Below are 230686 nucleotides of genomic sequence, written 5' to 3' on the forward strand. Positions count from 1 at the left end.
CACCGATCACCACACCCGTCGCAGGCCGGCAGAAGATCTTCACGAATCCGCGCCGCAACCCGCTCATCTTCGCGCGCGGGTTGGTGGCCAACGGCAGCATCACGGTGCGAGCCGGGTACTCCCCCGAGTCGATCGCCTGCTGGCTCACCCCGACGGTCGCGATCTCGGGGCGCGTGAAAATGGCGGAGGCGACGGTCTTGAGCTTGATGGGCGTGACGCCCTCACCGAGTGCGTGATACATCGCGATTCGGCCCTGCATGGCGGCGACAGACGCCAGCGGCAACAGACCCGTGCAGTCGCCGGCCGCGTAGATTCCCGGCACACCGGTGCGCGATACCCGGTCCACCTGGAGGTAGCCGCCTTTGGCGAGTTCGATCCCGACGGCCTCGAGGCCGAGGTGGTCGGTGTTGGGCACCGAGCCCACCGTCATCAAGCAGTGCGACCCCTCCACCGTCCGGCCGTCGGACAAGATCACCTTGATCCCGTCGGCCGTACGTTCGACCTTGTCGGCGCGCGCGTGCTTGACCAGCTTCACGCCGCGCTCGGCCAACACGTCCTCGAGCACAAGAGCAGCGTCCTCGTCCTCGCCGGGCAACACACGGTCGCGGCTGGACACCATCGTGACGGGAACGCCGAGCTCGGTATAGGCGTGGACGAACTCGGCACCGGTGACACCCGAACCGACCACCACGAGGTGCTCCGGGAATTCGTTCAGGTCGTACATCTGACGCCAGGTGAGAATGCGCTCGCCGTCGGGCTGCGCGTCGGGCAGCACCCGCGGCGACGCGCCGGTTGCGATCAACACCACATCGGCATCCAGGACTTCCTCGGCGCCGTCGGATCCGTCCGGGTTGATCGTTGTCGCAATGACGCGGTGCCGACCTCGTCCCGACTCCTGCTCTCCGAGCTTCGCGCGCCCCGCGATGATCCGGACGCCCTCGGTCAGCAACCGCGACCGGATGTCGGACGACTGCGCGAATGCGAGGTCACGCACCCGCTGGTGGATCTGCGGCAAGGACACCAGTGCGCCGTCGTAACGAAGGTTGATGCCCAGGTCGACGGCCCGGCGGACCTCGGTGCGGATGCCGGCGGACGCGATGAAGGTCTTCGACGGGACGCAGTCCCAGAGCACGCAGGCACCACCGATGCCGTCGCTGTCGACCACAGTGATGTCGGCCCCATAGCTGGCCGCGGCAAGCGCCGACTCGTAGCCGGCGGGTCCGCCGCCGATGATCACGATCTTGGTCAATTCAGCTCAACTCCCTGAAGATGTCGGGTGCCCCGAGCGGCGGGCTGCCACGTAACGAATCTAGTCGATCTGCAGTCCTGCTTTCCCGATGGGCAGATGACCATCTAGGCTCCTCCCCGTGCCCATCTACGCCGCATACGGCTCGAACATGCACCCCGAGCAGATGCTGGAGCGTGCTCCCCACTCGCCGATGGCGGGTACCGGATGGCTGACGGGCTGGCGGCTCACCTTCGGCGGCGGCGACATCGGCTGGGAAGGCGCGCTGGCAACAGTCACCGAAGACCGCGACAACCCCGACGCCCGCGTGTTCGTGGTGCTGTACGACGTGACCGAGGACGACGAGTCCAGCCTCGACCGCTGGGAAGGCTCCGAGCTCGGCATACACCGCAAGATCCGGGCACGCGTCGACACCGCCGACGGTCCAGTCCTGGCATGGCTGTACGTCCTCGACGCCTTCGAAGGCGGCCTGCCCTCCGCCCGCTACCTGGGCGTCATGGCCGAAGCCGCCGAAATCGCGGGCGCGCCAAACGAATACGTTCACCAGCTGCGACTCCGCGAGTCCCGCAACGTGGGTCCGGGACCAGAGTAGACGCGACCGAGGCAGCGACCTCAGCGCACGTTCTGGCCGGCTGCGAGTACCACTCCGGCAAGAGTCCGCACGCCGATTGCCAGTGCCCGCTCGTCGAGATCGAAGTTCGGCTGGTGCAGATCCGACTGCGGACCGTGCCCGCTCCACACCCCTAGCCGGGCCATGGCACCCGGGACGTTCTCCAGGTACCACGAAAAGTCTTCGCCACCACCGGATTGTGCGGTGTCGGCCAACGCCTCGGGCCCGATGTTCATCACCGATTGCTTCAACAGCTCCGTGGACATCGGGTCGTTGACCACCGGCGGGACACCGCGTTTGTAGACCAGGTCGTATCGAACGCTGAGCGGAGCGAGCAGTCCCGAGATGATCTCGCGCACCATCGGCTCCAGCAGAGCCCATGTCGCGTGGTCGCCGGTGCGAACGGTGCCCCGCAACCGGCCTTCCTGCGGTATCGCGTTCGGCGCGTCACCGGCGTGCGCCGAACCCCACACCATCACCGTGCTGGTTCTCGGGTCGATACGCCGTGACAGCACGCCCGGCAGGCCGGTGATCACGGTCCCCATCGCGTAGACCAGGTCAGCGGTCAGGTGTGGGCGCGAGGTGTGTCCGCCCGGCGAATGCAACACCAGCTCCACGTGGTCGGCCGCCGACGTGATGGCCCCTGGCCGCAACCCGACCTTGCCCACTTCGAGCTTGGGGTCGCAGTGCAGGGCGAAGAACTGGCTCACGCCCCGGGTGACACCGGCCGCGACCGCATCCACGGCGCCGCCGGGCATCACCTCTTCGGCGGCCTGGAACACCAGCCGCACTCCGATCGGCAGATCGTCCATCGAAGCGAGCGCCTTGCCGACGCCCAGGAGGATGGCGGTGTGCCCGTCGTGACCGCAGGCGTGAGACACACCCTCGACCGTGGAGGCGAAGGGCTGCCCGGTCCGTTCGGCGATGGGAAGGGCGTCCATGTCCGCACGGAGCCCCACCAGCGGCCCTGCCGGCCCGAGATCGCACACCAGGCCGGTTCCCTGGGGCAGGATGCGCGGCGAGAGGCCTGCGTTGGTCAATTCGTCGAACACCACCCGAGTGGTCCGCAATTCACCCCGGGACAGTTCGGGGTTGGTGTGGAAGTCACGACGCCACGCCACCAGCTGCGCACTGTTCTGCGCCAGCCAGCTGTCCAGCTCCTTGAGGAAACGTTCCGGATCCACTCTCTGCCCACTCATGTCGAATACACACTCATCATCGATTGCCCACGATCTGCGATTTGCTCATCATCTGCGGTCTCTGACCGATCCGTCTCTCATGCGCCTCCAGCAGTTCATCGCGCCACCGGCCGTTTTGCGCCGCCGTTGCCGCGGTGCGCGCCAGAGCAATTGCTCCATCGAACACTGCCTGGTCGGCCGATGCCGACGCCGCCGCGGCGGCGAACTCCACCTCGTGGGTCCGTGCCCCATCGCTGTCGATACCGATCAGCGGATGAATCGACGGCAACATGTGACTGATGTTGCCCATGTCCGTACTGCCCAGTGGCCGAACGCCTTCGACGGAAGGAGGCAGTACTTCGCGACCGAGATCGGTGATCGCGTCGCGGTACGCGCCGAGCAGTCGCGGGTCGTGCCTCAGCTCGAGATAGGTCGGCGACACGGTGGACACCTCATGGGTACATCCGGTGGCCATGGCCCCGGCTGCAAAACAACCTTCGGCTCGCTCACCCAGATCCAACAGCGACGCTTCGTCTCGCGCACGCAGGTAGTAGAGCAACTCACTGTGTCCGGCAACGATGTTCGGGGCGCTGCCCCCAACACTGATCATGCCGTGCAACTGCTGTCCACGACGCAGGTGCTGACGCAGCAACCCCAACGACACCTGCGCGATCGTGGCCGCATCCGCAGCGTTGCGCCCACGTTCGGGCGCGGCGGAGGCATGCGACTCGACACCGGTGTATCGGATCGCCAGATCCGCCAACGCCAATGAGCTGCAAGCGACTTCGTCGGCAGTCCCGGGGTGGACCATCAAAGCCATTGCCACCGAGTCGAAAACACCGGCCTCGGCCATGGCGATCTTGCCGCCACCGGTCTCCTCGGCGGGGGTGCCGAGTACCAGCACGGTGATGCCGAGCTCGTCCGCGATCTCGGCGAGGCCACGCGCGGCTCCCACCGCAGCGGCCGCGATCACGTTGTGACCGCACGCATGGCCGATTCCGGGCAGCGCGTCGTACTCGGCACACAGCCCGACAACGAGGTCCCCTGAGCCGTAGGTGGCCGTGAAAGCTGTGGGCAGATCCGCCACACCGACGTCGATGATGAAGCCGTGAGCGTCGAGCAGGTCGGTGATCTTGGACACGCTGCGGTGCTCGGCGAACGCCAATTCGGGCTCGGCGTGGAGTGAATGGGACAACTCGACGAGGTCGCCGGCGACCGCGCGCACCGCACGGTCAGCTCGTTTCTCGATCTCCGCCATCAGGCCATTCTCTCACCCGTGGCCATAGCGGTCCGAACGGAGTTAGCCAATCAACGATGCCGGGGTGGGGCGCTCGAGGTCGGTCAACAGTGGCGCACGAAGTCCCTGCTTGATCACGGCGAGTGTGGGCCCGGCCACGGCGGCACGTCCGGCCGCGACACCCGATGCTTCCGTGAGCAGGTCGTCAATGTCTGCGGTCTGTTCGACGATGCCTGCATCGACGGCCTCTAGTGCGCCGTACCGACGTCCCGTGGTCATCGCCTCGATGGCTGTCGCGTCGGGCAGGCGGGTCCGCAGCAGCGACGCCATCCCCACGGTGAACGGCATCCCGAGAAGCACCTCGGGTAGCGACCAGAACCCCCGTTCGGTGCGCATGATGCGGTGGTCGGCGCACAATGCGAGCATCGCGCCGGCCCCGAACGCGTGACCGTTGATGGCTGCGACCGTGGGCAGCGGGAAAGTGAGCACTCGTGCGTAGAGAGCGTGCACGCGGTCGAGGTACGCGGGGAGTTTGTCGGCGTTGGCGCCGATGTAGTCCACGTCCAATCCGTTCGAGAAGAACTTGCCGGCGCCGGTGATGACCAGTGCGCCGGGAGCTGAGGTGGGAACCTCGTCGAGCAGGTTGTTGACGGTGTCCAGCCAGTCCATGGTGAACCGGTTCTCGGGATTGGCCTCGCTGGCCTCGGTCTCGCCGGCGGCCAGGTGAAGGGTGTGCACGACGTCGGCGGTGGTCACATACGGCATGCGGTGACCATATCGCCTTAGGGTTGAGCCCATGGCAATCGACGGCGCAGATGTGGACCCCTCGACCGACCCCAGGGCAAGTGCTCAGACCGCGGCTGCTGCCATCGCGCAGCAGACAGGCCTCGACAACCACGATGTGGCGGTGGTCCTCGGCTCGGGGTGGGCGCCGGCCGCCGACGCGCTCGGCGCGGCAGAGACCAGCATCCCGATGGCGACACTGCCCGGTTTCACTCCTCCCAGCGCCGAAGGTCATTCGGGCACCGTCCACTCGTTGCACATCGGCGGCAAATCGGTTCTGGTGTTGCTCGGCAGAACACACGCGTACGAGGGCCATCCCCTCGCCAATGTCGTTCATGCCGTCCGGACCGCCGCGGCTGCCGGTGTCCGAACACTTGTGCTCACCAACGCCGCCGGTGGACTGCGCTCCGACATGACCGTCGGTCAACCGGTTCTGATCAGCGATCACCTCAACCTGACCGGCCGCTCGCCGCTGGTCGGCGCGCAGTTCGTGGATCTGGTCAACGCCTATTCGCCGAGGCTCCGCGGTATCGCGCAATCCGTCGATCCCGCTCTCGCCGAGGGTGTTTACGCGGGGCTTCCCGGGCCGCACTACGAGACACCTGCGGAGATCAATATGTTGCGGGTCATCGGTGCAGACCTTGTCGGGATGTCCACCGTTCACGAGACCATCGCAGCCCGAGCGGAAAAGCTCGAAGTACTCGGCATTTCTCTGGTCACCAACCTCGCAGCAGGGATCACCGGCGAGCCCCTCGACCACGAAGAGGTGCTCGAGGTCGGCCGTGCATCGGCGACGCGGATGGGCCACCTCCTGGCCCAGGTGATCGAGAAGATCTGATCGTAGGATGAGCCACCTCGACAGGGTCCAGGCCTGGATCGACGCAGACCCGGACCCGGCCACCCGCCGCGACCTGCAGACCCTAGACCCCGACTCGATTGCCGAGCGCTTCTCGGACACATTGCATTTCGGCACCGCAGGACTGCGCGGCCCGGTTCGCGCGGGACCGATGGGGATGAATGTCGCAGTGGTCACGAAGGCGACGGCAGGCGTCGGGCAATGGCTCATCGACCACGACCATCGCGGCGCCACGGTTGTGGTCGGCCGCGACGCCCGGCACGGGTCCGAGCAGTTCTTCCACGCGACGACCGAAGTGCTTGCCGCGCAGGGATTTGATGTCGTTGCACTCCCCGATCCCGGCCCGACACCCCTGGTCGCCTTCGCCGTTCGCGATCTGGGCGCCGCTGCGGGAATTCAGATCACCGCATCACACAACCCGCCCGCCGACAACGGGTACAAGGTGTACCTCGACGGTGGCGCCCAACTGGTCCCGCCCGCCGACAACGAGATCGAGCAACTCATCGGCCACACCGGCGCCGCAAGCTCGATCGCCCGTATCCCGGTGAACTCGGACTTGCGCGCCGACGCGAACACCGAGAGGTACCTGGCACGCCTCGGGTCGCGCTTCGGCACGCGGCGCAGCGATCTCAAGGTCGCGCTGACCGCCATGCACGGTGTGGGTGGCGAACTCGCGGTCGAAGCCCTGCGTCGGGCCGGTTTCACGAATGTTGTTGTGGTGCCCGAACAACAACACCCTGACCCCGACTTCCCGACAGCGACCTTCCCCAACCCCGAAGAACCCGGAGCTGCGGATCTCCTGTTGGACCTCGCCGATGACATCGACGCCGACCTGGCCATCGCTCTTGATCCGGACGCTGATCGCTGCGCGGTCGGCGCACTGGTCGAGGGGTCATGGCGGATGTTGACCGGCGATGAAACCGGCGCGCTCCTCGGCGCCGACATCCTCGCTTCCCGCAACACCGTGGCCGGAACCGGAAGCAGCCCGCTGGTTGCCAGCACGATCGTCTCCGGCAGCCTGCTGAGCAAGATCGCCGCGGCCGCGGGCGCACGCCATGCAACCACCCTCACAGGCTTCAAATGGTTGGTCCGCGCAGGCGAGGGACTCGTGTACGCCTACGAAGAAGCCATCGGTCACTGTGTGGACCCGGATGCCGTCCGGGACAAGGACGGCATCAGCGCCGCAGTGGCACTCTGCGTCCTGGCAGACGATCTCGCCCGGGTCGGCCGAACACTCGCCCAGCGCCTTGACGAGCTGTTCGAACTCCACGGCGTCCACAAAACCGGTCAACACTCGCTGCGGGTCGACGACCTCGATCGGATCGCCGAGATCATGCGGTCACTGCGTCACGATCCGCCTTCTGAACTCGCGGGTGTTGTCGTTGCGATGGAGGATTTCCTCTCGAGACCGCCATCGCAGTCAATCAACTCAGAGCAATCAACGGACGCAGTGCAGTTCACCGGCACCACCGACACCGGAACGATCCGGGTGATCGCACGGCCGTCTGGTACCGAACCGAAGCTGAAGTTCTATCTCGAGGTGACCGAGTCTCCCGGACGGCCGCTCGGCGATGCGCACGCGGCTGCCCAGCGACGATTGGCGCAGCTGACCGACGAGGTGTCGGCATTGACCAACGCCGGCCACCGGTAGGGTGAGCGCGTGAGCGGCAACTTCTACCCGACTCCCCCGCCGAGATCACCGTGGGCTTCGCCTCTGGTCATCGGCGCTGTCGTGGCGGGTGTCTTGGTCCTGGCGCTCGCGGTACTCCTGGGTTTCCTCTTCATCCCAGCGGACGACAAATCCTCGGCGTCCGACAGCAGCACCACGGCGCCGCCCTCGACCACAACGCAGCAGGTGTCCACAAAAACCGAGACGGTGACCGCCACGACGCCTCCCACCACCACACCGCCGACGATTTCGACGCCGCGGGCCACGCCCACGGTGCCGGGCACCGACTGGCAAGGTTTCGTCAGCGGCCCCCGCTGCAACGCGGCCGGCGATCCAGCGGTGATGATCGGTCAGACCGCACGTTCGAATGTTGTTGTCTGCCAGGTAGGTAACCAGATCGGCCGCTACTACTACAAGGGCCTCGCGGACGGCCAGAGCACCGAGCTGCAATTCCCCACCCGGTCGGGTGATCAATTCGTCGCCGTCAATGTCGACACCACGTACGAGATGACACCCGCGGCCCTGACCATCTCGACCAACGGATCGGTGGTCGCTGCCGAGCCGATGATCTACTACTGGACCAACTGATCTCGTGGTCGGTCCCAGCTCTCGTGAGGTGCTTCACGCCGCACACATCGACGTGGTGCGCGGCGGGCGATTCCTCCTGCGCGACATCACCTTCACCGTCCACGCCGGAGAACATTGGGCTCTGCTCGGACCCAACGGCGCCGGCAAATCGACGCTGCTGAACATCCTCGGAGCCTTTGGTCACCCGACCCGCGGCACGGTGGACGTGCTCGGCCGCCGCCTCGGCCGGGTGGACATGCGCGAATTGCGTACGCACATCGGGCACGTGGATCCGCGGCACCGATTGGATCTGCCGTTGTCGGCTCACGACGTGGTGCTCACCGGCCTCACCAACACACCCGAACTCGACCGCAGGCGTACGTATACCGCCGACGAGAACAAGCATGCCGACGAGCTTCTCGACCTGCTGGGGATGTCGGACCGCCGAAAGTCGGTGTGGACGCTGATGAGCCAGGGCGAGCGGGGCCGGACGCTGATCGCGCGAGCTCTGATGGCACGACCCTCACTGCTGTTGCTCGACGAGCCGGCAACCGGGCTCGATCTCGCGGCCCGGGAACAGCTACTCGGGAGCATCGATCAACTGCGCCGCGAAGTCGTCGATCTCGCCAGCGTCCTGGTGACCCATCACCTGGAGGACCTGCCCACCAGCACCAGCCACGCCCTGCTCTTGCGTGACGGCCGCACGGTGGCATGCGGCGAGGTCGACGAAGCCCTGACAACCGACACCATCAGCACCTGCTTCGACCATCCTGTACAGGTGCGCCGCGACGGCGGACGATGGTCGGCACGCAGTCACTCTTAGGAGAACCGGAGGAACCAACCGTGTCCGCAGCGTTCCCGCCGATCACCGGCCTCCATCACGTGAGTCTCACCGTGAGCGATGTCAACCGGAGTATCACCTGGTATCAGGATGTGTGCGGATTTCGGTTACGGCGACGCCACTCGAGCTACAACCTGAAAAAGGCCCTCCTCGCCCACGAATGCGGGATTCAGGTGGTACTCAACGGCCATGGCACCGACGCCATATCGGGTCGCTTCTCCGAGTTCCGTTGCGGTCTGGACCACCTCGCGCTCGCGGTCCATGATCTGCGAGCACTCGAACGCTGGCTGGCCCATCTGGACGCCGCGGGCGTCGAGCACAGCGGGATCGCCGTCGGCTCCACCGGCCACCTCATCGCTTTCCGTGACCCCGACGGCATCGCGCTCGAGTTCTACACGGTCTGACCGAGTCGCCCGACCCCGCGTCGGCAGCCGGCCCATGCTCCGGTCAGCGTGGCCCGAACTGACGATCCCCAGCGTCGCCGAGCCCGGGTGAGATGTATGCGTCGGCGTTGAGCCCGTCGTCGACGGCCGCGGTGACCAGACGCACCGGGTAACCCGATTTCTCCAGCGCCTCAACACCTTCCGGCGCGGCGACCACGCACACCGCAGTGATGTCGGTGGCCTTGCGCTGCACCAGCAGTTCGATCGTGTGCAGCATCGACCCACCGGTGGCAAGCATCGGGTCGAGCACGAACACAGGTTGGCCGGTCAGATCGTCCGGCAGCGACTCGAGGTACGGAACCGGCTGGTGCGTCTCTTCGTTACGGGCGATCCCGACGAACCCCACGTTCGCTTCCGGCACCATCGCGTGCGCCTGCTCCACCATCCCGAGGCCTGCGCGCAGAACGGGCACCAACAGTGGCGGCGCCGCGAGACGCACCCCCGTGGTGGTGGTCACCGGCGTCGTGACCGGCACCTCTGCGACCGGCGCTCCGACCAGCGCCTCGTAGATCAGCATCTGGGTGAGGTCGGAAAGAGCGCCACGAAAGGCGGCGTTGTCGGTTCGCTCGTCGCGCAACGTGGTCAGCCTTGCGGCGGCCAATGGATGATCAACAGCTCGGATCTGCATTGACCAACCATACGAGGGAACCGCCACGCCCGGCGATCGCGTCGAATCCCCATGAGTCAGGTTTCCGTTGATCCCGCCGCCCTCCGAACCGCCTCCCTCGGCACCCGCGCCGTCGGCGAGGACATCGCCACACATGCCTTGGCCGGCCGCGCCGACGCGTCGCTGCTCGCTCCGGTGTTCGGCATCATCGGAGCCGAATTCGCGGCCGCAGCCGCGATGGTCACCGACCGTCACTGCCGCGAGATCGAACAGCTCGCGGCCAGGGTCCGGACACTCGGTGATGGCCTGCGCGGCGCGCAGGTCGCCTACACCGACACCGACGACAACAGCGCGGCGCAGATCGTGGCGGTCTGATGATCCCCATCGAGCTCCTGCTCGCCCCGCTGAACGCCCTGATCACGGCGATGGGAACCGGCGTGCTGCCCGCGGGCGCTCCTGCGGCGCAACTCCGTTCCACCGCAGCGGTTCTCGACGAAGCGAGGGCCACGCAGCATCGATTGAACAGCGAGCTGGCACCACAGTGGTCGGGTGCCGGTGGCTCCCAGGCTCTCGCCACACTCGACCAGGCGGTCCGGGACACCGCGCACCATTGCGACAACGGCACCGACATCGCCGAGGTGATCGAGTCGGCAGCCGACAAGGTGCGGCTGGCCTCCGTCGAACTCCAGTCGATCCTCGATTCCTTTGTCACCATCGCCTCGGCCATGGGACCCTCGCTCTTCACCCCCGCCGGTGTGGCTGCGGTCATTCCGGTCGCGATGACGCACATTCAACGCGGCATCGCCGTGCTCGAGAAGACCCGAGCCGCGTTGGCCGACGACACCCAACGCCTGATGGCCGTAGGCCGCACCCCAGCAGGCCCAGCGATTGTCGACACCCAATTGGCGCGAGTCGGCGACGAACTCGGCAATCTCACCGACGCGGCGTTCGGGCCGGTGCAGGCTGCTGCCCCGGTCACATCTCCAGACGCGGCCGGAGGAGCTCAGACGCTGCCGGCCGGATTGTCGGCAACCAACCCCGGTGGCACCGGCGTCGCCATCACCTTGCCCGACGGGTCGGTGGCCTACGCACCGAACGAACGAGCCGCAACAGCGGTACGGGCAGCACTGAGCCAGCAGGGCGTGCCCTATGTCTGGGGCGGCACCACGCCCGGGCAGGGTCTGGACTGCAGCGGTCTGACCCAATGGGCCTACCGGGAGGCCGGGGTCGAATTGCCCAGGCTTGCCCAGGAACAGGACACAGCCGGCGTCGCGATCTCACAGTCCGATCTCCAGCCGGGTGATCTAGCCGTGTGGTCGGGACACGTAGCCATGTATGTGGGCAACGGCCAACTGGTGGAAGCCGGTGACCCCGTCAGCGTGTCCCCGCTGCGTACGACCAACATGGGTCAGACCTTCGAAGGGTTCTACCGACCGCAATGACTCGAGCGACACCACCGGCGATCCGGCACCGTCACGATCCGGCCATGCCCGATGTAGCCGACGTTCAGGATCGGTGACTAGGCTCTGTGGCCATGGCCGGAGACATCGTCCCAATCGAACTCGGAATCACCGAGGGCAACGCGTTCACCCTGTGGGCCCCACGCTGGCGTGAGGGTGACGATGAGTGGGAGGCATTCCTCGGTCTCGACGAGGACCTGTACGGCTTCGCGTCCGTGGCAGAACTGGTGGCCTTCATCCGTTCGGGCGACGACAACGATCTGGTGGAACATCCCGCGTGGAACACCGTTGTCGGACTCAAGGCCGACGAACTCGAACCGGCCGAGGACAAATCCTTCGACCTGATCGCCGTTCCCGAGCTCGCCTCTGAAGACCCCACACCCGAGGTCATCGCCAAACTCGAGGACGTACTCGAGATCGTCCGGATCATCGGCGAGGTCTGCGAACTGACCCCGATCACCAAGTTCTTCAACGGCAACCCCATCCTCGGTGCCGTCACCACCGGCACCCGCAACTTCCAGGGCCGTGACGGTGAAGAACTGTGGGAGCGCATCGGAACACTCATCGACAAACGCTGGGACGACGTGGTCGATGCCATCGACGAGGTGATCACGAGTCCCGAGGTCGACGCTGACCTGGTGTCGGTGGCCGAGGCAGAGATCCTCGCCGCCGCCAGTGCCGAAGACGAAGACGAGCCCGACGAAGACATCGAATTGATCGACGGCGAATCGGACGACACCGATTCCGACGACGACGATGACCTCGACGACGATGACCTCGACGACGATGAAGATGACGACGAAGACGAGATCGATGAGGACGATTTCTGGGCGTCGGTCGGCATCGACCCCATCCAGATCATCACCTCCGACGGCGAGTTCTTCACGCTGCGTTGTTATCTCGACGACGACCCGGTCTTCCTGGGGGCACGCGGCAAGATCTTCGCCTTCCCGTCGCATCGCGCACTGGAACGGTTCCTCGCCGACGACAACGAACACGATCTCTCCGTGGTCAGCACCTTCGAGGAGATCCAGGTCGCCGCAACCGACGGTTCGCTGGAGATCGAGGTGTACGAGGACAACGTCTATGTGCTGCCCGGCCTCACCGAGGACATCGCGGATGGTCCCCGCCGCATCGACCGCCGGCAGCTGGAGTTGGCAGTCGAGCTGTTCACCGACGCAGCCGATTTCGCCGACGACGATTCCGTCGCCGAAGCGCTCGGTTCCACGACGCCGCTGGGCTGGTTCGTCAACTACGCGCTGAACCCCGATCCGAAGCGCTTGGCCCCGAGCCCGCCCTTCGACAACGAGTCAGAGGCGTGGCGGGCGCTGGAGCACGAGTTCGAGACCCGGCTCGACAAGAAGCGCGGATAAAGCCACCGTCGACGCCGGTAAGAGCGCGGTCGACAGCGGCAGCAGCGCGGTCGACGGCGTTCAGCCGATGAGGACCGCGTACCCCGGCTTGATGACGTCGTCGATGATGGCAAGTCGTTCGTCGAAGTGGATGAACGCCGACTTCATCGCGTTCACCGTGAACCGTTCCAGGTCGGCCCAGCCGTAGTCGAACTGGTCGACGAGCACCTTGCACTCCCGGCTCATGGTGGTGTCACTCATCAGCCGGTTGTCGGTGTTCACCGTCACCCGGAACCGCAGTCGGGCCAGCACGTTGAACGGATGGGTCACCAGACTCTCCACAGCGCCGGTCTGGACGTTGCTGCTCGGACAGAGCTCCAGCGGAATCCGCTTGTCGCGCACGTAGTTCGCCACATCGCCCAGTTGGGCGTCGGGGAATGCGCCTGCCGCGAGATCGGTGCCGGGCGGCAGGACGATGTCCTCGATCACCCGGACCCCGTGCCCGAGGCGATCAGCACCGCAGAAGCTGATCGCCTCGTGGATCGACGGCAGTCCGAAGGCCTCACCCGCATGGATGGTGAAGGGCGCGTTGTTCGCGCGCATGTATTCGAACGCATCGAGATGCCTGCTCGGCGGGTAGCCGGCCTCGGCGCCCGCGATGTCGAAGCCCGCGACGCCGCGGCGGCGGAATCGCACTGCCAATTCGGCGATCTCCCTCGACCGGGCGGCGTGCCGCATCGCGGTCACCAGTGTGCGCACCTGGATCTTCCGACCCCGGTCTGCCGCGTGTGCGGTGCCGTCGGCGAATCCTCGCAGCACGGCCTCGACAACCTCGTCGAGGGTCAGGCCGGCTTCCAGATGCTGCTCGGGGGCGAAGCGGACCTCCGCGTACACCACCCCGTCGTCGGCGAGGTCTTCGGCGCATTCGCGGGCCACCCGCTCCAGTGCCGCGGCCGTCTGCATCACCGCGACGGTGTGTGTGAACGTCTCGAGGTACCGAACCAGCGATCCGCTGTCGGCGGCTTCGCGGAACCACGAGGCAAGGCCGGGGACGTCATCGGCGGGCAGATCCTCGTAACCCACATCGCCGGCCAACTCCAGCACGGTTCCCGGGCGCAGTCCGCCGTCGAGATGGTCGTGCAGGAGCACCTTCGGCGCGAGGGAGATGGTCGGCAAGTCCAGCGGCGCGGGTGTCATATATCGACGGTAACCCGATCGATCACCCGCGACCGGGCTTGCGGCGCTGTCGAACCGATCACGGCGGCCCCGGCCAGTGCCGCCGACCCGGCAGCAAAACGTTGCGGCGTTCCGGTGTACATGGTGAACAGGGGGTCGCCGACGGCCACCCGGTCGCCGGCACTCACATGAAGCTTCACCCCGGCCTCCGCCTGGACTGCTTCGCCCTGCCGTTCCCGGCCCGCACCCAGCCGCCATGCGGCCACACCGACGGCCATGGCATCGATCGTTTCGACCAGTCCGGCGGTCTGCGCGCGGATGACCTCGGACTCGGCCGCCACGGGCAGCGGGGCGCGGGGGTCGCCGCCCTGGGCCCGGATCATCGCGTCCCAGACGTCCATCGCCTTGCCGTTCGACAGGTTGTCCGCCGGATTCACCCCGGTGATCCCCGCGGCGTCGAGCATGGCGGCCGCCAACGCCACGGTGAGTTCCACGACGTCGGGCGGTCCGCCACCGGCAAGCACGTCAAGCGATTCGGCGACCTCCAGCGCGTTCCCTGCTGTCAGTCCCAGAGGCTCTGACATCGAGGTCAGCAGAGCCGAGGTGTGCACACCTGCCTGGTTACCCAGCTCCACCATGATCTCGGCCAGCTCGCGTGCATCGGCCTCCGACTTCATGAAGGCGCCGGACCCGACCTTGACGTCCAGTACCAGCGCGCCGGTTCCCTCGGCGATCTTCTTGCTCATGATCGAACTCGCTATGAGCGGAATCGATTCGACCGTCCCCGTGACGTCGCGCAGTGCGTAGAGCTTCTTGTCGGCCGGAGCCAGAGTTGCACCCGCGGCGCAGATCACGGCTCCGACGGACTCGAGCTGCGCCACGATCTCGTCGTTTGTCAGGTCCGCTCGCCAGCCGGCGATGGCCTCGAGCTTGTCCAGCGTGCCACCGGTGTGCCCCAGCCCACGCCCGGACAGTTGCGGCACCGCGACGCCGAAGGATGCGACGAGCGGCGCCAGCGGCAACGTGATCTTGTCCCCCACCCCACCTGTCGAGTGTTTGTCGACGGTCCTCAGTGCCTTGCCGTCGCGGCGGAGATGGGTGAAGTCCATCCGTTCTCCGGAGTTCATCATCGCCGCCGTCCAGCGGGCGATCTCGCGGCGGTTCATGCCGCGCAACAGGATCGCCATCGCCAGCGCCGACATCTGCTCCGCGTGCACCGACCCGTGGGTGAACGCATCGATGACCCAGTCGATCTGTCCGTCTGTCAACGCGTGACCGTCTCTTTTGGTGGCGATCACCGTGACCGCGTCATGGATCTCAGGCACCATCGACCTCCTTGTCCCCTTCAGCCCCATCGGACACTCCGCCATCAACCACTCCGCCATCGACCACTCGGCCGGCCTCGAGATCGGCAGGCCCGAACGAGTCGGGCAGCAGAACTCCCAGCGGCTTGGGCCCATCGCGGTGATCGATCAGCATCGTGGCCCCACCGTGCTCGAGCAACACTTGGCGACAACGCCCGCAGGGCATCAGGATCTGGCCCCGGCTGTCGGTGCAACTGAGCGCCACGAGTCGCCCACCACCGGAAACGTGGAGGTTTCCGGCCAGCGTGCACTCGGCGCAGAGCCCTAAACCATATGAGACATTTTCCACATTGCAACCGGTAACAATTCGCCCGTCGTCGACTAGGGCGGCAGCGCCCACCGGGTACCGCGAGTAGGGGACGTAGGCACCCTTCATCACCTCTATCGCCTTGTCCCGCAACAGATTCCAATCGATATTGGCCGACATTTCGCAGCCTTTCGCTCGCGGCGGACAGCGCGGACGCATCCGCGCGTGACATGTGAAGAATGGTAAGGCAACCCTAATTCGAGATGCCTTGGGGCTCTTGTCGACTCGGGGAGGATTCCACCCTCGTTCAGCTTAGGTTTAAGGTTTGTTTTGTGGGTCCACGATCGAGCTGCCGGAACCGCGCTCGACGCGTCCATCAACGATGTTGGAGGCCAATTTCTCGATGAGCATTCCTACAGAGACCGCGCCCGCCCCGGTGCGCAAACGTTCCCTGTATCGGGGTGACCCAGGCATGTGGTCCTGGGTACTGCACCGGATCACCGGTGTCTCGATCTTCTTTTTCCTCTTTGTACACGTGCTCGATACGGCAGTGATCCGGATCGACCCCGACAAGTACTCCGAGATCATCGAGACGTACAAGAACCCGATCGTCGGCCTGATGGAAATCGGCCTCGTGGCGTGTGTGCTCTACCACGCTCTCAACGGCGTTCGCATCATCCTGATCGACTTCTGGTCGAAGGGTCCCAAGTACCAGCGTCAGATGCTGTGGATCATCTTGGGCTTGTTCGTCATCCTGTTCGGCGCGGCGACGGTCCGGTTGCTGCAGCTCATCGTGGAACACATCTAGGGAGGCCGGACGATGACCACATCACAAACCCCCCGGATAGCCAAGACGTACGGCACCGACCACGACCGGCCGGCCAGTCTGGACAACCCGCGCTCACCGCGGCGCCCCAAGGGCGGCAACTTCGAGAAGAACGCATGGCTCTTCATGCGGTTCTCCGGCCTCGCGCTGATCATCCTGACCATCGGCCACATGTTCATCATGCTGGCCTGGGACGACGGTGTTCACCGGATCGACGCCTCGTTCGTCGCGGCACGCTGGAAAGAACCGTTCTGGCAGGTCTGGGACATCTCGATGCTGTGGCTGGCCCAGCTGCACGGCGGCAACGGTGTCCGCACGGTGATCGCGGACTACTCGCGAAAAGACTCGACACGTTTCTGGCTGAACGTCCTGCTGGCGCTGTCGATGATCCTGGTGCTGCTCACGGGCACGTACGCCCTGCTCACCTTTGACATCACGAGCGTGGGCTGACCCGATCCGCCCAACGGCCACGACCGCATGCCTCCGGCGAGCACCCACCGGCCGCATCCGGTGACACTGATGAGAGAGAAGCCATAGATGCAGGAACACCGTTACGACGTGGTGATCGTCGGCGCCGGCGGCGCCGGGATGCGCGCGGCCATCGAAGCCGGTCCGCGCACCCGAACAGCTGTGCTGACCAAGCTCTACCCCACCCGTAGCCACACCGGCGCTGCGCAGGGCGGCATGTGCGCCGCTCTGGCCAACGTCGAAGAGGACAACTGGGAGTGGCACACCTTCGACACCGTCAAGGGCGGCGACTACCTCGCCGACCAGGACGCGGTCGAGATCATGGCCAAGGAAGCGATCGACGCCGTCCTCGACCTCGAGAAGATGGGCCTGCCGTTCAACCGGACCCCCGAGGGCAAGATCGACCAGCGTCGATTCGGCGGGCACACCCGCGACCACGGCAAGAGCCCGGTCCGTCGGGCCTGCTACGCGGCCGACCGCACCGGCCACATGATCCTGCAGACGCTGTACCAGAACTGCGTCAAGCACGACGTCGAGTTCTTCAACGAGTTCTACGCCCTCGACATCTGCCTCACCGAGAACGACAAGGGCGAGAAGGTTGCCACCGGTGTGGTCGCCTACGAGCTGGCCACCGGCGAGATCCACGTCTTCCACGCCAAGTCGATCGTCTTCGCGACCGGCGGCTCGGGACGTATGTACAAGACCACGTCCAATGCGCACACCCTCACCGGTGACGGCATGGGCATCGTCTTCCGCAAGGGTCTGCCGTTGGAGGACATGGAGTTCCACCAGTTCCACCCGACAGGCCTTGCCGGGCTGGGCATCCTGATCTCCGAAGCCGTGCGCGGCGAGGGCGGCATCCTCCGCAACGCGGACGGTGAGCGGTTCATGGAGCGCTACGCCCCCACCATCAAGGACCTCGCTCCCCGCGATATCGTCGCCCGCTCCATGGTTCTGGAGGTTCTCGAGGGCCGCGGAGCCGGACCGAACAAGGACTACGTCTACATCGACGTCACCCACCTCGGTGAGGAAGTCCTCAACGAGAAACTGCCCGACATCACCGAGTTCGCTCGCACGTATCTCGGCGTCGATCCGGTCACCGAGTACGTCCCAGTGTTCCCCACCTGCCATTACGTCATGGGTGGTATCCCGACCAAGATCAACGGCGAGGTACTGGCGAACAACGACGAGGTCGTGCACGGGCTGTACGCCGCCGGTGAGTGTGCGTGCGTCTCGGTCCACGGTGCGAACCGCCTCGGTACCAACTCGCTCCTCGACATCAACGTCTTCGGTCGTCGCGCCGGGATCGCTGCGGCCGAGTACGCGCTCAACACGGAGTTCCACGAGATGCCCGAGGAGCCGACCAAGATGGTCGACGGCTGGCTTGAGACCATCCTCTCCGAGCACGGACACGAGCGTGTCGCCGACATCCGTACCGAACTGCAGGCCTCGATGGACGCGAACGCCTCGGTGTTCCGTACTGAAGAGACGCTCAAGCAGGCGCTCACCGACATCCACGGATTCAAGGAGCGCTACAACCACATTCGTGTTCACGACAAGGGCAAGCGCTTCAACAGCGACCTGCTCGAGGCGATCGAACTCGGCTTCCTCCTGGAGATGGCCGAGGTCACCGTCGTCGGCGCGCTGAACCGGAAGGAATCGCGTGGCGGTCACGCCCGCGAGGACTACCCCGATCGCGACGACACCAACTACATGCGGCACACGATGGCGTACAAGAAGGGCGACACCCTTCTCTCCGACATCGAGTTGGACTACAAGCCAGTGGTCCAGACCCGTTACGAGCCGATGGAGCGGAAGTACTGATGACCGTAACCACTGATGTCGCCGCCGGCGAAGCACCCGACGGCCCCGCACTCCCCCCGGTCCCCGACGAGGCGACCATGGTGACCCTGAAGATCCGCCGGTTCAACCCGGAGGATCCGGACGCACAGGGCTTCGAGAGCTTCCGCGTGCCTGCCCTGCAGACCGACCGGTTGCTCAACCTGCTCCTGTACGTGAAGGGCTACCTCGACGGCACCCTGACGTTCCGCCGCTCGTGCGCTCACGGCGTCTGCGGTTCGGACGCCATGCGGATCAACGGTGTGAACCGGCTGGCCTGCAAGCTGCTGATGAAGGACATGCTCCCCAAGGACAAGTCCAAGGAGATCACCATCACCGTCGAGCCGATTCGCGGCCTGCCGGTGGAGAAGGACCTGGTGGTCGACATGGAGCCGTTCTTCGATGCCTACCGTGCCGTGAAGCCGTTCCTGATGACCAGCGGCAACGAGCCGACCCGTGAGCGCATCCAGAGCCAGACCGACCGCGCCCGGTTCGACGACACCACCAAGTGCATTCTGTGTGCGTGCTGCACCACAAGTTGTCCGGTCTATTGGAGCGAGGGTAGCTACTTCGGCCCCGCAGCCATCGTCAACGCTCACCGCTTCATCTTCGACAGCCGCGACGAAGGTGCCGCAGAGCGCCTGGACATCCTCAACGAGGTCGACGGCGTCTGGCGTTGCCGCACCACCTTCAACTGCACCGACGCCTGCCCCCGTGGCATCCAGGTGACCCAGGCGATCCAGGAAGTCAAGCGCGCGTTGATGTTTGCCCGCTGATCTGAGCAAGTTCCCGACACACACAATGGCCGTCACCTCGAGGTGACGGCCATTGTGCTGTCCGGGGACGTTTCAGTAGTGGTAGGTGTCCGACGGGGCAGGCATGTGGTCGGGGTCGTCGTATTCTTCGCTGAACTCGATGCCGTAGGCACGCGCGAGGTCGAGGATCTTGGTGCCGCGGGCAATACGTGGCAGGTCGGACCCGTTGCGGATCTCGCCGCCGTCACGTTCGAACTCGGCGAAGAACTCCAGTGCCCAAGCGATTTCCTCGTGCGAGGGCGAGAGACCCTCGTTGACCGCAGCGCACTGGTCGGGCGTCAGGCAGATCTTTCCCGTCATCCCGAACTCGGCACTCACGGCCGTGGCCTCGCTCAGCTTGAGCGCCGAGGACCCGACCGTGGGCCCATCGATCGCACTCGGCAAGTGGGCAGCTTTCGCGGCGATGGTGAAGCGCGATCGGGCGTACGCGAGCGTGGCGGGCTGATCGCCGAAACCGGTGTCGCGCCGGAAGTCGCCGATACCGAAGGCCAGCCTGAAAGTGCCCTTGGCCGAGGCGATCTCGCTGATGCGCTCCAGGCCGCGGGCGGTCTCGACCAACGCGACGATCGGCACACCCGGTAGCCGTTTGGCGGTCTCGGTCACGTGGTCGACCGACTCGACCATGGCCAGCATCACGCCTCCGACCGTCACCTTGCTCAGCGCGTCGAGGTCGTCGGCCCACCACTGCGTACCGAACCCGTTGACACGTACCCAGTCACGATTTCCGTCCCCGAGCCAGCGGACCACGTTCTCACGGGCGGCCACCTTGTCCCTCGGGGCGACCGCGTCCTCGATGTCGAGAACAACGATGTCGGCACGCGACTGGACAGCAGCCTGGAACCTCTCGTACTGCAGACCGTTCACCAGCAGCCAGCTGCGCGCCAGCACCGGGTCGATACGAAAACCGATGTCGTCGGGGTCGATGGCGGTGGCATTCTTCGGAGCGTTCACAACACACAATGGTCCTCTATCGATCCTCGTCGGATCAACGGGGGCAAAGGGCGCGCGCGTCGTTGCCGACAATGAAGTGCAGCAGACGTGCCGATAGACGGGTCCGTGGCGGGTACCTCAACTAAATCAGTCGTTGTGTTACTGATCTGGAAACAATTTCGTTGTTGTGGCGCGATTTGACTGTCGAAACCGTACGGTAAGCATGTTCGATCCCCTCACCGTCCGGAGATACCCATGGCCATTTCGGAAGCACCCGGTACCGCCGTCTCAGACAAGGGTCTGCGCGCCGGCTCACTGGGATTGGTGGGCAATGTTGTCATCGGCCTGTCGGCCGTGGCGCCCGCCTACAGCCTTGCCGCCACTCTCGGTTTTGTTGTCGCAGCGGTGCATGAAAAGGCTCCGGCCATGTTTGTGCTCGCCTTCATCCCCATGCTGCTGATCGCGTTCGCCTATCGCGAGCTCGGCCAGGACACCCCCGACTGCGGCACCACGTTCACGTGGGGCACCAAGGCGTTCGGGCCCTGGGTCGGCTGGATCGGCGGCTGGGGTCTGGCGGTGTCGGCGATCATCGTGCTCGCCAACGTGGCCGAGGTCGCGGGCGTCTACCTGCTGCGGTTCCTCCACCTCGATTCCTGGGCCGAGAACATCTGGATCAAGGTACTGCTGGGCAGTGCCCTGATCGTGATGATGACCTGGGTCAGTATCCGCGGCATCGTCATCAGCGAGCGGATGCAGAATGTCCTGATCACCGTGCAGTTCGGTGTCCTCATCACGGCCAGCGTGATCGCGCTCGTCAAGGTCGGGCTCGACAAGGCCGGCCCACAGGCAATCAATCCCGAGCTCAGCTGGCTGTGGCCGAGTGGCCTGAGTTCGTCGGCGATCGCCGAAGCCGTCATCCTCTGCATCTTCATCTATTGGGGCTGGGACGCCTGCCTGGCCGTCGGCGAGGAGACCAAGGACTCCGCGAAAACACCGGGCCGCGCTGCCGTCCTCACCACGATCATCCTGGTGTGCACGTACGTCCTGGTCGCCTACGCCATCCAGTCGTTTGCCGGATTCGGCGACACCGGCATCGGCCTGAACAACGAAGAGAACGCCGACGACGTGCTGACCATCCTCGGTGATCCGGTTGCCGGCGCCGTGCTCTCGGCGCTACTGCTGCTCACCGTGTCGATATCGGCACTGTCGTCCACACAGTCCACCATCCTGCCGACCGCTCGCGGAACGCTGTCCATGGCCGTCTACGGGGCGATCCCCAAACGCTTCGCGACCATCCATCCCCGTTACATGACACCGGCATTCGGCACAGCCGTCATGGGCGGAGCGGCGCTCGCGTTCTACCTCGTGTTGTCACTCGTCAGCGCCAACACGCTCGGCGACTCGGTGGCGTCTCTGGGCCTGGCGGTCGCGTTCTACTACGGGATCACCGCGTATGCCTGTGTCTGGTACTTCCGCAAGACACTGTTCACGTCTGTCCGAAACCTGTTCTTCCGCGGCATCTTCCCGCTTCTGGGCGCCCTTGCGATGACGTGGGCCTTCATCAAGAGCGCGATCGACATGTACTCGATCGACTATGGGTACACCTCCGTCGGCGGCGTCGGCGGCGTGTTCGTCATGGGTGTGGGCATGTTGGTGCTCGGTATCCCATTGATGTTGCTGTGCTTCGCCTTCGGGCCGAAGGACTTCTGGAAGGGCAAGACCCTCAATGCTCGCACCGAGGTGAAGGTTCCTGATGTGTACTGAGGTCGGACAGCCGTCCGCGCCCGCAGTGCCCGTTCACACCCTGACCACAACGTCTGTAACGAAAGCCGGTACACACTCATGAGATTGACAGTGGGTTACCTCTACACCGACACCGGTGATGACGGGGTGAACCTCGCCATCGCCATCGCTCGTGCCACCGGGGCTGCGATCGACCTCGTCTGCGTGGTGCGTGAAACCGAGCCGGATGGTTCACCGGGTCGGACGAGCTACCAAGAGGCGCTGGTTCGGAAAGCACAGCAGTGGCTCGACGAGGTGGTCGAGGACATCCCAGGCGGCATCGATGTGAAGACGCACACCCCGGTCGCCGAATCCTTCCCCCAGTGTCTCATCGAGTTCGCTCTCGAGACCAAGGCAGCGATGATCGTGGTGGGCGGCACGAGCGACGGCATCCTGGGCAAACACACCCTCGGAACCATCTCGTCGGCGCTGACCCACGCCTCCCCGGTCCCGGTCGCCTTGGCGCCCCGCGGATACAGCCGCGTGGACATCCCCACCATCGACACGTTGACGGTGGCCGTGCCGACCGCCGAATCGAAAGACAATCCGCTCCCGTTTGCCCTCGGCCTCGCGCGGGAGGGCGGATTGAATCTCCGTCTCCTGTCGTTGGTCTCCCACGACGGATACGCCGGTGCAGACGACGGTTCATCCGAGGTTCGCGCCCGCCACGTCACCGAGGCGCAGGCCAACCTCAAGCTCGCCGAAGAAAGTTGTGGCGGAGCCGTCGGCATCGAATCGCTTGTCGCCGACGGCGACACGGTCGAGGAGGCGCTCGACGAATTGCGCTGGGGCCCGGGAGATGTTGTGGTCATCGGCTCAGGACGGCTCGCTCCCCCACGTCGGGCATTCCTGGGTTCCATGTCGGCCCGCATCCTGAGGAATACCGATGCGCCGATCATCGTCGTACCGAAGGACTTCACGCCCTGACCATCCCGATCTTGGTGGGTTCGGGCGAAGCCGACCTGCACAAACGCTCGCCCGAACCCACCAAGATCGGGGTCAGGAGTCGAAGCCGAGGCCCAGCGCGTCCATGGTCTTGAGCCACAGGCCCCGCCGGCCCTGATTGCGGTCGGCACGCGCGAACTCCCGCCGGGTGACGGTGATCCCGAACCACCGCAGCGGCTCCGGTGGAAACGGCAGTGGCTTCTTCTGCACCATCTTCAGCCGCGTTCGTTCGGTGTCCCTGCCGTCGACGAGGTCGAGCGCGGTGCGCGCCCCGAAGTGTGAGGCCCCGACACCGAGCCCGGTGAAACCGAGTACGGAGACCACCTTGCCACCCATGCCCACATCCCAGAAGTTGCTGAACCGCGAGCAGGTGTCGATCACACCGCCCCAGGCGTGGCTGGCCTTGATCCCTTCCAGCTGCGGGAACACCTGCAACAGATGTTCGGCCAAAAGGGCGAACTCCGCCGGGCGCTGGGCATGCCGGGGATCGGTGTCCGAACCGTAGTGGTAGATCGCATCCCAACCGCCGAACAGGATGCGGTTGTCGGCGGTGAGCCGGAAATAGTGGAAACGGTTGCCCGAGTCGGCAAGTCCCTGACGACCCGTCCAGCCGATGGCCGCGAGCTGTGCATCGGTGAGCGGTTCGGTCATGATCGCGTAGTCCCACACCGGCACCATCAGATAACCGAGCTTGCGGCGCAGCGGTTTTGATGCTGCCGTCGCCAGTATCACCTTCGCAGCATCGACTGTGCCGTAGCCCGTCTGCAGGTGCACACGATCACCCACCGAACGGAGCTCGGTGACCTCGCTGTGTTCGTACACGCGGACACCGAGGCGTTCGGCTGCCGCGGCCAGCCCCCAGGCGAGGCGCGCAGGATCGATCAGGATGACGTCGGGGTCGTACACCGCCCCGTGGGCCATCGGGCTCGAGATGTGGCGGGCGAGCTCGTCGGCATCGAGAAACCGCATGGGTTGGTCGAGGACACGACCCTGGCGCGCAACTTCTTCCAGGTCATCCACCTGCCACTGAAAATTGGCGATGTCGAGCTCACCGTTGCGCTCTGCGTCGGCGTCGATGCCCAGGCGCCGCATCGCTGCCTCGATCTCATCGAGTGTCTCCACACCCATCCGGAGCAGCTCGGGCAATTCATCGGCGTAGCGGTCCAGTCCGTTCACCAGGCCGTGGGTCAGACTGGCCGAACAGAACCCGCCGTTGCGTCCAGTCGCTCCTTCGGCGATCCGCGCCCCCTCGAGCAGGATGACCGACCGCGCCGGATCTGCCTCGGCCGCCTGCACCGCTGCCCACAGTCCGGTGAACCCACCGCCGACGATCACCAGGTCCGCAGCCGTCGATCCGGTCAGCCGCCTCCTGGCAACGGGGCGTTCGGGCCGATCGAGCCAGAAGGGCGCCGGCGCCGCCTCGGCGACCACGGCCGTTCCCCGGGCGGTGGGCGAGGACGCCCACGCCGCGGACTTCTCTACTGCGGCAGGCTGAAAATTGTTCGGTGCCATGGCTTTTGCGATACTCCTGTGATGTCGCTCATCACGTGTTTGATGGTGAGGTATTCGTCCAGCGAGTAGGTGGACATGTCCTTGCCGAAACCCGACGCACCGACTCCGCCGTGCGGCATCTCGCTGATGATCGGGATGTGGTCGTTGATCCAGACACACCCGGCCCGGATCTCGCGGGAGGCACGCTGAGCGCGGTACAGATCACGGGTCCATGCCGATGCGGCCAACCCGTACACGGTGTCGTTGGCGCGGCGCAGTGCATCGTCATCGTCGTCGAATGCGCTGACGGTCAGTACGGGTCCGAAGACCTCGTCTCGATACACCTCAGCGTCCTCGGGTACGTCGGCGAGCAGGGTCGGCGGATAGAAGGCACCTGGCCCCTCTGGAACGGTGCCGCCGGTGACCACCCTGATGCCACCGTCGCGGGCGCGATCCACCATCGCCGACACCTTGTCGCGATGGGCAGCCGCGATGAGTGGGCCCATGTCGGTCGCCGGATCGGTGGGATCACCCATCCTCACCGCAGACATCAACTCGGCCACACCGGCCACGAAGTCGTCGTACAGGGGCCGAGCCACGATGGCTCGCGTGGCGGCGGTGCAGTCCTGGCCGGAGTTGATCAACGCCCCGGCGACCGCGCCGTGGATGGCTGCCTCGAGGTCGGCGTCGTCGAACACCACCAGCGGGGCCTTGCCCCCTAGTTCCAACTGCACCCGGGTGCCGTGAACCGCTGCCTGAGCCATCACCTGACGACCGACCCCCGTCGATCCGGTGAAGGTGACCACGTCGACGCCGGCATGTCCCGCGATGGCGGCACCCACCTCCGCGCCGGTACCGGTCAGCACGTTGAACACCCCGTCGGGAAGTCCGGCCTCCGAGGCCAGACGGGCCAACGTCAACGTGGTCAGCGGCGTGAGTTCGGCCGGCTTGAGGACCACGGTGCATCCGGCGGCCAAGGCAGGCATGACCTTCCAGACCGCCATCTGCAACGGATAGTTCCATGGGGTGATGGACCCGACCACCCCGACGGGTTCGCGCCGGATGGATGAGGTGTGCTCCCCGGAGTACTCCGCCGTCGCCTTCCCTTCCAGGTTGCGGGCCAGACCCGCAAAGAAGGTGGTGTTGTCCACACATCCGGGCACATCGAACTCGGTCGCCAGCCGGATGGGCTTTCCGGTGTGACTGACCTCTTCGGCCGCGAGGGCGTCGCTCGACGCCGACATGGCGGATGCGAGGTCGGCAAGCACCGCACCACGATGCGCCGGTGTCGCCGATGCCCAGTCCCGCAGCGCATCTCGCGCGACGTCCACTGCGGTGTCCACGTCCTGCGCCGAGGCGAGCGACGTGGAGGCGACAGCCTTGCCGGTGGCCGGATCGATGACGTCGTGCGTGGGCCCTGCGCCGACGAGCTCGGCACCACCCACCCAACCGGCGGCAAACGACGAAGTCTTGATCATTGAGGTCCTCGCACATGCGTCGTCGATTGGTCAGCGGTGCCTGCCACCTTACTGACCGATTGCGAAATCCGCGACCGTATTGCCTTTTGAACGACCAATTCGTCCGTTGTTGTTGCAGTCCGCTGCGAAATCCGTAACCATGGCAATGCGAAGATCGAACCAGGATGCGCATCGAGAAGAATCGGGACCATGACCGATCAGCAACCGATAGCCCTAGACGACATCTCCAAGCAGATCATCGAGGAGCTGCAGGCCGATGGCCGACGTTCCTATGCCTCGGTGGGCAAGGCGGTGGGACTGTCGGAGGCTGCGGTGCGCAACCGGGTTCAGCGGCTCAGCGATGCCGGAGTATTGCAGATCGTGGCGGTCACCGATCCCATGCAGGTGGGGTTCGCCCGCCAGGCGATGATCGGGATCCGTTGCACCGGAGACACTGCCGAGTTGGCTGATGCATTGGCAACCATCGAGGAGATCGATTACGTCGTGCTCACGGCCGGCTCTTTCGACATCGTCATCGAAGTGGTGTGCGAGGACGACGAGCATCTGCTGGACGTGCTGAACAAGAAGGTCCGATCGCAGCCTGGTGTGACCGGGACCGAGACCCTGGTCTACCTGAAATTGGTTAAACAACAATACAATTGGGGTACGCGATGACCGCTCTCGACACCGAGACAACCAGCCTGGGCACCCGCTCGGCACGCCACCTGTGGGGACATTTCTCCCGGCACGGCGACCAGACCATCCCTCCCGTGATCACCCGCGGCGAAGGGGCACGGATCTTCGATGATCGCGGGCGGAGCTACCTCGACGGCCTCTCGGGCCTGTTCGTGGTGCAGGCCGGGCACGGACGTGACGAGCTCGCCGACGCCGCGGCCAGGCAGGCAAAAGAACTGGCTTTCTTCCCTTTGTGGTCGTACGCCACGCCACCGGCGATCGAACTGGCCGAGCGCCTCGCCGGATACGCCCCCGGCGACCTGAACCGGGTCTTCTTCACCACCGGCGGCGGCGAGGCCGTCGAGAGCGCATGGAAGCTGGCCAAGCAGTACTTCAAGCTCAAGGGCAAACCCGGCAAGCACAAGGTGATCTCGCGGGCGATTGCCTACCACGGCACACCGCAGGGCGCGCTCGCGATCACCGGTATCCCGGCACTCAAAGAGGCTTTCGAGCCGTTGACACCCGGTGCGTTCCGCGTGCCCAACACCAACATCTACCGCGCGACCGAGCACGGCGACGACCCGAAGGCGTTCGGCAGGTGGGCAGCTGACCGGATCGCCGAAGCCATCGAGTTCGAGGGCCCCGACACCGTCGCGGCGGTCTTCCTGGAGCCGGTACAGAACGCCGGCGGCTGTTTTCCGCCCCCACCCGGCTATTTCCAGCGGGTCCGCGAGATCTGCGACGAGTACGACGTTTTGCTGGTGTCCGACGAGGTGATCTGTGCCTTCGGCCGGATCGGCTCCATGTTCGCCTGCAGCGACTTCGACTACATCCCCGACATGATCACGTGCGCCAAGGGGATGACGTCGGGCTACTCCCCGATCGGCGCGATGATCGCCTCGGATCGGTTGTTCGAACCCTTCAACGACAACTCGACCTCGTTCGCCCACGGATACACCTTTGGCGGACATCCCGTTTCGGCCGCCGTTGCGTTGGCGAACCTCGACATCTTCGAGCGCGAAGGCCTCAACGACCGGGTGAGGGACCTCGCGCCGGCGTTCCGCTCGACCCTGGAACGGCTGAACGATCTGCCCATCGTCGGGGACGTGCGCGGCGAGGGGTACTTCTACGGGATCGAATTGGTCAAGGACAAGACGACCAAGGAGACCTTCACCCCCGATGAGTCCGAACGCGTCCTGCGCGGCTTCCTCTCCACGGCACTGTTCGACGCCGGCCTCTACTGCCGGGCCGACGATCGCGGCGACCCGGTTGTCCAACTCGCGCCACCGCTGATCTGCGGACAGGCCGAGTTCGACGAGATCGAGCAGATCCTGCGTACGGTTCTCACCGAGGCGTACAGCAAGATCTGACCTGCGCCGAGGCCTGGTCCGGTGACCCCTCCCGGGCCAGGCCTCGGCGGCGGTTCGCGAGCCCCGACTTTCACTCAGCCTGAGCCGAACCCTGTCCCGCGGCGTCGTGCTCGGACAGACTCGACGATATGACTGCCATCGCCGAATCGCGTTCCACCACCGCCAGTTCCATCGCGGTCCCGCGCACTGCCCTGTCGGTGACCAAACTCGGCGAGCACCTCGGCGCACGGGTTGACGGCGTGCGTTTGTCGGCAGACCTCGATGCGGCCACCGTCGAGGCCATCCGCTCGGTGATCGCCACCCACAAGGCCGTGATCTTCACCGGCCAGCACCACCTCGACGACGACGCGCAGTACGCGTTCGCATCCGTCCTGGGCAGCCCCACCAAGGCGCACCCCACGGTGCTGTCCCGCGGTGAGGACCTCCTGCCGCTCGAAGGCGCCGCGAACTCCTGGCACACCGACGTGACATTTGTCGACCGCATCCCGAAGATCTCGGTCCTGCGTTCCATCCAGCGACCGAGCTACGGCGGCGCCACGATGTGGGCATCTACCGTGGCCGCCTACGCTGCGCTCCCCATTCCGTTGCGCGCGCTTGCCGACCGGTTGCGGGCTGTGCACTCGAACGACTACGACTACGCCGAACACCTCACGGTCGGCGACAGTTCTGATCCCGCCTACCGAGCCGAGTTCGGGAAAACCACCTACCGAACAGAGCACCCCGTGGTTCGCGTTCATCCCGAGACCGGGGAGCGTGCACTCACTCTCGGACACTTCGTCCAGTCATTCACCGGGTTCAAAACCTCGGAAACAGCAGACCTACTGAGGCTCTTTCAGGCCAGAATCGAACGGCCCGACAATACATTCCGGTGGAATTGGAATGAAGGCGATGTTGCCATTTGGGACAATCGCTCCACCCAGCATTACGGCGTCGCAGACTTCGGCGATCAATACCGTCGGGTCAATCGAGTCACCCTGGCCGGGGACATCCCGGTGGGAGTGCACCGCGATCGGTCGACGATCATCACAGGTGACGCCTCGGGCTACTCCGTTGTCGAAACGCCGAGGCCCCTGATCGGCTGGGAACCGGCCAGCAACGCCAGTATTCGCGGCTACGCGGATCTTCCGGCAATTTAATCCTGGGCACGCCGAAAGGCAACGGTCTTCGCACGTCACCTGGGCTTATCCAGGCGCGGTGGCAGAAAAAGCGCGTTCGTCCGCGGCCAGATAGTAATTACTGCTTACTATTGCCGTGATGACAACGGCACACTCTCGGTTACTTCGCCTGTTCGCCGCGATCACCACGGCGATCTTTGCAGCGGCCCCAGCCATTCTTGTCGCGCCGCACGCAGGCGCCGCGCCAGGCGACGGCGGAATTGTTTCGGCAGCCCCCACCCTGAGCCTCGATTCACTGGGGGCAGGAGAAAATCTCGCCTTTCCCGGGCAGCAGGGTTCGGCAACGGTGACAATCCCTGTGCCCGAAGGGCTGACGCCGACCGACATCCGAGCCACGGTTCAGCTGCCGCCGAACGCGCAGGGCGCCTCCCTCACCGTCGTCCAGGACGGCGAGACACTGTCGTCGGTCGACGTGCCATCGGCCGATCGGTCACCGGTGACGATCGGGCTGCGCGGGGCCGAAATCATCGACAACGCGGTCATCGTCACCATTCGCAGTTTTGTTGTGCCACCACCGGGGTTTTGTGTCTTCGATGAGACCGACCAACTCACGCTCCTCACACCGTCGGTGGTCTTTGCCGGAACCGAGGTCGCGCCCACCGTTGTCGCCGACTTCCTGCCGCCGATTCTCCAGCGACTGACGATCGCGATCCCCGCAACACCGACCCAGGCCGAATCCAATGCGGCCGTCGCGCTGGCATCGGCCGTGGTCGCCTATTACGGCGAGCAACCCGTCGACGTTGTGATGCAGACACTTCCGGAAGGTCAGCCCGCGCTCACCACGCCATCCACGGCGCTGGACAGACAAGTCGCCGTCATCGAGCGACCCGACACCGCAGTGACCCTCCTCGGGACCGTGGGAGTTCCGGCGCTGTTGATCAGCGGCCCGGCCACAGACCTGACCAATCAGACGCGGCTGCTGACCAGCGACATGTCGCGTCTGGCGGTCAGTTCCAAAGCAGTGGCCGGGCCGCTGCGCGTGAGCCCTCAACTGCCACCTGATTCGACCACGCTGCGCGACTTGGGTGAGCCGGGTGCCAGCGCCACCGCCCTGACCGACCCCAAGGTCTCGATCGGCCTCGATCAGACACGCCTCGGACGGCCCACCGGCGACATCAAGGTCAATCTCAAGGGGTCGTATACCCCGCTTCCGCCGAACTACGGCGGCCAGGTGGTGGTCTCGGTCGGTGACGAGGTCATCACCCGGTGGGCCGCTGAACCCAGCGGAACCATCGACGAGATGATCACCATTCCCAACCGACTGCTCCAGCGTTTCACCGACCTCAACGTGGCCGTGGACGCTGCCGGTGACACCGGAGCATGTGGTGAGGCCGGCCCGCTCACGCTCAACGTCAGTGGCGACAGCCCGGTTCAGAGCAGTCCGGCAACGCCGCCGGTGCCGCCCGGATTCCAATCCGTGCCGCAGGCCTTGATGCCCGAGCTCGAAATCGGTCTGACAGTCGGGTCTTTCGCCGACACGGCCCGTGCTGTGTCCATCATCGAGGGTGTTCAACGGCTCAGCGCGGTGCCTCTGGGAACAACTGTGGTGCCGCTCGAGACCGCGACAACCTCTGAGCTCCCGGCCATCCTGATCGCCGCCGACAATTGGGACGACTCCACCATCGACCTCCCGATCAGCAAGTCCGGCAACAACCCCATCGACTTCGCAGGGGTCGACGGGAACGGCGACGAGACGACTCTGACACTCGATCCGGCGGTGAACTTCGGCTCGATGCAGACCGTCGTCGACGGGGAGCGGACGGTCCTGGTGGCCACCTCGACCGGTGCCCCCGGCCAACTCGACGCGTTGCTGGGATGGCTGGGTGCAGACAGGGATCGCTGGGTCCGACTCAACGGGAATGCGCTCGTGGCGGTTCCGGATCGCGACCCCGTGGCGTTGACCGTCGACATCGGCGCCACGTCGGTCACGTCCGACCCCGAAGACAACCGCTCACTGATCCGGTGGATCGGGGCGGGTGTTCTCGTGGCGATCGCGATAGTTGTTGCCATCGTCGTGATCCGCAGTCGCCGGCGCGAACCGGGAAGCTGATCCGTGGCGGCGTCGTCCGGATCGATCTTCTCGCGGTGGCACCCCGCATCGCGAATCGCGCTGCGATGGGCCATCATCCTCGCCGCAACGTTCATCGCCTTCTATTCGACGTGGCTCAACATCTCCGAAGAGGCGTACTCGGGCAGCTTGATCGGCTACGTGTTCACGGTGCCGTGGCTGGCGTTGCTGGCGGCGCAGGGCGTGGCCCGGCGCCGTACCGGCGAGTTGCCGATCCACGACCGGCAGACCGACGTGATCGTCGGGTTCATGGGCCTGGTACTGGCACTGCTCATCAAAGGCGTTCTGCTACGCCGATACTCGGACGACTTCAGCCTTCTCCATCTCGATCTGCTCGCGATGTGGATCTTCCTCATCAGCGCCAGCATCATGCTGTTCGGTCTTCGGCCGGTCACCCGGTTCGCGTGGGTCTGGCTCCTCCTGCTCATGATGTTTCCTCTGCCCTATCGGATCATGGTGATCACCCTCGGTGGCGGCCGTCAGATCGCCGGGCTGGTAGCGCTCGGGCTCGCCGCGTTCGCGACCGCCATCGCCGTCGGACGAACCTGGCAGCGCGCCGTGACCGGTGCCGCGTTGACGTTTGCGGTCGGTGGCGCAATCCTGCTGGTACTCATCGAGTTCTACCCCAATGCGCCGGTGATGGTGTACCAGCAGACCCCCACCCTGACCGCAACGGTGGTGGTCAGCCTCGGTCTCTACTTCTACTCACGCCGGGGAGAGAAGAAACGTCCGCTCGAGCGGTCGATCAACCCGTTGACCGCCGGTGAGGTGTGGCGATCGGTGCCGGTGGTCGCGGTCATCGCGATCCTTCTGGGCCTGATCACGCTTCCCGTTCCCAGCCTTCCCCCGGTACGCCAGGTGGACGGCCTGCCGTTCCGCACACCGCTCATCTCCCCTCCGCAATGGCAGACGACGAGCACCGTCGAATACCGGTGGGTCAAGAGGTTTTTCGGTACGAACTCGGTCCTCATCCGGCAGCGAATGCTCGCGGAAGAGGGGAACTTCGAGTGGGACAAGCTGTCTCGACCACGGGAGGTGGTGGTCGACAGCGTCACCAGCCGGCGGCCGATCTCGTTCACCATCTACCCCGACAACGTCCTCTACGACATGTCGCAGACCCGGTCCAGTGCAGGACGTGACGTCAACCTCGGCAACGGGATCATCGGGCGGATGTTTGCGGTGGTCGACGACAAGCTGCTGGTCACATGGACCAAGCTCACCTGGACCTGGGAAAACGGCGGCGCCGCACAGCGGGTCACCGTGTTGACCGTCGACAACCACGAAGCGAATGCGCCGTTTCCCGAGCCGGCCAACGCACTGGTCAGCAACCTCAACACGGTTTTCACCGTGCTGCTCCGTGGCAATTCCGTGGTGACCAACAACGATCCCGTGTTCAAGGACGAGGGGCTGCTCACCGAGTTCGGTAGAGACCTGGTCGAGGCGCAGCTCGCACCGCTCGAGAAACAGGTGCCCGCATGACGCAGCCACCCGAGCAACCCACGGGGCCCCCGGTTCCCGGTGAGCTGAGCGAGGAGTTCAAGGCCGCGGCGTTGCACGACGCCATCGAGGGTCTCCGTGAGGCCGATCCGCTCAGGTCTGCGTCGATCGCAGTTCTGGGATGGCAGAAGAACTTCCTGATCGGGCTCCTCGTGGTGGTTGTCGGGTTTGCCATCTGGCAACCCATCCCGACCGCAACTGCCCTGATCGGTGTCTGCACCCTCGGTTACGTCTGGTCGATGATCGACAGACTGCTGCTGTTCCGGCGAGGGCTGGCGTCGGGCCCGATCAACATCAGCGACGAACGGGCCCGGGCCATCCCCGACGCCGACCTCCCGCTGTACACCATCCTGGTACCCGCCTACAACGAACCTGAGGTGGTTGCCGATCTCATCGGCGCGATGGCCGCACTCGAGTACCCGTCGGACAAGTTGCAGGTCCTCTTGTTGCTCGAGGCCGATGACGACGTCACGATCTCGGCGGCCGAGGGCTGTCAGGACGTCGAGATCATCACCATCGTGCTGGTCCCGGCGGCCGACCCCCGAACCAAACCGAAGGCCTGCAATTACGGTCTGCACCTGGCAACCGGTGAAATCGTCACCATCTATGACGCCGAGGACCTGCCCGATCCCCTTCAGCTCCGGCGCGTGGTGGCAGCCTTTGCCTCAGAAGACGATTCGGTGGCCTGCGTCCAGGCCAAACTCGCCTTCCACAACGGCAGACAGAACATGCTCACCGGCTGGTTCACCGCCGAGTACGGACTGTGGTTCGGATACCTGTTGCCGGGCCTGATGCGCAGCAAAGCCCCGATCCCGTTGGGCGGCACGTCCAATCATCTCCGGCGCTCGGTACTCCGCGAGATCGGTGCGTGGGATCCGTTCAACGTCACCGAAGACGCCGACCTCGGTGTCCGCATCGCCGAGACCGGCTACCGCACCGCCGTCATCGACTCGGTCACCCTGGAGGAGGCCAACAGCGATCCCATCAACTGGGTCCGCCAGCGATCACGGTGGTACAAGGGCTATTTGCAGACCTGGCTGGTGCATGTCCGACGCCCGGTGGGTCTGTGGCGGGCCATCGGTACCGTCAGTTTCATCCGGTTCACCCTGCTGTTGGCCGGTACACCCGTCATCGCCTGCCTCAATCTCGTCTTCTGGTTGATCACCGTCTCGTGGTTCCTCGGCCAGCCCGCGGTCATCGGGGAAGTGTTCCCCTGGTACATCTATTTCCCCGCGCTGGTGTCGCTGATCTTCGGCAACGGCGCCACCATCTACATGAACCTGATCGCACTGCGCGAAGACGATCGGCCCGATCTGCTGTTGCCTGCCCTCACCGTGCCGCTCTACTGGGTGATGATGAGCGTGGCCTCGGCGAAAGGGTGTTATCAGCTGATCCGGAATCCCTCGTACTGGGAGAAGACCTTCCATGGGTTGTCCGCGAAGCCGGACAGCGACTCCGGTGTCGGACAGTCAGATGCGGCGGCAGCCGCATCAAAGAACGGACCGAGCCAGGTTCCCCTCGACGCGGCGGGCGGAAATGTCTGATCGCGGACTCGGCCGGACCATCTACTTCGTGAGTCTCGCCGTCTACGTGGTGGTCGGCTACGTACTGTGCGTGCGTGAAGGATTCATCATCGGCGACTCGCTGTCCCGGGTGTCTTCGGCCCAAACGGTTCTGTACAGCCGGGATCCGCACGTCGCGGCCATCGGTTTCGTCTTCACGCCTCTGACCTCGCTGATCCAGTTGCCCGCAGTGGCATTCAGCCCCCTGTGGGCACCGTTGACCGAGCGAGCCTTTTCCGGCGTGCTCATGTCGGCGGCCTTCATGTCCGGTGCCGCGGTACAGATCTTCGCAACTGCTGCGGATCGTGGACTACCGCGGTCGTTCGCCGTGATCGTCACCGCACTGTTCGCGTTCAACCCGATGATCGTCTTCTACGGGTCGAACGGTATGAGCGAGGCGCCGTTTGTGTTCTTCGTGTGCTGGGCGGTGCGCCGGCTGATCGCCTGGACCACAGACGACGACGTTCACCACCTCGCGGCAGCCGGCATCTCGCTGGGTCTGAGCTACCTCACCCGTTATGACGCCGTCGCCGCCATCGCCTGTGCCTCGCTGCTCGTCGCCGCGACCACAGCCATCCGCGCCTCGCCGCGACTGCGATGGCGACGAGCCCTGCTGGACGGTGGATTGGTCGCCGCACCGGGCTTTTTCGCCTTCATCGGCTGGGCCGCGACCAGCTGGCTCATCACGGGTCAGGCTTTTGCACAGTTCAGTTCCCAGTACGGGAACTCGGCAATTCTCCAGCAGTCCGACGGCGGTGGAACAGCTTTCGTGCCCGGCGTCGAGTTCGCGGTGGTGTCCACTGTGCTCCTGGCACCGACGCTGATCCCGCTGGCCCTCGCTGCCGGAGTTGCCGGATGGTGGCGCGGCGACTGGGCTCCGGTGCTCGTGCCGATAGTGGTGTTCGGCAGCGTTCTGGCCTTCCAGGGGTACAGCTATGCCAGCGGATCGACTTTCGGCTTTCTGCGGTTCTACATCGTCGCGATCCCGTTGGCCGCCACGCTCGCGATCCTTCTTGTCCCTGCGCGCGCGTGCACGATCACAAAACGGCGGGGCAAGTACGCACCCCAACCACCGGAGGCCCGTCGTTCGCCCGCTCGCCACCGGGTGGGAACCGCCCGCACGTGGCCTGGCCTCGCCGTGGCCGTTGTCTTGGTCGCGATCACCGTGCCCGCCTCCGCGTACGGCATGAGCAAACCCAAATATGCCCCGCAGGAGTACGCGCTGGGTGCGGTTCTTGCCCCGGATCCGGACAACGTCACCGAACGCAAGGCCACCGAACACCGCATCGCGGCAACGTTTTCCACCGAACGGAAACTGGCGAACTATCTCGACAGCCTCGACCTGCCCGAGGGCTCGGTGCTGACCGACACCGTCTACGGATTCGCTGTCGTGGCCGCATCTCGAAAACCCAAGACCTTTGTGGTCCCCTCCGATCTGGATTTCACCGCCTACCTGAACGACCCCGGCAGAAACCAGGTCCGATACCTGTTGTCGGTGCCCAACACCGGTCGCGGCGAGTCCGACGCCGTCAACCTGCGGTATCCGACGTTGTACGAAACCGGTGCCGACATCGCGACTCTGGCGCTCGAAGTACCCAATGACGGTGAGGATCAGCCCGATTGGCGGGTCTACCGGGTTGAGGAAGCGCCAACGCTCTAAGGACTCAAGGCCCGGATCACGGCAAAAATGGGGTCACCGGGGCCGATGTCGAGCGTGCACTCGCCGAGCCGGGGGTCGGGCACAAACGCCCAGAACAGCGCACCGGCGGTACCCGCGGTCCGTTGGGCGGTGATCTTCCGCGTCAGGTCGTCCGCCCGGCCCTGCAACGGCCCACACGACCCCGCCATCTGGCCCATCTCGGCAACCACCAGCGGTTTGCCGACCAGACCGGCCTGTTGGATCCGTCGCTGCAGTCCGTCGGTCGCCGTTCCCGGCAGCGGCTCACCCCGCGGCCCGTAGTCGTGGTAGTCGAGTACGTCGATCCCCCGCGATGCAGCGACGTACTGGTATTCGTCCCCGCGTGAACCACACTGACCGCCGCCTGCGAGTCCGGCCCAGATCGGTGTGTCCGGGTCGAGTGCGCGCAGCCGGGCACCGGCGACGTCGAAGAACTTCCGCAACACTTCCGCCGAACGAGGCGGACAGAGCCGGTTCTGCCACGAACACCGACTGTCGTTGCAATTGCTCGGCTCGGCCTCCCCGACCAGTTCCCACCCGGCGAGGGCGCGAGAGTCACCCCACCGGGCCACAGCCGTATCCAGCCAGGACGCATATGCCTTCAGCGAATCGTCGGTTGCGGGATCGTCCCAGCGGTCGGCGAACCATGAGTGGTCCTTGAACTCGAAATCCTCACAGGCACCCTCACCCGCCGACAGCACCGCGACGAGCAACTGATCGTGGTCGACAGCCTCCTGGAAGATCTTGTCCAGGCGCCCGAAATCGATCTCACCGGTGTCCTTGTCCCTGGCGAACGAGGAGAAGAGATTGAACCGGGTGACCGCGTTCGGGGGCAGCGAGGCGAAATACTTGTTCAGGTCGACCTGAGCGCCACAACCTTCGTTGAGTTGCCAATCGGTACCCAGTTGATAGGCCGCGAAACCGATGGGCCACCACGGTTTTCCGTCCAGGGTCAGTCCCCGTGCAGACGTGGTGACACGCGAGGAGGTTGTGGGGTCGCGGTCGTCTGACGATCCACATCCGGCGGTGCCGACGACCACGGCCAGAAGTGAGATCAGCACCGCGATCACGACCCTGCCGGGCAGCCGACGTCGCCTCTCGGGAACGTTGATCTCCACGCGGCTCATCAGCGAATCCTAGTCAGATAAACGACATTTCGCCGGAGATTTGCCGGTGGCAAACCCGTGTTCGGCGAACATCGTGCACCTGCCGGCAGGTAAGGCGCAAGGGTCTGGTGACCGGTACGCTGCAGGCGATGATACGACCGATGGCGCGAGCCGCAGTGATGGCGACGGTGGTACTGCTGGCAGCCGGCTCCATCGGTCTGGGAGCGGCGACGGCGGCGCCCATCCAGGGCACACCGACCGCAGGTGCGCCGGCACCCGAGACCATCACCGACAGCTGCCCGTACAAGACGCTGCCGATTCCTCCTGTTGATGAATCCGAAGTGGTTCCGCCGGGCTCATCCTCACCTGCACCTCTGCCCGTACCCAGCCCGCCGGTCGGTGGCGAAGCGCTCGGCGGATGCGGGGTGGTCACGGCCCCTGATGCGGCTCCCCCACCCGCCGGACTCACCGCGGCAGGTTGGCTGATCGCCGATCTGACCGCAGGCAAGGTACTGGCGGCCAAAGACCCCCACGGCCGGTACCGCCCCGCCAGCACCATCAAGGTCCTGCTGATCCTGGTGGTTCTCGACGAGTTGGATCTCGACGACACGGTCACCGGAACGCAGGAGGACGACGAGGTGGAGGGCGATGCTGCCGGTGTCGGGCCGGGTGGCGTCTACACGGTGCGTGAACTCCTGGCAGGTCTGATGATGGTGTCCGGCAACGACTGCGCCAACGCCCTGGCCCGCGCTCTCGGCGGCTCGGAGGAGACAGTCGACAAGATGAACGAGAAGGCCCGCGAGCTGGGTGCCCTGGACACACGCGCGGCGTCGGCCTCCGGTCTGGACGGTCCCGGGATGAGCAGCTCCCCGTACGACGAGGCGCTCATCTTCGCCGAGGCCCTGAAGAACGACGATTTCGTGGAGATCTCGCAGCAGACGCAGATGAGGTTTCCCGGCTACCCAGGTATGCCGACGCCCACCCCCACCGACCAGAGCGTCGACGGCGCGGTCGCCGAGACCACCACACAGTCCGCTCCTGCCGGGGATCCCGGGATCGACCTCTACAACATGAACCAGCTGCTGTACGACTATCCGGGCACCCTGGCAGGCAAGACGGGCTACACCGACGATGCCCGAAAGACGTTCGTGGGCGCCGCGGAGCGGGACGGACGCACCATTCTTGTTGTCCAGATGTACGGCCTGAACGACTCCTACGGCTCGTTCTGGCGACAGGCCGAGGCGATGCTCGACTACGGGTTCGCCCAGTCACCGGATCTGTTCGTCGGCTCGCTCACCGACGACCCAGCATCGCCGAGTTCGGTGGAGTACTCCGGTGGCACCGGCGAAGACGTGGCCGGGTCCCCATCCTTGCAGGATTCGGGCCGGTCGTCGTGGACAGCCCGGATCACCATCGGGCTTGTCGGAGCACTGGTTGTGATCGGGCTGGTCTACGCCGGGATCCGGGTGAACAGGCGGCGCTGAGACCTCGGCCCGGTTGCCCGGTTGCGATCAGAACGCGCGGGGTAATGCTGCGGCATGCGTATAGCCATCACCGGAGCCAGCGGCAACCTGGGCACGGCACTCCTGGCCGAGCTCACCGACTCCGGACATGACCTGATCGGGATTGCGCGACGGATTCCCCAGTCGGTGCCGCCGTACGACAGCGCCCGATGGCTCGCGATTGACGTCGGTGGCCGGGATGCGGTCCGACAACTGACGGCGGCGTTCGAAGGCGTCGATGTTGTTGTCCATCTGGCGTGGCAATTCCAGCCGTCGCATCGCGTCGGCCGATTGCGTGCGACCGGAGTGCAAGGCACCGGCAACGTGCTCGCCGCCTCCGCGGCCGCCGGCATCAGCCACCTGGTGCACATGTCGTCGGGCGCGGTGTACAGCGGCGTCGACGATCATCGCGCTGTCGATGAATCGTGGTCGCGATCAGGCGTCAAAGACTCGGTCTACAGCATCGGCAAGGTCGACGCGGAACGGTCGATCGACGAGTGGGAGCAGACACATCCGAACACCCCGCCCGTTGCCCGGCTTCGACCCGGCTTCATCGGCCAAGGAGGAATCGGCGCCGAACTGCTCCGATACGCCCTCCCCGGCTACTTCCCCGCAGGTCTGCTCAAGATGATCCCGATAGTGCCCCTGGATCGCTCGTTGACCATCCCCGCGGTTCATGCGCGCGATGTTGCCGTGGCGATCAGCACCATCATCGATCGACGTGCTCACGGTGCCTTCAACCTCGCCGCCGATCCGCCGGTGACCGCGGCCGACATCGCCACGGCGCTGGGCGCCCGTCTGGTTCACGTTCCGAAGCCGGTGGTCGCCGGCGCGGTTGCCCTATCGTGGCGGCTGCACGTACAACCGGTTGACCGCGGCTGGATCGAATTGGCCTACCAGGTACCCCTTCTCGATTGCACCCGCGCACGGCAGGAACTCGACTGGGTTCCCAGGTTCAGCGGAACAGAGACCATCGCACAATCAGTCGATGCCGTGCTCGGGTCCGAGGACGGGGCGAGCCCCCCGCTGCGACGCCGCAACCTCCTCGGCGAAGTGGGCAAGGTACTCACCGGCCGTGGCGTGGCCACCCGAGAGAAGGCTTGAGCAACAAGCTCATCCGGCCCGCGTCAGCGCCCCGACCCCGGCCGCGCCAAGAACTTGTGCGCCGCCGCTTTCGCCGCGTCCGGCGTCACGGCGTCGATCGCCGCCATCGCCTTCGACATGATGGAGCTCGCCACCACTTTGCGCTCACCGCTCATCATCGCTTCATAACCTTGGCGCGCGACCTCACCGGCGTCGTCCTTCTTCGCCTGCCCCATCTTCGTGTCGTCCATCTGCGCCCGATGGAAAAAGTTGGTGCCCGTAGGACCCGGCATCAGTGATGTGATGGTGACCGCGCTGTCACTCAACTCCCCTTGCAGCGCCTCGACAAACGACTGCACAAAAGACTTCGACGCGTTGTACACCGCCTGGTACGGCCCCGGCATCGTGGAAGCGATCGACGAGGTGACGAGGAGTTTGCCCTCATTGCGCCGCACCATGTCCTCGAGGACAAGTTTGGTCAGATGCACCGTCGATGTCACGTTGAGGTCGATGACCGACATGGTGTCGGGCAGCGGCGTGTCGAGGAAGGCGCCGCCCCGCCCGACACCTGCGTTGAGTGCCGCTGCGGCCAAGGGACGTTCGTCAGCTGCGACAGCTGCGTAGACCTGCGCCACGCCGTCCTCGGTCCGCAGATCGGCGGTGACCGACCGAACGTGAGCGCCGGACTCACCGAGACGCTCGGCGGCGGCATCGATCTTCTCGCTGTCGGCAGCGACGATGAGGTCGTATCCATCCGCGGCGAAGAGTGCCGCGAGCTCGTAGCCGATTCCGCTCGAGGCGCCGGTCACGAGGGCAAGTGGTTTACCGGTTGGTGTGCTGGGCGAATGTGTCATGACGTGTGCGTACCCGATACCGCACGGAGTCAATCGGTGCGGCGAACCGGGACAACGTCAGCGTTTGCGTCCCCGCAAAGCCGAGATGCCCAGCGCGGCGACGACTCCCGCTCCGATGGCGGCCGCGGTGCCCCGCGGGGACAAGCCATCGCGAACGTCGACCCGCGGACTGATGACCACCGGGTCGGGGACCCGCATCGCTTCGAACTTGCGGTTGATCGGATCGGTGGCCGCCCACGCCGTGGCGAACAAGATGATCCGTGTGGTGATGAAGGCGAAGACCATGATTCCGAGGATCGGCCCGAAGGTCGCTCCCGCCGGACCCGTCAGGACCGATTTCAGGTAGAACGAGGCAACGAATTTGAAGATCTCGAAGACCACGGCAGTCAGCAGGCCGGCCTTGGCCGCGTTCCGGAGCGGCAGTGCCACCCTGGGCAACTTCGCAATGACCCAGGTGAACAGGAGCCACGACGCCAGGATCGACAGCACGTACGACACGGCCCGGATGCCCACCGACACCCCGGGCAGGTCGTCGGCACTCAGCCATTCCAGGATCTTCAGGGTGAGGCCGCTGCTCGACAAGGCAGAGAGGGAGAAGGTCACGACGATCGCGACGAACAGCCCCGCCAGTGCACCGAGGTCAGCCAGCTTGGTCTTCACCACACCTGCGGACTCCGGCTCGGGTCCCCACTGGACGGTCAGTGCGTTGCGCAGGTTGGCCATCCACCCCAGTCCTGCATACAGCGCGACCACCAACCCGACGACCCCGATGGTGGTACGTGACTCGATCGCCTGGTCCATCAGATCGGTCAGCTGCTGGCTCATGCTGCCGTCCACCGACTCGGCGATCTGGTCCTTCGCCTTATCCAGGAGCTCGGGGTTGCCCGCGAATACAAAGCCCGCAGTGGCGAACCCGATCATCAGCAGCGGAAACAGCGCGAAGACGCTGAAATAGGTTGCGCCTGCAGCGAAGAAGTCCCCCTTGCTGTCCTGGTAGCGCGTGCCCGCATCCACCAGGTGATCGAGCCACGGCCGCTGCGCGCGCTGCTTGTCCAGGAAGGACGGCTTCTCGGACGCTTTGTCTGTCTCTGGAGTGGACATCGAATCCCCGTTCGGTTCGTCCGTCGAGCCCTTGGCGTCTGGCGAGCGCCTGATCAGTCGGATGTCACCGGAGCGGCGAATCCGACCTTGTCATACACCTTCTGCACGGTGCGGGATGCGACGTCGCGGGCACGATCGGCCCCGGCGGCGAGCACCCGGTCGATCTCGGCACGATCGGCCATCAGTTCGTCGAATCGCGCGCGCAGCGGAATCACGAACTCGCTCAACGCCTCTGCCGTGTCCACCTTGAGCTGGCCATAACCCTGGTCGGCGTACCCGGCGACGAGATCGTCGACGGACTTGCCGGTCAGTGCCGACTGGATGGTCAACAGGTTGCTCACCCCTGGTTTGTTCTCCCGGTCGAAGACGATGTCGCGACCGTTGTCCGTCACCGCGGAGCGCAGCTTCTTGGCCGAGCGCTTGGGATCGTCGAGGAGGTTGATCAGGCCTGAATCGGATTCGGCGGATTTACTCATCTTGGCCGTCGGATTCTGCAGGTCGTAGATCTTGGCCGTCTCGCCCACGATGTAGGCCTCCGGCACCACAAACGTTTTGCCGAAGCGGGAGTTGAACCGTTGGGCCAGGTTTCGCGTCAGTTCGAGGTGCTGGCGCTGATCCTCGCCGACGGGGACCTGGTCCACCCCGAACGTGAGGATGTCGGCGGCCATCAAGATCGGGTAGGTGAACAGACCCACGCTCGCGTGGTCCACACCCTGCTTCGCCGACTTGTCCTTGAACTGCGTCATCCGGCTGGCTTCGCCGAATCCGGTGATGCACGACAGCACCCAGGTCACCTGTGCGATCTGCGGCACGTGGGACTGCAGATAAATGGTCGCGCGATCCGGATCGACGCCCAGCGCGAGCAGCTGGGCAACACTGCGGCGCGACCGGTCGCGGAGCGCCTTGGGGTCGTGCGCTGCAGTGATGGCATGCATGTCCGGGATGAAGTAGAAGGCGTCCTCGAACTCGTCCTGGAGGGTGACCCACTGCTGCACGGCACCCAGGTAGTTGCCCAGATGGAACGAGTCGCTGGTCGGCTGGATACCCGACAGCACGCGTTTGCGCCGCTCTGTTGTCCCGGTCTCAGTAGTCGCTTCAGTCACCTGCGTGATTCTTCCATTCTGCGGCGGGTGGATTCACGAGTACTCCACCGTGACGGGGGCGTGGTCGGACCAGCGGAGGTCATAGGCGTCGGCCCGGTGCACGTACGACTTGGTGGCCCGTTGCCCCAGACGCTTGTTCGCGAGCTGGTAGTCGATCCGCCAGCCGGCGTCGTTGTCGAACGCCTTTCCGCGCCAACTCCACCACGAGTACGGGCCAGGCACCTCACCCGCCAATTCGCGGGCGACGTCGACCCAGCCGGCCTCGAGCAGTCCGGAGACCCACTGCCGCTCCTCGGGCAGGAAGCCGGGGTTCTTGACGTTCCCCTTCGCGTTCTTCAGGTCGAGCTCGGTGGGTGCGATGTTCCAGTCGCCACCGATGACAACGTCGCGGCGTTTGCGCGACAGTGCCGCAAGATGGGCAGCGAACTCATCGAGGAACCGGAACTTCTCCTCGCGCTTCGGGCCGTCCGAAGCACCTTTGGGCAGGTACAGACTGGCCACGGTCAGATCACCGAAGTCGGCCTCGATGTACCGGCCGGTGCCGTCGAACTCGTTGCTGCCGAACCCTTTACGAACGCGGTCCGGAGCCGAACGCGACAGGATCGCCACACCCGAGTGACCCTTCACCGTCGACTCGTTCAGAGTGAGATGCCACCCGTCGGCGAGGGCGGGGGCGAGTGCTTCGACCACCTGCTCTTCGGTCGCCCGGGTTTCCTGCAGCAGCACGTGGTGGGTGTCGGTGTCGCGCAGCCACGGCAACAGCCCCAGGTTGCGCTCGGAGCGTTGCTTCACCGCCGCCCGGATGCCATTTGCGTTGATCGTGGTCACGATTGTCGTCACGTCCGACGACCCTACGTGCGGGTCACGACATCACCGGCAGCGGTCCGTGAACTCCGCGCGGGTCAACGTGCGTCGACCGTGAGCAGTTCGTCCGGCTGCGAAAGGGCCGGAGCCTTGGTCCCGACCCGCCGGGCGTACGCGAGGGCCAGCGCCAGTACCAGCAGACCTGCCACTGCCAACCCGGCGCCGAGCAGAGACGGCGCGCGGTACCCGTACCCGGCCGCGATCACCAGACCGCCGAGCCAGGCACCTCCGGCGTTGGCGATGTTGAGTGCGGAGTGGTTCAGCGCAGCGGCGAGCGTTTGCGCGTCCTCGGCGACATCCATCAGACGGATCTGCAACGCCGGTGTCAGAGCGGTCCCGCTGACACCGATCAGGAATGTGAGCACCAGGGCGGCCCACGGGTTGCTTGCGAGCAACGCGAACAGGATGAGTACCACCGTGATCGCCACCAGCCCGATGAAGATGGCCCGGACCACACCGCGATCGGCCAGTGCACCGCCGGCGATGTTGCCGGTGACCATGCCGAGGCCGAACAGCATGAGTGCGATGGGAATGAACGACTCGGACACTCCGGAAACGCTGGTCAGCGTGGTGCTGATGTAGGTGTAGAACGCGAACATCCCGCCGAATCCGACGATGCCGATGAACAGCGTGAACCACACCTGAGGCCGGGTGAGGGCGCCCAGTTCGGTGATGGGGTTGGTGATCTTCATGCCCGACAACGTGGGCAGGAACACCGAGAGCGCGCCGATGGTCAGCAACCCGATCACCACCACCACGACAAACGCGGCGCGCCAGCCCAGCGCGCTGCCGAGCCAGGTGGCGGCAGGGACGCCGATCACGTTGGCGACGCTGAGGCCCAGCATCACCTGCCCCACCGCCTTGGCCCGTGCATCCGGGCCGGCGAGGTGTGCTGCGACCAGAGCCGCGACCCCGAAGTAGGCGCCGTGGGGAAGGCCTGCGACAAAGCGGGCCACCATGAGCATGCCGTAACTCTGGGCGAGCACTGTGGCGGCGTTGCCGATGGTGAAGGCCACCATCAAAGCGATGAGAAGGGTGCGCCGGGACATCCGGGCGGTCAGTGCCGCGATCAACGGTGCACCCACGACGACACCGAGGGCGTAGGCAGAGATGACGTGTCCGGCGGTGGGCTCGGTGGTCCCGAGGGAGTCCGCGATCGACGGCAGCAGTCCCATCGCCACGAACTCGGTGGTGCCGATCCCGAAGGCGCCGAGGGCAAGAGCCAGGACTGCGTTGCGACGACTTCCCCGCCATCCCCGCCATCCCTGCGGGTTCGCGGTGGGAACCGGGGTACTGACGGCAGACATGGTTCATCCTCTCGAGGGTGCTTGGGGTGGGGTGCTGGGGGGTGAGGCGGCGACGCTGCCGGGCAACCCAGACTTCAACTGCCCGGGGACCACGATGATTCCCTGCGATGAGGTGAACTCGCCCACAGCCGGGCGATGGAGGTCAGCTCGTGGTGAGGGCGGCCTTGACGCCCTCCACGAAGTTGTCGACTCCGCCGAATCATCGCGGGTCCGTGGGCAAATAGTGCTGTTACGCAAGGTCAGAATCAGTCTGCGCAGGATGCTTTTTTGGCCGCGTGACGCGTGTTATATCCTTATCGCCAGGTCATGAGTATCAGCGACAAGCCCCGGCTCGCTGATCGGCAACCCTCCAACCGCGGTGGGGTGCTCCGGGTGATGACCAGGCCAGCGGTTTTCGCCGCGGCAAGCGCGGGTCCGAAGGTCGGACCCAACAGTTGGATGCACCACCGACCATGAAGGAAGAAGTTCGCCATGTCTGACACTGACGTCAATCCCGCCGACAACTGGAGCTTCGAGACCAAGCAGGTCCATGTTGGTCAGAGCCCCGATTCGCAGACCTCGGCCCGGGCATTGCCGATCTACCAAACCACCTCGTACACCTTCCGTGACACCGAGCACGCAGCGAACCTCTTCGGACTCGTCGAACCCGGCAACATCTACACGCGCATCATGAACCCGACGCAGGATGCCGTCGAGCAGCGGATCGCGGCACTCGAGGGTGGCGTCGCCGCTCTCCTGGTCGCATCGGGTCAGGCCGCCGAGACCTACGCCATTCTCAACATCGTCGAAAACGGCGGGCACGTCGTGTCGAGCCCGCGGCTCTACGGCGGTACCTACAATCTCTTCCACTACACACTGCCCAAGCTGGGCATCGAGGTGGGCTTTGTCGAGGATCCCGAGGATCTCGACAGCTGGCGCGCGGCGATCAAGCCGAACACCCGCGCATTCTTCGGTGAGACCATCTCCAACCCCAACAACGAGATCCTTGATCTGCCGGGAATCAGCTCGGTTGCGCACGAGGCGGGCCTGCCCCTCATCGTCGACAACACCGTCGCGACCCCGTACCTGATCAATCCCCTCGCCCACGGCGCCGACATCGTCGTCCACTCGGCAACCAAGTACCTCGGTGGCCACGGCACAGCCATCGGCGGCGTGATCGTTGACGGCGGCACCTTCGACTGGCGTGGACAGCGCGACGGCAAAGACCTGTTCCCGGGCTTCACCACCCCGGACCCCAGCTACCACGGTGCCGTGTTCGCAGACCTCGGCGCACCGGCCTACGCGCTCAAGGCCCGGGTCCAGTGGCTGCGCGACACCGGCGCTGCGATCTCGCCGTTCAACGCCTTCCTCATCGCGCAGGGTCTGGAGACCTTGAGCCTGCGGATCGAGCGGCACGTGTCCAACGCTCAAGCCGTCGCCAAGTATCTCTCCGAGCACGCCCAGGTCGAGTCGGTTGCATACGCCGGCCTCGAATCGTCGCGTTGGTACAAGCGGGGTCAGGAACTCGCCCCGCGCGGCCAGGGCGCCATCATCGGCTTCGAGATCGCCGGTGGCGTCGATGCCGGTAAGCGGTTCGTCGAGGGACTCACCCTGCACAGCCATGTTGCCAACATCGGCGACGTGCGCTCACTGGTGATCCACCCGGCCTCCACCACCCACTCGCAGCTGCTGCCGGAAGAGCAGCTCGCCGCGGGTGTCGCCCCAGGGCTGGTCCGGTTGGCCGTCGGCATCGAGAACATCGCCGACATCATCGCCGACCTCGACGCAGGCTTCGCCGCAGCCAAGTGACGACGAGCCCCAAGCCGACATTGAGCACCGACCCGCACACGCCCCCGCGAATCCACCCGGATTGGGAGTCGCTGCCTGACGGGAAGCTGACCAGTGTGTCGGTGGGGCCCATCGAGCTCGACAACGGCGAGCGCATCGAGAACGTCACCCTCGCCTTCCAGCGGTGGGGCACACTCTCGAAAGCGCGCGACAACGTGGTGCTGGCGCTACACGCGCTCACCGGTGACTCCCATGTCACCGGCCCGGCCGGACCCGGTCAGCCCTCCCCCGGTTGGTGGGATGGGCTGATCGGTCCGGGCGCCGCCGTCGACACGAACGAATGGTGCGTGGTCTCGGCCAACGTCCTCGGCGGTTGTCGGGGGTCCACCGGCCCGGCATCGCTCGATTCCGAAGGGCGCGTGTGGGGTTCGCGCTTCCCGCAGATCACCGTGCTCGACCAGGTGCGGGCCGAGGTCGCGTTGATGGACGCCCTCGAGATCGACACCGTCGCAGCGGTCCTCGGTGGATCCATGGGCGGCGCGCGGTCACTCGAGTGGGTGATCGGCTACCCCGAACGAGTGCGCAGTGCACTCATCTTGGCTGTGGGCGCCCGCGCGTCAGCCGACCAGATCGGCACCCAGACCACTCAGATCGCTGCCATCCAAGCCGATCCCGACTGGCAGGGCGGCGACTATCACGGCACGGGCCGCAGGCCGACCGCGGGATTGGGAGTCGCGCGGCGCATTGCGCACATGTACTACCGCCACGAACTCGAGCTGGACGAGCGCTTCGCCAATTCACCTCAGGGACAAGAGAACCCACTCGAAGGTGGCCGTTACGCCGTCCAGAGCTACCTCGAACACCAGGCCGACAAGTTGGTCCAGCGGTTCGATCCCGGCAGCTACGTGGTGCTCTCGCAGGTACTCAACCACCACGACGTCGGCCGTGGTCGCGGCGGCGTCGAGGCGGCGCTGCGCAGCTGCGAGGTGCCGGTGATCATCGGCGGTATCGACTCCGACCGCTTGTACCCGATCCGTCAGCAGGTCGAGTTGGCCGAGCTGATGCCGGGATGCGTCGACGGCTTGCACGTTGTGCATTCGGCCAACGGTCACGACGGATTCTTGACCGAATTCGATTCGGTCTCAGAGCTTCTGAAGAAAACCGTCGATCTGGCGCGGCGCTGACTCAGCGCCACCACACGTTCCTGCCGGACTCCTGGTAGGCGATCAGCGCGCTTGCGGCGTCGGCGCGATGGCGTCTGGGATCGTCGTCGGGGCGATCGGCGTCATGGCGGGCGGTGTTGTGGCGGGCGGCGGTTCGATGGCCGTGTTGCCCGGAGGCGGCGTGGTCGGATTGCTTGTCGGCGGAACCAGCGTGGGGGTCCACGGAAACGACGGCAACGGGAACGGCCACAGCGACGGGCTCAACGTGGACGTCGACGGCCGGGACGGTCCGGTACCCGCCGGCAATTCCGTTGTGGCCCAACCCGGATCCGAGTTTCCGGCGCCACCGCCGCCACCGGCAGCCGGTGGTGCCGGATCGACAGTGGTGGCGATCGTGGTGATCGTCACCGGCTGAGGTTGCACGGGTGGACGGTCCGGTGTGTTCACGCGCGGACCGGAGATCTCGACGGTGGTCGTGGGCGCCACCGTGGTGGTCGTGGTGGACGCCGTAGGCGGCTCCGCCGGAGTACTCGGATTGCCCGCCAACGACGAACCCACCGCGTACACGGTCATCAGTGCGCCGGCAAGCAAGGCCCCGAACACGGCGAGCGGCGCCGCCGAGAGCCAGTCGCGACTGCGCCGGCCACCGATGAACGCGAGATCGGCACCGCCACGTCCCCGCGCCGCAATCTTCGCGGCACCGGTGGCCGCCACCGACTCCGGGCCCTTGGGCAGAACTGCTTCGAGACCGGCGGCGTCGACGATCAGGTCACGGAAGATCGGGATGTTCGCAATGCCGCCGACGAGTACTACTGCTTCTGCCGCAGAGGCATGCGGCCCGTTCACGTACTCGCCGACCACGCGTGCGGCGTGCTCGGCCATCGGAGTGGTCAGCCGTTCGAGCGAGGTGCGGGTGACGGTCACCGGGTCGGCGCGGTTACCGACCATCAGCGCCGTCGAATCCTTGCTGGACAGTTCCTCTTTGGCGGTACGGCAGGCACTCAGCACCGTGGACTTGCGTCGTCCGCGTAAGCGGCCAGAACCCACGACGTCATCGGCGATGAGCGAATCCAGTGCGATACCGGCAACCGATTCGCTGCGTTGGTAGTCGGTGATGCGACGACTCGAAGGGTCGAGGCAGTACATGCCCATCCCGGTGTCGCCGAGATCGACGACCACCACCTGTGCGAAGCGACTGATCTCGCCCGTACTGATCAGCTGATGTGCCACCGCCTCGGTCTCCGCGACCAACTGGATCTGACGTTTGGCACCCGTCCCCTTGGACGCAATCTCCCGGGCGTGCTCATCGGTTCGATAGGCAACGCCGATGGTGCCGACGCGGTCGCCGCGCTCTCGCGCCTGGGTGAGCATCAGATCGATGCCGGAGTTGATCCGTCCGGCCCGGGTCAGTCCATCGGTGGGGTCGACGTCGATCACCCGGCCCAGAGCATCGACACGACCACTCTCGTCGGTCGTCAGCAGAACGCAGTGGACCATTCCACTGCCTGCGGACAGGCCCAGCGAGGTGTTCATTGCTCTCTTCCGAACTGTTGATGTGTCGCCTGCCTGCGCGGATGCGGTTCTTCCACATCGTGCGACAAGCTCTCCTGGCGTGCCCCCCAGCACTTTTGTTGCCGGCTCCTGGCAGACGATCGACAACGATCGTCGCGGCTCAGGTCAACCGACTGGTGCAGTAACAGACACGATTGTAATCAATCTGTGCCCAAAGGGTCGATCGAGGTAGCCAACCACAGTATTGCGACGCCGGCCAAGGACATGGCCACGACGTCGGCGAACCGTCCACGCACCTCGAGGAGACCGACCCTTGAACTGGGCAGAATTGCACGTAAGAGGGCTGCGAGAAGGGCAGCAGACCCGAAGACGAAGGCTCCACGACGCCAGCGGTCGAACACCAGGAACACCGCTGCGATCACGACCAGGGCAACGACGGCCATGAATGGGATCTGCACGAGAACCCACCGCAGCCTGCGCACCTGGTGCAGCCGCCGAGCACGGTTCCGTGCGGCACGATCGGCCCCACCTCGGGTGTCGGACGGTCTGGGCGTCATCTGCAGTCGGCGATCAACGCTGTGCGAGCGCGGACTCTGCGCGTTCCACGACGTTGGCCATCAGGAACGCCCTCGTGAGTGGACCGACGCCGCCAGGATTGGGAGATACGTGGCCTGCCACGTCCCAGACATCGGCCGCGACATCTCCCACCAGACCGGCATCGGTGCGGCTCACGCCCACGTCGACCACGGCAGCGCCGGGCTTCACCATGTCGGCGGTGATCAGCCCGGCCACACCTGCGGCAGCGATCACGATGTCGCCGCGCCTGACCTCGGCGGCCAGATCCCGGGTGCCGGTGTGACAGAGGGTCACCGTGGCGTTGTCGGTGCGCCGTGTCAGCAACAGACCGATGGGGCGGCCGACGGTGACTCCGCGGCCGACCACCACCACGTGGGCACCGGCGATCTGGATGTCGTAGCGCCGCAACAGATGCAGGATGCCCCGCGGGGTACACGGCAGAGGCGCGTCGGACGAGGTTCCGGAACCGTCGAGGACCAGCCGGCCGAGGTTGATCGGGTGCAGACCGTCCGCGTCCTTGTCCGGGTCGATCCGCTCGAGGGCGGCGTTCTCGTCGAGGTGCTTCGGCAGCGGCAGCTGCACGATGTATCCGGTGCAGGCCGGGTCCGCGTTCAGGTCGTCGATGGCCTCGTTGAGCTGCTCGGTGGTGATGTCGGCCGGCAGGTCCTTGCGGATGGAGGCGATGCCGAGTTTGGCGCAGTCGTTGTGTTTGCCGCGGACGTAGGCCTGTGAGCCCGGGTCATCGCCGACGAGGACCGTGCCGAGTCCGGGGGTGACCCCCGCGGCCCGCAGTTTGTCCACGCGGGCCTTGAGGTCGGTGAAGACCTCGTCGCGGGTGGCTTTTCCATCCAGTACGGCTGCGCTCACGGTGCCATTGTTCCAGGCGCCGGCGATACCTGGTGCCAGGGGCACGCGCGGGGTCGATGAGCGGTCATTCGAGATCGAACCACGCCACCGCGGGCGCCTCGATCCCGCCGACCCAGACGCGCCCGTTGTGTTCGACCACACCCGTGCTCTGACCGAAACCGGCGACGGGGACCCGGTACTCCGCGACGACCCGGACGGTGGCCAGGTGGATCTTGAGCAGACGCATCGGTGCCACCGGCTTCGGCAACAGACGATCCGGCAGCCGCCAGAGCAGTTTGCGCAGACCGGGCCTGCCGGCCAGGGCGTCGAGGGTGCCGTTGCGGTTGGCCACGAGGGCGAGCCACATGTGCTCACCATCCGGTGCCAGCGAGCTGTTGTCGGGAAAGGCGGGCAGACCGTCGAGAACCACCGAATCGGTTCCCGTCTCCAGATCAAAGGACCGCAACCGGTAGGCGCCGGTCTCGGCGATCAGCAGCCGACCCTGGTGCACGACCAGCCCGTTGGCGAACTGCATACCGGTCAGGACCACGTCGGCAGTACCCGACCAGGGAGAGGTAGATGGATCCTGAGAGCCCGGATCACCGGAGTCGTTCAGCACCACGCGCAGCAGCCTCCCCGCGCCCGAGTGCTCGAAGATGTCGGCCATGTACATCCCATACGGATGGCGGGTGGTCGACTGGGTCACGTAGAGCTCGAGTGGCCGTGGATCGGGGCCGTCGGTGGCTGCGGTGACCACCACGTTGGAACAGAAGGTCAGCCGTTCGCCATCGACCTGGTCGACGACGGTGTCGATGCGTCCGGACCGGACGTCCATGTGCAAGAGGCCGCGCTCGCTGTCGCAGATGAACAGGTGGTCGCCGAGCAGCTCCATACCCAGGGGGCGCCCACCGGTGTTCGCCACCACCTGCCGCGAGTGGTCGACCGGGTCGATGCGGATGATGTTGCCGCCGATGGCCCCGGTGTAGACGCGTCCCTCGCGGTCCACGACGACGTCCTCGGGTGAATCGTCGTCCAGGGTGATCACCGTGACTTCAGGGGTGAGCGGCGCCGGCCAGCCCGCGGTGTTCGCAGGAGGCGGCGTCCAGGCCACCGGGTGGATGACCGGCTTCTTCGGCGCACCGTTGTGCTCGTTGCCAGGCCTCCGGGCCTCACCAGGTGTGTGGGTCACAACTCTCCTCCCCCGATCCGCAGACCGTGTGCCACTGCGAACTCCATGGCCTGGTCGGGATCGACCGAGGCGTCGGTCACCGACGCCTGCAGCCAGAGCATCGGATCGCATCGCGCACCGCGCAGGTTCGCTTGTCCGAGTTTGACACCCACAGCGCGGACCCCGGTGAGATCTGAGCCGGAGAGATCCGCGCCGATCAAGATGGACTCGGTCAGGTTCGCCTCCCGGAGGCGGCATCCCCGGAGCACCACGCCCGACATGTCCAGACCGCCGATCGACATCAGCGACATGTCGCAGTCGATCATCGTCAGGGGCCGGACCCTCGAGTGGGTGATGACCGAGCCGACCAGACTGCAGTCGGCCATCTCGACCTTGTTGAGATGGGTGCGCTCGAAGTGACAATTCCGGAAGGCACTCGACCGGTGCCGGGAGCGGGCGAGACTCGCGCCGGTGAAGTCGCAATCGGTGAATGTTGTGCCCTCCGTGGACAGCTCGCTGAGGTCACATTCGACAAAACTGCATCCGACGAACTGCCGGCCCATCCATTCCTCGCCGGAGTGGTCGGCAAAATCGAACCGTTCGTCCACGGTGGCCTCATCGCTCATGAGTGCATGTCTACACCGCCACGGCGACACCGCCGAAGAGTCCTCCATGGCGGTGAGTCAAGCTTGACGAGTGTTCCGACTGCTGTTCCACGAGCCCTGCATACCCCCCAACACCGGTAACGCGATCCGGTTGGCGGCCAACACCGGGTGCCAGCTACACCTGGTGGAACCGCTGGGATTCGACCTGTCCGAACCCAAGGTGAAGCGTGCCGGGCTCGACTATCACGACATGGCGTCGGTGACCGTGCACGAAGATCTGTTCGCTGCCTGGGGTGCGCTTGCACCACAACGGGTTTTCGCCTTCACCGCCCATGCCGACACGTTCTACACGGACATCCACTATCAACCCGGCGACGTTCTGTTGTTCGGTCCCGAGCCCACCGGGCTGTCGGAAGAGGTGATGTCCGACCCGCACGTGACCGAACGTGTCCGCATCCCCATGCTGGCCGGCCGACGTTCCCTCAACCTCGCGAACGCGGCGAGCATCGTTGTGTACGAGGCATGGCGACAGCACGGTTTCGCCGGGGCGGTCTAGCGGTCGGGCTGGTCTGATGTCAGTCGATCGGCAGTCCACGCATCACGAAACGGCGGAGCATTCCCGCTGTCGGCTGATCCAGCCGGAGTTCGGCGTTGTCCGACTCATGAGGTGCGGTCACCCGTAAGACCAGTTCGCCGCCGGGCAGGATGTCGGCGGAATAGATGTGGTCACTGCGTTCCCATCCGAGGTGCAGACCACCGTCGACGGTTGCGCTCGGCGCCGACTCGTTCCAGTAAGAACTGGGCAGTCCATCGCGGTAGATCTCGTAGAACTCTTTGGCTTGAGGGCTCGGGGCCAGCGAGTCAGCACCTTGCCAGCCGTCTTCGAGCGCCCAGACTATCGCGATCTGAGTGTCCAGCGAGTTCTCGCTGTCGGTGGTCTCGACAGCGCCCGGTGTCTGGCGGTCGAGATTGTTCGAATAGTTGCTGCGCGTCATCTACCGAGGCTAGTCGCTGCGGGCCGGTAAATACAGGCCGCCGAACGTGCCCACTCCTGCCGGTAATGGGCTATCGATCCCAATCAACCCGTTCGGCCATGGCCAGCAACGTGTTTCGCCGGGCTGGGCTGGTGGCGGCGATCCAGGCGATCTTGCCGTACACGTGCTCGCGGAAACGCGGATGGGCGTCGCGGTTCTGGGCCTGGGCGCCCGTACGAATGGCGTTGTGCAGCATTGCCCTGAGGTTGTCGTAGTCGACCCGGCCGACCCTGGGCCTGTCGTTGACCACCAGCCCCGCGAGTTGCTGCCGCTGGTGTGAGTACATGATCTTCGTCTTGTCCGGGTGCACGGTGAAGCCTTCGTCGGCGATGATGCGCAGCACCGTCCAGAGCACCTGCCCTGCGTCCATGACGTCGCCCGAGATGGCCAGATCGTCGCCGTAACGGCTGTAGTGAAGGTTGTTGTGCCGGGCATAACCCCAGATCCGGCGGTCCATGGTGCGCATGACCAGGTTGGCCAGGGCCGGCGAGGTAGGGGCGCCCTGCGGTAGATGTCGCCCCCGCAGCAGCGACGCGTGGGCGAAGTCGAGATCTAGAAGGACATCGGGAGGTGTTGTGGTGGTGCACATCTCGGACAAGAGTCGGGATGTCCTCCTGTATCCGACAGCTGCGAAAACCGCGCGCACCCGCGCCGAGGTGATGGTCGGGAAACAGTTCCTCAGGTCGATACGCAACACCACGTTGCGGGCGGAGTGGGGCCAGCCAAAACTCGCGGTGGACCGGCCCGCGACAAATCCCTGCGCCGCGCGATGCGGCGGGATGCGATCGAGTATCTCTCGGAGTATCCGGCGCTGGATCTCGCGTAGATGGGGTTTTGGCGCCTCGATCACCCTGACGCCGTCACGTTTGGGGATCGTGACATACCGATAGTGGACGAGCGCAGTCTTTTTCGAGCGTAGCCAGTGGCCTCGATCGGCGAACCACTCCAGTTCGCCCATCGTGAGGCCGAGCCAGCGCGCCACATCGGTGGCATCGGCCAGCGGAGTGAGACCGAACGTCATCTCGGGCGTCGGCAGTTCACCGAAGACCTTGCTGCGGTTCTCGATGACCATCGACCAGAGCGCCCTGCGGACGGCCTCCGGCTCGGGCCTCTCGGGGAACTTCTCGAGCAGCAGGCCGAGCAGGACCGTTGCGGTAGGAGGCGCCGTCGTGGCCGCCAGCATGTCGCCCAGCGCATGGACCGACCACCGCGGATCCACCTCGAGCCGGTTGATGAGCAGGTCGAGCGACCGTGCCGGGATTCGGATCCCAGGGCGGAGGCCACCCAGAACGTCAGGATGCGCGGAGTCGGTGGAGTCGCCCGGATCGGTCGAGTCGGTGGTCATGAGGCGGATGCGCGGCGGCGGGGCGACCAGAACTCTCGTCTGCGGCGCCGGGTAGCACGCGGAGCGTGCCTGCCGGCGTCGGACGCTGATATCAACTGTGAGATGCACCCAGGGGTTGCCCCTGAGACGGGTTCGGTGAACCCACTCTCGCCCCGCCCACCGCGCATCCCGTCATGCTAGTGCCGGCCGGCCGCTCGCAGCGATCCATCAAACGGCCCACCGCCCCGACGGGTCACGGGGCCAGATCAGGCCCAGTCACGAGATCGGGATCCGACACGGAGGTCCATGCGCTGCAGACGGTCTGCCACCACCGTCACCGCCCCCTCGGCATTTTGCACCCGCCCCCGGATCAGCAGGGCGGGTGCCGTCTGGGCCAGCTTGCGGTATTTCACCCAAAGGCCCACCGAGCACACCACATTGACCATCCCGGTCTCGTCTTCCAGGTTGACAAACGTCACGCCTGCCGCCGTGGCGGGTCGTTGCCGGTGGGTCACCGCACCGCCGACCAGCACACGGGAACCGTCGGGCACCGACAACAGGTCCGCCGCCGCGATCACCCCCAGCGCGTCGAGCTGAGACCGGATGAACTCGGTGGGATAGCTGCCCGGGCTGACCCCCGTCGCCCATACGTCCGACGCCGCCATTTCCACCTCACTCATCCCCGGAAGTGCAGGCGCAGCACTGTTCTCATGCAGCGGCAGCCGGTCGGACTTCTCTTGAGCTGCCGAACCGGCATCCCACAACGCCTGCCGTCGGCTGATGCCGAAACAGTCGAATGCCCCGGCCGTGGCCAAGGCCTCGAGCTGCTTGGTGCTCACATCCGTGCGCCGGGACAGATCCGCTGCGCCCGTGTACCGGCCTCCGGCCAACCGTTGCTCGACGATCTGCTCGGCCATCTCGGTGCCGATCGACCGCACCGACGCGAGCCCGAGGCGCACATCGAGTCCGCCGTTCTCCAGATCCGCGTCCACCTGCGAGAGATTGATGTCGGGCCCGTGCACGGCAACACCGTGACGCCGGGCATCGGCCACCAACGTCTGCGGTGAATAAAAGCCCATGGGTTGCGCCTTGAGCAGCGCCGCACAAAAGGCGGCCGGATGGTGCAACTTGAGCCAGGACGAATAGAACACCAGGGACGCGAAACTCTGCGAATGGCTTTCGGGGAAGCCGAAATTGGCAAATGCCGCCATCTTCTCGAAGATGCGGTCGGCCATCTCCCCGGTGATCCCGTGCAGCTCTTCCATGCCCTGATAGAACCTGCCGCGGAGCCGGTCCATCTTCTCCGGCGATCGTTTGGAACCCATGGCCCGACGCAATTGATCGGCCTCGGCGGCACTGAATCCGGCCACATCCACCGCTACCTGCATCAACTGCTCTTGGAACAGTGGCACCCCCAGTGTTCGCGCGAGCGCCGCGTTCATCGAAGGGTGCTCGCAGGTCGGTTCTTCCAATCCGTTGCGGCGCCGGATATATGGGTGCACCGAGCCGCCCTGGATGGGTCCCGGGCGGATGAGCGCCACCTCCACCACCAGGTCGTAGAACTTACGTGGCTTGAGCCGGGGCAAGGTGGCCATCTGCGCCCGGGACTCCACCTGGAACACCCCGACGGTGTCGGCCTTGCACAACATGTCGTACACGGCTTTTTCGGTCAGATCGATCTTCGCCAGATCCACGTGGATGCCGCGGTGCTGCTCGAGAAAGTCGATGGCGTAGTGGATGGCTGAGAGCATGCCCAGACCCAGCATGTCGAACTTCACCAGACCGATGGCAGCGCAGTCGTCTTTGTCCCATTGCAGCACACTGCGATTGGGCATCCTGGCCCATTCGGTGGGACAGACATCGGCGATCGGCCGGTCACAGATCACCATTCCGCCGGAATGGATTCCCAGATGCCTCGGCATGCCGTTGATCTGATTGGCGAGGTCGACCACATCGTCGGGGATGTCGTGTTCGTTGGCCTTGGCCGCATCGTATCGATGCACCTGTTTGCTCCAGGCATCCTGCTGCCCCACCGAATACCCCAGTGCGCGAGCCATGTCCCGCACCGACGACTTGCCCCGATAGGTGATCACATTGGCGACCTGGGCGGCGTTCTGCCTCCCGTACCGCCGGTACACGTACTGGATGGCCTCTTCTCGCAGATCCGACTCGATGTCGATGTCGATGTCGGGTGGGCCGTCGCGGGCAGGTGACAAGAACCGTTCGAACAACAGGTCGTTCCCGACCGGGTCGACAGCAGTGATCCCCAGTGCGTAACACACCGCCGAGTTGGCTGCGCTGCCTCGGCCCTGACAGAGGATGTTGTTGTCGCGGCAATATCTGACGATGTCCTCGACCACCAGGAAATAGCCGGGGAACCCGAGGGTGTCGATCACATCGAGTTCATGCTCGATCTGCTCATACGCCTTGGGATGGCTCTGCGGCGTGCCGTACCGCTCCGTGGCCCCGCGTGCGGTCAGTTCTCGCAGCCACGAACTCTCCGTGTGCCCTTCGGGTACGTCGAACGGCGGCAACTGCGGTGCGATCAGGTGCAATCCGAAGGCGAGCTCGCCGGCCAGCATCGCGGCATTGTCGATGGCATCGGGGTGAGCACTGAGGAGCCGCGCCATCTCGTCTCCGCTGCGCAGGTGTGCCCCTCCGAGTGGCGCGAGCCAGCCATCCATCTCATCCAGGCTGCGGCGGGCACGCACCGCGGCCATCGCCATCGCCAGCCGCCTGCGATGTGGCGCCGAGAAGTGGGCGCCCGTGGTCGCCACCGTCATCACCCGATTGCGCCGGGCCAGCCCGGCGAGCACCGCGTTGCGTTCGTCGTCATCGGCCATCCCCTGCGCGGTCAGTTCCACGGCCACGTTGTCGCGGCCGAACAGGTCGATCAACTCACCGAGCGCAGCATCGGCGGCATCCGGTCCACCCGACGACAATGCCTGGCGCACAGTGCCTTTTCGGCAACCGGTGAGTATCAGCCAGTGCCCGTCCGCGGCCCCTGCCAACGTCTCGACGTCGAAACGCAACAGCCCCTTCTCGCCTGCTGCCATGTGTCCGGCGGCGATCTGCCGGGACAGCCTGCGGTAGCCTTCCTGGCCCCGGGCCAGGACCAGCAGATGCGAACCGTCCGGATCGGCCACACCGGTGCGAGGGGCATCACGCAGCAGTGAGAGTTCGGAGCCGAAGACGGTGGGCAGCTTCCATTCCAGGGCTGCCTCGGCGAAACGCACCACACCGTAGAACCCGTTGTGGTCGGTGATCGCCAAGGCTTCGAGGCCCAGCCGATGCGCTTCCTCCGCCATCTCCTCGGGACTGCTTGCTCCGTCGAGAAAACTGTACGAACTGTGGGCGTGCAGTTCGGCGTACCGGACCTGCGACTTGCCTCGTCGTAACTCACCGGCCTCGTAGGGGGTGCGTTTACGCGACCACGCCGGACTGTCGCCACCGTCGCCGGCAAAGGTCTCGCCGGATCGGCCGCCGACATGCGGCCGCCCGGAAAGAACCCGTTCCAGCTCCGACCAGGTCGGAGGGCCGTTGTGCCAACCCACACCTCACCGTATCGAACATGTTTTCGAAGAACAAGCCCGGCGGTTGCCGGCTCTCAGCGCTCACCAGCGACCGGCCCGGACAGCCGATTATGTCGGCACGGGTCACCCGACTCTGGCATTGTTGACCCACATGATGCACCGCGATGTCGGTGGCCCGAGCGGCCGGAGACAACACCCCTCGCCACACTCGACGGCGGCCGACCGCACCCTCACACACCTCAACGGCACGGCGCGGTGACCCACAGCGACAGTGTCGACTCCGTCCCCGACAACAGGGTGCTCACTGCCACCGCAGCCCTGGACTCCCCGTTTCTCGCCGTCGACGACGCCGTTCTCGACGCCAACCTCTCACGAATGTCCGAGTTCGCCACCGGATCGGGTCTTGCGCTGCGCCCGCACGCCAAGACCCACAAGAGCACCGAACTCGCCCACCGTCAGATCGCCCATGGAGCGGTCGGGCTGACCGTCGCCACCATCGGCGAAGCCGAGGTGTTCGCGGCGGCGGGCATCACCGATCTGTTCATCGCCTATCCGCTCTGGGTCACCGAGAGCAAGGCGCAGCGACTTCGCAGGGTCATGGATCAGGCCGAGGTGCTCCTGACCGTGGATTCGGCGGCAGGCGCCGGGCAGTTGGCACAGCACTTGCCCGGCGCGCGTGTGCTCGTCGAGATCGACAGCGGTCATCACCGGACCGGGGTGCATCCCCAGCGCGCCGGCGATGTCGGGCACCGTGCGGCGGCGGCAGGCCTGAAAGTGCTCGGCGCGTTCACCTTTCCCGGACACAGCTACCAACCCGGCCGACCCGCCGGGGTGGCGAGGCAAGAGTCCGGCGCCCTTGCCATGGCAGCCCAGTCGCTGCGCAACGGTGGTATCGATCCGGTCATCCGCAGTGGTGGTTCGACACCCTCGGCGAGCGAGGCGGATCCTTCGGTGCTCACCGAGATCCGGCCGGGCGTATACGTGTTCGGTGATGCTCAGCAGGTGGAGTTGGGTATCTGCACGTTCGCCCAGGTGGCGCTCACCGCGGTGACCACGGTCGTCCACCGCGAAGCAGGCAAAGTGGTACTCGATTGTGGCAGCAAGGTTCTGGGAGCAGACCAGCCCGCGTGGGCCAGCGGCGGTGGCCGTCTGCCGACCTATCCCGACGCACGTGTCATCGCACTGTCCGAACACCACGCCACCGTCGACTTCGCCAATTCGCAGTCGCGGCCGGAGGTGGGAGGCCGGGTCCAGGTGGCGCCCAATCACGTCTGTGCCGCAGTCAATCTCGCGAACGAGCTGATGGTGGTCGACCTCGCGGGTGAGGTGACGCCGTGGCGGGTGAGCGCACGAGGCGCCAACTCGTGAGAGCCCTGTGGACGGTGATGCTGATCATCACCCTGACCATGGCCGGTTGCGCCCGGGAATCGGAGCAGGCAGTGACCGCACAACTGACCAAGGCCTCCGGGGTCCGCTTCGACCAGATCGGCATCGACGAGGTGCGCGAAACGGCAGACACCATGGTCGTCGACACCACCCGGTTCGGCGTCGATGTACTGCGGGGCACCGACCTCTCGGACAATCAGGTGATCTCACCGTGGAGCGCGATGATCGCACTGCAGATGCTGCGGGCGGGCGCGGGCGGCACCACCGCTGCCGAACTCGATGCAGTGATCGGTCAGCAGGACGACGATGCGAGTGCGGCGCTGATCGGCCAGCTCGATCGATTCGACGGAGATCCCGGCGGCGTCGACGAGGACAAACCTCCCACCCCACCTGTGTTCCATCAAGCTGCCGGAATCTTCGTCGACGATTCGGTGGAGGTCGCCGCCGAGTACCTCGAAGTGCTCGGCAGCCGTTTCGACAGCGGGGTGTATCCGGTGGACTTCACATCGCCCGACACCGAATCCGCCATCGACAAATGGCTGGCGGTGAACACCGGGGGCAAGATCCTCGAGACCCCCACCGAATACAACCCGGACACGGTGATCAGCCTCCTCTCGACCGTCTATCTGGCAGCCGCGTGGCAACAGCCGTTCTCACCGGATTCCACTGCACCAACCGATTTCACCTCCGCCGACGGATCGGTCGACGAGGTCAACATGATGCGCAAGACGGTCTCGGCCGGCTGGGTCTCCGGCGCGGGGTGGACTGGTGTGCAACTGCCCTATTCCGACGGACTGGCCATGCAGGTGTTTCTGCCCGAGGGCCGCGACGTGAGGACGATGCTCGACCAGCAGGTGTTGTCCGGGGCGAGCAAACAGCTGCGTTCGGCGCCCACCACCTCGGTGTCGGTGAGTCTGCCGCGCTGGGAGGTGGAGAGTTCGGTGGATCTCAAGACCGTGCTCGAAGGGCTCGGCGTCCGCGAGCTGTTCACCGACGCTGCCGACCTGGACGGCATCAGCCCCCAGCTGCTCGTCACGGCCGCCGCCCAGGACAGCACCATCACGGTGGGCGAAAAGGGCACGGTGGCGGCGTCGGCGACCCAGATCGATGCCGGAGTGACCGCGATGCCGCCTGAGCAGGTGGAACTCTTCGTCGCCGACCGGCCTTTCGTGTACCAGATCATCGACACCTCAACGGGTTTGCCGCTGTTCCTCGGATCGATCAACAAGCCTGGCAGGGTCTGATGGCACGGACGGCGCATCGATACGCGGCCCTGTTGCGGGGTGTCAACGTGGGGGGCATCCGAATCAAGATGGCTGATCTCAAGGCCTCCGTCGAAGCGCTCGGGCACACGGACGTCAAGACCGTGCTCGCCAGCGGCAATGTGCTGTTCGATTCACCGAGTACCGACGTGGACGGGCTCACCGCCGCACTCGAGAGGGCTTTGTCCGACCGATTCGGCTACGCGGCAAGGGTTCTCGTGGTGCCCATCGACAGGCTCACTGCGATCATCGACGCCTACCCATTCCCCGAACGAGACGACTGGCACGCATATGTCGTCTTCTACTCCGACCCCGCTCAGGTCGACCTCGTCGCCGCGATTGCGGGCGAACTCGATCCGCAGCAGGAACAGATCGCAGCAGGCGAATCGGTGCTGTACTGGCAGGTACGAAAAGGCGACACCCTCGACAGTGCGATCGGCAAACGCACCGGATCGAAGAAGAAGTCGGATTCCGGCTGGTTCCTCACCAACCGGAACCTCAACACCTTACGTAAACTGCAGTGAATTCCTTGCGCTGCAAGGTGGTCAGCCTGCAGCAGGCACCAGTGACCGCTCGCGGATGTCTGCGGGCAGGTCTTCGTCCGGATGCCCCAGCCCAAGGTTCTCGCGCAATGTGCTGCCCTGGTACTCCGTGCGGAACAGCCCGCGACGCTGGAGCTCGGGGACCACATAGTCGACGAAGTCGTTGAAGGTTCCCGGTGTCTGGGCCGTGGAGACGATGTAGCCATCGGCTTCTCCCCCGGTGAACCCGGCCTCGATCTGATCGGCCACATCGGAAGCGGTACCCACGAATTGCGGCAGCAGTACTCCCTGCGCGTAGAGCTTTCCGATGTCGCGGAGGGTCAGGCTGTCCCGTTCACTCAGACGCCTCGCCACATCGAACAGTCCCTGCGTTCCGGAGACGGAGATGTCTTCCAGTGGGGCGTCGAGGTCGTACTGCGAGAAGTCGTGGTCGGTGTGCACCGACAATGTGATCAGGCCCGAGATCGGATCTGCGAGTTCGTTGTGGAACGCCTGCTTCTCCCGGGCGATCGATTCGGTCTCGCCGATGAACGGGATGAACGAGGGCAGGATCTTGACATGGTCGGGATTGCGGCCCACGTCCACCACACGTGACTTGACGTCGTCGTAGTAGGCCCGGCGTCCTTCCGGCGTCGGGTCGATCTCGAAGATTGCTTCGGCCCAGCGGGCCGCAAAATCCCTTCCGGTGGAGGACGATCCGGCCTGGATGAGCACCGGTCGATGCTGGGGTGATCTCGGCTGGTTCAGCGGGCCGCGGGTGCGGTAGTACCGGCCGTCGTGGTCGACCGGACGAACCTTGTCCGCATCGGCCCACACCCCGCTCGCCTTGTCCGCGACAACGGCGTCCTCGTCCCACGCCGACCACAGCTCCACTGCGGTCTGCACGAACTCCTCGGCTCGCAGATACCGCTCATCGTGTGCCACGTGCTGGTCGAAACCGAAGTTGAGCGCTTCGGCCTGGGTCAGGGATGTGACGATGTTCCATGCCACCCGGCCGCGGGATATGTGGTCGAGGGAGCCGAAGACCCGAGCCAGTTCGTACGGGTGGAAGTAGGTGGTGGACTTGGTGATCGCGATGCCCAGATTGCTGGTGACCGCGGCGATGCTGGCGGCGACAACGGATGGATCGAGTGTCGCGGCGGCCTGGGTGCCACGACGCAGTGGTTCGGACTGATCTGCACCGAAACGCAAGGGGGCGGCCAGCAGATCCGCGAAGAACGCGAAGTCGAACTTGCCGCGCTCGAGGATGCGGCCGACACGGTGATAGTGCTCGGGCGAGAAGAATTCCGTTGTGGAGCCCGGGTGCCTCCATGCGGCATGGGAATGGGTGACGGGCGAGGCGATCAGGAATCCGCCCAGGTGCAGTTGACGACTCATCGGTATCAGGTCCTTCGGGTGTCGAGAGGGCGCCGGAAGGCGCTCGCTGCCATCGAAGTCGGGAACGACCGACTGTCCAAGTGTTCTCGTCACCCTGGGTGAAACAAGGCCGCACATCCGCCGCGCGGCGTACCGTGCGTCATTCGTACACACCTTCGACGGTCCACTGCCCATCTTGGTAATGCAGCAACAGAGCTCGTGAATCCTCCAGCAGCACTTGCGCTCTGGCGTATGTCCCGACATGCACATCAACGCCACCGCCATCATCACCCGGCCCCGCGGCCCACCACCGTTCGTCGGTGGCCCACGGGCCCGCCCACCAGCTCAACGACCAACTGCGCCGGCCCCAGGTCAGACTGGCCGGATCGGCGCTGAAACTGCCGCGGGCAGTGACCTGTACCGGGGAGTCCTCGGCGTCGAGAAGGGTCACCGGCGCCATCGGCAGCACCGAGGGCGACGGTCCCGGCAATTGTCCCGGCCAGGGGGCATCCGGGTCGGCCTGTGCCACCAATTCGTCCCCGAGGGGTACCAGGGTGATCTGCTGCCCGGGCCCACGGCCACCACTGCGTACCGGAACCTGCACGCGTTCGCCTCCCAGCAACCCCTGCACCCGCACCAGCGCTCGGCGCACCCGTTCGGCCACTTCTCCGTCTCCTCCGGCCAATCCCCCGCCCGTGAGCCCGAGTTGCATCGCGCCCGAGCCGATCACCTCCACCGGATCGAGACGCAACATCACCACCGGCCCATCAGGGCGGTCGGCGGCGCTGCGGCCGGAAAGCCACCCCTCCAATTGCCAGCGGATCCGGTCAGCTGTTGCGTCGGGAGTCAGCGGCTGTGCGCAGCGCCAGGTGCGGGAGTACTCACGACCGCTTTCGGTGGTGGCCTGCACGGTGAGCCGCGTGCAGGCCACCGACGCCGCGGCCAGCACATCGTGCAGCTGGGCGGACAGTCGCCTGCCGATGAAGGCGGCTGCATCGACACGGTCCACCGGTGGGTCGCAGCGATGTTCGACGACCAGGTCCGGTGGCGGCGCCTGCCCTGACGGCGGGCGTTGCGGCAATGCCCGAGCGGTGCGGTGCGCGAAGATCGCGTCCGCCCCGAAGCGGGTGGCGACATCGGTGGACGACAGTTCGGCAAAGGCGCCGATGGTTCGAAGCCCCATCCGCCACAGCAGGTCGACCAGGGCAGGCCGATCGTCGGCACACATGCTGGGCTCCACCGCCAATTGCGAGATACGCAGTGGCGCAAGGAACTCGGCGCCCTCGCCGGGAGGTACCACCTTGCCGTGCCGAGCAGCGATGATCGCCGTGAAGAGTTCGTCGGCGATACCCACCTGGGATTCGATGCCACAGGCAGACACCACGTCGGTGAGTTTTTCGGCCGCCGCCTCTTCACCACCGAAATAACGCGCAACCCCACGGGCGGGCAGCACCAGAAGTCCCGGCCGCAACACCTCGACCATCGGTATCAGTTCGGCGACGGCGGCGGCCACCGGTTCGAACAACCGGGCATCACGTCCCTCGTCCGCATCTGTCACGGTCAGCTGGGGGCACCGCGCCTGGGCATCGCGTTTGCGCATCTCCCGCCGCACCCCCACCGCACGTGCCGCGGCAGAACAGGCGATCACACGGCCGGACCGCAGTACCGCAACCGGACGATCCGGCGACAGATCCATCTCTGCCGCCGCGGCGACCGCCGGCCAATCCGGACACCAGACCCCGAACACCCGATCACTCATCTACAACGCCACCGGCAGCGCAGGAGCATCGTACGAATTGCTCTGGGAGTCGACCACATCGACGAGCTGCACCCGGTCGCCGCAATGCACCACGTCCAGCCGGGTATCGGCTCCGGCGAATCCGCGTCCGTGTGAACGGACCGCGAGTGAGACACCCCCGAGTCGGCCGTAACCACGCCGCACAGCGGAAGGCTGATGGGCGGTGGGCTGATGCCGGTACGCACAGACCCGCGACTGCAACTTCACATGCGCTCCCGACCACGTGCCGTCGGTGACCACCAGCACCGCCCCCTTGCTACGAGCGCGGGCCATCACCACCCGGCTGCGCGAGGGTGGCACCGAGATACCACCGAGGCCCACCACCACCAGGTCGAGTCCATCGAGCAGCACCGCGGCGATCTCCACCGGATCCGGCCCGGGGTCGGGTATCACCGCGATCCGGGACAGGTCGGCCCCCATCTCGACCGCCGCGAGCAGACACAGCTGCGGCTGACCGATGACTGCCACATGACCGCCGTCGGCACTGACCTGTGCGATCAGCGACAACAGCAACGACCGCGCACCCTCCAGGGCCAACACCTGACCACGGATCAGCCCGGCACCGGGGAGCACCCGTTCGAGAGCCGGCGGGACAGCCAGCCTCTCGCGGTCGGTGTACTTCTCCTGCTCATTGACAACCGCCGACATCTGTCTTTGTGGCACAACGGATTCGGGCTTTGATCGAGTGGTGGCAGCAGCGAGGGTCTGCCGCAACATCGCCAGCTTCTGCGCCTTGTCCGGAGCTGTCTCCATGGTCTGCATCGCACCCCTGTCCATACTCCCCACCAAGGGGGAAGTGGCGCAGGGAAGTTGCAACCACCGGTCTGACTCGAACACATTTTCGATTCTTTTCGAATGTAGGTCAGCACTCCGACAAGCGTCAATACGCCTCGGCGCGTCGTCCGGGCGAGTCGTCCTCGCCCGGCACACCACCCACTCCAGTCTCAGGAGTCCACTAAGGTCAGACCAATGAGCGCCTCTTCCTACCGCGTTCCCGGCCCCGATTACCTGGTTGCCGGGCGGTACCGTCTGCGCTCGAAGATCGGTGGCGGTGGCATGGGCGCCGTCTGGCTGGCACACGACACCCTCCTCGACCGGCAGGTCGCCATCAAGCAGGTGTTGTCGGTGGCCGGCATGACCGAGGACTCCGCGGCCGAGATGCGTCAGCGAGCCATGCGCGAGGGTCGGATCGCGGCCCGGCTGAGTCATCGCAACGCCATCGCCATGCACGATGTGGCACTCGACGCCGGTGAACCCTGGTTGGTGATGGAGTACCTGCCCTCGCGCAGCATCGCCGAAATCCTTCATCAAACCGGCACCATGCCCGTCAAACAGGTGGCCCAGATCGGTGCCCAGGTGGCCGACGCCATGGCCGAGGCCCACAACGCAGGCATCATGCACCGCGACATCAAGCCGGGCAACATCCTCATCGCAGAAGGACGCAACGCCGGGCTGGTGAAGCTGACCGACTTCGGGATCTCGCGGTCCAAGGACGATGTGCAGCTCACCCAGACCGGTGTGATCACCGGTACCCCGGCGTACTTCGCACCGGAGGTCGCCCGCGGCGAGGATCCGTCGGAGGCCTCCGACGTCTACTCGCTCGGCTCCACCCTCTACACCTGCGTGGAAGGTCAGCCGCCGTTCGGGCTCGACGAGAACTCCCTGGTGCTGCTGCACAAGGTCGCCCGCGGCGAGATCATCCGGCCCCAGCGGGCCGGTGCCCTCGAGGGCGCTCTGCTCGCCATGCTCGAGCCGAGTCCGACCCGTCGGCCGACGATGGCCGGGATCCGCGATCGGCTTGCCCAGATCGCCGCGGGCGATGCCGGCAACACCGCGCAGATCCTCACCAGTCCGCTGGATCGACGAACCGCGCCCCTCCCCCCGCGGCCACCCACCCGGCGCATCCCGACCACCACCGAGTCAGGCCTCCCGGCAGCTCCGGGACCGGCCACTGCCGGACGGGCCCACCCGACCTCGGGTGTCGGCGAGTCGTGGCAGGTCACCCAGCATTCACGGCCGGCGTTCTCTGGATTCGACCAACAACCCGAGAAGACTCCGCCCCGCCACGCCGCTCTCGCGGCTGCGGTGTTCCTGGCATTTGTGGTGCTCGCCGCCATCGCGGTCACCCTCATCGCACTGGTCCGCTAGACCTCGCGTCGTCTCGAGCGCTACGCACCGGTTCGAACCAGTGCGCCGCGCACACGGCCGCGCGTCGGCACTAGCTGATGTGCCGGTTTGCGGCCCACCTGGTGAGTGCGTTGCGATTGGACTGCTGGGTCTTGCGCAGAACATTGGACGCGTGGGTCTCCACCGTCTTGATGGAGATCACGAGATCCTCGGCGATTTCCCGATACGTGAACCCCCGGGCAAGCAACCGCAGGACCTCCATCTCGCGCGGTGTCAGCGAATCGAGTTCGGGATCCAGATGTGGTTCCGGCACGGGCGATTTCCCGGTGAACGAATCGAGCACGAATCCGGCCAGTCGCGGACTGAACACGGCGTCCCCGTCGGCGACACGACGCACGGAGTCGGCCAATTCCGAGCCCCCGATCGTCTTGGTGACATAACCGCGGGCACCCGCGCGAATGGTGGCGATGACATCTTCGGCGGCATCGGACACACTCAGCGCCAGGAAGACGGGTGACTTCTGCGGTGCGGCATCGGCGACACCACGCAGCACCGCGATCCCTCCACCGGCAGGCATGTGCACATCGAGCAACACCACGTCCGGTGACGACTGGAGGATGCCCGCGATCGCTTCGGCGACCGCGCCTGCCTCCCCGACCACGGCCATGTCGGTCTCCGAGGCCAATTCCGCTCGTACGCCAGAGCGGAAGACACCGTGGTCGTCCACCAGAAACACCCGGTATGGCTCACTTCGGCCGGTCATCGCCCCAACTCTCTCAATTCACCGCACCCGATTCGGAACCGGCGTCCTCACCGAGGTCCGTGACCACCGGCGTCTCGTCGCCACGCGGCATCGACATCCGGACATCGACCCCTCGACCGGCGGTCGACTTGATCTCAACGCTACCGCCGTGCCGCTGCACCCGCGCTTTGATCGACCCCGACACCCCGCGGCGATCTTCTGGTACCTGGTCGGGGTCGAAGCCGACGCCACGGTCGCGGACGAACACCTCCACCTGCGAGCTCTCCACCTCGGCGTACACATCAACCGAGCGTTCCCCGGAGTGTTTGGCGGCGTTGACAAGTGCCTCTCGCGTCGCCGCGATCAGCGCAGCCCATCGACGGTGATCGCCGCTCCACGAGGGATCATCGGCCGTGACGTCGCCGACGGTCACCACCTCGACTTCCACGCCGTAGTGGTCTTCGACCTCGGCGGCCACGGCCTTGAGTGCGGTGGTCAGCGAATCGCTCTGCTGCCCTTCACCTTCGAACAGGTAGCGACGCAGCTCACGTTCCTGGCTCCGCGCCAGGCGTTGCACTTCTTCGGCATGTCCCGACCGCTTCTGGATGAGCGCCAAGGTCTGCAGCACGGAATCGTGGAGGTGCGCCGCGATCTCTTCCCGTTCGGCATTGCGGATGCGTGCGGCGCGCTCGGCACCCAGCATCCGGGCCATCCGCAACCACAACGGGATCGTCAGCAGCAGCACACCCAGTACCGTCGCGGCGACGGCCAGCAACGTGGTGCTCAACCCGCCGATCCGGTTGTTCCCGGCCAGCACCACCACCACAAGGCCGATCACCACCAGCGTTGCGCCACCGGCGATTCGGGTCCAGGTGATCGCCCGGGCCGACGCGGACCTGGGCCTCCATGTCGAATCGAGTTCGCGCCAGACGAGCGATGCGCCGACCGCCACCACCACCAGCGGGATGAGGAACTGCGCGGGAGTGCCTGAGGCCACGAACCCCACGGACACCACTGCGACCACGCCGACGATCGCCAGGCCGATTCCCTGCCGCCGTTCGGAAGAGGTGGGCGGTTCGGTGTCGGTACCCGGGGGGCACATGAACCAGAGCAGACCGTAGGCGCACACGCCGGCCCCGGCCAGTGCGCTGAGCACGACGAACACCACGCGCACCCGGAAGGCGTCCACTCCGAGGTGGTCGGCCACGCCTCCGGCGACTCCGCCGATGACACGGCCACCATCGCGGCGGTGGACACGTTCGACTGTTGGCACCAGTCGATAGTGGCACGCGCCCGCGGTCGCACACATCAGGGACAATCCCCAGATGTGATTCCAGGGAGCAGATCAGGGTGAATCCCGATGGTGCGGTGCCCGACCCGAGATCAGTATTGAACGCATGAGCGGAGATGTCCCGAAGACGAAGCGGAGCTCGACCATGAATGCTGCATCCAGTCCCACCATCAATGCCGAAGTACTGCAGAACATGTGGCAAACGCGCCCGGCACGTGCAGCCTCGGGTTCGACGATCGGCGGCGTGTGCACCGGGATCGGTGTCCGGTACAAGGTCGACCCCACGCTCGTGAAGGTGGCGTTCATCGTCTCGGCGTTGTTCGGCGGTGCAGGCATCCTGCTCTACATCGCTGCGTGGATCGTGCTGCCCGAGGGCGCTCCTGCACAGTCGTCTCCGGAAACGGCGATGCGCCCCAAACGCTTTCGGCATGGAATGCGTCATGCCTCATCCCACCCTCCGACCGTTGTCGCGGTGGCCGTCGTGGCCGTCGTGGCCCTGATCGCCGGGCCCCATCTTGCGTGGAGCAGTGGTGGTCTCTTCGGCCTGGCGCTGATGATGCTGGGCTGGTGGTTGCTCTACCAGCGCACACCGGTCCCCGAGCCCGGTACGAGCGCCGACACTTTGGGGCAACAGGCTGCCGGCGATCCGGTCACCGCAGGCGGTTCGTGGTGGCAGACCGCCACAGGTGTGCACAGCCCTGCTGCGGGCGGGCACTTCCAGAGCTGGACTCCCCGCGCCTGGCTCAAGGAGGACCCTCCGGCGACGGCGGCCGACGCAACGCAGACGACTGATGGTGAGGAGGCGGACTCCGATGCCGAACCGCCCCTCCCGACCCCACCTTCGTGGGACCCACTGGGTGCGGCACCTTTCGCCTGGGATCTGCCAGAGCCGTCGTCGCCGGTGGAGCGCACACCGTCGTCACGCTTCACCCCTGTGGTGCTCGGTATCGCGGTCATCGTCGCAGCGGTCGCGGCGGCGATCGGCACGGAGGTGGATTGGTTCGGTCCGGCACGGGTCGGAGCCATCGCGTTGGCCGTGGTCGCCGGCGGGTTGGTCATCGGAGCATTCGTCCGCAAGGGCGGTGGCCTGATCCCGATCGCCATTCCCCTCGCCGGGTTCGTGGTGGTCGCCACGGTGATCGGCAACGTGAACCTGCCCGAGGGCGGCATCGGTGACCGCGATTGGAAGCCGCTCTCGGTCGCCGATCTCCAGGACGAGTACTCCCTGACGATGGGTTCGGCACGACTCGACCTCACCGCACTCGAACTCGACGCCGACAAGAAGGTGACGATCGACATGGGTGTTGGCGACTTCAAGATCATCGCGCCCGAGAACATGAACCTGCGCGCCGATTGTGAAGTGGCCATCGGAGAGGTCAAATGCCCAGAAGGTCTCGAGGGCGGACCTGATGGATCCCAAGGTCCGGTGCTGACAATCGACGCCCATTCGAAAATCGGAAATGTGGAGGTCATCCGTGACTAAGTTCGCACCATTTCAAGCCGTGACCGGAATTGCCGGACTATTGGTGGCCTTGTGGGCCATCGCGGGCGGCCCCGAACTCAACGGTTCGGATTCGACGATGTGGATCGCGCTCGCCGTTGCTGTCGGGGTGGGACTCATCCTGATCTTCAGCGGAGGAAGAGACAAGAAAAAGCTGCCCGGGGTGTCCGAGCACGAAACGACCAGCTAGCAGTATTCGCATCGATCCGGCCGCGCAGCAGCGGCCGGATCGATGCGTCGTTCACCGTGACAGCGGCTTTGTCCACGTAATCGAATAGCGGTAGAGCAATTCCCGCCGAAAACGTGATCCGGGCAGGAGCTCAGACGCATGGGTGCGCATTTCCCGATACGAGACCGGTGGCGGCCACACAATGGGCGACGGCTGTTTCCACACGTTTCGCCGTGCCACTGCGGCGCCCGCGGCCACGATGGACACGTAATCCAACGCACGATCGCGTAGACCTTCACTGCCCGCACAGCCGACCACGACAAGTGTTCCGCCAGGGCGGATGAGTTCTCCCATGCGCCGCAGGCCCTGGCGGGGATCCATGTGATGCAGTGTCGCAACCGAGACGACCGCATCGAAGGACTCCGGTTCGAACGGATGGCTGAGGACGTCACCACAGATGTAGTCGATGTCGTCCGACTTCGCCGCCGCCATGTCGACGCTCGCCTCATCGCAGTCGATCCCGACCACCTGCGGTATGGATCGATGTAGAAGTCGGGTCAGCATTCCCTCGCCCGATCCGACGTCGAGCACCGACGCTGCTCGTCCTTGCAGCGACCGCTCGATGAATGGGTAGTAATGGGTGTTGAAATTCCAGTGTTTCGAATCCGATGCAATGTGGTCATGGTCTTCGATTCGAAGAAGAGACCAACGTTCTTTGACCGAATTGTTGCCGCTCATGATCGCCATGTGAATGCCCCTAACCTGTTCGTGGACACCCAACACAAACGTGTTGTGTCCCACATGTGAACCATGTACTTCACCTAGTTGCCCGAATGGTGAATTCACAAACGAGGTCGATTCTACAATTCGGTGATACGACCCCGCTCGCACTCACCATTACTTTTGCAAACGTAGCATGGAGACGTAACAGGGTTGTCCTGGCGATGCCCCTGATTGATGCGACAGCATGTTCACAATAGGCAGGCACAAATCAATCATCGAAATGCGTGCTGGTGGCAGCTTTGAAAGAAAGCCGGACATCCGATTCAGAGCAAATGGACGGGAAAAGCCCATACGGGAGTGAAACTATTCATTCACGCCGACGAATGGAACGCGCCGCGCCTATAGGCACGGCAGCGAACCTATTCCCATTCGATGGTGCCAGGGGGCTTGCTGGTGACGTCGAGTACCACCCGATTCACCTCAGGCACCTCGTTGGTGATCCGAGTCGAGATCTGTTCGAGCACCTCGTAAGGAATGCGCGTCCAGTCGGCCGTCATCGCATCTTCACTCGACACCGGACGCAACACGATCGGATGGCCGTACGTGCGGCCGTCGCCCTGTACACCCACGCTGCGCACGTCGGCGAGCAGAACCACCGGACACTGCCAGATCTGGTGATCCAAACCGGCGGAGGTCAGTTCCTCGCGGGTGATCAGATCGGCCTTTCTGAGGAGTTCGAGACGGTCTGCGGTGACCTCGCCGACGATACGGATCGCCAGACCCGGACCCGGGAAGGGCTGGCGTCCGACGATCTCCTCCGGCAGACCCAACTCACGCCCGACAGCCCGGACCTCGTCTTTGAACAGCAGGCGCAGTGGCTCCACCAAGCTGAACTCGAGATCCTCCGGCAGACCACCGACGTTGTGATGACTCTTGATGTTCGCCGTACCGGTTCCGCCGCCCGACTCCACGACGTCGGGGTACAAGGTGCCCTGGACGAGGAAGTCGACCTTCTCCCCTTCGGCTGCACGATCGCCGAGCACATCGCTCACCGCTCCTTCGAAGGCACGGATGAACTCGCGGCCGATGATCTTGCGCTTGGTCTCCGGATCACTGACGCCTGCCAACTCACGCAGGAACGTCTTCTCGGCGTCAACCGTCACCAGACGAGCACCGGTGGCGGCCACGAAGTCCTGCTGAACCTGCTCGCGTTCGCCGGCCCGCAGCAATCCGTGGTCGACGAAGACACAGGTCAGCCGATCTCCGATGGCCCGCTGTACCAGCGCAGCAGCCACCGCCGAGTCGACACCGCCGGACAGACCGCAGATGGCGGTGCCGTCACCGATCTGTTGACGGACCTGCTCCACAAGCGCATCGGCGATGTTCGCCGCGGTCCAGGTGGGCTTGAGGTCGGCGACCTCATGCAGGAACCGGGTGAGGATCTGTTGCCCGTACGGTGTGTGCATCACCTCGGGGTGGTACTGCACGCCGGCCATCTGGCGTTCGATGCTCTCGAACGCGGCGACCGGGGCGCCCGCCGTCGAAGCGGTGACCTCGAACCCGGGCGGCGGTTCCTGGACCGCGTCGTTGTGGCTCATCCACACCGGCTGTTGGGCCGGGGTGCCCGAGTGCAGCACGCCGCCCTCGTTGGTCAACGTGGTGCGACCGAACTCGCGCCCGCCGGTGTTGGCCACGACTCCGCCCAGCGCATTCGCCATGGCCTGATATCCATAACAGATCCCGAACACCGGAACGCCGAGGTCGAACAGATCGCCGTCGATTCCCGGGGCGTCGTCGGCATAGACCGACGCAGGTCCCCCGGACAGGATCAGCGCGACGGGATTCTTCGCCTTGATCTCGTCCAGGTCGGCGGTATGGGGGATCACCTCGGAGTAGATCCGGGCCTCACGCACGCGACGCGCGATCAGCTGGGCGTATTGCGCCCCGAAATCGACCACCAGAACCGGTCGCGGAGCCGCTGATTCCACACCTGTATTTTCGCTGTCTGCCACGCCTGTCAGTCTAAACCCGGCCGGGGTCGGGCCCGCCGCACCCGCAAGCGGACGAGGTCGGCACTCAGGCGCTCACACCGTCGGTCTTGGTGATCACCGTCAGTGGCAGCCGGAGCGCACCGGGCGCATCCGCCGGAACCACCGGCGCCTTGGGCGGCGTCGGCGAGATCCGCTCGTAGGGTTGCCCCTGCGGCGGCCGGACGTCATGCTCACCCTTGTTGGGCCACAACGCAATTGCGCGCTCGGCCTGGGCACAGATCGACAGCGAGGGATTCACGCCCAGGTTCGCCGAGATGGCCGCACCGTCGGTGATGTGCAGGGTCGGGTAGTTCCACACCCGATGGTAGGGGTCGATCACACCGGTGTCGGGACTGTCGGAGATCACACACCCACCGAGGTAGTGAGCGGTGAGCGGCATGTTGAACACATCTCCCCAGGTTCCGCCGGGCAGACCGTCGAATTGTTTCGCCGCACGCTCGGTGGCTTCGTTGCCCGCAGGGATCCACGTGGGGTTGGGTTCCCCGTGGCCCTGTTTGGTGGTGACCAGACGCCACGGCCCGAACTTCTTCACGAAGGTGGTGAGCGAGTTGTTCCGGTTCTGCATCACCAGCAGGATCACCGTGCGCTGACTCCAATGCCGCAACCAGATCAGCTGCAGAACGCCCCGCCAGCCCTCTTCGCGGGCCTTGTCGAGCAGCTTGAGCCGCCTCGACCGACCCGGCTTGTCGTCGGTGAGGAATGTCTGCAGCGCCGCAATGGCGTTGGAGCCCTTGCCATATCGGACTGGTTCGATGTGTGTGTCGGGCGATGGGTGGAAGGACGAGGTGATCGCGATGCCCTCGGAGAAATCCTGCGCCGGGTCGTAGGAACGGCGCATCGCACCCAAGATCGATTCGGAGTTGGTGCGGGTCAGCACACCCAGCGTTTCGGAAAGCTCTGGCAGCGAACCCCTGTCCTTGGCCAGATGCATGATCTTCTGCGTGTTGAACGTACCGGCGGCGACGATCACCTGACCCGCGGTCAGGGTCCTGCGACGGGCGCCGATCCGGCCCCACGCCGCCGACCGAGCCGTGTGCACCTTCCAGCTGCCGTCTGCCTGCGGATCCAGCCCGGTGACCGTGGTGCGGTCGAGAATCGTCGCCCCGCGTGATTCGGCCAGACCGAGGTAGTTCTTCAGCAGGGTGTTCTTTGCGCCGTACCGGCATCCGGTCATGCAGGCGCCACACTCGACACACACCGTCCGGTCGGGGCCTGCGCCGCCGAAGTACGGATCGGCCACGCGCTCACCCGGAGTTCCTGTGCCACCGGACTTCTCACCGAAGAACACGCCTACCGGGGTTGGCCCGAAGGTGTCCCCCACCCCCATCTCGTCGGCGACTTGCCGCATGACGCGGTCGGCGTGGGTGACGATGGGGGTGCTGACCACACCGAGCATGCGGCTGGCCTGGTCGTAGTACGGCGACAGCTCGCTCTCCCAGTCGGTGATGTGCTCCCACTGCGGATCCCGGAAGAACGGGGTCGGCGGTTTGTAGAGAGTGTTGGCGTAGTTCAGCGATCCGCCGCCGACGCCCGCACCGGCCATCACCATCACGTCTTTGAGCAGATGGATGCGTTGGATGCCGAACATCCCGAGCTTGGGGGCCCACAGCCACTTGTGCAGTCGCCAGCTGGTTTTGGCGAACTGGTCGTCGGCGTACCGCCGGCCCGCTTCGACGACGCCGACCTTGTAGCCCTTCTCGACCAGTCGTAGGGCGCTGACACTCCCACCGAAGCCCGATCCGACGATCAATACGTCGTAATCGTGCTTTTCGCGAGTGGCCGGCTGCTCGGGCTGGGAGTAGCTGTTACCGCGTGATACAGACACCACGCCATCGTACATTGGTACGTTACCGGCCGGTAATGTATGGCGAATTCTCGCTCGAGAAAACCCAGAGGCCAGTAGTCAGTCGCAGGCCGACAGGCCGACCTTTTGAAACTCCTTGAGGTCGGAGTAACCGGCCTTGGCCATCGAACGCCGCAATGCGCCAACGATGTTGAGATGTCCGAACGGGTCATCGGTGGGTCCGTGCAACACGGTCTGCAGATCCGGCCTGCCTCCGTCCTCGGCCACGGCCAGCAGTGCGCCACGGGGCATCGACGGGTGCGCGGCGGCGGCGGACCAGTAATAGCCACGGCCGGGCGCTGAGGCTGCCGCAGCCAAAGGCGTGCCCAGGACGGCGGCGTCGGCGCCGCAGGCGATCGCCTTGGCGAGCTCGCCGGAGTTGTGGATGTCGCCGTCGGCGATCACGTGGACGTAGCGACCGCCGGTTTCATCGAGGTAGTCGCGGCGGGCCGCCGCGGCATCGGCGATGGCCGTGGCCATCGGAACCCCTATCCCGAGGACTTCCCCGGTGGTGGTGGCCCCGGCGGTGGAGCCGTAACCGACGATCACCGCGGCAGCACCGGTACGCATCAGGTGCAGGGCGGTGCGGTGGTCGTGCACGCCACCGGCGATCACCGGTACGTCCAGTTCGGAGATGAACGTCTTGAGGTTCAGCGGTTCGGAATCCCCTTGTGAGACATGCTCGGCGGAGATGATCGTGCCGTGGATGACCAGGAGCTCCACCCCTGCTGCCACCAGCACCGGTGTGAGCTCGGCAGCCTTCTGTGGGCTGACCCGCACCGCGGTGGTGACGCCGGCCTCACGAATCGACGACACAGCCTGACCGAGCAGGTCCGGATCGATCGGTGCCGCATGGAGCTCCTGCAGCTTGCGTACTGCCGCTGTCGGATCGATCTCGTCCTCGGCGATCCGCACGACCTCGGCGATCTTGGCCTCCACATCGCGGTGGCGGGCCCAGAGACCTTCACCGTTGAGGACGCCGAGACCCCCGTGCCGACCCAGTTCGACAGCCGACTGCGGCGAGACGAGCGCATCCGTGGGGTGACTCAGGATGGGGATCTCGAACCGGTAGGCGTCGAGCTGCCACGCGGTCGACACCTCTTTCGACGAGCGGGTGCGCCGGGACGGCACGATGTTGATGTCGCTGAGTTCGAACGTCCGACGGGCGGTACGGCCCATCCCGATATCCACATGATCACGCACGAGGGTGCCTTTCGTCACTGCTGCACACAGAACCGCATCGGTGAGCACCGACAGACCGGTTCACGAACTGGATCGACCTGCCCGAAACTGATCGGTGCCGGCCGCCTTGGGAACTCAGCGGGAAGTGTAGTTGGGCGCCTCGACGGTCATGGTGATGTCGTGGGGATGGCTCTCTTTCAGACCCGCCGCCGTGATCTGGACGAACTGGGCGTTCTGCAGGTCGGCGATCGAGCTCGAGCCGGTGTAACCCATCGCCGCACGCAGTCCGCCACCCAGCTGATGGATCACCTGGTTGAGCGGTCCACGGAAAGGCACTCGTCCCTCGATGCCCTCGGGCACGAGTTTCTCTTCTGAGAGCACATCGTCCTGGAAGTAGCGGTCTTTCGAGTAGGACTTCGCCTGGCCGCGCCCCTGCATCGCGCCGAGTGAGCCCATCCCCCGGTAGCTCTTGAACTGCTTGCCGCCCACCAGGATCAGCTCGCCCGGGGCTTCCGCGGTGCCGGCGAGCAGCGAGCCGAGCATCGCGGTCGATGCCCCTGCAGCCAGCGCCTTGGCGATGTCGCCAGAGAACTGCAGCCCGCCGTCGGCGATGACCGGAACCCCGGCCGGCTTGCAAACTGCGACTGCCTCCATGACCGCCGTGATCTGCGGGGCGCCCACACCGGCGACCACACGGGTGGTGCAGATCGAACCGGGCCCGACCCCGACCTTCACCGCATCGGCACCGGCCTCGACCAGCGCGGCAGCGGCGGCACGGGTCGCGACGTTCCCGCCGACGATCTGCACCTTCGAGCCGACCTCTGCCTTGAGTTTGCTGACCATCTCCAGGACCAGACGGTTGTGCGCGTGCGCGGTGTCGACGATGATCACGTCCACCCCGGCATCCGACAACGCCATGGCCCGATCCCACTGGTCACCACCGGTTCCCACTGCGGCCCCGACCAGCAGCCGCCCGTCGGCATCCTTGGTGGCATTGGGGTGCTGTTCTGTCTTGACGAAGTCCTTCACCGTGATCAAACCGGTCAGGCGACCGTGACCGTCGACGATCGGGAGCTTCTCGATCTTGTGCCGTCGCAGCAGGCCGAGCGCGGCTTCGGCGGACACACCCTCCTGGGCGGTGATCAGTGGCGCCTTGGTCATCACCTCGGAGACCGGCCGGTTCTGATCGACCTCGAAACGCATGTCCCTGTTGGTGATGATGCCGACGAGTTCGCCGGCGTCGTCGGTGACGGGCAGGCCCGAGATACGGAAACGCGCACACATCGCGTCGACCTCGGCCAGCGTGTTCGACGGGCTGCACGTCACCGGATCGGTGACCATGCCGGCCTCGGACCGCTTGACCGTTTCCACCTGCCCCGCCTGGTTCTCGATCGAGAGATTGCGGTGCAACACACCCATCCCACCGGCGCGGGCCATCGCGATGGCCATGCGGGATTCGGTGACGGTGTCCATCGCCGAGCTCACCAGGGGCACCCGCAACGTGATGTCGCGGGTCAGCTGCGACGAGGTGTCCACGTCACTCGGGATCACGTCGGAGGCCGCTGGCAACAGCAGGACGTCGTCAAAGGTGAGGCCGAGCATGGCGACCTTGTTCGGGTCGTCGCCGCCGGTCCACACCTGGCCTCGTGCCTGGGCGGAGCCGGCTGTCGGGTTGTTCATTCCGGGCACGCTCATTCCGGTCAGGCCTGTTCCACTTCGGATCGGCATGTTGTCATTTCGATGAGTCCATCCTATCTGCTCGTAGGACCTCCTCAGGACGTCGCATCCAGCCCCGGGCGTCGCCCTGATCGAGGGCCGACTCAACGGTCGGGTCCTGCCCTGACGCCCGGCAAGTCGTTCACCTATGTGAAGGAGGATCGTTCATCCAACCGGCGTCGATCTTTCATTCATGCGGTGCACAGACTGGCGCCGGTGGGGTGAGGCTGACTACCGTGGTCAGCGTGCGAGATCATCTGCCGCCGGGGCTGCCACCGGACCCGTTCGCCGACGATCCCCGAGGGGACCCATCGGCGGCGCTGGACGCCGCCCCACCCGGTGAGCCACTGGACGCAAACGAACGCATGGCGATCGAGGAAGACCTCGCCGATCTCGCTGTCTACGAGGCACTTCTGCACCGCCAGGGGATCCGCGGTCTTGTCGTCGTGTGCGACGACTGCCAGCTCGACCACTATCACGACTGGGACATGCTGCGCGCGAACCTGCTGCAGCTCCTGGTCGAGGGCACGGTACGACCGCACGAGCCGGCCGTGGACCCCAGTCCAGAGGCGTACGTCACCTGGGACTACTGCCGCGGCTACGCCGACGCGACGATGCACGCCAAAGACGAAGACTGACGTTCTTCCCCACCGCGAGCGTCGGGCCGATCAGCCCGGCGGCGGTAGCGGGACCGTGGTGGTGGTCGAGGTGGTCGTCGGGGTCACCGGCGGCTCACTGACCACGGTCTCGTCGGTGGTCGGTGGCGGCGTGGACACCGAGGTCGTCTCGGACGGGATGATCGTCACGGTCTGCTGGGTCTCGGTGATCGTCACCGGGGGCAGCTGCAACTGTGGCAGCTGCGTCTCCAACGGCGGAATGGTGACGGTCGTCGGGAGAGTGATGGTCGGCAGGATGGCCGTGAGCAAGCCACGCAGCTGGTCGATTTTCGCCTGCAGCTCGGCCCGCCTATCTGTGTCGGTCACATCGGCGAGCTGGGATTCCGCACGATTCAAATAGTCCTGGGCCGCGGACTTGTCACCCGTCGACAACAGGTCGACGGCGTGATCGAGGTCGGTCTCGACGTCACCGGCTGCCAGCGTTGCCGAGGCATCCGCTCCGAACATCGCTTCTTTGACACCCCAGAGCGGATCGCCGGGCGAGGCGTCGTGGGCCACCACCGACAGACCGCCGAACACGATCGCACATGCTGCAGCGGCGCCGGCCGTATAGCGGGCCACGGTCAGCGACCGGCGACGGGTCGCCGTCCTTCGCTGCGCAGCGATGCCCGCCTCGACCTCTTCGAGGGTCGGGCCGGCAGGCATCGGGGCAGCTGTCACCTCGGCACGCCAATTGGACAGCAGCGCCGCGAGTTCGTGGTCCACAGGCGAATGCGCAGGCACTCCGCGCTGGGACACCAGAGCGTCGATGAACTCGTCGTCGGCACGAACCGCGCCGAGGTTCACCGGGATGGAGTCTTCGTCGATCGCCTCGGATGCCGATGAGGGCACGCTCTGGAAACGCTCGTCGGATTCATCACCGAACCCCTTGCCACCACGTCGATCGCGCCTGTCACCCATCGCCCTCACCTACCCTTCTCGATCTCGGTCTTCAGTTTCGCGAGTGCCCTGTGTTGAGCCACCCGCACCGCTCCCGCCGTGCTCCCCACAGCGGACGCGGTCTCTTCGGCCGACAGCCCGACAACCAGTCGGAGCACCAGCACCTCACGCTGCTTGTCCGGGAGCGTCGACAACAGTTCGTTCATGCGACGGCCCGCGTCGGAGTCCAGTGCCCGCTGTTCGGGTCCGTCGTCGACGGCCATCCGCTCGGGCATCTCATCCACCGGCTCGGCCTTGTTACGACCCGCCGCTCGATGAGCATCGGCAACCTTGTGGGCGGCGATGCCGTAGACGAACGCCATGAACGGTCTGCCCTGGTCTTGGTACCGGGGCAGAGCTGTCATGACGGCCATGCAGACCTCCTGCGCTACGTCGTCGGCGGAGAGCGAATGCCGCTCACCACCTCCGACCCTGGCCCTGCAATAGCGCACAACCAGGGGGCGGACACTTTCGAGTACGTCGGAGAGAGCCGATCGGTCGCCCTGCGCTGCGGCAGAGACAACCCGGTCCAACTCTTCACCTGTAAAAATCATCGCTCGTAGACGTCTCCGCGTTACCTTCGCCGATTGGTGCCGGCCGCGCGGAGGCCATACCCCCGGCGGTAAGTCGCTAGTAGCTTAGCCAGCGAACGGCCTCGCGTTCTCGCCGCTAGCGCATCGCACCGCCGCGAGCGGCCAGTTCGTGCCTCAGATCGGCCGCACTCGGCGATCCGCCGGCGCCGAGTGCTTCGAGCAACATGGCCGATGCCCACCAGAGCGGCAGTTGACCAGCGGATGCTGCCGCATCACCGACCCGTTGGGCTCTCTCGATGGCGCGCGACGTCTCCCCGGCGCTTGCGGCGGCCGCGGCAGCGATCAGTTCGGTCTTGATGAGATGCCGTTGCGAAGGACATCCCCTGACCACGGCGAGGGCTGCCGACGAGTGTTCTTGTGCGGTGTCTGGGTCACCGGTGTACATCGCGAGTTCGGCCCGGACCCACAGTGAGCGCAGGGCCGGCCGGCCGTGCCATACCCATTCGCTGCCCTCGGTGCGTTCATGCGCGTCGATCAGTAGGGCGTCGACCCTGTCCAGCAATCGCGTGGCGGCACCGAACATCCCCCGTCCGAGATCGTCGGCGGCCAGACCGGTGAGTGCGTCGCACCAGGCAGACACCCGGGGTCCGGCGATCGCGGCGGCATCGGACCCTGCCACCGGGGTGGCGAGCAGGGCCAGAGCATGTGCGTCATGGTGAACGGCGCGAAAGTGCTGTCCGCCCTGTCGTAGATGCGCGGCGCGCGTACTCGCGGCGAGGGATAGGAGAACGACGTCGGTGCTGGTGGTGGTGATCCGGCGCAACTCGGTCGCGGCTGCGGCATAGTGGCCGCTGCTGCCCAGCGCGACAGCGCGAAACCACCTGTCCCAACCGTCGACAGCCAGGGGAAGTGGGTACTCGCCCGCACTGCCGCCGAAGGCGATCGCGGGTAGTGTGACCTGCATCGCCCTCCTCACATCACGGCGCGGTAACCAAGTTAGCGTGAATTTAACTTACTGAAACCGGCTCAAAAGTCGCCCTGACGTCAATCTGAGGTCACCGGAACATTTCCTGCGGGTAAATTGCAGCACTTCCGCGTTTTCCCTCGATACACGGTTCTCAAACCACCGCTAGCCCGGGCGACAGCACTCGAATGGCCCCTGACGTGCACAGATGCGGTCCGCATTCACCATGCCTCGACGTCGGTCGCCATCACAAAACAACAGGGCGTCGATAAACAAATGGTTAACATCGCCCGAAGTTCGCGTCTTCAATTGGCGGAATCGGTGCCTGTTGACTCCATTTCCTCGCTTTGCATACGGTGTGCTGGACGTCGAAAACAACGCGGTCTCGACAAGTCAGTCACAATTACGCCTCACCGGCACGTCACAGAGGAGCACGCAGATGCCTCAGCCGAACCACCTTCCCGGACCGAATGCCGACATCTGGGATTGGCAGATGAAGGGCTTGTGCCGCGGTGTCGACTCATCAATGTTCTTCCACCCGGACGGCGAGCGTGGCCGTGCCCGTGCCCAGCGGGAACGTCGCGCGAAAGAACTGTGCCACCAATGCCCCGTGGTGGCTCAATGTCGCGAACACGCACTGGCGGTCGCTGAGCCATACGGCATTTGGGGCGGCCTGTCCGAGTCCGAGCGCGGAATGCTGATGAAGCGCGGAGTCGGACGCCGCATCGCGAGCTGATCGTTTGCAGCACCACGAAATCCAACGAAGAAACAAAACAGAATTGGATTTCAATCTCAAACAATTGAATCTCCACAAAAGCGAGGACGCCTGATATCGGCTCCTCGCTTTTGTTGTCAAGACAAATACGAGAAACACCACCCGAACAACCGGTGAACGACAAACGCCCCGGCCGTGGGGCCGGGGCGTTCGAGGTCGGGCAACAACTAGTGCGCGTGTCCGTGACCGTGACCATGGCCGTGGTCGGCCTCGGACTCGGCCGGCTTGTCGGTGATGGTGCTCTCGGTGGTCAGGATCATCCGCGCCACCGAGGCGGCGTTGACGATGGCCGAGCGGGTCACCTTCACCGGGTCCACCACGCCGTCGGCGAGCAGATCGCCGTAGGTCAGGGTGCCGGCATTGAAACCGTGGCCGCGCGGGAGTTCGGCAACCTTGGAGACCACCACGGCCCCGTCGGTTCCGGCGTTGGCCGCGATCCAGAACAGCGGCGCCTGAGCGGACTGCTTGACCACGCGTACACCCAGCGCCTCATCACCCTCGAGGCTGTCGGCGAGATCATCGAGGACCGCAGCGGCAGCCTGCACGATCGCCGAACCGCCGCCGGGCACGATGCCTTCTTCCACAGCTGCCTTCGCTGCCGCGACGGCGTCTTCCACGCGGTGCTTGCGCTCCTTGAGGGCGGTCTCGGTGGCTGCGCCGACCCGGATCACTGCCACCCCGCCGGCCAGCTTGGCCAGGCGTTCGGCGAGCTTTTCCCGATCCCAGTCGGAATCGCTTGCCTCGATCTCGCGACGGAGCTGGTCGGCGCGGTTCGCGATGGCATCGGAGGTTCCCGAACCATCGACGATCGTCGTGGCGTCCTTGGTGACGACGATCCGACGTGCGCCGCCGAGCAGTTCGAGCCCGGCGTCGGCCAGGGTGATGCCGATGTCGGCGGTGATGACGGTGCCGTCGGTGACGATCGCGAGGTCCTCCAGGAACGCCTTGCGACGGTCGCCGAAGAACGGCGCCTTGACCGCGACAGCGCGGATCGTCTTACGGATCGAGTTGACCACCAGGGTCGAAAGCGCTTCGCCTTCAACATCTTCGGCGATGATCAGAACGGGCTTGCCGGATTCGGCGATCTTCTCCAGAAGCGGCAGGAAGTCGGGCAGCGAGCTGATCTTGTCCCGGTAGATGAGCACCAGCGCGTCTTCGAGGACGGCTTCCTGGCTGTCGATGTCGGTGACGAAGTACGGCGACAGGTATCCCTTGTCGAACTGCACACCCTCGGTGATCTCGAGGTCGGTGACGAGTCCTGAGCTTTCCTCCACGGTGACGACACCATCGGCGCCGACCCGGGCCATGGCCTTGCCGACCATCTCGCCGACCTCTGCGTCACGGGAGGACACGGTGGCGACCTGTGCGATCGCTTCAGCACCTTCCACCGGGGTGGCAGCGGCGAGCAGCGACTCGGAGAGCGCGTCGGCGGCCTTGGAGATTCCCAGGCCGAGCGCGATCGGGTTGGCCCCTGCTGCGACGTTGCGGAGTCCGGCCTTGACGATCGCCTGCGCCAGGACGGTGGCTGTGGTTGTACCGTCGCCGGCCACGTCGTTCGTCTTGGTGGCGACAGACTTCACGAGCTGGGCGCCGAGGTTCTCGAACGGGTCTTCCAGGTCGATCTCTCGGGCGATGGTGACGCCGTCGTTGGTCACGGTCGGACCGCCGAACGCCTTGGCCAGCACCACGTGGCGGCCGCGGGGTCCAAGAGTCACCTTCACCGCGTCGGCGAGGTGATTGACCCCTCGCTCCAGCGAGCGCCGGGCCTGCTCATTGAATTCGATCTGCTTGGCCATGTGTGTGGCTCCTAAGATTTTGGTCGGGTGATGAAACGACAGCCGCCCCGGCTACCCCGCATGGGGACGCCGGGGCGGTGTCGAACCAGAGTTACTTGGAGATGACTGCCAGCACGTCACGCGCCGACAGGATCAGGTACTCCTCGCCGGAGTACTTGATCTCGGTGCCGCCGTACTTGCTGTAGATGACGGTGTCGCCTTCTTTGACGTCGACCGGGATCCGGTTGCCCTGCTCGTTCACGCGTCCTTCGCCAACGGCGACGACGGTGCCCTCTTGCGGCTTTTCCTTGGCCGTGTCGGGGATGACCAGGCCGGACGCGGTCGTCGTCTCGGCCTCATTGGCCTGAACGAGGATCTTGTCCTCGAGCGGCTTGATGTTCACGCTCGCCACGATGTGAGCCCTCCACTTTCGGGGTAGTTCGGGCCCGAAGACCGGGCCCTGTTAGCTGTTCGGAACGTATACGGCGCCTGGATCGGTCCCGTCGTCGCGGGTGCCGGAACCTCACTGGGTGCCGACTAGCACTCTATACATGCGAGTGCCAGCACTCAAGGTGAGAGTGTGCGAACTTCTCATACCGGGACGGATACCTTCGTCGCTACGGTGCGGTCGCGACGACGCTCCCATGCGATCAGGCCCAGCGTCGACACCAGGGCGACCACGGTCAGAACTGCGATCACCGTGATGGCCGGGACCATGCCGCCGATCAACTCCCCCGGACGCCCGGGTTCGGCACTGCCGAGGATGGCGGTGATCACCGCCATCATCAGCGCACCACCGATCTGGATGCTGGTGTTGACCAGCCCTGAGGCCAGCCCCTGCTCGTCGTCCGACACACCGGCGGTGGCCTGGGAGTTGACCGAGGGGAACGTGGCCGCGAACCCGATGCCGAGGAACAGGATGGTCGGTAGCAGGAAGACGAAGTAGTTCATCCCCGGTTCCACGCGGAGGAACCACAGGTATCCGATGAGGAACGCCACGAAACCGCCCGCGATGAGCAGCTTGGTGCTCACGCGGTCGAGCACCCGGTCCATGAAGAACGCGCTGGCCACCACGAGCACACCGGCGGGCAGGAACCCGAGTGCCATCTCGATCGGCGACCATCCCAGAGAGTTCTGCAGGTACAGCGTGACGACGAACTGGAAGGCCACATAGCCACCGAACATCGCCGCGGCCGCCAGGTTGGCATGCACGAGCGTGATCGACCGCAGGATCCCCAGGCGGAGCAGGGGGTGTTTGTGCCGCACCTCCACCGCGATGAAGGCCGCAGCGAGTAGACCTGCGATGACAAACATGACGATGGTCGACGTCGCTGCCCAGCCGACCTCAGGCGCCTGCACCACCGCGAACACGAGGATCAACAGTGCAGATGTACTCGTGACCGCGCCGATGACGTCGAAGTGCGACCAGTTGAACGGCACGCGGGGCGACTTCGCGATCACCCGGGCACCCACCACGAGTAGCAGCAGCGCAACGGGACCGGGGAAGATCAGTGTTGCGCGCCATGACAATTCGGTGAGCAGCCCACCGAAGACGAGGCCCAGGGAGAACCCGCTGGCACCGCACACGGTGTAGATCGACAGTGCTTTGTTGCGGGCCGGCCCCTCGGCGAAGGTCGTGGTGATGATCGACAGGCCTGCGGGCACCGTGAAGGCCGCGGCCACGCCTTTGACGAAGCGCAGCGCGATGATCAGGGTGTCGATTTCGGTCGCCGCACTGACGACGGAGGCGACGCCGAATACGGCCAGTGCCGTGAGGAACACCCTGCGACGACCGAGCAGATCGCTGGCTCTTCCTCCCAGTAGCAGCAGACCGCCATAGCCGAGGACGTATCCGCTGACGATCCACTGCAGCTGCGCCTGGTCCATGGCGAGTTCGGAGCCCATCGAGGGGAGCGCAACTCCCACCATCGAGACGTCGAGCCCGTCGAGGAACAGCGCGCCGGCAAGAACCACCAGCAACAACCAGGTCTTGCGGGTCCATCCGCCGGCAGACGTGACGTGCTCGGTGGCCGGCGGGTCGCCGGCCATCAAATCCTTCTCTTTCTTCGTTCTGGGTTCTTGGATCTTCGGGTCTTCGGGTGTGGTTTCAACCGTCATGGTCCAGAACTATATGCATATGCATCTAATGTGTCTACATAAAATGCAGGCGAACATAATGTGGTTGCATCTGATACGATGCCCCCATGTCCACCCCGCACCGAAGCGATGATGACCTGGCCCAGGCCTGGCATTCGCTGTCGGTGCGATACCACCGCCTCCAGTGTGACTTGGACCGGGAATTACAAGCAGCACAACAGATCTCGAGTAGCGAGTTCGAGGTTCTCGAGCTCCTCTCGGCCGCGGACGACTGCAAACTCCGGATGAGCGAGCTCGCCGGATCAGTCCACCTGAGTCAGAGCGCCCTGTCCCGGCTCGTGGCCGGGCTCGAGAAAGACGGATTGGCATGCCGATCCATGTGTCCCCAAGACCGCCGCTCAGTCTTCACGCAGCTCACCGACGAGGGGCGAGCCAGGTACGAGGCGGCCAAGCCCGTACAACGCGCCATCCTCCGTGCCGAAGCCGAATGCAATTCATCCGGATCGATCTGCGGCGCAATCGAAGTGAATCAAGACCCGCATAGCTGAACGCGGGTCAGTAATTGCTGACCTGTACCGACAGACCCGGGTCGGTGGCCACCGTCAGATCTGACGGGGCTGCCCCACCGGCTATGACGTGAGCACCCAGGGTCGCGATCATCACGCCGTTGTCGGTGCACAACCGCGGCTTCGGAACCCTCAGTGTGATCCCGGCGTCCTCACAGCGTTCTCGCGCAAGCGACCGGATTCTCGAGTTCGCGGTCGCGCCGCCGCCCAGCACCAAGGTGTCCACACCGACGTCTCGGCAGGCCCGCACGGCCTTCATGGTCAATACGTCGGCCACCGCTTCCTGAAAAGACGCCGCGATATCCGCGACGTTCGGTTCGACACCATCACGGCGGCATTGCTCCACGTATCGCGCAACCGCAGTCTTGAGACCGCTGAACGAGAAGTCGTGCCGCGCATCTCGTGGACCGGTCATGCCCCTGGGAAACCGGATGGCGTTCGAATTTCCCTGTGCTGCAGCCGCATCGAGTGCCGGTCCACCTGGGAAACCGAGGCCCAGCAAGCGGGCCACCTTGTCGAACGCTTCACCGGCGGCGTCGTCGACCGTCGTACCCAACTCCACGATGGGCGCACCGAGGTCGTCGACGTGCAACAGGTGTGTGTGCCCGCCCGACACCAACAGCGCCACGCAGGGCGGCATCGGGCCGTGTTCGAGGGTGTCGACCGCAACGTGACCGCCGAGGTGGTTCACCGCGTACAGCGGCACATCCCACGCAGCCGCATAGGCTTTCGCTGCCGCAACCCCTACGAGCAGTGCACCGGCAAGTCCCGGACCGATGGTCACCGCCACGGCGTCGGGCACTCGGATGTCCGCGGTCGCGAGCGCCCGCCGCATGGTGGGGACGATGGCTTCCAGATGTGCGCGGGATGCGACTTCGGGCACCACTCCCCCGTAGCGAGCATGCTCATCGACACTGGACGCCACCTCGTCGGCCAGCAGTGTGGTCGTACGGTCGGCGTTCCACCGGACGATTCCCACACCTGTTTCGTCACAAGAACTCTCGATACCCAGGACGATCATGGTCGGCCTCCCTCGGGCGGGGCTGCTCTCTGCTCACGCCGCATCGTGTACGCGTCTGCCCCGCTGGGCTGGTAGTAGCCCTTTCGGGTTCCGACGATCTCAAAACCGTTGCGGCGGTACAAGTTGATGGCCGCCTCGTTGTCGGTACGCACCTCGAGGAACACCGGCGCCCTGCGCTTGTCCGCGATCTCGAGCAGAACCGCGAGCAGCTCCCGTCCGTGACCGTGTCCCTGATGGTCCGGGGTGACGGCGATCGTGTGGATCTCACACTCGTGGTCGCCCGCCGGTCCGAGCACGGAGATACCCGCGTAGCCGACCAGGTCGTCGCCGTCACGGGCCGCGAAGTAGTGGTTGTGTGGTGTCGAGATCTCGGCACGAAACGCTTGCGCCGGCCACGGCGAGTCGCCCGCGAACAGCAGGCTCTCGATTGCGGCGCAGCGGGACGCGTCGCGAGGGAGAAGTGGTCCGATCTCCACTTTCGACGAGGTCATTTCTTGCGATCCTTGAGTTCCACGGCATCCGGTCGACGAAGGTACAGCGGCGTCAACGGCGCGGGCGGCGTCCTCGACAGGAGTCCTGGCAACGCCACCTGAACCAGTCCGATGGCCGTGGGAGCCGTAGCGGTGAGCACCGGGTAGTCGAAAAGCGCGGTATGAGCGGGAGATCCAGCAATCGCGTCGATGGCCACCGAGCCCGGCGAGGTCGCCTCTGCGTGCTCGAGCGCGGCAGCGAGATCGGCGGGAGCCATGACGTCGGGACCGTCGGTACGGGCGCCACGTGTGTACCGCGCCCAGTAGACCTCCCGACGGCGGGCGTCGGTGACAACAAGAAGGGAGTCGACGTCGCTTGCCGCGACCGCGATCGCGTCCAGCGAGCACACGCCGTGGACATCGACGCCCAGCGCATCGGCGAAGGCAGCGCCGGTGGCCAGCCCGACACGCAGTCCGGTGAACGGTCCGGGACCTTGTCCCACCACAACTGCGTCCAGATCTGCCCTGGCGACGCCCGCCTCTTCGAGGCATTCCAGGATTCGGGTGGTGAGGATTTCCGCGTGGCCCCGCGTGGTGGTCTCCACACGTTCGGACCGCACGGCGAGGCGGCCGGGCGGTGATCCGGCCGTGCCGGTATCGAGTTCCACGATCCCGGTCACGACCTCGGGCGTTGCGGTATCGACTGCGAGGACAAGCACGATCAGCAAGCCTACCCGTGACGGCCGACGCGCCGTGGCGAGCGGATGTCGCCGACTGCGTCAGCCGCGGGTGACCCAGCCATAGTTGACGGTGCGCTCGTCGGTGTCGAGGTCTCGGCGCAGGCGAACGAGCAGATGACGTCCGCTCAGCCGTTCCGCCACGCCCTCCCCCCATTCGACGACAACCACGGAGTCGGTGAGGTCGGTGTCGAGGTCGAGGGCGTCGAGTTCCTCCAGGCCACCCAGCCGATAGGCGTCGACGTGAACCATCGCCGGTCCACCTCCCGGTCCGGGCCGGTGCTCCCGCGCGATGATGAACGTGGGTGAGGTGACGCGACCCTGGACGCCTAGACCTGCCCCGATCCCCCGCGCGAGGGCGGTCTTGCCCGCGCCGAGTGGCCCGTCGAGGATCACCAGGTCACCCGCGCCCAGGCCGGCAGCCAGGCTACGTCCGAACGCCTCGGTGTCCTGCACCGTCGGCAGGATCTCCTGCTCGAATCCCGCCTGGTCGTCGGATGTCACGGTCGCTGGACCCGCCCGACGAGCCCGCTGATCGCGTCGTTGACTGCCGGTGGGTTCTCCATCATCACCATGTGGCCGCACTCGGCAACGCCGATCAGCTCGCAGTTCTTGCCCAGACGGTTGTGCAGTTCCACCGAGTTCGCCACCGGCGTGACCTTGTCTTCGTAGCCGCACACGACCATCGTCGGGATCGCGGAGAGCACCGGCAGCCCGGAGGTCTCGTCGTGCTCCTCGAGAGCACGCAAGAAGTTGACGACCGTGTCGATCCTGGTGTTCTGAATGACCGATTCGGTGAACTCGATCACGGCGGGTGAGTGGTAGGTAGAGCCGAAACTGCCCGCGGTCAGCACCGGGGCCATCAGCATCCTCGTGACGCCCCGGCCTGCCTCCACCGCTCGCGGGGCCTGCCGGACGGACAGCCTGAAGGCGTCGACCAGCGGGTTCTGCAGTCCACGTCCCAACCCGGCCTGCGTGATCCCGTGGGCCGCGCTCGCCACGAATCCGGCGCCGACCACCTTCGAACCGAACAGTTCCGGCCGTCTGCTTGCCAACGCCATGATTGCCATGCCACCCATCGAGTGCCCCACCAGCACCACGGGTCCATTCGGAACCACAACGCGCAGAACGGTTTCGAGGTCTGCGGCCATCTGCGTGATGGTGCACGAGCCAGCGGCTGCCTGCGCGGACTCACCGTGCCCCCGGTGATCGAAGAAGACCATCCGGACGTCGTCACCCCACGTCTGCGCGAGATCGCGGCGCTGGAAGTGCCACGTGGACATGCGTAGGCAGAAGCCGTGGACAAAGACGACGGTGAGCGGCGCATCTCCTGGACCGACTTCCCGAACAGCCAGCGGCACACCATCATCGGCGACCACGATGCTCGGGCGATCGTCATAGATCGACCCGAAGTCCTCGATGGAGTTGGGGTCGGTGGTGGGGTGTCGCCGCGTCAGCGAACGCGCTGCCGCCCCCACGGCGAGAGCGCCCAGAGTCGCGATGCCGGCGGTACCGGCCAAGATCTCCCAGCGTCCCGTGCGTTCCATCAGCCGGGTCCCGTCGCGACGGGTGTGTGGCGGCCGTTCGGAATAGGCGCAGGAGCACCGACATACGTCCGCACCGCCCGCCCGCGGATGCCGGACACGATCTCGTAGTCGATGGTGCCGATGGCCTCGGCCCACTCGAGAGCGGTGGGTCCACCATGGTCGCCCGTCCCGAACAGCACTGCGCGATCGCCCACTTCGACACCGCCGCCGTCCGCGCCGAGGTCGACGACCATCTGGTCCATACAGACCCGTCCGACATTCGGAAAGCTCCGGCCGTTGATGTGCACCCGCAGGGTGTTCGACAACAGTCGCGGGACCCCGTCCGCGTAGCCGGCCGGCAACAACGCAACGGTGGTGTCGCTCGGTGCGGTCCACGTGTGACTGTACGAAACACCTTGGCCTGCCGGGATCTTCTTGACCGACAGGACTTCAGCCGAGAGAGTCATCACCGGGATCAGACCGAAGTCCCCGAGGTCCGGGGCAGGTGATCGGCCGTACACGGCGATGCCGGGCCTGGCGAGATCTCGGCTCAGGTCGGGCCTGGTGAGCGTGGCCGCGGAATTCGCGATGTGCACAACCTCCGGACCCACGCCGATGCGGCGCAGGTCGGCCACGGCCTCATCGAGGCGTTCACCTTGCAGGCTGTTGAGTGGATGGCCGGGTTCGTCCCCGCGCACGAGGTGGGACATCACTCCGCGTAGCACCATCGATTGCTCCGCAGAGGCAGCTGCGACGCCGTCCCGCAGCTCGTCCCACTCATCTGCCGCCACCCCGTTACGCGCCAGGCCGGTGTCGACCTTCACGGTGACCGACGCGGTACGTCCCGCCGCGCGAGCCGCCTCGACGACCGCGGTCAGCTCGCGGGGTGAGGAGACACCGATCTGCACATCGGCCTCGATCGCAGCACCGAAGTCCGCCGAACTGCCATGCAGCCAGGCCAGCAGAGGCGCGTCGATCCCGCCCCGGCGCAACGCCAGCGCTTCGTCGATGGTCGCGACCCCGATCTCGGCCGCACCAGCGCTCATCACCGCGCCAGCGACCTGCACGGCGCCGTGACCGTACGCGTCCGCTTTCAGCACAGGCATCAGCGCAGCGTTGGTGTGTGCCTGTAGGACCTCGATGTTGTGGGCAACCGCCGACAAGTCGATGCGGGCCTCGAGCGCCGGAGAATTCATCGCCCACCATTGTCGCACTCGACACCACCGAGCAGGGCACGCAAGGTGGGCGACACCGCCGCCAGCAATGCCGACGCACCGATCGGGGCGTTCCCGCCGCCGTGGTTCGGCCCTCCCGCAGACGCCGCGATCGCCGCCAGCGCATGTACTCGCGCTGCCGCGGCCGCGGCATACGACGGCTCCAGACCTGCAGCCAGCAGACTGCCTGCGATACCCGACAACACGTCGCCGGCGCCGGCCGTGGCAGCCCACGACGATCCTGCGTCGTTCACCAGTACCTGCCCGGAGGGATCCGCGATCAGTGTCGCCCGCCCCTTGAGGAGCACGGTCGCACCCAGTTCTGCCGAGAGATCCCTCACGGCCGCGATCCGGTCGACGCCCGGGGGCTGTCCGGTGATCCGGGCGAACTCGCCGGCGTGTGGGGTGATCAAGGTGGGCGCGGTCCGGTTGGTCACCAACTCACGGTGGGCGGCCAACAGTGTCAGTCCGTCCGCGTCGACAAGCACGGGCAGGTCGGAATCCAACACGTGTCGCAGTCGCCTGACCCCGGTGTCATCGGTTCCGGCGCCGGGCCCGATGACCCACGCCTGCACCTTGCCCGCATTCTCTGGCTCATCACTGGCGACGACCTCGGGGAAATGTGAAAGCACCTGCGACGCCGCGGTTCCGACGTACCGGACCATTCCTGAGGTGGCGGCGACAGCCGCCCCACTGCACAACACGCCGGCCCCTGGATAGCGCGCCGAGCCCGCAACGACACCGACCACTCCCTGGCTGTATTTGTCGTCCGACGGTCCGGGCACCGGCCACATCGCAGCCACCTCGGCGTTGCTCAACTGCCGCAAGGCCGGGCGGTGAGCCTTGATCCCTATGTCAGCCAACACGATCCGGCCACACTGCGGTGCGGCGAGCACGTGAGCCACCCGGTATTCGCCGAATGTCACTGTCACCGCGGCACGCACGGCCGGGTCATTGACCTGCCCGGTGTCCGCATCGACCCCCGACGGGATGTCCACTGCCACGATGGGCGCGGTGAGCTCACCGACGATCCGAGCCGCTTCCGGGCGCAATGGTCCAGAACCGCTCAGCCCCACGATGCCGTCGATCACCACATCGACGTCGGGCGAAAAGCTGTCGGTGATACGCCCGCCGGCGCCGCGGAATGCGGCGAGACCGTTTGTGTGAGTGCGGTCGCCGGCAAGCAGGACAGCCCGCACGTCGACGCCCCGCCGGCGTAGTAGCGCGCCCGCGAACAAAGCGTCCGCCCCATTATCGCCGGCTCCGGCAAGCACACCGACCGTGCGTCCGTAACAACTTCCCGATCGTGACACCAGTTCCGCCGCAACCACATCCGCGACAGCGCGAGCTGCACGACCCATCAACACCCCGCGCGCCAACAGATCTCCGGTAGCCGCCTCGGCGGCCCGGATCGAGTCGGCGGTGAAGTAGTCGATCATCGCCCCGCGCGGCCTATTCGACGGTGACGGACTTGGCCAGGTTGCGCGGCTTGTCCACGTCGTACCCGCGCGCCTGGGCGACAGCCGCAGCGAAGACCTGCAGGGGCACAGTCGAAACCAGTGGCTGCAGCAACGTGGGCGTCTGCGGGATCACTATCAGGTGGTCGGCGACACCCCGTGCCGACTCGTCACCTTCCTCCGCGATGACGATGGTGGTCGCTCCACGTGCCTGGATCTCCCGGATGTTGCTGACCATCTTCGAGTGCAGCAACGCCCGCCCCGTCGGTGAGGGCATCACGATGATGACCGGAACGCCGTCTTCGATCAGCGCGATCGGCCCGTGCTTGAGCTCGCCGGCAGCAAAGCCCTCGGCGTGCATGTACGCGAGCTCTTTGAGTTTGAGTGCGCCCTCGAGCGCGACGGGGTATCCGACGTGACGCCCGAGGAACAGGACGGTCCCCCGGTCGGCCAGGTCGCGGGCCAGTGCACGCACCGGCTCGACCGTCTCGAGAACTTTGGCGACCGCGGCCGGCATCGCTTCGAGCGCAGCGTATTCGCGTGCCACCTCATCGGGATACTTCGTACCCCTGGCCTGTGCGAGCGCCAGCCCCACCAGGTAAGTCGCTGCGATCTGGGCGAGGAAACACTTGGTGGACGCCACCCCGATCTCCGGTCCGGCGTGGGTGTAGAGCACGGCGTCGGATTCTCGGGGGATCTGCGCACCATTGGTGTTGCAGATGGCCAAGACCCGGGCCTTCTGTTCCTTGGCGTGCCGGACCGCTTCCAATGTGTCGGCGGTCTCGCCCGACTGCGAGATGGCAACCACAAGGGTGGAACGATCGAGAACCGGGTCGCGGTAACGGAATTCGCTGGCCAACTCGACCTCGACCGGCAGACGCGTCCAGTGTTCGATGGCGTACTTGGCGAGCAACCCCGCGTGGTAAGCGGTACCGCAGGCGACCACGAACACCTTGTCGATGTCGCGCAGGTCGTCGTCGGTGAGTCGCTGCTCGTCGAGGATGATCCGGCCGTTCTCGAAGTGACCGAGCAGGGTGTCGGCGAGAGCCTGTGGCTGCTCGGCGATCTCCTTGAGCATGAAGAAGTCGTGGCCGCCCTTTTCGGCAGCCGCCAGATCCCAGTCGATGTGGAAAGGCCTGCCGGATTCTTCGTTGCCTTCGAAATCGGTGATCGCGTAGTCGTCGGCGGTGATCACGACCACCTGGTCCTGACCGAGTTCAACAGCCTCACGGGTGTGTTCGATGAATGCGGCGACGTCGGAGCCGACGAACATCTCGCCCTCGCCCACACCCACCACCAGTGGAGTGGACCGGCGCGCGGCCACGATGGTGTCGGGGTGGTCCGCGTGCGTGAACACAAGCGTGAACGCACCCTCGAGCCGGCCCAGCACCGCATATGCGCTGTCGACGAAGTTGCCCGCCGTCGAACCACTGGCGTACTGCAGAGCCATCAGGTGGACGGCGGTCTCGGTGTCCGTGTCGGACGAGAACTCGATGCCGGCCTTCTCCACCTCTTCCCGCAGGACCGCGAAGTTCTCGATGATGCCGTTGTGGACCACGGCGATCTTGCCGTCGAGGCTGGTGTGCGGGTGCGCATTTCGGTCGGTCGGCCGTCCGTGGGTGGCCCAGCGCGTATGCCCCATACCGGTCGAGCCCACGAATGCTTCGCGGCCGATGGTGGCCAGCTCCTTGTCGAGGTTCTCCAGCCGCCCGGCCTTCTTCTCGACTGCGGCATGTCCGGCGCCGTCTAGGATTGCCACACCAGCGGAGTCGTACCCGCGGTATTCCATCCGGCGCAGGGCTTCCACGACAACCTCGAGGGCGTCGCGTCTGCCCACGTATCCGACGATTCCACACATAGTGCTACAGGGTACTTGCCGCGCGCGGATACACAGAAGTCGCTGGTGAAGTGCCAATTCTTGCGCTCGCACTGACAACAGGTGAAGTTATGGGTTACGCTGTGCGAACTCTTGAAGTTCTCGAGCGTCAAGCTCAAGGAGTCGAGGGGGATGCGTCGGTTGGGACGCCTTTGATACGTTCGATCCGTATGTCCTCCACCACCGGGGTCACTCCCACTTGTTCACCGCGATTCATGTGAAAACCCCGTAGCGGGCCCCGCTGGTCACGGTTCGATCTGCAAACACGCTTTTTTGACTCGTACACACGTGACACCTCGCATTTCGCTGTAGGTTTCGATGCGGGCTCCACTCTCGGGTCCATCCTCCCGAAGGACGTACATGGACTGGCTGTGGGACATATCGGTGCTCGACGGACCATTGCCGTGGGCCATCCTCCTGCTCGGCATCCTGGGGCTGTTGTGGCTGATCATGCTGCCCCAGAAGACCTACCTTCTTGTTGTTGTACCGATTGCCGCGATCGTCAGCCTTCTTCTGGTGTTGCTGTCGAAATGGCTGATCGAAGACGTCTGGAAACTGTTCTCGGACCCCATCCCGGCGTCCAATTACATGTGGGGCGGCGCAGCGGTGTTCGCACTGCTGCTGTTCATTCCGAGGCTCATCCGTGGCCGGGGGGTGGCCGCCCGGATCATCACGGTCTTGGCGACGGTCTTCGCGGTGGTGATGGCTCTCGCCCAGATCAACGACCACTTCGACGAATACCCGACGGTCGGCTCGGTCTTCGGGATCAACAACGTCAGGACCGTGTCCATCGACGAGGCACGCAGCACTGACATCAAGACCGTGGAGCTGGACAAATGGCGCAAGCCCGCGGGCCTGCCGTCACAGGGCGGCGTGATCACCTCGCCCATCCCGGGTGAGGTCTCGAAGTTCAACGCCCGGCCGGCCAAGGTCTATCTACCACCCGCCTACTTCGCCGAACCCCGTCCGTTGCTGCCGGTGCTGGTGCTGATGGCCGGCCAACCGGGATCGCCGGAAGACTGGCTCGTCGGCGGCCGGTTGACGCAGACGATGGATCAATACGCTGCCGCCAACGAGGGACTGTCGCCCGTTGTTGTGGTCGCCGATGCCACCGGCGACGAACTCGCCAATCCACTGTGTATGGATTCCAACCTCGGCAACGTCTCGACCTACCTGTCGGTGGATGTGCCCACCTGGGTGAAGAACACCTTGCAGGTCGAGACCGACTCGTCGGGATGGGCCATCGGCGGGTTGTCGTACGGCGGTACCTGCTCGTTGCAGATGACCACCAATCACCCCGAGGTGTATCCGACGTTCCTGGACATGTCGGGTCAACTCGAGCCCAGCCTCGGTGACCGCAAACGAACCATCGACCAGGCATTCGGCGGCGACGCGGCCAAGTTCACCGCGGTCAATCCGATGGACCTGATGAAATCGAAGAAGTACCCCCAGGTGGCCGGCGCCTTTGTCGTGGGCAAGGACGATGCGGAATACCGGCCCGGTCTGCAGCAGGTCTACCAAGCCGCACAGGCTGCCGGCATGGACGTCCACTTCGACACCGTCCCGGGCGGACATTCGTTCGCCGTGTGGTCAGCAGGCCTGAAATTGGAGATGCCATGGCTCGGTAAACGCCTGGGACTGCCGTGATCTAGGGAATAATCCCCTCCGAGCGCGACTCTGCACACATCTCGACCACCAGCGGCGGGCACGGGCCCGTCCGTTCGGCCGGCGCGACCGGCTCCACAACTCGAAAGGCGCCGATGAGCACGACCGACACCACTGCCGAGGCACCCCCGGCCGAGCCGACACCGTCGCGCGCCGACAAAGTGCTCGGTCCGGCGGCATGGACCATCCGCAAGGTTCCCTTCACCGCGACCGTGGTCGCGGTGACGATCGTTCTCGGCATCGTCACCGGAGCGTTGTGGGAGACGGTGGAGAACCGGACCTGGTTCGGTGATGTCGCCTATGGTTATCCCCCGCTCACCGACGGTAAGTGGTGGACTCCGTTGTCGGGCACCCTTTTCGGGCTGACACCTGCTCACTACATCGCACTCATCGTCATCTTCGCCGTTGTTGTCGGGTGGTGCGAGTGGCTGCTGGGCACGGTCAGGGTCGCCGTTGTCACCATTGCAGGGCAACTGATCGGCGAGCTGGGCGCCGTCGCGTTCATCGCAGTGTTCCGGCCGACCAGCTGGGAATGGGTCGACCACCTCGCCGACGTCCAGGACGTGGGCCATTCCACCGCCATCGTCGCTGCCGTGGCCGCAGCGAGTGCCAGACTCCGCTCGCCGTGGCGACTGCGGGTACGGGCGATTCTCCTTGCCTACGTTGCCGTTTCTTTCCTGTTCGAGGGCTCGCTGCATGACGTCACCCACCTCATCGCTGCAGTGGTGATGCTCGTGGTCGGCGAAAAGTTCTTCAGTCGAGGCGAATACGGTGTGATGCCGCGAACGCGGCAAGAGATCCGGATGATCAGCTTCCTCGGCCTGGTCCTCATCGGGATCGTCAACATCGCTGTCGCCGTGTTTCCCGGCGACGGGCCGTTCGGTCCCACCGATTCCGACGACAGCCTCAGTTGGGGGTCGATCGTCAGTGTTCTGATCGTGCTGCTGATCGCCGACCAGTTGCGGCGCGGACGGCGCTGGGCATGGTGGATCACCGTGATCTACGGGCTCTTGTACGTCGCCCTGCTCGTCTTCGTGTTGGTCGCGGTGATCACCTCCGACTTCAAGGGTCAGGGCGCGGTCACGGTCGGTACCGGTCTGTTGTGGATAGTCGAACTGGCGTTGCTGTTCGCCGGGCGGTATGCGTTCAACGTCCCGCTGCGCAGCCGGAAAGCCATGGCGGGCATGGGCGGTTCCGATCCGGCCGAACAGGTACGCAGCCTCCTCAAGAGATATGGCGGCAGCACCATGAGCTGGATGATCACCTGGGAGAACAATCAGTACGCGTTCACCAAGGACGGCGAAGGCGTGATCGGTTACCAGCGACCGGCCGGCACCGTGATCGCCCTCGCGGACCCCGTCTGCGCCCCGGAGAAACTGGCCGAGACGATCCGCGAGTTCACCGACATGGCCGAGAGCAGCGCACGCATCCCCTGCTGGTTCTCGGTCAGTGAGGCAACGGCCGAGATCGCCCGCGAGATGGGCTGGCGAACCTTGCAGATCGCCGAGGACACCATCATCGACCTGCCCACACTGGCCTTCAAAGGTAAACCGTGGCAGGACATCCGATCGGCGATCAACAGGGCGAAGAAGGAAGGCATCAACTTCAGACTGACAACCCTGAAGGACGAGCCGTTCGCCGTACTCGCCCAGGTGCGGGCGATCTCCGAGGAATGGGTCGGCGACAAGGGCCTGCCGGAAATGGGTTTCACCCTCGGCAGCGTCGAGGAGGCCCTCGACCCCGAAGTCCGTGTGGCGCTTGCCATCGACGAGACGGGTTCGGTGCACGGAGTCTTGTCGTGGCTGCCGGTGTTCGGTGGAGATGATCAGATGAAGGGCTGGACGCTCGACGTGATGCGCCGACGCGACGACGGTTTCCGCCCGGTCATCGAGTTCCTCATCGCGAGTTCCGCACTGGCCTTCAAAGCCGAGGGCGCGCAGATACTTTCGCTCTCGGGCGCTCCGCTCGCCCGCGCCGCCGACGACACCGGCGAGGTGGAAGCCATGGATCGCCTGCTGGACATGCTGGGAGCAGCAATGGAACCGTTCTACGGTTTCCGCTCATTGCACGCCTTCAAGATGAAGTTCCAGCCGCGGTACGAGCCGGTGTACATGTGCTTCCGCGATGAAGGCGATCTGCCACGGATCGGACTTGCGCTCACCAGGGCGTACCTGCCCAACGCCACCCCCGGTCAGATGCTGAAGCTGGCCACCACAAGGGAGTAAGGGCACAAGCGAATTGAGGTCAGCCCCGTCGGTGGATTTACACCGCACGGGGCTGATCAGCAGTTCGGTTGGGTCAGGCGGTCCCGGCACCGAGTTTGGTCGAAGCCTGCGACCGCTGCCGCTGCACCTCGATGGCCGCATCGAACTCGGCTCGCCAATTCTCGGTCAGCGGCAGCTCTCGGTTGACGGCCTCTTCGGTGGACAGCTCCACCGGGAACCCGAATGTGTCGTAGAGCTTGAAGAGGTCGTCACCGTTGACGGTGTCACCGGTCTTGCCCAGTCGCTTCAACTCTCGCAAGCCCTTGCCGAGGGTGCGCCGGAAGGCCCGTTCCTCCTTCTCGAGCACGGCGATCACCACGTCGCGCCGATCGGCCACCTCCGGGTAGGCCTCGGCGTACAGCCCGGCGACAACCGGGACCAACTCGGTCAGCAGGTTCTGCTGAACACCGAGTTGATGGGCGAAACGGATGGCCCGCCGGACGAGCCGTCGCATCACGTAACCCTGTTCCTTGTTGGACGGCACCACACCGTCCACCGCAAGGAACACCGCACCGCGGATGTGGTCGGCGATCACTCGCATCGCAACCGTGTTGTCGTCGTAGCTCACACCCGAGAGCTCCTCGATCTTCTGGACGATCGGCCAGAGGAGGCTGATGCGGTACACGTCGGGACTGTCGATGGATGCCGCGGCGATCCGCTCGAGACCGCCGCCGTAGTCGACGTTCTGCTTGGGAAGCAGCGCAAACCCGTCGTCGGTCTTGCAGTACTGCATGAACACCGAGTTGCCGATCTCCATGTACTGACCGCCATCGGAGTTCTGATGCGGGTACTTGCCGAAAGCAGTGTCGTGCTCCACCTGTGGGAAGTAGTAGAAGACCTCGCTGTCCGGCCCGCCGGGGTCGCCGACGGGCATCGTGTCCGGACCACCGGACCGCGACCACCAGTTTTTGTCGCTGTAATACGCGATCCGCGCGCCCTGGTTGCCTTGCTCGTTGCCCTGTTCTTCGGTCAGCAGCACCACCCTGTCCGACGAGACACCGGCCTTGGTGAACAACTCGGTCCAGATGTCGGCGCTCTCATCGTCGCGGGGGATGCCGTGTTCGGGGTCCCCCGAGAACACCGTCACGTAGATCCTGTTCGGATCGAGTCCGACGATCTCGGTCAAAAAATGCCAGAACAGCGGGATCTGCTCCGACTTGAAGTAGTCGCCCAAACTCCAGTTGCCGAGCATCTCGAAGAAGGTGGTGTGCCGGTTGTCGCCGACCTCCTCGATGTCCTGCGACCGAAGGCAGGTCTGCGAGTCGGCGAGCCGGTTGCCGTCCGGATGTTCGGCGCCCAACAGGTATCTCAGCAACGGCTGCATCCCGCTGCCGGTGAAGAGTGTGGTGGGGTCGTCCTTCGGCACGAGCGGGGCCCTGTTGATGAGGGCGTGGCCGCGCTCCTGCATCAGGGAGAGGTAGGCGCTGCGGATTTCATTGGCATCCATCCGGTAACTGTCGCAAGATCACGGCCGGTGTGCGCGCTGAATCGGCGCGTTGGCCTGAAAATTGTCTCCGATACGGGCAACGGGTGATGTCGGCAGGCAACACGATCGCTTAGAGTCAGTTCGTGGCCAACCCCAAGAAGCTCCTCTCGCAGCTGTCCAAGACGGGACCGCACAAGGTCCTGCGCGGCGATATGGCGATTGTCGGATTGCCGGGCACCGTCTACGCCCCCGCCGCCGGGAAGGACCTGCCCGGGGTGGCGTTCGGTCACGGCTGGCTCACGGGCGCCAAGCAGTACAACAAGACCCTCGCGCATCTGGCCTCCTGGGGCATCGTCGCCGCGGCGCCCACCACCGAGAAGGGCATGCTCGGTTCCGATCAGGGATTGGCCGCAGATCTCGAGACCACCCTGTCGATCATCACCGAGGTCCGCCTCGGTGCCGGCGACATCACCGTGCACAAACAGCGTCTGGCGGTCGCCGGTCATGGCTTCGGCGCATCGGCCGCGACGTTGGCCGCGTCCCGGAGCAGCAAGGCAAAGGCACTCGCTGCCCTCTACCCGGCGCCGACCAGCTCTGCGGTGCTTCCCGCCGCAGCGGAGGTCCGGACGTCCGCGCTGATCCTTGCCGCGCCCGGCGAACTCGAATCGATGACATCGAATGCGCTCGCGCTGCGCCGCGCTCTGGCCGGACAGTCGGTGTTGCGCCTGGTCCCCAAAGCCGACAACCGCGGACTGGCCGAGGGTTTCAGTGTTCGCGGCAGGCTGGGTGCCGGTGGCAACGACAAGAAGACGCAGAAGCTGACGCGTGCGGTGCTCACCGGATTCCTGTTGCACCAACTGACGGGCGACGTCACGTATGCCGCATTCAGTGACCCGGCAGCCGAGCTCGGCAAGCTGATGACGATCGACCCCGATGCACTCGCGCCTGGCATGGAGGAGATCGTCGATCCACTCACCAAATTGCTCAAGGGCTAGTGCCGTTACTCAAGGACTAGCGCAGTTGCTCGAGGGGTAGCACTCCCGGCGAGCTCGACCGTTCAGCGGTCGGACAGCCAACCGGATGTGTACGAGAACCCGGTGTCCTGGCTGTCCTCCACCTCTGCGCCGGACTGACCAGGGAGCGGCGGCGTCGATGAGTCCCTCGCGCCGGTACCCAGAGTTGCCTTCACCCCGATCGTCGGGTTGTCCGCCGACTCACCCGGGGCTGGGTACGGCGTGTGGGGACTGAGGTCGACGTCGTTCGCAGGGAGCAGGATTGCGCCGCCCGCAGCCACCGATGCTCGTGTGACACCGCGACCGTGCGTTGCGTTCTCGGCACTCGTCCGAATCTTCTCACCGAGTGCCTGCTGGCTTTTGCGGTAACCGGCCACGGCCTCGGCACTCTGCGTACCGACTCTGGCGGCGATGTTGTCGAACAGGTCGGACAGGCTCATTGCTCACCGGCCAGAGCCAGGAGTCCGTCGTCGGGCGGTGCCACCTCGTCGCGCTCCGATGCCTGCGGTGTCACCGGTGTCGCATCGGTATCGCCAGGAGCGGCAGGAGCGGCAGGGGTATCGACATCGTCTTTGCTTCTTGGAGCATGGATCCCCGGCGAACCAGGAGTCGGACATTGCTCGACAGGGCCACGATCCGTCTCGGCCGCGTCTGGCGGTTCGGGGTCACCGGAAGTCGTCGGCGCCGGCGGTTGCTCCTCGACAGTCAGGTCGTCGGCGATCTTGCTCTGGCCGTCCGCGGTGGTGGTCTCGCACGCTTGCTCGTCCGGCGGGACGGCATCCGCCGGCCCCAAGGAGGAGACCTGAGGGGCCGGACAGTCGGGCGCACCCGAGTCGGATGACCCGTTCAGGTCGAACCCCTTGTCCCCCAACGGGGTCGAGGCCGGCGGTTCATCTGTCACACCGCCCGCGTCTGCGGCTTGCTCGGTGCCGTCCGGGCTCGCCGCAGGCAGCATCACTGCGCCGCTTGCATTCGCCACCATCTCGATCACACCTGTGATCGAGCCCGCCACAGCCGAACCGACTGCCACAGCGACGGACCCGAGCACTGTGGACAAATCGGTACCAGCCGCCATGGGCGTCAACGGACTCGCTATCGCCGGCTGTGCCGTCATCACGGGCTGGGTCGTCATCACGGGCTGGGTGGTCTTCACAGGCTGCGCGCCCGGTTCGCACACCGAGGTGATGTTCGCAGGCCCGGAGTCCCGCGCCGGAGCGGATACCGTTGTGACACCTGAGGATTCGCGAACTCCGTCGCCTGGTCCGGAAACGTCTACCGCAGCGTGGCAATCGCGCTCGGAGGCAATCGGTTCAGAGTTGTGAGCGGCGCATCGCACCAGTGCCTCGCCCGAGGACACCAGCTGATCCCTGCCACAGTCACCGCCTGCGTAGTCCGAGACGTCCACCTGTGCCATCGCCGTACACAGCCCGGTGAGAACGGCATCGATGGCGTCGTCGCACAAGGCGACGGCTGAGTTGAACAGCGCGACGGTGCCGTCGATCGCAGCCGTCAGTTCGGCTGCGGGCGAACCAGGGGTGGTGATCAGTGTCAGCCACGAACTGATCGGGATCCCGAGCAGAGAGTCGGGTGTGATGGCTGCGACGCACCAGAACTTGGCCAATCTTGCGGCCTCGATGGCGTCGGCAGCGACCACCATCCCAGAGCCGATGTCTGCCAACGCCGCCACATCAATCGTTGCACGCGGGATGTGCGCGTCCTGAACGCGAGTGCGGGCGACGATGCCGGACCCCGTAGGCCAACAGGTTCCCAGGACAGCGTCCTGGCCGGTCTGATTCTGCAGTTCGGTCGCCGCGACGGTGTGAAGTCCCAACACGATTCGACCGTCGGCTCGCAGCCTGTCGGTGTCCAGGTCCTCGGTCTCGAGCAGGCGGTTCCGGCATACGTCACCCGCGGGAACATCTTCCATCCCCAACCGCCGTGCCAGCGGGCCGACGTTGTCGAAGAAGCGGACGCTGTTCTCCGCCGCCGATCGTTGGTCCGTCAGTTGTTGTGCGAGACCCGGCGTCTCACCCATGACGGCCGCCATCCCCGGTGGTGGCGGCGTCGAACGTCGCCGCGTTCACCACGTCCTCGCCTGTCAACGTTGCGGCTGCATCGAACAGTCCCCCGGCGATGCTCCGCGACGACTCGACGAAGCGGTCCACCGATGACGCCACCGCAAGCAGTCCAGCCGCATAGTGCTCACCGTGGGTCGCGTACCGCGTTCCCGCATGGGAGCCGAACGAGCAATCGGCGACAGCACCCGCAGCGACCTCGACCGCCCGGGCACCACTCCGAAATACCTCGCCGACCCCTTGTACTGCGGATGTGTCCATCCACGTCTGCTCGCTCATGATGCCTCCCCGAAATCAGACGTTGCGGGGCATGGAGAGGTTCCGTTCGCAACGACGCACGATTGTGCGCGTGACGGAGCGGTTACTGCTCGAGCAAGCCGGCCACCGCGTCGAGGAGCGCGTGTGGCCGCTGTTCGACAGGCGTAGGTTCGACCAGCGCGAACCGGCAGCCAACCGCTCGGGCACCCCCGTCAGCCTCTTCGCTGTCACCCACCATCAACACATCGGCGGGGTCAACACCCAGGTGACCCGCAGCGAGAGTGAAGATTCGCGGATCGGGTTTGGTGACACCGACCTCATAGGACAGGGTGAAATCGTCGACCAGTCCCGCCATGTCGTGTATGTCGAACACCGCTCGGACGTCGAACGCGATGTTGCTGACGACACCCACCTTGAAGCCGCGTTCACGCAGTCGCCGCAAACAGTCTCCGGTGTCCGGATACGGTTCCCACGACAGCGGATCGACCACCCGCTCGTACAACGATTCCGCATGACCGGGCAACGTGAGTCCAGATGCCCTCAGAACCGACAGATAAGCCCTACGGTGCAGTATCGGGTCCAGATCTCTTTGTTGCCAAGCAAATTCGTCTTCGGTAGGCAGACCCGGCGGCATCCCGACCGGGGCGGTCATCCGCCGGATGATCTCGGCCTGGGCCTCTCCTTCGAACGCTTCCCCGGATTCCTGGCGTAGCCGTGTGAACCACTCGGATCGTTCGGTGAACCGGAAAAGGGTGCCCGAGAAGTCGAACAGGACAGCGTGCACGGGTGCCTGGTCAGGCAGACTCGACAGCGGCCGCGATCTTGGTGGCCACCGAATTCGCCTGCTCTGTGGTGGCTGCCTCCACCATGACACGCACGAGTTGCTCGGTACCGGAGGGCCGGAGCAGCACTCGTCCGGTGGCGCCGAGTTCGGCCTCACCGTCGGTCACTGCCTGCTTGACCGAAGCTGCCTCGGCCACAACGTTTTTGTCGGCAACCCGCACGTTGAGGAGCACTTGCGGCAACGCACTCATGATGGATGCCAGATCGGCCAGCGACCTACCGGTCTCGGCCATCCGGCCCATCAACGCAAGTCCGGTCAGGATGCCGTCCCCCGTGGTGCCATGCGACGGGATCACCACGTGTCCCGACTGTTCACCACCGAGGGAGAATCCGCCGGCACGGAGCTCCTCGAGGACGTAGCGGTCACCGACAGCGGTGGTACGCACAGTGATCCCGGCATCGGTCATCGCCAGATGCAACCCGAGGTTGCTCATCACCGTGGCGACGAGTGTGTTGCCCTTGAGGCGGCCGGCATCTTTCATGGCACTGGCCAAGACGGCCATGATGGCGTCGCCGTCGACGATCTGTCCCGCGGCATCGACGGCGAGGCAGCGGTCCGCGTCGCCGTCGTGGGCCAGTCCGAGGTCGGCCCCGTATTCCAGAACTGCTGCCTGAACCCGGTCGAGATGTGTTGAGCCGCAATCTTTGTTGATGTTCTCGCCATCGGGGTCCGCGCTGATCGCGATCACGGTGGCACCGGCAGCGCGATAGGCACGTGGCGCGGCCGCGTAGGCGGCGCCATGGGCACAATCGACCACCACGGTCACCGACTTCAAATTGACGTCCACAGCTGCGGACAGATGGGCCAAATACGCGTCGAGTCCGTCCTGCACGTCACGGACGCGGCCGACACCTGCACCGGTCGGCCGGTCGAACACGGTGTCCAGCGCGGACTCGATCGCGTCCTCGGCGGCGTCAGCGAGTTTGTGCCCACCAGCCGCGAAGAACTTGATCCCGTTGTCCGGCATAGGATTATGCGAGGCCGAGATCATCACACCGAAGGCGGCGTCGTAAAAGTCGGTCAGATAGGCAACAGCCGGGGTGGGAACGACGCCGACTCGTAGCGCATCGACACCTGCCGCGGTCAGACCGGCACAGACGGCGGCTTCGAGCATCTCCCCCGACGCCCGCGTATCCCGGCCCACGATTGCAGTGGGACGGCCGGACCCGGACCGATCCTGCGGCAGTACACGTGCCGCCGCCTGCGACAGCGACAGCGCCAACTCGGGGGTCAGGTCGGCATTTGCCAGACCACGTACGCCATCGGTACCGAACAGGTGCCCCATTGACATCCTTCGCTCTAAATACACAGGCAGGCGTCCAGTGAAACTGAACGCCTGCCTGTGCCAAGTTCGACTTGGTGTTTCTTGCGGGCTGAAGAAATCAGCGCTTGCTGTACTGCGAAGCCTTACGGGCCTTCTTGAGGCCGTACTTCTTGCGCTCCACCGCACGCGGGTCACGGGTGAGGAAGCCGGCCTTCTTGAGGGCTCCGCGATCCTCTGGGGTGACCTCGATGAGGGCTCGAGCGATGGCCAGACGCAGAGCGCCTGCCTGTCCCGAAGGTCCGCCACCGTGCAGATTGGCCGCGATGTCGAAAGTGTCGGAGCGCTCGACGGTGACGAACGGCGCCTTGATGAGCTGCTGGTGCACCTTGTTGGGGAAGTACTCCTCCAGGGTGCGGCCGTTCAGCTTGAAGGCACCGGTGCCCGGTGACATCCGGACGCGGACGACCGCCTCTTTACGACGGCCCACGGTCTGGATCGGGCGATCGAGATCGATCGGCGCGCGGGTGACGGCCGGCTCGTCGGCAACGTCTGCGGTGGTGTCGTCCACGGTGTAGTCGTCAGCGCCGACCTCGGCCTCGACCACTTCGGGAGCCACTGCTTCGGCTTCGTTCACATCGGACACGTTCTGCTCCTCCGGCGCCGTCACTGGGCAACCTGGGTGATCTCGAAGGGCACGGGCTGCTGCGCCGTGTGGGGATGGTTGGGGCCTGCGTAGACCTTCAGCTTGGAGGCCATGGCCCGCCCGAGCTTGGTCTTCGGGAGCATCCCGACGATCGCCTTCTCGACGAGACGTTCCGGCTGGGTTGCCAGCGACTCACCGACAGTGCGGGACCTCAGGCCGCCCGGGTAACCCGAGTGGCGGTAGACAAGCTTGTCGTCGCGCTTGTTTCCGCTGACGGCAACCTTCTCGGCGTTGATGATGACGACGAAGTCGCCACCGTCCATGTGGGGGGCGTAGGTCGGCTTGTGCTTGCCGCGCAGGAGCGTCGCGCTCTGCACAGCGAGGCGGCCGAGCACCACGTCGGTGGCGTCGATGACATGCCACGTACGGGTGATGTCACCGGCCTTCGGGGTGTAAGTAGGCACAGATAGTCCTCATGTCTGGTGATCTGGAGCTGGTCTGGAACGCGGCAGAGGTAGTTCCCGGCGACCAGTGGGGACCCGGGCCTCGACTACACCTGGCTACAGGCGGTCGCGCACCAACGGTCAACAGTACCGGCCTGGCCGTCGACAGGTCAAAACGCCGTCGACCGGCGCCGGCCGTGCGGCGGTCACGAATGTCATGGCGTTCCTATCCGCACCGCACCCACCGCGACCCGGCACTGCTCGTCGATCGTCTCACCTGCGGACCCGCCCTGACATCCCACACTCACCTGCAACCCCGCCGACACCAGCAGGTACCACCTGATCGGCCCTCCGGAGACGGGCACCTCGCGGTAGCTGATCACCTCCCGGCCTGCATAACGCGTGCTGGCCGAGAACTCCTGGACGACGTCGTCGCCGCGCTGCCCGATGCGATTGCGCAGGCTGCCCGCCACCGAGGCCAGGGTGGACGTGTTGCGCACCGTGTTCTGCAAGACGATGATCCGGCGGTCGTCGCCGGGTGCGGCGAAGGTGGTGCGGGACACAACTCCTTCGGCTGCCGGCTCCGAGCTCTCGCGCCACTCGGCGGGGACTGTCACGGCGACGCGGCCGAGCTGGGCCTCGCGGTCCGCAGGCGGCGGCACACCGGCGCGTCCATTGTCGACCATCAACGCGACCACCACCGCTGCGATGACCACTGCAGCGGTCGCTGCCACGGCCCCGACGACTCGTCGGCGCATCGGAGTCCGGCCGACGGTCGGCGGTTCGCGAATGCCCTCGTCCACCGGCAATGCGGAGCCGCCGAAGCGGTGGATCAGCGATCGCTGCACTGCCGCTACCCGACCGACCACTGTGTGGACTTCGCAACACCGCACAATCTCCGCAACGGCTGCGGGGTCGGTGCCGTCGACGAGGATTGCCTCGATGCGGTTGTCGACGATTTCACCCAGCCGAAGAGCGACCGTCTCGGCAGTGGCCACCGAGGTCCCGACAACGTTCCAGCCGCCGGCGGACCGATCCATCTCATGTATGTCGATCCGCGAGTGGACTTCGATCACCAGTGCCCGCTGCGTGGAAGACCCCAGATGCGATTCGGCGATGACCGCAGCACGCGGTGTCAGCACCAGTTGGCCACAGTGGGGCTGTGCCGCCTGCCGCAAGATCTCGGTGCGCCGGACGCCCCATGTCGTCGGGTGTGCCAGCTCCACCGCACCGAGGCCTTCGAGCTCTCGGGCGAACACCTGCGACCACGCCGCCGCCGTAGAAACCCTCACCCCGTCGACGACCACCGACGATCCGTTGATGCCGCGGACAAGGGCCCCGACGGAGCAGGGTTCCCGCCCGGCAACCACCACGTCGTCATAAGCGATGTCGGCGACCACCATCCGTATCGACCGGACCGTCGGCGACGCCTCGGCCTGTTCGTCTCTCACGTCGGGTGTCATCACAACGGCGGCATGTGGGCGACCTGGATCATCTCCTGCGGCCGCGATCTGGACACCAGCTCACCCCGACCCGGCACCAGGCGCTGCAACCGCACCCGGCCCAGCAGGTACCCCTCGTCGCGGTCACCGCTCATCAGCAGCCCATCGGTGGACAAGTCCTTGAGACGCCCGATGATCGGATCGAACAGAGCTCGTCCGGCGCCGCCAGAACGGCGCGCGACGATGAGGTGCAAGCCGATGTCGCGGGCCTGCGCGAGCAGGTCGAGCAACGGGCTCAACGGGTTTCCGCTTCCGGTGGCCACCATGTCGTAGTCGTCGACGATGATGTACACGTCCGGCCCCGACCACCAGTTGCGGTCACGCAGTTGCTGCTGGGTGACGTTCTCCCCGGGGATCCGGGCAGTGAAGAACGCCACCAACTCGTTCACCATCGGGGTGAGGGTCTGAGCCGAACTCGCATACCCGGCGAGGTGATCGGTGTCGATCACACCGAGCATGGTGCGCCGATAGTCGACCAGGACGATCTTCGTCTGCGTGGCCGTGCTGTTCTCGACCAGACCGGCGACGATGTTGCGCAGCAGCGTGGTCTTCCCGTGCTCCACGTCGGCGAAGACCAGAAAATGTGGTTGAACCCGGAAGTCCAGGATGACCGGGGCCAACTCGGCTTCGCCGACACCGATCGCGACTTCACCGGCCGTCAGCTCGATTCCGGCGTCATGCAGACGTGCCACCACCTCGGACCGTTCCAGATGAGCGGCGAGTTTGCGGACCGGCATGGCCTGCTGACCGGGATGCACGGCCACCAGCTGCTGAACCGTCTGCGCCACGGCCGCACTCAGTGAATCGAGCGAGGTGTCGGAATCGGTTCGCGGCAGAGCGATCAGCATGTGCAGGTGCTCGGCGGTGAGGCCACGCCCGGGCCTGCCCTCGGGCACGAGTCCGGCGACCTTGCGGCCCATCTCCGAGTCGAGTGGGTCACCGAGTCTGAGTTCGAGGCGGCTGCCGATGAGGTCTTTGACGGCCGGCCTGATCTCGGCCCAGCGCGCAGCGGTGAGCACCACGTGCACCCCATACGAGAGGCCCTGCGCCACAATGGTGTTGATCTGCTCGTCGAGAAAGTCGAACTCGCCCCGGATCACCGAATAGCCGTCGACGACCAGGAACAGGTCACCGAAGACATCCGCCTGCACCGATGCGTCACCGGCAAGGCGGCGTTGCCGGTAGTCCCGCATCGACTCGATGCCGAGTTCGGCAAAGCGCAGTTCCCGCTGCCGTATCACCGTTGCGACCTCGGCCACCGTCCTCCGCACGGCATCCATGTCCGAACGGCTCGCAACCGATCCGACATGCGGCAGGCCCGCGATCCCGGCCAGACTGCCGCCACCGAAGTCCAGGCAATAGAACTGGACCTGCGCCGGACTGTGGGTGGCAGCCGCCGCAACGATCAACGCGCGCACCGCATTCGACTTTCCCGATTGCGGTCCACCGACGATCGCCACGTTGCCGCGCGATCCGGCGACGTCGACGGTGAGAACGTCGCGCCGCTGATCGTACGGGCGGTCCACGATGCCGATCGGGAACACCAGCCGACCGATCTGCGGGGTACGCCAGTGCGGGGCCAGCATGTCGATGGTGGGCGGTTGACCCAACGGCGGCAGCCACACCTCATGCGCCGGACGCCCCTGCCCGGCGATGCGGTCCACCACGATCTCGAGCAGCGTTCTGGAATTGGGTGCGGGCGGTTCTGCATCACCGGCAGGTTCGGGGCCGGCCAGCTCGGCCGCAGTAGGAGGCACGACGGGGTCGAGTGGCACAGGGCCGGCGGTGAACATCTTCAGGCCCACCGGGCCGCCCGACGACGCGATGTGCTCGGCGCCCGCCGCGACCGGCGCGGAGTACGGACCCGACACGTAACACGTGTTGAATCGAATCGGTTCCGCCGAGTCACATTTGAGGTAACCCGATCCCGGAACGTTGGGCAGGTGGTAGGCATCGGGCACCCCGAGTACTGATCGTGACTCGTTGGCGGAGAAGGTTTTCAGCCCGATGCGGTAGGACAGATGACTGTCCAGGCCTCGCATCTTGCCTTCTTCGAGCCTTTGCGAGGCAAGGAGCAGATGGATGTGCAGCGACCGGCCCAATCGTCCGATGGCCACGAACAGGTCCGCGAAATCCGGTTTCTGCGCGAGCAGTTCGGAGAACTCGTCGACGACGATGAACAACGCCGGGAGCGGTTCCAACGGCGCACCCGCGGCGCGCGCACGTTCGTACTCCCCCACGTTCGCGAAGTTCCCCGCCGCGCGAAGCACCTCCTGGCGCCGGTTCATCTCCCCCGACAACGCGTCGCGCATCCGGTCGACCATCGACAACTCTTCTTCGAGGTTGGTGATGACGGCTGCCACATGCGGGCACGAGTCGAGGCCCAGAAACGTTGCCCCACCCTTGAAGTCGACCAGGACGAGATTGAGTGCCTCCGGCGAATGGGAGCTGACCAGCGAGAGCACCAGAGTACGCAGGAACTCCGATTTACCGGACCCCGTCGCACCGATGCAGAGCCCGTGCGGACCCATCCCGCCCTCGGCCGCCTCCTTGATGTCGATCTCCACGGGTGTACCGCTGGTGGAGTAACCGATCGGGACCCGCAGCCGCGACCGCGCGCTGCGGGGTGCCCATGTCAGATGTGGGTCGAGGCGGGTGGCATCGGCGACTCCGAGCAGACTCATCAGACCGGGGTCGGACGGAGCGACCTCCTGTTCCAGATTCACCATCTGTGCTGCGGTCGCCAGGCGATAGCGAGCCATCGATCGGGCGAAGGCCTCCGCTTCGGCCACCGTCAGCGAATCCATGTCCGCGAACTCTTCGACTCCGAAAGCGCTTCGCGCGCCGATCTTGCCGTCCCGAACCATCAGCTGCAGGCCCCTGCGGACCGCGAGTCCGTCCGGGGGTGCCGACAGATCCAGGATCGAGACCGCCTCCATGCCCGCGTCACCGACCACCCGTTCGTCTCCCGAGACGAACCCGTCGTCGATCACGATCACCAGCTGGATCCGGCCGACGCTCGGTGGGGCCGAACGCGAGAACCGGCCCCGTTCGAGGAGGTCGACGGCCAGATCGTCTTCCAGCTCGGTCAGCGACCGGTAGATCATCCGCGCCGAGCCCATGCCGTCGCGCTCGTACGGGTGCTGCACATGGGGCAACCACTTGCACCAATCCCACGATTCGGCGCCAGGGTCGGCGGTCACCACCGCGACCATCAGCTGATCGGGGCCGTGGAACGCGCACAATTCCAGGACCATCGACCGCGCGAGTTGCCGGGTCTCCTGCCGGGCGCCTTCGATGTTGATCGCCGGGAAACCCCGCAGCGACACCGCCGTCGGGAGGCCGTGGACAACCGAATGCGTTCGCACAAAACGTCGTAGCGCCACCGCTGACACCGGCTCGATGTCTTCGAGAGGGCCCGTCTCCGGTGGCATCAGACGCGTCGCCAGACGTTGCGATCCCACGCCCACTCGAACATGGCCGAAATCGCTGTCGGCGCGCCGGCGTTCCCACATCCGCCGTCCGCCGACCACACCCAGCAGTGCCGCAGGTTCGGGGTGACTCCATTCCAGCGCCTCACGCTGCGCAGCTCCGGTGTCGTGGACCTCGTCTCGTACCTGACACAGATACCGGAAGTAGTCCTTGCGCTCTTCGTTCAGCTCCGCTGCGCGCTTGCCGCCCCGATTGCCCGAACCCGCGTACATGCCGAACATCGACATCAGCATCATCATCGGGAACATCATGAACAGCGGGTTGGAGAGCATGTTCCGGCCGCCGGTCACGACCATCATCGAGATCATGCCCACCACGGCGACCACCATCACCACAGGCATCATCTTCATCAGCAGACTGCCCGGAACCACACGCGGAACATCTGGTGGCACTTGGATATTGACCTCGCCGCCGGGCGCGCGCGGAGCAGGCACGCGTGCCCGCCGCACAAACCCTTCGGTCGTGCCTGTCGTCACCTGAACATCATGGATTGTTACCCCACCCCTGGAACAGAAACTTCCCCCGGCCGCCCATCATTCACCATCACTCCGTCGGCGGCACCCGCAAGGGTGCGAAAACGTCATCCGACGGCAACGGTTGTCGGCCTCATTCGCTATGGTCTTCGGTACTGGTGGGGACCTTGGGGGGAAATTCATGACCGCTGCCGATCTTTTGGCCGAGTTGGATGCTGCTGCCGGCATCCAACCGGCGCTTGCACGTGTTTCCGTCATCGGGGGCACAACCCAATTCGACGTCGGGTTGCCCGCCGCGGTTCCCGTTGCGGCGTTGATCCCGGATCTGGTGTCGCTCATCACCTCCCGGGCACCGGAGACCGACGATTCGGAGGCACGTCCCGGTCCCGTTCGCGACCACTGGACACTCTCCCGGGTCGGCCACGACCCCATCGCGCCCGGACGCAGTCTCGCCGAGGCAGGTGTGCGCGACGGCGACCTGCTGATCCTCCGGTCCGTTCCGGCGCGCGAGACCGCGGTTCTGTTCGACGACGTCATCGATGCGGTGGCGCGCCTGGGCGGAGCCCAGTCCAGCGGGTGGTCGGCGGGCGCGGCGCAGGCGATGGGCTACGTGGTGGCCGTGGGCGCGTCCACCCTCGCCGCTCTCGCCCTCCTCCAGCAACGCGGTGCGTACGGCGACCTGTGGCCTGCGATCGTCACCGGGTTGCTGGCGCTGGCGTTCGTGGTCGCCGGAGCTGTCGTGGGTCGCTTCTACCTCGACCGCTCGACGGCGGCGATGTGTTCGCTGTGCTCGTTTCCTCTCGCATTCGCGACGGGAATGATGTTGCCTCCCGGTGACTTCAGCGCCGCCCACCTCACCCTCGGTGGTTGCGTCGCCGCCGTCGTCGCGGTGCTGTCCTACCGGATCTCCACAGCCGGTCCCCTGATCCATGCCGCGATTGTCACGGCAACCACCATCGCCACCGCCGCCGCAGCGGCCCAGTTGCTGTGGTCGCCCGGCACCGTGCGGGTCGGGGCGGCGCTCTGCGCAGGGGCGGTACTGGCCATCTCGATGGCGCCCCGCCTCACGATCGCCCTCGCCCGACTGCCACTGCCGCCGGTCCCCACAGCCGGGGCCGCCATCGACCCGGCCGATTCAGCGCCTCGCCCGGCCATCGAGGGCATCGGCGCAATCGGGGCGATGGCGTTGCCGTCGGCCGCCGCACTGGAACTCCGCGCGCACACCGCCGGTCGCTACCTCACCGGCATCATCGCCGGCACCGCGTTCGCAGCGGTCGCAGGCATTGTCCTGGTCGCCTACCCTGCCGACAACTTTAGTTGGCGCTGCACGGTTTTCGCGCTCATCATCACCACGGTCCTGTGCCTACGTGGCAGATCACACGCCGACCTCGCCCAGGCAGCCGTCCTCATCGCCGCAGGTGCGTTCGGCTTCGCCGTCGTGGTAGTCGAAGTGGCCCTGGGACCGGGCGATCATGTTGTCGTGGCCGCCGGCGCGGCAGCGGCGGTGAGCGTGGCCGCGTTGCTCTGCGGCGTGGTTGCCCCGAGGTCCAGCTTCTCGCCCGTGGTGCGGCGAACAGTGGAGATCATCGAGTACCTCTTGATCGCGACCATCGTCCCGTTGATGTTCTGGATCATGAATCTCTATGCAGCGGTCCGCGACCTGTGAGTGCGTCGGCGTCGACCCGTTTTCATCCTCGCCCCACATCCACTCGCGTTCGCATCGCAGCGCTGTCGGCCGTCGGGTTCCTGGTGGTGCTGGCGAGCATGCCCGTCCCGGCACATGGCATCACGCCGCCTTCGATCGATCCTCGTGCCCTCATCCGCGACGCGCCCGTGGGTCCGCCCGAACCGACGGAGCAGGACACCTTGTGCGCGGAACCGGTGCTGTCGCCCGGCACCGATCCGCAGGTCCCGTCGGCGGCGCAGACGATGATGCGACTACCCGACGCCTGGCGGTTCAGCCGAGGAGCCGGACAGAAGATCGCGGTGATCGATACCGGCGTCACCCGGCATCCACGGCTGCCGCGACTGACCGCCGGCGGCGACTACGTCGCCCGCACCGACGGAACCGAGGACTGCGATGGCCACGGCACGTTGGTGGCAGGGATCATCGCGGCGGTCCCGTCCCCCGATGACGCCTTCAGCGGCGTTGCCCCCGAATCGTCGATCATCGCGATCCGGCAGTCCAGCGCCGCGTTCGTCGCAAAGGACCGGCGCTCGGAGAACCGCGACAAGACAACCGTCGGAACAGGATTCGGCACGGTGCAGACCCTCGCACATGCCGTTGTGCGTGCGGTCAACCTCGGCGCCGACGTCATCAACATCTCTGAGGTGGCCTGCGGCCCCGCCGGTGGTGACCTCCACGATGCGCAGCTGGGAGCTGCCGTCAAGTACGCGTTCGACCGCGATGTGGTGGTGGTCGCGGCGGCGGGCAACCTCGTCAGCAATTCCCAGTGTGCGCAGCAGAATCCACCGCCCGACCCGGCGGACCCCGACCTCGCCGGCTGGGACACGGTCACCACGGTCGCCAGCCCAGCGTGGTACACGCCTTATGTGCTGAGCGTTGCCGCGGTCGACTCGGTCGGCGGGGCTCCGGCGCCATTCAGTCTGGCGGGACCTTGGGTGGGCGTCGCCGCTCCCGGAACCGCGATCGTCAGTCTCGACAGCGCCCGCGGATCCAGACGGATCGTTGACGCCCAGTCCACGGAGAAAGGCCCCGTACGAGTGGAGGGCACCAGTTTCGCTGCGCCCTACGTCGCAGGTGTGGCGGCACTGGTCAGATCCAGGTTTCCCGAACTCAGTGCCGCGGAGGTGATCGAGCGCATCACCAGGACGGCGCATTCACCGGGCACCGGACGCGACAACACGGTGGGCCACGGAGTTGTCGACCCGGTTGCCGCCCTGACGTACGAACTACCCCCCGAAAAGTCTGATTGGACTGCGTCGCAAGCGATTACGCCTCCTGCACGACCGCCGGCGCCCGACCACTCCGCACGTACGGTTGCCATCATCGGCGGCGGCGTGTGCACGGTGATACTGGTCGCAGGATGGGCGGTGTCCCTGCCTGCCCGACGACTACGGCGGCTCGAACCGGAGGAATACTGAGCTCGGGCTCACCAACCCCGCACGTGCTCCGGCACCACTCGGATCAGCGTCGAGTACTGATCGCGGAACTCCTCCGGTGAGGTGTCGAGCGACGCGAAGCCGCCACCGTACTTGGCGACGTACTGGTCCCATTCCTCGGGCGTCGGCCCTTCCGGGTCCAACCGGGCGGCGCCCCGGAACACAGCGACGTCGCCGCCGTGTTCGGTGCTGTTGAAGTTGAACGCCACTGCGCCCGTGCGTGAGATGTTCGCGAGCTTGGGTGTCTTCGGAGCGCTGAACACCAGGAACTCACCGCCGGACCACAAGAACCAGACGGGTGTCGGTACGGGTTCGCCCGATGAGTTGACAGTTGTCAGCCAGATCACCTGTTCGGAAGCGAGCCGGTCGATCTGTCGCTGGGTCAGTTGCACTGTCGAAGATGTCATGCACGTCACAACATCGGCGTGTGTTCGTTTTCTTCCCGCCCGGCGGGAGAAGACTGCTACTTCGCGCGCGCCGGCCGCAGCTCGCGCGGCAATGCGAACGTCAGCGTCTCCTCGGCGGTGGTGACCTTTTCGATGTTGTTGAATCCATGCTCACCGAGCAGATCGAGAACACCCCGCACCAGCACCTCCGGTACCGATGCGCCCGACGTCACGCCAACGGTTTCGACCCCTTCGAGCCAGGTCAGATCCACGTCACGTGCGTAATCGACCAGGTAGGACGCGCGTGCCCCGGCCTGGAGGGCCACCTCTACCAGCCGCACCGAGTTGGACGAGTTCCTCGAACCCACCACGATGACCAGGTCGCATTTGGGCGCCATCGCCTTCACCGCCACCTGACGGTTCTGCGTGGCGTAACAGATGTCGTCGCTCGGCGGGTCGTTGAGCAGGGGGAACTTCTCCCGCAACCGTGACACGGTCTGCATCGTCTCGTCGACGGACAACGTGGTCTGCGACAACCAGACGATCTTCGATTCGTCACGCACCGTCACCGCATCGACGCTGTCGGGTCCGTCGACCAACTGGACGTGCTGGGGCGCCTCTCCGGCGGTTCCCTCGACCTCCTCATGGCCTTCATGACCGATGAGCAGGATGTCGTAGTCGTCGCGCGCGAACCGCTTGGCCTCCTGGTGCACCTTGGTGACCAGCGGGCATGTCGCATCGATGGTGCGCAGGTTGCGTTCCGCGGCGGACTCGTGGACCGCCGGTGACACACCGTGCGCAGAGAACACCACGAGTGCACCCTCGGGCACCTCGTCGGTCTCCTCCACGAACACCGCGCCGCGGTCGGCGAGCGTCTCGACGACGTGGCGGTTGTGCACGATCTCCTTACGCACATACACCGGCGCACCGTGCTTCTCGAGCGCTTTTTCCACCGCTTCGACGGCTCGGTCGACACCGGCGCAGTAACCACGCGGCTCGGCGAGCAGGACTGTCTTGCCTCCAGGGCTGATTTCGGCCGAACTCATGGTGTTCAGGGTACGGGCAATAAGACCCTCCTGGTGGTCACCACCCGTGGCATGAGGCACAGTAATGGGATGATCCGACCACCTTATGCCGCAAGGGTCGCCGCCGGGGTTGTTGTAACGGTGCTGGAAGAGACTCGAAAACTGCCGACCACCGCGATCACACTTCCGATGACCGCCGTGAGTCAGACTCTCCAGACTCTGATGCGTTTCCAGCAGCAGATCGCCGAGATGGCGATCAAGGGAGACGATGTCTTCGACGCGTTGCTGGGGCACAACGAAGAAGAGCCGGAGTGGGCGACCTTCGACGAAGACGACGATCTGGCGCCTCCGCCCGCGCCCACCCTGGTTCCGTCCGACGACTCCGATGACTTCGGCGAGAGTGCCGCACCGGCTGCCGGAGCCGGACGCTTCGCCCTGTACAGCTCGGCGCCCGACATCGACACCGACGATGTGCAACCGGTCTCGACGACACCGTCCGACGACGTCCCGGAAATCGTCGAGCTGCTCGAGTACAACGACCTCACCCTGGCGCAGCTCCGCGCGAAGTTGAAGACGGTCGGCTTGAGCGAACTGCAGGACCTTGCGGCGTATGAGAGGTCCCATCGCTCGCGGGCACCGTTCCTGACGATGCTCGACAATCGTGTGACCGCCGCGAGCAAGTAGTACCCGGGTGAGCAATACGCCCGACACGGCATGGCCGGTTCGCACCATCAACACCAAGATCGCGGACTGGCTTCACAGGCTGGGGCAGGTCTGGGTGGAGGGCCAACTCACCCAGATCAATCGGCGGCCCGGCACGCGTACCGCCTTCCTGACCCTTCGTGATCCCGCTGCCGACATCTCGATCCAGGTGACGTGCAACCCCGATCTGCTCACCCGCGCCCAGGTTCCACTCACCGAGGGCGCCCGCGTGGTGATGCTCGGCCGCCCGGTGTTCTACACCGGGAGGGGCACCGTCTCGCTCCGCGTCACCGAGATCCGGCCGGTGGGGATCGGCGAGCTCCTGGCCCGCATCGAGCGGTTACGACAACTCCTCGCCGCTGAGGGCCTGTTCGATTCGGCTCGCAAACGACCACTGCCGTTCCTGCCCGGAACCATCGGACTGATCACCGGCCGCGCCAGTGCAGCGCAGCGCGACATCGTCTCGGTCGCGCAGAGTCGTTGGCCCGCAGTGCGTTTCGACATCCGCGACGCGCCGGTTCAGGGACCGACCGCGGTCCCCCGCATTCTGCGGCATCTTGCCGAGCTGGACGCCGATCCGGAAGTCGACGTGATCATCCTGGCCCGTGGCGGCGGCAGTGTCGAGGACCTGCTGCCGTTCTCCGACGAAGCCCTGTGCCGCGCGGTGGCCAAGGTGACCACCGCGGTGGTGAGTGCGATCGGACACGAACCCGACTCGCCCTTGCTCGACCTCGTGGCCGATCTTCGGGCGGCAACGCCCACCGATGCGGCCAAACGAGTGGTGCCAGACGTCGCGTCAGAGCTCGCGATGATCCGTGACCTACGGTCCAGAAGTGCAGGCGCACTGCGCAATTGGGTCACCACACAGGTCCGCGGCCTCGATGCGATGCGTGGACGCCCGGTGCTCGCGCACCCGTTCCGCATGATCGATGAGCGCAGCGCATGGCTTGATCGCGCGGCCTCGGACATCCGCCGTGACGTGGCGCGGCTCGTCGCCCACGAGGACCAGCGCGTGGAGCATCTGTCGGCGCGATTGGCTACCTTGGGTCCGGCCCAGACATTGGCGCGTGGATACGCCGTCGTTCAGCGGGTGCCCGGCTCAGCCAGTACGAACACACCGGATGACCACCCACACGTGGTCAGCTCGGTGCTGGACATGCCGATCGGCACCCAGCTCCGTGTCCGGGTCGCCGACGGCGCCACCCGTGCAGCGGTGATGGGCGTGGAGAAGTAGAGGACAGGCGTGGCAGCGAAGAAGCAGGACATCGAAGGACCGGTCCCGGTATCGGAATTGGGTTACGAGCAGGCACGCGACGAGTTGATCGTTGTCGTGCGCACCCTGGAACAGGGCGGCCTCGACCTCGACGCGTCCCTGGAACTGTGGGAGCGCGGGGAGGCCCTCTCACGCCGGTGTGAGGAACACCTCGAAGGCGCACGCAAACGCATCGAGGCGGTCCTGGGCTCTGAGGAGGACCTTGCAGACGCCGACGACGATGACGATTTCGACGACCAGGACTGAGCGGACACCACTGCCCCGTACTCGGCGTTTATGACCGATCGCCGCTGCCTGCAATACTCGGATCGTGGCCGCAAAACCCCGCATCCTCAATAACAACAAGGACATGATCTGGTCGTTGATCCCCTTGCTGTTGCTGTGTGCCTTCATCGCGGTCGTGTCCGGTAACTGCTCGGTCGGATTGACCGGCGGTTCCGGCGACGACAAGGTCCCGGCGTACGACGTCGCGAACGGACTCCGCGCCGACGCCCGGTCGGTCACGTTCACCATCCGACTGCCCCAGACACCGGCGGACTGGAAGCCCAACTCGGGTAGCACCGTCGCACTGGAGAACACCGTCGTCTCCAATGCCGGCTACATCACGGCCAACGGCGTCTACATTCAGCTCAGCCAGACGAATGCGACCCAGGATGCCGTGGTCGGATACCTCTCGGATGACGAGACGCTGCTCGGCGCAGGCACCCGCGATGTCGGTGGCCGCAAATGGGTTGCCTATGGCAAACCCGACGGTGGCCGGACGGTCTGGGTCACCGACCTCGGCGACGTCCGGATCGGGTTGAAGTCCAACAAGGCAAAGGACGACGACTTCTCGACACTGGCATCGGCGGTACTGACTGCCTCGCCGTTGCCGGGTGCCAACTCGAACGGACGGGTTCTCCCCACCGGATAGTTGTCCGACCCCGGGCCGACCCGTCGGCCCCGATGTTCCCTGAATATCAATCTTCTGGGTGAGGACTGTTGTCGCCCTAGGGCTATAGGCTCTGGCGCTATGGCAATGTTTCTGTATCGACTCGGACGATTCTCGTTTCGGCACAAATGGTGGGTGATCGTCAGTTGGCTATTGCTTGCGGCCCTGGTCATCACACTGGTGAGCAGTCTGAATCCCAAGTTCTCCAAGGACTTTGAGCTCCCGGGTACCGACTCGGACAAAGCGATGTCCCTCATGAAGGAGAACTTCCCGGCAATCAACGACGAGCAGTTCAAGGCGTCCACGAGTGTTCTCATCGCCGCGGACAACGGGCTCGAAGCGCACACCGCGGAAATCGACGCACTCGTCGAGAAACTCAGGACCTTGCCCGACCTGGTCGCGCCCGAGACCATCGTCAACCCGGTCGAGGTGGCCGCGGCCGACCCGGCGCTGGCCCCCAACGTCCTCGGCGACAACGGCCGGGTCGGTTTGATGCAGATCGATCAGGACATCAACGTCGAAGACCTCACGCTCGAGGACAAAGAGCAATTCGAGGACATCCTCAAGGAGTTCCGGGTCGGCGGTCTCGATGTCCAGGGCACCGGTTCCCTGATGCAGGTCTTCGAGCAGGGCGGCACCGCCGAGATGCTCGGATTTGTCATCGCGTTCGTGGTGATGATCGTTGCCTTCGGTGCCATCGTGGCGGCCTTCATCCCGATCATCACCGGCATCCTGGGCGTGATGATCACCATCATGCTGGTCACCCTGGGCGCCGGCGTGTTCAACATCAACGAGAGCGCAACCGGCATCATCACGATGCTCGGTATCGCAGTGTCCATCGACTACGCGCTGTTCATCGTCTCCCGCTATCGCAGCGAACTGAACCTTGGTGGATCTCGAGAGGCCGCTGTCGGCCGTGCCGTCGGAACCGCGGGTTCGGCAGTTGTGTTCGCGGGTCTCACCGTGATGATCGCCGTCGCCGCGCTGTCGGTGGTGGGTATCCCGTTCATCTCGCAGATGGGTCTGGCGGCGGCACTCGCGGTCTTGATCGCGGTACTCGGCGCCATCACGCTGATCCCGGGATTGCTGGGCGCGTTCGGCCGGTTCGCCTTCTCGCCGCGCATTCCCAAGGTCCGTCACGGCGATGAGCCCGAGGACTCGATGTCCAACGGCCATCGCTTCGCGAAGTTCGTGACGAAATACCCGTGGCCGATCGCGGTCGTGTCGCTGCTCGCGCTTGTTGTGGTCGCCTTGCCGATGTCGAAGTTGGAGCTGGGGCTGTCGTCGACAACCGACGCCGAGGTCCCCGCGACCGAACTGCTGCAGCGAGGATTCGGTGAAGGTATCAACGGACCACTCCTGGTGGTGCTCAACAACACCGACGGCGCGTCCGTCGCCGCTGCGGCCGATCAGACGGTCGAGCACATCAAGACCCTGCAGAACGTCGCCAACCCCGGTCAGCTGACCTGGACGGGCAACGGTCCGAACAAACAGGACACGAAGGCCGGCGCAACGTCAGCCCTCATCTCGGTCACGCCACAACAGTCACCGAGCGGTCCGCAGACCCACGACCTGATGGAACAGATCCGCGACTACTCCTCCACCACGGATGCCGAGGGCGTCACCCTCAACGTGGGTGGGCAGACGGCGATCATGTCGGACATCTCGGCCAAGCTGAGTTCAGCACTGATCCCCTACCTGGTCTTGGTGGTCGGACTCGCCTTCTTGATCCTGATGGTCGTGTTCCGTTCCGTCCTGGTCCCCCTGACCGCGACCATCGGCTTCCTGTTCTCGGTGTGTGCGACATTCGGTGCCACGGTGGCGATCTTCCAGCTCGGGCACTTCGGGTTGATCACGCACACCCAGCCGATCATCTCGTTCCTGCCGATCTTCATGATCGGTGTGGTGTTCGGCTTGGCGATGGACTACCAGGTGTTCCTGGTCACCCGTATGCGTGAGGAGTACGTGCACGGTTTGTCCGCCAAGGAGTCGGTGATCATCGGCTACAAGCACGGTGCCCGTGTGGTCGCGTCGGCAGCCATCATCATGATCGCCGTGTTCGCGGCGTTCATGCTGGCACCCGACACCAGCTCGAAGATGATGGGCTTCGCTCTCGCGGCGGCCGTGTTCTTCGACGCGTTTGTGGTGCGCATGGTGATCGTTCCTGCGGTGATCACGATCATGGGCGACAAGGCCTGGTGGATGCCCAAGTGGCTCGACAAGGTCCTGCCCAATGTCGACATGGAGGGCACCGCGATCCGCAAGATCCCGATCGATTCGGACGCGGGCGACGACAAGCCGCAGCCTGCGACCGTCGGTTCCGCCGACTGATCTCGCTTCACCGGCCACCTCACCCCCGTCGACACGTGTCGACGGGGGTGAGTGCTGTGTGACGGGGCTCACGTAGAATCACGGTGTCCATCAGAGCCGGAGAAACCCTGTGTCGTCACCGTTGACCCGCCCGTCGAGCGCGTTGCGTATCGACCAGGACCCGCGTGTCCACATGCGACGGCTCGACGCGATGTTCGAGCAGTGGTCGGCGACGGGTGCCATCCCGACCGGCGTCCGGAAAGAGGTGGCGAGATCGTGGGAACGGCAGCCGCCCAGATACCAGGATCGCGACCATCGACCGGCAGACGAGGTGGCCCATCGGCGCCGGGCCGACCCACTGCTCACCCACGCATCTGACGCCCTCCGCGAACGCTTGCTGACCAGCTGCACCGACACCGCCACCGAACTCGTGCTCTGCGACAGGGACGGTGTGGTCCTGTGGGTGGCCGGCCCACCACAGGTGCGTCGGCGCTCCGAGACACTCGGCTTCGTCGAGGGCGCGTCGTGGACCGAGAATGCCGTCGGCACAAATGGTTTGGGCACCGCCCTCGCCGACCGGTCACCTGTGCAGATCTTCGGGTCCGAGCACGCGCATCCTGATCACCACAGCTGGGTGTGCACGGGTGGGCCGTTGATCGACCCACGAGACGATTCGGTACTCGGAGCGGTGACCCTCTCCGGCGGCCTGCGCACAGCACACCCGCACACGCTGTCGCTGGTGTGCTCCACGCTTGATGCCATCAATGCCGAACTACGGTCATTGCACCGCGAGAGCCTCCGAACCCACAGCCAGGCCGCGGCCGGTCTGCTCGAGCCCGGCGGCGTCGATGCGCTGATTCTCGACCGCGGCGGCTGGGTCGTCGCCACCCGGGGCCTCGCGGTCAGTGAACGGCTGTTCGTCCCTGGCGGATTGCGCCCCGGCACCGTCTGGATCCCCAGCCTCGGACACTTCGACAGCCTCCCGGTCGGAGATCTGTGGCAGCTCGAGCGATCGACCCAACGCCTCACCACCCTCGAGCTGACCGCCGAACCACCGTGTGCCCGTATCTCGGTGGACGACAACGACCACACCTCGCACCCGCTGACCCCACGTCAGTTCGACGTGTTGCGGGTTCTCGCAGCGCATCCCAGTGGGCTCAGCGCAAGGGAGATGTCTGCCCGGCTGTACGGACCAGGCGATCACACGGTGAGCGTTCGCGCCGAGATCTCGCGGATCCGCCGCACGCTCGGCCCGCTCCTGGCCACCCGGCCCTATCGACTGACGGTCCCCGCCTCGGTCATCTGACCTCGCTGCAACCCCCTGCAACCCTCCCGGGCGCCCACATCGACCCCTACCGTCAGGTGTGATCCACCTCACGCGAAGGAGTTGTACATGACCACCACCGTCTCGCCTACTCAGACGGCGCAGGCTTTCCTCACCGATCTGGAACGCGCCCTTGCACACGCCCGCGACACCGGCGACGTCAGTGCCGTCACCGAACTGTTCGTCGACGACTGTTACTGGCGCGATCTGGTGGCGCTGAGCTGGAACCTCACCACCGCCGAGGGCAAGGACGATCTGGCGAAGATGCTCGCCGCGACGCTGCCGCACTCGACACCTGGCAACTTCCAGTTGGACGGTGAAGCCGCGGAGGCAGCCGGTTCCGGGGACGACGGCGACGGAAATGAAGCGGGTCGAGTGATCGAGGCGTGGTACACCTTCACGACGCCGGTCCTGCGGGGCAAGGGTCTGATGCGCCTGCGCGACGGCAAGTGCTGGACCTTCCTCACCTCGGCGCAGGAACTCCTCGAGTTCCCCGAGAGCAAGGGAACCCGGCGCATCAAAGGGGCTGAACACGGCGTGGTCCCCGGGCGTAAGAACTGGCTCGACCGACGAACCGAACAGCAGCAATCGCTCGGCACCACCACCCAGCCGTACGTGCTCATCGTCGGCGGTGGGCAGGGCGGGATCGGGCTGGCCGCAAGGCTCCGGCGCCTCGGGGTCTCGGCACTGGTCATCGACAAGCACCCCCGGCCCGGTGACCAGTGGCGAAGCCGGTATTACTCACTGTCCCTTCATGATCCGGTGTGGTACGACCACATGCCCTATCTGCCATTCCCGGACGACTGGCCGGTGTTCACCCCGAAGGACAAGATGGGCGACTGGCTGGAGAGCTACGTCAAGATCATGGAGCTCGACTACTGGAGCAACACCGTGTGCCGCCGCGCCTCGTTCGACGACGTGGCCCAGGAATGGACGGTCGAGCTCGAACGTGATGGACAACCCTTGACGCTCAAGCCGACTCAGCTGGTGATGGCCACCGGCATGTCGGGCATCCCCAACATGCCCGACATTCCCGGCGCCGAGACCTTCCAGGGTGATCTGGTGCATTCCTCGCAGCACACCGGTGGCGCGAAGTACGCGGGCAAGAAGGCAGTTGTGTTGGGAGCCAACAACTCCGCTCACGACATCTGCGCGGACCTGTACGAGAACGGCGCCGACGTCACAATGATCCAGCGGTCGACCACACACATCGTGCGGTCCGAGTCGCTGATGCGCGAGGTGCTCGGCCCCCTCTATTCGGAGGAGGCACTCGCAAACGGCATCGACCACGAGAAGGCCGATCTGATCTTCGGGTCCATCCCGTATGGCTTGCTGGCCGACTTCCAGATCCCCGCATGGAACACGATCCGGGAGCAGGACAAGGACTTCTACGACCGTCTCGAGGCTGCCGGGTTCATGCTCGACTTCGGCGACGACGGATCGGGGTTGTTCCTGAAGTATCTGCGTCGCGGCTCGGGCTACTACATCGACGTCGGCGCCTCCGAACTCATCGCCGACGGCAAGGTCGAGTTGAAGGCACCCGCCCACATCACCGAGATCCGGTCGCACTCGGTGATCTTGTCCGACGGCACCGAGCTCGACGCCGATCTGATCGTCATGGCGACCGGGTTCGGCTCGATGAACGGCTGGGCCGCACAGCTGATCTCGCAAGAGGTGGCCGACAAGGTCGGCAAGTGCTGGGGACTGGGATCCGGAACAACCAAGGATCCGGGGCCCTGGGAAGGCGAGCTCCGGAACATGTGGAAGCCCACCGCACAGGCGAACCTGTGGTTCCACGGCGGCAATCTGCACCAGTCCCGGCACTACTCGCGCTACCTCGCGTTGCAGCTCAAAGCCCGCGAGGCAGGGATGAACGTGCACGTCTACGGCCAGGCACCGGTGCACCACCTGCAGTAACGGGCATGAAAGGATGGCCTCCAACAGTATTCGCCGCGATTCCAGGAGGCCCTCCATGTCAGCCGATTCCCACCAGTTCGAGGCCCCGGACCGCAACCTGGCGATGGAGTTGGTGCGCGTGACCGAAGCGGCCGCTCTCGCCGCGGGCCGCTGGGTCGGTAAAGGCGACAAGAACGGCGGCGACGGCGCCGCGGTCGACGCGATGAGGCAACTGCTGTCCACCGTGTCGATGCGCGGCGTCGTCGTGATCGGCGAAGGCGAAAAAGACGAAGCGCCGATGCTCTACAACGGCGAAGAGGTCGGCAACGGCGAAGGTCCCGAGGTCGACGTGGCCGTCGATCCGATCGACGGAACCACCCTGATGGCCGAGGGCCGCCCCAACTCGATCGCCGTGCTCGCAGTGTCCGAGCGCGGCACCATGTACGACCCGTCTGCCGTCTTCTACATGGAGAAGATCGCCGTGGGTCCCGATGCGGCGGGTGTCGTCGACATCAACGAATCCGTCGAGTTCAACGTCCAGGCCGTTGCCAAGGCGAAGGGCATCGAGGTTGCCGACCTCACCGTCGTGGTCCTCGACCGCGAGCGCCACGAGGGTCTGATCGGCGAGATCCGCGCCGCGGGTGCCAAGGTCCGACTGATCTCGGACGGCGACGTCGCAGGTGCGATCGCCGCTGCGCAGGAGGAGAGCTCCGTCGACATGCTCATGGGCATCGGCGGCACCCCGGAGGGCATCATCACCGCCGTGGCGATGAAATGTATGGGCGGCGAGATCCAGGGCAAACTGTGGCCACGCAACGCGGCCGAGAAGCAGAAGGCGATCGACGCCGGCCACGACCTCGATCGGGTACTCAAGACCGAAGACCTCGTCAGCGGCGAGAACATGTTCTTCTGCGCCACCGGCGTCACCAACGGCGACATGCTCCGTGGTGTCAGCTACCGGGCGAACGGGGCGACCACCCGCTCGCTGGTGATGCGCTCGCGCTCGGGCACCATTCGCACCGTCGAGGGCCGCCACACCCGCCAGAAGGTCGCCGAGATCGCCGCGAACACTTTCCAGGACTGATCCGCCGAGCGTCGCTCGGCTCCGCGGAGCCGCAGCACAGTGAGGGTGCCCTTCGGGCACCCTCACCGCAGGTGGCAAAGTATCGAGGCATGAGCGACTCACCTGCCGAACAGTTCCGGATAGAGCACGACACCATGGGCGAGGTCCGGGTGCCGATCGACGCGTTGTGGCGAGCACAAACCCAGCGCGCGGTCGAGAACTTCCCCATCAGCCACCGGCCCCTGGAGCGCACCCAGATCCGCGCGATGGGTCTGCTGAAGGCCGCATGCGCTCAGGTCAACAAGGATCTCGGTCTGCTCGACGGTGACAAGGCCGACGCGATCATCTCGGCAGCAAAAGAGATCGCCGACGGCAAGCACGACGATCAGTTCCCGATCGACGTGTTCCAGACGGGGTCGGGTACCAGCTCCAACATGAACGCCAACGAGGTCATCGCCTCGATCGCGAAGAACAACGGCGTCACGATCCACCCCAACGATCACGTCAACATGTCGCAGTCGTCCAACGACACCTTCCCCACCGCGACCCACGTGGCTGCGACCGAAGCCGCGGTCACCGATCTGATCCCGGCCCTGCAGCATCTGCAGGAAGCGCTGGCCGACAAGGCTTCCGCCTGGCGCGAGGTCGTCAAGTCCGGTCGCACACACCTCATGGACGCGGTGCCGGTCACCCTCGGCCAGGAGTTCGGTGGATATGCCCGCCAGCTCGAGGCTTCGGCGGAGCGGGTCTCGGCCACGCTGGTCCGGGTCGGCGAACTGCCCATCGGTGGAACCGCGGTGGGTACCGGTCTGAACGCTCCCGACGGGTTCGGGACCAAGGTCGTCGCCGAACTGATCAATCTGACCGGTGTCAACGAACTCTCGCTGGCAAAGGACAACTTCGAGGCCCAGGCAGCCCGGGATGGGCTGGTCGAGTTGTCGGGTGCACTCAAGACCGTGGCCGTCTCGCTCACGAAGATCGCCAACGACATCCGCTGGATGGGTTCAGGCCCGCTGACCGGTCTCGGTGAGATCCAGCTGCCCGATCTGCAGCCCGGCAGCTCCATCATGCCCGGCAAGGTCAATCCGGTTCTGCCCGAAGCTGTTACGCAGGTCGCCGCGCAGGTCATCGGCAACGACGCGGCGGTCACGTGGGGCGGTGGCAATGGGGCGTTCGAGCTCAACGTCTACATCCCGATGATGGCGCGCAACGTACTCGAGTCGGTCAAACTCCTCGCCAACGTGTCCCGGCTGTTCGCCGATCGCTGCATCATCGGTCTCGTAGCCAACGAAGAGCGACTCAAGACCCTCGCAGAATCGTCGCCCTCGATCGTCACCCCGCTCAACAGCGCGATCGGCTACGAAGAGGCCGCCGCAGTGGCCAAGCAGGCACTGAAGGAGAAGAAGACCATTCGCCAGACCGTGATCGACCGCGGTTTGATCGGCGACAAGCTCAGCGAAGAAGAACTCGACAAGCGCCTCGACGTGCTCAAGATGGCCAACCTCGACCGCGAGCGGTAGACACCGGATCCCGAAAATGTGCCCTTTTGGCGAGCCCGACCTGGGCTTTCATTCGCCAAAAGGGCACATTTTCGGTATCAGGGTCAGGCGAGCCCGATGTTGATGACGGGCTGACGGGCCGGGTCGAGCCATTGCACGATCTGACGCATGGTGTCGCGATCGATGGCGACACAGCCCCAGGTCGGCTCGTAATTGGTGACGTGCAGGAAGATGCCGGACGCGTAGCCCTGCACCCGCTGCGGGTTGTGCGCGATGTTCACGACGTAGTCGTAGATCTCACCGGTGGACAGGATGTGCTCACTGTCGCCGCCCGGGCTCTGCGGTGCACGCACATGGGTGTTGTACGTCGGCGACCCCGGCAGGGCGTCCCACCAATCCTGGTCGTCCGCCTGGAAGTAGGGCATCTCGGTTCCGGGGTTCGGCTGGTTGCCGAAGGCTTGGTCAAGCGCGAACACGCCCATCGGCGTCCGCCAGACGTTGTCGCGGGGGATGCCGATTCCCTCCGCACCGAGATAGGCCTCGGTTGGTCCGATGACTGCGGTCCAGGTACCCGCCTCGTCGCGCTCCCAGGCCGTGAGGGTCGCGGTCGTGTCGGTCACTGTCGCCGAACTCACCGTGATCATCTGGGTCGACGTCGGGAACGCCGGCGGGGTCACCACCTCGACAGCACCGGCAGGGGTGGGAGCAACCATCGCGGTTGCGACACATACGGCGGCGAGCAGTGACAACACTGACCACATACGCCTCACAGACAACATCAGCACCACGTGAGTATGCCAGTGCGGTTCTCTGTAGTGCGTCTCAGACCGATCACAAGGTTGCACTAATCTGATCACTGCTGACCGTGTGCACGAGGGGAAAGTGCTTCGATGCCGGTCGCCACAGGAGAAATCGGGGGTCTTCATGCCGCTCGCATCGGGCAGCGTCTTTGCCGGCTACACCATCGAACGTCAGCTCGGTGCCGGCGGAATGGGCGAGGTCTACCTCGCCAAGCACCCGCGCCTCCCGCGATCGGACGCCCTCAAGGTTCTCCCCGCGTCCCTCCCCGGTTCGAGTACCGCCTCCGACGACGAGTTCAGGCGTCGCTTCATCCGCGAAGCCGATCTGTCGGCCCAACTCTGGCATCCCGGCATCGTGACCGTGCACGACCGCGGAGAGTTCCAAGGCAATCTCTGGATCAGCATGGACTTCGTGCCAGGGACCGATGCCGCCGAATTGCTGGCCATCTATCCGCGCGGCGTGAAGCCTGCGTTGGTTGTCCAGATAGCCACCGAGGTGGCAGCCGCACTCGACTACGCACACGGACGGGGACTCCTGCACCGGGACGTCAAACCCGGCAACATCATGCTCACCGAATCCATCCCGCACCGCGTGATGCTCATGGACTTCGGCATCGCGCGCCCGGCCTCGGACGTCGCCGGGCTCACCTCGACAGGCGCTGTGGTGGGCACGATGGCCTACGCCGCACCCGAACAGCTCCGCGGCCTGCCCGTCGATGCCCGAGCCGATGTGTTCGCACTCGCGTGCACTGTGTTCGCGCTGCTGACCGGTGCGCCTCCTGGCGCCGGTCGCGAGATCCCTCCTGCCATCCGTCCCGTTCTCGATCGGGCACTGGCCACCGAACCCGGCGACCGCTACAACTCCTGTGGCGAGTTCGCTCGCGAACTGAGCGCCGCCATGGATCTTCCACCGACGCCCGGATTCCAGCCCCCCGCCGCACAAACCCAACACGACGCTCAGCACGCCCCTACCTTGCTCGGACTGCCCTCCGTACCGCCGACGAACCCTCAGGGCACCACCCCACCGCCGGATCACCCCTCGTCCGCCGCGACGGCGCCGACCATGATGCAGCGCCCCGGGTACTCGGGACCTGCGGGACCACCCCCGCCTTCACCCTCGACCGGCCGGTCTTCCACACCATGGATCATCGGGTTGCTCGCTGTCCTCGTCATCGCGGTCTCGGTGGTGGCGGCAACAGGCCTCTGGCCGAAATCGGACGACGAACCTGCGGCCGCCGGCGAGCAGAACCTCCGACCGCAAACGAGTGTCACCACCATCGCGCAGTCCGCCGAGGGACCGGCACCACTTCCCCCTCAGCAGGCCGAACAGTCGCAGCGGGTGCAGGCCACCACGTCGACGCCCTTGGTCCGGCAGGCACCCAACGCTGCCGACCTCGGACTGTCGACACCGATCAGCACTCCGGCATGCGACGGGACCGGCATCATCGTGGTCGCCAACTCCACCGATCCAGCCGGATACCGCAACGACATGGCCGCCGCCCTGGACACCTACCCCGGCGCGCGATACCTACGTACCGACCAGTCGTGTCCCTCACTGCGACCACGCGACGACAGCGGAAACCTGATCTATGCCGCCTATGTGGTTGTCGGACAAGGACGATCGGCAGTCTGCGCCGCGCTCCCCGCCTACCCCGAGCGCTACGGCAAAGTGCTCGACACCACCAGCGACCCCGACATCCCCATCTCGCCCGACAACTGCTGACACCCACTGCCGGCAGCCACAGCCACAAAACAAAGGTGCGGCAGACCGCATCACTGCGACCTGCCGCACCTCACCCGCTCGCTAGCTCGCTACGCTCCCGGCGCGCTGCGCCCAAACTTCGCCCGCTCGCTACGCTCCCGGCGCGCCGAGTCAGATTTCGCCCGCTCGCTACGCTCCCGGCGCGAACTCCTCCAGCATTTCCGTCACGAGGGCCGCAATCGGCGACCGCTCGCTACGCGTCAACGTCACATGCGCGAAAAGCGGGTGCCCCTTGAGCTTTTCGATCACCGCAGCGACTCCGTCGTGCCGGCCGACACGGAGATTGTCGCGCTGTGCCACGTCGTGGGTGAGCACCACACGCGAACCAGATCCCAAGCGCGACAACACCGTCAGCAAGACATTGCGCTCCAGTGACTGCGCCTCGTCGACGATCACAAACGAGTCGTGCAGTGAACGACCCCGAATGTGGGTCAGGGGAAGAACTTCCAGCATGCCGCGACTGAGGACCTCCTCGATCACCTCCGTGGACGCGAGCCCCTCCAGGGTGTCGAACACGGCCTGCGCCCAGGGCCCCATCTTCTCGGACTCACTGCCGGGAAGGTAGCCGAGGTTTTGTCCACCAACGGCATACAGGGGACGAAAGACGACCACCTTGCGTTGGGTTCGCCGCTCGAGCACCGCTTCGAGACCTGCGCACAGGGCCAAAGCAGACTTGCCGGTGCCGGCCTTGCCGCCCATCGACACGATGCCCACGCTGTCGTCGAGCAACAGATCGAGAGCAACACGCTGCTCCGCACTACGACCGCGCAGCCCGAACACCTCACGATCCCCCCGCACCAACTGCACCTGCTTCTGCGGGTTGACGCGTCCAAGAGCGCTCGAATTCGTTCCCAGCAAACGGATTCCGGTATGGCAGGGCAGATCTCGGGCCGAATCGATATCCACGACGCCGTCTGCGAACAACGTGTCGATCACCGAGGAATCGACATCCAGTTCCGTCATACCCGACCAACCGGACGTCACCACGTCCTGAGCGTGATACTCGTCGGCAGCCAGACCCACCGCTCCGGCCTTGATCCGCAACGGGGTGTCCTTGGACACTAGCGTCACATCCTTGCCCTCGGCGCGAAGATTCAACGCGCAAGCCAGGATTCGCGAATCATTGGTGTCGGTGCGGAAGCCCGCCGGCAGGACTGCCGGATCGGTGTGGTTGAGCTCTACCTGGACGGTGCCACCGAGATCCCCGATCGGGATCTGCTGATCGAGCCGGCCGTGCTCGAGGCGGAGGTCGTCGAGCATCCGCAACGCCTCGCGGGCGAACCAGCCCAGTTCATGATGATGGCGTTTGCCCTCGAGTTCACCGATGACCACGAGCGGCAAGATCACGTGGTGTTCGGCGAATCGTGTTACCGCCCAAGGGTCGGACAGCAACACCGAGGTGTCGAGGACATAGGTACGAGCATCGCGTGTGGTCACGAAGGGCTCCTAAGACGAAGTGGCACCACTTCGACTGGTGTTGCTGGACCGGTCGGTTCTGGCAGAAGCGGCAGGGTTGCCACGTCCACAAGGACCGGGGCCGGTCCCCTCGCACTCACGCAAGCAAGTCAACGATCGAACCTCCCGGACGAACCACTTCCCCGCGGCCCGTCACTCGTCAAAGTACGCCGAGTGCGGCGTGTCGGCTCGTCGGAAACCACGCGTGTCCGTGAATAATCGGTTAACTGTCCAGTGGGTGACAGCAGGCTTTTCCCTGCCCCTGTCCGGGCCCGGTGTTGCTAGCGTCGATGACCATGAGCACCCTGATCGCCGAGGATCTTCTCCTCCTGCTACTCGATAACGTCAAAGGCACCACACCGTCCGGCACCGCGGTGAGCACGGTGCTCGGCGGAGCCGTACTGCTCGAGCTGGCCGTCGCCGGTGCGGTGGACGTCGACAAACGAAGTCGTTGGAAGCAACCCAAGGTGCACGTGGTCGATACTGCGCGCGTCACCGACCCGATTCTCGCGCGGGCGGTTCGCACAATCGCGGAGAAAGACCGGACTGCGCAGAGTTTGGTGAACAAGGTCGGGAAGGAGCTCAAGACCGAGCTCGCCGAACGCATGGTGAAACGAGGACTCCTCGGCCGCGAGGACACCGACGTGCTGGGAATCCGCCGCACCCGGTTTCCTGCACTCGACGCCGTCCACAAGAACGAGCTGAAGATGTCGATCACTGCAGTTCTCGTCCATCAAGACGCACCCGATGAGCGCACCGGCGCGCTCATCGCCCTGCTGTCGGCGGTCGACCGCGCGCACAAGACTGTGGGTAGCTCAGACGTTCCCGGGCGCGAGATCAAGAAGCGCGCGAAACAGGTTGCCAAAGGGGCGTGGGCCGCCGACGCGGTGCGAGATGCAGTCAACGCTGCCACAACAGCGATCACCACGGCCACCATCGCGGCTGCTGCTGTGTCGTCAGACGGAGCCGGCTAGTAGCCCGCCACCAGCGTCGCCGCGGGTCGATCGGCTATTGGCCGGCGGCGGCCAGAATCCGTTGCCGTGCGGCCTCGTCCTTCTCGCTCAGCCCGTCGAGGCTCTGCAGCCTGAGGTCGGCGACCAGCGTCGACGCGACATACGTCGACGCATCCGCGTTGTACTTGGCAATGAGGTCGAGATCGCCAAAGTTGTCCACGTCGGCACCGATCAGTTCGAGCTCGGAGATCGCCTTGTCGACGGCGGTGACCAACTCAGAGATGTTGGCGTCCACGCCGGCGTTCAAGAAGTTGGTGAACGTCTTGGCCTGAACGCGGTCGTCGTGGAGGATGCGGCTGACGATGGCGGTGAGCACCTCGTTGTCCGAGTCGGCGACCAGTTTCTCTTCGAAGGCCACGCACTGCAGCTCGTGCACGGCGAGCAACGCCATCACGTCGAGGATCTGATAGTCGGTCAGCGAGACCGGACTCTGGAGTTTGCCCTTGGTGATGTGATGCAGCCGAAGATTCTCGGCGACCTCGGGATCGACCAGACGCGAGACCACCAGGTAGTCGCGCAACGCGATCGAGTGCCGGTTGTCCTCGGCCGTCCACGAACCGATCACCTGCTGCCAGGCACCGAAGATCGACGCCTTCTGTGCCATCAACCGGTGGTAGGACGGCATGTTGTCCTTCGTCAGCAACAGCGCGAGTACTGCGGCTGCGGCATCGGCAGGCAGCGACGCCGGCTGATCGGGGTCGAAGTCGACGCCGCCCAGGAAGGCGAAGTTGCGGCCGTCGTCCCACGGCACCCAGTCATGCGGGTTCCATGTCTCGGCAGCAGCGTGGTGCTCTTCCATGATCTCCGGAATCGCCTTTTCCAAGGCGTAGAGCAGCTCGTCCTGGGTCAAATCATTCACCCGGACAGACTAGAGGCCGACCCGGGATATGCGAAATGCCCGGCGGGTCCGAAGCGCCAGCTCGGCCGTCGACGCTCAGCGTGTGGTGCTGAGCAGACCCCACTGCTCGAGGCCCTCGTACAGCGGGAAGTCGAGAGCGAGCTGGGACACCCGCTGACGCAGGGCGGTGACGTCGGCCGACTGACCACCGACAAGCGCGGACGCGATGATGTCGGCGACCTCGCGGAACTGATCCTCACCGAAACCCCGAGTCGCAAGTGCCGGGGTTCCGATGCGCAGACCGGAGGTGACCATCGGCGGGCGCGGGTCGAACGGCACGGCGTTGCGATTCACGGTGATCCCGACCTGGTGCAGCAGGTCCTCGGCCTGCTGACCGTCGAGGTTGCTGTTGCGCAGATCGACGAGCACGAGGTGCACGTCGGTACCACCGGTGAGGACCGATACGCCGACGTCGCTCACGTCCTTGGCGGTTAGCCGCTCGGCGAGCAGTTTCGCGCCCACCAGTGTGCGTTCCTGTCGTTCTTTGAAATCGTCGGTGGCGGCGATCTTCAAGGCCACGGCCTTCGCGGCGATCACGTGCATGAGCGGGCCGCCCTGCTGGCCGGGGAACACGGCCGAGTTCAGCTTCTTCGCCCATTCCTGCTTGGCGAGGATGATGCCCGACCGCGGGCCGCCGAGAGTCTTGTGGACCGTGGACGACACCACATCGGCATACGGCACGGGTGACGGGTGCAGACCCGAGGCGACCAAACCGGCGAAGTGGGCCATGTCGACCCACAGGTGGGCACCGACCTCGTCGGCGATGGACCGGAAGGCCTCGAAATCGAGGGTTCGGGGATAGGCCGACCAACCGGCGACGATCACCTTCGGCTTGGTGTCGAGGGCGATCTTGCGCACCTCGTCCATGTCCACCCGGAAGTCCTCTTTGCTCACGCCGTAGAAAGCGTTCTCGTAGAGCTTGCCGGAGAAGTTCAGCCGCATGCCGTGGGTGAGGTGGCCACCATGGGCGAGGTCGAGTCCGAGCAGCGTCTCGCCGGGTTCCATCAGGGCGGCCAGCACCGCAGCGTTGGCCTGAGCACCCGAATGTGGCTGCACATTGGCGAACTCGGCACCGAACAGTTCTTTGGCCCGGTTGCGGGCGATGTCCTCGACGACGTCGACGTATTCGCATCCGCCGTAGTACCGGCGACCCGGGTAGCCCTCGGCGTACTTGTTGGTGAGCACACTGCCCTGCGCCTGTAGCACCGCGCGCGGCACGAAGTTCTCCGACGCGATCATCTCGAGGGTGTCCCGCTGACGGGTCAGCTCCCCGTTCATCGCGGCCGCCACATCCGGATCTAGCTCAGCCAGGGATGCGGTGTTGACGTCGGTCATTGTTCTCCTTGGGCGCGCGAAGCAGCGTAAGAGGTGGTAAGTACTCGTCAGCCAGTCTAGGAGACGGGTCCGACGTGGTGAAAACTGCGCCTGAGCCGATCAGCTCTGGAATGCGAGTTCGGCGCGCAGCGCCGCCGGGGTGAGGGGTTCGTCGAGCAACCGGCCGAACCGGGCGAGGTGGTCACCGGCAGGTACCGAAGTGTCGGCGCCGTCCGCGACGCCGGCTTCGAGCCACGTCTGCAGCAGCCGATACCCCTCGACATAGGTGCTGATGTACGCGCGCCACAGGGGCGACGACAGGAAACGCAGCATCTGCCTGGCCCGCTCGTCTGTCGCCAGCAACCATTGCCGCAGGTACGCCGCAACGGTGTCGTGGTCGGCACCTCTGTCGTGCAGCAGGAGCGCCGCGTCCTGGCGAACACCGAGCAGTCCCCCGGTGGCCTTCCCGATCGCCTCGGCGCGCCTGCCGTCGAAGCGCAGCCCGAGGTCGGCGTAGATCTCCTGCGCCCACGTACCCCAGTCGGGACCGACCGCGGCGACCAGCGCGTGGTCGGCCAGCCCCTCGGCCATGAGGCATTGGGGCGTGTTCACGAGAAAGATCGTCTGCTCGATTTCTCCCCCGCCGACCAGTATCTGCTCTTTGCGGCAATGTTCGGTGTGGTGTCCCGGATAGGCCTCGTGCGCGATCAGGTGTGGCAGCGACGACATGTACTGCGTGAGGTCGCCGTTGATGGCGACGCGGGACCGATAGTCACCCAGGTAATAGTTGAAACCAGACCACGGTTTGTCCGCGACGACCTCGAAATCGACGACCTCGGTGTCCGGCAAGGTGTAGGTGCCGCGCACCTTGTCGCGCAGGGCGCTGCTGAAGGCCGAGACCGCATCGGCGATCTTGTCGGCTGGGATCTCCTCGGAGCGGCGATGCGCGGCGTAACGATCCGCGAGGTCACCACTGCCAGGAAGGAGCGCGTCGAGATCCAGGTGAGCCTGCCGATAGAGCTCGGGTTTGCCCATCTCGATGTCGACGTCGAAGTAATTGCGCACCTCGTCGACAAAAGTGATCTCGTCGCCGGCGAACTTCCGGGCGGAGCATTCGAGCGCGCGCAAAGCAGAGGTCAGGAACTGGACACGCTGAGGAGGCAGGCCCGCACCGCCCACGTCGGCCCGCAGGCTCGCGGCTCGGCGCGCCAGTTCCCTGGGGTCGGGGGCTGCGCCGTTCTCGACCTCTCGACGAAGGGCCGGATCGCCCGTGAAGGCATCGACAAAGCCCGGTTCGAGCCGATCGAAAGCCAGCCCGAGCCGCAGATACTGCTCGACGACCGCATTGGTGTGCATGGGTTCAAACGGTACCGAAACCACCCCGAAGTCACCTGCCTGCCAGGCGTTCGCAAGACTGATGACATGCCATGGGTCCCACGGATCGATTGTTGACGTGTCGCGAATGACCGAGCCGAGTCCGTACATCGAACTCGACCGCAGGCAATGGCGCGACCTTCGCCAGTCGATGCCCATGGTGTTGACCGAGGGTGAACTGCGCGACCTGCGAGGGCTCGGTGAGCAGATCGACCTCACCGAAGTCGCCGACGTCTACCTGCCGCTGTCCCGTTTGATCCACCTCCAGGTCGCCGCCCGGCAACGGCTGTTCGCGGCCACCGCGACATTCCTCGGCGAGCGGCAGCCCGAACGCCAGGTGCCCTTCATCATCGGGGTCGCCGGCAGTGTGGCCGTCGGCAAGTCGACCACCGCGCGTGTGCTCCAGGCGTTGCTGGCGCGGTGGGAAAGTCATCCGAAGGTCGACCTGGTGACCACGGACGGATTCCTCTACCCCACCGCCGAACTCGAACGTCGCGGAATCATGCACCGCAAGGGTTTCCCGGAATCGTACGACCGCCGCGCTCTGCTCCGATTCGTCACCGAGGTCAAATCAGGGGCCGCCGATGTCTCGGCGCCGGTGTACTCCCACCTCACCTACGACATCGTCCGCGACACGAAACACCATGTGCAACAACCGGACATCCTCATCGTCGAGGGGCTGAACGTACTGCAAACCGGGTCACGGCTGATGGTGTCGGACCTCTTCGACTTCTCGATCTACGTCGATGCCCGTATCGAGGACATCGAGGACTGGTACATCCATCGCTTCCTCGCGATGCGCACCACTGCATTCGCCGATCCACATTCGCATTTCCACCACTACTCGTCGCTGACCGACGAACAGGCCACCCTTGCCGCCCGGGACATCTGGAACGGGATCAACCGGCCGAACCTCGTGGAGAACATTCTCCCGACCCGGCCGCGAGCCACTCTTGTACTCCGCAAAGACGCCGATCACGCCATCAATCGCGTGCGCTTGCGCAAGATCTGACGCCCGACGCCGACCTGGCTGAGGTCACTTGCCGAAGCGTCGGCTGAGATCACTTGCCGAAGCGTCGGCTGAGATCACTTGCCGAAGCGTCGGCTGCGGGCGGCGTAATCCCGCAGTGCGCGCAGGAAGTCCACACGCCGGAACGCCGGCCAGTAGGCGTCGGTGAACCAGATCTCCGAATAAGCGCTCTGCCACAGGAGGAACCCCGAGAGCCGTTGCTCCCCCGAGGTTCTGATCACCAGATCGGGATCAGGCTGGCCGCGGGTGTAGAGGTTCTGGTCGATGGCTTCCACCGTCACGGCGTCGATGAGCTGATCGGGTGAGTCGCCCGCCGCGATGCGGTCGGCCAGCAGGGACCGGACGGAATCGACGATCTCCTGGCGGCCGCCGTAGCCGACGGCGACGTTGACATTGGGTCCGGTACGTCCGGAGGACTGTTGCTGCGCCGCCTTCAGTCGCGCGGAGACCTGATCGGGCAACTGGTCGAGCGCGCCGACTATCTGCACCCGCCATGGCTGGCCCGGCGCCGAGATCTCCTCGACGATGTCGGGCACGATCTGCAGCAGCTCGCCGAGCTCGGCCGAATCGCGACTCAGGTTCTCCGTGGAGAGCAGGTAGATGGTGACGGTCTCGATGCCGAGTTCGCTGCACCACCGGAGAACCTCGGCGATCTTCTGCGCCCCGACCCGGTGCCCGTGGTTGACGTCCTCGAACCCGGCTTCGCGAGCCCACCGCCGATTGCCATCGCAGATGATCGCGATGTGCCGGGGGTTCTGCGACGGATCCAGATAGTGAGTCAGCCGACGTTCGTAGACCCGGTACATGGGTCCGCGCATGGTGTCGGGGATGAGCTTCACCCGCTACACCTTACGCGGCAGCGATGGAGGTCAGCCCGAACCTTCGGTACCGTAAGTTGTGATCGATTCCGAACTGGCGCTGCTGGCCGAGCTCAAGCCCCGAATGCGCGGTTGGATCCACCTCTACGCCGGCTTCGTCGCCATAGTCACCGGACTTGTTCTGGTCACCGTGGCGTGGGCTCTGATCGGCCCGATGGCCGCGCTGGCGTGCGGGATCTACGCGTTGACCGTCTGTGGTCTGTTCGGCGTCAGTGCCACCTATCACCGGGTCGATTGGACTTCCGATACCGCCAAGCTCTGGATGAAGCGGGCCGATCATTCGATGATCTTCATCTTCATCGCAGGCAGCTACACCCCGTTTTGCGTGATGGGCCTCGAACCTCCCGAACAGGTCGCCGTTCTCGTCGTCGTGTGGTCCGGCGCGCTCGCGGGCGTCACCCTCAAAGTTCTCTGGCCGCAGGCGCCCCGTTGGCTCGGGGTCCCGCTCTACATTCTGCTGGGCTGGACCATCGTCGCGGTCATCCCCGAGTTGATCGACTCGGTCGGCGTGGCCGTCGTTGCGCTCTTGGCGGTCGGGGGCTTGTTCTACACGATCGGGGGCGTTCTGTACGCAACCCGTTGGCCAGACCCTTGGCCGACCACATTCGGCCACCATGAGTTCTTCCACGCCTGCACGGTCATTGCCGCGATCGTGCACTACATCGCCGTGTGGCTGGTCCTGTTCGAATAGGTCATCGACCAGCCACCCGCTGCGGTCAGACCCGCGTCTTGGCCGCCGAAAGCGCCTGCATCACAGTCACCGTCGCATCCCAGTCCATGCACTTGTCGGTGACCGACTGTCCGTAGGTGAGGGGCTCGGCGTCCGGAGCCTGGGCACCGGCGACGAGGAAGCTCTCCAGCATGACCCCGCTGATCCCGCGCTGACCGCTCGCGATCATCGCGGCGACCTCGGTGGCAACCTCCGCCTGCCGGATGTGGTCCTTACCGGAATTGGCATGGGAGCAGTCGATCATGACGAGTTCGGGAAGACCCGCCTTGGCGAGCGACGCCAGTGCCCCGTCCACCGAGCCGACGTCGAAGTTCGGACCCGCGGTGCCGCCGCGCAAGATGATGTGGCAGTCCGTGTTTCCCTCGGTCTCCACGATCGCACCGCGACCGAAGTCATCGACTCCGAAGAAGACGTGCTGCGCAGCAGCGGCTTTCACACCGTCTACGGCCACCTGGACGTTCCCGTCCGTTCCGTTCTTGAAGCCGATCGGCATCGACAGGCCGGAGGCCAGCTGCCGGTGGACCTGCGACTCCGTTGTCCGGGCGCCGATCGCGCCCCACGCCACCGCATCTGCGATGTATTGCGGGCTGGTGGGTTCGAGGAACTCACAACCGACGGGCAGGCCGAGATCGATGAGGTCGAGCAACAGGCCGCGGGCGACGCGCAGTCCGCGTTCCACATCGAAACTGCCATCCATGCCGGGGTCGTTGATGAGGCCCTTCCACCCGACCGTTGTCCGCGGCTTCTCGAAGTACACCCGCATCACGATCTTCAGTCGATCGGCGTGTTCGGCAGCGATGGGTGCCAGCCGGCGTGCGTAGTCGATCGCGGCAACCGGGTCATGCACCGAGCACGGCCCGACGATGACAAGCAGCCGATCGTCGCGACCCGCCAGGATGTCGGCGATCTCGTCGCGGTCGCGTTGCACCACTTCGGCCCGACGGCCGGTCAGCGGCAGTTCGGCGCGCACGGTGTCGGGTGAAGGGATCTCGCGCAGCGCGCGGATCCTGCGGTCCGAGGTGTTGGGACCGGACAACGTTCCGTGTCCGTGGAGTCCGCTGGTCATGTTGTGTGCCTTCCTGATTCGAAGGGCACCATCACCTGTTGACCGGTGCCCTGACAAAGAAAAAAGCAGCGACCAAAGGTGGTCACTGCTCGGGGCTCCGGGTGTGTGGACGCGTCAGCGTAGCGCTGTATCGGCGGCTCCACCCGGAGCCTCGATAAAGCGCCAATACACGCGCGCACTGATGTTCACGTCGGCCAAAGTAGCACGGGAATGCCGCGGTGCCCAATGTCGCATGTCAGGCGCCGTCTCCGGAGCGATCAGGGCCGGCCGCGGTCGATCACTCGTGACAGCACGATGATGCTCTCGGAGTGGTCCACCGTTTCTGCCGAGCGGATCCGTTCGAGCGCTTCCTCGAGATGCTGGACGTCGCGGGCCACCACACGCAGGATCGCGTCGGCCTTGCCCGTCACCGTCGCGGCGCTGACCACCTCGGTGATGTGCTCCCACGACCGCGCCAGGATGTCCGGGGCGACGGTTCCGCGGCAGAAGACCTGCACGTACGCCTCGGTTGTCCACTGCAGTGCCGCAGGGTCGGTCACAACGGTGAAACCCCGGATCACACCGGACGACACCAGCCGGTCGACCCGGCGTTTCACCGCCGGTGCCGACAACCGGACCTGCTCACCGATCTGGGCGTAGGTCTGTCGTGCGTCCTTGGTCAGACAACCCAGGATCGCCTCGTCGAGATTGTCCAACACAGCCAGTCGTCACTTCCCACTTGATGGTCCGCTGACCCGACGCAACGGATCACCCTATTTTGCCAGATCGGACAACAGATGCGCTCTCTGTGCGCAATGCACGAGCATTGCTTGCGTCAAACGGTGTCCCTACCCTTGATGGATGAAGCTTTCCTGCTCACGTTTGTCGCCGCTCGGTCCGGCCCTGAGCAGATGACCCTCGACACCGACGTCCCCTCGCCGATCCCCCGTCCCGGACTCGCCGCTGCCGACCACATCGCGATGGCCGCACGCCATGTCCCCCACAACTATTCGCCCCTGCCGGTGGTCGCCGCCTCGGCACAGGGCGCCTGGATCACCGATGTCGCGGGCGAGCGATACCTCGATTGCCTCGCAGGTTATTCAGCGCTCAACTTCGGCCATCGCAACCCTGAGATCCTTGCCGCGCTGGCCGATCAGCTCACACGCGTGACGCTCACGAGTCGTGCGTTCCACTCGGACCGGCTCGGCCCCTTCTGCCGCGATCTTGCCGACCTGTGCGGCAAGGACATGGCCCTGCCCATGAACACCGGTGCCGAAGCCGTCGAATCAGCCATCAAGGTCGCCCGCAAATGGGGCACCGACGTCAAGGGCGTACCCGCCGAGACAGCCTCGATCGTGGTGGCCGGCGGGAACTTCCACGGGCGGACCACCACGATCGTGAGCTTCTCCGACGACGAGACCGCACGCCGCGGCTTCGGCCCTTTCACGCCGGGATTTTGTACCGTCCCCTTCGGCGACGCCGAGTCCTTGGCCGCAGCCATCGACGACACCACCGTCGCGGTCCTGCTCGAGCCGATCCAGGGCGAGGCGGGCATCATCGTTCCACCGCCCGACTACCTGCCGACGGTTCGCCGGATCTGTTCGGAGACAAACGTTCTGCTCATCCTCGACGAGATACAGTCCGGCCTGGGACGAACAGGGAAGACCTTCGCCTCCGACCACTGGCAGGTGGTCCCCGATCTCTACGTTCTGGGCAAAGCGCTCGGCGGGGGCGTCCTGCCCGTCTCGGCGGTGGTGGCCGACAGCTCGGTGCTGGGGGTGCTGCACCCGGGAGAGCACGGCTCCACATTCGGCGGCAATCCGCTTGCCGCAGCGGTGGGTTCGGCTGTGGTGGGCATGCTCGAAACCGGCTACTGGCAAGACCGCGCCGCCCTACTGGGAGACCATCTTCATCACCGGTTACACGAGTTGAGCACCAAGGGCCTCACCGGCATTCGCGGCGTCGGGCTGTGGGCCGGCATCGATGTGGACCCTGCTCTGGGAACGGGCAAGGAACTGAGCACCGCACTGGCCCAGAGGGGTGTGCTGGTGAAGGACACCCATGGATCGACTTTGCGCTTCGCCCCACCCATCGTCATCACGGTCGACGAGATCGATTGGGCGATGGATCAATTCGCGGACGTACTGGCCAGCTGCTCCGCCAGCGCCTCCACCGAGGTCACCGGTAGGCCGCACACCGACCCACGACACACATAGGCGGCGGCCCTGCCGTCCACGGGTGGTCGCCCCTCGAGCAGGGGCGCCGAGTCGAGTGTTCCTCCCACCACCACGGTGCCGCCTGGAGCGAGAACGCGCGCCCGGGCCAGCAGTTCGCTCGGCTCGGTGTCCGTCTGCGCCACCGCTATCTGCACCGGGCCTGCAACCGCTGCGGACGACACCGCCAGCCAATGTCCGGCCGATCGCGGCAACTTGGCCAGCAGTACGCCTCCACGTGCCAACGTTGCATCTGCGAGAGCGGCATACTCACCCGATCCACGAGGGCGTTGCACCGGCGACAACGGGGCCGCGGTCAGAAGCGCTTCGGCGATCAGCGAGGTGCCCGCGGGGGTCGCGCCGTCGATCGGATCGCGCGGTCGGGTCAGCAACCCCTCGGCGTCGACGCCTGCATCGAACCACGAACCGGTCGCTTCCGGGTCCGAGAACAGGTCGATGGTGGTGTCGAGCACGTCGAGTCCGGCATCGAGCCAACGCCTTTCGCCGGTGACCTGATGTAGTGCCAGCAGAGCGGTCACCAGCGCCGCATGATCGTCGAGGACGGCCAGCGGGGCACCCGCATGCCCATCGAGCGAGGAGCGTCTGAGCCGCCCGTCGATGATGTGGCGCTGCAACAGCTCGTCGGCGCACCAAGACGCCAGCTCCAACCAGTCCGGCCGGTTCAGTCCGGCGCCCGCTTCGACGAGCGCCGTGATGGCCATGGCGTTCCACGCCGTGACCACCTTGCCGTCACGCGCCGGTTGCGGGCGTTCGGCCCGTGCCGCCGAGAGGCGCTCTCGCACCGAACGGTATCGATCGACATCGTCGGGGTCGTGCCGCAGTTGCAGCGTGGACGCCCCCTCTTCGAAGGTTCCGGTGGGCGTCACGGTGAACAAGTCGGCGGCCCAGGCACCGTCGTCGGCCCCCAGAACCTCTGCGAGTTGCGCCGGCGTCCACACGTAGGTGAGCCCCTCGACGCCATCGGTATCGGCATCGAGGGCGGAAGCAAAACCACCGATGACTTTGAGGTCGGCTTCGAGGAAGGCAACCGTCTCCTCGGTCACCCTTTGCGCCAACGGATCCGAGGTGATGCGCGCCAGATGCGCGTACACCCGCAGCAATTGCGCGTTGTCGTAGAGCATCTTCTCGAAATGCGGGACCACCCAGTTCTGGTCCACCGAATATCGCGCAAAGCCGCCACCGAGTTGGTCATAGATACCGCCCCGGGCCATCACCGACGCGGTACGCACAGCAGCGTCGAGCGCCCGGTGGTCACCGGACCTCTCGGTCTCACGGATCAGCCCTTCGAGCAGAGCGGACGGCGGAAACTTGGGTGCTCCACCGAATCCACCGTAGGTGTGGTCCTCGTCCTCGAGGATCGTGGTCACCGCATGGTCGAGCAGCTCCAGATCGATGGGGACCTGAGCTTCGGGAAGGCCGGAAGCATTGGCCTGCAACTGATCTACGACGGCAGAACCGACACGGTCGATCTCGTCACGCTTGTGTTCCCACGTCTGGGTGATCGCCTCGAGCAGTTGGACAAACGACGGCATACCGCGACCTGGCCGTGGCGGGAAATAGGTGCCGCAGTAAAAGGGACGGCCATCGGGAGTCAGGAAGCAGGTCATCGGCCACCCGCCCTGTCCTGTCATCGCGACGGTGGCGTTCATGTAGATCGCGTCGATGTCGGGGCGTTCTTCACGGTCTACCTTGATGCACACGAAGTTCGCGTTCATCACTGCCGCGGTGTTGTTGTCCTCGAACGACTCATGCGCCATGACATGACACCAGTGACAGGCCGCGTAACCGACCGAGAGGAGGATCGGCACGTCACGTTCGCGCGCCCAGGCGAGCGCGTCGGCGCTCCACTGTTGCCAGTGGACCGGGTTGTCGGCGTGCTGACGGAGGTAGGGACTGGTCGCCTCAGCGAGGCTGTTGGTGTCTCGGGTCAAGGTCGGTCCCGTCGTCGGCGGCCTGGTCGGCCTCAGGATGGTCCCGCTCGAACTTCTTGGGCAGGTTGCGGATGTGCCGGTTCATGGACCAGATCAGGAAAACGGTCCCCACCAGCAGCAACAAGATGACCAAGAGGCCGAGCGGCGACGCCTTGCCGAACTCGGGACCCTCCGTCTTGGCCAACACATCGGTGAGCTGCGCCGCAGCGTACGCAGTGGCACTCATGACGCCTCACCTTCACTTGCATCGGGTTCGATACCCGCGAACAGGTCGGTCTCGGGGATTGCGGTCTTGACCCTGGTCTTCGCCAACTCGAACTCCTCGGTCGGCCACAGCCGGAGCTGCCAGTCCATCGGGACCGCGAAGAACACGCCGTTCGGGTCGATCTGCGTGGCGTGCGCCCGGAGAGCCTCGTCGCGCTGCGGGAAGTACTCGCCACATGTCACCTGGGTGGTCACGCGGCCCATCAGGTTGCCGCGTTCGGGATCCCATTTGGAGAGCCACTCCTTGAAGGGGCTCTCCTTGCCGATCTTGGCGTACTCATCGGAGAACAACACCATCCGGTCGCGGATGAAGCCGTGCGTGTAGTAGATCTTGGACACCGTCCACGGTTCGCCGGCGTCAGGGAACCGGTCCGGGTCGCCCGCCGTCTCGTACGCCGCCATCGACACCTCGTGGCACCGGATGTGGTCGGGATGGGGATATCCGCCGAGTTCGTCGTAGGTGATCATCACGTGCGGTTTGAAATCCCGGATCACCCGTACCAACGCCTCGGTGGCCTCGTCGAGTGGGACCGTGGCAAACGAGCCCTCCGGCACCGGTGGCAGCGGGTCACCTTCGGGCAACCCCGAGTCGACGAACCCGAGCCAGGTCTGCTGCACACCGAGGGCTGCGGCAGCCTTGGCCATCTCCTCACGACGGACATCCGGCATCCGGTCCTTGATGCCCGGCAGGTCCATCGCCGGGTTCAAGATGTCCCCGCGCTCGCCACCGGTGAGCGTCACCACCAGAACGTCGTGGCCCTCGGCCGCGTACTTGGCCATGGTGGCCGCACCCTTGCTGGACTCGTCGTCAGGGTGCGCATGCACCGCCATGAGTCGTAGTCCACCCACGCGTAGTCCTCACCTTCACACCGTCGTCAATCGCTTGTCCATACTCCCACCGCACCCCGGGCTCGCGCCGCGCCGGTCTCGGTTCTGCCACTCCATGGTAGGTATGAACCCATGACCAGCGCCCGCAGCCTCCCGCAGGGCCGCTATCCGGCCGAACGCACACCTCGATCACGCAGACGCTGGTTCCTGGCGCTCACCGGCCTGGTGATCATCATCGGCGTGGTGATCGCCTGGCTCGCCTACCAGCGGTTCGCCGATCCGGAGATCTCCGGCGAAGCCACCGGATACGACATCCTCGACGACACCTCGGTGGAGGTGAAGTTCACCGTCAACCGCAAGGACCCGACCGTCCCGGCCACGTGCGTGGTGCGGGCCAGATCCAAGGACGGGTCCGAGACCGGGCGCCGCGAGGTGTACGTCCCGGCGTCCGAGGACCCCCGGCTCCCGATGTCGGCAGTGGTCCGCACCTCTGCCCCTCCCGCGGTCGGCGAGGTCTACGGATGCAGTGACACCGTGCCGCCGTACCTCGTGGCCCCCTGACTTCTCCGTAGTACGCACTCCCCTGTGCCTCGCGCACCGGTTCACACCGATGCGCGGCGCTCAGCCCAGCGCCTGACCGACGAACCGGCCGGCCCGGACGTGCCCCATAATCGGCACCCATGACACCAACAACACAGTCTGGGCAGCCGGACCCGCTCACCGCCAAGGGAACGGGCCCGGCGTTCGCCACCATCACCAGTCACTACTTCCCCACGCTCGTCGGACTCTTCGTCGGCGTGATGATGATCAGCAACATCACCGGCACCAAAGGTGTGGTGTTGTTCACCGACCTCCACTTCGACTTCGGGCCGCTGTCCATGGACGGCCTGGTCACCGACGGAGCGTTCTACCTCTTCCCCCTCGCCTACGTGCTGGGCGACGTGATCAGTGAGGTGTACGGCTTCAAGGCGATGCGCCGCACGATCCTCACCGGTTTCGCCGTACTCCTGATCGCTTCCCTGTGCTTCTGGCTCACCGTCCACCTGCCGGCTGCCGACTTCTACGACGGCCAAGAATCCTTCGAGACCGTGGCGGGGGTGGTTCCGCAATTCCTCGCCGCCGGACTCGCCGGATATGTCGTGGGTGAATTCCTCAATTCCTGGGTTCTCGTGAAGATGAAAGAGCGCTCGGGAGAAAAACGTTTGTGGGCCCGGCTTTTCAGTTCCACCGTGGTCGGCGAATTCTTCGACACCCTGGTTTTCTGTTCCATCGCAGCGTCGGCCCTGGGCATCTCGACCTGGTCCGACTTCATCAACTACACCCTCATCGGATTCGTGTGGAAAACCCTGGTCGAGCTGGCCATCATGCCGCTGACGTACCTGGTGGTCGGGTGGCTCAAGAGCCGTGAACCCAGCTACCGCACGGCCCTCGCCCAGCAGGGCACAATTCGATAAGAATTCGAGCCGTGTCCATATGTCCTGCTACTCTTGGCTGATACACGGTCCCGAGAGGGGCCGTGTTGCTGTATTTAACGAGAGGGAGTGACGAGCATGACCGACACCGAGGTGACCTGGCTTACCCAGGAGTCCCATGATCGGCTCAAAGAGGAGCTCGACGCCCTCATCGCGAATCGTCCGGTGATTGCCGCCGAGATCAACGAGCGCCGCGAAGAGGGTGACCTCAAGGAGAACGGTGGCTACCACGCCGCCCGCGACGAGCAGGGTCAGCAAGAGGCCCGCATCCGTCAGCTCCAGGAGTTGCTCAACACCGCCAAGGTCGGCGAGACGCCGACCCAGTCCGGGGTGGCACTGCCCGGTTCCGTGGTGAAGGTGTACTACGACGGCGACGAGAACGACACCGAGACCTTCTTGATCGCGACCCGCGAACAGGGTTCGTCCGACGAGAAGCTCGAGGTCTATTCACCGAAGTCGCCATTGGGCGGCGCGTTGATCGACGCCAAGGTCGGCGAGACCCGTAAGTACACCGTGCCCAGCGGGGCCACCATCTCGGTGACCCTGGTGAGCGCGGAGCCGTACCACGCCTGAGCAAGCACTCGAGTGCCCTATCGGGGCGTCCGCGATGGACGTCGCCGGTAGGGCATTTTTGTGTGCAGGCCACCGACACCGGCCGGGCCACCCGATGTGTCGAACGGCTGCAGTTCGGGTACTCGGGCGCCATGTCTGAAGAAGTCAGCGCCACAGCCCGTCAGATCGCCCACTTCGCGGGAGAGCATCCCGACTACGACGCCATCGCGTTCGACAACGACGGCAAGATCATCGACTGGCAGCAGAACGACAAGTGGGCCAACGGTTCCCACGAAGGCGAGCGTATCTACGTCGTCCAGGGCGGCGCCACGACTCCACAGGTCGTTCAGGATGTCTTGGACAAGACCGGGGCGCAGCGTGATTCCGCCTCCGACGTGACCACCTGAAGGCGGTTGCGAGCCTGTAGTTGTTCTGTTGAGTTGCCCGCTGCCGACTTTCGAACAGGAGACGGATAGGACGGTTGCTCAGTGGGCCGACAGGCGCTTACGACGGCTCTTCTTCGCCGGTCCGTCCAGTCGGCCGGCTTCGAGATCTTCTCGTAGACGGGCAACGGTCTCGGCCGAGTCCGATTTGTTCGTGCCGATGAAACCGGAGGGGCCACGCTTGATCCATCCGGTCACGTATAGGCCGGGAATCGGGCCCGCCGACGTGACAACTCTGCCCTGCTCGTTCGGGATGACTCCGCGCACAGGGTCGAACGGCAAGCCGGGAACCTCCACGCCTCGGTATCCGATGGACGTGAGAACCACTCCGGCGGCGACGGTTTCGACCTGACCGGTCGGCTCGATTCCACCCCTCTGCGAATCGAGCCGATTGATCCCGAATGTGACGCCGTCGAGCATCCCGGCCGCGTCACACTCGAAGCGTTCGGGCGAGCGGAGAAACGCGAGCCTGATGCTCGGTCCCGTGCGACGGGGACGACCTGCCAGCTCGGCCAGCAGTTGCAGCTTGGCGGCCGCAGTCGGGTCGGTTGGCGCACTTGCGTTCACAGCGTCGAGCGCGCCGGGGTCGAGTGTGATGTCGACACCCCCGTCGGCCAGTCCGATCAGTTCGGGGAGGGTGAAGGCGGCGCCATCGGGACCACGGCGCGCGGCGACGACGATCTCTTCGACCTTCGACGAACGCAACGCCTCGAGCGCGGTCCGTGAGATGGATGTCGCAGCGAGGCGCTGCGGGTCGGTCGCGAGGATGCGTGCGACGTCGAGAGCCACGTTGCCGTTGCCGATGATCACCACCCGCCTCGACGAGAGGTCGAATCGACGGTCGGCGAAGTCGGGGTGCCCGTTGTACCAGCCGACGAACTCTGTCGCGCTGGCCACACCGGGCAGATCCGCACCGGGAACCTGGAGCCGCCGGTCGGTGCCGGCTCCCCCGGCATAGATCACGGCGTGGTTGTCCCGCTGCAGTTCGTCCAAGGTGATGTCGCGACCGAGTTCGCTGCCGAGAAGGATGTCGAGCCGATCGTCTCGCGCGATCTCGTCGAAGAGCGCCATCACCTTGCGCGTCGAGAGATGATCGGGCGCAACGCCGTAACGGGCGAGACCGAACGGTTTGTCCAGTCTCTCGTGGATGGTGACGCTCACGTTCGGGTACCGGAGCAGTTCGTCGGCGGCATACATCGCAGACGGGCCTGAACCGACGATTGCCACGCGCACCGGTTCCCCGCCGGGCGACGCCATCGGCTTGGGCTTCGAGATGGGCGCCAAGGGCAGGCGCAGTCCCGGGTCCACCGGGAATCGGACCGCCGGGGTTGCCGCCTCGGAGTAGTGGTCGGCGTTGATGGCGGGATAGCGTTCGTGCGCGGGCTCGATCCGGTTGCCCGGAACGATCGCGCCCACCGGGCAGGCGCTCACGCATGCACCACAGTCCACGCACGTGGCCGGGTCGATGTACAGCATCTCCGACGTGAGGAAATCGGGCTCATCCGGAGTCGGATGGATGCAGTTGACCGGGCACGCGTAGACGCACGACGCATCGGCGCAACACGCCTGCGTCACCACATGGGGCACTCTCAGGCCGCCGTGTACGTCGGTTCGCTGCGATAGCGCGAAGGACGTCCGCCGATGCCGAGCAGTCGCCACAACACACGCGACACCGGGTTCATCAGGCCACACTGCTCTCCGAGCATCCGGACATCACCGAAGACGTTCCGGAGGAACTGCTTGGAGCTCTCCGACTTCCAGAAGATGTCCTTCATGACCTCGCGCGGGATGTCGAAGTCGCGCTCGAAAGACTTGGGTGGCACGGTGATCGCCCCGCACAACACCCGCATGACGATCGGCAGCATCAGCGACAGGAGAAAGCGCTGCACCCAGGACTTGCGGGGCACCGTTTCGCGCAGCAGGTGGTGGGCGAAGGAGATGTGCCGGGCTTCCTCGGCGACGTGCAGTTGCATCACGGCCATCATGGTCGGGTGCATCTCGTCGCGATTGCGCAGGAAGTCCTTCTGGATGTGATCGATGGGCTCTTCGCCACCGAGCACCCCGAAGTAGAAGATCGTCGGAAAGATGGTGGAGGCCAACGGGACCAGGGGCGAGATCAACCGGTAGCCGAGCTTGGCGCCGGGAACGTCCACCCCGGTGCGGTTGATGAACTCCTGGAACATCAGGGTGTGGTTGCACTCCTCTTTGGCCTCGTGAGTCGTGTAACGAAACTCTTTGGCGGCGTTGGGGAGTTTGAAGCTGTACTGCATCAGACCGCGGATCAGGACGGACTCGAACTGAAGGCCCACCTTGGCAACGTTGGCCTGACGCCACATGCCGATCTTGATCTGCTTCTCGAGAGGCTGTTGCTGATACCAGGGGTGCCTGCCGATCGGGTCGACGACCTTGGACAGCACCCACCGCGGGTCGTTGTCGGTGATCGCCATGTGCGGCGCGTCCCAGTCGATGTCCAGATACGGGTCGAAGTTCCTGTGCACCGAAGCGCTGGACAGGTCGTCGAGGACCTGGCCGTAGTCGTGCCCATCGGTGTCGCGGGTGTGTTCCGGGACGTACTTCAGCGCTTTCGTCAAAACGACTCTCCTGGCCTGTGCAACGTGTTCCAGACGACGCTAGGGGGTATGCCCTAGCTTGTCAACGCCCGTTGTCATAAATCAACCACGATTGGCACACCCCACAATGTCATCTGCCCGCTCGACTAGCCCTGAACAGGAACTTTCCGGTCGTGACACGCACCGGTTGCCGACGACATGAACTTTCAGCGCATGTACTCATGAGGCAGCCTGGCACTGCCTGGCACGAGGTATTCGTCGGCGGAGATCATGCGCAGCCACTCGGTGGTCAGCCCCCGATAGGCGTCCTCCGCAACGTTCCAGCCCGCCACCTGCACGCCCGGGGTGACCAGACCGAGGACCGCGCCCGCAATGGCCGATGGGGCACTGCCCCTGGCATCCCATACACCCGCGGCCAGTGGTCGAGGCTCGATGATCAGCTCCTCATCGACGACGGCCGCCACACCTCCGAGTCTGCGCACGTTGTCGATGATGCCGGTGACGTCGTCTTCATTGACACCCCTCAGTCGGCTCACCCCCGTTGTTCGCGTGGCCAGCACGGCGATCAACGGGATGAGATCCGGAACTTCGTGCACCGCCGCGTCGACAGGACAGAGCACCCCACTGGTTGATCGCGAGGTGACCGTGAGACCGGCATCCGACGCCACCACGTAGCCGTCCATCTCGGCGAAGACGTCGCAGATGGCGTCACCGGGTCCGCGTTCCCGCGGCCAATTGCGAATGAGGACAGTGCCCCCGGAGATCAGCCCGGCCGCTGCGAACCCGGCCGCGACCGTAGGGTCGACGCGGCCCGAGGGCCCCTCCGGAGCGACGACACGTGCCCGCACCGGCCTAGAGGTCGACGGCGTCAGCCACGACGTCCCACGCCCGCTCACGGCTTCATCGCCTCCACCGGGTAGTGATAGCTCTCCTTGACGGTGTCGAGGTGAACCCAGCTGTCGAGCCTTAGCACGGGTCGCAGTGCACGCAACCGGTCGAGAACGCTGACGATGTCGGCCAGCGAATCCGCGTGCACGGTGGCGAGCAGGTCGTAGCGCCCCAAAGTGGCTGCCAGGAAACGGATCTCGGGCATCTCCGACAGCAGGTCGCCTCCGGTGGAGGCGGGGCCCCGCAACGAGATACCCACCCCGACATCGAATTCCGTATCGCGGCCCGACCTCGCGATCGCGCCGATCCTCACGACTCCTTCGTCGATCATCCGCAGCACCCTTGTCCTGGCGGTGCCCGTCGACACCCCGACCCGCTCGCCCAGGGTGGTGTACGACAGTCTGCCGTCCATCTGCAACTGCATCAGAAGCCGCGAATCGACCCGGTCGATCTCCACGGCGTCAGCGCGCGTCGGGCGCAGCACGTCGACCACCAACTCGGTGTAGAAGAGTGTTTCCGTGGAACGAACCCCGTCCACCGAGCGCACCCGATCGAGCACCGTCGCGAGATCGCCATCGCTGTGGGCACGGGCTTCGGCGATGAGCGGAAAGGCACCCGAGGCCAGACTCACAAAAGGCACCTCTGGCATGGCGGCGATGGCCTCGGCCACCCGGCGCACCGGCCGGTCGACCGAGATCGAGATGTGGGCAAGCGATTTGATCCCGATGGTCAGCGGATGCACGAGACCGACCACACTGACGAATCCCCCATCGAGCAGATGGCTCAGGCGCCTGGCGGTGGTGGTTCTGGACAGGCCCAGCTGGTCGGCGAGCTCGTGTGTGGAGACTCTGCCATCGCGTCGGAGTGCCTCCACGATGCGCATGTCGACCTCGGGCATCGGGCCGGATCGACTCTGCTCACGAGAACTTAACAATTGACCGGTCCGATCGTCGTCGGGACGTTTTTGCAGGTGGACGCCCAATCAGTGGATCTTTGTTTACAAAATGCACACATAGTTGGGCTTTCCTTCAATCGATCCCGGTTTAATTGCAGATTTCGCCTTGCTGACCTATGCCGGCGATCCTACGGTGAGACCCGACAGTTCCGCACCACCGCCGGTGCTCACGAATCAACACCCTGAGGATCCCCACATGCGAAGAGTTCTAGCGACTACGGCCGCAGTACTGCTGGCCACCACCATCGCCGCCTGCGGTGGCGGTGCGGAAAGCACCGAGGCCTCCGGCAAAGCGCCTGCGGGACTTCTCAAGAGCGGCGAACTGACGGTGTGCACCGACCCCGAATACCCGCCGATGGAGTACTTCAAGGACGGCGACACCTCCAGTCCCGTCGGCTTCGATCCCGACGCGGCGCGGGCACTCGCGGATCTCTGGGAACTCGACATCAAGTGGCAGAACACGGCTTTCGACGGACTGATGCCTGCGCTGCAGGCAAAACGGTGCGACATCCTCTGGGCCGCGCTCTACATGAGTCCCGAACGACTCGAAGTCGCCGACGGCTCGCCCTTCATGGAGACCGGACCCGGGTTGATCGTGCGCACGGAGACGAGCGACATCACGACAGCCGATGATCTCTCGGGCAAGACGGTCGCGGTGCAGGGTGGTGGGTCGAACGAACAGACCCTGCGTGATCTGTCGAGCCGATTCGAATCCGAGGGCAAGCCGGGAATCACCGTGCAGCCCTACCCCAAGACATCGGAAACTGTTGCTGCTCTGTCCAATTCGAAGGCAGACGCACTCATCGAGACCGATGTTGCCGTCGTCGACATGGTCGAGAAGTCCCAGGGCAAGCTGAAGTCCATTCCCGACGTGTTCCCCGCCGACACCCAGTTCGGCGTCTTCACCCTCAAGGGGTCGCCGCTGAGCCCGGCGGTCAGCACCAGCCTCAAAGAGCTCGACGCCAACGGCACACTCGGTAAGCTCGCCGAGCAGTATGGTCTTGATCCCAACCGAATTGTCACCTGACCGCGATGGTCTTCGAGTGGAGCGTCTTCACCGACGCCTTGACGTCCGGGACATTCTTCCGCGGCGCGCTGCTGTCGCTCGGCCTGGCGATCAGCGCGATGATCGCAGCCACCGTGATCGGGTTCCTGGTTGCCCTCCTGCGCATCGCCAAGAATCCCGCTCCCCGTGCTGCGGGCTGGGTCTACGTCTGGTTCTTCCGGGCCATACCCACCTTGCTGGTGCTGCTGCTCATCTGGAACGCCGGACCACAGCTGTTCCCCGGGCTTCGTGAGAACTGGTTCACCCCCTTCCTGGCGGCCTTCATCGGCTTCGCGGTGGTGGAGGCCGCATACATGGCCGAGATCCTGCGGTCGGCGCTGCTCAGCGTCGACGACGGCCAGCACATCGCGGCGCGGGCACTGGGCCTTCCGCCGCACAAGGTGTTGTTCAAAGTTGTTCTCCCTCAAGCCATCAAGGTTGCGATCCCGCCCAGCGGCAACGAGTTCATCGCCATGCTGAAGTACACGTCACTGGCATCGGTCATCTCACTGCGAGAGTTGCTGACCACCGCGCAAGCCGAGGTGTCGGTGACGTTCCGCTACGCCGAGTACTACTCGGCCGCCCTGGTCTACTACCTCGTGATTGTCAGTGTGGCCATGGTCATCCAGTACTTCATCGAGGCTCGATACCGATGGATCTCGAAAGGTCACAACACATCCGGCATCACCCCCACCGTGCAGAAGGTTCCGGCATGAGCAGCCCAGTCCTGCAGGCGATCAACCTGCACCGTTCCTACGGCCAGACCGAAGTGCTCAAGGGAGTCGACCTGACGGTCAACAAGGGTGAGGTCAAAGCCCTGCTGGGCCCTTCCGGCTCGGGCAAGTCCACGATCCTGCGTTTGATGGCTCTGCTCGAGACACCGGACCAGGGTGAGATCCTGCTACACGGCAAGCAATTGGGTGTGTCCGTCGGGTCAACCGGGGCGACGCGGCCCCTGCGGGAGACCCAGTTGGCCCGTCAGCGCCGCGACATCGGCATGGTGTTCCAGCGGTTCAACCTGTTCGCGCATCTCGATGTGCTCCACAACGTCACTCTGGCGCTCACCGAGGTCGGCGGGATACGACGGGCCGAGGCCAAAGAGCAGGCCACCGCCATGCTCGAACGGGTCGGTATGGCACACCGGCTCAAGCACTTTCCGAGTGAACTGTCCGGCGGTCAGCAGCAGCGCGTGGCAATCGCCCGCGCACTGGTGATGAACCCGTCGGTGATGCTGTTCGACGAACCGACCTCGGCTCTCGACCCAGAACTGGTGGGAGAAGTGCTCGAGGTGATGGAGCAGCTCGCCGAACAAGGCATGACCATGGTGGTGGTCACCCACGAGACGCGATTCGCGCGTCGCGTCGCCGACGAGGTCGCCCTCTTCGACGACGGGATGATCGTCGAAGCCGGACCGCCGGGGCCGTTCTTCGATGACCCGCAACACCGGCGGACCCAACAATTCCTTTCGCACCTGCGCTGAACATCTGCGCTGATCCTGGAGCATCGATGCCCGACAACAGACCGCTCGCGGTCTACACCGACACCGACGACCTCGACCCCGACATCGGGTGTCAATTGCTGAGGGACAATGGCTTTCGGGTCGAAGTACTGCAGACACGGGACCCCGACGTCATCGCCCGCGACGCCGCCGGGGCCACCGCTCTACTCGTCGGCTACGCACCGATCGACCGAGACCTGTTGCTGCGGCTGCCGAACCTGAAGATCGTCGCGTTGCTCTCGCGTGGACACGACAACGTCGACGTGGATGCCGCAGCCGAGCTGGGCATCTGGGTGTGCACGGTGGGTGACGTCGCGGCCGAAGAGGTGGCCATTCATGCCTGGACCCTCACACTTGCACTGATCCGCCGGCTCCCCTTCTTTGCCGGGTTCCCCACCACACGCGGCTGGCTGGACCGTCCCACCCCTCTGCCGCAGCGATTGTCCGAGATGACGGTCGGTGTACTGGGTCTGGGCAGCACCGGTCGTAGATATGCGGCCCTGGCGGCACCGACGGCGCGCCAGGTGCTGGGTTTCGACATCCGCACCGACCGTCCGGAACCGGCCGCTAGCAACTTGCTGGCAGGCATCGACGGCGCGCGGGTGACAGACCTCGACACCGTTCTCCGCCTATCCGAAGTCATCTCGTTGCATCTCCCGCTGACCGAGGACACCCGAGAATTTCTCGGGGAAAACGCTTTTGCCCAGATGCGTGAGGGAGTCCATCTGATCAACGTCGCGCGCGGCACACTCATCGATTCGGCTGCGCTGCTCCGCGCTCTCGACACCGGGCGTGTCGCGGCGGCCGCACTCGACGTCTTCGACACCGAGCCCCCTGATCCCGCCGATCCCCTCATCGGGCACCCGAATGTGCTCTCCACCCCTCACGTCGCGTACCTGTCGGATGCCACGACGCGTGGGTACATCGTCGCTCAGGCGCAGAACGTGGTGCAGTGGATGACAACCGGCACACCCGTGCTGACCGTCAACGATCCCGTGGTGCCGGTGCCATGAGCACGGAACTCGCTGTCTTCCAGTCACTGTGGGCCATGGAGGACCTACCCAGCACCGCAGCTCCGTGGTCGCTTCCGGAACAGATCCATCTCATCGCCGCCGCGGGTTTCAACGGGGTCGCCGTGGATCTCGGGGCACGACGGGCGCCTGCTGCGGCTGAGCTCGCCCCACTCATCCAGGGGTCGGACTTGAACGTCGCCGTCTTCGCTTTCGTTCACACCATCGACGATCTGCGTGCGGCGATCGACTACGCCCACCTGGTCGGCGCCGGCCAGATGGTCGTGTGCGCGCAGATCTACGGGTTCGACCCCGAAGACCTCGCCGGCACCGTGGCGAGGTGGTACGAGCTGTGCCGTGATGAGCAGATCGACATGCAGTTGGAAACACACCGCAACACCGTCACCAACGACATCCGATTCAGCGAGCTGCTCCTGCGTCATCTGGACCCACGCATCGAGCTTGCCGGGGACCTCTCACATTACGTGTGCGCCAACGAGATGCCCGACGAACCCACGCGTGAGTACGAAGACCTGGTGACCGCCATCCTGGACCGTTGCGGATCACTTCAGGGCAGGATCGCCACTCGCGCTCAGGTCCAGATTCCCCTCGGCACCCCGGCGGGTGAACGTTGGGAACAACGGTTCCGTGGATGGTGGGAACAGGGCTTCCGATCCATTCGGGCGCGGAGTTCCCCAGGCCGGCAGATCATGTTCTGCACCGAGCTCGGTACGCGTCCCTACGCGATCACCGACGCCGCAGGAGCCGAACTGTCGGACCGGTGGACCGAGGCCCTGATCCTCAAGAGCTGGGCCCACGAGGCATTCGCCGCCTCGGCGATCGAACCCTCCTCTCCCCCGGCCACTTCGCCGATCACCGTTCCATCACCTCACGGGAGTCATTGATGACCACACACAGCCCGAACCAGGTCACCACCACGGGCAACCAGGTTTTGTCGGGCCCACTATCCTCGGACACCACCGGACACGCGCTCATCCCGGCGCGCGCCTACAGCGGGCCGGCCGAATACGCACTCGAGCAGGAGCGGATCTTCTCCTCCGGCTGGGTGTGGGCCGGTTACGCGCACTGGGTCGACGAACCAGGGATGGTGCATCCGGTGGACATCGGCGGCAAGCCCCTGCTGATCATTCGCGGCGACGACAACCAGATCCGGGTGTTCCACAACTCCTGCAGACACCGTGGCATGGCCATGACCGATGAGCCGGTCAAGGTGCGCAAGCGGATTCAGTGCGCCTACCACTGTTGGTCCTACAATCTCGATGGAAGTTTGCACGCCACACCGTATTTCACCCGGGAGCGCACGCGCGCCGTACCCGACGGCGCCGAGCACCTGGGTCTGCTGCCTGTCGCCTGCCAGGTGTGGGCGGGCATGGTCTTCGTCAACCTGGCACTCGAGAGCGCCGAGGCCGGCGGAACGGAACAGGTCGATGCCGATTTCGCCGCCATGCTCGCACCGATCCTGGCGCGATGGGACCACGTCGACTTCAACCGCATCCAGTTGGCCGAAGAGCGCCGGTTCGACATCGCAGTGAACTGGAAACTGGTGGTGGAGAACTTCCTCGACTTCTACCACCTACCGTTCATCCACCCACAGGTCGGGCCGGTCACTGCGTCGCTGGACGTGGACGATGTCCGTTTGGCCGACCACATCATCGGGGGCTGTTACCCCCATGGCGCGGCCGGTAAGGCCGCCAAGACCGATGAGGCGTTGCCATTCCTCGGTGACGTTCCTCCCGCTCGAACCGAGAGCCAGGACATCTTCTGTGTGTTCCCGAACGCCTTGCTGTTCTTGGAAGCGGATTGGTTCCAGGTGATCGGATTCGACGCCGCCGGCCCGGAACGAACCGTCGAGCACATGGCCGTGTTCGTCGACGAGACGGCGACGGGTGAGCGGTTCAGCACCGAGCGAAAGCGCTTGACGGACATATTGTTCGAGGTCAATGAGCAGGACATGCCAATCCTGCACAAGCTGCAGAGCGGTCGCAGATCTCCCGCGGCGGACCGCACCAATCTCGTCACACACTGGGATCAGATCACCGCGATGTTCCAGAAGCTGGTGTCCGCGAAGGTCGGCTACTGATGCCGGATCTCACGACCATTCCGGCCGAGGAACTCGAACTACGCAGACAACTGGCCGCGGTGTACCGGTTGATCGCGCACTTCCGGATGACCGATCTGATCTTCACACACATCTCGGTTCGACTACCCGGTCCGCACGAGCATTTCCTCATCAACCCCTATGGGCTGCTGTTCGAGGAGATCACCGCATCGAATCTGGTCCGCATCGATGTGGACGGTCAGTTGACCGAACCCGGTGGTCCGCCGGTCAATCCGGCCGGGTTTGTCATCCACAGTGCCATTCACCGGAGCCGGCCAGACGCGCACTGTGTACTTCACACCCACACGGTGGCGGGTTGCGCCGTGGCCGCCTCGGCCACCGGCCTCCTCGGCCTGAACCAGATCTCGATGGAGTTCCACAACCGCGTCGGCTACCACGACTACGAGGGCGTCGCTCTCAACCTTGACGAACAAGAGCGGCTGGTTCGAGACATCGGCAACCATCCGGCGCTGATCTTGCGCAACCACGGTCTGCTGACCGTGGGTTCCACACCCGCGCAAGCTTTTCTACGGATGTACTACCTCAACAAGGCCTGCGAGATACAGGTCGCCGCCACCCGCGCGGGCGAAGTCATCGTCCCGGACGAGGCGATCCGTGAACACACCGCACGTCAACTGAACGCCGAAGACACCGGCGACGATCTCACCGACGACATCGGCATCGACCTCGCCTGGTCCGCCATGGTGCGGTTGGTCGAGCGCATTGCACCTGACTACAAGGACTGAGGAAAAGCAGTGACGTTGAACTCGATTCAAGGCCCAATCGATGCAAGTCTGGTGCCCCGCTACACCGAACCCGGCACCTTCGCCCGCCTGCCACGTCTCGATGATGTCCGGTCGGCCGCCGTCAAGATCGTGGGCGTCCCGTTCGACACCGGGGTCAGCTACCGCCCCGGTGCACGTTTCGGCCCCGGCCACATCCGCGCGTCGTCAAAGCTGTTGCGGCCCTACAACCCCGCCATGGACATCTCGCCGTTCGCCGTGCACCAGGTTGCCGATGCCGGCGACATCGCGGTCAATGCCTTCGCCATCGTCGATGCCCTCGACACGGTCGACCGTGCCGTCACGCACCTCGGATCGGACGGGGCGCGGCTGCTGACGTTGGGCGGTGACCACACCTTGGCACTACCGTTGCTGCGGGCGCTGCATCGTGAGCGCGGAAAGCTTGCGGTGCTCCACTTCGACGCCCATCTGGACACCTGGGACACCTACTTCGGGGCGCCATACACGCACGGCACCCCGTTCCGGCGGGCCAGCGAAGAAGGTCTCATCGACATGGAGCGGTCGATGCACGTCGGTATCCGGGGGCCGCTGTACAGCGCGCAGGATCTCGAAGCAGATGGTGTGCTCGGCTTTCAGCTGATCCGCTCCGACGACTATCAGTTCGACACGGTGCGCAGCATCATCGAGCGCATCCACCGCCGCGTCGCCGGAGGCCCGGTGTACGTGTCCGTGGACATCGACGTGCTCGACCCCGCGCACGCACCGGGCACGGGTACTCCAGAAGCGGGCGGCATGACGTCGCGCGAATTGTTGAACACCTTGCGCGGGCTGTCCGGGCTCGACATCGTCGGCGCCGACATCGTCGAGGTGGCGCCCGCGTATGACCACGCCGAGATCACCGGTATCGCCGCCGCACATGTGGCGTACGAACTGTTGTCGGTGATGGCGACCGATGCGCAACCGTCGACGAGCTGAGAGCGGCTCGGGCGCAGGCTATTTGCTGCCTCGGCCCCAGTTCATGCCCCAGCGGAAATGCTTGTCCATCTTGTCTCCGCCGGAGAAGTACTCGACCGCTCGCGTGATGGTCACTCCCTGAGCGCCGACTTCGATGAGCGCGATCGATGCGGTACGGAGATTGTTCTTGGCCGAGTCCATCCGGACCTCGATCGGGGGTCCGAACTGTGACTCCACGGTCACCACGCCATCGACGGCGGCCCAGTTCGGGCTTCCCGCGTAGATGTCGGCGAACACCAGGATGCGCCGGAACACAGAAGGGTTGGCGAGGTTGACGAACATGTTCTCACCGCCCGCCGAATTACCGGATCGATCGTCGGAGTCCAGTTGGATGAACGGCCTGCTGTCGAGGGAGCCGAAGACACGGTCGAGCGCACCGATCCCGCCTCGGGAGCCGTCGGCCAGTTCATAGAGACAGCGCAGGTCGAGGTCGACGCCCTTCTTGCGCTTGCCGAACAGGCCTCCTGACGACTCTCCCTGCGCCCAGTTCAGGTTGATCCGGATCGTGCCGCCGGATGCTCCGGGCTTGGCGAGGTTCACCGACGGCGCCTGCTTGGTCAGCGCGATCTTGCTGAGGTTCACCGCCGAAGCGGCCGCTGGTGCCGGTGTCGCGGGCGGCACCGGCGCAGGGGTCGACGGTGCCTGCGAAGGCTTGGAACGCTTGGTGTAGTCGATGGCCATGGGTTGAGCCTAGGGAAATTCGGACACCCGCGCGTGCGGTCAGGTGAACGAGTACCCGGATTCGGTGAGCGCCGCGCGTACGCGTGCCTGGTGTTCGGGCCCTTTGGTCTCCAGACTCACGGTCACTTCCACCTCGCCGAGTCTCAGCTCGCCGCTGACGCGGGAGTGGATGACGTCGACCACGCTCACGCCGATGTCCCGCAGTAGCTCCAACAGTGCGACCAGGCCGCCGGGACGATCCGGAACGGTTGCGGTGATCGTCAGGTATCGACCGGCCGCCCGCAAGCCGTGGGTGGTGACCTGGGTCAGCAGGAGCGGGTCGATGTTGCCGCCTGAGAGGACCACACACACCTGCCCGTCGAGCCGTAGGTCGGGAAGGCTGGTGATGGCAGCGACCGCTGTGGCGCCGGCCGGTTCGACAACCAGTTTGGCGCGTTCGAGTACCAGCACGAGCGCCTGGGATATCGCCTCTTCGCTGACCGTGACCACCTCGTCGACGAGTTCGGACACGTGGGCGAAGGGCACCAGTCCGGGTTTGGCCACGGCGATGCCGTCGGCCATCGTGTTCATCGACGTCGCCTTGACGGGGCAGCCCTGTGCCAGCGAATCCGGCCATGCCGCAGCGGCCGCTGCCTGCACCCCGATGACCCGGGTGTCGCGGTTGTGCAGCTTGATCGCGGCTGCGACGCCGGCGAGCAGACCGCCGCCACCCAACGGCACCAGCACTGTTCCCACGTCGGGCATTTGTTCGAGCACCTCGATGCCGACGGTGGCCTGCCCGGCCACGATGTCCGGATGATCGAACGGGTGGATCAGGATGGCCCCGGTCTCGTCAGCGAAAGCAATTGCGGCATCCAGACTTTCGTCGACCGTGGCACCGTGCATCACGACGTCTGCCCCGTACGCCCTGGTGGCTGCCACCTTCGGAAGCGAGGCGCCGGTGGGCATGAAGACGGTCGACGAGATGCCCAGCGTGCCCGCCGACCAGGCGACGCCTTGGGCATGATTGCCTGCACTGGCAGCGACCACACCCCGTGCCCGCTGCTGCTCGTCGAGCCCGGAAATCCGCAGATACGCACCCCGGGGTTTGAATGATCCGGTGCGCTGCAGGTTTTCGCATTTCAACCAGACATCATGACCACAACGTTCGGACAGTGCCCGCGACGCGACCACCGGAGTCCGGCGCATCACCGGTGCCAGCAGTTGCACCGCCCGGTCGATGTGGGCCAGGTCCACCAGCGGCTGTGCACTCATCTGATCATCATGCTCGAGTTTTGGCGCGCTGGCGCGCGCGTGGCGTGCGTCCACTTTCGCATCGTCTTCCCTCGTCTTCGCATCGCTGGCGCTCGCTCATCCTCAGTCCAGACAACGCGGGCCGCACGCCGCTTCAACCTGTGAGTGGCCCCGCGTGCTCTGGACAGAGGAGCGAGGGAGCGCAGCGACTGAGTCGACGAAGGAAGAGCACGCGACCTGGCGGCCACTCACCCGCGAGCGAAGCGAGCCAGACCAACACAGCGAGCAAACTACCCGAGCGCGTTCTCTAGATCCCCGATCAAGTCACCGATGTCTTCGATCCCGACCGACAGGCGGACGAGGTCGGCGGGGACCTCGAGCAGTGAGCCGGCGGTGGAGGCGTGGGTCATCGCGGCGGGGTGTTCGATGAGAGATTCGATGCCGCCGAGTGATTCGGCGAGGGTGAACACCTCGGTGCGGTCGCAGAACTGTTGTGCTGCTTCCGATCCGCCGGAGACGCGAACCGAGATCATGCCGCCGAATCTGGTCATCTGCTTGGCGGCGGCCTTGTGTCCGGGGTGGTTGGGAAGGCCCGGGTACAGCACCGAGTCGATCTTGGGATGGGAGCTGAGGAACTCGACGAGCTTTTCGGCGTTGTCGCTGTGCCGATCCATGCGGACGCCGAGTGTCTTGATGCCCCGCATGGTGAGGTAGGCGTCGAACGGTCCCGGTACTGCTCCGGCGCCGTTCTGCAGGAACGCGATGTCGACGTCGAGTTGTTCGTCGTCGGTGACCAGTGCGCCACCCACCACGTCCGAGTGCCCGCCCATGTATTTGGTGGTCGAGTGCAGCACCACATCGGCGCCGAGTGTCAATGGTCGCTGGAGGTAGGGCGACGCGAAGGTGTTGTCCACCACCAGTTTTGTCTTCGCTTCGTGGGCCACTGCGGCGAGCGCCTCGATGTCACCGATGTTCAGCAACGGGTTGGTGGGTGTCTCGACCCAGACGAGTTTGGTGTTGGGTCGAATCGCGGCACGCACGGCGTCGACATCGGTGACCGGCGCCACCGAGTACTCGATGCCCCATTGGCTGAACACCTTGTCGATCAACCGGAACGTGCCGCCGTAGGCGTCATTGGGGATCACCAGGTGGTCGCCGGGACGCAGCGTTGCACGCAGGAGGGCATCGGTGGCGGCCATGCCCGAGGCGAAGGCCCGGCCGAAGCTGCCCTCTTCCAGGGCCGCGAAGTTGGCCTCGAGTGCCTGACGGGTGGGGTTGCCCGTACGCGCGTATTCGAAGCCGCCGCGCATGCCTCCCACGCCGTCTTGGGCGAAGGTCGAACTGGCATAGATCGGCACGTTGACGGCACCGGTCGCGGGGTCGGGTTCGTAACCGGCGTGGATCGCCTTGGTGGAGAATCCCTGCCAGTTGTGCGAGTCGGTCTTGCTGCGCTGCTCACTCATGACATCCAGGGTAGAGCCCGGCCCGCCCGGCCTGCAGTTCGGCCGATGCGAACCGGTTTCCGCCCTGGATGACCTGGTCTGGCTAGCCGATCGAGCTGACGAAAGCCAGCAGGTCGTGCCGGGTGATGACGCCGATCGGTTTGCCGTCTTCGACGACCATCAGGGCATCGGTGTCGCTGAGTGCTTTTGTGGCCGCCGATACCGGTTCGCCCGAGCCGATCAGGGGGAACGGCTCACCCATGTGAGCGCTGACCGGATCGGCGAGGTTTGCCCGGCCCTCGAACACGGCGCTGAGGAGTTCGCGTTCACTGACAGCGCCGGCGACCTCACCGGCCATGATCGGTGGCTCGGCCCCGACGACGGGCATCTGCGACACCTCGTACTCGCGCAGGATCTCGATGGCGTCACGCAGCGTCTCGGACGGGTGGGTGTGCACCAGGTCGGGCAGTGCTCCCGACTTGCCGCGCAGCACGTCGCCGACCAACGGTTCCTTTTTGGCGTTGCCGTCGAGCGGGGTGCGCAGGAAGCCGTAGCTGCTCATCCATTTGTCGTTGAAGATCTTGCCCATGTAGCCACGCCCACCGTCGGGGAGCAGCACCACCACAAGCGCGTCCGGGCCCTCACGTTCGGCGACCTGCAGTGCAGCGACGACCGCCATCCCACAGGAGCCACCGACGAGCAGTCCCTCTTCGCGGGCGAGCCGCCGGGTCATCTCGAACGAGTCCGCATCGGAGACCGCGATGATCTCGTCGGGGATCGCCGGGTCGTAGGCGGTGGGCCAGAAGTCCTCACCGACACCTTCGACGAGGTACGGACGACCGGTGCCGCCCGAGTACACGGATCCCTCGGGGTCGGCGCCGATGATCTTGACCTTCCCGCCGGACACCTCTTTGAGGTAGCGACCGGTGCCCGTGATGGTTCCACCGGTGCCCACGCCTGCGACGAAGTGGGTGATCTTGCCGTCGGTGTCGTTCCAGATCTCGGGGCCGGTGGTCTCGTAGTGGCTCTCCGGTCCTGCCGGATTGGCGTACTGGTTGGGCTTCCACGCGCCCTCGATCTCCCTGGTGAGGCGATCGGAAACGTTGTAATAGCTGTCGGGGTGCTCGGGCGGAACCGCGGTCGGGCACACCACGACCTCGGCCCCGTAGGCACGCAACACGTTCCGCTTGTCTTCGCCCACCTTGTCGGGGCACACGAACACGCAGTGGTAGCCCCGCTGCTGGGCGACCAGCGCGAGCCCCACGCCGGTGTTGCCGGAGGTCGGCTCCACGATGGTGCCTCCGGGCTTCAACTCGCCCGACGCCTCGGCGGCGTCGATCATCTTGACGGCGATGCGGTCTTTGGAGCTACCGCCTGGGTTGAGGTACTCGATCTTGGCGGCGACCAGGCCAGATCCCGGTTGAACAACCGAGTTCAGCCGGACCAGAGGTGTGTTCCCGATCAGATCGACGACGTGACTTGCGATGCGCATGACTCCATGGTCCCAGACGCGTTCGACTATGTTGGAGCTGTGTCCGGATCAAGGCAGCGGATGATTCGCGACCTCGCAGCAACCGCGGCCGCCACGGCGGGTACGGCAGGTGCCGGGTGGGGTGCGTGGACCTTCCTCAACGGCCAGGCGCGAGCAGCGCGCACCGTCATCCCGCACCGCACCGACAACGCACCCAACGGCGACGGGATCTATGGCCCCGACGGGATCGGACCGATCCGTTTCCGGCGAAGCGAACCGTTTGATCTGCACCTGATGATCTTCGGCGACTCGACGGCGGCCGGTCTCGGCGCCGAGGTCGCCGACGAGACACCCGGCGTCCAGTTGACGCGAATGCTCGCCGACGAGACGGGCCGGCGTATCCGGTTGAGTACCAAGGCGATCGTCGGTGCGACGTCGCGTGGGCTGTCCGGTCAGGTGGACGCCATGCTCATCGCCGGTCCCCCGCCCGACGTCGCGGTGATCTTCATCGGGGCCAACGACGTCACCAGCACCAGCGGGATCCGCGCGTCGGCCAAACGGCTGGGTTCTGCGGTACGGCGACTGCGTGATGCGGGCGCGCATGTGGTGGTAGGCACATGTCCGGACCTCGGTGTGGTCGCGATGATCCCGCAGCCGTTGCGCACGGTGATCCGCCAGTGGGGCCTGCGTCTGGCCGCGGCGCAGGCCGTCGAGACCACCGCCGCCGGCGGCAAACCGGTACCCCTTGCCGATCTCCTTGCCCGCGAGTTCTTGGCCGCGCCCGATCGGATGCTGTCGGCCGACAACTATCACCCGTCGGCTGCGGGCTACGAGCTGGCCGCGCGCACTCTGCTGCCCGCTGTCCTCGCGGCCGTCGGTGAATGGGGCAGCGGGCCGCTCCCCGACCCACCCGAGGTCTCCGCGATCGCGGAGGACAACCGGTGGAGCCGCCGGATGCGCGTGTACGTGGAACGCGCTGCCCGGCATCGTTGATCCCAGCGAGCGGTCAGGTCCCGGCATGCGCGTTCTCCAGCTGGCGTAACCTTCGATCAGAAACCCTTAAACACTTGCGTGTTCAACTTGATTCGACAGGGAGTCCATATGCCAGAAGCAGTCATCGTCGCCACCGCCCGTTCACCGATCGGCCGCGCGAACAAGGGGTCACTGAAAGATCTGCGGCCCGACGAGATGGCCCGCCAGATGATCGAAGCCGTGCTCAACAAGGTGCCGTCGCTCGACCGCGCAGACATCGATGATCTGCATTTGGGCAGCGGGCAGCCCGCAGGGCAGGCCGGTTTCAACATCGCCCGTTCCGTTGCCGTGCAACTCGGCCTCGACCACGTTCCCGGTGTCACGGTGAACCGCTACTGCTCGTCGTCGCTGCAGACCACCCGCATGGCGTTCCACGCCATCAAGGCGGGCGAGGGCGACGTGTTCATCTCCGGCGGTGTGGAGAGCGTGTCGAGCTTCGCCACCGGCAGCGCTGATGGCTGGCCCGACACCAAGAACCCGATGTTCGCCGAAGCGATGGAACGCACCGACAAGGCCACGGCCGGTGGCGCAGGCACGTGGAGCGATCCGCGTGAGCAAGGCCTGATCCCCGACGTCTACATCCCGATGGGCCAGACGGCCGAGAACGTCGCCACCTTCACGGGCATCTCCCGCGAAGACCAGGATCACTGGGGCGTGCGCAGCCAGAACCGTGCCGAGGAAGCCATCAAGTCGGGCTTCTTCGAACGCGAGATCGAGCCGCTCACCCTTGCCGACGGCACCAAGGTGACCACCGACGACGGTCCCCGCGCCGGGACCACGTACGAGAAGATCAGTCAGCTCAAGCCGGTTTTCCGTCCCGACGGCACCATCACGGCCGGTAACGCGTGTCCGCTCAACGACGGCGCCGCGGCGCTGGTGGTCATGAGCGACACCAAGGCCAAGGAGCTCGGCCTCACCCCGCTGGCCCGCATCGTCTCCACCGCAGCCACGGGCCTGTCCCCCGAGATCATGGGCCTGGGACCGATCGAGGCCGTGCGTAAGGCGCTGAAGTACGCCGGACTGGGCATCGGCGACATCGACCTGTTCGAGATCAACGAAGCCTTCGCGGTCCAGGTCCTCGGCTCGGCCAATGAGCTCGGCATCGACCACGACAAGCTGAACGTCTCGGGCGGCGCGATCGCCCTCGGCCACCCGTTCGGCATGACCGGTGCCCGCATCACCGCAACGCTGCTCAACAACCTCAGCACCCAGGACAAGAGCCTGGGCGTGGAGACCATGTGCGTCGGCGGCGGACAGGGCATGGCGATGGTGCTCGAACGCCTCAGCTGATCACTCTGCAAGACACGAAAGAGCCCCGCGACCTGTGGTCGCGGGGCTCTTTGTGGTTCTGGTCGCCGAAGCGCTGTCGACCTAGTCCGAGTTGAAGTAACTCAGCAGACGCAGGATCTCGACGTACAGCCACACCAAGGTGACGGTGAGTCCGAGAGCGATGCCCCAGGCCGCCTTTTCCGGTGCGCCCGAACGGATCAGCTGATCCGCGGCGTCGAAGTCGATCAGGAAGCTGAATGCCGCGAGCGCGATGCAGACGAGCGAGAAGATGATCGCGATCGGCCCGCCGTCACGAAGGCCCAGTCCGTCGCCACCGTTGAAGAACCCGATGACGAGGTTGCCGAGGATCAGTACGAGCACGCCGATCAGGCCTGCGAAGATCATCCGGGTGAACCGCGGGGTGACCCGGATGGCGCCGGTCTTGTAGACGATCAGCATGCCGCCGAAGACACCGAATGTCGCGAGTACCGCCTGGCCGATCAGAGCACCGGCACTGACGTCGCCGGCAACAACCCAGTTGGCAAAGACGAACGACACCGTACCGACGAACAGACCTTCGAGCAGCGCGTAACTGAGCACGATGGCCGGATTGTCTTGCTTACGACCGAATGTCGCGACGAGGACGAGGCCGAGGCCACCCAGCGCGCCGATCAGCATCAGCGGCATCGCCAGTGCTTCGTTCTGGCTGGCCAGGAAGTACGAGACGGCCGCCGAGAGGATGAGGACACCGAGGGTGGCGGCTGTCTTCATCACGACGTCGTCGATGGTCAGGGTTCGCGATCCGACCTGCTGCCCTGGACGGGCGAACGGATCGGCAGGCGGCTGCCCCGTCTGCTGATTCCACATCGCGCCCTGGCCGGCGCCGGCTGCACCAGCGCCAAAGCCGGCGTAGCCGCCGGGTCCCTGGTTGCTGCGCACTACTCCGCGCATCACCGGATTGCTGCTTTCACGCACCGTTTTGGTCCCTTCATCAAGTGATCCCACTTATGCACGCTCAACGAGCGGCGTGGCTATCGAGTTCCGACTTTACCTTCTCTTGAACTTCGGTGCAGTCGACTCCCCTGCGGGATCAGCTGCCGGGCCGAAAAGTCGGCTCAGAGCATCGATCTGGTCAGCCCCACCGGCTGTGACCGCCATCGGCGGGGATCGTCACACCGCTGAGATACGCCGCATCCGTGCTGCACAAGAACACGGCGATACGACCGATGTCCCGCTCGGCATCACCGATCCGGCCCAGCGGGATGCTCTTGACAAACGCTTCGGCCTCCTCAGGGTACGTCTCGGTCCACCACTGCAACGACGGCGTCATGGCATGCGGCGCAATGGCGTTGACGCGGATGTTGTCCTTGCCCCATTCGCAGCCCGCCGCCCGGGTCAACGAGCGCGTCGCCTCCTTGACGGCGGCATAGGGTCCGTACGTGGCCATGTCCCAGCGGACCGCCGACGACGTCACCAGGTTGATCACCGATCCCCCACCTCTGGCGACCATCAACGGATGACAGGCCTTCATCAACCGCAACACGGCGAGCGGCCCGGTTCGGAAGAACCTGGTGAAGTCGTCGTCGGACACGTCGAGCAGCGGGATCGGCATCGCATCGTTGGCGTTGTTAACCAGGATGTCGACGCCACCCAATCGTTCTGCGCACGCCTCGACGATGGTGGAGCAATCGTCGGCCTCGCTGACGTTGCCCACCAGGTACTCTGCCCGCACACCATTGGCCTGCAACTTCTCGGCGGCCGCGGCCAACGGCTTCTCGTGACGGCCGCAGATGAAGATGTCGGCACCTTCCTTGCTCAGTGCCGAAGCGATGCCGAAGCCCACCCCTTTGCCGCCGCCGGTGATCAATGCAACCTTGCCGTCCAGAACTCCCATGCAGCAGACAGTAGCGAAACTAGAACACGTTCACCCCGCGAATGGAGTCACGAATCGGGACCTCGACGGCTTCGCTGTTCGACGATGAAGTCGCGAATCTTCGTGGGCCCGACGTCTCCACCGATCAAGTCCTTGGCGGCCCGCCCGAGACACACCGATGTCAGGACCCGTTCGGCGAGTTCGTAATCGTCGCCGATCGCAATGTAAGGCTTTGCGATCATCAACGCCGCGACTCCGTGTGCGGCGGTCCACAACTCGAGCACCACCGGGGTCGGGTCGCCCTTGTCGACAAACCCCTCGTCCATCAAACGCTCGATTGTCTCGGCGAAGTGAACAAAAGCCGATTGCCCGAGAACGGCATCGGCATCGGTGCCCTCGGCGCAGACCTTCATGGTCGCCACCCGGTACAGTTCCGCGTTCTCGACCGCAAAGCGCACATAGGCCATGCCCTGCGCATGCGCAGCTTCCCAGCTGTCCTCGTGCTCGGCACCGGCAGCCCGCATCACTTCGTCAAGCCGGGTGAAGTACTGCGCGACCACTTCGTCGATCAGTGTGTCCTTGTCGGCGAAGTGGATATAGATCGACGGCGGGGTGACCCCCACCCGATTGGCGACAGCACGGATCGAGACCGCTGACTCGTCCCCACTCCCGAGAAGCAATTCGGTTGCAGCGGTGAGGATCTCCGCGCGTAGTTGCTCACCCGAGCCGCGAGGGGACCTGCGGCGCCTCAGTCGCTCGACTGTCATGGCCACCTTCCTCACTCAGACCGAACCTGTCATGGAACTTGCGCAGGGGCGCCGGCGCCCACCAGTTTGCCCGACCGGCGATCTTCATGAATGCAGGAACGAGGAACATGCGGATCAACGTCGCGTCCATCAAGACCGCCAGCGCGAGACCGACACCGAACATCCGCATGAAAGACACCTGCGAGAAGGCGATTCCGGCAAAAACGATGGCCATCAGCAGCGCCGCGGCTGTCACGACCCGGCCGGTTCGGGCCAGGCCGTACGCGACCGCGTGATCGTTGTCCGCCCTTGTCCTGCCGGACTTGAGCCACTCTTCCCGTATCCGCGACAGCAGGAACACCTCGTAGTCCATCGACAACCCGAACGCGATGCAGAACATGAGTACGGGCATGTTGGCGATGAGTGTGCCGGTGGTGGTGCTTCCGAGCCCTCCGAGATTGCCGTCCTGGAAGATCCAGACCATCGCGCCAAATGTCGCCGTCAGCGAGAACACGTTGAGCACCAACGCTTTCACCGGCAGCAGCACCGAACCGGTGAGCAGGAACAACAGGATGAACGTCGTCACGACGATGACAACAAACACCTCGGGAAGGTGGTCGATGATGCTGTTGACGTTGTCGATGTTCTGCTGTGCCAGACCGCTGAACAACGTCTCGGCGGGTGCCGGCACCTCACGAAGCGCGTCGAGCTGGTCCTGACCGCGTTCGGAGAACGGATCGACGGTCGAGGAGACGGTGAAATAGGCGGCGTTGTCGGCGGTCATGTCGTTGCCACCGTTGCCCACCCGTTGTCCGTCGACGAACGTTCCGATCGGGGTCGTGACCGCGGTGACGTCGACCACCTGGGAGAGGTCCTGGCCATACCGCGACATCGTGGACTCGTCGAGGTCGCGAGCCTCGGGGATCACGATGTTGACGGACGCGGATGCGTTCTGTGAATAGTCTTCTCGCAGTTCGTCACCGAGTACGCGCGCGGACGCCGACTCCGGGAGCACACGGTCGTCCGGGTAGCCGAACTTGATGCCGAGGAACGGGGCACCCAGGACGAGAAGCAACGCGACGACGGCCAATCCGACCGGGACGGCATGACGCAGGACGAACTGTGTGGAGCGATACCACATCGACTCTTCGGGTTCGGGCACATGCGGTTCGTCTCGACCCAGGAGCCTCCGGATGGGCCTGCGCACATCGAGCGAGTCGATGCGCGGGCCGAGCACAGCGATGAGTGCCGGTGCCACCACGAGCGCGGCAGCGGCGGCCAGCGCCACCACGGCCAGTCCCGCATAGGCGAACGACCGCAGGAAGTACATCGGGAAGATCGCCATCGCAGCGAGCGAAAAGGCCACTGTCACAGCGGAGAACAGAACTGTGCGGCCTGCCGTCGCGACGGTGACGACAAGAGCGTCATCCCGGTCCCGTCCGGCCTGCACTTCTTCTCGGTAGCGGTTGATGATCAAGAGTGTGTAGTCGATGGCCAGCGCGAGCCCCATGGCCGTCGTCAGGTTCAGGGCGAAGACGGACACGTCGGCGAAAAGTGTGAAACCTCGCAGTACAGCGGTGGTTCCGATGATCGCGAAGATACCGATCGCCAGCGGCAGCACTGCCGCAGTGAGTCCTCCGAACACCCAGATGAGAAGCAGGAAACTGATCGGGATCGCCACCGCCTCGGCGACGAACAGGTCACGGCTGGTCTGTTCGTTGACCTGCGAGTAGACCATCGCCTGTCCACCGACGAGAACGTCGACCCCGGGGATCTGGCTGGTGAAAGACGGAGCGCTGAAAAGCTCTTCGATCTTCTTGCCATTGCCCGCAGCGTCCTTGTCACCCCCGGCGACCGTGAACGTGATCAGCCCGGATGTGCGGTCTTCGGAGATGAGCGCGGCTGCTGCTTCCGGATTGTTCCACGCCGAGATGATCGGTCTTTCGACGAAACTCAACGACTCGAGTTCGCGAACCACCGCGTCTGCGGCGGTCCGCGCGGTGTCGCTGTCGGCGATGTTGGGTGTGCCCGACTCGTGCAGGCGGATGACCACCTGCAGGCCCCCGCGCTCGAAGGTGTCGCTCATCACCTCGATCGCCTTGGCCGATTCGGAATCCGGGTCCTGAAAACCGCCGGCGGCCAGATGACCGGACACCGACGAGCCGAGGACCCCGCAGATGATGAGCAACAGCAGCGCTCCGGCCAGGACGCGCTTCGGGGCGGCGATGACGCCACGGGCCAACGAGGACAACACGGCAGATCCTTTCGGGCCATTCTCAAGTGATCGCCGTTAAGTTATCAGCACTATCTTAGCGGGTCAATGCCATTTACCAGCGCTAATGATCGAGAACCCTCTGCAACACATCCCGAGCAGAGCAGGGCGCTACGCAACCGAGTCCACGCGTGCGATCTGTTGAGGGTCCATGCCCAGGCCCCACATGACCACCCGCATCTCGCGCCGGACCACCCGATCCTCGTTCCCGAGCAGCCCGATCACCCGAGCCACCTCGCGAGCACGAACCGCCGGCCTGGCCACATCGACGAGGTGATGCAGCGGCGTACGGCGAAGGCCCATCTTTCCCGCGGAGGGTTTGTCCATCCAGCGGGTCGAGATCGATGAAAACGACACGGACAACATGGGCCGCAGCACCGAATTCATCATCGTGGCCAGCGGACCCGGCATCAGCGGGATGTCGATCCGGTAGCCCTCCCGCAGCAACGCCCGGGTCAAGGTCTTCGACGCCTCGTCTGGTTCGAGGTCGAATTGCGCTCCCACATCGAACAATTCGTTGGCGGCCCCGAAGTTGTTGGGCAACAACTGCTCGTCCACCCCGATGACCCATCCGATCCAGCGCCACAGATGCGCGATCGCTTCGTGCTCGGCTGCCGAGTACTGGATGCCGAGGTCGCGTGCCACCTTCATCGGCAACGCCAAGAATCCCCCACCGATGGTCAAGGCGCTGTACGTCTGGCTGATCGGGACGCCCCACTCGGCCACATCCCAGCCACCTTCGGTGGTCAGGTGGTGTCGGACCATCGCGTGGACCAGGCGGATCCGGAGAGTCTGCGCCCAACCTGCATTGCCGGGCAGCATCTGACCCGGTGCCGTCGCCAGCGCGATCCAGCGACCGGTACCCAGCACACGGTCGTAGGTGTGCTCCTCGAATTGGCCGGTGGCCGCGAGCGGCCGGACGAATCCGCGCGCCTGGTAGCCGTAGATCAACGACTGATAGAGCGTGCTGGACTGGAGGGTTCCGAACTTCCACCAGGCTCGACCACCCGCTTGGGCGACGGCCGCGTCGAACCACGGCGGCGGCGTCGATGCGGCATCGAGCAGCTCCCGCAGTCGAGGCGGTGCGTCATCGATCCGGCCAGGTAGGTCCTCAAGGATCTGCAGGATGTCTCGCCAGCCGTATCCGTCGAGGGCAAACATCTCCTCGACGGCGGCTTGCGCAAGCGGGTCACCCACATGCAACCCGGCTTCGAGCCGATCGACGAGGTCAGGATGGCGTTCGCGGACGACGTCCCAATTCGCTGCGCCTGTGATCTCGGATGCACCCATAAATCATGGTGTATTTAACAGGCGCTCGAGGTCAACCCTTGACCACTTCTCCGGCTTCGTCGGTCTCGACCGGCAGCTCGACCTCGGGCAGTCGCACTCGTTCGCCGCCAATACCGGCGAAGCCGGCCCAGATCAGTTCGGTGATGTGGTCGACGAGTTCGGCACGATCCATCGTGGGCGTTTTGCTCCACCAGTCCACGGCGGTCCAGATGGCTCCGACCAGGGCACGCGCCCACGGCCCGGACGCCCGGGTGTCGGCCCCGAGCTGCGCCAGAGCAATGTCCAGGACCTGCTCGATGAATCCGGTGACCTCGGCCGAACCGACGCCGACCTGCATGCGTGGAGCCAGGACAGCTGCGAGCTTGCTGTTGTCCTCCATCCACCGGGCGAGGATGTCGATCACCGACCGCGTTTGTTCCTTGGGATCGTGGAGGGTGTTCACCATGGTCCCGACCTCTAAGACGAGGTTTTGGGTGTGTCTCTGCGCGAGTGCGGCCAGGAGGTCGCTACGGTCTGCGAACGCGGCATACACGGCCGAGCGGGTCAGACCGGCTCGTTTCGCGACACCGGCGAGACCGAAATCGACCCCGTTTTCGATGATTTCCGCCTCAGCGGCATCAAGCAATTCTTCGCGCCGTGCCCCAGGATCAACACCGGGGCCAGGCGGTCGGCCGCGACTGCGTCGAGTGGATCCGTCAGACATGTCGTCCAGTTTGCCACTTTCCTTGCCTCACACAGTTGCCCGAGGTCAATTACGGCGATTCGTCACATGTCTGCGGCGAGTGAGCCGGCCGTCACCGCCCACTTGTGCAGGTCGAAACAGCGTGTCTTGCAGGTCGGCTCCTGGGCCGTCGATCGCTCGGCAGCATGCAGACCGGACTCCGAGCTGACTCGGCCGGGGGCCCCGCGGCGGCCCTGAGCTTCCGTGAGATTCTGGTCTCGCCCGGGATCTTGTGTACGGGAACGCCCCCATAGCCCAATCGGCAGAGGCACCGGACTTAAAATCCGTCAAGTGTCGGTTCGAATCCGACTGGGGGCACGAGTTCGTGCAGGTCGCGGGCTTGCCGAGCTTCGGGCAAGCTCGCTACCCGCTCTCAGTGTCACCAATTGTCACAACTCGACCGAAACTCACCGCGGCGGCCTGGAGCGCGTCGTCCTGCGAGTGGGCGTAGACCTTCAACGTGAACGCCGCCGACGCGTGGCCCATCCATGCCGCGATGACAGCAATCGGGACCCCACGCAGGTGCATGAGCGTCGCGCAGGAGTGTCGAGCGTCATGGAGGCGGACCCGATCGATTTTCAGATCCTCGAGCAGCTTCTCCCACCGCCACGAGATGGTCGACGGGTTGTACGGCTCTCCGCGCTCGTCGCACGCGACGTACTCGCCCGAGCCGTAGGCCTCGCCCATGGCCATCCGTTCGGTGAGCTGCTGTTTGCGGGCCGCTTTGAGCACGGCCATGAGATCAGGCGGCATGGGCAGAGTACGGCGAGACCGCTCGGACTTCGGCGAGCCTTTGAGTACCTCCCCTTTGCCGATCTGGACGCGGTTCTCAACGATGTGCAGCTGCTTATTTTCCAAGTCGACGTTCACCCACCGGAGGCCGGCGATCTCGCCGCGCCGCAGCCCGTAGAGAGCCAACGTCCACAGATGCTTGTCGCGGCACTCGTGGTCGAGGACCGAGAACATGTCAGTCTCGCTAAGCGTTTTCATCTCGGGCGCGTCTGATGCGATCCTGTCCACCGTCCGAGCGACGTTGCGAGCGATCAGCCCTTGCTCGAGCAAGCCCTCGAGGACCGCTGTGGTGAGGTACAGGAGATAATTGACCGACCGCGCCGACCACTTTCGCCGCCCCTCGACTTCGCCGGCCCTCAGTCGCACCACTAGATCATCAATGTGTCGTTTGGTGAGTTTCTGCACCTCCACGGCGCCCAGCTCGTCGCGGAGCGCCTGGAGGTTAGTTCGGTGCCCCTTGAGCGTTGACGGCTTGAGCCCGTGCTTGCCGGCGAGCCAGTCTTCGCAGGCCTGATCGACCGTCGTCCGGCTACTGTGCACGTATGTGCCGGCGGCCACGCGGGCTTGTATCGTGGCCAACTCGGCTCTCGCGGCCTTCTCCGTCGCGAACCTCCTGCGGATCTGTTTGCGCTTGCCGTCGACCAAACCGGCATCGACCGTAACCTGATAGCGCACAGCCTCTTTGCCCGTTCGGCGGTCGGCCACGGACACCTTACGGATCTGCGGAGGAAGCTGTTGCCTAGCCATTGCCGCTAGTCCATCCGGAGCGCTGCGCGCGTTCCAACGCCGCGTCGTACAGGGGGTCCGGTCCGTCGCCAACGGGCCGCACGTCCATATCCCGCGTGATCATCGCGGCTGCAAGCTGGGTGACGTACTCGCGCAATGCCGAGTCGGCTTCCTTCGCGCTCGCGACAGCGGCCCTGGCCGCCGCAGCTACATCGGCGTTGGCGCGCCCACCCATCGTTTGGTTTTCGAGTTCGAACTCAGCGTCGCCCAACCCGCCGGCCGAAACCTGTGCGCGATAACGCTCAAGCAGACGTGACTTTTCGACCCGCTCCACGCCTGCTCTATCGTGCGCGAACTCCTCGTCTGCCACCGAGGTCTCCGAGTGGTCTGGAACCTCGGCGGCTGCACACTCGCCTGCGAACCACTGTGCAGCGCGGACAGAGCGAACCTCGTCGACTCCAGGCCACAACTCGACTAAGCCGTCAGGCATTGATGGGTATAGCAGTACAACCGGAGGAACGCCCAAAACCCTTGCCAGAACCGTCAATTCAGCAACGTCCATCTTCCCGGCACGGGAGTTCGATTCAATCTTGCTAATTGCCGCCCGGCTGACCGGGTAGCCCACCTCAACCGTTCGAGCGGCGAGCTGGAGAGCCGACAACCCACGACGTTTGCGCCATAGAGCTATCTGGTCTCCGACCTCCCCGGCACGACGCAGTTGCCAGTCCTTCGCAGCTTCATCATTGCTCGGCATAGCGGCAATCGTTGCACACATCCGGCACCGTCTGCTACTGTCCATCACAACGCAGCAACTTCTGCTTCGTTTCAGAGCACGTGAAAGGACGGATGGCCACATGCCCACCGCTAAGCCCCCGGAGGCCCCTCGCCTGCATCGCATCGAGGCCGCAGCCGAACGACTCGGAATCAAACGAAGCCTGCTCTACGAACTGATGAAATCCGGCGACCTGCGATCGGTGAAGGTCGGCGGTCGGCGGCTGGTGCCCGAGTCCGCAATCGTGGAGTTCATCGAGCGCGTCGAGCGTGAAAGCGCGCCGGCGTGAGCAACACTGCCCCAGAGCTGTACGGGCCGGATGCTGTGACTGCTGAGCAGGTGGAGAACGCCAGGACTGCGTTCGTCTCTGCCGAGGGGCAGTTCGTGAACAGGGCCTCCGCGTTCTGTCGTCGGCACAACGCCGCCCACACGACTGGCGGCGCTCTTCAGGAAATGTTATTCGCGGAGGCGGCGCGGTTGTCGGCGTGGAACCGCTACTCGGAGCTGATGGAGGCTCGGCAGGAGCAGCAGCGAACCGCCGCCAAGCGCGCCGCGGAACTCAGAGCGCAGCGCTGGGCGCAGAAATGAGAGTGCCCTTACCCGGGTCGGCATCCCAGGTAAGGGCTTTGTCCCACTAAATCCGACGAGGAGAAGAAGAACATGACCGAGAATACTGGATGGCGAGCGTTTATACCGGCGCTGAGCCCGCGTGATGTGCGAATTCTGGACGACTGCGAGCGCTTCGGCTCGACCCCCAACGAGCTGGTCGCCATGGCCCAGAACGCCGCCCTGGAGCATCGTTTCCAGACAGACTGTGATCGCCTCTACGCCGACACCGCCACGCCCGTGGAGGCTGTCGCGCACAGCGAGTGGTGGCCGCCGGGTGAAGGCCATGAAATGACCTACCGATACGTCACGCTGACATCGGCGGCCCCTATCCAACCGCTGACTATCAACGTCGTCGCCGAGGTCGAGGTTCTTGGCGCAATGACCGCGCCGCGAATCGAGCTGACTGTAGCCGAAGTGTCGACGGGTTTATCCCCGGCCACCGCAACGGCTCAATTGACAGCGCAGACAGCGCGACTCACCGCAGCGCACTTGAACGCAGTCGCCGACCAGATCGAGGGGGCGGCATGAGATACGAGATCCGCCGGCAGATCCGCGCGAACACTCCCCTCGAACAGTTCGAGCTAGACATGATTTCCCGGGGGCTGTCGAACCGCACCGTGCGCGATCGGGTGGCGACCGTGCAACGGTGCGCCAACGACCGCCCGCCTGAACTCCTCGACCAGATTACCGTCGCCCGGTTTCTATCGAACAAGGACTGGAGCCAGTCCACCCGCTGTACGCACTGGTCTGAGCTGCACGCATTCTTCACGTTCCTTGTCTTGCAGGGCATTCGGGACGACAACCCGATGACTCCCCGGCCGCGTCAGCCTCACCGCCAGGCGCGCCCGGTCGCCCCCGAGCATCTGTCGACGCTTCTCGGTATACGGATGACGCAGAAGACGCGGTTGAAGATCCTGCTTGCGGCGTTCGCGGGTCTCCGGGTGCATGAGATCGCCAAGGTCAAAGGTGAGGACGTTGACCGCGTCACCCAGACGTTGACGGTCAAAGGTAAAGGCGGACATACGTACACGGTGCCGCTGCACCCGGTGATCATGGAGGCCTCCAAGCACTACCCCGATCGCGGGTACTGGTTCCCACGCTGCACCCGGGGCATCGGCATCGACAAGTCTCGACCGATGGGCGGCAAGGCAGTGTCGGACGTAATCGGTCGGACGATGCGCCGCGCCGGCATTCCCGGCACGCCCCACGGCTTGCGGCACTTTTTCGCCACCGAACTGGTCAAGGCCGACGTCGATCTCCGGACGGTTCAAGAGTTGCTCCGGCACAGTTCGTTGCAGACCACCCAGATCTACGTGGCCGTCCCCGATCAACGCCGCCGAGCAGCTGTCGGACGCCTCGAACTACCGACGATGTTGGCCGCAGCGCAATGACTCTCATCCTCGCGCTGCTACGCCTGATCGCTGTTCTGCGTGTCCGTGTCGAGACGATGATGTTCAGCTCGCGCACAGACGTCTCCGCGCCACCGAGAGCGCTCAGAACAACTAGGACCCGTCTTCCCATTCGGGGGGCGCGGGCCCCGCCTGTGCCCACGCGGTTCGCCCGACCAACGCAGTGTGGCCAGTCGCTGGCCGGGTCTCGGTAGGCGCGCACGCTGGGCCGTCCAATCTGGGTAGCTCCCAGGCTGGGAAGAGCTCGCCGTGTCCTAACGGAGGCCGACTGGACCGCCAAGCCACACTCACCCGAAGAACTGTACGAACCCCGTGCGATACGTCGCTGGATCGGGATTCGGAGTTGCAGATGTCACGTCGCTGGGTCCACCGGATAGCTCCGCTTTGGCAAGCCCGCCGGCCATTTGCACCACGAACCAACCTGCGTCCGCCGATCGCTCAGATAACTGAACACCTGTGATCGAGTGGCCCACGGTGGTCGCCGCGCTGCCCTGGACGATCTGGGGGCGTCGCAGGGCCGGCCCATCTACGGATGGAGGCCCGCCGCCACCACGTACCGACGACCAGAGCACACGGTCGACCACCGTTGGACCACATCGAGAGCACAGGCAGACCACGCCGATACCGGCGGCTGGACCACATCAGGTACCAGCCTGGTTTTGGTGTCCCGGGCGGACGCGCGCCAGGTCAGGGTTAGGGATAGGGCTATGGGTAGGGGTCTGGGGAAGGGTCTGCCGTTCGCAAGCTCGCCCCCCTCCGCAGGCCATCGATGCAAGCCGGGTGGTCACACCCCGCAGTCCCCGGACCAGACTTCCCACCGCGCTATGCCCAGTATGAAAACTGTTGGTAGACAACGGATACGACGCCACCCCCAGAATTATCAAGGGGGTGGGGGTGTCCTGACTGCCTCGGTAGTCAGGAATTTTTTTTCGGCCAGAACCGATTTTTGAAGGGTAAAACGCCATGAAATCGTGCTTGAAATCCACTATTAGCCACGCCAGACATCCGAAAGTAGACACCAGTGATAGCGCCAGAGATGTTGACGTACAACGTAATTCGATTGATCCGGATCATCCACGGCCGATAGATAACGGGCGTGCGACCCAGAGGCCACAAGGGTGCCTGACATTCGTTGTAGAAAGTCCACCGTGGATGTCACCCTTTTCAAAGGCCGTGCGAATCATCTTGAACGGTGCCGTGCGATGACCGCCCCTATGCCGGCCAGCGACGACGTTCCAGGCGCGGCCGAGGCGGCTCGGGCGATACGCACGCGACTGAACGCTGCCCGGCTGATCATCTTCCGACTCACTGGGGACGGTGAGGGCGCGGAGTTTGCGTTCGCCGACGCTTTCGCCGATCACCCCCACGCCACAGCGAGTGCCCTCATTATTCCGTGCATGCACTTGCTCGAGACCTACCTTGACGACGCCCAACGTGAGGAGCTGGTCGAACGGCTCCAGGACGAGGTTCTGTCCCTGGCCCTATCGCTGAGCGATGTCAATTAGTCGGCTCGACGGGGTATACCTGACCCCTGACGATGCGCGCTTGGTGGCGGATATGCTCGACTTGTTCTGCCAGTATTTGCGCAAGAGCGGCGGTGAACCATCCTCTCGGATGGACTCAATCAGCCGCCGACTGATGAAAACTGTTGTTGACGACAGCAATTCGGCCGACGACACCAGCGATAGCGCCAGAAATTCGGGAATTCGCTTGGTTTCCAAGGACAATGAAGTCTATGCAGTTATGTCGGCCGACGAAGCAGGTCGAGTCCTGGGTATCACCGCAAACGGTGCCCGCGACCTCGCCCGCCGCGGCAAGCTCCCAGCGCGCAACACCGGCCGCCGCTGGTTCTTCGACGCCCACGCCGTCATTGCCCGCTCGGAAGGTCGGTAGCCTGCCGATACGGGGCCATCGGTGAACGCGACGCGGACGGTCCGCGATGTCGAGCTGATCAAAGTCGGTCACTGGGATGTTTCCACCGGCCCGTGGTCGCCGGGGCCGGCCGATCTGAAATCCGCAGTCGCCGCCCACGCCGCCGGGGTGTTGCGCAAGCCGGTGATCAAGCTCGGTCACGTCGATGATCGGTTCGACGGCGAGCCGGCCTTCGGCTACGTCGACAACCTGCGCGTCACCGACAACGGCAATACCCTCATCGGTGACCTGATTGGCTTGCCCGCGTGGCTGGCTGACGCGCTGCCACTGAACTACCCCGACCGCTCGGTAGAAGCTCTCCAGGACGTACGGGCCGCGGACGGCACCACCTGGCCCCTCGTACTGACCGGCTGCGCGCTTCTTGGCGCGACAGCACCGGGTATCGACTCTCTGGCCTCGCTCCAGGGCCTCATCGCCGCCCGCAAGGTCACCCTCCCGGCGCTGCGCACCCAGCCCGCCACGTCCACACCCGACCATCACCTACTCACCATCGCGGCGGCCCGCCGTCGCCGCACCCACCGAAAGGGATAACCGCTCATGTCCACCTCAATCCCCAACATCAGCGTGTACGCGCCCGGTGCAGACATCACCGCACGAGCCACTGCGCCGGTCACCGCCCGCACCTTCGTTGCCATTTCGGCCGACCGTGGACCGTCAGGAAACATCTCGGTCGGACCGGCGCCCGCCGGAGCTCGCGCGGCCGGCGTGGCCAAGGACGACGCCGCCACCGGCCAGCTCGTCGGCCTCGCGCGCGGCAACTCCCGCGTGGTCCGGGTGATCGCGGACGGAGCGATCGCTTTCGGCGCCGACGTCGAGGTCGGCACCGCCGGCAAGGCCAAGACAAAGGCCTCCGGCATTGCGGTCGGATATGCCATCAGCAGCGCCGTATCGGGCGCACCCGCCGAAATCAGCTTGTACTGAGAGGAATTGAACCATGCCTAACGCGCTCATCCCCGAACTCAATGGCCGCAGACTCACCGTTGACATCGCACTCAAGCGGCCCACAATCATCCGCGACCAGATTGCCAAGCTTGCCGACGAACAGATTCTGTTGCCCAAGTTCTTCGGCAACCTCGGCGCACCGGTCATCGGCGGCGGCATGCTCTACTCGGTCGTCAAAGCATCCGACTTCTTCACGACCGATGTCGAGCAGCGATCGCCTGGCGGTGAGTACCGGGTAGTCGAAGGTGTCGACCCCGAGCCAAAGCTCGCCCTTGTCGAAGACTGGGGCGGCAAGTTCCAGGTCACCGACGAGCAAAAGACCCGCAACGACATCTCGTATATTGATCAGCAGACCACCCAACTGTCGAACACGATCGCCCGCCGCCTCGACGTCGCTGCCATGTCCGCCGTGGCACTAGCGATCGCGGGCGAAAATCAGGTCCCCGGCCACAGTTGGTCCGATCTGGTGTTTGTTGGCCCCGAGGTAGATCTCACGCCTAGCCACGAACGGCCCACCGCCGACCTGTCGGCGGCGCAACTCGCGGCCGACCTCCAGGAGCTTGGAGTCAAACATGACCTGCTCGTGGTGCACCCCGAGCAAGCCCATGCACTGCGCACCGCCTATGACGACAACTTGGAAGCCATGCTCAAATCGGCTGGCCTGGCGATGTTTTCCAACCCCCGGGTCACAGCAGGCACCGCGTGGGCCGTCGAAGGTGGCCGGGTCGGCACAGTCGGATTCGAGACGCCCTTGACCGTCGATGTCTGGGACGACCGCTCCACCCGATCCACCTGGGTCCAGGCCTACGCAGTGCCCGCTCTCGCAGTGGACCGCCCATACGCCGCCAAACGAATCACCGGCCTCGCCTAACCACGAAAGAAGCGGAGTATCTAATGGCTACGATCACCTTTGACGAGGAACAGACCGCCAAGCTCTTCGAGCTGCTTGGTCTCCCACCCGAGACCGACCCGACCGATACGAAGGCCATCCTCGCCGTACTCGAAGATCTCGCCAAACAGGCCGGAGACGGTACTAAGCCGTCCGAGATCGCCGCCGCCGCAAAGCGAATCGGCCTGGGCACCATCGATGCCGACACATTGGAGAACCTACACCGAGAGGCGACAGAAGGCCGGCAACTCAAAGCCGCCGAAGCCCGCCGAAAAGTCGAAGCCTCAGTCTCCGACGCGATTGGCAAGGGCAAGATCACCCCGGCCCGCCGTAAGCACTGGGTCACGCTCATCTCAGCGGACCCCGGCATGGCCGAAGTACTCGCCAGCGTCCCCGACGAAACCGCAGTACCTATCAGCGAAATCGGTCACGCCGCCGCAGCCGAAAACGGCGGCGGCAGCGACGACACGCCACCGTGGTTTCGCTGACCCACACATCTTCGGCGTCAAGCTCACCTCGTGCGATCTTGAGACAACAGGACGCACCGAGGATGTATGGATCACGTGAATAAGGGAACAGCACTCCCGCACGCGCACAGGCTGATCCAGCGTCGAAGCACCTCGAAAAGGAAAGTAGGAACCACAGACCTCGGCGTCAATCTCACCCCCAACGTGGGGAATGCATGGCTCGCGAGGGAGTCACCCGGTTTGATCTCCGAACCTCCTTCCTCCCCAAGACCGGCCAGCGCCGAACCCAGAAAAGAACGCGCGTGCTCGCCCCGAGCGGTCCCGATCCCAGCCGCCCCGAGGCCAGCACGCGCGTTCTTGCGTGGCGCTACGCGTCAATCATTCGACCGGAGGGGTGTTAGACCGATCCGCAAACAGCCTCAACACGTCCTGGAGCAGATGGAGCGCCTGCAACGCCGGATAGAGGACGGTTGTGAGACTGCTCGTCAACCGCAGGTGTTGGACCTGGGGGTCTTCTGTTTCGAACTGCTCGCGCGACGAAGCGCCGAGGTAGGCCCACGGGCGTCCATGGGCGAAGCCAGAACAGAGCTGCCACGGAAACAACACTCGGACCGAAGAATGCGCCTCCGCGTATTTCACTGCCGTTGTACTTGTATAGCCGTCCCGAATAGATTTCCGAGAAATGCCGTGCGCATCCGAGATGCGGTAGAGCTTGGCGTATTTCGCCTTAAGCGTCGAGTTTTGATCGACGTCGGGCAGGAGGTCGACTGCCGAGTGCATGTCGTTGAAGTTCTTCGCTTGCCAGCGAAGACCGTGAGCGATCCGATCATCCTGGGCATCTGGGTGCAACATCCAGAAGGCAGCTGAGAAGGTCTCTAACGCGCCGCGTGAGAGCGAAAACGGCGCAGCAACGTGCAGTACGTGGCTGTCCATCACCAACCGTTTGACGGAGTGGAGGTGGTCGACGCCAGCGGTCATGCACAGCCGCACCGAGTGGGAGAGCTGATACGGGTTGGTCAACGCATCATCGGCCGCCAGGGATGAACCGGCAGCAACTCTGAAGTCATCCCGATCCCCAATGCGTTCGGCCATGCGGTCGATCAACGGCGAAATCTCGTGCCACTTGGCCGCGACCTGGTCGTCGGTGACTTCGCCCTGCACGTCCTAGGCTCCGAATGTCAGATCGGTATTCTCGACCTGGTCGACGGAGTCGCTCAGGTGGATGGCCTGGTCGTGCCCGACTTTGACCCACTGCCCTCCGTGCAGCTCGCCGAAGTCCACAAAGATGTTGTGATCCAACGCCGGCGAATCGTCCGGGAGTAATCGCGTCCAATCGTGATGGATCTTGACAATCCGCCCTGTAATGGCGAAGTCCGGCCCTGTCAGTTTGACGAACCGACCGAGATCACTGCCGTCCAGGCCGCTACCCGATTTCATCGGAACCATCGTGTGTCCCCCTTTGCGTAGATCGCGGACCAATACGGACCGCCAGGGACACTATAGGGCGGGCCTGCGACATCAACGCCTTTGATTCGCGCCATACAAACGAGCACTCGGTGTCACGAGAGTGTCACAACTAGGGACGGATGGGGGCGGACGCCGTAGGACCGAGAAACACGTTTGCGCAGTTCGGGGCATATCGTATGGATAGCTAAGGACCGCCCGGGACGGCCTCTAGCCGACTTAAAATCCGTCAAGTGTCGGTTCGAATCCGACTGGGGGCACCCTATTCCTTGGTGATGAACCCCATGGACACCATCCAGTCGCGTGCCACGATGCTCGGATCCCGGCCATCGACGTCGACCTGCTTGTTAAGATCGGTGATCACCTCGTTGGTGAGCGCCGCGGTGACCGGAGCAGTGACCGGTGCGATCTCGGGATGCTCCTCGAAGAAGCTCTCCTTCATCGTCACCGACGGGTTGTAGTGCGGGAAGAACTGCTTGTCGTCGGTGAGAACAACCAGGCCCAAACCGGCGATACGACCGTCCGTGGTGAACACCTCACCGAACTTGCACTGGCTGCCCGTCGACGTCGCCTGGTAGATGATGCCCACCTGCAGAATAGGCGTCTGAGCCTGAGCCGGGTCGAAGCCGTAGGCGGCGGCCATACCGGGGAAGCCGTCCTGACGGGCGCGGAACTCGGTGTCAACGCACGTCGCCGCGGCCGCCGGATCGCGTTTGACCAGTTCGGCGTAGTCGGACAGCGTCGTCACGCCGGTCTCGTCGATTACCTTCTTGCTGGCGGCCAGCGCATAGGTGTCGTCCATCGGTCCGGGTTCGAGCCAGATCATGTCGTTGGCCGCGAGGTCCTCGTCCCGAACGGCCTCGAACTGCTCACGCGTATCGGCGATCGGCTTCTCGTGCCCGAGATAGTTGATCCATGCGTTGCCCGTGAACTCGTACGCCACATCCACCTGACCCGCCAGCTGCGCGTCGCGTGTGCTGCGTGATCCGACGATGCCGGTCATGTCCCGCACGTCGGCGCCCGCTGCCACGAGGGTGAACTCGAGGATGTATCCCAGGATGACCTGCTCGGTGTACTCCTTCGAGCCCACGGTGATCTTGACGCCCTTGAGCCCCTCGTTCTCCGTGATCGACCCCGGGCCCACCTTCAGCGGGACCGCGCCACCCGACGACAGGCCACAGGCCCCCAGGACCACTGCGCACACGAGCGCAAAGATGATCGACGGAAAGACGCGGCGAAATCCACGCGCCGAGCGAGGCGTTGTGGTCATCCGCGCACCCCTTTCGGTCCGAGGTAGTGCTCGGCCAAGGCGCCGAGCCAGTCGACGAGGAGTGCCAGACAGACCGCGAGGACACTGCCGAGGATCAGGGTGACGTTGTCGCGGAGTTTGTATCCGGTGTCGATCAGCACCCCGAGCCCACCGGCATTGACCAGGAAACAGAGTGTCGCGGTTCCGACGGCCAGCACCAGTGACGTCCGCAGGCCGGCGAGGATGTACGGCACCGCCAGCGGCAGTTCCACCCGGAAGAGGATCGACGACGGGGACATGCCCTGCCCCTGACCCGCGTCGATGAGCGACTTGTTCACCTGGTCGATGCCGAGGATCGTGCTGCTGAACACCGGGAGCAACGAGTACACCGCGATCGGCAGTACCCCGATCCAGAAGCCGGTCTCCCCTGTCCACAGGAAGAGCAGCACGAGCAGACCGACTGCCGGAGCCGCCTGCCCGATGTTCGCCACACCGATGAACGGCGGACGAAGCAGTCGCGCGCGCCCGCGGGTCACCAAGATCCCCAGCGGAACTCCCACCAGCACCACGATGAGTGTCACGGTGATGGTGATCAGCAGGTGCTGCCACACCAGTGTCGCCACGTTGCCGGCGCTGATGTTCACCTTCTGCGTGGCCGTCAGGTCGCGGCTGAACGCCCAGAAGATGACGGCGGCTGCGACGATGACCACAAGGATGGGTTGGATGATCAGGCGGAGCTTGTCCGCCACGCTGATGGAGGGCGCCGGCGCCTCGACGGCAGTGGTCATCGCGCAGCGTCCGACGAGCCCGCGACGCCTGGGGCGTTCGAATCGGTGTGCGCGCCATCGGCCGGCGCCTTGCGGAGATTGGTGATGGTCGTGATGAGCGTTTCGAGGGTCACCACCCCCTGGTACCGATTGCCTGCTCCGGTGACCACCGCCGAGGCGTGATCCTCGGCGAGCATCGCCTCGAGTGCGTCCTGCAAGGTGGCCTGGACGCTGATCCACTCGTTGAGTGGTTCGGCGAACTCTTCGACGGTGCGGGCCTGCTGGAGACGGTTCTGCCGCACCCAGCTCACCGGCCGCTCGCGGTTGTCGAGGATGACCGCCCAATCATGTTCACTCGCTGCGAGTTCGGATCGCAGCGTGTCGACGGCTTCCCCGACGTGCGCGGTGGGCCGGGTCTCGAGGTCGATGTCCTTGACCCGGACAAGGCCCAGCTGCCGCAGCGAAGCCCCGGTTCCCACAAATCCGGCCACCGTGTCGTCGGCGGGATTGGCCAAGATCGCCTGCGGGGTGTCGTACTGCAAGATCTTCGACTGCTGACCGAGCACCGCGATGCGGTCGCCCAGTTTGACCGCCTCGCTGAAGTCGTGGGTCACGAAGACGATCGTCTTACCCAATTCGCTTTGCAGGCGCAGCAGTTCGTCCTGCAGCGAACTGCGCGTGATCGGGTCCACGGCGCCGAAGGGCTCGTCCATGAGGAGGACGGGCGGGTCTGCCGCGAGCGCACGGGCAACGCCGACCCGCTGCTGCTGGCCGCCCGACAACTGCCGCGGATACCGGCTCGCGTACTGGGCCGGATCGAGGCCGACCAGGTCGAGCAACTCGTCGACGCGGTCGGCGATGCGCTTCTTGTCCCACTTGAGCAGTCCTGGAACGAGCCCGATGTTCTGCCGGATCGTCATGTGTGGGAAGAGGCCGGCCTGCTGGATCGAGTAGCCGATCGAACGTCGCAACTCGGTGGGTTTGATCGACAACGCATCCTTGTCGCCGATCGTGATCTTCCCGGACGTGGGCTCACTGAGCCGGTTGATCATCCGCATCGTGGTGGTCTTGCCACACCCCGACGGGCCCACGAACACCACGACGTCGCCGGCCGGGATGTGCAGCGACACATCGTCCACCGCAGGTGTTTTGGACCCCGGGTAGGTCTTGGAGACATGGTCGAGCGTGATCTGCACGCCGGTCGGGTTCTCGGTACGCAGGGCCTTGGAAGCCGTGGCGGACTGTGGTGCGGCCGCTGGATGTTCTGTCACCGGATGCCTTTCGACGTTGTGAGTCGTCCGAGAAGTACGTAGAGAGCGTCGAGAACGAGCGCGAGAATGACGATCAGCAAGGTGCCGCTCAGCGCCATCGGAACCGCGGTCGGGCTACCGACGCGGGCGAGGCCTGCGAATATCAGGTTCCCCAGCCCCGGTCCCTTCACATACGCCGCGATCGCCAGGACACCCATCGCCATCTGCGTGCTCAGCCGCATGCCTGCGAGGATCGCCGGCCAGACCAGCGGGAGTTCAACCCGTACGAGGGTGATCAGCCGGCCCATTCCGATGCCCCGCGCCGCATCGATGAGCGCAGGCTCGATGTTGTTCATGCCGACGATGGTGTTGCGGATGATCGGCAGCAGCGAATACAGCACCAGCGCGGTGATACTCGGGATGACACCCAGCCCGACCAGCGGGATGAGCAGGCCCAACAACGCGAACGAGGGCACGGTCAACACGGCGCTGGAGATGGATGTCGCGAGGTTGGATGCGATGTCGTTGCGGTAGGTGAGCAAACCGATCACCACTCCGATGACCGTCGCGATGACAACGCTCTGCATGACCGCACTGACGTGTTGATACGAGTCGAAGACCAACTGCGATTGGTGCGACGTGATGTAGTCCCACAACGCGTCCAAGCGATGCCCCGCTTCCTCAGTCGTTCGGCCAACAGGCGACATCGCCGGCGTCTCGGCGTGGAGCCGCCGCGACGTGTTCGCCATTATGTTGTCCGACCACGACCGCGCCAAACATCGCTTCTCGGAAAAAGGGCTCACGGCCTCCCTTGCCGCTGCGGCAAACCTGCACGTGGCGGCCACACGGTGCTGCTGAGCAAGCCTTCAAATCACGATGAGTGAAACTTCTTCAGCGCACCAGCTGCGTCGATCGGGCCGAAAACTGAAACGTGTTCCTTAGTCTGGACTGCGGACGACGCGGTAGCTGCCGGGTCGACACGACCCGCAAGGACGGCGCCGTCATGATCATCGACGTTCCCGAGGACAAGGACCCGATCACCTACGTATGGGGTGAGATGGTGCCCGGCATCGGAGTTGCCGCGTCCACCTTTGCGATGAAGGTGTATTCCGACAGCACCCTGGGACTCCGCGAGTTCGAAGCCGCCCGACTGCGCATTGCGCAGATCAACGGATGTGTGTTCTGCCAGGACTGGCGCACCGAACGGGACGGAACGAAGGTAGAGGACGAGTTCGACCAGGCGGTCACGGCGTGGCGCACCACCGACGCGTTCGACAGCCGTACGCGGCTGGCCGCGGAGTATGCCGAGCGATACGCCCTCGACCACCACGGACTCGACGACGAGTTCTGGCAGAGGATGACGGCCGCCTACAGCCAGGCCGAGATAGTCGAACTGAGCATGTGCCTCGGCTCATGGCTCGCCTTCGGCCGCCTCAACCGCGTACTTGGCATCGACACGGTGTGCGTGTTGCCGAACCACTGATCGACCAACTGCAATAGACCGCGCCGATCTCGAATTTCGGTGGCCCGATCCGCGGTCGGCAGGTACCGTCGAACACATGAGCGAATCAAACATCCAGCAGAACCCCGAAAAGGACCCCTCCGACTGGGTCACCGGCGATGAGCCGGCCACCGGACCGCAACAGAGCTACCTCGAAACCTTGGCGCAGGAAGCCGGCGAAGAGGTCCCGGACGACCTCAACAAGGCCCAGGCCTCGGAGATGATCGACAAGCTGCAGAGCGAGACCGGTCGCGGCCAATAGCCACGACGACCGCGTTGATCAGCCCCGCGCAGTGGCCGAGCGACGACGCGCAAACATTTTTCGCCCCTGCGCTATCGCTTTCGCCCAATCCGTGCAACACTATGTGCAGGGGCGTGTTCATGCGTTCTGCAGGAAAAAAGAGAGAAGTACTTTAATATGGCACAGGGAACTGTGAAATGGTTCAACGGCGAAAAAGGCTTCGGCTTCATCGCCCCCGACGGCGGTTCGGATGACGTCTTCGTTCATTACTCTGAGATCCAGGGCGGCGGCTTCCGCACCCTCGAAGAGAATCAGCGAGTCGAGTTCGAGATCGGCCAGGGCGCTAAAGGCCCGCAGGCCACCGGAGTAACCGCGATCTGAGATCGCCAGACTTCCAAAGAGTGGGTGACCAGCGAGAAATCGCCGGTCACCCACTTTTTTGTCTTCACTGCCGCCGAGCTCAGCCGAGCAGACCTCTCCGGCAAGGCGTTTCGCCGTCGGCACTCCCTCACGGATGTTTGACCGCAAGCGAATGCGGGTATGTCATTTCTTCTTCAATGACGATTCTTTGTGCGCGGCCTTCGAGCCGCTCTTTGAGGACTCGACTATCCAATAGGGTTCGTCATCACTTGCATTGAATTTCTGACCTGAAAAAGTAAAAGGCTTTGTTCTTTTCTCGACGGCTTTCCCTTCTGTCTCGCCCTGCGGGGTATTCCATGACACTGAGTCGTTCTTACTGATGCTCATGTATCCGAGGGTAGCGATGCGCGGCCGGACGACAACGCCGTCCGGCCAACCGATCAGGTCGTGAGCTGCATCTGGTGGGTCTGCACCAGCTTCTGAGACCCTCCCGGGCCGGTCTGCGCGTGGTCGACCCGCACAGATGCGGAGTCACCCTCGAGCCGCAGCGACATCACGCCGTTGTCGAACCAGGGACCCGCCTCGGCCTGCCAGGTGATCGGATGGTCCTCCAGCCCGGCCCGGTGGGCCAGGAATCGCAGGAACCGGACCATCGGCTTCCGGATCGCGAGACGGTTCACCACACGAATGGGCAGGTCAAGAGGGTTTCGGAACGGCGACATGGTCAGTTGGTAGAGCACCGTCGAGTCAGTCGAGGTGCGGGTGAGCTCGGCCTCGGCGACATAGGAACAGTGCACATCGCCGGACAACCACAACGCACTGGCGGGCGGATTAGGACGATCGACGATTTCCTCGACCAGCCCGACCATGTCTTCGAACGACTTGCCGAAGGCGGCCCAGTGCTCGAGGTCCAGAGCGAGCCGCAGCTTCTCCCCCACCTTGCCCCAGCGTTTACCCCACGCGCCCTGCGCGACGGCTTCATTCCACTGCTCGAGGTGATGGAGCGCAGGCAACATCAGGTAGGGCAGTGACGTCCCGAAGACGATGTGGCGCGCATCGGTCCCAAGGGCCTGCTCGCGCAACCACTTCCACTCGGCCTCATCGAGCATCGCACGCCGTTCGGGCGTCAGGTCACGTGAGCAGCGCGAATCGATCATGATGATCCGGGTGTTCCCGAGGTCGCGGACATAACTCCAACGCGCCGATGTCGGCTCGCTGTCGGCGCGGAGCGAGAAGTCGGACAGCAGCTTCTCACGTTCCTCGGCCGTGGCCGCCCCGCGCACGGCCAGGTAGAGCTCGTCGTTCTGCAGCTCGTCCGGCGAGAGATTGCCGAGGTGCTGGTAGATCCAGTAGGACGAGAATGCCCCGACCACCCGGCGGTGCCACCATGGCTTCTGCTCGATGTCTTTTCGCCAATCGAGCGACGAGTTCCAGTCGTCGCGCAGATCGTGATCGTCGAGGATCATGCAGCTCGGGATGGTGGCCATCAACCCGGTGACCTGCTCGGCGCCCCACGACTCCCGATACAGCCAGGTGTACTCCTCGAAGTCGCAGATCTCTTCGAGCACTTCCTCGCCCAGTTCCGGATCCTTCTGGGTCTCGCGACGTTCGCGCAGTCGCTCCTTGATCTCGGGAGACGGATCGTCGGCATACACCTGATCCCCGAGAAGCAGGAGCAACTGCGGCCACTGCTCGGCGTCTTGATCTTTCACCCGTGCGGCCAGACCGGCGAGCCCGTCGGCCCCGATCGCCTTGAGCCGGTCCTCGTCGTATGTATCGCCGCGCCGGCACGAGCCGAACGCAACCGTGAGGGCGTCGTCCTCGGCCGCGGTCCGCAATGTACCGCCGGCGGCCACCGTGGGAGAGGCCTCCACCACCGGATCCGCCGACGATCGCAACGTCACCGAATAGTCGACAACAGTGCCGGAGGGCAGATCGACCAACTGCACGATGGCGAAGTGGTGCTCATGCACGGACCACGTGTTCTCGGCACCGCTCTGGCCGGTCGAGGTCCGCACCTCCACGGTGCATTCGCGATCGGTCTCCACCCAGATGGTGGCCCGCGTGTTGTCCACGTAGCGAAGGATGGGTCCGAGGACGAGGGTCGGTATTTCATTGCTCACACTCACACGGTTCCATCGTTTGGTCCGATGTGCACCATTTCTGAGGTCACGCCCTCACGCCGGCGCCCATGAAGACGGTTTCGCGGGGTAATTGTGGAGTGCGCCCATCAGAACTTGACGGAAGGAACACCGTGAACGAATCTGCACTCCTGACCGACGCGTTCGACCGGATCGAGGAAATTGTCCACGAGACACTCCAGGACCTGCCGGAGTCAGCCCTCACTTATCGACCCGATCCCGAGGCGAACACGATCGCCTGGTTGATCTGGCATCTCACCCGCGTGCAGGACGACCACGTCGCAGAGGTTGCCGGGACCGAACAGGTGTGGACCAGCGGCGGGTGGGAGGCGCGGTTTGCGCTGCCTTTCGACACCGGAGCCATCGGTTACGGGCAGACATCAGACGAGGTCGGGCAGGTCGTCGCGAGCGCGCACGACCTTCTCGGATATCACGATGCAGTGCATGCGAGCACGCTGTCGTACCTGCAGACCATCGGCTCCGACGATCTCGACCAGATCGTGGACGATCGCTGGGATCCGCCGGTCACGCTCGCGGTCCGTCTCATCAGCGTCATCTCAGATGACCTGCAGCACGGCGGGCAGGCCGCGTACATCGCCGGACTGTTCGACCGGGCTTCGACCACTTCCTGAAGCTGTTTGGTTGTGCACAACTGAATTGTGGCCTACCATTTCGGCATGTCCGCACTTCGACTTGATCAGCAACTCTGCTTCGCGCTGTATTCGGCGTCGCGGGCAACAACGGCCGCCTACCGGCCGATTCTCGACGAACTCGGTCTGACCTATCCCCAATACCTGGTTCTCCTGGTTCTGTGGGAGGACGAACCCATCACGGTCCGACGGCTCGGTGAACGGCTCCAGCTGGATTCGGGAACCCTGTCCCCGTTGCTCAAACGCCTCGAATCCGCCGGCCTCCTGGTGCGTCAACGGACACCCGCCGATGAGCGATCGGTCGAGATCACGTTGACCGACAAGGGCCGCGACCTCGAACGCCGCGCAGAGTGCATACCTGAAAATCTCTTCGCGGCAACCGATCTGACAGAGCTCGAACTGACGAACTTGCGTGACGCGGCTCAGTTGCTGACCGCCGCGTTACGACAGGCCGGCGCCGCTCAAGCCGGCGATGAGAAGAACCGACAACGAAAGGCATTGTGATGAAAGCTCTTTACACCGCGGAGGCACTCGCCACCGGAGAAGGTCGCGACGGCCGCGCACGCACCTCGGACGGCAAAGTAGACCTCGAACTCTCGATCCCCAAGGAAATGGGCGGCAACGGCGTCGGCACCAACCCCGAGCAGCTCTTCGCAGCCGGATACGCCGCATGCTTCCACTCCGCCCTGCGGCTGGTGGCCGGCCAGGAGAAGGCGGATGTGTCCGACTCGGCCGTGGGCGCGCGGGTATCCATCGGTAGCCTCGACAACGGCGGCTTCGGGCTCGCGGTCGAACTAGAGGTGACCCTGCCGAACGTCGACCACGACACCGCACAGAAACTGACCGAGAAGGCTCACGAAGTGTGCCCCTACTCCAACGCCACCCGCGGAAACATCGACGTGAACCTGGTTGTCACCGACGACTGAAGTGCGTCCGATGCCTGATCGATAGCCCCCGAACGGCCGTGTCCGCGTATTACAATTCACGCGGCGCGGTCGTCGTGGTTTCTGGCACATCCGTCCTGCGCCCCAACGGGCTGCAGGAAGGCGACCGATGATCGAAATTCGTGGCTTGTCCAACGAGACAGTGGTACTCGATGGTGAATGGTTCGAGAAACTTCGTGGGGGCACATCCAAGACGCGGCTCCCGGCGGCGTCGTTCGTCTCCGCCGACGTGAAAGAAATCGATCGGCGCAAGAAGCTCTTCGGCGGCGATCGAGAACAGCTCATCCAGGTCACGTTGACCTTCGACCGCCCGCCCTTTGTCGGCTTGATGACATCGGCGACAAATCGCGAGAAGGTCGACGCACTACTCGCCGGTCTCGCCGCCGCCCGTGACAGCACCCAGCGGCCGATGCAATGACCTCGCCCCACGTTCCCCGGCCCGCAGTGGTCGACATGGCGAACCATCCTTACCTGTCGGGAGTGTTTGCCCCGCAACGCAAAGAAGTCGACGTCACCGGTCTCGCCATCACCGGTGAGCTCCCCGCGGACCTGGTCGGGAGCTATCTCCGCAACGGACCCAACCCCCGCTTCGATCCGATCGGGAGTTACAGCTACCCGCTCGACGGCGACGCGATGGTCCATCAGGTCGACTTCGACGGCACCACAGCGGGATACCGGAACCGCTTCGTCCGAACCCCGGCGGTGATCGCCGAGGAGAAGGCCGGCCGCGCCCTCTGGTCTGGACTTTTCGACCCCTATTCCCCCACCGCCGACGACCTCGGTCCGGGCGTGGCGAACACAGGGCGCGATCTCCCCGACATCAATGTCGTCAAACACGGGGGTCGGTTGCTGGCCATGGCCGAGACCGCTCCGCCGTATGCACTTGATCCTGCCGATCTCAGCACGATCGGACGCGAGACATGCGATGGCGCAATGCTTGTCGGGAGCACGGCGCATCCGAAGATCGATCCGACCAACGGCGAGATGGTCCTCTTCAACTATGCGTTCGAGGCCCCCTACCTCACCTGGTCGGTGGTGTCCGCAGACGGCACATGCACCCGTCCGCCCACAGCCATCGACGGCCTGAACGCACCGATGATGATCCACGACATGGCGCTGACCGAGAAGTACGCCGTCATCTTCGTCTGTCCGCTGAAGTTCGACATCTTCGGGGCATTCGCCACCGGAGGGTCGCCGCTGGAATGGCAGCCCGAACTCGGCACCCGGATAGCGCTTGTCCCTCGAGACGGTTCGGCGGTGAGATGGATCGACACAGAGGCTTTCTGGGTGTGGCACTTCGCGAACGCCTACGACACCCCCACCGGAGAGGTGGTCATCGACTACGTCTGGTGGAATCAACCGGAAGCCCTTGGCATCACGGACGATCCGTCCGTCGGCAACATCACGCGCACGGTCCTCGATCCGGCGAAGGGGCGGTGCACACACACCATCTTGAGCGACTCCGATGTCGAGTTCCCCAGGGTCGACGACCGCTTGTTAACCCGGCCACACGGCGCCATCGCCACCGCCGGACAGCTGCCGGGTGCGGCCGACGGCATCAACACCGTGTTCTTCGACAACCTGACGTCGGGTGGTCAGACGTTCTGGGACTCCGGATCGGTCAGCGTCGGTGAACCGATCTTCATGTCCGGCGACAGCAACAACTACTGGGGGACCATCGGCACCGACATCACAACGATGAACTCTGCCTTCTACATCTTCCCCGAAGACAGTCCGGAGACCGGCCCGCTCTGCACCATCGACCTCCCCATCCGCGTGCCCGCCGGCCTGCACGGATGCTGGGTTCCGGGCTCGCCCAGATAGGGCATCGCAGGGGTACCGGCTATCTCAGCTGCCACTTCACCGTGACGGTGAAGCTGACCGTCTGCTGACCGGGCTCCAGCGGCACTGCAGCGTCGACCATCGCCGACCGCATCTGATCAGACGCCGAAACCTCTTGGCCACTTGTGGTTTCGTCGATGGTCAACACCTTGCCCAGCTCGTCTCCGGACAGGCCGGAGTACTGCTGAGCACGTTCGCGCGCGTCGTTAAACGCCTGCTCTCTCGCGTTGGTCACGAGCTCTGAGTCGTCGTCGATCACAAACGAGACGTTACTGATCCTGGTGGCATTGCCCCCGGCATTGACCGCTGCCGTCAGCACATCGGAAGCTTTTGCCAGATCATGGATCTCGACGCGAAGTGAGTTGGTGGCCCGGTAGCCCGTGATGACACTCGAGCCCCCTGGAGAGGGCGTCGAGTAGTCCGGGGTGAGGGTGACCTGCTGGGTCTGCACGTCCTCCCGCGGTACACCGGCGTTGACCACCGCGTCGGTCAGTGCCTGAATGCTCGCGTTCGCCGCGTTGATGGCACCGGACACGTCGTCGCCCGTCGCCTCCACCCCGAGATCGGCACGCAGGGTGTCCGGAGCGCCCTTCACCTCGCCGTTGCCGACAACCGTCACCGACCTCTGGTTTCCGGGATCGGATGGCTCGTCGCTGCCACACCCCACAGCGACCGCGAGCACCAGAGCCGAGCTGGTCAGTGCACAGGCGACTCGCGCTATTGGACGGCCTAATCGCATACGCCGGCGGGAAGTTGGTCGAGACGAGTGGACAGCCATGCGCTGACAGTATCGAGGATCGCCGTGGATGAAGCGGAACGAACAAAAGGTGAGCCGATCGACCTACCCGCTCCGCTCGGCCTCCGTCTCCGCCAACGGTCCAGTTCCGCTCCGATCCGTGTCCGCCAACGGCCCAGCATCGCCGAGCTCCGCCAACGGTCGACCTCCGCTCCGAACCGTCTCCGCGGGCCGCCAACTCCCCATCCCCAAGAAGATCATCACGATCTGCTTCTCGGTCCGCTCGATGAGATCGGCCTCTTCTTGGGTGTTGCGGCGATCGAGTTCGACGAGTTCGGCAACCGCGTGCAGCATCACCGTCACGATCAGGTCGCCGGCGAGCTCGAGATCGTCGGCGGGCCACTCGGACAACTCCGGGATGCGCGAGAGATCGATGGCCAGCTCGCGCGAGAACAACTTGAGCTCGGTGTCGATGGCGCGGCGGACCTCACTGATACCGCCGTATTGTTCGCGGACCAGGAACCGGAACTGTGCTTCGTTGGCGTGCGCCTGCCGGACCAGCACCGCCAACGACTCCTTTGCCGTCGGTACCGCTGCTCGCGCTGCGAGATCCCGGCGTCCTTCACGCAACATTCTGCGCAAGGTCCGCATCGCGTCTTCGACTAGCGTGACACCGACTTCTTCCATCGACGCGAAGTGGCGATAAAAGGCAGTCGGGACGATGCCCGCACGTTTGGTGACCTCACGCAGGCTGATCGAGGAGAAGCTGCGTTCTCCCACCAACTCCAGGGTCTGATCAAGCAACGCCTGTCGAGTGCGGCTCTTTTGTTCGGCACGCGTCCGCGTCGCGTCGGCAATTCGTTCGGTGGAGGCCGAGTCACGACGTGCAGCACTTCGGCTACTCGAACTGTGGTGTTTCGAACTCCGCGACACGCAGGTCAGTGTACGTCCGTGCACCGGCCGATTCGGGTACCGCATCCGGCCCGCGCTGCGAAACACCTGCAGAAGGTGATGGCGGTTACACCGAGAACCCTTGACTTCGCCGACCCCTGGGATGCGACACTGTTTGTGTACAGTTGTTCACTGAACGGAAGGAAGTGCGGATGCCGAAGTCACTCTCCGGAATTCTCGGCTCGGTGCTCGAAGTAGCCCTGACGCCCCACCCTGTGGACCGCTATCTCGAACTGTTCGACCCTCGCATCACCTGGAGTGATCTTCGGGCCGAAGTACTACGGGTCGATCGCCGCTCACCGCGATCGGTAACCCTCACTCTCAGGCCGACCCGTCAGTGGACGGGCTTCGAACCGGGGCAATTCGTGCAGCTCAGCACCGTGATCAACGGTGTTCGGCACAGCCGTTGCTACTCACCCGCCAGTAGCGCGAAACGTCAGGATGTCATCGAGCTGACCCTGACTGCGCACGACGACGGCTTCGTCTCCAAGCACCTGCGCGACAACGCGCAGGCGGGCCAGGTCCTCGGTCTCCAGCCGGCCACCGGGACGTTCACGATGCCCTCGGATCGTCCCGATTCGATGCTGTTCATCAGTGGCGGGAGCGGCATTACACCCGTGCTCTCAATGTTGAGAACACTTGTTGACGAGAAGCACCAGGGCAACGTCACGTTCGTCCACTATGCGCGCAGTCCGCAGGACCACCCCTACGCCGACGCGCTGGCTTCGATCGCCACGGCCCGCCCCGACTGGACGATCACCACCCACTTCACCCGACCCGGTGACGAGCAGTCGGCCGATGGTTCGGCGCGCACGTACTTCTGCGCCGAACATCTGTCCGATGTGGATCTCGCCTCCACCGAGATGTTCCTCTGCGGGCCTCCGGCACTGCACGAGTCCGTCACCGATCACCTCAGTGCCAATGGCGCCGAGGAACGACTGCACACCGAGCAGTTCGTACTGGTGACACCGGCAGCCGACGACGGCGCACCGGCGCACGGTCGTCTGCAATTCGCCGGAAGCGGCAAGGAGACCGACAACGACGGCTCGTCGATTCTCGAGCAGGCAGAGAACACTGGTCTGTCACCTGAGTTCGGCTGCCGGATGGGGATCTGCTTCTCCTGCAGTGCGGTCAAGAAGTCCGGGCTGACGAAGAACATCCTCACCGGTGAGACCGACAGCGAAGCCGACAAGCACATCCAGCTCTGCATCAGCGCGCCGGTCGGCGACTGCGTCATCGACATCTGACGCCCGCCGCCAACGCCCACCCACCACATTCAGGAGTCCTCATGACAAGCACTCAACTGGTTCTCACGGACGATCAGGTCGACGAGCTCGGTCGCGAGCTAGACGCCCTCAAAGCACGGGTCGTCGCCGACCTCGGCGAAACCGACCGTGAATACATCTACTCGATCATCAAGGCTCAGCGCACCCTCGAGGTCGCCGGCCGCGCACTCATGTACTTCCCGTTCATCCCGCCGGCATGGCTCGCCGGAGTGGGCGCACTGAGCGTCTCGAAGATTCTCGACAACATGGAGATCGGCCACAACGTGATGCACGGCCAGTACGACTGGATGCGCGAGCAGAGCCTGAACTCCCGCGAGTTCGAATGGGACACAGTCTGTCCCGCCGACCAGTGGCGCCACAGCCACAACTACATGCACCACACCTTCACCAACATCGTCGGCCAGGACCGCGACATCGGCTACGGCATCCTGCGCATGGACCGCGACCAGAACTGGAACCCCTACTACCTCGGCAACCTGATCTGGGCCGGCGCCCTGATGGCGCTGTTCGAGTGGGGCGTGATGCTGCACGACCTCGAGGTGGAGAACATCGTCCAGGGCAAGCGCAAGTGGACCGACATCAAGGGTCTGGCCAAGGGGATGTGGCGCAAAGCCCGCCGCCAGGTGCTCAAGGACTACGTGGTCTACCCGGCACTCACCGGACCGTTCTTCGTCACCACGCTGGTCGGCAACGTCAGCGCCAACCTCATCCGCAACCTCTGGACCTTCTCGATCATCTTCTGCGGCCACTTCCCTTCGGGCGTACAAACTTTCACCCAGGAAGAGACCGAGAACGAGACCCGCGGCCAGTGGTACCTGCGGCAGATGCTGGGGTCGGCCAACATCACAGGCACACCCCTGTTCCACATCATGAGCGGCAACCTCTCGCACCAGATCGAGCACCACCTGTTCCCGGACATCCCGGCCAACCGGTACCCGCAGATCGCAGGCGAGGTCAAGGAACTGTGCGAACGATACGGATTGCCTTACAACACCGGCAGTTTCAGCCACCAGATCGGCTCGACCTGGCGCAAGATCGCGCGTCTGTCCCTTCCGAATTTCCTGGTGGCAGATGACGCCCAGTTCAGTGTTAAGGTCGAGTCCAAAGTCGCCGCTTAGCACCCGTCACCAGGGGCTGGGCCGCTGTCAGCGCAGACACGGAAGGGTCCCATGGTCTCGCGATTCGAGCGAAACAAAGACACAGCCCAGGAGATGATCGAGTCGACCGCCCACCGGGTGGGACGGATCGCCTCGATCATCACCGGGGCGGTCATCGATGTCACACGGGAGATCGGTGACCTGATCTCCGACGGTATCGAGATGCGGGAAGCGGCGAAGAAAGCTCGGGATGACAAACCCGACGTATAAACGCCGCAATCTCGCGATGGCGATATTGACCTTCGCGATGTTCATGGATCTGATGGACGTCACGATCGTCAATGTCGCCATTCCGTCCATTCGGGACGATCTCGGGGCCAGCCCGGCACAGATCGAGTGGCTCGTCGGCGGGTACGTCCTGGCGTTCGCGGGTGTTCTGATCACCGCCGGCCGGCTCGGTGACCGCTACGGCCGCCAACGGATCTTCCTCATCGGGATCATCGGATTCACCCTCGCGTCGGTCCTGGCCTCCACCGCCCAGACCGGCAGCATCCTGGTCGCCTCGCGTGTACTACAGGGATTCTTCGCCGGATTGATGGTTCCGCAGGTGCTCGCCAGCGTGCAGGCTCTCTACCGCCCCAAAGAGCGGGCACCGATCTTCGCCATCCTGGGAACGATCACCGCCATGGCCGCCGTGATCGGTCCGGTCCTCGGTGGCTGGCTGGTCACCAACAATCCCCTCGGCGGCGAGTGGCGCTCCATCTTCTTCATCAACGTGCCGATCGGCATCGTCATCGCGATAGCCGGGTACTTCCTGGTGCCCAACACCAAATCCGAGGAAGTCCGCGACCTCGACATCGTCGGTGTGGTGCTCGCCGTGGGCGGCGTGCTGTTGCTCGTCTATCCGCTCGTCGAGGGCCGGCAGCTCGGGTGGCCAGCGTGGTCATTTGTCCTGATGGCGTTGTCACCGGTGGTGCTGACCGCCTTCGTGTTCCAGCAGAAGCGGCGGACGGTCACCGATGCGCTGATCCCCCTCCGCCTGTTCGGCAACCGCGGGTTCGTGGGCGGATCGGCAATCCAGTTCCTCTTCCAGGGGTCGATCACCTCGTTCTTCCTGATCCTTGCCCTGTACGTGCAGATCGGACTCGGATTCGAGGCCATCGCGGCAGGCGCGATGACATTGCCCTTCAGCATCGGGGCGGTGTTGGCCGCCGGCGTCGCAGCCGCGCTGACCACCCGACTCGGTCGGAACCTTCCGCTGATCGGAGGGTTGATGATGAGCTCGGGAACGGCTTGGACCATCGTCACGATCCGGTCGGCGGGCGAGAGCTTCTCCAGCTGGGACACCGTCATCCCGATGGGGCTGGCCGGACTGGGCCTGACCATCATGCTGGTTCCCCTGCTCGACATCGCGCTGTCGACTGTCGATGTGGAGGACTCGGGAGCGGCGTCCGGCACCCTCAACACGTTCGCGCAGATCGGTGGCGCAGTCGGCGTCGCCGTCACGGGTGTGCTGTTCTTCGGGGCGGCAGGACGCTACTCACAGCCAGAGTTGTTGCACGCGTTGTCCATTGCAGCCTGGGTTCCCATCTGCGGCTACGCACTGTGTGCCGCGGCGAGTTTCCTGCTGCCCGGACTAAGTGCGGTGCGCAAGCATGCCGAAGAGCAGGAGCGTATCGCCGAACTCGAGGAAGCCCGGCTCGCCGCCGAAGCCCGATGATGGTGGGTTCGGGCGAGCGTTTGACCAGGTCACGCTCACCAGAACCCACCACTTCCGGGTTTCGGGCAGGGTGAGTCCAATGGTGGGCGACCGGGTGACGGGTCCGTAGCCTGTTCTCTGTGCTGACTTTTCCCAATCCGGTCAACGACTACGCTGCCCGGTCCACCGCCGGGCTGGTTGTGCTCCTGGCCGTCGTCGCCATCGCGGTGAACAACCCCGTCGTCTACGCGCTGTTGGCGATCGGGTTCGCCCTACGTGTCGCGTCCGGCCCGACTCTGTCGCCGTTCGGTCAGTTGTCCGTGCGAGTGATCGTGCCGTATCTGATCAAGAGGACAAAGCTGGTCCCCGGGCCACCCAAACGATTCGCCCAGACCATCGGGCTTGTCGTCAGCGGCGCGGCCCTGATCCTGTCACTTCTCGGACTCGGGCTTGCCGCACAGATCGTCACCGGCATCCTCATCGTTGCAGCCCTGCTCGAATCGGCGCTCGGATTCTGCCTCGGCTGCACCATCTTCGGCTTCCTGCAACGCCACGGCGTCATCCCAGAGAGTGTCTGCGAGGCATGCAACAACATCTCGCTCCGGCGCCCCGCCGGTGAACAGGTCAGCTCTTAGCGAGGAGCGACAGCGCAATTCCGTCGAGGATGTCGTGCTCGGAGACGACCATCTCTCGGATCGGGCTCTGTTCGGCGATCACCCGGGCCAGTTCCAACGTCACCAGCGACCCGCCACCAATGACGTCGACCCGGCCCTCGTGCATCGGCCCCAGAGCGGCCCGCTCGGCGCGCGGCATCGAAACCAGATCCCAGCAGACACGGGCGAGGTCGTCGAAGCCCACTCGGGACAGATGAATGATGTCCGGGTCGTACTCGGACAAACCCGAAGCCAGTGCGGCAAGGGTGGTCATCGTGCCCGCGACACCGACGAAGGTGCGCGCGTCCGCCACCGATACGTGCGTAAAAGCCTCTGCCAGAAGTTCTTTGATGACTCTCTGGGCCTCGTCGATCTCGGATTTCGTGGGCGGGTCGCTGTGCAGGCACCGTTCGGTCAACCGCACGCAACCGACGTTCGCCGAGTACGCGTCGTGCACTCCCTGCTCGTCACCGACGACCACCTCGGTGGACCCGCCACCGAGGTCGACGACAACAAACGGGCCCTGCGCCGGGTCGAGGTCACCCACCGCCCCCGCGAACGACAGTCTCGCTTCCTCGTCGCCCGTGATCACCTCGGCCACACCGCCCGGAACCACCTCGCCGAGAAGCTCTCGCGTCATCGCGAAGAAGTCATCCCGATTCGCCGCGTCACGTGTGGCCGATGTGGCCACCATCCGCACGGCGCTCACGCCATGCGCCTTCATCACATCCACGTATTCGGCCAGGGCCTGCCGCGTCCGCTCGATGGCTTCGGCTGCGAATGCGCCGGTCGCGTCGACACCTTGGCCCAGACGGACAACACGCATCTCGCGGTAGAGGTCCACCAGACCGCCATCACCGCCGCGCGCCACCAGCAGGCGAATGGAATTGGTGCCGCAGTCGACCGCGGCGACAACCTGGGTCATTCTGTGGCGTCCCCTGCCGGTGTCCGCGGCCAATCCTCCGGTACCGCGGTGCCTCGCAGGCCGGCGTCTGCGGCAAGGGAGACCGCCTCGTCGCCGAGAGGATTCACCCCCGGACCCTTCGCAAGCGAGTGCGCGATGAGGACGTGCAGGCATTTGACGCGCTGCGGCATCCCGCCGCCGGTGAAGTCTGTTCCGAGCGGTTCGATGGCATCACGCTCTGCGAGATAGGACCCGTGCGCTTGCCGGTAGTGCTCGGCCAACTCCGGGTCGTCGGCGAGACGCGTGGTCATGTCACGCATCACCCCGGCCGACTCCTGGCGGCTGGCCTCAGCCGTGAGCCGCGGGTCGGTGAGGTAGTACAGCGTGGGGAACGGCGTGCCGTCGGGCAGGCGCGGCGCCGTCTTGACCACGGCCGGCCGTCCGTCGGGCGTGCGGTAGCTGATCTCCAGCACCCCGCGCGGCACCCGGCCGAGTTGCTCGGCGACGGCGTCGAGATCCTCTTGCGAGACAACCGAATCCGCTTCTGGCCTCTGTTCGGACTCGGCCATCACTTCTCGGGGACCGATATCGAGTTGTACAGGGTCGTGTACCAAGGGTTGGCTGCCACCCGCTCGGCTTCACGTTCTTCGTCTGTCTTCTCGGGAGGAACCGGGTACTGCATCAGCAGCGGCTTCTCCCCCGGCATCACGAACTGCAAACGCTCGCGGGCCTGCGCTTCGATGTAGGCCGGATCGTTCTGCTCGGCCACCTTCTCTTCGTACTCCTGCACCTGCACCTGGAGCTGAGCGTTGCTGGCGCGGAGTTCGTCGAACTCGGTCTGCTGCGAGAAATACGTCCGCATGGGCACGGCCAAGGTCAGCGCCAAAAGACTCAGGACCGCCGCGAGTATTACTGCCCGCTTCGGGTTGATGTTCTCCCACCGCGAGGAGAGTGCCGAGGCGGTACGGGGGAACGTCGTCGACGATGCCGCGGATTGCCGATTCGCGCTCCGGGAACGGGCGGGCCCAGGACTGGGCGCAGCTCGTGACCCGGAGCGCGACGGCCCGTGCTTCACGTCGGCCGAGGTCCGTCTCCGGTTCCCGCGGGGTGCATCGGAGCCGCCCCGCCTCCGGTTTCGTCTCTCGGCCATCATCATCGATCCATCAGCCCGTTTGGTACCGATCAGCCTTCGAAGGAGAACCGCGGGAAGGCGAGGTCACCGGCGTAGCGGGCGGCGTCGCCGAGGCCTTCTTCGATACGGAGCAGCTGGTTGTATTTCGCGACGCGCTCGCTGCGGGCGGGAGCGCCGGTCTTGATCTGGCCACAGCTGCATGCCACTGCCAGATCGGCGATGGTGGTGTCCTCGGTCTCGCCGGAACGGTGGCTCATCATCGACTTGTAGCCGTTGTTGTGTGCCAGCGCGACAGCGTCGAGGGTCTCGGTCAGGGTGCCGATCTGGTTCACCTTCACCAGCAGTGCGTTGGCCGCGCCGCGGTTGATGCCGTCTTCGAGGCGCTCGGGGTTGGTGACGAAGAGGTCGTCGCCGACCAGCTGGATCTTGTCGCCGATCGATTCGGTGAGGGCAACCCAGCCGTCCCAGTCATCCTCGGACAGCGGGTCCTCGATGGAGACCATCGGGAATTCGGTGATCAGTGCCGCGTAGAAGTCGGCCATCTCGGCAGCAGTGTGGGTTTTGCCCTCGAAGGCGTAACCCGTTCCCTCGGTGTGAAACTCGGTAGCCGCCACGTCCAGGGCCAGAGCCACATCGGTGCCGAGCTTGAGGCCCGTCTTGCCGATGGCCTCGCTGATGAGCTCCAGAGCTGCGCGGGTACCGGCCACGTCGGGGGCGAAGCCGCCCTCGTCTCCCAGCCCGGTGGCAAGGCCCTTGGCCTTGAGTACGGACTTGAGGGAGTGGTACACCTCGGCGCCCCAGCGCAGTGACTCCTTGAACGTTGCTGCACCGATCGGCGCGACCATGAATTCCTGGACGTCGACGCCGGTGTCGGCGTGTGCGCCACCGTTGAGGATGTTCATCATCGGCACGGGGAGGATGTGGGCGTTGGGTCCGCCGAGGTAGCGGAACAGCGGCAGACCGGCCGACTCGGCGGCGCCCTTGGCCACGGCAAGCGACACTCCGAGCAACGCGTTGGCGCCCAGTCGCGACTTGTCCGGCGTGCCGTCCAGGTCCAGCAGCGCCTGGTCGACCAGACGCTGGTCGTCTGCCTCGATGCCGATCACAGCGGGAGCGATCTCCCCGAGGACGGCCTCGACCGCCTTGGTGACACCCTTTCCGCCGTAGCGGTCTCCGCCGTCGCGCAGCTCGACTGCCTCGTGCTCACCGGTCGATGCGCCGGAAGGCACCGCAGCGCGGGTGAAGGTGCCGTCGTCCAGAACCACCTCCACCTCGACTGTGGGATTGCCCCGCGAGTCGAGAATCTCGCGCGCTCCGACCTGATCGATGCTGGCCACGGCATATCTCCTTCGAGTTGGGATGTCACTCCACGTTCAGCGCACGCACCATCGCGGGTGCGGCGAGTATCGCTACAAAGACTAGTGCCCATCCCCCCGCGACACCGACTTGACTCACCGACCGGGAGGGTGGGAAATCGAGACGGCGGGAAATCCGCACGGCGGAGAATCGGTCAGTAGGCGACGTTGACCGAGTAGGCGTTGGCGTGGTCGCGCACATCCAGGACGTACTGCATCGAGTTGTTGTAGACCTTGACCGCGTTCTCCCAGCCCTCGGGAGTGGTCAGGTCTCCGCCGGAGACGCAGAGGTAGCGGGCTGCGGACAACGCTGCGTCGTCGATGTTGTCCATGTCCGCACGCCCATCACCGTTGGCGTCGACGCCGAAGCGTTCCCATGTGGTGGGGATGAACTGAAAAGGTCCCATCGCGCGGTCGAGCTGGTCGTCACCGTCGAGTACTCCGCCGTCGGTGTCGTTGATGGTCGCGTTGCCCTGTGTCCCGTCGAGCGGTACGCCACGGATCTCCGGGGACACGTCCCCGTTCGCCGCGATGTCGGCTCCGCGGTAGCGCCCGTGCTTGCTCTCGACCCCGGCGATCCCGGCGAGAGTGGTCCACGTGATGCCGCACTCGGGGTGTTGCTGACGCTGGATCTCCGCGGCATTGCCGTACGCCTCCAGGGCCACCAACGGGATCCGGGTCTGTTCAGAGATGGGAGTCGCCCAGTCGCGCAACAGTTCTGCCGTGCGCCCGGGGGTGTTGATGTCGATGTAGGGAACGGGCGCACCCGGATTGGGCGGTATGCCCTCCGGGATGGCCACCTTCGATTTCGACGGCAGATCGAGGCAGCCTGCGGTCAGGAACATCGCCGAGGCGATGGCCGTGACAGCCACTGTCCGTCCGGCGGTCGACCGCACACCGTTCCGGGGTCGTTGCCGTCGCCAAGCCACCACCGTCATCCTCACTTCCGTTCTCGTTGACCGCTCACCGGTCACTCACCCACTGTGCCCGACACATCTCCGGCGACACGGCAACGAATCGCCGATGCCCCTCGCCCGCCCCGACCACTATGCCCGATATGTCCGTATTCGCAGGTAGCGGGCATGTATCCCCAGCCAACCAACTCTCGGAAGCCGCTCGGAGTTCCTGCAATCTGGCTGTACGATCGCCAAATTAGGCAACGCGACCCTAATCTGACGCACGAGGAGCCCGCACCGTGAACCTGGCTGACACCGGCTCGGCACCATCGGTGGGGACACAGCTGTTCGGCAGTGGGCTGATCGGTCTGCGTGAGGGCCTCGAAGCCGGGATCGTCGTGATGATCCTCGTCGCGTTCCTCGTGAAGTCCGACCGCCGCGATGCCCTGAAATGGGTGTGGCTCGGGGTGGGCGCCGCGGTCGCCATGGTGCTGATCATCTTCGCGGCCATCCACTACGGCACCTCCACCCTCACCGGACTCACCGCTGAAGCGATCGCGGGAGTGACGTCACTGGCCGCAGTGGTCATCGTGACGTTCATGGTGCTGTGGATGAAGAAGGCCGCGGCGTCGATCTCCGGTGAACTGCGGCAGTCGATGACCCGGGCCCTCGAAGTGGGCGCCGGCGCCGTTGTCCTGCTGTCGTTCCTGGCCGTCGGTCGCGAGGGTGTCGAGACCGCCCTCCTGATGGTCGGGTATGCGGAGAACACATCGGGAAGCAACTGGCCCCTGATCGGTCTGATCATCGGCGTGGTCGGGGCGGTGGCGCTGACCGTCCTCCTGTACCAGGGCACCGTCCGGATCAATTTCCAGAAGTTCTTCACCTATACCGGCGCGTTCTTGGTGTTCGTGGCCGCCGGGATGCTCGCCTATGCGATCCGTGCCCTGCAGACCGTCAACTGGATCCCGGGATTGTCGAACATCGCCTTCGACATCACCGACCATTACGACCAGACGTCCTGGTACGGCACGGTTCTGGCCGGCATCTTCAACTTCCGACCCGACCCCACCGTGCTCCAGGTGGTCGGCTGGGCGGCCTACCTCGTCATCGTCATGACCGCGTTCCTGTGGCCGACAAGGCACAAGAATCCGGCCACTCCCCCGGCACCGACCCCCACCTCGGCCACCGTCTGATCGACGCCCGGCCTCCTCGCGCCACCCAAGAAAGGCAGCACCCCCTTGAAGAATCCCACCCGAGCCACGAAAGTCGTTGCACTCATGTGCGCGGCTGTCGCCGGCCCCGTGTTCCTCGCGGCATGCACCGACAAGTCGGAGCCGTCCGAAGGTGACATCGCGGTGACCTCCACCGATGAGAGCTGCGACCTCGCGGCCACGGACGCCCAGACCGGCGACGTGTCGTTCAACGTGACGAACAACGGCAACAAGATCACCGAGTTCTACGTGTACGGCAACAACAATCGGGTGCTCGGCGAGGTCGAGAACATCGGTCCTGGTCTGACCGGAAAGCTGACGGTCGAGATCGTCGAACCCGGCACGTATGAGACGGCATGCAAACCGGGCATGGTGGGCACCGGTATTCGCAAGCAGCTCGAGGTCACCGGGGAGACGAAGGAGAAGGCCAAGGCCCCGGCCGACGTCGAACAGGCCAAGGCCAGCTACCTCGACTACGTGCGCGGGCAGGTCAACGGATTCGCCGCGCAGACCGCCATCTTCGTCGAGGCCGTGAAGTCGGGCGACCTGGAGGCGGCGAAGTCGCAGTTCGGCCTCACCCGCACATTCTTCGAGCGGATCGAGCCGGTTGCCGAATCGTTCCCCGACCTCGACCCCGCAATCGACATGCGGTGGGATGACACCGAAGACGGCGCCCAGCCGTTCACCGGTTTCCACCGTCTCGAGCGTTTCCTGTGGCCGCCGCAGCAGTCCGATGTGGGCGAGAACCCCGGTGATGTGACGCAGGCCGACTTCGACAACGCGCAGAAGACAGACAACAAGACCGAGGCAGACAAGGCCGCGGACGAACTGCTGGCCAACGTGAACGAACTCAAGACCGAGGTCGACAAGCCCGATTTCACCTTCGAGACAGGCTCTTTCGTCAAGGGTCCGCAGGCGCTCATCGATGAGGTCGCGGCCACGAAGGTCGGCGGCGAGGAAGATCGTTACAGCCATACCGACCTGTGGGATTTCGCAGCCAACGTTGATGGTTCCGAGACGCTGATCGCTGCGATGCAGCCCATCATCGCCGCCAAGAATCCCGAACTGATGGACAAGATCACGGCGCAGTTCGCCACCGTGCGGCAGTCCGTGGAGCAGTACCGCGAAGGTGACGGATACAAGTCGTACGACCAGGTGCCCGAAGAAGCGCGCAAGGCGTTCTCCGACCAGATCGATGCGCTGTCGCAGAGCCTGAGCCTCGTCCCGGGGCTCGTGATGGGTCAGTAGTGGACGAACCCGACGACAAGCGGGCCGCCGACAAGCCGGCCGACACCCCGTCCGAGCAGCCCCGACACCATTCCGGCGTGACCCGCCGGGTGGTGTTGGGTGCTGCCGGCGTGGGTGCGGTCGCAGCTGCGGCCGTCGGCGGTGCTGCGGTGGGGCGGTCCACCGCAGCCGAATCGCAGGCCGACGCAAACGCCCACATCGTCCCGTTCTACGGCGAGCAGCAGGCGGGAATCATCACCGAGGCCCAGGACCGCCTGCACTTCGCCTCGTTCGACGTGATCACCGACTCCCGAGAAGAGCTGGTGGACATGCTGCGGCGCTGGACCGCCGCGGCCGAGCGGATGACCCGCGGTCTCGACACCGTCGAAGGCGGTGCCCTCGACATGGGCGACTACACGCCCCCGGCCGACACCGGCGAGGCCATCGGCCTGTCCGCTGCCTCGTTGACGCTCACCATCGGCTTCGGACCCGGACTGTTCGGGCCGAGCGCGTCCAATCCCGCCGGGGTGGACCGCTTCGGCATCGCCGACCGCAAACCCGCTGCGCTGGTTGATCTCCCACCGTTTGTCGCCGATGCCATCGAGCGCACCCGCAGCTTCGGCGACATCGCCGTGCAGGCCTGCTCGAACGACCCACAGGTGGCGGTACACGCAATCCGGAACCTGGCGAGGATGGGGTTCGGCGTGGTCAGTGTGCGGTGGTCGCAGCTCGGTTTCGGTCGCACGTCGTCGACCACCACCTCCCAGGCGACACCGCGAAACATGTTCGGCTTCAAGGACGGAACAGCCAACATCAAGGCCACCGATACCAAAGCCCTCGACGAGCACGTCTGGGTGGCCGAGAGCGACAACTCCGCCGGCGCACAGTGGATGACCGGCGGGTCGTATCTGGTTGCCCGCCGCATCCGGATGGACATCGAACCGTGGGACCGGGCGATGCTCCTGGAACAGGAACAGATCGTCGGCCGCTTCAAAGGCAACGGCGCCCCTCTGGGCAAAGTAGACGAGTTCGACGAACCCGACTTCGCGATCGGTGATGGCACCGGACCGCTCATCGCCCGCAATGCCCATGTGCGCCTGGCACATCCGAACAACCTGGACGGCGTCCGGATCCTGCGCCGCGGCTACAACTTCACCGACGGTTCAGACGGCTTCGGGCACCTCGACGCCGGTCTGTTCTTCATCGCCTACTGCCGCGACGCGCACAAGCAGTTCGTCCCCATGCAGCGTGCGCTCTCCACCAAGGACGCGATGATGGAGTATCTGATGCACACCGGCAGTGCACTGTTCGCCTGCCCACCCGGGATCAACGAGGGCGAATACTGGGGCCAGCGCCTCTTCGAATAGCCCCAGCCCTCCGATGATGTGCGGTTTTGGCGGACGTCACCTGCGGAAATGCTCGCCAAAAGGGCACATCATCGGGGGAGGTTGGTGCGCCAGAACTCCGGTGTCCTCGGCCCGGGCCCTGCAGCCTCGGCAACGCGGACGTCGGCCATGAAATGCAGAACCGCTGCGCGCAAGCCGTCCTCGACACTCGGCCCGTCGGCAACCACCCGGACGGTACGAACGGCCGCGGGAACCAAGTCGTCCGGAAACCCGGCAGCAGCAAGGCGTTCGAGTACCTTCTGCGCCAGCGCCAGGGCCGGCTGACCGGTGGCGATGCCGTCGAGTACCGATCCTCTCGCTTTCTCCGCGGCTTTCCGGGTCTCCCATTCCTCCAGTTGGGTCTGCAGGTCGATGTCGTTCCCGCTGAGTACACCCTGGGTTCGAGCCGAGATCTTCGTGGTGAAAGCCCTTGCCACATCGTCGATGTCGAAGGGGTCATCGGGCCGGTCGGCCGCGATCCGCGCGTGGAACAGCACCTGCAGGAGGATGTCTCCCAATTCCTCGAGCAGGTGGTCGCGGTCGCCGGAGTCGATGGCGTCGAGCAGTTCGTAGGTCTCTTCGACGAGGTACCGGCGCAGCGATTCATGCGTCTGATCCCGCTCCCACGGCCCGTCGCGGCGCAGTCGGTCCATCAGCTCGACGGCCGCGAGAAGCTCCCAGCCGCTGGGCTGTTCGGTCACGTGCCACCTGCCGTGCCGGCCGCCGCAGGAACGGCCGCACGCATGTTGACCGAGCCCGGGGTGCGACCGTCGACAACCAGCAGCAGGTCGGCGACCACCTGCACCAACTCGACGTCGCGAACTCGGTCGCTGCCGATGCCGCCGGTACGTGGGATGGGCAGGCCGACCACGCCGGTGGTCGCGCGATAGACCACGCTCGGGTAGATCCGCTTGAGTCGGACCTGTTGGGAATCCATGAGTTTGAGCGGCGAGATCTTGATCTGGCTGCCGGCCACACCCACCTCTTTGACCCCGAGTTCGCGCGCCAGCATCCGCAACTTGGCCACCGACACCAGCCGTGCGACCTCTTCGGGCAGCGGACCGTAACGGTCGACCAGTTCGTCCACCACCCCGCCGATCTCCTCGGCCGAGTCCGCGGCGGCGAACTTGCGGTACGCCTCCAGGCGCAACCGGTCCGAGTCGACGTAATCGACAGGGATGTGCGCATCCACCGGCAGATCGATCCGCACCTCGCGGTCTTCCTCGGTCGCGATCGGCCGGCCGTCCGCGGCCGCCCGGTAGGCCTCCACCGCCTCGCCGACGAGCCGCACGTAGAGGTCGAATCCGACCCCAGCGACGTGGCCGGACTGTTCGGCACCCAAAACGTTTCCGGCGCCGCGCAATTCGAGGTCCTTGAGGGCGACGGCCATGCCGGCACCCAATTCGTTGTTCTGCGCGATGGTCGACAACCGCTCGTAGGCAGTCTCGGTGAGCGGCTTGTCGCCGTTGTACAGGAAGTACGCGTATCCGCGTTCGCGGCTGCGACCGACGCGGCCACGCAACTGGTGCAGCTGCGACAGTCCGAGCACCTCCGCGCGGTCGACGATGAGGGTGTTCGCGTTAGAGATGTCGAGACCGGTCTCGATGATGGTGGTACACACCAGGACGTCGTATTCGCGGTCCCAGAAACCCGTGACCGTGCGCTCGAGAAGGTCTTCGCCCATCTGGCCGTGTGCCACCACGACCCTCGCCTCGGGCACCATCTCCTTGATGGACGCCGCGGTCTTGTCGATGGTGCTCACCCGGTTGTGCACGTAGAACACCTGACCATCACGCAGCAACTCACGCCGGATCGCGGCCGCGACCTGCTTCGCTTGATAGGCACCGACATACGTGAGCACCGGGTGCCGTTCCTCGGGCGGGGTCAGGATGGTCGACATCTCGCGGATACCGGCCATCGACATCTCCAGCGTTCGCGGAATCGGTGTGGCCGACATGGTCAGCACATCCACGTGGGTACGGAGCGCCTTGATGTGCTCCTTGTGCTCGACGCCGAAGCGCTGTTCTTCGTCGACCACGACCAGGCCGAGGTCCTTCCACCGCACACCGGACGCCAGTAATCGGTGGGTGCCGACCACGATGTCGATGCTGCCATCGGCCAGACCGTCGGTGACCTTGCGTGATTCGCGGGTGTCGGTGAAGCGGGACAAGCCGGCGACGGTGACCGGGAACCCGGACATACGTTCGGTGAACGTCTGCAGATGTTGTTGCGCGAGAATGGTTGTGGGCACCAGCACCGCAACCTGCTTGCCGCTCTGCACGGCCTTGAACGCCGCGCGGACGGCGATCTCGGTCTTGCCGTAGCCCACGTCACCGACCACCACACGGTCCATCGGGACGGGTCGCTCCATGTCGCCCTTGACCTCGCCGATCACGGTGAGCTGATCGATGGTCTCGGTGAACCCGAAGGCGTCTTCCATCTCCCGCTGCCACGGGGTGTCGGGTGCAAACGCGTATCCGGGCGCGGCGTGCCGGGCGGCATACAGCTGCACCAGTTCGCCGGCGATCTCGCGAACAGCCTTGCGCGCCTTGCGTTTGGTGTTCTGCCAGTCCGACCCACCGAGCTTCGAGAGCGAGGGCGCCTCACCGCCGACGTACCGCGAGAGCTGATCGAGCGAGTCCATCGGGACGAACAGTCTGTCGCCGGGATGGCCACGCTTGCTCGGTGCGTATTCGATGACCAGGTATTCGCGCCGCGCGCCGCCGATCGTCCGCTCGATCATCTCGACGAACTTGCCGATGCCGTGCTGATCGTGCACCACCATGTCGCCGGCGTTCAGTGCCAGTGGGTCGACCTGGTTGCGTCGCTTGGCCGGAAGTCGTCGCCCGTCCTGGGCGCCGGTCACCCGCGCACCGGTGAGGTCGGCTTCGGTGGCGACCACCAGGCCCGCATCGGGCAGCACGAGTCCCGAGGTCAGCGCGCCTCGCAGCACCGACACCACACCGGGTTCGGGAACGGAGCCGGGCTCGGCCAGCCGCGCCGCGACCTCGGCCTCGCCCAGTCGTTCCACCAGGCGCTCGGCCGTTCCGGCGCCGGCCGCGACCACAGCGGCGCGATTACCTGCGCCGATGTGAAGACGCAGGGAGGCAAAGGTTTTGGTGAGCTCGTCGCCGTCTCCGCGCGGTGCGGGCCCGGGCGCGACCGCGAGTTCGGTGCCCATTCCCATCGGACTCAACGTCCACCACGGCCGCTCGGCCTCGACGGTCTGCGTGTGGACCTCGCCGAGTGAGCGGTATGCGCTGGCCTCCAGGTGCAGGATGCCTCCGAGGTCGATCGGGGCGTCGGCCCCGCCGCCGGCAGCCGTCCACGACGCCTCGAGGAACTCGGCGCCGGTGCGGGCGAGATCCGATGCGCGGGTACGAACCTTCTCGGGATCCAGGACCAGCACGTGCGTGCCTGCCGGCATCACCTCGGTGAGCAGTTGCATCTGCCCTGGGACAAGCGCGGGGATCAGCGCTTCCATGCCCTCGGTGGCGATCCCGTCGGAGAGCTTGGTGAGCATCTCCACCAGCGGACCGGTCGAACTGCGCTCGACATCGGTGCCGGTCCCGGCGATCTCCCCGGCGAGCTCTGCCGCACGAGTACGGACGCCGGTGGTCAGCAGCAGCTCCCGGCACGGATGGATGTGGACGAGCTTCATGTCCACCTCGGGCTGGCTGCGCTGGTCGGCAACCGAGAAGGCACGCTGCTCGGTGATCTCGTCGCCCCAGAACTCCACGCGCACCGGGTAATCGGTGGTGGTCGGGAACACGTCCAGGATGCCGCCGCGCACCGCGAACTCGCCTCGTTTGCCGACCATGTCGACACGGGCGTAGGCGAGCTCGACCAGCTTCTCGATCAACGCATCGAAGTCGACCTCGGCTCCCTCACGCAGGGTGATCGCGTCGAGGTCGCCGAGTCCCGGGGCCATGGGTTGCACCAGCGAACGCACGGTGGTGACCACCACGCTCAGCGGTGGACCGTAGCTGCTGTCCTCGGGATGCCGCAGGCGATGCAGCACTCGTAGCCGCTGGCCGACCGTGTCCGCCGACGGCGACAACCGCTCATGTGGCAGCGTCTCCCACGACGGGAAGTTGCTGACCCTCTTGCCGATCATGTCCCGGAGCTGGGCAGTGAGCTCATCGGCTTCGCGTCCGGTCGCAGCGACGACGAGCACGGGATCCGGGGAGGCCGCGGCCATTGCCGAGATCAGGAACGGCCGGGCGGCGGGTGGGCCCACCAGCTCCAATTCCGGGGCTCCCAGTTGGGCCACCACTCCGGTCAGGGCCACGTCCGACGCCGCGATCTGCGCCAAACCCGACAGCTGTCCCGTGAAAAATGCAGCAGAGGGCCCAGTCACACGGACAGTTTACGGGTGCGAACAAGGCCCGCCAGGCCGGGACCGTCGTGGGCCGAAACGAAACCCGGGCAACACCGTCGTCGCCGGTGACCGGGCAGTTACGCTAGGCCGCATGAAAACCCGCTGGTCGGTGGCCAACCTGCCACGTATGGACGGCAAGCGTGTTGTCGTCACCGGTGCCACGAACGGCATCGGATGGGAAACCGCGCGTGGACTGGCGCGCGTCGGAGCCCAGGTGGTGCTGGCGGTACGCGATCTCGACCGCGGCAAGGAGCGTGCCGAGCAGATCGCCGACGAGACCAGCGGTGCCCACACCGAGGTCATCGAACTCGATGTCGCCGATCTGTCCTCGGTCCGTCGCTGCGCTGACGGTCTCGGTCCGCTCGACATCCTCGTCAACAATGCGGGCGTGATGGCGTCGGAGCGGCGTACCACCGTCGACGGGTTCGAGATGGCGCTCGGAACCAACTTCCTCGGACCGTTCGCGCTCACCAATCTCTTGCTGCCCCAGATCGCCGAGCGCGTCGTGATCGTCGGATCCACGTCGCACAAGACCGGTGAGATCAACCTGGACGATCCACATTTCGAGCGCCGCACGTGGACACGTCCCACGTCGTACTCCCAGTCGAAGTTGGCCGACATGTTGTGGGCGCTCGAACTCGATCGTCGCTTGCGCAAGGCTGGTTCGAAGATCACCACTGCCATCGCCCACCCCGGATGGGCCACCACCGGCATCCTCGGGGTCACCGGGATCGCACCTCTGGACAAGGTGATCGAGGCCGCCGGCGCGGTGCTCGCCAACACGCCGGAACAAGGCGCGGCGGTCACCCTGTACGCGATGAATCCCGATGTGCCGTCGGGGGCGTACGTCGGACCCGACGGCCGGTTCGGCCTGCGCGGCGATCCGGTTCTGGTCGGGCGCACCCCGAAGGCCTGCGACTTCCGGACCGCCGGCCTGCTGTGGGAGTTCGCGGAGCGCGAGACCGGCACGGGGTTCGGTCTGTGAGTGTGTTGATCCGACCGGCCACCGCGCCGGATTGTGTTGCGGTGGCCGACATCTACCGCCATTACGTCGAGAACACGGTGATCACGTTCGACTACGACTCGCCGTCTGCAGCCGATTGGAAGGCCAAGCGTGCGGATCTGAACGCCCAGCGGATGCCCTTTGTTGTCGCCTCGGACGAGAGCGGCGAGGTGGTCGGGTTCGCGTACGTGGCGCAGTACCGCGTCAAACAGGCATACGCCTGGACGGTTGAGAACACCATCTACCTCAGCCCCGACCACACCGGGAAGGGCTATGGGACCGCGTTGATTAACGGGCTTCTCGATGCGGTGCGATCGACGTCGATCCGACGGATCGTCGCGGTGATCGCCGACGTCCCCGGTACGGGCTCCATCGCACTGCACACCAAGGCCGGTTTCTACGACGTCGGCAGGTTGCGGCGGATCGGCTACAAACACGGCGCGTGGGTCGATTGCGTGCAGATGCAGCTGGACGTGAACGAATCTGACGAGCCACCTACCTGACCACCCAGCGCCGGGATTAAACGGACCGCGGTCCGAGTTGATATTGTCATGTCTGTGTCGCGCATGCCCGCCTTGTTCCTCAGCCACGGTGCGCCGCCGTTGGTGGATGACACCCGGTGGGTCTCCGAACTCCGTGCGTGGTCCGGCGACCTGCCCCGGCCGTCGGCGATCCTGATCGTGTCGGCGCACTGGGAGTCCGCTCCGCTGACCATCGGTTCGACCGATCCCACCGTGCCGCTGACCTATGATTTTGGCGGCTTCCCCGAGCACTACTACCGCGCACGCTACGACGCGCCCGGGGCCGTCGACCTCGCCGCCCAGGTCGCCGCGCTGATGCCCGACGGACAAGCAGTCCACCACGACACTCACCGCCGGCTCGACCATGGTGCCTACGTGCCGTTGACCGTGATGTACCCAGAGGCGCAGATCCCGGTCTTGCAGGTGTCGCTGCCGACACTCGACCCCGAGAAGTTGCTCGACCTCGGCCGGCGACTGCGCCCGTTGCGCGACCAGGGCGTCCTCATCATCGGGTCCGGGTTCACCACACACGGGCTGCCGTTCCTGCGTGACCCACGCCCCGACGCCCCTGCACCCAGCTGGTCGAAGGAGTACGACAGTTGGGCCGCAGAACGATTCGCCGCGGGCGACGTGGAGTCACTGGTGCGTTTTCGGACCGAGGCGCCGGGCATGCCGTACGCCCATCCGACGGTCGAGCACTGGTCGCCGCTGTTCGTGGCACTGGGCGCGAGCGACGACCCGGAGCAGCAAGGTCAGCAGATCATCGACGGATTCTGGATGGGCCTGAGCAAACGTAGCCTGCAGCTGACCTGACGAGTCGGTACTCGACAACAGCTTGGAGGCTATCCCTTCTCGGTGTAGTCCGGACCGACGAGATGTGGGTCGGATTCCAAGTGCGACAACCCGTTCCAGCAGAGGTTCACCAGGTGGGCGGCCACCACCTCCTTGGACGGCTCACGGACGTCGAGCCACCACTGGGCGGTCACGGTCACCATTCCCACGAGGGCCTGTGCGTACAGGGGCGCCAGTGCCGGGTCGCGGTCGCGGCGCTGAAAGTCACTGGCCAAAAGGTGCTCGACCTGGCTGATGGCATCGGTCAGCAGGCTCGAATACTTACCCGTCTCGCCGGCGGTGGGGGTACCGCGCACCAGGATCCGGAACCCCTCGGTGCGGTCTTCCATATAGGTCAGCAAGGCCAGGGCCACCTGCTGTATCCGGAACCTCGACCGGTTCTGGGTGAGCGAGGAGGTGATCATCCCCAGCAGGGTTTCCATCTCGCGGTCGACCACCACGGCGTAGAGACCCTCTTTGCCGCCGAAATGTTCGTACACAACAGGTTTGGAGACGCCTGCGCGCTGAGCGATCTCCTCGACAGAGGTCGAGTCGAAACCGCGTTCGGCAAACAATCCGCGGGCCACCTCGATCAGCTGATGACGCCGCTGTGTTCCCGTCATGCGGGCTCGCGGGGCGCGTTGCACCTTCTCTTCGTGTGCGGTGGGACGGTCGACGGACACCTCGGTCCCTCCTGTCACTCGTTGCTCCGCCACCAGGACTCGAACCTAGAATGCCTGAACCAAAATCAGGAGTGTTGCCGATTACACCATGGCGGATTGCGCTCACGATTGTGCCACGCGTCCGGACCCCGAGCGCAACAGGTCCGGACTGCGCACAGCTCAGTCCTTGGGGCCGCCTGCGACGTAGATCACCTGTCCGGACACGAAACCGGCACCCTCGCTGACGAAGAACGAGGCCGTGTGGGCGATGTCATCGGGCACACCGGTCCGCGCGACCGGGATCTGCGATGCAGCGGCCTTCTTGAAGTCCTCGAAAGGAACGCCGACACGTTCGGCCGTGGCCGCGGTCATCTCGGTCTCGATGAACCCGGGGGCGATGGCATTGGCGGTGACGCCGAACTTGCCCAGCTCGATGGCCAGGGTTTTGGTGAAGCCCTGCATGCCCGCCTTGGCGGCCGAGTAGTTGACCTGGCCACGGTTGCCCTGGGCGGAGGTGCTCGAGAGGTTCACGATGCGGCCGAACTTGGCGCCGACCATGTGCTGCTGCACCGCACGCGACATCAGGAAAGCACCGCGCAAGTGCACGTTCATGACCGCGTCCCAGTCCGAGACGGGCATCTTGAAGAGCAGGTTGTCGCGGGTGATGCCGGCGTTGTTGATCAGGACGGTCGGGGCACCGAGCTCGCTCGCGACACGTTCGACCGCGGCGGCCACCGAGTCCTCGTCGGAGACATCGGCGCCCACGGCCAGCGCTTTTCCGCCGGCGTCGGTGATCGCCTTGACGGTGTCGGCACAACTGCCCTCGTCGAGGTCCAGCACTGCCACCGCCAGGCCGTCGGAGGCCAGACGCTTGGCCACCGCCGCGCCGATGCCGCGGGCCGCTCCGGTCACGATCGCCGTTCTCTGTTCGCTCACAAACAACTCCTTGTCGAAGAAACCTGATTCGTCCACCCGGCCGGCCCGAACCATCACTGCGCTGCCCGGTCGATACTCACCCAGTTGTATCAAGACCCCTCCGAAGGTGCGTAGGATCGGGCCGTTCCCCCGCTTCCAACCGCATGGGAGTTCTATGTCCGCGGCCCCCGCATCCGCGCCTTCGTCGTCCGGACCGACCGCAGTTCTGGTTCTCGCCGCAGGCGCAGGCACCCGGATGAAGTCCGCGACCCCGAAAGTCCTGCACACCATCGCCGGCCGCACGCTGCTGTCCCACGCGCTGCACGCCGCAGACGACATCGCCCCCGACCACCTGGTGGTCGTCGTCGGCCACGACCGCACCCGGGTCGAAACCGCGTGCTCCGAGATCGCCACCACGCTGGGCCGCCAGGTGGTGACGGCGGTCCAGGAGCAGCAGAACGGCACCGGTGACGCCGTGCGCGCCGGACTGTCGGCGCTGCCCGACGGCTTCGACGGCACCGTGCTGGTGACCGCGGCAGATGTTCCCCTGCTCGACGGACCGACACTTCATGCGCTGATCAGCGACCACACCGCGTCGCCCCGTGCCGCGGTGACAGTGCTCACGTCCACCGCCGAAGACCCCACCGGGTACGGCCGGGTTCTGCGCACCCAGGACGGTGCGGTCACGGCGATCGTCGAACAAAAGGACGCCACCGAGCAGCAACGGGAGATCACCGAGGTCAACTCGGGCGTCTATGCCTTCGACGCGCAGACCCTGATGGGGGCCCTGGCCGAGTTGTCGCCCGACAACGCCCAGCACGAGCTGTACCTCACCGATGTCATCGAGATCGCCAACCGGCACTCGAAAGTGGTGCGCGCCAAGCACATCGACGACGCCGCCTTGGTCGCCGGATGCAACGACCGGCTGCAACTGTCCACCCTGGGCGCCGAACTCAATCGCCGGGTCCTCGCCCGCCACATGCTGGCCGGCGTCACCATCATCGATCCGGGCACCACCTGGATCGACGTCGATGTGACGATCGAGCCCGACGTCACCATCGCCCCCGGTACTCAACTGCTCGGAACCACCGACGTCGCGACCGGGGCGCACATCGGGCCCGACAGCACTCTTGCGAACGTCAACGTGGGGGCCGGCGCCTCGATCATCCGAACCCACGCGACCGATGCGGTGGTGGGCGCCGACACCCAGGTCGGCCCCTTCGCCTACCTGAGACCCGGCAGCGTGCTGGGCGATGGCGGCAAGATCGGGACCTTCGTCGAGACCAAGAACGCCGACATCGGGCCGGGCGCCAAGGTGCCCCACCTGACCTATGTCGGCGATGCCACCATCGGCGAGGGCACCAACATCGGCGCATCGAGCGTCTTCGTGAACTACGACGGTGTGAACAAGAACCGCACCGTCGTCGGCTCACACTGCCGCACCGGGTCCGACACGATGTTCATCGCACCGATCAACGTCGGTGATGGCGCCTACACCGGAGCGGGTACCGTCTTGACGCAGGATGTGCCCGCGGGCGCCTTGGCGATCTCCGGTGGCAAACAACGAAACATCGACGGTTGGGTGCAAGCCAAACGGCCCGGCACGCCCGCAGCCCGGGCGGCTGCCGACGCACTCACCGTCGCCGATCACGTGCAACAAGAAAGTGAAGATCAGTGACCTGGACCACCACCGACAACCAGAAGAGCCTCATGCTGTTCTCTGGTCGTGCACATCCCGAGCTGGCCGACGCGGTCGCCCGGGAACTCGACATCAAGGTCACCCCACAAACCGCCAGAGACTTCGCCAACGGTGAGATCTTCGTGCGTTTCGAGGAGTCGGTCCGTGGCTCGGATGCTTTTGTGCTCCAGAGCTGCCCGTATCCCCTGAACAAGCACCTGATGGAACAGCTGATCATGATCGACGCCCTCAAGCGTGGGTCGGCCAAGCGCATCACCGCCATCCTGCCGTTCTACCCATATGCGCGCCAGGACAAGAAACATCGTGGGCGCGAACCCATTTCGGCTCGCCTGGTGGCCGATCTGCTGAAGACCGCGGGCGCCGACCGCATCATCACGGTCGACCTGCACACCGACCAGATCCAAGGGTTCTTCGACGGACCGGTCGACCACATGCACGCGCAGGGTCAGCTGTCGGAGTACGTCAAGAACAAGTACGGCACCAAGCACATCACCGTGGTCTCCCCCGACTCCGGACGTGTGCGCGTCGCCGAGAAGTGGGCCGATTCGCTCGACGGTGCCCCGCTGGCCTTCATCCACAAGACCCGCGACCCCCTGGTGCCCAACCAGGTGAAATCCAACCGTGTGGTCGGTGACGTCTCGGGACGCACCTGCGTGCTGATCGACGACATGATCGACACCGGCGGCACCATCGCCGGCGCGGTCCAGGTTCTCAAGGACGCCGGCGCAGGCGACGTGATCATCGCGACCACACACGGAGTCTTCTCCGACCCCGCTGCCGAGCGCCTCGCCAACTGTGGAGCCCGTGAGGTCATCGCCACCGACACGTTGCCGATCGGGCCGGAGAAGCAGTTCGACAGCCTCACCGTGCTGTCGATCGCGCCGCTGCTGGGCCGCACCATCCGTGAGGTGTTCGAAAACGGTTCGGTGACAAGCCTGTTCAACGGAAGCGCATAGGCACTCCGGTGGCGACCATCTATCACAACCCGAAGTGCTCGACGTCACGCAAAGCACTGCAGCGTATGCGCGACGGCGGGGTGGAGCCGACGATCGTCAAATATCTGGAGACACCGCCGAGCCGTGTCGCCCTGGAGAAGATGATCGCCGACGCCGGCATCGAGGTCCGTCAAGCAGTCCGCAAGCGCGAGTCCCTGTACAGCGAACTCGATCTCGCCGACGCGACCGACGACGAGTTGCTCGACGCGATGGCCACCAACCCGATCCTCATCGAGCGGCCGTTTGTGGTGACCGACAAGGGCACGCGACTCGCGCGTCCGGTCGAATCGATCGACGACATCCTCTGAGAAGAGGGACGGCCGCCTAACCGCCGAACGGCGCGATGGCGGTCAGGGTGGGTTTCGGTAGTGGTCGCTGCACACGCGGCACGGCAATGGCGGCCAGGCCGCGAAGTACGCCCTTTGTCATGTCGAAGAAGTCGAAGTAGTCGCGCCAGACCGTGATCAGCCCATCCTCGATCTCGAACCGGCCACAGACCCAGAACTGCATCGAGAACCTGCCGAAGGTGAGTTCGTCGATGCGTTCGGTCAGCACCACGGGCCCGTCGGTTGTGACGTTGATGAACTGCACGCCGAAGCCCGCGCGAGGGTTCTCCATCACCCGAAAGACTTTGGCGACGCGGGACTTGCCGCGGATCGTCGAGACGCCCACGTTGGTGTAGTCGATGTCGGGGTGAACCAGCTCCATCGCGGCGTCGAGGTCGCCGAGGGCAAGCAACTCGAGGAACGACCGGGCGATCTCCGCCTCAGATCTGTCGGTCTCTGTGTCGAAATCGTCTGTCATACCGGCGACGCTACCCGCCGGTGCCGCGGCGTGGTCGCCGAAGTCGACGAGCCGATCACAAAGCCGCCCATCAGCGCGAATCGGAGCCAGGGCACGGGTGCGGTATAGTCTGACCCGTTGTCTCGGCGAGGGTGATCTCGATTGTCACCGTGATCGGCGCGGCGTGGTTCTCCCCTCGGGTGCACTGTGGCTGTCTGTCGATCTTGTCGTGACCCACAGACCACCACCCGTAACACCGAGGAGAACACCATCATGGCCACTGCCAATCAGGCCAGCAATCTGAGCGTTTCGATCCGCACCGAGAGCGGCAAGGGCGCAGCCCGTCGCACCCGTCGCGCAGGCAACGTGCCCGCCGTGCTCTACGGCCACGGCACCGAGCCCAAGCACCTCACCATCCCGGCCCGCGAGTTCGCCGCCATCCTGCGTAACAACGGCCTCAATGCCGTCATCGACCTCGACATCGAGGGCGAGACCCAGCTGGCACTGACCAAGCAGGTCGACGTGCACCCGATCCGCAACTACATCGAGCACGCCGACCTCGTCGTGATCAACCGCGGCGAGAAGGTCACCGTCGAGGTCGCGATCGTTGTCGAGGGCGACGCCGCCCCCGGCAACCTGGTCACCCAGGACGCCAGCGTCATCGAGATCGAGGCCGACGTGCTGTCGATCCCCGAGCAGATCGCCGTGTCGGTCGAGGGCAAGGAAGCCGGATACTCGATCAACGCTGCCGAGCTCGACCTGCCCGAGGGCGTCACCCTGATCTCCGACCCCGAGACGCTGATCATCGCCGTCAACGAGGCTCAGAAGGCCGAGACCGAGTCGGACACCGACGCTTCCGAGCCGGCCGAGACCGATACCGCCGCCGAGGGCGACTCCGCCGGCGAGTAGTCAACGCCGCAAGGATTCCGCCGTCTCCGGCCCGCGCACTTCGGTGTCGCGGGCCGGAGTCGTCTGCGGCACCTGTTTCGACGAGGCGCCGGCCGACGTTCGGACCAGCTTGATGGTCACCCCCGCCGCGCTGACCACGACGCCGGCCACCTCCCACACCCCGAGCTGATCGCCGAACATCGGCCAGGCGATCACCATGGTGGTGGGCGGCACGAGCAGCAGCAGGGTGCTCAGGTGCATCGGTCCGGCCTCCCGATTGACCCACAGGTAGGCACCCCAGCCGCCGAACGTCGCAAAGACAACGGCCCATCCCAGCGACCACGCGAAGTCGAACGTCATCGGCGGAACCACATCGCCGACAACCACATTCACGGCCCAGAAGATGACGGCACCCACGACGCACTGCACGGCCAGGGCGGCCGCCATCGGCTCGGGCGGCCGCAGTCGCCGCTCGGTGAGCGTGGCCGCGACCAGGGCGAGCATCCCGAACGTGCACAGCAGGTAAGCCCACCAGGGAACGCCGCCGGCGTGCATCTTGCCCCCGACCACGAGTCCGACACCCACGATGCCGACGGTCAGGCCCAGCCACTCACGGGCGCCTATCCGCTGACCGAGCACGGGCACCGCACACGCTGCCACCACCAACGGCTGCAGTGAACAGATCAGTGCGGTGATGCCGGGACTGAGCCCCGCGCCCACCGAGGCGCTGATAGCCCCCAGGTACAGACCCTGCATCACGATCGCCAGGCCCACCTGTCGCATCACGCCTGCGCGGGTGATGCGCAGACGCCTCACCACACAGAAGCCGATCAGCAGGATGGCAGCCACCGCGAACCGGCAGCTGAGCAGCATGTGCCAGGAGGAATAGCGGGCGGCGAGCTCTGCTCCGAGATAACCCGAGCTCCACGCGAGCACCAGAACCGTCGAGGCTTTGATCATGGCGACAGGTAAACACACCGGTCGGTATACTTGCAGTGTACCGAGCCATCGACGAGGAGATCCATGACCGTTCCCGCTGTCCTCGACGTACCGACCGAGGCACCCATGACCCCCGCAGCCGAGCGAATCCTCGACGCCGCGGGGACCTTGTTCTACACCCGCGGCATCCGAGCGGTCGGCGTCGACTCGATCGCCGAGGCCGCCGGCACCACCAAGAAGACGATCTACGACCGGTTCGGCTCCAAGGACGGGCTGATCGTCGCGTATCTACATCGCCGCAGTCTGCGTTGGCGCAGTCTCGTGCTCGACTTCATCCGCCCCCTTCCGGTCGGGCGCGCGCAGGCCCTGGCCGTCTTCGACGCCACCGATGAATGGATGGCGTCGTGGATGCGCGGCTGCGGCTTCATCAATGCGTATGCCGAAATCGGCGGAACCGACCATCCCGGTGTCGAGATCATCGTCGAGGAGAAGGCGTGGGTGCGTGACCTGTTCGCGCACACATGTACCGCAGCCGGCTATCCCGAGCCAGATCTCCTCGCCGGGCAGTTGACGCTCCTGCACGAGGGCAGCATCGTCGCCCGGACCGCGGGGGCACAGGACGATGCATCTCGGGTTGCGAAGCTGACCGCACAGGTGCTGCTGGACGCTCCGGTGGGCGAACCGTCGTGATGGGCGCGGATGACAGAATGAGCGCGTGACCGAGAGCATCGTGATTGTCGGCCTGGGCAATCCGGGCACCCGCTACGAGAAGACCCGCCACAACGTCGGCGCGATGGCGGTACAACACCTGGCGCACAAGCTCGGCGAAAAGTTCAAGGTACACAAGAAGTCCGGCGCCCAGATCGCGGTCGGACGTCTGGCAGGCACCCCCGTTGTCCTGGCCATCCCGACGTGTTTCATGAACGAATCCGGCCGCCAGGTCGGGCCGTTGGCGTCGTTCTATTCCGCAGGTCCACAGTTCTCGGGACCACACACCCTCGTGGTGGTCCACGACGAATTGGACATCGACTTCGGTGCGGTCCGCCTCAAGCAGGGTGGCGGCGAAGGTGGCCACAACGGCCTTCGCTCCATCTCGCAAGCCGTGCGCAGCAAGGACTACCTCCGGGTCCGGCTCGGAGTCGGCCGACCACCCGGTCGCCAGGATCCCGCCGACTTCGTCCTCAAGCCGTTCTCGACGTCCGAACGCACCGAGGTGCCACTGCTGCTGGAGAACGCGTCCGACGCGATCGAATTGCTGATCTCGAACACCCTGGAAGACGCTCAGAACCGCGTGCACGCGTGGTGAGCTGACAACCGCGCCGTCGCGCCGGAGAAGCTCGATTTGTGAGGTGGCACTCGCTAGCCTGTTACAAGCTTCGCCGGCCGACCGATACATCGAAGAAGCCGCAATGAAAAGAGGAACGCATGCCTGTCATCGCTGACAAAACCGGGATCAACAACGTCGGGATTCTCGGCATCGGCGCCTATCGGCCGGATCGCGTGGTCACCAACGCTGAGATCTGCGAAAAGATCGACTCCAGCGATGAATGGATCTACACCCGCACCGGGATCAAGACCCGGCGGTTCTGCGGGCCGCACGAGAACGTCACCACGATGGCCATCGATTCCGGACGCAAGGCCATTGCCAATGCGCTGCTGAGCGGTTCGGACATCGACGCCGTCATCGTCGCCACCAACACCCACCTGCTGCTCACCCCCGGCGCAGGCACCGCGGTCGCCACCGCGCTCGGCGCCAACGGCGTGCCCGCCTTCGACGTCACCGTCGGATGCGCCGGATTCGGCTATGCGATGGGTATCGGCGCCGACATGATCCGCGGTGGCAGTGCCACCAACGTCCTTGTCATCGGATCCGAGCAGCTGTCGATCGCGCTCGACATGACCGATCGCGGCAACTGCTTCATCTTCGGTGACGGCGCCGGCGCCGTTGTCCTCGGAGCCACCGAAACCCAGGGCGTCGGCCCGGTCATCTGGGGCAGCGACGGTTCGCAGTACGACGCGATCCGCCAGGACATCGACTGGCTCGAGTTCATCGAAGGCGACCGCAAACAGCGCCCCTACCTGCGGATGGAGGGCACCAGCGTCTTCCGCTGGGCCGCATTCGAGATGGGCAAGGCAGCTCAGCGGGCACTGGACGCCGCGAAGATCGACGCGCAGGAACTCGACGTCTTCGTCCCACACCAGGCGAACGCACGGATCAACGACCTGCTGGCCCGCGGCCTCAAACTCCGCGACGACGCCGTTGTCGCCGGCGACATCGAGACCACCGGCAACACCTCTGCCGCCTCGATCCCGCTGGCCATGGAAGACCTGCTGTCCAACGGCAAGGCGAAGCCGGGCGATACCGCACTGCTGCTCGGTTACGGCGCCGGCCTCAGCTACGCCGCGCAGGTGGTCACCCTCCCGCCGGTTCCGTTCGAGTAGCACCTCCATCGAGCGGGCCACTCGGCGGTGGCGGCGATTGGTACCCGAACGCGCTGGTCTGTAGCCTTTTCTGAGTGAGTTCCGACCCGACCGCTACACCTGCCGAAACCCCTACCGCCAACAAGGCCGTGGTGGCCCGCGAGGTGGCCCGCCGTCGCACATTCGCGATCATCTCGCACCCGGACGCCGGTAAGTCGACGATGACCGAGGCGCTGGCCCTGCATGCGCGGATGATCAGCGAAGCGGGCGCCATCCACGGCAAAGCCGGCAGGCGCTCGACCGTGTCGGACTGGATGGAGATGGAGAAGGCTCGCGGCATCTCCGTGAGCTCGACCGCACTGCAGTTCAACTACCGCCTCGACAAGACCACCAGCGGTGTCGACGAGGTCAATGTGATCAACCTCGTCGACACGCCCGGTCACGCCGACTTCTCCGAGGACACCTACCGGGTGCTCACGGCCGTCGATGCCGCCGTGATGCTCATCGATGCGGCCAAGGGGCTCGAGCCGCAGACCCTGAAGTTGTTCCAGGTGTGTCGCCACCGCGGCATTCCCATCATCACCATCGTCAACAAGTGGGACCGGCCGGGACGCACTCCGCTGGAGCTGATCGACGAGATCAGCGAACGCATCGGTCTGACCCCCACCCCCCTCTACTTCCCCGTCGGCATCGCCGGAGACTTCCGCGGATTGCTCGATCGGCGGACCGGTAAATACATCCACTTCACACGCACCGCCGGTGGCGCGACGATCGCACCCGAAGAGCTCATCGAACCCGAGGACGCCCTCGCTCGCGAGGAGGACGACTGGACCACTGCGGTCGAGGAGAGCGAACTGCTCTCGGAGATGGGTCAGGACCATGACCAGGAGATGTTCCTGGCCGGCCAGACGTCCCCGATGATCTTCGCCTCCGCTGTGCTCAATTTCGGTGTACGTCAACTACTTCAGGCCCTGATCGAGTTGGCACCGCCGCCCACGGGCCGCGAGGCGATCGACCACACGGTCCGCGAGGTCACCGATTCGTTCAGCGCCGTGGTCTTCAAGGTGCAGGCGGGCATGGATTCCTCGCATCGAGATCGACTGGCGTACATGCGCATCGTGTCGGGAGAGTTCGAGCGGGGCATGGTGGTCACCCACGCTCAAACCGGGAAACCGTTCGCCACCAAGTACGCCCAGGCTGTGTTCGGCCGAGACCGCTCGACGGTGGACACCGCCTACCCCGGCGACGTGGTGGGCTTGGTCAATGCCATGGCGCTCGCCCCCGGCGACACCCTGTACTCGGGCCCGAAGGTTCAATACCCGCCAATCCCCTCCTTTGCCCCCGAACACTTCTCGGTGTGCCGCGCCGAGTCGGCGGGCAAGTACAAGCAGTTCCGCAAGGCCATCGACCAGCTCGACTCCGAAGGTGTTGTGCAGGTGCTGCGCAACGAGATTCGTGGCGATGCCTCTCCGGTGCTCGCCGCTGTCGGTCCGATGCAGTTCGAGGTCGTGACGGCACGGATGAAGACCGAGTTCGGGGTCGAGACGAGCTTCCAGGGCCTGCCTTACCAGTTGGCCCGGCGCACCGACGCCGAGAGTGTGGACGAATTGAACCGGCAGCGCGGGGTGGAGGTGTTCACCCGCAGCGACGGGGCACTCCTGGCTCTCGTCAGCGACAAGTGGCGACTGCAGTACATCGAGAAGGAACACGGCGACCTGACTCTCGAACCCTTGGTGGCGGCGGCAGATTGATGCGGTCACGGTTCCACCGGGTCGCGACGGCGGTCGCCGCATGCGCTCTGGTGACGGCCGGATGCAGCGGCCAGTCGGATTCGTCCGAGGACCCCGTGAGTTCATCGACGGTCGCGGCGCCGCCGACGGCCCCGCAGAACGCCAGGGTCGCCGATGACCAGTGCCGATCGGCACCGCCCGGTGGCCCGATCGATCACAGTCTGCAGAATCTTTCCTTCGCCACCGGCCAGGCCACCGTCGCGATCACGGGTGCCGAACCACAACAGGGCTGCTACCGCTTCGCGCGGTGGGGCAACGCCGATCCGGCGGTCCCGATCGACAGTCTGCTGTTCCTGTTCAAAGACGATGGCTCTGACGGCGTCACCATCGACATGCTCGTCGGCGACCTGACCACCCGCACTGCACTCAATGCGCGGGTGACGGTTGTGGTCGACGGGACCGCCTACGGGGCCGACACCTGTGCGACGACGGTGACCGCCCTGTCCGGCACCGGGGTCGCCGGTGAGTTCAACTGCCCGACCGCAACTCGCGTCTTCGGCAACCCCTTTGCTCCGCTGGACGACACCGAGCCCGAACCGAGCCAATCGTCACCCTTGCCGACGGTCGCGGTGTCGGGCTGGTTCACCGTTGCTCCGGACGCGGGTTAGCGCGACACGTCGAAAGCCGCCGTTGTACCGGTGAAGCCGGTGATCGTGCCCGCCGGGTTCTTCCAGTCGCCGAAGTAGCGGATGCGGAACCTGCCGGACGTCCCGGCAGGAATGTTCCACAGGATGGTGATCACCGAGGTGTCGGCGCTGTTGGCCGGTCGCGCCCAATGCATCTCGGTCGACCATGCGTTGTCGTCGTAGACCCTGTCCCACGCGCCGGCTGTCCACTGTTGCACTTCGACGTAGGTATCGGACGTACGCAGATTGTTGTTGGGGTGGGCACCGACGAACTCCACTGCCACGGTGCTCCCGCCTCGATAACGAGATTCGGGCTCCCTCAGTACGTCTCCGAAACGGTGCCCCGCGATCGGGACATCAGGAGGTGGAGGCGGCACTAGATCCGGTTGGATGCCCGATTTGTTCAGGGGCGCAGGTCCCCGTCCGAGGTCCGAACCCCGCGCCATGGCCCCGGCGAGAGCGTCGAAACTCTGCATGTACGCCGGCAGTGTCCACCGGCCGAACTGCGTCTCCCCACCCTCGTACTGTTGCGACACATACTCTTCCGGGGTGGTGACGTACTGGCTGTATCCGTTGGCGAAGCCCTGCAGCAGTACGTTGTCCGCCGAGATCTGCAAAGCATGTGCCACGACTTGCCGTACCCGGAGCCCCGAGACGATGGTGAACTCGGCAGGGGCAGCCGCAAGCACGAGATCGCCGATCCGGATGATCTGGACCGGCATGATCTGGGGTATCCATGGCCACGGTGGTAGAAGTCCCAACGGAAACGCGATGAGCTTGGGAGCTTGCACATCTCGCACCCATGGCGACACCTCGGCGTCGAGCCCACCCACCGCGGCCACCAACGGATTGACCTGGCCCTCATAGAAGAACGGCAAGGGCTGTTCGAAGTTGTCCTCCGAACTGGTTGCCACCGCGCCGGCGCCCATCATCGCCGGGCTGGTGCGCGCCGGTTTCCCATCTGGGGTGTACGTGCCGTCGATGGCGACGTCGGAGAAGTCGACGTAGTGCACCACCGATTCCACCCCGGTGCGAGTCATCGGCGAGGCAGAGCGGGATGCCTCACGGCCCGCCTGATATTGACGCTCACCGATGATGGCGCAGTTGGCCCGGTTGTCGGCGGTGGGTCCGGATGGACTGAACGGCACCAGATCGAGGTTCGGCGTCATGTCGCCGGCGTTGGTCTGCGGGAACGCCGCGATCACGCCCGGCTCATCACTCTCCCATCGGTGGCTGGCATATCCCTTGTTGTCCACCGTGATCAGGCGATTGTGGTCGGCGATCGAGGTTCCGTGCGTGGAGAACCAGGTGATGACGCCGATGTCCTTGCCTGCCTGCGCCAGCCGGAGCACGGTCACTGCTGGGTCGATGGCGTCGGGGAACGCATTCTTGTCTTCGGGCGGGTTCAGATCGAAAGCGACTCTTGAACGCTGAGCGCTCGCATTGTGCAGCTCGGTTCGCCCGAGTTTGACCGTGCCGGGTGCAAGAGAGTCGTGGGCGCGGCAGATCGCCGTGAATATCCCGTTGACCTCGGCATCGTAGGAGTTCTTCTTGAAGCCGAACGCGGCCAAGGTATACGCGTAGTCCCATGCGGTCCCACCACACGAGTTGTGATTGTGGGTGGCGTTGAGGTTGACGTTCTTCTCGGTATAGAGATCGCCGTACCGTGCCCGCAGCTTGGCCAGCACTCCGATGTGGATCGATTCGAACACGCACGAGGAGTCAGCCGTCAAGAAGACCACCCGCTGACCCGAGGCGCTGTCTGCGATGATGTATGCCCTTGCGTGATAACGCATGTGCAGTCCCGCGGCGATCTGCTGGGGCTGGGAGTAGCCCATCATTCCTTGGCCTGCCACCGCGCCCGTCATGTCTGCACGTCCGGCTCCCACGAGGTAGCCAATCTGTGCCGGTGCGGCCCCCGCATGTGCGGAACCGAGCACCCGGGAGGCACCGACCGCCACGGTGGTCGCGGCGGCGCTGCCGAGAACGCGTCGTCGGGAGACTTCTGGTCCGTCGAATTTCATGGTCACCGATCCGTTGTTCAGTCGCCGAGTACCGAGGCGAGGTAGGGGTTGACGAACACTCGATCGGGATCGAGATCCTCACGAACACTCAGGAATTCACCAAAGCGCGGATACACCGACCGGAGGTGACGAGCGTCGCGGGTGTGCATCTTTCCCCAGTGGGGGCGCCCTCCGTGGGCGGCCATGATCCGTTCGACCTCATCGAAGTAACCGTCGACCGGGTCTGCGTGATACCGGTGGACGGCAACGTACCCACTGTCCCGTCCACTCGCCGTCGACAGCATGAGGTCGTCCGCGGCCGCCGCACGAACCTCGATCGGAAAACTCACCCTGAACCCTCGCCGATTGATCATGTCGCGTACCTCGTTCAGCGCCTGCGGTACCCGGTCCAGCGGGATCGCGTATTCCATCTCCCGGAACCGAACCCGTCGAGGTGAGACAAAGACCTTGGTGGATGCATCCGTGTACGTCCGAGCCGACAAAGCGTTCCCGGCCAGTGAATTGATCCTCGGAACCGCCGAAGGAAAGCGGGCCCCGACCTCACAGATGACGCGAAACAGCCCGTTGCTCACGACCTCGTCGTCGATCAGACGCCGGACCACGCCCGGGCCGGACCTGGGTGTATCGGCGGGAAGCCTGGTGTTGGTCTTCGTCAGCGCAAAGCCGGTGTGCGGGAACCAGTAGAACTCGTAGTGGTCGTGGAGCGCGACCCTCTCGAGGAACGAGTCGATGACGTCGTCCACCTGCTCCGGACCCTCCTGGGCACGCAGGGTGAATGCGGGTACACACTGCAGAGTGACCTCGGTGATCACACCGAGTGCACCGAGTCCCAGCGCGGCAGCCGAAAGCAGTTGCGGCTCCGAGGCATCCACCGTGCGGACGTCTCCCTTGCCCGTGACCAACTGCACTGCGGTGATCTGCGTACTGATCCCACCGTGCCGCAGGCCGGTGCCATGGGTCCCCGTTGATGTTGCACCCGAGAT

At 65.1% G+C, this 230686-nt stretch carries 216 protein-coding genes, 2 tRNA genes, 3 pseudogenes and 1 riboswitch (2 of these 222 cut by a window edge); of the genes and pseudogenes, 109 read left to right on the top strand and 112 right to left on the bottom strand.

Going from position 1 to position 230686, the window contains the following annotated elements; genetic code table 11:
• Nucleotides 1–1249 carry the 5' portion of an NAD(P)H-quinone dehydrogenase gene (locus KXR83_RS04105; RefSeq protein WP_437423710.1) on the bottom strand. It extends 170 nt beyond the left edge of the window, so 1249 of the gene's 1419 nt are visible here — the first part of the coding sequence; it begins with the start codon at nt 1247–1249; the stop codon falls past the left edge of the window.
• 118 nt (nt 1250–1367) lie between these two features.
• Between KXR83_RS04105 and KXR83_RS04110 the strand changes: the two genes are divergently transcribed.
• Nucleotides 1368–1838 carry a gamma-glutamylcyclotransferase gene (locus tag KXR83_RS04110; RefSeq protein WP_437423711.1) on the top strand — a complete coding sequence of 157 codons (471 nt, stop codon included), beginning with the start codon at nt 1368–1370 and terminating at the stop codon, nt 1836–1838.
• A 20-nt stretch (nt 1839–1858) separates the two neighbouring features.
• Here KXR83_RS04110 and KXR83_RS04115 read toward each other — a convergent pair whose 3' ends face one another.
• The 3 genes from KXR83_RS04115 to KXR83_RS04125 are packed head-to-tail and all read right to left on the bottom strand — an operon-like array spanning nt 1859 to nt 5036.
• The gene (locus KXR83_RS04115) at nt 1859–3055 is read right to left on the bottom strand and encodes a M20 family metallopeptidase (protein WP_437423712.1); all 1197 of its coding nucleotides are present in this window, start codon (nt 3053–3055) and stop codon (nt 1859–1861) included.
• 16 nt (nt 3056–3071) lie between these two features.
• The gene (locus tag KXR83_RS04120; protein ID WP_437424437.1) at nt 3072–4283 is read right to left on the bottom strand and encodes an amidohydrolase; all 1212 of its coding nucleotides are present in this window, start codon (nt 4281–4283) and stop codon (nt 3072–3074) included.
• Nucleotides 4284–4334: 51 nt separating this feature from the next.
• Complete coding sequence (locus KXR83_RS04125; protein WP_437423713.1) at nt 4335–5036, bottom strand: enoyl-CoA hydratase/isomerase family protein; 702 nt, start codon at nt 5034–5036, stop codon at nt 4335–4337.
• 52 nt (nt 5037–5088) lie between these two features.
• Here KXR83_RS04125 and KXR83_RS04130 point away from each other — a divergent pair, with 52 nt between their 5' ends.
• Genes KXR83_RS04130 through KXR83_RS04150 form a run of 5 tightly spaced genes read left to right on the top strand, consistent with a single transcriptional unit; the run spans nt 5089 to nt 9391 of the window.
• Complete coding sequence (locus KXR83_RS04130; RefSeq protein WP_437424438.1) at nt 5089–5892, top strand: purine-nucleoside phosphorylase; 804 nt, start codon at nt 5089–5091, stop codon at nt 5890–5892.
• Between the two features lie 7 nt (nt 5893–5899).
• Entirely contained in the window at nt 5900–7561 is a 1662-nt protein-coding gene (locus tag KXR83_RS04135) for a phospho-sugar mutase (RefSeq protein ID WP_437423714.1), read from the top strand.
• A 9-nt stretch (nt 7562–7570) separates the two neighbouring features.
• Entirely contained in the window at nt 7571–8167 is a 597-nt protein-coding gene (locus KXR83_RS04140; RefSeq protein ID WP_437423715.1) for a hypothetical protein, read from the top strand.
• A 4-nt stretch (nt 8168–8171) separates the two neighbouring features.
• Nucleotides 8172–8969, top strand: a complete 798-nt coding sequence (locus tag KXR83_RS04145; protein WP_437423716.1) for an ABC transporter ATP-binding protein — start codon at nt 8172–8174, stop codon at nt 8967–8969.
• Nucleotides 8970–8989: 20 nt separating this feature from the next.
• Nucleotides 8990–9391, top strand: coding sequence for a VOC family protein (locus KXR83_RS04150; protein WP_437423717.1), 402 nt, complete (start codon nt 8990–8992; stop codon nt 9389–9391).
• A 43-nt stretch (nt 9392–9434) separates the two neighbouring features.
• On the opposite strand, the gene upp is transcribed toward KXR83_RS04150, so the two are convergent.
• Complete coding sequence (upp, locus tag KXR83_RS04155) at nt 9435–10058, bottom strand: uracil phosphoribosyltransferase (protein WP_437423718.1); 624 nt, start codon at nt 10056–10058, stop codon at nt 9435–9437.
• Nucleotides 10059–10109: 51 nt separating this feature from the next.
• Between upp and KXR83_RS04160 the strand changes: the two genes are divergently transcribed.
• The 3 genes from KXR83_RS04160 (at nt 10110) to KXR83_RS04170 (ending at nt 12870) form a co-directional block, all read left to right on the top strand.
• Entirely contained in the window at nt 10110–10412 is a 303-nt protein-coding gene (locus KXR83_RS04160; protein WP_437423719.1) for a type VII secretion target, read from the top strand.
• A complete protein-coding gene (locus KXR83_RS04165) occupies nt 10412–11479 on the top strand; it encodes a C40 family peptidase (protein WP_437423720.1) in 1068 nt (355 codons plus the stop codon). Before KXR83_RS04160 ends, KXR83_RS04165 begins: the two co-directional genes overlap by 1 nt.
• A gap of 92 nt (nt 11480–11571) precedes the next feature.
• Nucleotides 11572–12870 carry a primosomal protein gene (locus KXR83_RS04170; RefSeq protein WP_437423721.1) on the top strand — a complete coding sequence of 433 codons (1299 nt, stop codon included), beginning with the start codon at nt 11572–11574 and terminating at the stop codon, nt 12868–12870.
• Nucleotides 12871–12930: 60 nt separating this feature from the next.
• Here the strand turns inward: KXR83_RS04170 and KXR83_RS04175 are convergent, their stop codons facing one another.
• From KXR83_RS04175 to KXR83_RS04185, 3 genes and pseudogenes are all read right to left on the bottom strand, one after another.
• Nucleotides 12931–14046 (bottom strand): adenosine deaminase, encoded by a 1116-nt coding sequence (locus KXR83_RS04175; RefSeq protein ID WP_437423722.1) that lies wholly within the window; start codon nt 14044–14046, stop codon nt 12931–12933.
• Complete coding sequence (locus KXR83_RS04180; protein ID WP_437423723.1) at nt 14043–15353, bottom strand: thymidine phosphorylase; 1311 nt, start codon at nt 15351–15353, stop codon at nt 14043–14045. The genes KXR83_RS04175 and KXR83_RS04180 overlap by 4 nt, the downstream gene beginning before the upstream one ends.
• Nucleotides 15354–15414: 61 nt before the next feature.
• A pseudogene (locus KXR83_RS04185) lies at nt 15415–15816 on the bottom strand (cytidine deaminase); the annotation flags it as partial.
• A 223-nt stretch (nt 15817–16039) separates the two neighbouring features.
• Between KXR83_RS04185 and sdhC the strand changes: the two are divergent.
• The 4 genes from sdhC to KXR83_RS04205 all read left to right on the top strand — a co-directional run bounded on the left by sdhC (nt 16040) and on the right by KXR83_RS04205 (nt 19545).
• Entirely contained in the window at nt 16040–16444 is a 405-nt protein-coding gene (gene sdhC, locus KXR83_RS04190; protein WP_038254497.1) for a succinate dehydrogenase, cytochrome b556 subunit, read from the top strand.
• A gap of 12 nt (nt 16445–16456) precedes the next feature.
• On the top strand, nt 16457–16912 hold the full coding sequence (locus tag KXR83_RS04195) for a succinate dehydrogenase hydrophobic membrane anchor subunit (protein WP_247208319.1): 456 nt from the start codon (nt 16457–16459) through the stop codon (nt 16910–16912).
• 87 nt (nt 16913–16999) lie between these two features.
• Nucleotides 17000–18754: a succinate dehydrogenase flavoprotein subunit gene (sdhA, locus tag KXR83_RS04200; protein ID WP_437423724.1), complete on the top strand. Its 1755-nt coding sequence runs from the start codon at nt 17000–17002 to the stop codon at nt 18752–18754.
• On the top strand, nt 18754–19545 hold the full coding sequence (locus KXR83_RS04205; protein WP_437423725.1) for a succinate dehydrogenase iron-sulfur subunit: 792 nt from the start codon (nt 18754–18756) through the stop codon (nt 19543–19545). Before sdhA ends, KXR83_RS04205 begins: the two co-directional genes overlap by 1 nt.
• 72 nt (nt 19546–19617) lie before the next feature.
• On the opposite strand, the gene KXR83_RS04210 is transcribed toward KXR83_RS04205, so the two are convergent.
• On the bottom strand, nt 19618–20535 hold the full coding sequence (locus KXR83_RS04210; RefSeq protein WP_437423726.1) for an HpcH/HpaI aldolase/citrate lyase family protein: 918 nt from the start codon (nt 20533–20535) through the stop codon (nt 19618–19620).
• 234 nt (nt 20536–20769) lie between these two features.
• On the opposite strand from KXR83_RS04210, the gene KXR83_RS04215 reads away from it, so the two are divergent.
• Both KXR83_RS04215 and KXR83_RS04220 read left to right on the top strand, forming a co-directional pair.
• On the top strand, nt 20770–22278 hold the full coding sequence (locus KXR83_RS04215) for an APC family permease (protein ID WP_437423727.1): 1509 nt from the start codon (nt 20770–20772) through the stop codon (nt 22276–22278).
• 78 nt (nt 22279–22356) lie between these two features.
• The gene (locus tag KXR83_RS04220) at nt 22357–23223 is read left to right on the top strand and encodes a universal stress protein (RefSeq protein ID WP_437423728.1); all 867 of its coding nucleotides are present in this window, start codon (nt 22357–22359) and stop codon (nt 23221–23223) included.
• A 72-nt stretch (nt 23224–23295) separates the two neighbouring features.
• Here KXR83_RS04220 and KXR83_RS04225 read toward each other — a convergent pair whose 3' ends face one another.
• Both KXR83_RS04225 and KXR83_RS04230 read right to left on the bottom strand, forming a co-directional pair.
• Nucleotides 23296–24753, bottom strand: coding sequence for an NAD(P)/FAD-dependent oxidoreductase (locus KXR83_RS04225; protein ID WP_437423729.1), 1458 nt, complete (start codon nt 24751–24753; stop codon nt 23296–23298).
• Nucleotides 24720–26210 (bottom strand): gamma-aminobutyraldehyde dehydrogenase, encoded by a 1491-nt coding sequence (locus KXR83_RS04230; RefSeq protein ID WP_437423730.1) that lies wholly within the window; start codon nt 26208–26210, stop codon nt 24720–24722. Before KXR83_RS04230 ends, KXR83_RS04225 begins: the two co-directional genes overlap by 34 nt.
• Nucleotides 26211–26399: 189 nt before the next feature.
• Here KXR83_RS04230 and KXR83_RS04235 point away from each other — a divergent pair, with 189 nt between their 5' ends.
• The 7 genes from KXR83_RS04235 (at nt 26400) to KXR83_RS04265 (ending at nt 36196) form a co-directional block, all read left to right on the top strand.
• Nucleotides 26400–26864, top strand: coding sequence for an Lrp/AsnC family transcriptional regulator (locus tag KXR83_RS04235; RefSeq protein WP_023962114.1), 465 nt, complete (start codon nt 26400–26402; stop codon nt 26862–26864).
• Nucleotides 26861–28234, top strand: coding sequence for an aspartate aminotransferase family protein (locus tag KXR83_RS04240; RefSeq protein WP_437423731.1), 1374 nt, complete (start codon nt 26861–26863; stop codon nt 28232–28234). Before KXR83_RS04235 ends, KXR83_RS04240 begins: the two co-directional genes overlap by 4 nt.
• A gap of 128 nt (nt 28235–28362) precedes the next feature.
• Nucleotides 28363–29370: a TauD/TfdA dioxygenase family protein gene (locus tag KXR83_RS04245; protein ID WP_437423732.1), complete on the top strand. Its 1008-nt coding sequence runs from the start codon at nt 28363–28365 to the stop codon at nt 29368–29370.
• Nucleotides 29371–29488: 118 nt separating this feature from the next.
• Nucleotides 29489–31459 carry a hypothetical protein gene (locus KXR83_RS04250; protein ID WP_437423733.1) on the top strand — a complete coding sequence of 657 codons (1971 nt, stop codon included), beginning with the start codon at nt 29489–29491 and terminating at the stop codon, nt 31457–31459.
• A 3-nt stretch (nt 31460–31462) separates the two neighbouring features.
• Nucleotides 31463–32956 (top strand): hypothetical protein, encoded by a 1494-nt coding sequence (locus KXR83_RS04255; RefSeq protein WP_437423734.1) that lies wholly within the window; start codon nt 31463–31465, stop codon nt 32954–32956.
• Complete coding sequence (locus KXR83_RS04260; protein ID WP_437423735.1) at nt 32953–34518, top strand: glycosyltransferase; 1566 nt, start codon at nt 32953–32955, stop codon at nt 34516–34518. The genes KXR83_RS04255 and KXR83_RS04260 overlap by 4 nt, the downstream gene beginning before the upstream one ends.
• The gene (locus tag KXR83_RS04265) at nt 34511–36196 is read left to right on the top strand and encodes an ArnT family glycosyltransferase (RefSeq protein WP_437423736.1); all 1686 of its coding nucleotides are present in this window, start codon (nt 34511–34513) and stop codon (nt 36194–36196) included. Before KXR83_RS04260 ends, KXR83_RS04265 begins: the two co-directional genes overlap by 8 nt.
• Here the strand turns inward: KXR83_RS04265 and KXR83_RS04270 are convergent.
• A complete protein-coding gene (locus KXR83_RS04270; RefSeq protein ID WP_437423737.1) occupies nt 36193–37341 on the bottom strand; it encodes a beta-mannosidase in 1149 nt (382 codons plus the stop codon). The two genes, KXR83_RS04265 and KXR83_RS04270, sit on opposite strands and share 4 nt — an antisense overlap.
• Before the next feature lie 140 nt (nt 37342–37481).
• Here KXR83_RS04270 and KXR83_RS04275 point away from each other — a divergent pair, with 140 nt between their 5' ends.
• Together KXR83_RS04275 and KXR83_RS04280 are read left to right on the top strand one after the other, a co-directional pair.
• A complete protein-coding gene (locus KXR83_RS04275) occupies nt 37482–38804 on the top strand; it encodes a D-alanyl-D-alanine carboxypeptidase family protein (RefSeq protein ID WP_437423738.1) in 1323 nt (440 codons plus the stop codon).
• A 54-nt stretch (nt 38805–38858) separates the two neighbouring features.
• Entirely contained in the window at nt 38859–39926 is a 1068-nt protein-coding gene (locus KXR83_RS04280) for an NAD-dependent epimerase/dehydratase family protein (protein WP_437423739.1), read from the top strand.
• Nucleotides 39927–39949: 23 nt separating this feature from the next.
• Here KXR83_RS04280 and KXR83_RS04285 read toward each other — a convergent pair whose 3' ends face one another.
• The 5 genes from KXR83_RS04285 to KXR83_RS04305 all read right to left on the bottom strand — a co-directional run bounded on the left by KXR83_RS04285 (nt 39950) and on the right by KXR83_RS04305 (nt 45134).
• Entirely contained in the window at nt 39950–40759 is an 810-nt protein-coding gene (locus tag KXR83_RS04285; RefSeq protein ID WP_437423740.1) for an SDR family NAD(P)-dependent oxidoreductase, read from the bottom strand.
• Nucleotides 40760–40816: 57 nt separating this feature from the next.
• The gene (gene yhjD / locus KXR83_RS04290) at nt 40817–41860 is read right to left on the bottom strand and encodes an inner membrane protein YhjD (RefSeq protein WP_437423741.1); all 1044 of its coding nucleotides are present in this window, start codon (nt 41858–41860) and stop codon (nt 40817–40819) included.
• A gap of 53 nt (nt 41861–41913) precedes the next feature.
• Nucleotides 41914–42963: a tryptophan--tRNA ligase gene (trpS, locus tag KXR83_RS04295; RefSeq protein ID WP_437423742.1), complete on the bottom strand. Its 1050-nt coding sequence runs from the start codon at nt 42961–42963 to the stop codon at nt 41914–41916.
• Nucleotides 42964–42996: 33 nt separating this feature from the next.
• The gene (locus tag KXR83_RS04300; RefSeq protein WP_437423743.1) at nt 42997–43803 is read right to left on the bottom strand and encodes an exodeoxyribonuclease III; all 807 of its coding nucleotides are present in this window, start codon (nt 43801–43803) and stop codon (nt 42997–42999) included.
• Between the two features lie 62 nt (nt 43804–43865).
• Nucleotides 43866–45134: an MFS transporter gene (locus KXR83_RS04305; protein ID WP_437423744.1), complete on the bottom strand. Its 1269-nt coding sequence runs from the start codon at nt 45132–45134 to the stop codon at nt 43866–43868.
• Between the two features lie 302 nt (nt 45135–45436).
• Nucleotides 45437–45549, top strand: a riboswitch (SAM riboswitch).
• A 56-nt stretch (nt 45550–45605) separates the two neighbouring features.
• Between KXR83_RS04305 and KXR83_RS04310 the strand changes: the two genes are divergently transcribed.
• Complete coding sequence (locus tag KXR83_RS04310; protein ID WP_030171167.1) at nt 45606–46922, top strand: bifunctional o-acetylhomoserine/o-acetylserine sulfhydrylase; 1317 nt, start codon at nt 45606–45608, stop codon at nt 46920–46922.
• A gap of 20 nt (nt 46923–46942) precedes the next feature.
• The gene (metX, locus tag KXR83_RS04315) at nt 46943–48085 is read left to right on the top strand and encodes a homoserine O-acetyltransferase MetX (RefSeq protein WP_317713762.1); all 1143 of its coding nucleotides are present in this window, start codon (nt 46943–46945) and stop codon (nt 48083–48085) included.
• A gap of 42 nt (nt 48086–48127) precedes the next feature.
• On the opposite strand, the gene KXR83_RS04320 is transcribed toward metX, so the two are convergent.
• The 5 genes from KXR83_RS04320 to KXR83_RS04340 all read right to left on the bottom strand — a co-directional run bounded on the left by KXR83_RS04320 (nt 48128) and on the right by KXR83_RS04340 (nt 52792).
• Nucleotides 48128–49597 carry an Hsp70 family protein gene (locus KXR83_RS04320; RefSeq protein WP_437423745.1) on the bottom strand — a complete coding sequence of 490 codons (1470 nt, stop codon included), beginning with the start codon at nt 49595–49597 and terminating at the stop codon, nt 48128–48130.
• 179 nt (nt 49598–49776) lie between these two features.
• Nucleotides 49777–50133 (bottom strand): DUF3017 domain-containing protein, encoded by a 357-nt coding sequence (locus KXR83_RS04325; protein ID WP_437423746.1) that lies wholly within the window; start codon nt 50131–50133, stop codon nt 49777–49779.
• A gap of 13 nt (nt 50134–50146) precedes the next feature.
• Nucleotides 50147–51019 (bottom strand): bifunctional methylenetetrahydrofolate dehydrogenase/methenyltetrahydrofolate cyclohydrolase, encoded by an 873-nt coding sequence (locus KXR83_RS04330; RefSeq protein ID WP_437423747.1) that lies wholly within the window; start codon nt 51017–51019, stop codon nt 50147–50149.
• 64 nt (nt 51020–51083) lie between these two features.
• Nucleotides 51084–52187, bottom strand: coding sequence for an SMP-30/gluconolactonase/LRE family protein (locus tag KXR83_RS04335; RefSeq protein ID WP_437423748.1), 1104 nt, complete (start codon nt 52185–52187; stop codon nt 51084–51086).
• Nucleotides 52184–52792, bottom strand: a complete 609-nt coding sequence (locus KXR83_RS04340; protein ID WP_437423749.1) for a pentapeptide repeat-containing protein — start codon at nt 52790–52792, stop codon at nt 52184–52186. The genes KXR83_RS04335 and KXR83_RS04340 overlap by 4 nt, the downstream gene beginning before the upstream one ends.
• Before the next feature lie 70 nt (nt 52793–52862).
• On the opposite strand from KXR83_RS04340, the gene KXR83_RS04345 reads away from it, so the two are divergent.
• Complete coding sequence (locus KXR83_RS04345) at nt 52863–53327, top strand: tRNA (cytidine(34)-2'-O)-methyltransferase (RefSeq protein ID WP_023962068.1); 465 nt, start codon at nt 52863–52865, stop codon at nt 53325–53327.
• 19 nt (nt 53328–53346) lie between these two features.
• Here KXR83_RS04345 and KXR83_RS04350 read toward each other — a convergent pair whose 3' ends face one another.
• The 3 genes from KXR83_RS04350 to KXR83_RS04360 all read right to left on the bottom strand — a co-directional run bounded on the left by KXR83_RS04350 (nt 53347) and on the right by KXR83_RS04360 (nt 58683).
• Nucleotides 53347–53766, bottom strand: coding sequence for a hypothetical protein (locus KXR83_RS04350; RefSeq protein WP_437423750.1), 420 nt, complete (start codon nt 53764–53766; stop codon nt 53347–53349).
• A gap of 70 nt (nt 53767–53836) precedes the next feature.
• Entirely contained in the window at nt 53837–55150 is a 1314-nt protein-coding gene (locus KXR83_RS04355; protein WP_437423751.1) for a reverse transcriptase family protein, read from the bottom strand.
• Between the two features lie 245 nt (nt 55151–55395).
• Nucleotides 55396–58683 carry an error-prone DNA polymerase gene (locus KXR83_RS04360; RefSeq protein WP_437423752.1) on the bottom strand — a complete coding sequence of 1096 codons (3288 nt, stop codon included), beginning with the start codon at nt 58681–58683 and terminating at the stop codon, nt 55396–55398.
• Between the two features lie 234 nt (nt 58684–58917).
• Here KXR83_RS04360 and KXR83_RS04365 point away from each other — a divergent pair, with 234 nt between their 5' ends.
• Genes KXR83_RS04365 through KXR83_RS04375 form a run of 3 tightly spaced genes read left to right on the top strand, consistent with a single transcriptional unit; the run spans nt 58918 to nt 61834 of the window.
• On the top strand, nt 58918–60030 hold the full coding sequence (locus KXR83_RS04365) for an alanine racemase (RefSeq protein ID WP_437423753.1): 1113 nt from the start codon (nt 58918–58920) through the stop codon (nt 60028–60030).
• Nucleotides 60027–61292, top strand: coding sequence for a serpin family protein (locus KXR83_RS04370; protein WP_437423754.1), 1266 nt, complete (start codon nt 60027–60029; stop codon nt 61290–61292). The genes KXR83_RS04365 and KXR83_RS04370 overlap by 4 nt, the downstream gene beginning before the upstream one ends.
• Nucleotides 61292–61834, top strand: coding sequence for a DUF1697 domain-containing protein (locus KXR83_RS04375; RefSeq protein WP_437423755.1), 543 nt, complete (start codon nt 61292–61294; stop codon nt 61832–61834). Before KXR83_RS04370 ends, KXR83_RS04375 begins: the two co-directional genes overlap by 1 nt.
• Before the next feature lie 21 nt (nt 61835–61855).
• Here KXR83_RS04375 and KXR83_RS04380 read toward each other — a convergent pair whose 3' ends face one another.
• The 3 genes from KXR83_RS04380 to KXR83_RS04390 form a co-directional block, all read right to left on the bottom strand.
• The gene (locus tag KXR83_RS04380) at nt 61856–63229 is read right to left on the bottom strand and encodes an LLM class flavin-dependent oxidoreductase (protein ID WP_030171128.1); all 1374 of its coding nucleotides are present in this window, start codon (nt 63227–63229) and stop codon (nt 61856–61858) included.
• A 139-nt stretch (nt 63230–63368) separates the two neighbouring features.
• The gene (locus KXR83_RS04385) at nt 63369–64967 is read right to left on the bottom strand and encodes a DNA polymerase Y family protein (protein ID WP_437423756.1); all 1599 of its coding nucleotides are present in this window, start codon (nt 64965–64967) and stop codon (nt 63369–63371) included.
• Complete coding sequence (locus KXR83_RS04390; RefSeq protein ID WP_437423757.1) at nt 64968–65768, bottom strand: hypothetical protein; 801 nt, start codon at nt 65766–65768, stop codon at nt 64968–64970. It lies immediately after the preceding gene.
• A 207-nt stretch (nt 65769–65975) separates the two neighbouring features.
• On the opposite strand from KXR83_RS04390, the gene KXR83_RS04395 reads away from it, so the two are divergent.
• Entirely contained in the window at nt 65976–67154 is a 1179-nt protein-coding gene (locus KXR83_RS04395) for a serine/threonine-protein kinase (RefSeq protein ID WP_437423758.1), read from the top strand.
• Nucleotides 67155–67224: 70 nt separating this feature from the next.
• Here KXR83_RS04395 and KXR83_RS04400 read toward each other — a convergent pair whose 3' ends face one another.
• Both KXR83_RS04400 and KXR83_RS04405 read right to left on the bottom strand, forming a co-directional pair.
• Nucleotides 67225–67896 (bottom strand): response regulator, encoded by a 672-nt coding sequence (locus KXR83_RS04400; protein WP_437423759.1) that lies wholly within the window; start codon nt 67894–67896, stop codon nt 67225–67227.
• A 13-nt stretch (nt 67897–67909) separates the two neighbouring features.
• Nucleotides 67910–69148, bottom strand: coding sequence for an ATP-binding protein (locus KXR83_RS04405; RefSeq protein ID WP_437423760.1), 1239 nt, complete (start codon nt 69146–69148; stop codon nt 67910–67912).
• A gap of 163 nt (nt 69149–69311) precedes the next feature.
• Between KXR83_RS04405 and KXR83_RS04410 the strand changes: the two genes are divergently transcribed.
• The gene (locus KXR83_RS04410) at nt 69312–70649 is read left to right on the top strand and encodes a PspC domain-containing protein (RefSeq protein ID WP_437423761.1); all 1338 of its coding nucleotides are present in this window, start codon (nt 69312–69314) and stop codon (nt 70647–70649) included.
• Nucleotides 70650–70668: 19 nt separating this feature from the next.
• Nucleotides 70669–70857 carry a hypothetical protein gene (locus KXR83_RS04415; protein ID WP_062800026.1) on the top strand — a complete coding sequence of 63 codons (189 nt, stop codon included), beginning with the start codon at nt 70669–70671 and terminating at the stop codon, nt 70855–70857.
• Nucleotides 70858–70908: 51 nt separating this feature from the next.
• On the opposite strand, the gene KXR83_RS04420 is transcribed toward KXR83_RS04415, so the two are convergent.
• The 5 genes from KXR83_RS04420 to guaB all read right to left on the bottom strand — a co-directional run bounded on the left by KXR83_RS04420 (nt 70909) and on the right by guaB (nt 78315).
• A complete protein-coding gene (locus tag KXR83_RS04420) occupies nt 70909–71574 on the bottom strand; it encodes a class I SAM-dependent methyltransferase (RefSeq protein WP_437423762.1) in 666 nt (221 codons plus the stop codon).
• Between the two features lie 404 nt (nt 71575–71978).
• The gene (gene guaA / locus KXR83_RS04425; protein ID WP_437423763.1) at nt 71979–73571 is read right to left on the bottom strand and encodes a glutamine-hydrolyzing GMP synthase; all 1593 of its coding nucleotides are present in this window, start codon (nt 73569–73571) and stop codon (nt 71979–71981) included.
• Nucleotides 73572–73635: 64 nt separating this feature from the next.
• Entirely contained in the window at nt 73636–75360 is a 1725-nt protein-coding gene (locus KXR83_RS04430; RefSeq protein WP_437424439.1) for a GMC family oxidoreductase N-terminal domain-containing protein, read from the bottom strand.
• 153 nt (nt 75361–75513) lie between these two features.
• Nucleotides 75514–76656: a GuaB3 family IMP dehydrogenase-related protein gene (locus KXR83_RS04435; protein ID WP_437423764.1), complete on the bottom strand. Its 1143-nt coding sequence runs from the start codon at nt 76654–76656 to the stop codon at nt 75514–75516.
• A gap of 114 nt (nt 76657–76770) precedes the next feature.
• Nucleotides 76771–78315, bottom strand: a complete 1545-nt coding sequence (gene guaB, locus KXR83_RS04440) for an IMP dehydrogenase (protein WP_437423765.1) — start codon at nt 78313–78315, stop codon at nt 76771–76773.
• A 281-nt stretch (nt 78316–78596) separates the two neighbouring features.
• On the opposite strand from guaB, the gene KXR83_RS04445 reads away from it, so the two are divergent.
• The gene (locus tag KXR83_RS04445; RefSeq protein WP_023962030.1) at nt 78597–78989 is read left to right on the top strand and encodes a DUF5319 domain-containing protein; all 393 of its coding nucleotides are present in this window, start codon (nt 78597–78599) and stop codon (nt 78987–78989) included.
• Nucleotides 78990–79019: 30 nt separating this feature from the next.
• On the opposite strand, the gene KXR83_RS04450 is transcribed toward KXR83_RS04445, so the two are convergent.
• The 3 genes from KXR83_RS04450 to KXR83_RS04460 all read right to left on the bottom strand — a co-directional run bounded on the left by KXR83_RS04450 (nt 79020) and on the right by KXR83_RS04460 (nt 81443).
• Nucleotides 79020–79928, bottom strand: a complete 909-nt coding sequence (locus KXR83_RS04450) for an anti-sigma-D factor RsdA (RefSeq protein ID WP_437423766.1) — start codon at nt 79926–79928, stop codon at nt 79020–79022.
• 5 nt (nt 79929–79933) lie between these two features.
• Nucleotides 79934–80500 (bottom strand): sigma-70 family RNA polymerase sigma factor, encoded by a 567-nt coding sequence (locus tag KXR83_RS04455; RefSeq protein WP_099381869.1) that lies wholly within the window; start codon nt 80498–80500, stop codon nt 79934–79936.
• 115 nt (nt 80501–80615) lie between these two features.
• Nucleotides 80616–81443: a hypothetical protein gene (locus tag KXR83_RS04460; RefSeq protein ID WP_437423767.1), complete on the bottom strand. Its 828-nt coding sequence runs from the start codon at nt 81441–81443 to the stop codon at nt 80616–80618.
• A gap of 439 nt (nt 81444–81882) precedes the next feature.
• On the opposite strand from KXR83_RS04460, the gene KXR83_RS04465 reads away from it, so the two are divergent.
• Nucleotides 81883–82179: a WhiB family transcriptional regulator gene (locus tag KXR83_RS04465; RefSeq protein WP_031333284.1), complete on the top strand. Its 297-nt coding sequence runs from the start codon at nt 81883–81885 to the stop codon at nt 82177–82179.
• 206 nt (nt 82180–82385) lie between these two features.
• Here KXR83_RS04465 and groL read toward each other — a convergent pair whose 3' ends face one another.
• The 3 genes from groL to KXR83_RS04480 form a co-directional block, all read right to left on the bottom strand.
• Nucleotides 82386–84014, bottom strand: coding sequence for a chaperonin GroEL (gene groL, locus KXR83_RS04470; RefSeq protein ID WP_437423768.1), 1629 nt, complete (start codon nt 84012–84014; stop codon nt 82386–82388).
• 91 nt (nt 84015–84105) lie between these two features.
• Nucleotides 84106–84405: a co-chaperone GroES gene (gene groES / locus KXR83_RS04475; RefSeq protein ID WP_030171070.1), complete on the bottom strand. Its 300-nt coding sequence runs from the start codon at nt 84403–84405 to the stop codon at nt 84106–84108.
• Between the two features lie 179 nt (nt 84406–84584).
• Entirely contained in the window at nt 84585–86042 is a 1458-nt protein-coding gene (locus KXR83_RS04480) for an MFS transporter (RefSeq protein ID WP_437424440.1), read from the bottom strand.
• 155 nt (nt 86043–86197) lie between these two features.
• Here KXR83_RS04480 and KXR83_RS04485 point away from each other — a divergent pair, with 155 nt between their 5' ends.
• Nucleotides 86198–86638, top strand: coding sequence for a MarR family winged helix-turn-helix transcriptional regulator (locus KXR83_RS04485; protein WP_437423769.1), 441 nt, complete (start codon nt 86198–86200; stop codon nt 86636–86638).
• A gap of 7 nt (nt 86639–86645) precedes the next feature.
• Here the strand turns inward: KXR83_RS04485 and tsaD are convergent, their stop codons facing one another.
• Genes tsaD through glmS form a run of 8 tightly spaced genes read right to left on the bottom strand, consistent with a single transcriptional unit; the run spans nt 86646 to nt 94939 of the window.
• Nucleotides 86646–87677: a tRNA (adenosine(37)-N6)-threonylcarbamoyltransferase complex transferase subunit TsaD gene (gene tsaD, locus KXR83_RS04490; protein WP_437423770.1), complete on the bottom strand. Its 1032-nt coding sequence runs from the start codon at nt 87675–87677 to the stop codon at nt 86646–86648.
• Nucleotides 87674–88168: a ribosomal protein S18-alanine N-acetyltransferase gene (gene rimI, locus KXR83_RS04495; protein WP_437423771.1), complete on the bottom strand. Its 495-nt coding sequence runs from the start codon at nt 88166–88168 to the stop codon at nt 87674–87676. Before rimI ends, tsaD begins: the two co-directional genes overlap by 4 nt.
• A complete protein-coding gene (tsaB, locus tag KXR83_RS04500; protein ID WP_437423772.1) occupies nt 88165–88866 on the bottom strand; it encodes a tRNA (adenosine(37)-N6)-threonylcarbamoyltransferase complex dimerization subunit type 1 TsaB in 702 nt (233 codons plus the stop codon). The genes rimI and tsaB overlap by 4 nt, the downstream gene beginning before the upstream one ends.
• 60 nt (nt 88867–88926) lie before the next feature.
• Entirely contained in the window at nt 88927–89388 is a 462-nt protein-coding gene (gene tsaE, locus KXR83_RS04505) for a tRNA (adenosine(37)-N6)-threonylcarbamoyltransferase complex ATPase subunit type 1 TsaE (protein WP_437423773.1), read from the bottom strand.
• Entirely contained in the window at nt 89385–90431 is a 1047-nt protein-coding gene (locus tag KXR83_RS04510) for an alpha/beta fold hydrolase (RefSeq protein ID WP_437423774.1), read from the bottom strand. The genes tsaE and KXR83_RS04510 overlap by 4 nt, the downstream gene beginning before the upstream one ends.
• Nucleotides 90431–91606 carry an alanine racemase gene (gene alr, locus KXR83_RS04515; RefSeq protein WP_437423775.1) on the bottom strand — a complete coding sequence of 392 codons (1176 nt, stop codon included), beginning with the start codon at nt 91604–91606 and terminating at the stop codon, nt 90431–90433. Before alr ends, KXR83_RS04510 begins: the two co-directional genes overlap by 1 nt.
• Nucleotides 91603–93063: an NAD(P)H-hydrate dehydratase gene (locus tag KXR83_RS04520; protein ID WP_437423776.1), complete on the bottom strand. Its 1461-nt coding sequence runs from the start codon at nt 93061–93063 to the stop codon at nt 91603–91605. The genes alr and KXR83_RS04520 overlap by 4 nt, the downstream gene beginning before the upstream one ends.
• Nucleotides 93064–93076: 13 nt before the next feature.
• Complete coding sequence (gene glmS / locus KXR83_RS04525) at nt 93077–94939, bottom strand: glutamine--fructose-6-phosphate transaminase (isomerizing) (RefSeq protein WP_437423777.1); 1863 nt, start codon at nt 94937–94939, stop codon at nt 93077–93079.
• A gap of 378 nt (nt 94940–95317) precedes the next feature.
• Between glmS and KXR83_RS04530 the strand changes: the two genes are divergently transcribed.
• Both KXR83_RS04530 and KXR83_RS04535 read left to right on the top strand, forming a co-directional pair.
• Complete coding sequence (locus KXR83_RS04530; RefSeq protein ID WP_437423778.1) at nt 95318–96604, top strand: alpha/beta hydrolase; 1287 nt, start codon at nt 95318–95320, stop codon at nt 96602–96604.
• 113 nt (nt 96605–96717) lie between these two features.
• Nucleotides 96718–98847 carry a bifunctional lysylphosphatidylglycerol flippase/synthetase MprF gene (locus KXR83_RS04535; RefSeq protein WP_437423779.1) on the top strand — a complete coding sequence of 710 codons (2130 nt, stop codon included), beginning with the start codon at nt 96718–96720 and terminating at the stop codon, nt 98845–98847.
• A gap of 73 nt (nt 98848–98920) precedes the next feature.
• Here the strand turns inward: KXR83_RS04535 and KXR83_RS04540 are convergent, their stop codons facing one another.
• Nucleotides 98921–100333 (bottom strand): alanine--tRNA ligase-related protein, encoded by a 1413-nt coding sequence (locus KXR83_RS04540; RefSeq protein ID WP_030171035.1) that lies wholly within the window; start codon nt 100331–100333, stop codon nt 98921–98923.
• A gap of 122 nt (nt 100334–100455) precedes the next feature.
• Here KXR83_RS04540 and KXR83_RS04545 point away from each other — a divergent pair, with 122 nt between their 5' ends.
• Nucleotides 100456–101307 (top strand): dienelactone hydrolase family protein, encoded by an 852-nt coding sequence (locus KXR83_RS04545; protein WP_437423780.1) that lies wholly within the window; start codon nt 100456–100458, stop codon nt 101305–101307.
• A 62-nt stretch (nt 101308–101369) separates the two neighbouring features.
• Here the strand turns inward: KXR83_RS04545 and KXR83_RS04550 are convergent, their stop codons facing one another.
• The 9 genes from KXR83_RS04550 to eccCa form a co-directional block, all read right to left on the bottom strand.
• Nucleotides 101370–101765 (bottom strand): hypothetical protein, encoded by a 396-nt coding sequence (locus KXR83_RS04550; protein WP_437423781.1) that lies wholly within the window; start codon nt 101763–101765, stop codon nt 101370–101372.
• Complete coding sequence (locus tag KXR83_RS04555; protein ID WP_437423782.1) at nt 101762–103360, bottom strand: hypothetical protein; 1599 nt, start codon at nt 103358–103360, stop codon at nt 101762–101764. Before KXR83_RS04555 ends, KXR83_RS04550 begins: the two co-directional genes overlap by 4 nt.
• Entirely contained in the window at nt 103353–103679 is a 327-nt protein-coding gene (locus KXR83_RS04560; protein WP_437423783.1) for a hypothetical protein, read from the bottom strand. The genes KXR83_RS04555 and KXR83_RS04560 overlap by 8 nt, the downstream gene beginning before the upstream one ends.
• Before the next feature lie 82 nt (nt 103680–103761).
• Entirely contained in the window at nt 103762–104442 is a 681-nt protein-coding gene (locus tag KXR83_RS04565; protein WP_437423784.1) for an HAD family hydrolase, read from the bottom strand.
• Nucleotides 104443–104452: 10 nt separating this feature from the next.
• Nucleotides 104453–105787, bottom strand: coding sequence for a phosphoglucosamine mutase (glmM, locus tag KXR83_RS04570; protein ID WP_437423785.1), 1335 nt, complete (start codon nt 105785–105787; stop codon nt 104453–104455).
• A gap of 97 nt (nt 105788–105884) precedes the next feature.
• Nucleotides 105885–106433 (bottom strand): 30S ribosomal protein S9, encoded by a 549-nt coding sequence (gene rpsI, locus KXR83_RS04575; protein WP_437423786.1) that lies wholly within the window; start codon nt 106431–106433, stop codon nt 105885–105887.
• Nucleotides 106430–106873, bottom strand: a complete 444-nt coding sequence (gene rplM, locus KXR83_RS04580; protein WP_023961983.1) for a 50S ribosomal protein L13 — start codon at nt 106871–106873, stop codon at nt 106430–106432. The genes rpsI and rplM overlap by 4 nt, the downstream gene beginning before the upstream one ends.
• 194 nt (nt 106874–107067) lie before the next feature.
• A complete protein-coding gene (locus KXR83_RS04585; protein WP_437423787.1) occupies nt 107068–108303 on the bottom strand; it encodes a type VII secretion-associated protein in 1236 nt (411 codons plus the stop codon).
• An 11-nt stretch (nt 108304–108314) separates the two neighbouring features.
• Nucleotides 108315–112322, bottom strand: a complete 4008-nt coding sequence (eccCa, locus tag KXR83_RS04590) for a type VII secretion protein EccCa (protein WP_437423788.1) — start codon at nt 112320–112322, stop codon at nt 108315–108317.
• A gap of 178 nt (nt 112323–112500) precedes the next feature.
• Here eccCa and eccD point away from each other — a divergent pair, with 178 nt between their 5' ends.
• Nucleotides 112501–113985, top strand: coding sequence for a type VII secretion integral membrane protein EccD (gene eccD / locus KXR83_RS04595; RefSeq protein ID WP_437423789.1), 1485 nt, complete (start codon nt 112501–112503; stop codon nt 113983–113985).
• A gap of 98 nt (nt 113986–114083) precedes the next feature.
• A complete protein-coding gene (gene mycP, locus KXR83_RS04600; RefSeq protein WP_437424441.1) occupies nt 114084–115424 on the top strand; it encodes a type VII secretion-associated serine protease mycosin in 1341 nt (446 codons plus the stop codon).
• A gap of 8 nt (nt 115425–115432) precedes the next feature.
• Here the strand turns inward: mycP and KXR83_RS04605 are convergent, their stop codons facing one another.
• Together KXR83_RS04605 and KXR83_RS04610 are read right to left on the bottom strand one after the other, a co-directional pair.
• Complete coding sequence (locus KXR83_RS04605) at nt 115433–115849, bottom strand: TIGR03667 family PPOX class F420-dependent oxidoreductase (RefSeq protein ID WP_437423790.1); 417 nt, start codon at nt 115847–115849, stop codon at nt 115433–115435.
• Nucleotides 115850–115905: 56 nt separating this feature from the next.
• Complete coding sequence (locus tag KXR83_RS04610) at nt 115906–116874, bottom strand: 4-hydroxy-3-methylbut-2-enyl diphosphate reductase (RefSeq protein WP_062799951.1); 969 nt, start codon at nt 116872–116874, stop codon at nt 115906–115908.
• A 69-nt stretch (nt 116875–116943) separates the two neighbouring features.
• Between KXR83_RS04610 and KXR83_RS04615 the strand changes: the two genes are divergently transcribed.
• The 9 genes from KXR83_RS04615 (at nt 116944) to KXR83_RS04655 (ending at nt 127872) form a co-directional block, all read left to right on the top strand.
• Nucleotides 116944–117537, top strand: a complete 594-nt coding sequence (locus KXR83_RS04615) for a lipid droplet-associated protein (protein ID WP_437423791.1) — start codon at nt 116944–116946, stop codon at nt 117535–117537.
• A gap of 7 nt (nt 117538–117544) precedes the next feature.
• A complete protein-coding gene (gene xseA / locus KXR83_RS04620) occupies nt 117545–118789 on the top strand; it encodes an exodeoxyribonuclease VII large subunit (protein ID WP_437423792.1) in 1245 nt (414 codons plus the stop codon).
• A gap of 9 nt (nt 118790–118798) precedes the next feature.
• Nucleotides 118799–119074 carry an exodeoxyribonuclease VII small subunit gene (locus tag KXR83_RS04625; protein ID WP_437423793.1) on the top strand — a complete coding sequence of 92 codons (276 nt, stop codon included), beginning with the start codon at nt 118799–118801 and terminating at the stop codon, nt 119072–119074.
• 64 nt (nt 119075–119138) lie between these two features.
• Complete coding sequence (locus KXR83_RS04630) at nt 119139–119741, top strand: DUF4245 domain-containing protein (protein WP_437423794.1); 603 nt, start codon at nt 119139–119141, stop codon at nt 119739–119741.
• A gap of 99 nt (nt 119742–119840) precedes the next feature.
• Nucleotides 119841–122090 (top strand): MMPL family transporter, encoded by a 2250-nt coding sequence (locus KXR83_RS04635; RefSeq protein ID WP_437423795.1) that lies wholly within the window; start codon nt 119841–119843, stop codon nt 122088–122090.
• A gap of 109 nt (nt 122091–122199) precedes the next feature.
• Nucleotides 122200–123375: a hypothetical protein gene (locus tag KXR83_RS04640; protein WP_437423796.1), complete on the top strand. Its 1176-nt coding sequence runs from the start codon at nt 122200–122202 to the stop codon at nt 123373–123375.
• 87 nt (nt 123376–123462) lie between these two features.
• On the top strand, nt 123463–125310 hold the full coding sequence (locus KXR83_RS04645) for an NAD(P)/FAD-dependent oxidoreductase (protein ID WP_437423797.1): 1848 nt from the start codon (nt 123463–123465) through the stop codon (nt 125308–125310).
• 55 nt (nt 125311–125365) lie between these two features.
• Nucleotides 125366–126373: a class II fructose-bisphosphatase gene (glpX, locus tag KXR83_RS04650; protein ID WP_023963074.1), complete on the top strand. Its 1008-nt coding sequence runs from the start codon at nt 125366–125368 to the stop codon at nt 126371–126373.
• An 89-nt stretch (nt 126374–126462) separates the two neighbouring features.
• Nucleotides 126463–127872 carry a class II fumarate hydratase gene (locus KXR83_RS04655; RefSeq protein WP_437423798.1) on the top strand — a complete coding sequence of 470 codons (1410 nt, stop codon included), beginning with the start codon at nt 126463–126465 and terminating at the stop codon, nt 127870–127872.
• 83 nt (nt 127873–127955) lie between these two features.
• Here the strand turns inward: KXR83_RS04655 and KXR83_RS04660 are convergent, their stop codons facing one another.
• Nucleotides 127956–128471: a L,D-transpeptidase family protein gene (locus KXR83_RS04660; protein ID WP_437423799.1), complete on the bottom strand. Its 516-nt coding sequence runs from the start codon at nt 128469–128471 to the stop codon at nt 127956–127958.
• Between KXR83_RS04660 and KXR83_RS04665 the strand changes: the two genes are divergently transcribed.
• Together KXR83_RS04665 and KXR83_RS04670 are read left to right on the top strand one after the other, a co-directional pair.
• Nucleotides 128461–128643 (top strand): hypothetical protein, encoded by a 183-nt coding sequence (locus tag KXR83_RS04665; RefSeq protein ID WP_247208253.1) that lies wholly within the window; start codon nt 128461–128463, stop codon nt 128641–128643. The genes KXR83_RS04660 and KXR83_RS04665 overlap by 11 nt on opposite strands.
• Before the next feature lie 132 nt (nt 128644–128775).
• Entirely contained in the window at nt 128776–130374 is a 1599-nt protein-coding gene (locus KXR83_RS04670) for a serine/threonine-protein kinase (RefSeq protein WP_437423800.1), read from the top strand.
• Between the two features lie 168 nt (nt 130375–130542).
• Here KXR83_RS04670 and KXR83_RS04675 read toward each other — a convergent pair whose 3' ends face one another.
• On the bottom strand, nt 130543–131850 hold the full coding sequence (locus KXR83_RS04675; RefSeq protein ID WP_437423801.1) for a PhoH family protein: 1308 nt from the start codon (nt 131848–131850) through the stop codon (nt 130543–130545).
• A gap of 314 nt (nt 131851–132164) precedes the next feature.
• On the opposite strand from KXR83_RS04675, the gene KXR83_RS04680 reads away from it, so the two are divergent.
• A complete protein-coding gene (locus KXR83_RS04680; RefSeq protein ID WP_437423802.1) occupies nt 132165–132842 on the top strand; it encodes a GOLPH3/VPS74 family protein in 678 nt (225 codons plus the stop codon).
• A 34-nt stretch (nt 132843–132876) separates the two neighbouring features.
• Here the strand turns inward: KXR83_RS04680 and KXR83_RS04685 are convergent, their stop codons facing one another.
• The 3 genes from KXR83_RS04685 to KXR83_RS04695 all read right to left on the bottom strand — a co-directional run bounded on the left by KXR83_RS04685 (nt 132877) and on the right by KXR83_RS04695 (nt 136449).
• Nucleotides 132877–133740 (bottom strand): acyl-ACP desaturase, encoded by an 864-nt coding sequence (locus KXR83_RS04685; RefSeq protein ID WP_437423803.1) that lies wholly within the window; start codon nt 133738–133740, stop codon nt 132877–132879.
• Nucleotides 133741–133815: 75 nt separating this feature from the next.
• On the bottom strand, nt 133816–135114 hold the full coding sequence (glyA, locus tag KXR83_RS04690) for a serine hydroxymethyltransferase (RefSeq protein WP_437423804.1): 1299 nt from the start codon (nt 135112–135114) through the stop codon (nt 133816–133818).
• Nucleotides 135115–135213: 99 nt separating this feature from the next.
• Complete coding sequence (locus tag KXR83_RS04695) at nt 135214–136449, bottom strand: DUF885 domain-containing protein (RefSeq protein ID WP_437423805.1); 1236 nt, start codon at nt 136447–136449, stop codon at nt 135214–135216.
• Between the two features lie 97 nt (nt 136450–136546).
• On the opposite strand from KXR83_RS04695, the gene coaA reads away from it, so the two are divergent.
• Nucleotides 136547–137479, top strand: coding sequence for a type I pantothenate kinase (gene coaA / locus KXR83_RS04700; protein ID WP_023963057.1), 933 nt, complete (start codon nt 136547–136549; stop codon nt 137477–137479).
• 74 nt (nt 137480–137553) lie between these two features.
• Here the strand turns inward: coaA and KXR83_RS04705 are convergent, their stop codons facing one another.
• Complete coding sequence (locus tag KXR83_RS04705; RefSeq protein WP_437423806.1) at nt 137554–138336, bottom strand: isoprenyl transferase; 783 nt, start codon at nt 138334–138336, stop codon at nt 137554–137556.
• Between the two features lie 103 nt (nt 138337–138439).
• Between KXR83_RS04705 and trhA the strand changes: the two genes are divergently transcribed.
• Entirely contained in the window at nt 138440–139066 is a 627-nt protein-coding gene (gene trhA, locus KXR83_RS04710) for a PAQR family membrane homeostasis protein TrhA (RefSeq protein ID WP_437424442.1), read from the top strand.
• A gap of 25 nt (nt 139067–139091) precedes the next feature.
• On the opposite strand, the gene KXR83_RS04715 is transcribed toward trhA, so the two are convergent.
• Together KXR83_RS04715 and KXR83_RS04720 are read right to left on the bottom strand one after the other, a co-directional pair.
• A complete protein-coding gene (locus KXR83_RS04715; protein WP_437423807.1) occupies nt 139092–140171 on the bottom strand; it encodes a 3-deoxy-7-phosphoheptulonate synthase in 1080 nt (359 codons plus the stop codon).
• A 257-nt stretch (nt 140172–140428) separates the two neighbouring features.
• Nucleotides 140429–140875, bottom strand: a complete 447-nt coding sequence (locus tag KXR83_RS04720) for an Lrp/AsnC family transcriptional regulator (protein ID WP_031333588.1) — start codon at nt 140873–140875, stop codon at nt 140429–140431.
• A 255-nt stretch (nt 140876–141130) separates the two neighbouring features.
• Here KXR83_RS04720 and rocD point away from each other — a divergent pair, with 255 nt between their 5' ends.
• On the top strand, nt 141131–142366 hold the full coding sequence (rocD, locus tag KXR83_RS04725; RefSeq protein WP_437424443.1) for an ornithine--oxo-acid transaminase: 1236 nt from the start codon (nt 141131–141133) through the stop codon (nt 142364–142366).
• On the opposite strand, the gene KXR83_RS04730 is transcribed toward rocD, so the two are convergent.
• Genes KXR83_RS04730 through mca form a run of 3 tightly spaced genes read right to left on the bottom strand, consistent with a single transcriptional unit; the run spans nt 142279 to nt 145410 of the window.
• Nucleotides 142279–144315: a thioredoxin domain-containing protein gene (locus KXR83_RS04730; protein WP_437423808.1), complete on the bottom strand. Its 2037-nt coding sequence runs from the start codon at nt 144313–144315 to the stop codon at nt 142279–142281. The genes rocD and KXR83_RS04730 overlap by 88 nt on opposite strands.
• Nucleotides 144287–144541, bottom strand: coding sequence for a hypothetical protein (locus tag KXR83_RS04735; RefSeq protein WP_023963047.1), 255 nt, complete (start codon nt 144539–144541; stop codon nt 144287–144289). Before KXR83_RS04735 ends, KXR83_RS04730 begins: the two co-directional genes overlap by 29 nt.
• Nucleotides 144538–145410: a mycothiol conjugate amidase Mca gene (gene mca / locus KXR83_RS04740; RefSeq protein ID WP_437424444.1), complete on the bottom strand. Its 873-nt coding sequence runs from the start codon at nt 145408–145410 to the stop codon at nt 144538–144540. The genes KXR83_RS04735 and mca overlap by 4 nt, the downstream gene beginning before the upstream one ends.
• 129 nt (nt 145411–145539) lie before the next feature.
• On the opposite strand from mca, the gene KXR83_RS04745 reads away from it, so the two are divergent.
• The 4 genes from KXR83_RS04745 to KXR83_RS04760 all read left to right on the top strand — a co-directional run bounded on the left by KXR83_RS04745 (nt 145540) and on the right by KXR83_RS04760 (nt 147838).
• The gene (locus KXR83_RS04745) at nt 145540–145968 is read left to right on the top strand and encodes a DUF4307 domain-containing protein (RefSeq protein WP_062799928.1); all 429 of its coding nucleotides are present in this window, start codon (nt 145540–145542) and stop codon (nt 145966–145968) included.
• A 119-nt stretch (nt 145969–146087) separates the two neighbouring features.
• Nucleotides 146088–146861, top strand: coding sequence for a queuosine precursor transporter (locus KXR83_RS04750; protein WP_437423809.1), 774 nt, complete (start codon nt 146088–146090; stop codon nt 146859–146861).
• Between the two features lie 96 nt (nt 146862–146957).
• Nucleotides 146958–147452 carry a transcription elongation factor GreA gene (gene greA, locus KXR83_RS04755; protein ID WP_030170928.1) on the top strand — a complete coding sequence of 165 codons (495 nt, stop codon included), beginning with the start codon at nt 146958–146960 and terminating at the stop codon, nt 147450–147452.
• 131 nt (nt 147453–147583) lie between these two features.
• Entirely contained in the window at nt 147584–147838 is a 255-nt protein-coding gene (locus KXR83_RS04760) for a hypothetical protein (RefSeq protein WP_437423810.1), read from the top strand.
• A 78-nt stretch (nt 147839–147916) separates the two neighbouring features.
• Here the strand turns inward: KXR83_RS04760 and KXR83_RS04765 are convergent, their stop codons facing one another.
• The 4 genes from KXR83_RS04765 to KXR83_RS04780 form a co-directional block, all read right to left on the bottom strand.
• A complete protein-coding gene (locus KXR83_RS04765; protein ID WP_437423811.1) occupies nt 147917–149461 on the bottom strand; it encodes a 4Fe-4S binding protein in 1545 nt (514 codons plus the stop codon).
• Between the two features lie 2 nt (nt 149462–149463).
• Nucleotides 149464–150465 (bottom strand): AurF N-oxygenase family protein, encoded by a 1002-nt coding sequence (locus tag KXR83_RS04770; RefSeq protein ID WP_437423812.1) that lies wholly within the window; start codon nt 150463–150465, stop codon nt 149464–149466.
• Between the two features lie 185 nt (nt 150466–150650).
• A complete protein-coding gene (locus KXR83_RS04775; RefSeq protein ID WP_437423813.1) occupies nt 150651–151340 on the bottom strand; it encodes a hypothetical protein in 690 nt (229 codons plus the stop codon).
• Nucleotides 151337–152230, bottom strand: a complete 894-nt coding sequence (locus KXR83_RS04780; RefSeq protein ID WP_437423814.1) for an Lrp/AsnC family transcriptional regulator — start codon at nt 152228–152230, stop codon at nt 151337–151339. The genes KXR83_RS04775 and KXR83_RS04780 overlap by 4 nt, the downstream gene beginning before the upstream one ends.
• A gap of 253 nt (nt 152231–152483) precedes the next feature.
• Between KXR83_RS04780 and KXR83_RS04785 the strand changes: the two genes are divergently transcribed.
• From KXR83_RS04785 to speB, 8 genes are read left to right on the top strand one after another with little or no spacing between them, the layout of a single operon-like run.
• Nucleotides 152484–153314: a transporter substrate-binding domain-containing protein gene (locus KXR83_RS04785; protein WP_437423815.1), complete on the top strand. Its 831-nt coding sequence runs from the start codon at nt 152484–152486 to the stop codon at nt 153312–153314.
• Nucleotides 153315–153319: 5 nt separating this feature from the next.
• Nucleotides 153320–154048, top strand: a complete 729-nt coding sequence (locus tag KXR83_RS04790) for an amino acid ABC transporter permease (protein ID WP_030170909.1) — start codon at nt 153320–153322, stop codon at nt 154046–154048.
• Nucleotides 154045–154812, top strand: coding sequence for an amino acid ABC transporter ATP-binding protein (locus KXR83_RS04795; protein WP_437423816.1), 768 nt, complete (start codon nt 154045–154047; stop codon nt 154810–154812). The genes KXR83_RS04790 and KXR83_RS04795 overlap by 4 nt, the downstream gene beginning before the upstream one ends.
• Before the next feature lie 26 nt (nt 154813–154838).
• A complete protein-coding gene (locus KXR83_RS04800; RefSeq protein ID WP_437423817.1) occupies nt 154839–155843 on the top strand; it encodes a C-terminal binding protein in 1005 nt (334 codons plus the stop codon).
• Nucleotides 155840–156745, top strand: a complete 906-nt coding sequence (locus KXR83_RS04805; protein ID WP_437423818.1) for a sugar phosphate isomerase/epimerase family protein — start codon at nt 155840–155842, stop codon at nt 156743–156745. Before KXR83_RS04800 ends, KXR83_RS04805 begins: the two co-directional genes overlap by 4 nt.
• Nucleotides 156745–157941, top strand: a complete 1197-nt coding sequence (locus KXR83_RS04810; protein WP_437423819.1) for an aromatic ring-hydroxylating oxygenase subunit alpha — start codon at nt 156745–156747, stop codon at nt 157939–157941. Before KXR83_RS04805 ends, KXR83_RS04810 begins: the two co-directional genes overlap by 1 nt.
• Complete coding sequence (locus KXR83_RS04815; RefSeq protein ID WP_437423820.1) at nt 157941–158705, top strand: class II aldolase/adducin family protein; 765 nt, start codon at nt 157941–157943, stop codon at nt 158703–158705. The genes KXR83_RS04810 and KXR83_RS04815 overlap by 1 nt, the downstream gene beginning before the upstream one ends.
• A gap of 9 nt (nt 158706–158714) precedes the next feature.
• Nucleotides 158715–159677 (top strand): agmatinase, encoded by a 963-nt coding sequence (gene speB / locus KXR83_RS04820; RefSeq protein WP_437423821.1) that lies wholly within the window; start codon nt 158715–158717, stop codon nt 159675–159677.
• An 18-nt stretch (nt 159678–159695) separates the two neighbouring features.
• Here speB and KXR83_RS04825 read toward each other — a convergent pair whose 3' ends face one another.
• From KXR83_RS04825 to KXR83_RS04840, 4 genes are all read right to left on the bottom strand, one after another.
• Nucleotides 159696–160397: a Tellurium resistance gene (locus tag KXR83_RS04825; RefSeq protein WP_437423822.1), complete on the bottom strand. Its 702-nt coding sequence runs from the start codon at nt 160395–160397 to the stop codon at nt 159696–159698.
• 39 nt (nt 160398–160436) lie between these two features.
• Nucleotides 160437–161651, bottom strand: coding sequence for a threonine ammonia-lyase (ilvA, locus tag KXR83_RS04830; protein ID WP_437423823.1), 1215 nt, complete (start codon nt 161649–161651; stop codon nt 160437–160439).
• 269 nt (nt 161652–161920) lie between these two features.
• Nucleotides 161921–163093 carry a cystathionine gamma-synthase gene (locus tag KXR83_RS04835; protein ID WP_437423824.1) on the bottom strand — a complete coding sequence of 391 codons (1173 nt, stop codon included), beginning with the start codon at nt 163091–163093 and terminating at the stop codon, nt 161921–161923.
• A gap of 82 nt (nt 163094–163175) precedes the next feature.
• Nucleotides 163176–164564 carry a cystathionine beta-synthase gene (locus KXR83_RS04840; RefSeq protein WP_062799905.1) on the bottom strand — a complete coding sequence of 463 codons (1389 nt, stop codon included), beginning with the start codon at nt 164562–164564 and terminating at the stop codon, nt 163176–163178.
• 60 nt (nt 164565–164624) lie between these two features.
• Here KXR83_RS04840 and KXR83_RS04845 point away from each other — a divergent pair, with 60 nt between their 5' ends.
• Nucleotides 164625–165536 (top strand): SGNH/GDSL hydrolase family protein, encoded by a 912-nt coding sequence (locus tag KXR83_RS04845; protein WP_437424445.1) that lies wholly within the window; start codon nt 164625–164627, stop codon nt 165534–165536.
• A 108-nt stretch (nt 165537–165644) separates the two neighbouring features.
• Nucleotides 165645–166865 (top strand): acetyl-CoA C-acetyltransferase, encoded by a 1221-nt coding sequence (locus KXR83_RS04850; protein WP_023963014.1) that lies wholly within the window; start codon nt 165645–165647, stop codon nt 166863–166865.
• An 81-nt stretch (nt 166866–166946) separates the two neighbouring features.
• Here the strand turns inward: KXR83_RS04850 and KXR83_RS04855 are convergent, their stop codons facing one another.
• The 6 genes from KXR83_RS04855 to KXR83_RS04880 all read right to left on the bottom strand — a co-directional run bounded on the left by KXR83_RS04855 (nt 166947) and on the right by KXR83_RS04880 (nt 173728).
• Complete coding sequence (locus tag KXR83_RS04855) at nt 166947–167819, bottom strand: Bax inhibitor-1/YccA family protein (protein ID WP_437424446.1); 873 nt, start codon at nt 167817–167819, stop codon at nt 166947–166949.
• Nucleotides 167820–167976: 157 nt separating this feature from the next.
• Nucleotides 167977–168738: an SDR family NAD(P)-dependent oxidoreductase gene (locus KXR83_RS04860; RefSeq protein WP_437423825.1), complete on the bottom strand. Its 762-nt coding sequence runs from the start codon at nt 168736–168738 to the stop codon at nt 167977–167979.
• A gap of 47 nt (nt 168739–168785) precedes the next feature.
• Complete coding sequence (locus KXR83_RS04865; protein ID WP_437423826.1) at nt 168786–169484, bottom strand: TetR/AcrR family transcriptional regulator; 699 nt, start codon at nt 169482–169484, stop codon at nt 168786–168788.
• Nucleotides 169435–171717 (bottom strand): MMPL family transporter, encoded by a 2283-nt coding sequence (locus KXR83_RS04870; protein ID WP_437423827.1) that lies wholly within the window; start codon nt 171715–171717, stop codon nt 169435–169437. The genes KXR83_RS04865 and KXR83_RS04870 overlap by 50 nt, the downstream gene beginning before the upstream one ends.
• 129 nt (nt 171718–171846) lie before the next feature.
• On the bottom strand, nt 171847–173025 hold the full coding sequence (locus KXR83_RS04875) for an oxygenase MpaB family protein (RefSeq protein ID WP_437423828.1): 1179 nt from the start codon (nt 173023–173025) through the stop codon (nt 171847–171849).
• Nucleotides 173026–173056: 31 nt separating this feature from the next.
• Complete coding sequence (locus KXR83_RS04880) at nt 173057–173728, bottom strand: TetR/AcrR family transcriptional regulator (RefSeq protein WP_116915859.1); 672 nt, start codon at nt 173726–173728, stop codon at nt 173057–173059.
• 262 nt (nt 173729–173990) lie between these two features.
• On the opposite strand from KXR83_RS04880, the gene KXR83_RS04885 reads away from it, so the two are divergent.
• Nucleotides 173991–174064 (top strand) — tRNA-Leu (locus KXR83_RS04885).
• Nucleotides 174065–174109: 45 nt separating this feature from the next.
• Here KXR83_RS04885 and KXR83_RS04890 read toward each other — a convergent pair.
• A complete protein-coding gene (locus KXR83_RS04890) occupies nt 174110–175285 on the bottom strand; it encodes a site-specific integrase (RefSeq protein ID WP_437423829.1) in 1176 nt (391 codons plus the stop codon).
• Nucleotides 175278–176018: a helix-turn-helix domain-containing protein gene (locus KXR83_RS04895; RefSeq protein WP_437423830.1), complete on the bottom strand. Its 741-nt coding sequence runs from the start codon at nt 176016–176018 to the stop codon at nt 175278–175280. Before KXR83_RS04895 ends, KXR83_RS04890 begins: the two co-directional genes overlap by 8 nt.
• Nucleotides 176019–176118: 100 nt before the next feature.
• On the opposite strand from KXR83_RS04895, the gene KXR83_RS04900 reads away from it, so the two are divergent.
• The 10 genes from KXR83_RS04900 (at nt 176119) to KXR83_RS04945 (ending at nt 182305) form a co-directional block, all read left to right on the top strand.
• Nucleotides 176119–176325 (top strand): helix-turn-helix domain-containing protein, encoded by a 207-nt coding sequence (locus KXR83_RS04900; protein ID WP_437423831.1) that lies wholly within the window; start codon nt 176119–176121, stop codon nt 176323–176325.
• Nucleotides 176322–176624, top strand: coding sequence for a hypothetical protein (locus KXR83_RS04905; RefSeq protein WP_437423832.1), 303 nt, complete (start codon nt 176322–176324; stop codon nt 176622–176624). Before KXR83_RS04900 ends, KXR83_RS04905 begins: the two co-directional genes overlap by 4 nt.
• A gap of 72 nt (nt 176625–176696) precedes the next feature.
• Nucleotides 176697–177173, top strand: a complete 477-nt coding sequence (locus tag KXR83_RS04910; protein WP_437423833.1) for a hypothetical protein — start codon at nt 176697–176699, stop codon at nt 177171–177173.
• Complete coding sequence (locus tag KXR83_RS04915; protein WP_437423834.1) at nt 177170–178036, top strand: tyrosine-type recombinase/integrase; 867 nt, start codon at nt 177170–177172, stop codon at nt 178034–178036. Before KXR83_RS04910 ends, KXR83_RS04915 begins: the two co-directional genes overlap by 4 nt.
• 1220 nt (nt 178037–179256) lie before the next feature.
• Nucleotides 179257–179559, top strand: a complete 303-nt coding sequence (locus tag KXR83_RS04920; RefSeq protein WP_437423835.1) for a hypothetical protein — start codon at nt 179257–179259, stop codon at nt 179557–179559.
• Between the two features lie 52 nt (nt 179560–179611).
• Nucleotides 179612–179947, top strand: a complete 336-nt coding sequence (locus KXR83_RS04925) for a helix-turn-helix domain-containing protein (RefSeq protein ID WP_437423836.1) — start codon at nt 179612–179614, stop codon at nt 179945–179947.
• A 21-nt stretch (nt 179948–179968) separates the two neighbouring features.
• Entirely contained in the window at nt 179969–180517 is a 549-nt protein-coding gene (locus tag KXR83_RS04930; protein WP_437423837.1) for a hypothetical protein, read from the top strand.
• A 6-nt stretch (nt 180518–180523) separates the two neighbouring features.
• Nucleotides 180524–180907, top strand: a complete 384-nt coding sequence (locus KXR83_RS04935) for a capsid cement protein (RefSeq protein WP_437423838.1) — start codon at nt 180524–180526, stop codon at nt 180905–180907.
• Between the two features lie 13 nt (nt 180908–180920).
• Complete coding sequence (locus KXR83_RS04940; RefSeq protein WP_437423839.1) at nt 180921–181799, top strand: major capsid protein; 879 nt, start codon at nt 180921–180923, stop codon at nt 181797–181799.
• 23 nt (nt 181800–181822) lie between these two features.
• Nucleotides 181823–182305 (top strand): phage protease, encoded by a 483-nt coding sequence (locus KXR83_RS04945; RefSeq protein WP_437423840.1) that lies wholly within the window; start codon nt 181823–181825, stop codon nt 182303–182305.
• A 357-nt stretch (nt 182306–182662) separates the two neighbouring features.
• Here KXR83_RS04945 and KXR83_RS04950 read toward each other — a convergent pair whose 3' ends face one another.
• The 6 genes from KXR83_RS04950 to KXR83_RS04975 form a co-directional block, all read right to left on the bottom strand.
• Complete coding sequence (locus tag KXR83_RS04950; protein ID WP_437423841.1) at nt 182663–183445, bottom strand: hypothetical protein; 783 nt, start codon at nt 183443–183445, stop codon at nt 182663–182665.
• Nucleotides 183446–183448: 3 nt separating this feature from the next.
• Complete coding sequence (locus KXR83_RS04955; RefSeq protein ID WP_437423842.1) at nt 183449–183721, bottom strand: hypothetical protein; 273 nt, start codon at nt 183719–183721, stop codon at nt 183449–183451.
• 289 nt (nt 183722–184010) lie between these two features.
• Nucleotides 184011–185018, bottom strand: coding sequence for a glycine betaine ABC transporter substrate-binding protein (locus tag KXR83_RS04960; RefSeq protein WP_437423843.1), 1008 nt, complete (start codon nt 185016–185018; stop codon nt 184011–184013).
• Nucleotides 185015–185785 (bottom strand): ABC transporter permease, encoded by a 771-nt coding sequence (locus KXR83_RS04965; RefSeq protein WP_437423844.1) that lies wholly within the window; start codon nt 185783–185785, stop codon nt 185015–185017. Before KXR83_RS04965 ends, KXR83_RS04960 begins: the two co-directional genes overlap by 4 nt.
• Entirely contained in the window at nt 185782–186984 is a 1203-nt protein-coding gene (locus tag KXR83_RS04970) for an ABC transporter ATP-binding protein (protein WP_437424447.1), read from the bottom strand. The genes KXR83_RS04965 and KXR83_RS04970 overlap by 4 nt, the downstream gene beginning before the upstream one ends.
• A 47-nt stretch (nt 186985–187031) precedes the next feature.
• Nucleotides 187032–187679: an ABC transporter permease gene (locus tag KXR83_RS04975; RefSeq protein WP_023962993.1), complete on the bottom strand. Its 648-nt coding sequence runs from the start codon at nt 187677–187679 to the stop codon at nt 187032–187034.
• A 338-nt stretch (nt 187680–188017) separates the two neighbouring features.
• Here KXR83_RS04975 and KXR83_RS04980 point away from each other — a divergent pair, with 338 nt between their 5' ends.
• From KXR83_RS04980 to KXR83_RS04990, 3 genes are all read left to right on the top strand, one after another.
• Nucleotides 188018–188497: a carboxymuconolactone decarboxylase family protein gene (locus KXR83_RS04980; protein ID WP_437423845.1), complete on the top strand. Its 480-nt coding sequence runs from the start codon at nt 188018–188020 to the stop codon at nt 188495–188497.
• A gap of 76 nt (nt 188498–188573) precedes the next feature.
• A complete protein-coding gene (locus tag KXR83_RS04985) occupies nt 188574–188777 on the top strand; it encodes a DUF3072 domain-containing protein (protein ID WP_030170844.1) in 204 nt (67 codons plus the stop codon).
• 156 nt (nt 188778–188933) lie between these two features.
• The gene (locus KXR83_RS04990; RefSeq protein ID WP_020108824.1) at nt 188934–189137 is read left to right on the top strand and encodes a cold-shock protein; all 204 of its coding nucleotides are present in this window, start codon (nt 188934–188936) and stop codon (nt 189135–189137) included.
• Between the two features lie 162 nt (nt 189138–189299).
• Here KXR83_RS04990 and KXR83_RS04995 read toward each other — a convergent pair whose 3' ends face one another.
• Together KXR83_RS04995 and KXR83_RS05000 are read right to left on the bottom strand one after the other, a co-directional pair.
• Nucleotides 189300–189503 carry a DUF2945 domain-containing protein gene (locus KXR83_RS04995; protein ID WP_437423846.1) on the bottom strand — a complete coding sequence of 68 codons (204 nt, stop codon included), beginning with the start codon at nt 189501–189503 and terminating at the stop codon, nt 189300–189302.
• Nucleotides 189504–189556: 53 nt separating this feature from the next.
• On the bottom strand, nt 189557–191239 hold the full coding sequence (locus KXR83_RS05000; protein ID WP_437423847.1) for a DUF7800 domain-containing protein: 1683 nt from the start codon (nt 191237–191239) through the stop codon (nt 189557–189559).
• Nucleotides 191240–191370: 131 nt separating this feature from the next.
• Between KXR83_RS05000 and KXR83_RS05005 the strand changes: the two genes are divergently transcribed.
• From KXR83_RS05005 to KXR83_RS05025, 5 genes are all read left to right on the top strand, one after another.
• A complete protein-coding gene (locus tag KXR83_RS05005) occupies nt 191371–191889 on the top strand; it encodes a mycothiol transferase (protein ID WP_437423848.1) in 519 nt (172 codons plus the stop codon).
• A gap of 45 nt (nt 191890–191934) precedes the next feature.
• On the top strand, nt 191935–192411 hold the full coding sequence (locus tag KXR83_RS05010) for a MarR family winged helix-turn-helix transcriptional regulator (RefSeq protein WP_062800674.1): 477 nt from the start codon (nt 191935–191937) through the stop codon (nt 192409–192411).
• The gene (locus KXR83_RS05015; protein ID WP_437423849.1) at nt 192411–192833 is read left to right on the top strand and encodes an organic hydroperoxide resistance protein; all 423 of its coding nucleotides are present in this window, start codon (nt 192411–192413) and stop codon (nt 192831–192833) included. The genes KXR83_RS05010 and KXR83_RS05015 overlap by 1 nt, the downstream gene beginning before the upstream one ends.
• A 127-nt stretch (nt 192834–192960) precedes the next feature.
• On the top strand, nt 192961–193269 hold the full coding sequence (locus KXR83_RS05020) for a hypothetical protein (protein ID WP_437423850.1): 309 nt from the start codon (nt 192961–192963) through the stop codon (nt 193267–193269).
• Entirely contained in the window at nt 193266–194675 is a 1410-nt protein-coding gene (locus KXR83_RS05025; RefSeq protein ID WP_437423851.1) for a carotenoid oxygenase family protein, read from the top strand. The genes KXR83_RS05020 and KXR83_RS05025 overlap by 4 nt, the downstream gene beginning before the upstream one ends.
• Nucleotides 194676–194694: 19 nt before the next feature.
• On the opposite strand, the gene KXR83_RS05030 is transcribed toward KXR83_RS05025, so the two are convergent.
• Both KXR83_RS05030 and KXR83_RS05035 read right to left on the bottom strand, forming a co-directional pair.
• Nucleotides 194695–195312, bottom strand: coding sequence for an SIMPL domain-containing protein (locus KXR83_RS05030; protein ID WP_437423852.1), 618 nt, complete (start codon nt 195310–195312; stop codon nt 194695–194697).
• 342 nt (nt 195313–195654) lie between these two features.
• A pseudogene (locus KXR83_RS05035) lies at nt 195655–196407 on the bottom strand (TetR family transcriptional regulator); the annotation flags it as partial.
• Nucleotides 196408–196532: 125 nt separating this feature from the next.
• On the opposite strand from KXR83_RS05035, the gene KXR83_RS05040 reads away from it, so the two are divergent.
• From KXR83_RS05040 to KXR83_RS05060, 5 genes are all read left to right on the top strand, one after another.
• Complete coding sequence (locus KXR83_RS05040) at nt 196533–197627, top strand: ferredoxin reductase (protein WP_437423853.1); 1095 nt, start codon at nt 196533–196535, stop codon at nt 197625–197627.
• A 41-nt stretch (nt 197628–197668) separates the two neighbouring features.
• Nucleotides 197669–198784, top strand: coding sequence for a fatty acid desaturase family protein (locus KXR83_RS05045; protein ID WP_437423854.1), 1116 nt, complete (start codon nt 197669–197671; stop codon nt 198782–198784).
• Between the two features lie 51 nt (nt 198785–198835).
• The gene (locus tag KXR83_RS05050) at nt 198836–199033 is read left to right on the top strand and encodes a hypothetical protein (protein ID WP_023962967.1); all 198 of its coding nucleotides are present in this window, start codon (nt 198836–198838) and stop codon (nt 199031–199033) included.
• A complete protein-coding gene (locus KXR83_RS05055) occupies nt 199014–200483 on the top strand; it encodes an MFS transporter (RefSeq protein WP_437423855.1) in 1470 nt (489 codons plus the stop codon). The genes KXR83_RS05050 and KXR83_RS05055 overlap by 20 nt, the downstream gene beginning before the upstream one ends.
• Nucleotides 200484–200602: 119 nt before the next feature.
• Nucleotides 200603–201097 carry a DUF4395 domain-containing protein gene (locus KXR83_RS05060; RefSeq protein ID WP_437423856.1) on the top strand — a complete coding sequence of 165 codons (495 nt, stop codon included), beginning with the start codon at nt 200603–200605 and terminating at the stop codon, nt 201095–201097.
• Here the strand turns inward: KXR83_RS05060 and KXR83_RS05065 are convergent.
• From KXR83_RS05065 to KXR83_RS05085, 5 genes are all read right to left on the bottom strand, one after another.
• Nucleotides 201087–202040, bottom strand: coding sequence for a Ppx/GppA phosphatase family protein (locus KXR83_RS05065; RefSeq protein WP_437423857.1), 954 nt, complete (start codon nt 202038–202040; stop codon nt 201087–201089). The two genes, KXR83_RS05060 and KXR83_RS05065, sit on opposite strands and share 11 nt — an antisense overlap.
• Nucleotides 202037–202588, bottom strand: coding sequence for a DUF501 domain-containing protein (locus tag KXR83_RS05070; protein ID WP_437423858.1), 552 nt, complete (start codon nt 202586–202588; stop codon nt 202037–202039). The genes KXR83_RS05065 and KXR83_RS05070 overlap by 4 nt, the downstream gene beginning before the upstream one ends.
• Nucleotides 202588–203094, bottom strand: a complete 507-nt coding sequence (locus KXR83_RS05075) for an FtsB family cell division protein (RefSeq protein WP_437423859.1) — start codon at nt 203092–203094, stop codon at nt 202588–202590. The genes KXR83_RS05070 and KXR83_RS05075 overlap by 1 nt, the downstream gene beginning before the upstream one ends.
• 107 nt (nt 203095–203201) lie before the next feature.
• Nucleotides 203202–204488, bottom strand: a complete 1287-nt coding sequence (gene eno / locus KXR83_RS05080; protein WP_030170791.1) for a phosphopyruvate hydratase — start codon at nt 204486–204488, stop codon at nt 203202–203204.
• A gap of 173 nt (nt 204489–204661) precedes the next feature.
• Nucleotides 204662–205351: a lytic transglycosylase domain-containing protein gene (locus tag KXR83_RS05085; protein ID WP_437424448.1), complete on the bottom strand. Its 690-nt coding sequence runs from the start codon at nt 205349–205351 to the stop codon at nt 204662–204664.
• 350 nt (nt 205352–205701) lie between these two features.
• Between KXR83_RS05085 and efeU the strand changes: the two genes are divergently transcribed.
• The 3 genes from efeU to efeB all read left to right on the top strand — a co-directional run bounded on the left by efeU (nt 205702) and on the right by efeB (nt 209207).
• Nucleotides 205702–206595: an iron uptake transporter permease EfeU gene (efeU, locus tag KXR83_RS05090; RefSeq protein WP_437423860.1), complete on the top strand. Its 894-nt coding sequence runs from the start codon at nt 205702–205704 to the stop codon at nt 206593–206595.
• Between the two features lie 84 nt (nt 206596–206679).
• Entirely contained in the window at nt 206680–207861 is a 1182-nt protein-coding gene (gene efeO, locus KXR83_RS05095) for an iron uptake system protein EfeO (protein ID WP_437424449.1), read from the top strand.
• Nucleotides 207861–209207, top strand: coding sequence for an iron uptake transporter deferrochelatase/peroxidase subunit (efeB, locus tag KXR83_RS05100; RefSeq protein ID WP_437423861.1), 1347 nt, complete (start codon nt 207861–207863; stop codon nt 209205–209207). Before efeO ends, efeB begins: the two co-directional genes overlap by 1 nt.
• A gap of 68 nt (nt 209208–209275) precedes the next feature.
• Here the strand turns inward: efeB and KXR83_RS05105 are convergent.
• Together KXR83_RS05105 and mfd are read right to left on the bottom strand one after the other, a co-directional pair.
• A pseudogene (locus KXR83_RS05105) lies at nt 209276–209911 on the bottom strand (MazG family protein); the annotation flags it as partial.
• Between the two features lie 11 nt (nt 209912–209922).
• Nucleotides 209923–213585 (bottom strand): transcription-repair coupling factor, encoded by a 3663-nt coding sequence (mfd, locus tag KXR83_RS05110; protein ID WP_437423862.1) that lies wholly within the window; start codon nt 213583–213585, stop codon nt 209923–209925.
• Nucleotides 213586–213697: 112 nt separating this feature from the next.
• Here mfd and KXR83_RS05115 point away from each other — a divergent pair, with 112 nt between their 5' ends.
• Genes KXR83_RS05115 through KXR83_RS05125 form a run of 3 tightly spaced genes read left to right on the top strand, consistent with a single transcriptional unit; the run spans nt 213698 to nt 215943 of the window.
• The gene (locus KXR83_RS05115) at nt 213698–214591 is read left to right on the top strand and encodes an oxidoreductase (RefSeq protein ID WP_437423863.1); all 894 of its coding nucleotides are present in this window, start codon (nt 213698–213700) and stop codon (nt 214589–214591) included.
• A complete protein-coding gene (locus KXR83_RS05120; RefSeq protein WP_437423864.1) occupies nt 214588–215112 on the top strand; it encodes an N-acetyltransferase family protein in 525 nt (174 codons plus the stop codon). Before KXR83_RS05115 ends, KXR83_RS05120 begins: the two co-directional genes overlap by 4 nt.
• A gap of 48 nt (nt 215113–215160) precedes the next feature.
• Nucleotides 215161–215943 (top strand): dioxygenase family protein, encoded by a 783-nt coding sequence (locus KXR83_RS05125; protein WP_437423865.1) that lies wholly within the window; start codon nt 215161–215163, stop codon nt 215941–215943.
• 29 nt (nt 215944–215972) lie between these two features.
• Here the strand turns inward: KXR83_RS05125 and KXR83_RS05130 are convergent, their stop codons facing one another.
• The 3 genes from KXR83_RS05130 to KXR83_RS05140 all read right to left on the bottom strand — a co-directional run bounded on the left by KXR83_RS05130 (nt 215973) and on the right by KXR83_RS05140 (nt 217613).
• Complete coding sequence (locus KXR83_RS05130; protein ID WP_437424450.1) at nt 215973–216644, bottom strand: TetR family transcriptional regulator; 672 nt, start codon at nt 216642–216644, stop codon at nt 215973–215975.
• Between the two features lie 24 nt (nt 216645–216668).
• Nucleotides 216669–216740, bottom strand: a tRNA-Gln gene (locus KXR83_RS05135).
• A 63-nt stretch (nt 216741–216803) separates the two neighbouring features.
• On the bottom strand, nt 216804–217613 hold the full coding sequence (locus tag KXR83_RS05140) for an SDR family oxidoreductase (protein WP_099381791.1): 810 nt from the start codon (nt 217611–217613) through the stop codon (nt 216804–216806).
• 100 nt (nt 217614–217713) lie between these two features.
• On the opposite strand from KXR83_RS05140, the gene glmU reads away from it, so the two are divergent.
• From glmU to arsC, 3 genes are read left to right on the top strand one after another with little or no spacing between them, the layout of a single operon-like run.
• Nucleotides 217714–219216 carry a bifunctional UDP-N-acetylglucosamine diphosphorylase/glucosamine-1-phosphate N-acetyltransferase GlmU gene (gene glmU / locus KXR83_RS05145; RefSeq protein ID WP_437423866.1) on the top strand — a complete coding sequence of 501 codons (1503 nt, stop codon included), beginning with the start codon at nt 217714–217716 and terminating at the stop codon, nt 219214–219216.
• A complete protein-coding gene (locus KXR83_RS05150) occupies nt 219213–220193 on the top strand; it encodes a ribose-phosphate diphosphokinase (protein WP_023962927.1) in 981 nt (326 codons plus the stop codon). Before glmU ends, KXR83_RS05150 begins: the two co-directional genes overlap by 4 nt.
• Before the next feature lie 8 nt (nt 220194–220201).
• Nucleotides 220202–220540: an arsenate reductase (glutaredoxin) gene (arsC, locus tag KXR83_RS05155; RefSeq protein ID WP_437423867.1), complete on the top strand. Its 339-nt coding sequence runs from the start codon at nt 220202–220204 to the stop codon at nt 220538–220540.
• A gap of 16 nt (nt 220541–220556) precedes the next feature.
• On the opposite strand, the gene KXR83_RS05160 is transcribed toward arsC, so the two are convergent.
• Complete coding sequence (locus tag KXR83_RS05160; RefSeq protein WP_437423868.1) at nt 220557–221036, bottom strand: limonene-1,2-epoxide hydrolase family protein; 480 nt, start codon at nt 221034–221036, stop codon at nt 220557–220559.
• Between the two features lie 252 nt (nt 221037–221288).
• Between KXR83_RS05160 and KXR83_RS05165 the strand changes: the two genes are divergently transcribed.
• Nucleotides 221289–221924 carry a 50S ribosomal protein L25/general stress protein Ctc gene (locus KXR83_RS05165; RefSeq protein ID WP_437423869.1) on the top strand — a complete coding sequence of 212 codons (636 nt, stop codon included), beginning with the start codon at nt 221289–221291 and terminating at the stop codon, nt 221922–221924.
• Here KXR83_RS05165 and KXR83_RS05170 read toward each other — a convergent pair whose 3' ends face one another.
• On the bottom strand, nt 221925–222863 hold the full coding sequence (locus tag KXR83_RS05170) for a DMT family transporter (protein ID WP_437423870.1): 939 nt from the start codon (nt 222861–222863) through the stop codon (nt 221925–221927).
• 63 nt (nt 222864–222926) lie between these two features.
• Between KXR83_RS05170 and KXR83_RS05175 the strand changes: the two genes are divergently transcribed.
• From KXR83_RS05175 to KXR83_RS05195, 5 genes are all read left to right on the top strand, one after another.
• Entirely contained in the window at nt 222927–223532 is a 606-nt protein-coding gene (locus KXR83_RS05175; protein ID WP_437423871.1) for a TetR/AcrR family transcriptional regulator, read from the top strand.
• A 25-nt stretch (nt 223533–223557) separates the two neighbouring features.
• A complete protein-coding gene (gene pth, locus KXR83_RS05180; protein WP_437423872.1) occupies nt 223558–224148 on the top strand; it encodes an aminoacyl-tRNA hydrolase in 591 nt (196 codons plus the stop codon).
• A gap of 119 nt (nt 224149–224267) precedes the next feature.
• Nucleotides 224268–225284 carry a beta-ketoacyl-ACP synthase III gene (locus KXR83_RS05185; RefSeq protein ID WP_437423873.1) on the top strand — a complete coding sequence of 339 codons (1017 nt, stop codon included), beginning with the start codon at nt 224268–224270 and terminating at the stop codon, nt 225282–225284.
• Nucleotides 225285–225412: 128 nt separating this feature from the next.
• A complete protein-coding gene (locus tag KXR83_RS05190; RefSeq protein WP_437424451.1) occupies nt 225413–227014 on the top strand; it encodes a peptide chain release factor 3 in 1602 nt (533 codons plus the stop codon).
• Between the two features lie 95 nt (nt 227015–227109).
• Nucleotides 227110–227661, top strand: a complete 552-nt coding sequence (locus KXR83_RS05195) for a hypothetical protein (RefSeq protein WP_437423874.1) — start codon at nt 227110–227112, stop codon at nt 227659–227661.
• On the opposite strand, the gene KXR83_RS05200 is transcribed toward KXR83_RS05195, so the two are convergent.
• Both KXR83_RS05200 and KXR83_RS05205 read right to left on the bottom strand, forming a co-directional pair.
• Entirely contained in the window at nt 227658–229703 is a 2046-nt protein-coding gene (locus KXR83_RS05200; protein ID WP_437423875.1) for a neutral/alkaline non-lysosomal ceramidase N-terminal domain-containing protein, read from the bottom strand. The two genes, KXR83_RS05195 and KXR83_RS05200, sit on opposite strands and share 4 nt — an antisense overlap.
• Nucleotides 229704–229720: 17 nt before the next feature.
• A protein-coding gene (locus tag KXR83_RS05205) for a D-arabinono-1,4-lactone oxidase (protein WP_437423876.1) crosses the window boundary here: on the bottom strand, nt 229721–230686 show its 3' portion. The gene runs 345 nt beyond the window's last position; 966 of the gene's 1311 nt are visible here — the last part of the coding sequence; the start codon falls outside the window, past its right edge; its stop codon occupies nt 229721–229723.

The sequence above is a fragment of the Williamsia muralis genome (assembly GCF_051487485.1).
Lineage (GTDB): Bacteria > Actinomycetota > Actinomycetes > Mycobacteriales > Mycobacteriaceae > Williamsia > Williamsia muralis_B.

What these genes read in the sequence shown, in the direction of transcription:
- KXR83_RS05160 (WP_437423868.1), bottom strand. Translation starts at nt 221,036, where the DNA reads ATGACAGACGATTTCGACACAGAGACCGACAGATCTGAGGCGGAGATC.
- KXR83_RS04170 (WP_437423721.1), top strand. Translation starts at nt 11,572, where the DNA reads ATGGCCGGAGACATCGTCCCAATCGAACTCGGAATCACCGAGGGCAAC.
- KXR83_RS04550 (WP_437423781.1), bottom strand. Translation starts at nt 101,765, where the DNA reads ATGAGCCTGTCCGACCTGTTCGACAACATCGCCGCCAGAGTCGGTACG.
- sdhA (WP_437423724.1), top strand. Translation starts at nt 17,000, where the DNA reads ATGCAGGAACACCGTTACGACGTGGTGATCGTCGGCGCCGGCGGCGCC.
- KXR83_RS04925 (WP_437423836.1), top strand. Translation starts at nt 179,612, where the DNA reads ATGCTCGACTTGTTCTGCCAGTATTTGCGCAAGAGCGGCGGTGAACCA.
- yhjD (WP_437423741.1), bottom strand. Translation starts at nt 41,860, where the DNA reads ATGTCCACTCCAGAGACAGACAAAGCGTCCGAGAAGCCGTCCTTCCTG.
- glmM (WP_437423785.1), bottom strand. Translation starts at nt 105,787, where the DNA reads ATGGGGCACCTGTTCGGTACCGATGGCGTACGTGGTCTGGCAAATGCC.
- KXR83_RS04780 (WP_437423814.1), bottom strand. Translation starts at nt 152,230, where the DNA reads ATGCCCGAGGTCGACATGCGCATCGTGGAGGCACTCCGACGCGATGGC.
- KXR83_RS04465 (WP_031333284.1), top strand. Translation starts at nt 81,883, where the DNA reads ATGCCTCAGCCGAACCACCTTCCCGGACCGAATGCCGACATCTGGGAT.
- KXR83_RS05175 (WP_437423871.1), top strand. Translation starts at nt 222,927, where the DNA reads ATGACCGTTCCCGCTGTCCTCGACGTACCGACCGAGGCACCCATGACC.
- KXR83_RS04420 (WP_437423762.1), bottom strand. Translation starts at nt 71,574, where the DNA reads ATGAGCGGCAACAATTCGGTCAAAGAACGTTGGTCTCTTCTTCGAATC.
- sdhC (WP_038254497.1), top strand. Translation starts at nt 16,040, where the DNA reads ATGAGCATTCCTACAGAGACCGCGCCCGCCCCGGTGCGCAAACGTTCC.
- KXR83_RS04305 (WP_437423744.1), bottom strand. Translation starts at nt 45,134, where the DNA reads ATGTCTGCCGTCAGTACCCCGGTTCCCACCGCGAACCCGCAGGGATGG.
- KXR83_RS05115 (WP_437423863.1), top strand. Translation starts at nt 213,698, where the DNA reads ATGAAAACCCGCTGGTCGGTGGCCAACCTGCCACGTATGGACGGCAAG.
- KXR83_RS05200 (WP_437423875.1), bottom strand. Translation starts at nt 229,703, where the DNA reads ATGAAATTCGACGGACCAGAAGTCTCCCGACGACGCGTTCTCGGCAGC.
- KXR83_RS05085 (WP_437424448.1), bottom strand. Translation starts at nt 205,351, where the DNA reads ATGTTCCTGACCGCAGGCTGCCTCGATCTGCCGTCGAAATCGAAGGTG.
- KXR83_RS04530 (WP_437423778.1), top strand. Translation starts at nt 95,318, where the DNA reads ATGGACTGGCTGTGGGACATATCGGTGCTCGACGGACCATTGCCGTGG.
- KXR83_RS04935 (WP_437423838.1), top strand. Translation starts at nt 180,524, where the DNA reads ATGTCCACCTCAATCCCCAACATCAGCGTGTACGCGCCCGGTGCAGAC.
- KXR83_RS04965 (WP_437423844.1), bottom strand. Translation starts at nt 185,785, where the DNA reads ATGACCACTGCCGTCGAGGCGCCGGCGCCCTCCATCAGCGTGGCGGAC.
- KXR83_RS04610 (WP_062799951.1), bottom strand. Translation starts at nt 116,874, where the DNA reads ATGAGTTCGGCCGAAATCAGCCCTGGAGGCAAGACAGTCCTGCTCGCC.
- KXR83_RS04560 (WP_437423783.1), bottom strand. Translation starts at nt 103,679, where the DNA reads ATGAGCGAGCAGACGTGGATGGACACATCCGCAGTACAAGGGGTCGGC.
- KXR83_RS04485 (WP_437423769.1), top strand. Translation starts at nt 86,198, where the DNA reads ATGTCCACCCCGCACCGAAGCGATGATGACCTGGCCCAGGCCTGGCAT.
- KXR83_RS04810 (WP_437423819.1), top strand. Translation starts at nt 156,745, where the DNA reads ATGACCACACACAGCCCGAACCAGGTCACCACCACGGGCAACCAGGTT.
- KXR83_RS04980 (WP_437423845.1), top strand. Translation starts at nt 188,018, where the DNA reads ATGATCATCGACGTTCCCGAGGACAAGGACCCGATCACCTACGTATGG.
- KXR83_RS04785 (WP_437423815.1), top strand. Translation starts at nt 152,484, where the DNA reads ATGCGAAGAGTTCTAGCGACTACGGCCGCAGTACTGCTGGCCACCACC.
- KXR83_RS04205 (WP_437423725.1), top strand. Translation starts at nt 18,754, where the DNA reads ATGACCGTAACCACTGATGTCGCCGCCGGCGAAGCACCCGACGGCCCC.
- KXR83_RS04805 (WP_437423818.1), top strand. Translation starts at nt 155,840, where the DNA reads ATGAGCACGGAACTCGCTGTCTTCCAGTCACTGTGGGCCATGGAGGAC.
- KXR83_RS04840 (WP_062799905.1), bottom strand. Translation starts at nt 164,564, where the DNA reads ATGCGCATCGCAAGTCACGTCGTCGATCTGATCGGGAACACACCTCTG.
- mycP (WP_437424441.1), top strand. Translation starts at nt 114,084, where the DNA reads ATGCCCGTCCCGGCACATGGCATCACGCCGCCTTCGATCGATCCTCGT.
- KXR83_RS05040 (WP_437423853.1), top strand. Translation starts at nt 196,533, where the DNA reads ATGCCGAAGTCACTCTCCGGAATTCTCGGCTCGGTGCTCGAAGTAGCC.
- eccD (WP_437423789.1), top strand. Translation starts at nt 112,501, where the DNA reads ATGACCGCTGCCGATCTTTTGGCCGAGTTGGATGCTGCTGCCGGCATC.
- greA (WP_030170928.1), top strand. Translation starts at nt 146,958, where the DNA reads ATGACCGACACCGAGGTGACCTGGCTTACCCAGGAGTCCCATGATCGG.
- KXR83_RS04175 (WP_437423722.1), bottom strand. Translation starts at nt 14,046, where the DNA reads ATGACACCCGCGCCGCTGGACTTGCCGACCATCTCCCTCGCGCCGAAG.
- KXR83_RS04655 (WP_437423798.1), top strand. Translation starts at nt 126,463, where the DNA reads ATGAGCGACTCACCTGCCGAACAGTTCCGGATAGAGCACGACACCATG.
- KXR83_RS04920 (WP_437423835.1), top strand. Translation starts at nt 179,257, where the DNA reads ATGACCGCCCCTATGCCGGCCAGCGACGACGTTCCAGGCGCGGCCGAG.
- KXR83_RS04395 (WP_437423758.1), top strand. Translation starts at nt 65,976, where the DNA reads ATGAGCGCCTCTTCCTACCGCGTTCCCGGCCCCGATTACCTGGTTGCC.
- KXR83_RS04880 (WP_116915859.1), bottom strand. Translation starts at nt 173,728, where the DNA reads ATGTCTGACGGATCCACTCGACGCAGTCGCGGCCGACCGCCTGGCCCC.
- KXR83_RS04900 (WP_437423831.1), top strand. Translation starts at nt 176,119, where the DNA reads ATGCCCACCGCTAAGCCCCCGGAGGCCCCTCGCCTGCATCGCATCGAG.
- KXR83_RS04390 (WP_437423757.1), bottom strand. Translation starts at nt 65,768, where the DNA reads ATGCAGACCATGGAGACAGCTCCGGACAAGGCGCAGAAGCTGGCGATG.
- KXR83_RS05125 (WP_437423865.1), top strand. Translation starts at nt 215,161, where the DNA reads ATGTCTGTGTCGCGCATGCCCGCCTTGTTCCTCAGCCACGGTGCGCCG.
- KXR83_RS04615 (WP_437423791.1), top strand. Translation starts at nt 116,944, where the DNA reads ATGATCCGACCACCTTATGCCGCAAGGGTCGCCGCCGGGGTTGTTGTA.
- KXR83_RS04760 (WP_437423810.1), top strand. Translation starts at nt 147,584, where the DNA reads ATGTCTGAAGAAGTCAGCGCCACAGCCCGTCAGATCGCCCACTTCGCG.
- KXR83_RS04125 (WP_437423713.1), bottom strand. Translation starts at nt 5,036, where the DNA reads ATGCCGTATGTGACCACCGCCGACGTCGTGCACACCCTTCACCTGGCC.
- KXR83_RS05070 (WP_437423858.1), bottom strand. Translation starts at nt 202,588, where the DNA reads ATGGCCGAGTCCGAACAGAGGCCAGAAGCGGATTCGGTTGTCTCGCAA.
- KXR83_RS04825 (WP_437423822.1), bottom strand. Translation starts at nt 160,397, where the DNA reads ATGGCCATCGACTACACCAAGCGTTCCAAGCCTTCGCAGGCACCGTCG.
- tsaD (WP_437423770.1), bottom strand. Translation starts at nt 87,677, where the DNA reads ATGATCGTCCTGGGTATCGAGAGTTCTTGTGACGAAACAGGTGTGGGA.
- rimI (WP_437423771.1), bottom strand. Translation starts at nt 88,168, where the DNA reads ATGACCTCGTCGAAAGTGGAGATCGGACCACTTCTCCCTCGCGACGCG.
- KXR83_RS04815 (WP_437423820.1), top strand. Translation starts at nt 157,941, where the DNA reads ATGCCGGATCTCACGACCATTCCGGCCGAGGAACTCGAACTACGCAGA.
- mca (WP_437424444.1), bottom strand. Translation starts at nt 145,410, where the DNA reads ATGGCGGTGCATGCGCACCCTGACGACGAGTCCAGCAAGGGTGCGGCC.
- upp (WP_437423718.1), bottom strand. Translation starts at nt 10,058, where the DNA reads ATGCAGATCCGAGCTGTTGATCATCCATTGGCCGCCGCAAGGCTGACC.
- trhA (WP_437424442.1), top strand. Translation starts at nt 138,440, where the DNA reads ATGCGCGGTTGGATCCACCTCTACGCCGGCTTCGTCGCCATAGTCACC.
- KXR83_RS04910 (WP_437423833.1), top strand. Translation starts at nt 176,697, where the DNA reads ATGACCGAGAATACTGGATGGCGAGCGTTTATACCGGCGCTGAGCCCG.
- KXR83_RS04215 (WP_437423727.1), top strand. Translation starts at nt 20,770, where the DNA reads ATGGCCATTTCGGAAGCACCCGGTACCGCCGTCTCAGACAAGGGTCTG.
- KXR83_RS04695 (WP_437423805.1), bottom strand. Translation starts at nt 136,449, where the DNA reads ATGCACACCAATGCGGTCGTCGAGCAGTATCTGCGGCTCGGGCTGGCT.
- KXR83_RS04875 (WP_437423828.1), bottom strand. Translation starts at nt 173,025, where the DNA reads ATGGGTGCATCCGAGATCACAGGCGCAGCGAATTGGGACGTCGTCCGC.
- KXR83_RS04280 (WP_437423739.1), top strand. Translation starts at nt 38,859, where the DNA reads ATGCGTATAGCCATCACCGGAGCCAGCGGCAACCTGGGCACGGCACTC.
- KXR83_RS04410 (WP_437423761.1), top strand. Translation starts at nt 69,312, where the DNA reads ATGAATGCTGCATCCAGTCCCACCATCAATGCCGAAGTACTGCAGAAC.
- KXR83_RS04510 (WP_437423774.1), bottom strand. Translation starts at nt 90,431, where the DNA reads ATGGAACGCACGGGACGCTGGGAGATCTTGGCCGGTACCGCCGGCATC.
- KXR83_RS05050 (WP_023962967.1), top strand. Translation starts at nt 198,836, where the DNA reads ATGGTCTCGCGATTCGAGCGAAACAAAGACACAGCCCAGGAGATGATC.
- KXR83_RS04480 (WP_437424440.1), bottom strand. Translation starts at nt 86,042, where the DNA reads ATGGCCGGCGACCCGCCGGCCACCGAGCACGTCACGTCTGCCGGCGGA.
- KXR83_RS04895 (WP_437423830.1), bottom strand. Translation starts at nt 176,018, where the DNA reads ATGCCGAGCAATGATGAAGCTGCGAAGGACTGGCAACTGCGTCGTGCC.
- KXR83_RS04400 (WP_437423759.1), bottom strand. Translation starts at nt 67,896, where the DNA reads ATGACCGGCCGAAGTGAGCCATACCGGGTGTTTCTGGTGGACGACCAC.
- ilvA (WP_437423823.1), bottom strand. Translation starts at nt 161,651, where the DNA reads ATGAGTGCACAGCCGCTGGTGGACCTGGCCCACATCGACCGGGCGGTG.
- KXR83_RS04325 (WP_437423746.1), bottom strand. Translation starts at nt 50,133, where the DNA reads ATGACGCCCAGACCGTCCGACACCCGAGGTGGGGCCGATCGTGCCGCA.
- KXR83_RS04670 (WP_437423800.1), top strand. Translation starts at nt 128,776, where the DNA reads ATGCCGCTCGCATCGGGCAGCGTCTTTGCCGGCTACACCATCGAACGT.
- KXR83_RS04285 (WP_437423740.1), bottom strand. Translation starts at nt 40,759, where the DNA reads ATGACACATTCGCCCAGCACACCAACCGGTAAACCACTTGCCCTCGTG.
- groL (WP_437423768.1), bottom strand. Translation starts at nt 84,014, where the DNA reads ATGGCCAAGCAGATCGAATTCAATGAGCAGGCCCGGCGCTCGCTGGAG.
- KXR83_RS04750 (WP_437423809.1), top strand. Translation starts at nt 146,088, where the DNA reads ATGACACCAACAACACAGTCTGGGCAGCCGGACCCGCTCACCGCCAAG.
- KXR83_RS04890 (WP_437423829.1), bottom strand. Translation starts at nt 175,285, where the DNA reads ATGGCTAGGCAACAGCTTCCTCCGCAGATCCGTAAGGTGTCCGTGGCC.
- KXR83_RS04715 (WP_437423807.1), bottom strand. Translation starts at nt 140,171, where the DNA reads ATGACCAGCGGACTCCACGGACACGGAACGTTGTCCGGTCCCAACACC.
- glmU (WP_437423866.1), top strand. Translation starts at nt 217,714, where the DNA reads ATGTCCGCGGCCCCCGCATCCGCGCCTTCGTCGTCCGGACCGACCGCA.
- KXR83_RS05170 (WP_437423870.1), bottom strand. Translation starts at nt 222,863, where the DNA reads ATGATCAAAGCCTCGACGGTTCTGGTGCTCGCGTGGAGCTCGGGTTAT.
- KXR83_RS04380 (WP_030171128.1), bottom strand. Translation starts at nt 63,229, where the DNA reads ATGAGTCGTCAACTGCACCTGGGCGGATTCCTGATCGCCTCGCCCGTC.
- KXR83_RS04795 (WP_437423816.1), top strand. Translation starts at nt 154,045, where the DNA reads ATGAGCAGCCCAGTCCTGCAGGCGATCAACCTGCACCGTTCCTACGGC.
- KXR83_RS04375 (WP_437423755.1), top strand. Translation starts at nt 61,292, where the DNA reads ATGGCACGGACGGCGCATCGATACGCGGCCCTGTTGCGGGGTGTCAAC.
- alr (WP_437423775.1), bottom strand. Translation starts at nt 91,606, where the DNA reads ATGAATTCTCCGGCGCTCGAGGCCCGCATCGACTTGTCGGCGGTTGCC.
- KXR83_RS04180 (WP_437423723.1), bottom strand. Translation starts at nt 15,353, where the DNA reads ATGGTGCCTGAGATCCATGACGCGGTCACGGTGATCGCCACCAAAAGA.
- KXR83_RS04520 (WP_437423776.1), bottom strand. Translation starts at nt 93,063, where the DNA reads ATGATCGACTACTTCACCGCCGACTCGATCCGGGCCGCCGAGGCGGCT.
- KXR83_RS04240 (WP_437423731.1), top strand. Translation starts at nt 26,861, where the DNA reads ATGACCGCTCTCGACACCGAGACAACCAGCCTGGGCACCCGCTCGGCA.
- KXR83_RS05165 (WP_437423869.1), top strand. Translation starts at nt 221,289, where the DNA reads ATGGCCACTGCCAATCAGGCCAGCAATCTGAGCGTTTCGATCCGCACC.
- KXR83_RS05010 (WP_062800674.1), top strand. Translation starts at nt 191,935, where the DNA reads ATGTCCGCACTTCGACTTGATCAGCAACTCTGCTTCGCGCTGTATTCG.
- KXR83_RS04270 (WP_437423737.1), bottom strand. Translation starts at nt 37,341, where the DNA reads ATGAGCCGCGTGGAGATCAACGTTCCCGAGAGGCGACGTCGGCTGCCC.
- KXR83_RS04220 (WP_437423728.1), top strand. Translation starts at nt 22,357, where the DNA reads ATGAGATTGACAGTGGGTTACCTCTACACCGACACCGGTGATGACGGG.
- KXR83_RS04860 (WP_437423825.1), bottom strand. Translation starts at nt 168,738, where the DNA reads ATGGGAGTTCTGGACGGCAAGGTTGCATTGATCACCGGCGGCGGCAAA.
- KXR83_RS05015 (WP_437423849.1), top strand. Translation starts at nt 192,411, where the DNA reads ATGAAAGCTCTTTACACCGCGGAGGCACTCGCCACCGGAGAAGGTCGC.
- KXR83_RS05140 (WP_099381791.1), bottom strand. Translation starts at nt 217,613, where the DNA reads ATGGTTCGGGCCGGCCGGGTGGACGAATCAGGTTTCTTCGACAAGGAG.
- KXR83_RS04745 (WP_062799928.1), top strand. Translation starts at nt 145,540, where the DNA reads ATGACCAGCGCCCGCAGCCTCCCGCAGGGCCGCTATCCGGCCGAACGC.
- KXR83_RS04195 (WP_247208319.1), top strand. Translation starts at nt 16,457, where the DNA reads ATGACCACATCACAAACCCCCCGGATAGCCAAGACGTACGGCACCGAC.
- KXR83_RS04865 (WP_437423826.1), bottom strand. Translation starts at nt 169,484, where the DNA reads ATGACAGTCGAGCGACTGAGGCGCCGCAGGTCCCCTCGCGGCTCGGGT.
- KXR83_RS04985 (WP_030170844.1), top strand. Translation starts at nt 188,574, where the DNA reads ATGAGCGAATCAAACATCCAGCAGAACCCCGAAAAGGACCCCTCCGAC.
- KXR83_RS04645 (WP_437423797.1), top strand. Translation starts at nt 123,463, where the DNA reads ATGACCACCACCGTCTCGCCTACTCAGACGGCGCAGGCTTTCCTCACC.
- KXR83_RS04990 (WP_020108824.1), top strand. Translation starts at nt 188,934, where the DNA reads ATGGCACAGGGAACTGTGAAATGGTTCAACGGCGAAAAAGGCTTCGGC.
- KXR83_RS04540 (WP_030171035.1), bottom strand. Translation starts at nt 100,333, where the DNA reads ATGGATGCCAATGAAATCCGCAGCGCCTACCTCTCCCTGATGCAGGAG.
- KXR83_RS04960 (WP_437423843.1), bottom strand. Translation starts at nt 185,018, where the DNA reads ATGACCACAACGCCTCGCTCGGCGCGTGGATTTCGCCGCGTCTTTCCG.
- KXR83_RS04135 (WP_437423714.1), top strand. Translation starts at nt 5,900, where the DNA reads ATGAGCCACCTCGACAGGGTCCAGGCCTGGATCGACGCAGACCCGGAC.
- KXR83_RS04350 (WP_437423750.1), bottom strand. Translation starts at nt 53,766, where the DNA reads ATGACGCGCAGCAACTATTCGAACAATCTCGACCGCCAGACACCGGGC.
- KXR83_RS05065 (WP_437423857.1), bottom strand. Translation starts at nt 202,040, where the DNA reads ATGACCCAGGTTGTCGCCGCGGTCGACTGCGGCACCAATTCCATTCGC.
- KXR83_RS04230 (WP_437423730.1), bottom strand. Translation starts at nt 26,210, where the DNA reads ATGATCAAGACTTCGTCGTTTGCCGCCGGTTGGGTGGGTGGTGCCGAG.
- KXR83_RS04320 (WP_437423745.1), bottom strand. Translation starts at nt 49,597, where the DNA reads ATGAACACCTCGCTGGGCCTGTCCGCAGGCAGTGGAATGGTCCACTGC.
- KXR83_RS04385 (WP_437423756.1), bottom strand. Translation starts at nt 64,967, where the DNA reads ATGAGTGATCGGGTGTTCGGGGTCTGGTGTCCGGATTGGCCGGCGGTC.
- KXR83_RS04605 (WP_437423790.1), bottom strand. Translation starts at nt 115,849, where the DNA reads ATGACATCTTCGACAGTGCAACTGACCCAGCGACAGATCGACCGGCTC.
- guaB (WP_437423765.1), bottom strand. Translation starts at nt 78,315, where the DNA reads ATGAACAACCCGACAGCCGGCTCCGCCCAGGCACGAGGCCAGGTGTGG.
- glyA (WP_437423804.1), bottom strand. Translation starts at nt 135,114, where the DNA reads ATGACCGACGTCAACACCGCATCCCTGGCTGAGCTAGATCCGGATGTG.
- KXR83_RS04355 (WP_437423751.1), bottom strand. Translation starts at nt 55,150, where the DNA reads ATGACCACCGACTCGACCGATCCGGGCGACTCCACCGACTCCGCGCAT.
- KXR83_RS04265 (WP_437423736.1), top strand. Translation starts at nt 34,511, where the DNA reads ATGTCTGATCGCGGACTCGGCCGGACCATCTACTTCGTGAGTCTCGCC.
- efeO (WP_437424449.1), top strand. Translation starts at nt 206,680, where the DNA reads ATGTGCGCGGCTGTCGCCGGCCCCGTGTTCCTCGCGGCATGCACCGAC.
- KXR83_RS04995 (WP_437423846.1), bottom strand. Translation starts at nt 189,503, where the DNA reads ATGAGCATCAGTAAGAACGACTCAGTGTCATGGAATACCCCGCAGGGC.
- KXR83_RS04165 (WP_437423720.1), top strand. Translation starts at nt 10,412, where the DNA reads ATGATCCCCATCGAGCTCCTGCTCGCCCCGCTGAACGCCCTGATCACG.
- KXR83_RS04735 (WP_023963047.1), bottom strand. Translation starts at nt 144,541, where the DNA reads ATGAGTGCCACTGCGTACGCTGCGGCGCAGCTCACCGATGTGTTGGCC.
- KXR83_RS05025 (WP_437423851.1), top strand. Translation starts at nt 193,266, where the DNA reads ATGACCTCGCCCCACGTTCCCCGGCCCGCAGTGGTCGACATGGCGAAC.
- KXR83_RS04455 (WP_099381869.1), bottom strand. Translation starts at nt 80,500, where the DNA reads ATGATTTTTACAGGTGAAGAGTTGGACCGGGTTGTCTCTGCCGCAGCG.
- KXR83_RS04275 (WP_437423738.1), top strand. Translation starts at nt 37,482, where the DNA reads ATGGCGCGAGCCGCAGTGATGGCGACGGTGGTACTGCTGGCAGCCGGC.
- KXR83_RS04945 (WP_437423840.1), top strand. Translation starts at nt 181,823, where the DNA reads ATGGCTACGATCACCTTTGACGAGGAACAGACCGCCAAGCTCTTCGAG.
- KXR83_RS04115 (WP_437423712.1), bottom strand. Translation starts at nt 3,055, where the DNA reads ATGAGTGGGCAGAGAGTGGATCCGGAACGTTTCCTCAAGGAGCTGGAC.
- rocD (WP_437424443.1), top strand. Translation starts at nt 141,131, where the DNA reads ATGGCCGCACGCCATGTCCCCCACAACTATTCGCCCCTGCCGGTGGTC.
- glmS (WP_437423777.1), bottom strand. Translation starts at nt 94,939, where the DNA reads ATGTGTGGAATCGTCGGATACGTGGGCAGACGCGACGCCCTCGAGGTT.
- KXR83_RS04340 (WP_437423749.1), bottom strand. Translation starts at nt 52,792, where the DNA reads ATGAGCGATGAGGCCACCGTGGACGAACGGTTCGATTTTGCCGACCAC.
- KXR83_RS04450 (WP_437423766.1), bottom strand. Translation starts at nt 79,928, where the DNA reads ATGGGTGACAGGCGCGATCGACGTGGTGGCAAGGGGTTCGGTGATGAA.
- KXR83_RS04915 (WP_437423834.1), top strand. Translation starts at nt 177,170, where the DNA reads ATGAGATACGAGATCCGCCGGCAGATCCGCGCGAACACTCCCCTCGAA.
- KXR83_RS04835 (WP_437423824.1), bottom strand. Translation starts at nt 163,093, where the DNA reads ATGAGTGAGCAGCGCAGCAAGACCGACTCGCACAACTGGCAGGGATTC.
- KXR83_RS04160 (WP_437423719.1), top strand. Translation starts at nt 10,110, where the DNA reads ATGAGTCAGGTTTCCGTTGATCCCGCCGCCCTCCGAACCGCCTCCCTC.
- KXR83_RS05020 (WP_437423850.1), top strand. Translation starts at nt 192,961, where the DNA reads ATGATCGAAATTCGTGGCTTGTCCAACGAGACAGTGGTACTCGATGGT.
- KXR83_RS04680 (WP_437423802.1), top strand. Translation starts at nt 132,165, where the DNA reads ATGAGCACCCTGATCGCCGAGGATCTTCTCCTCCTGCTACTCGATAAC.
- KXR83_RS04535 (WP_437423779.1), top strand. Translation starts at nt 96,718, where the DNA reads ATGAGCACGACCGACACCACTGCCGAGGCACCCCCGGCCGAGCCGACA.
- KXR83_RS04235 (WP_023962114.1), top strand. Translation starts at nt 26,400, where the DNA reads ATGACCGATCAGCAACCGATAGCCCTAGACGACATCTCCAAGCAGATC.
- KXR83_RS04635 (WP_437423795.1), top strand. Translation starts at nt 119,841, where the DNA reads ATGGCAATGTTTCTGTATCGACTCGGACGATTCTCGTTTCGGCACAAA.
- KXR83_RS04250 (WP_437423733.1), top strand. Translation starts at nt 29,489, where the DNA reads ATGACAACGGCACACTCTCGGTTACTTCGCCTGTTCGCCGCGATCACC.
- KXR83_RS04555 (WP_437423782.1), bottom strand. Translation starts at nt 103,360, where the DNA reads ATGGGTGAGACGCCGGGTCTCGCACAACAACTGACGGACCAACGATCG.
- glpX (WP_023963074.1), top strand. Translation starts at nt 125,366, where the DNA reads ATGTCAGCCGATTCCCACCAGTTCGAGGCCCCGGACCGCAACCTGGCG.
- KXR83_RS05185 (WP_437423873.1), top strand. Translation starts at nt 224,268, where the DNA reads ATGCCTGTCATCGCTGACAAAACCGGGATCAACAACGTCGGGATTCTC.
- KXR83_RS04310 (WP_030171167.1), top strand. Translation starts at nt 45,606, where the DNA reads ATGTCTGACACTGACGTCAATCCCGCCGACAACTGGAGCTTCGAGACC.
- KXR83_RS04225 (WP_437423729.1), bottom strand. Translation starts at nt 24,753, where the DNA reads ATGGCACCGAACAATTTTCAGCCTGCCGCAGTAGAGAAGTCCGCGGCG.
- KXR83_RS04260 (WP_437423735.1), top strand. Translation starts at nt 32,953, where the DNA reads ATGACGCAGCCACCCGAGCAACCCACGGGGCCCCCGGTTCCCGGTGAG.
- KXR83_RS05045 (WP_437423854.1), top strand. Translation starts at nt 197,669, where the DNA reads ATGACAAGCACTCAACTGGTTCTCACGGACGATCAGGTCGACGAGCTC.
- KXR83_RS05055 (WP_437423855.1), top strand. Translation starts at nt 199,014, where the DNA reads ATGACAAACCCGACGTATAAACGCCGCAATCTCGCGATGGCGATATTG.
- KXR83_RS04850 (WP_023963014.1), top strand. Translation starts at nt 165,645, where the DNA reads ATGCCAGAAGCAGTCATCGTCGCCACCGCCCGTTCACCGATCGGCCGC.
- KXR83_RS04845 (WP_437424445.1), top strand. Translation starts at nt 164,625, where the DNA reads ATGATTCGCGACCTCGCAGCAACCGCGGCCGCCACGGCGGGTACGGCA.
- KXR83_RS04460 (WP_437423767.1), bottom strand. Translation starts at nt 81,443, where the DNA reads ATGCAGGTCACACTACCCGCGATCGCCTTCGGCGGCAGTGCGGGCGAG.
- KXR83_RS04790 (WP_030170909.1), top strand. Translation starts at nt 153,320, where the DNA reads ATGGTCTTCGAGTGGAGCGTCTTCACCGACGCCTTGACGTCCGGGACA.
- KXR83_RS04245 (WP_437423732.1), top strand. Translation starts at nt 28,363, where the DNA reads ATGACTGCCATCGCCGAATCGCGTTCCACCACCGCCAGTTCCATCGCG.
- KXR83_RS04940 (WP_437423839.1), top strand. Translation starts at nt 180,921, where the DNA reads ATGCCTAACGCGCTCATCCCCGAACTCAATGGCCGCAGACTCACCGTT.
- KXR83_RS04800 (WP_437423817.1), top strand. Translation starts at nt 154,839, where the DNA reads ATGCCCGACAACAGACCGCTCGCGGTCTACACCGACACCGACGACCTC.
- KXR83_RS04955 (WP_437423842.1), bottom strand. Translation starts at nt 183,721, where the DNA reads ATGAAATCGGGTAGCGGCCTGGACGGCAGTGATCTCGGTCGGTTCGTC.